This window comes from Salmonella enterica subsp. arizonae (assembly GCF_008692845.1).
GTDB classification, from domain to species: domain Bacteria; phylum Pseudomonadota; class Gammaproteobacteria; order Enterobacterales; family Enterobacteriaceae; genus Salmonella; species Salmonella arizonae.
The window spans coordinates 1-171,827 of the sequence record NZ_VXJW01000008.1; the positions used below are offsets into that span (position 1 = coordinate 1).

General features: G+C 51.2%; 146 protein-coding genes, 5 tRNA genes, 1 other RNA gene, 9 pseudogenes and 1 other annotated feature. Of the genes and pseudogenes, 72 read left to right on the forward strand and 89 right to left on the reverse strand.

Annotation, left to right across the window (positions count from 1 at the left end):
* Window positions 1–379 precede the first annotated feature (379 nt).
* The 3 genes from clpB to rluD form a co-directional block, all read right to left on the reverse strand.
* A complete protein-coding gene (gene clpB, locus F4V61_RS15420; protein ID WP_079833300.1) occupies window positions 380–2,953 on the reverse strand; it encodes an ATP-dependent chaperone ClpB in 2,574 nt (857 codons plus the stop codon).
* A 129-nt stretch (window positions 2,954–3,082) separates the two neighbouring features.
* The gene (gene yfiH, locus F4V61_RS15425; RefSeq protein WP_079782298.1) at window positions 3,083–3,814 is read right to left on the reverse strand and encodes a purine nucleoside phosphorylase YfiH; all 732 of its coding nucleotides are present in this window, start codon (window positions 3,812–3,814) and stop codon (window positions 3,083–3,085) included.
* On the reverse strand, window positions 3,811–4,791 hold the full coding sequence (rluD, locus tag F4V61_RS15430; RefSeq protein ID WP_038394806.1) for a 23S rRNA pseudouridine(1911/1915/1917) synthase RluD: 981 nt from the start codon (window positions 4,789–4,791) through the stop codon (window positions 3,811–3,813). Before rluD ends, yfiH begins: the two co-directional genes overlap by 4 nt.
* 131 nt (window positions 4,792–4,922) lie before the next feature.
* Here rluD and bamD point away from each other — a divergent pair, with 131 nt between their 5' ends.
* Window positions 4,923–5,660: an outer membrane protein assembly factor BamD gene (bamD, locus tag F4V61_RS15435; RefSeq protein WP_000197658.1), complete on the forward strand. Its 738-nt coding sequence runs from the start codon at window positions 4,923–4,925 to the stop codon at window positions 5,658–5,660.
* Window positions 5,661–5,931: 271 nt separating this feature from the next.
* Complete coding sequence (raiA, locus tag F4V61_RS15440; RefSeq protein WP_000178449.1) at window positions 5,932–6,270, forward strand: ribosome-associated translation inhibitor RaiA; 339 nt, start codon at window positions 5,932–5,934, stop codon at window positions 6,268–6,270.
* Between the two features lie 487 nt (window positions 6,271–6,757).
* Here the strand turns inward: raiA and F4V61_RS15445 are convergent, their stop codons facing one another.
* Window positions 6,758–7,411 carry an EspJ family T3SS effector ADP-ribosyltransferase gene (locus F4V61_RS15445; RefSeq protein ID WP_001021386.1) on the reverse strand — a complete coding sequence of 218 codons (654 nt, stop codon included), beginning with the start codon at window positions 7,409–7,411 and terminating at the stop codon, window positions 6,758–6,760.
* A 575-nt stretch (window positions 7,412–7,986) separates the two neighbouring features.
* Window positions 7,987–8,112 (forward strand) — a sequence feature (Phe leader region).
* A gap of 21 nt (window positions 8,113–8,133) precedes the next feature.
* On the opposite strand from F4V61_RS15445, the gene pheA reads away from it, so the two are divergent.
* Window positions 8,134–9,294, forward strand: a complete 1,161-nt coding sequence (gene pheA, locus F4V61_RS15450; protein ID WP_038394804.1) for a bifunctional chorismate mutase/prephenate dehydratase — start codon at window positions 8,134–8,136, stop codon at window positions 9,292–9,294.
* Here the strand turns inward: pheA and F4V61_RS15455 are convergent.
* The 3 genes from F4V61_RS15455 to aroF are packed head-to-tail and all read right to left on the reverse strand — an operon-like array spanning window position 9,255 to window position 12,422.
* Window positions 9,255–10,163, reverse strand: a complete 909-nt coding sequence (locus tag F4V61_RS15455) for an SMP-30/gluconolactonase/LRE family protein (protein ID WP_038394802.1) — start codon at window positions 10,161–10,163, stop codon at window positions 9,255–9,257. The genes pheA and F4V61_RS15455 overlap by 40 nt on opposite strands.
* A gap of 57 nt (window positions 10,164–10,220) precedes the next feature.
* Window positions 10,221–11,342 (reverse strand): bifunctional chorismate mutase/prephenate dehydrogenase, encoded by a 1,122-nt coding sequence (gene tyrA / locus F4V61_RS15460; protein ID WP_038394800.1) that lies wholly within the window; start codon window positions 11,340–11,342, stop codon window positions 10,221–10,223.
* Window positions 11,343–11,351: 9 nt separating this feature from the next.
* A complete protein-coding gene (gene aroF, locus F4V61_RS15465) occupies window positions 11,352–12,422 on the reverse strand; it encodes a 3-deoxy-7-phosphoheptulonate synthase AroF (protein ID WP_001168062.1) in 1,071 nt (356 codons plus the stop codon).
* A gap of 440 nt (window positions 12,423–12,862) precedes the next feature.
* Here aroF and F4V61_RS15470 point away from each other — a divergent pair.
* Both F4V61_RS15470 and dgcN read left to right on the forward strand, forming a co-directional pair.
* Window positions 12,863–13,381 (forward strand): annotated as a pseudogene (locus tag F4V61_RS15470) (YfiR family protein).
* A pseudogene (gene dgcN / locus F4V61_RS15475) lies at window positions 13,374–14,593 on the forward strand (diguanylate cyclase DgcN). Before F4V61_RS15470 ends, dgcN begins: the two co-directional pseudogenes overlap by 8 nt.
* Before the next feature lie 155 nt (window positions 14,594–14,748).
* Here dgcN and rplS read toward each other — a convergent pair.
* The 5 genes from rplS to ffh form a co-directional block, all read right to left on the reverse strand.
* On the reverse strand, window positions 14,749–15,096 hold the full coding sequence (gene rplS, locus F4V61_RS15480) for a 50S ribosomal protein L19 (protein WP_000065257.1): 348 nt from the start codon (window positions 15,094–15,096) through the stop codon (window positions 14,749–14,751).
* 40 nt (window positions 15,097–15,136) lie between these two features.
* Window positions 15,137–15,904: a tRNA (guanosine(37)-N1)-methyltransferase TrmD gene (trmD, locus tag F4V61_RS15485; protein ID WP_038394799.1), complete on the reverse strand. Its 768-nt coding sequence runs from the start codon at window positions 15,902–15,904 to the stop codon at window positions 15,137–15,139.
* Window positions 15,905–15,948: 44 nt separating this feature from the next.
* Window positions 15,949–16,497 (reverse strand): ribosome maturation factor RimM, encoded by a 549-nt coding sequence (gene rimM, locus F4V61_RS15490; protein ID WP_038394797.1) that lies wholly within the window; start codon window positions 16,495–16,497, stop codon window positions 15,949–15,951.
* An 18-nt stretch (window positions 16,498–16,515) separates the two neighbouring features.
* Window positions 16,516–16,764 (reverse strand): 30S ribosomal protein S16, encoded by a 249-nt coding sequence (gene rpsP, locus F4V61_RS15495; RefSeq protein ID WP_000256453.1) that lies wholly within the window; start codon window positions 16,762–16,764, stop codon window positions 16,516–16,518.
* A 251-nt stretch (window positions 16,765–17,015) separates the two neighbouring features.
* Entirely contained in the window at window positions 17,016–18,377 is a 1,362-nt protein-coding gene (ffh, locus tag F4V61_RS15500) for a signal recognition particle protein (RefSeq protein ID WP_038394794.1), read from the reverse strand.
* A gap of 165 nt (window positions 18,378–18,542) precedes the next feature.
* Here ffh and F4V61_RS15505 point away from each other — a divergent pair, with 165 nt between their 5' ends.
* Together F4V61_RS15505 and F4V61_RS15510 are read left to right on the forward strand one after the other, a co-directional pair.
* Window positions 18,543–19,334: a cytochrome C assembly family protein gene (locus F4V61_RS15505; protein ID WP_012209892.1), complete on the forward strand. Its 792-nt coding sequence runs from the start codon at window positions 18,543–18,545 to the stop codon at window positions 19,332–19,334.
* Window positions 19,335–19,352: 18 nt separating this feature from the next.
* Window positions 19,353–20,639 (forward strand): HlyC/CorC family transporter, encoded by a 1,287-nt coding sequence (locus F4V61_RS15510; protein ID WP_128971894.1) that lies wholly within the window; start codon window positions 19,353–19,355, stop codon window positions 20,637–20,639.
* Between the two features lie 60 nt (window positions 20,640–20,699).
* Here the strand turns inward: F4V61_RS15510 and grpE are convergent, their stop codons facing one another.
* Window positions 20,700–21,293 carry a nucleotide exchange factor GrpE gene (gene grpE / locus F4V61_RS15515; RefSeq protein WP_038394792.1) on the reverse strand — a complete coding sequence of 198 codons (594 nt, stop codon included), beginning with the start codon at window positions 21,291–21,293 and terminating at the stop codon, window positions 20,700–20,702.
* Between the two features lie 122 nt (window positions 21,294–21,415).
* On the opposite strand from grpE, the gene nadK reads away from it, so the two are divergent.
* The 3 genes from nadK to bamE all read left to right on the forward strand — a co-directional run bounded on the left by nadK (window position 21,416) and on the right by bamE (window position 24,529).
* On the forward strand, window positions 21,416–22,294 hold the full coding sequence (nadK, locus tag F4V61_RS15520) for an NAD(+) kinase (protein ID WP_038394790.1): 879 nt from the start codon (window positions 21,416–21,418) through the stop codon (window positions 22,292–22,294).
* 85 nt (window positions 22,295–22,379) lie between these two features.
* Entirely contained in the window at window positions 22,380–24,041 is a 1,662-nt protein-coding gene (recN, locus tag F4V61_RS15525; RefSeq protein ID WP_058345927.1) for a DNA repair protein RecN, read from the forward strand.
* A 149-nt stretch (window positions 24,042–24,190) separates the two neighbouring features.
* The gene (gene bamE / locus F4V61_RS15530; protein ID WP_001203444.1) at window positions 24,191–24,529 is read left to right on the forward strand and encodes an outer membrane protein assembly factor BamE; all 339 of its coding nucleotides are present in this window, start codon (window positions 24,191–24,193) and stop codon (window positions 24,527–24,529) included.
* Between the two features lie 159 nt (window positions 24,530–24,688).
* On the opposite strand, the gene F4V61_RS15535 is transcribed toward bamE, so the two are convergent.
* Window positions 24,689–24,979 (reverse strand): RnfH family protein, encoded by a 291-nt coding sequence (locus F4V61_RS15535; RefSeq protein WP_164967338.1) that lies wholly within the window; start codon window positions 24,977–24,979, stop codon window positions 24,689–24,691.
* Window positions 24,969–25,406 (reverse strand): type II toxin-antitoxin system RatA family toxin, encoded by a 438-nt coding sequence (locus F4V61_RS15540; protein ID WP_001543334.1) that lies wholly within the window; start codon window positions 25,404–25,406, stop codon window positions 24,969–24,971. The genes F4V61_RS15535 and F4V61_RS15540 overlap by 11 nt, the downstream gene beginning before the upstream one ends.
* A 187-nt stretch (window positions 25,407–25,593) precedes the next feature.
* Between F4V61_RS15540 and smpB the strand changes: the two genes are divergently transcribed.
* The 6 genes from smpB to ssrA all read left to right on the forward strand — a co-directional run bounded on the left by smpB (window position 25,594) and on the right by ssrA (window position 43,451).
* On the forward strand, window positions 25,594–26,076 hold the full coding sequence (smpB, locus tag F4V61_RS15545) for an SsrA-binding protein SmpB (RefSeq protein WP_024131783.1): 483 nt from the start codon (window positions 25,594–25,596) through the stop codon (window positions 26,074–26,076).
* Between the two features lie 615 nt (window positions 26,077–26,691).
* Window positions 26,692–38,193 (forward strand): biofilm-associated protein BapA, encoded by an 11,502-nt coding sequence (bapA, locus tag F4V61_RS15550; protein ID WP_080161308.1) that lies wholly within the window; start codon window positions 26,692–26,694, stop codon window positions 38,191–38,193.
* 65 nt (window positions 38,194–38,258) lie between these two features.
* A complete protein-coding gene (locus tag F4V61_RS15555; RefSeq protein WP_000533925.1) occupies window positions 38,259–39,668 on the forward strand; it encodes a TolC family outer membrane protein in 1,410 nt (469 codons plus the stop codon).
* Window positions 39,665–41,845 carry a type I secretion system permease/ATPase gene (locus F4V61_RS15560; protein WP_000196132.1) on the forward strand — a complete coding sequence of 727 codons (2,181 nt, stop codon included), beginning with the start codon at window positions 39,665–39,667 and terminating at the stop codon, window positions 41,843–41,845. Before F4V61_RS15555 ends, F4V61_RS15560 begins: the two co-directional genes overlap by 4 nt.
* A 7-nt stretch (window positions 41,846–41,852) precedes the next feature.
* Window positions 41,853–43,016, forward strand: coding sequence for an HlyD family type I secretion periplasmic adaptor subunit (locus F4V61_RS15565; protein WP_079829292.1), 1,164 nt, complete (start codon window positions 41,853–41,855; stop codon window positions 43,014–43,016).
* A gap of 71 nt (window positions 43,017–43,087) precedes the next feature.
* Window positions 43,088–43,451: a transfer-messenger RNA gene (gene ssrA / locus F4V61_RS15570) on the forward strand.
* Window positions 43,452–43,906: 455 nt separating this feature from the next.
* Here ssrA and F4V61_RS22685 read toward each other — a convergent pair.
* The 3 genes and pseudogenes from F4V61_RS22685 to F4V61_RS15585 form a co-directional block, all read right to left on the reverse strand.
* Window positions 43,907–45,460, reverse strand: a complete 1,554-nt coding sequence (locus tag F4V61_RS22685; RefSeq protein ID WP_345941266.1) for an NEL-type E3 ubiquitin ligase domain-containing protein — start codon at window positions 45,458–45,460, stop codon at window positions 43,907–43,909.
* A 144-nt stretch (window positions 45,461–45,604) separates the two neighbouring features.
* A pseudogene (locus F4V61_RS22625) lies at window positions 45,605–46,033 on the reverse strand (E3 ubiquitin--protein ligase); the annotation flags it as partial.
* Between the two features lie 138 nt (window positions 46,034–46,171).
* Window positions 46,172–47,365: pseudogene (locus F4V61_RS15585) on the reverse strand (IS4 family transposase).
* A gap of 151 nt (window positions 47,366–47,516) precedes the next feature.
* Here F4V61_RS15585 and F4V61_RS22865 point away from each other — a divergent pair.
* Window positions 47,517–48,292 (forward strand): annotated as a pseudogene (locus tag F4V61_RS22865) (DUF3289 family protein).
* Window positions 48,293–48,324: 32 nt separating this feature from the next.
* On the opposite strand, the pseudogene F4V61_RS15595 reads toward F4V61_RS22865, so the two are convergent.
* Window positions 48,325–48,627 (reverse strand): annotated as a pseudogene (locus tag F4V61_RS15595) (recombinase family protein); the annotation flags it as partial.
* A 686-nt stretch (window positions 48,628–49,313) separates the two neighbouring features.
* Here F4V61_RS15595 and iroB point away from each other — a divergent pair.
* The 4 genes from iroB (at window position 49,314) to F4V61_RS15615 (ending at window position 56,482) form a co-directional block, all read left to right on the forward strand.
* The gene (gene iroB, locus F4V61_RS15600; RefSeq protein WP_001221116.1) at window positions 49,314–50,420 is read left to right on the forward strand and encodes a salmochelin biosynthesis C-glycosyltransferase IroB; all 1,107 of its coding nucleotides are present in this window, start codon (window positions 49,314–49,316) and stop codon (window positions 50,418–50,420) included.
* Window positions 50,421–50,494: 74 nt separating this feature from the next.
* A complete protein-coding gene (gene iroC, locus F4V61_RS15605; protein ID WP_079835362.1) occupies window positions 50,495–54,148 on the forward strand; it encodes a salmochelin/enterobactin export ABC transporter IroC in 3,654 nt (1,217 codons plus the stop codon).
* Window positions 54,149–54,256: 108 nt separating this feature from the next.
* The gene (locus tag F4V61_RS15610; protein ID WP_079829642.1) at window positions 54,257–55,501 is read left to right on the forward strand and encodes an esterase family protein; all 1,245 of its coding nucleotides are present in this window, start codon (window positions 54,257–54,259) and stop codon (window positions 55,499–55,501) included.
* A gap of 33 nt (window positions 55,502–55,534) precedes the next feature.
* The gene (locus F4V61_RS15615; protein WP_080161162.1) at window positions 55,535–56,482 is read left to right on the forward strand and encodes an alpha/beta hydrolase; all 948 of its coding nucleotides are present in this window, start codon (window positions 55,535–55,537) and stop codon (window positions 56,480–56,482) included.
* 41 nt (window positions 56,483–56,523) lie between these two features.
* Here the strand turns inward: F4V61_RS15615 and F4V61_RS15620 are convergent, their stop codons facing one another.
* Window positions 56,524–58,704, reverse strand: coding sequence for a TonB-dependent siderophore receptor (locus F4V61_RS15620; protein WP_275952350.1), 2,181 nt, complete (start codon window positions 58,702–58,704; stop codon window positions 56,524–56,526).
* Window positions 58,705–59,119: 415 nt separating this feature from the next.
* On the opposite strand from F4V61_RS15620, the pseudogene F4V61_RS22690 reads away from it, so the two are divergent.
* Window positions 59,120–59,372, forward strand: a pseudogene (locus tag F4V61_RS22690) (hypothetical protein).
* Here F4V61_RS22690 and F4V61_RS15635 read toward each other — a convergent pair.
* Both F4V61_RS15635 and pipB2 read right to left on the reverse strand, forming a co-directional pair.
* Entirely contained in the window at window positions 59,314–59,625 is a 312-nt protein-coding gene (locus tag F4V61_RS15635; RefSeq protein ID WP_080161159.1) for a hypothetical protein, read from the reverse strand. The pseudogene F4V61_RS22690 and the gene F4V61_RS15635 sit on opposite strands and share 59 nt — an antisense overlap.
* A 251-nt stretch (window positions 59,626–59,876) precedes the next feature.
* Entirely contained in the window at window positions 59,877–60,929 is a 1,053-nt protein-coding gene (gene pipB2, locus F4V61_RS15640) for a type III secretion system effector PipB2 (protein WP_080161158.1), read from the reverse strand.
* Window positions 60,930–61,365: 436 nt separating this feature from the next.
* Here pipB2 and F4V61_RS15645 point away from each other — a divergent pair, with 436 nt between their 5' ends.
* Together F4V61_RS15645 and F4V61_RS15655 are read left to right on the forward strand one after the other, a co-directional pair.
* Window positions 61,366–62,301 carry a VirK family antimicrobial peptide resistance protein gene (locus F4V61_RS15645; protein ID WP_012209866.1) on the forward strand — a complete coding sequence of 312 codons (936 nt, stop codon included), beginning with the start codon at window positions 61,366–61,368 and terminating at the stop codon, window positions 62,299–62,301.
* Between the two features lie 304 nt (window positions 62,302–62,605).
* Window positions 62,606–63,502 carry an antimicrobial resistance protein Mig-14 gene (locus tag F4V61_RS15655; RefSeq protein WP_080161156.1) on the forward strand — a complete coding sequence of 299 codons (897 nt, stop codon included), beginning with the start codon at window positions 62,606–62,608 and terminating at the stop codon, window positions 63,500–63,502.
* A 719-nt stretch (window positions 63,503–64,221) separates the two neighbouring features.
* Here the strand turns inward: F4V61_RS15655 and F4V61_RS15660 are convergent.
* From F4V61_RS15660 to tctD, 3 genes are all read right to left on the reverse strand, one after another.
* Window positions 64,222–65,235, reverse strand: coding sequence for a HoxN/HupN/NixA family nickel/cobalt transporter (locus F4V61_RS15660; RefSeq protein WP_080161155.1), 1,014 nt, complete (start codon window positions 65,233–65,235; stop codon window positions 64,222–64,224).
* Window positions 65,236–65,367: 132 nt separating this feature from the next.
* On the reverse strand, window positions 65,368–66,783 hold the full coding sequence (locus F4V61_RS15665; RefSeq protein WP_080161154.1) for a sensor histidine kinase: 1,416 nt from the start codon (window positions 66,781–66,783) through the stop codon (window positions 65,368–65,370).
* Window positions 66,770–67,444, reverse strand: coding sequence for a transcriptional regulator TctD (gene tctD, locus F4V61_RS15670; RefSeq protein WP_001237938.1), 675 nt, complete (start codon window positions 67,442–67,444; stop codon window positions 66,770–66,772). Before tctD ends, F4V61_RS15665 begins: the two co-directional genes overlap by 14 nt.
* 154 nt (window positions 67,445–67,598) lie before the next feature.
* Between tctD and F4V61_RS15675 the strand changes: the two genes are divergently transcribed.
* From F4V61_RS15675 to csiR, 9 genes are all read left to right on the forward strand, one after another.
* The gene (locus F4V61_RS15675; RefSeq protein WP_000744407.1) at window positions 67,599–68,576 is read left to right on the forward strand and encodes a Bug family tripartite tricarboxylate transporter substrate binding protein; all 978 of its coding nucleotides are present in this window, start codon (window positions 67,599–67,601) and stop codon (window positions 68,574–68,576) included.
* Window positions 68,577–68,587: 11 nt separating this feature from the next.
* Window positions 68,588–69,022 carry a tripartite tricarboxylate transporter TctB family protein gene (locus F4V61_RS15680; protein ID WP_012209865.1) on the forward strand — a complete coding sequence of 145 codons (435 nt, stop codon included), beginning with the start codon at window positions 68,588–68,590 and terminating at the stop codon, window positions 69,020–69,022.
* 10 nt (window positions 69,023–69,032) lie between these two features.
* On the forward strand, window positions 69,033–70,547 hold the full coding sequence (locus F4V61_RS15685; RefSeq protein WP_080161153.1) for a tripartite tricarboxylate transporter permease: 1,515 nt from the start codon (window positions 69,033–69,035) through the stop codon (window positions 70,545–70,547).
* 336 nt (window positions 70,548–70,883) lie between these two features.
* Window positions 70,884–71,861 carry a glutarate dioxygenase GlaH gene (gene glaH / locus F4V61_RS15690; protein WP_141029337.1) on the forward strand — a complete coding sequence of 326 codons (978 nt, stop codon included), beginning with the start codon at window positions 70,884–70,886 and terminating at the stop codon, window positions 71,859–71,861.
* Window positions 71,862–71,886: 25 nt separating this feature from the next.
* A complete protein-coding gene (gene lhgO, locus F4V61_RS15695) occupies window positions 71,887–73,155 on the forward strand; it encodes an L-2-hydroxyglutarate oxidase (protein ID WP_058345893.1) in 1,269 nt (422 codons plus the stop codon).
* Window positions 73,156–73,176: 21 nt separating this feature from the next.
* Window positions 73,177–74,625, forward strand: coding sequence for an NADP-dependent succinate-semialdehyde dehydrogenase (gene gabD, locus F4V61_RS15700; protein WP_080161151.1), 1,449 nt, complete (start codon window positions 73,177–73,179; stop codon window positions 74,623–74,625).
* A gap of 14 nt (window positions 74,626–74,639) precedes the next feature.
* Window positions 74,640–75,923: a 4-aminobutyrate--2-oxoglutarate transaminase gene (gabT, locus tag F4V61_RS15705; RefSeq protein ID WP_038394744.1), complete on the forward strand. Its 1,284-nt coding sequence runs from the start codon at window positions 74,640–74,642 to the stop codon at window positions 75,921–75,923.
* A gap of 129 nt (window positions 75,924–76,052) precedes the next feature.
* Window positions 76,053–77,453: a GABA permease gene (gene gabP / locus F4V61_RS15710; protein WP_000531292.1), complete on the forward strand. Its 1,401-nt coding sequence runs from the start codon at window positions 76,053–76,055 to the stop codon at window positions 77,451–77,453.
* Between the two features lie 43 nt (window positions 77,454–77,496).
* On the forward strand, window positions 77,497–78,189 hold the full coding sequence (gene csiR / locus F4V61_RS15715) for a DNA-binding transcriptional regulator CsiR (RefSeq protein ID WP_080161150.1): 693 nt from the start codon (window positions 77,497–77,499) through the stop codon (window positions 78,187–78,189).
* Window positions 78,190–78,195: 6 nt separating this feature from the next.
* Here the strand turns inward: csiR and lysM are convergent, their stop codons facing one another.
* Together lysM and F4V61_RS15730 are read right to left on the reverse strand one after the other, a co-directional pair.
* Window positions 78,196–78,645 carry a peptidoglycan-binding protein LysM gene (lysM, locus tag F4V61_RS15720; protein WP_000522408.1) on the reverse strand — a complete coding sequence of 150 codons (450 nt, stop codon included), beginning with the start codon at window positions 78,643–78,645 and terminating at the stop codon, window positions 78,196–78,198.
* Between the two features lie 99 nt (window positions 78,646–78,744).
* The gene (locus F4V61_RS15730) at window positions 78,745–78,903 is read right to left on the reverse strand and encodes a YqaE/Pmp3 family membrane protein (RefSeq protein WP_000508174.1); all 159 of its coding nucleotides are present in this window, start codon (window positions 78,901–78,903) and stop codon (window positions 78,745–78,747) included.
* A 188-nt stretch (window positions 78,904–79,091) separates the two neighbouring features.
* On the opposite strand from F4V61_RS15730, the gene F4V61_RS15735 reads away from it, so the two are divergent.
* The 3 genes from F4V61_RS15735 (at window position 79,092) to F4V61_RS15745 (ending at window position 80,186) form a co-directional block, all read left to right on the forward strand.
* On the forward strand, window positions 79,092–79,391 hold the full coding sequence (locus tag F4V61_RS15735) for an ArsR/SmtB family transcription factor (RefSeq protein ID WP_000125784.1): 300 nt from the start codon (window positions 79,092–79,094) through the stop codon (window positions 79,389–79,391).
* A 9-nt stretch (window positions 79,392–79,400) separates the two neighbouring features.
* The gene (locus F4V61_RS15740) at window positions 79,401–79,928 is read left to right on the forward strand and encodes a rhodanese family protein (RefSeq protein WP_000022005.1); all 528 of its coding nucleotides are present in this window, start codon (window positions 79,401–79,403) and stop codon (window positions 79,926–79,928) included.
* A gap of 78 nt (window positions 79,929–80,006) precedes the next feature.
* Entirely contained in the window at window positions 80,007–80,186 is a 180-nt protein-coding gene (locus tag F4V61_RS15745) for a hypothetical protein (RefSeq protein ID WP_038394740.1), read from the forward strand.
* A 103-nt stretch (window positions 80,187–80,289) separates the two neighbouring features.
* On the opposite strand, the gene stpA is transcribed toward F4V61_RS15745, so the two are convergent.
* Window positions 80,290–80,691: a DNA-binding protein StpA gene (stpA, locus tag F4V61_RS15750; protein ID WP_001051097.1), complete on the reverse strand. Its 402-nt coding sequence runs from the start codon at window positions 80,689–80,691 to the stop codon at window positions 80,290–80,292.
* 687 nt (window positions 80,692–81,378) lie between these two features.
* Between stpA and alaE the strand changes: the two genes are divergently transcribed.
* Complete coding sequence (gene alaE / locus F4V61_RS15760; RefSeq protein ID WP_000492674.1) at window positions 81,379–81,828, forward strand: L-alanine exporter AlaE; 450 nt, start codon at window positions 81,379–81,381, stop codon at window positions 81,826–81,828.
* A gap of 34 nt (window positions 81,829–81,862) precedes the next feature.
* On the opposite strand, the gene F4V61_RS15765 is transcribed toward alaE, so the two are convergent.
* Entirely contained in the window at window positions 81,863–82,213 is a 351-nt protein-coding gene (locus F4V61_RS15765; protein WP_000281306.1) for a DUF2002 family protein, read from the reverse strand.
* 161 nt (window positions 82,214–82,374) lie between these two features.
* On the opposite strand from F4V61_RS15765, the gene F4V61_RS15770 reads away from it, so the two are divergent.
* The 12 genes from F4V61_RS15770 (at window position 82,375) to emrB (ending at window position 95,619) form a co-directional block, all read left to right on the forward strand.
* Window positions 82,375–82,701 carry a DUF883 domain-containing protein gene (locus tag F4V61_RS15770; RefSeq protein ID WP_000932888.1) on the forward strand — a complete coding sequence of 109 codons (327 nt, stop codon included), beginning with the start codon at window positions 82,375–82,377 and terminating at the stop codon, window positions 82,699–82,701.
* Between the two features lie 273 nt (window positions 82,702–82,974).
* Window positions 82,975–83,220, forward strand: a complete 246-nt coding sequence (nrdH, locus tag F4V61_RS15780) for a glutaredoxin-like protein NrdH (protein ID WP_000028868.1) — start codon at window positions 82,975–82,977, stop codon at window positions 83,218–83,220.
* A complete protein-coding gene (gene nrdI, locus F4V61_RS15785; protein ID WP_080161149.1) occupies window positions 83,217–83,627 on the forward strand; it encodes a class Ib ribonucleoside-diphosphate reductase assembly flavoprotein NrdI in 411 nt (136 codons plus the stop codon). Before nrdH ends, nrdI begins: the two co-directional genes overlap by 4 nt.
* Complete coding sequence (gene nrdE, locus F4V61_RS15790) at window positions 83,627–85,744, forward strand: class 1b ribonucleoside-diphosphate reductase subunit alpha (protein WP_416378271.1); 2,118 nt, start codon at window positions 83,627–83,629, stop codon at window positions 85,742–85,744. The genes nrdI and nrdE overlap by 1 nt, the downstream gene beginning before the upstream one ends.
* Before the next feature lie 10 nt (window positions 85,745–85,754).
* Window positions 85,755–86,714, forward strand: a complete 960-nt coding sequence (gene nrdF, locus F4V61_RS15795) for a class 1b ribonucleoside-diphosphate reductase subunit beta (protein WP_079799642.1) — start codon at window positions 85,755–85,757, stop codon at window positions 86,712–86,714.
* A gap of 355 nt (window positions 86,715–87,069) precedes the next feature.
* Entirely contained in the window at window positions 87,070–88,272 is a 1,203-nt protein-coding gene (gene proV / locus F4V61_RS15800; RefSeq protein ID WP_080161147.1) for a glycine betaine/L-proline ABC transporter ATP-binding protein ProV, read from the forward strand.
* On the forward strand, window positions 88,265–89,329 hold the full coding sequence (proW, locus tag F4V61_RS15805) for a glycine betaine/L-proline ABC transporter permease ProW (RefSeq protein ID WP_000775008.1): 1,065 nt from the start codon (window positions 88,265–88,267) through the stop codon (window positions 89,327–89,329). The genes proV and proW overlap by 8 nt, the downstream gene beginning before the upstream one ends.
* A gap of 69 nt (window positions 89,330–89,398) precedes the next feature.
* Window positions 89,399–90,394, forward strand: coding sequence for a glycine betaine/L-proline ABC transporter substrate-binding protein ProX (proX, locus tag F4V61_RS15810; RefSeq protein WP_079829651.1), 996 nt, complete (start codon window positions 89,399–89,401; stop codon window positions 90,392–90,394).
* 159 nt (window positions 90,395–90,553) lie between these two features.
* Window positions 90,554–91,738 carry an MFS transporter gene (locus F4V61_RS15815; protein ID WP_038394729.1) on the forward strand — a complete coding sequence of 395 codons (1,185 nt, stop codon included), beginning with the start codon at window positions 90,554–90,556 and terminating at the stop codon, window positions 91,736–91,738.
* Window positions 91,739–92,234: 496 nt separating this feature from the next.
* Window positions 92,235–92,765: a transcriptional repressor MprA gene (mprA, locus tag F4V61_RS15820; RefSeq protein WP_000378431.1), complete on the forward strand. Its 531-nt coding sequence runs from the start codon at window positions 92,235–92,237 to the stop codon at window positions 92,763–92,765.
* Between the two features lie 126 nt (window positions 92,766–92,891).
* A complete protein-coding gene (emrA, locus tag F4V61_RS15825; protein WP_038394725.1) occupies window positions 92,892–94,064 on the forward strand; it encodes a multidrug efflux MFS transporter periplasmic adaptor subunit EmrA in 1,173 nt (390 codons plus the stop codon).
* Between the two features lie 16 nt (window positions 94,065–94,080).
* Window positions 94,081–95,619 (forward strand): multidrug efflux MFS transporter permease subunit EmrB, encoded by a 1,539-nt coding sequence (gene emrB / locus F4V61_RS15830; RefSeq protein WP_079828582.1) that lies wholly within the window; start codon window positions 94,081–94,083, stop codon window positions 95,617–95,619.
* Between the two features lie 129 nt (window positions 95,620–95,748).
* On the opposite strand, the gene luxS is transcribed toward emrB, so the two are convergent.
* From luxS to mltB, 15 genes are all read right to left on the reverse strand, one after another.
* The gene (gene luxS, locus F4V61_RS15835) at window positions 95,749–96,264 is read right to left on the reverse strand and encodes an S-ribosylhomocysteine lyase (RefSeq protein WP_001130198.1); all 516 of its coding nucleotides are present in this window, start codon (window positions 96,262–96,264) and stop codon (window positions 95,749–95,751) included.
* Between the two features lie 149 nt (window positions 96,265–96,413).
* Window positions 96,414–97,970 carry a glutamate--cysteine ligase gene (gene gshA, locus F4V61_RS15840; protein ID WP_038394720.1) on the reverse strand — a complete coding sequence of 519 codons (1,557 nt, stop codon included), beginning with the start codon at window positions 97,968–97,970 and terminating at the stop codon, window positions 96,414–96,416.
* A 77-nt stretch (window positions 97,971–98,047) separates the two neighbouring features.
* Window positions 98,048–98,473 carry a YqaA family protein gene (locus F4V61_RS15845; protein WP_001279501.1) on the reverse strand — a complete coding sequence of 142 codons (426 nt, stop codon included), beginning with the start codon at window positions 98,471–98,473 and terminating at the stop codon, window positions 98,048–98,050.
* A complete protein-coding gene (gene yqaB / locus F4V61_RS15850; RefSeq protein WP_058345881.1) occupies window positions 98,470–99,036 on the reverse strand; it encodes a fructose-1-phosphate/6-phosphogluconate phosphatase in 567 nt (188 codons plus the stop codon). Before yqaB ends, F4V61_RS15845 begins: the two co-directional genes overlap by 4 nt.
* A gap of 237 nt (window positions 99,037–99,273) precedes the next feature.
* Window positions 99,274–99,350: transfer RNA gene (locus F4V61_RS15855), tRNA-Arg, on the reverse strand.
* Window positions 99,351–99,412: 62 nt separating this feature from the next.
* A tRNA-Arg gene (locus tag F4V61_RS15860) sits at window positions 99,413–99,489 on the reverse strand.
* A gap of 62 nt (window positions 99,490–99,551) precedes the next feature.
* A tRNA-Arg gene (locus F4V61_RS15865) sits at window positions 99,552–99,628 on the reverse strand.
* 59 nt (window positions 99,629–99,687) lie between these two features.
* Window positions 99,688–99,764, reverse strand: a tRNA-Arg gene (locus F4V61_RS15870).
* Between the two features lie 4 nt (window positions 99,765–99,768).
* Window positions 99,769–99,861, reverse strand: a tRNA-Ser gene (locus tag F4V61_RS15875).
* Between the two features lie 313 nt (window positions 99,862–100,174).
* Entirely contained in the window at window positions 100,175–100,360 is a 186-nt protein-coding gene (csrA, locus tag F4V61_RS15880) for a carbon storage regulator CsrA (protein WP_000906486.1), read from the reverse strand.
* A gap of 234 nt (window positions 100,361–100,594) precedes the next feature.
* Window positions 100,595–103,225 carry an alanine--tRNA ligase gene (gene alaS, locus F4V61_RS15885; RefSeq protein WP_058345880.1) on the reverse strand — a complete coding sequence of 877 codons (2,631 nt, stop codon included), beginning with the start codon at window positions 103,223–103,225 and terminating at the stop codon, window positions 100,595–100,597.
* A gap of 245 nt (window positions 103,226–103,470) precedes the next feature.
* Window positions 103,471–103,971, reverse strand: coding sequence for a recombination regulator RecX (recX, locus tag F4V61_RS15895; protein ID WP_001294855.1), 501 nt, complete (start codon window positions 103,969–103,971; stop codon window positions 103,471–103,473).
* A 116-nt stretch (window positions 103,972–104,087) separates the two neighbouring features.
* The gene (recA, locus tag F4V61_RS15900) at window positions 104,088–105,149 is read right to left on the reverse strand and encodes a recombinase RecA (protein WP_000963149.1); all 1,062 of its coding nucleotides are present in this window, start codon (window positions 105,147–105,149) and stop codon (window positions 104,088–104,090) included.
* 84 nt (window positions 105,150–105,233) lie between these two features.
* The gene (gene pncC / locus F4V61_RS15905; protein WP_024131773.1) at window positions 105,234–105,731 is read right to left on the reverse strand and encodes a nicotinamide-nucleotide amidase; all 498 of its coding nucleotides are present in this window, start codon (window positions 105,729–105,731) and stop codon (window positions 105,234–105,236) included.
* A gap of 185 nt (window positions 105,732–105,916) precedes the next feature.
* Window positions 105,917–106,999 (reverse strand): lytic murein transglycosylase B, encoded by a 1,083-nt coding sequence (gene mltB, locus F4V61_RS15910; RefSeq protein WP_000476810.1) that lies wholly within the window; start codon window positions 106,997–106,999, stop codon window positions 105,917–105,919.
* Window positions 107,000–107,251: 252 nt separating this feature from the next.
* Between mltB and srlA the strand changes: the two genes are divergently transcribed.
* The 7 genes from srlA (at window position 107,252) to gutQ (ending at window position 112,188) form a co-directional block, all read left to right on the forward strand.
* Window positions 107,252–107,815, forward strand: coding sequence for a PTS glucitol/sorbitol transporter subunit IIC (srlA, locus tag F4V61_RS15915; protein WP_000573331.1), 564 nt, complete (start codon window positions 107,252–107,254; stop codon window positions 107,813–107,815).
* The gene (gene srlE / locus F4V61_RS15920; RefSeq protein WP_000199048.1) at window positions 107,812–108,783 is read left to right on the forward strand and encodes a PTS glucitol/sorbitol transporter subunit IIB; all 972 of its coding nucleotides are present in this window, start codon (window positions 107,812–107,814) and stop codon (window positions 108,781–108,783) included. The genes srlA and srlE overlap by 4 nt, the downstream gene beginning before the upstream one ends.
* A gap of 11 nt (window positions 108,784–108,794) precedes the next feature.
* A complete protein-coding gene (gene srlB / locus F4V61_RS15925) occupies window positions 108,795–109,157 on the forward strand; it encodes a PTS glucitol/sorbitol transporter subunit IIA (RefSeq protein WP_079828584.1) in 363 nt (120 codons plus the stop codon).
* Between the two features lie 10 nt (window positions 109,158–109,167).
* Window positions 109,168–109,947 (forward strand): sorbitol-6-phosphate dehydrogenase, encoded by a 780-nt coding sequence (gene srlD / locus F4V61_RS15930; RefSeq protein WP_001077375.1) that lies wholly within the window; start codon window positions 109,168–109,170, stop codon window positions 109,945–109,947.
* Between the two features lie 76 nt (window positions 109,948–110,023).
* Window positions 110,024–110,383 (forward strand): transcriptional regulator GutM, encoded by a 360-nt coding sequence (gene gutM, locus F4V61_RS15935; protein WP_000255198.1) that lies wholly within the window; start codon window positions 110,024–110,026, stop codon window positions 110,381–110,383.
* Between the two features lie 73 nt (window positions 110,384–110,456).
* Window positions 110,457–111,230 carry a glucitol operon DNA-binding transcriptional repressor SrlR gene (srlR, locus tag F4V61_RS15940; protein ID WP_000804538.1) on the forward strand — a complete coding sequence of 258 codons (774 nt, stop codon included), beginning with the start codon at window positions 110,457–110,459 and terminating at the stop codon, window positions 111,228–111,230.
* Window positions 111,223–112,188, forward strand: coding sequence for an arabinose-5-phosphate isomerase GutQ (gene gutQ, locus F4V61_RS15945; protein ID WP_038394712.1), 966 nt, complete (start codon window positions 111,223–111,225; stop codon window positions 112,186–112,188). The genes srlR and gutQ overlap by 8 nt, the downstream gene beginning before the upstream one ends.
* Here gutQ and norR read toward each other — a convergent pair.
* On the reverse strand, window positions 112,185–113,705 hold the full coding sequence (norR, locus tag F4V61_RS15950) for a nitric oxide reductase transcriptional regulator NorR (RefSeq protein WP_058819070.1): 1,521 nt from the start codon (window positions 113,703–113,705) through the stop codon (window positions 112,185–112,187). The two genes, gutQ and norR, sit on opposite strands and share 4 nt — an antisense overlap.
* Before the next feature lie 185 nt (window positions 113,706–113,890).
* Here norR and norV point away from each other — a divergent pair, with 185 nt between their 5' ends.
* A complete protein-coding gene (norV, locus tag F4V61_RS15955) occupies window positions 113,891–115,330 on the forward strand; it encodes an anaerobic nitric oxide reductase flavorubredoxin (RefSeq protein ID WP_079828586.1) in 1,440 nt (479 codons plus the stop codon).
* The gene (norW, locus tag F4V61_RS15960; protein ID WP_038394707.1) at window positions 115,327–116,460 is read left to right on the forward strand and encodes an NADH:flavorubredoxin reductase NorW; all 1,134 of its coding nucleotides are present in this window, start codon (window positions 115,327–115,329) and stop codon (window positions 116,458–116,460) included. Before norV ends, norW begins: the two co-directional genes overlap by 4 nt.
* A 97-nt stretch (window positions 116,461–116,557) precedes the next feature.
* Here norW and hypF read toward each other — a convergent pair whose 3' ends face one another.
* The 11 genes from hypF to hycA all read right to left on the reverse strand — a co-directional run bounded on the left by hypF (window position 116,558) and on the right by hycA (window position 127,553).
* Window positions 116,558–118,798, reverse strand: coding sequence for a carbamoyltransferase HypF (gene hypF / locus F4V61_RS15965; RefSeq protein WP_058115561.1), 2,241 nt, complete (start codon window positions 118,796–118,798; stop codon window positions 116,558–116,560).
* 134 nt (window positions 118,799–118,932) lie between these two features.
* Window positions 118,933–119,478: an electron transport protein HydN gene (gene hydN, locus F4V61_RS15970; protein ID WP_001078791.1), complete on the reverse strand. Its 546-nt coding sequence runs from the start codon at window positions 119,476–119,478 to the stop codon at window positions 118,933–118,935.
* Window positions 119,479–119,669: 191 nt separating this feature from the next.
* A complete protein-coding gene (hycI, locus tag F4V61_RS15975; RefSeq protein WP_000132976.1) occupies window positions 119,670–120,140 on the reverse strand; it encodes a hydrogenase maturation peptidase HycI in 471 nt (156 codons plus the stop codon).
* A complete protein-coding gene (locus F4V61_RS15980) occupies window positions 120,133–120,543 on the reverse strand; it encodes a formate hydrogenlyase maturation HycH family protein (protein WP_000003730.1) in 411 nt (136 codons plus the stop codon). The genes hycI and F4V61_RS15980 overlap by 8 nt, the downstream gene beginning before the upstream one ends.
* A complete protein-coding gene (gene hycG / locus F4V61_RS15985; RefSeq protein ID WP_000067419.1) occupies window positions 120,540–121,307 on the reverse strand; it encodes a formate hydrogenlyase subunit HycG in 768 nt (255 codons plus the stop codon). Before hycG ends, F4V61_RS15980 begins: the two co-directional genes overlap by 4 nt.
* Window positions 121,307–121,849: a formate hydrogenlyase subunit HycF gene (hycF, locus tag F4V61_RS15990; protein WP_000493769.1), complete on the reverse strand. Its 543-nt coding sequence runs from the start codon at window positions 121,847–121,849 to the stop codon at window positions 121,307–121,309. The genes hycG and hycF overlap by 1 nt, the downstream gene beginning before the upstream one ends.
* A 9-nt stretch (window positions 121,850–121,858) precedes the next feature.
* Entirely contained in the window at window positions 121,859–123,568 is a 1,710-nt protein-coding gene (gene hycE / locus F4V61_RS15995; protein WP_001288162.1) for a formate hydrogenlyase subunit HycE, read from the reverse strand.
* Window positions 123,569–123,585: 17 nt separating this feature from the next.
* A complete protein-coding gene (locus tag F4V61_RS16000) occupies window positions 123,586–124,509 on the reverse strand; it encodes a respiratory chain complex I subunit 1 family protein (protein WP_079828588.1) in 924 nt (307 codons plus the stop codon).
* Between the two features lie 2 nt (window positions 124,510–124,511).
* Complete coding sequence (hycC, locus tag F4V61_RS16005; RefSeq protein ID WP_000097058.1) at window positions 124,512–126,338, reverse strand: formate hydrogenlyase subunit 3; 1,827 nt, start codon at window positions 126,336–126,338, stop codon at window positions 124,512–124,514.
* Window positions 126,338–126,946 carry a formate hydrogenlyase subunit HycB gene (gene hycB / locus F4V61_RS16010; protein WP_001079196.1) on the reverse strand — a complete coding sequence of 203 codons (609 nt, stop codon included), beginning with the start codon at window positions 126,944–126,946 and terminating at the stop codon, window positions 126,338–126,340. The genes hycC and hycB overlap by 1 nt, the downstream gene beginning before the upstream one ends.
* Window positions 126,947–127,085: 139 nt before the next feature.
* Window positions 127,086–127,553: a formate hydrogenlyase regulator HycA gene (gene hycA / locus F4V61_RS16015; RefSeq protein WP_038394701.1), complete on the reverse strand. Its 468-nt coding sequence runs from the start codon at window positions 127,551–127,553 to the stop codon at window positions 127,086–127,088.
* 209 nt (window positions 127,554–127,762) lie between these two features.
* On the opposite strand from hycA, the gene hypA reads away from it, so the two are divergent.
* The 6 genes from hypA (at window position 127,763) to flhA (ending at window position 133,729) form a co-directional block, all read left to right on the forward strand.
* A complete protein-coding gene (hypA, locus tag F4V61_RS16020; protein WP_000544458.1) occupies window positions 127,763–128,134 on the forward strand; it encodes a hydrogenase maturation nickel metallochaperone HypA in 372 nt (123 codons plus the stop codon).
* A 106-nt stretch (window positions 128,135–128,240) separates the two neighbouring features.
* Complete coding sequence (gene hypB, locus F4V61_RS16025; protein ID WP_000337648.1) at window positions 128,241–129,113, forward strand: hydrogenase nickel incorporation protein HypB; 873 nt, start codon at window positions 128,241–128,243, stop codon at window positions 129,111–129,113.
* Window positions 129,104–129,376, forward strand: coding sequence for a hydrogenase 3 maturation protein HypC (gene hypC, locus F4V61_RS16030; RefSeq protein WP_079828589.1), 273 nt, complete (start codon window positions 129,104–129,106; stop codon window positions 129,374–129,376). Before hypB ends, hypC begins: the two co-directional genes overlap by 10 nt.
* Window positions 129,376–130,497 carry a hydrogenase formation protein HypD gene (gene hypD / locus F4V61_RS16035; RefSeq protein ID WP_058819065.1) on the forward strand — a complete coding sequence of 374 codons (1,122 nt, stop codon included), beginning with the start codon at window positions 129,376–129,378 and terminating at the stop codon, window positions 130,495–130,497. The genes hypC and hypD overlap by 1 nt, the downstream gene beginning before the upstream one ends.
* A complete protein-coding gene (hypE, locus tag F4V61_RS16040) occupies window positions 130,494–131,504 on the forward strand; it encodes a hydrogenase expression/formation protein HypE (RefSeq protein ID WP_001059903.1) in 1,011 nt (336 codons plus the stop codon). The genes hypD and hypE overlap by 4 nt, the downstream gene beginning before the upstream one ends.
* Before the next feature lie 146 nt (window positions 131,505–131,650).
* Window positions 131,651–133,729, forward strand: a complete 2,079-nt coding sequence (flhA, locus tag F4V61_RS16045) for a formate hydrogenlyase transcriptional activator FlhA (RefSeq protein ID WP_024131771.1) — start codon at window positions 131,651–131,653, stop codon at window positions 133,727–133,729.
* Between the two features lie 75 nt (window positions 133,730–133,804).
* Here the strand turns inward: flhA and F4V61_RS16050 are convergent, their stop codons facing one another.
* On the reverse strand, window positions 133,805–134,149 hold the full coding sequence (locus F4V61_RS16050) for a nitrous oxide-stimulated promoter family protein (RefSeq protein WP_038394696.1): 345 nt from the start codon (window positions 134,147–134,149) through the stop codon (window positions 133,805–133,807).
* Window positions 134,150–134,330: 181 nt separating this feature from the next.
* Here F4V61_RS16050 and sitA point away from each other — a divergent pair, with 181 nt between their 5' ends.
* The 4 genes from sitA to sitD are packed head-to-tail and all read left to right on the forward strand — an operon-like array spanning window position 134,331 to window position 137,762.
* A complete protein-coding gene (sitA, locus tag F4V61_RS16055) occupies window positions 134,331–135,248 on the forward strand; it encodes an iron/manganese ABC transporter substrate-binding protein SitA (RefSeq protein ID WP_000183428.1) in 918 nt (305 codons plus the stop codon).
* A complete protein-coding gene (gene sitB / locus F4V61_RS16060) occupies window positions 135,245–136,066 on the forward strand; it encodes an iron/manganese ABC transporter ATP-binding protein SitB (protein WP_058819062.1) in 822 nt (273 codons plus the stop codon). The genes sitA and sitB overlap by 4 nt, the downstream gene beginning before the upstream one ends.
* Complete coding sequence (gene sitC / locus F4V61_RS16065) at window positions 136,063–136,923, forward strand: iron/manganese ABC transporter permease subunit SitC (protein WP_079828591.1); 861 nt, start codon at window positions 136,063–136,065, stop codon at window positions 136,921–136,923. The genes sitB and sitC overlap by 4 nt, the downstream gene beginning before the upstream one ends.
* Window positions 136,914–137,762 carry an iron/manganese ABC transporter permease subunit SitD gene (gene sitD / locus F4V61_RS16070; protein ID WP_079828592.1) on the forward strand — a complete coding sequence of 283 codons (849 nt, stop codon included), beginning with the start codon at window positions 136,914–136,916 and terminating at the stop codon, window positions 137,760–137,762. Before sitC ends, sitD begins: the two co-directional genes overlap by 10 nt.
* A 281-nt stretch (window positions 137,763–138,043) precedes the next feature.
* On the opposite strand, the gene F4V61_RS16075 is transcribed toward sitD, so the two are convergent.
* From F4V61_RS16075 to prgH, 9 genes are all read right to left on the reverse strand, one after another.
* The gene (locus F4V61_RS16075; protein ID WP_038394693.1) at window positions 138,044–138,799 is read right to left on the reverse strand and encodes a transcriptional regulator; all 756 of its coding nucleotides are present in this window, start codon (window positions 138,797–138,799) and stop codon (window positions 138,044–138,046) included.
* A 380-nt stretch (window positions 138,800–139,179) separates the two neighbouring features.
* Window positions 139,180–140,067, reverse strand: coding sequence for an invasion transcriptional regulator HilC (gene hilC / locus F4V61_RS16080; RefSeq protein ID WP_038394691.1), 888 nt, complete (start codon window positions 140,065–140,067; stop codon window positions 139,180–139,182).
* Window positions 140,068–140,414: 347 nt separating this feature from the next.
* Entirely contained in the window at window positions 140,415–140,873 is a 459-nt protein-coding gene (locus F4V61_RS16085) for a type III secretion system effector protein OrgC (protein ID WP_080161146.1), read from the reverse strand.
* 14 nt (window positions 140,874–140,887) lie between these two features.
* The gene (gene orgB / locus F4V61_RS16090) at window positions 140,888–141,559 is read right to left on the reverse strand and encodes a type III secretion system linker protein OrgB (protein ID WP_012209850.1); all 672 of its coding nucleotides are present in this window, start codon (window positions 141,557–141,559) and stop codon (window positions 140,888–140,890) included.
* The gene (gene orgA / locus F4V61_RS16095) at window positions 141,516–142,115 is read right to left on the reverse strand and encodes an oxygen-regulated invasion protein OrgA (RefSeq protein WP_077905471.1); all 600 of its coding nucleotides are present in this window, start codon (window positions 142,113–142,115) and stop codon (window positions 141,516–141,518) included. The genes orgB and orgA overlap by 44 nt, the downstream gene beginning before the upstream one ends.
* The gene (gene prgK / locus F4V61_RS16100; RefSeq protein ID WP_000621236.1) at window positions 142,087–142,845 is read right to left on the reverse strand and encodes a type III secretion system inner membrane ring lipoprotein PrgK; all 759 of its coding nucleotides are present in this window, start codon (window positions 142,843–142,845) and stop codon (window positions 142,087–142,089) included. The genes orgA and prgK overlap by 29 nt, the downstream gene beginning before the upstream one ends.
* The gene (prgJ, locus tag F4V61_RS16105) at window positions 142,842–143,147 is read right to left on the reverse strand and encodes a type III secretion system inner rod protein PrgJ (protein ID WP_001121019.1); all 306 of its coding nucleotides are present in this window, start codon (window positions 143,145–143,147) and stop codon (window positions 142,842–142,844) included. Before prgJ ends, prgK begins: the two co-directional genes overlap by 4 nt.
* 18 nt (window positions 143,148–143,165) lie before the next feature.
* Window positions 143,166–143,405 carry a type III secretion system needle complex protein gene (locus F4V61_RS16110; RefSeq protein ID WP_058345870.1) on the reverse strand — a complete coding sequence of 80 codons (240 nt, stop codon included), beginning with the start codon at window positions 143,403–143,405 and terminating at the stop codon, window positions 143,166–143,168.
* A 23-nt stretch (window positions 143,406–143,428) separates the two neighbouring features.
* Complete coding sequence (prgH, locus tag F4V61_RS16115) at window positions 143,429–144,607, reverse strand: type III secretion system inner membrane ring protein PrgH (RefSeq protein ID WP_012209849.1); 1,179 nt, start codon at window positions 144,605–144,607, stop codon at window positions 143,429–143,431.
* Window positions 144,608–144,922: 315 nt separating this feature from the next.
* On the opposite strand from prgH, the gene hilD reads away from it, so the two are divergent.
* The 3 genes from hilD to iagB all read left to right on the forward strand — a co-directional run bounded on the left by hilD (window position 144,923) and on the right by iagB (window position 149,114).
* Window positions 144,923–145,852 (forward strand): transcriptional regulator HilD, encoded by a 930-nt coding sequence (gene hilD / locus F4V61_RS16120; RefSeq protein ID WP_038394683.1) that lies wholly within the window; start codon window positions 144,923–144,925, stop codon window positions 145,850–145,852.
* A gap of 1,100 nt (window positions 145,853–146,952) precedes the next feature.
* Window positions 146,953–148,614, forward strand: coding sequence for a transcriptional regulator HilA (gene hilA, locus F4V61_RS16125; RefSeq protein WP_000902210.1), 1,662 nt, complete (start codon window positions 146,953–146,955; stop codon window positions 148,612–148,614).
* Between the two features lie 17 nt (window positions 148,615–148,631).
* Entirely contained in the window at window positions 148,632–149,114 is a 483-nt protein-coding gene (iagB, locus tag F4V61_RS16130) for a type III secretion system invasion protein IagB (protein WP_001268416.1), read from the forward strand.
* 64 nt (window positions 149,115–149,178) lie between these two features.
* Here the strand turns inward: iagB and F4V61_RS16135 are convergent.
* From F4V61_RS16135 to invF, 22 genes and pseudogenes are all read right to left on the reverse strand, one after another.
* Window positions 149,179–150,384 (reverse strand): annotated as a pseudogene (locus F4V61_RS16135) (type III secretion system effector BopA family protein); the annotation flags it as partial.
* The gene (gene sicP / locus F4V61_RS16140; protein WP_001258998.1) at window positions 150,335–150,727 is read right to left on the reverse strand and encodes a chaperone SicP; all 393 of its coding nucleotides are present in this window, start codon (window positions 150,725–150,727) and stop codon (window positions 150,335–150,337) included. The gene sicP and the pseudogene F4V61_RS16135, both read right to left, overlap by 50 nt.
* A gap of 34 nt (window positions 150,728–150,761) precedes the next feature.
* Window positions 150,762–151,013, reverse strand: coding sequence for a hypothetical protein (locus tag F4V61_RS16145; protein WP_012209847.1), 252 nt, complete (start codon window positions 151,011–151,013; stop codon window positions 150,762–150,764).
* Between the two features lie 43 nt (window positions 151,014–151,056).
* Window positions 151,057–151,305 carry an acyl carrier protein gene (locus tag F4V61_RS16150; protein ID WP_000366948.1) on the reverse strand — a complete coding sequence of 83 codons (249 nt, stop codon included), beginning with the start codon at window positions 151,303–151,305 and terminating at the stop codon, window positions 151,057–151,059.
* Between the two features lie 18 nt (window positions 151,306–151,323).
* Window positions 151,324–153,339: an SPI-1 type III secretion system effector SipA gene (gene sipA, locus F4V61_RS16155; RefSeq protein ID WP_024131770.1), complete on the reverse strand. Its 2,016-nt coding sequence runs from the start codon at window positions 153,337–153,339 to the stop codon at window positions 151,324–151,326.
* A 19-nt stretch (window positions 153,340–153,358) separates the two neighbouring features.
* Window positions 153,359–154,381, reverse strand: a complete 1,023-nt coding sequence (gene sipD, locus F4V61_RS16160; protein ID WP_079828594.1) for an SPI-1 type III secretion system needle tip complex protein SipD — start codon at window positions 154,379–154,381, stop codon at window positions 153,359–153,361.
* Window positions 154,382–154,451: 70 nt separating this feature from the next.
* A complete protein-coding gene (locus F4V61_RS16165; RefSeq protein WP_038394676.1) occupies window positions 154,452–155,681 on the reverse strand; it encodes an IpaC/SipC family type III secretion system needle tip complex protein in 1,230 nt (409 codons plus the stop codon).
* 26 nt (window positions 155,682–155,707) lie between these two features.
* Entirely contained in the window at window positions 155,708–157,492 is a 1,785-nt protein-coding gene (locus F4V61_RS16170; RefSeq protein WP_000245864.1) for a type III secretion system needle tip complex protein, read from the reverse strand.
* Window positions 157,493–157,494: 2 nt separating this feature from the next.
* Window positions 157,495–157,992 carry a SycD/LcrH family type III secretion system chaperone SicA gene (gene sicA / locus F4V61_RS16175; protein ID WP_000386308.1) on the reverse strand — a complete coding sequence of 166 codons (498 nt, stop codon included), beginning with the start codon at window positions 157,990–157,992 and terminating at the stop codon, window positions 157,495–157,497.
* A 137-nt stretch (window positions 157,993–158,129) separates the two neighbouring features.
* Window positions 158,130–159,200, reverse strand: coding sequence for an SPI-1 type III secretion system export apparatus protein SpaS (spaS, locus tag F4V61_RS16180; RefSeq protein WP_058345864.1), 1,071 nt, complete (start codon window positions 159,198–159,200; stop codon window positions 158,130–158,132).
* The gene (spaR, locus tag F4V61_RS16185) at window positions 159,187–159,978 is read right to left on the reverse strand and encodes an SPI-1 type III secretion system export apparatus protein SpaR (RefSeq protein WP_000498972.1); all 792 of its coding nucleotides are present in this window, start codon (window positions 159,976–159,978) and stop codon (window positions 159,187–159,189) included. The genes spaS and spaR overlap by 14 nt, the downstream gene beginning before the upstream one ends.
* A gap of 3 nt (window positions 159,979–159,981) precedes the next feature.
* Window positions 159,982–160,242, reverse strand: coding sequence for an SPI-1 type III secretion system export apparatus protein SpaQ (gene spaQ / locus F4V61_RS16190; RefSeq protein WP_000342503.1), 261 nt, complete (start codon window positions 160,240–160,242; stop codon window positions 159,982–159,984).
* Window positions 160,243–160,267: 25 nt separating this feature from the next.
* Complete coding sequence (spaP, locus tag F4V61_RS16195; RefSeq protein ID WP_000526013.1) at window positions 160,268–160,942, reverse strand: SPI-1 type III secretion system export apparatus protein SpaP; 675 nt, start codon at window positions 160,940–160,942, stop codon at window positions 160,268–160,270.
* Window positions 160,932–161,843 carry a YscQ/HrcQ family type III secretion apparatus protein gene (locus F4V61_RS16200; RefSeq protein WP_080161145.1) on the reverse strand — a complete coding sequence of 304 codons (912 nt, stop codon included), beginning with the start codon at window positions 161,841–161,843 and terminating at the stop codon, window positions 160,932–160,934. The genes spaP and F4V61_RS16200 overlap by 11 nt, the downstream gene beginning before the upstream one ends.
* The gene (gene spaN / locus F4V61_RS16205; protein ID WP_000503091.1) at window positions 161,843–162,850 is read right to left on the reverse strand and encodes an SPI-1 type III secretion system protein SpaN; all 1,008 of its coding nucleotides are present in this window, start codon (window positions 162,848–162,850) and stop codon (window positions 161,843–161,845) included. The genes F4V61_RS16200 and spaN overlap by 1 nt, the downstream gene beginning before the upstream one ends.
* A complete protein-coding gene (gene spaM / locus F4V61_RS16210) occupies window positions 162,850–163,293 on the reverse strand; it encodes an SPI-1 type III secretion system protein SpaM (RefSeq protein ID WP_024131769.1) in 444 nt (147 codons plus the stop codon). The genes spaN and spaM overlap by 1 nt, the downstream gene beginning before the upstream one ends.
* Window positions 163,271–164,566, reverse strand: coding sequence for a SctN family type III secretion system ATPase InvC (invC, locus tag F4V61_RS16215; RefSeq protein WP_000856770.1), 1,296 nt, complete (start codon window positions 164,564–164,566; stop codon window positions 163,271–163,273). Before invC ends, spaM begins: the two co-directional genes overlap by 23 nt.
* A complete protein-coding gene (spaK, locus tag F4V61_RS16220) occupies window positions 164,563–164,970 on the reverse strand; it encodes an SPI-1 type III secretion system chaperone SpaK (RefSeq protein ID WP_001164069.1) in 408 nt (135 codons plus the stop codon). The genes invC and spaK overlap by 4 nt, the downstream gene beginning before the upstream one ends.
* Window positions 164,971–164,993: 23 nt before the next feature.
* The gene (gene invA, locus F4V61_RS16225; RefSeq protein ID WP_000927223.1) at window positions 164,994–167,051 is read right to left on the reverse strand and encodes a type III secretion system export apparatus protein InvA; all 2,058 of its coding nucleotides are present in this window, start codon (window positions 167,049–167,051) and stop codon (window positions 164,994–164,996) included.
* 24 nt (window positions 167,052–167,075) lie between these two features.
* Complete coding sequence (gene invE / locus F4V61_RS16230; RefSeq protein ID WP_000612173.1) at window positions 167,076–168,194, reverse strand: type III secretion system gatekeeper InvE; 1,119 nt, start codon at window positions 168,192–168,194, stop codon at window positions 167,076–167,078.
* Complete coding sequence (gene invG / locus F4V61_RS16235; RefSeq protein WP_058345861.1) at window positions 168,191–169,882, reverse strand: type III secretion system outer membrane ring protein InvG; 1,692 nt, start codon at window positions 169,880–169,882, stop codon at window positions 168,191–168,193. Before invG ends, invE begins: the two co-directional genes overlap by 4 nt.
* A complete protein-coding gene (invF, locus tag F4V61_RS16240; protein ID WP_072159337.1) occupies window positions 169,879–170,529 on the reverse strand; it encodes an AraC family transcriptional regulator InvF in 651 nt (216 codons plus the stop codon). Before invF ends, invG begins: the two co-directional genes overlap by 4 nt.
* A gap of 457 nt (window positions 170,530–170,986) precedes the next feature.
* On the opposite strand from invF, the gene invH reads away from it, so the two are divergent.
* The gene (gene invH, locus F4V61_RS16245; RefSeq protein ID WP_000715103.1) at window positions 170,987–171,430 is read left to right on the forward strand and encodes an SPI-1 type III secretion system invasion lipoprotein InvH; all 444 of its coding nucleotides are present in this window, start codon (window positions 170,987–170,989) and stop codon (window positions 171,428–171,430) included.
* A gap of 193 nt (window positions 171,431–171,623) precedes the next feature.
* On the opposite strand, the pseudogene F4V61_RS16250 reads toward invH, so the two are convergent.
* A pseudogene (locus tag F4V61_RS16250) lies at window positions 171,624–171,758 on the reverse strand (IS3 family transposase); the annotation flags it as partial.
* Between the last annotated feature and the right edge of the window lie 69 nt (window positions 171,759–171,827).

A 171,827-nucleotide genomic window follows, 5' to 3' on the forward strand; every position in this document is an offset into this window, starting at 1 on the left:
TCTTGCGACGTCAAGAATCCGTATCTTCGAGTGCCCACACAGATTGTCTGATAAATTGTTAAAGAGCAGGTGCGACGCGGCTTTCAGCTCACCGTCGCGAGGTGGCGTATATTACGCTTTCCTCTTTTTGAGTCAAGCCTTTATTTTCGCTTTCCTCACAGACTTCTTAACGAAGCCTTTCTGACCCGGCGGCCTGTATGCCGTTGTTCCGTGTCAGTGGTGGCGCATTATAGGGAGTTATTTGGACCTGACAAGACTTAAATGCAAAAAAAAGCTCAACCGTTCACTTTTCAAACAAGACCTGCACCAAAAGCTTATTTCTGCCTGGTTTTTAAACAAAAACGAGCCCATCAGGGCCCGTTTTATTCAAATTTGTGACTTACTGCACTGCCACAATACGATCATCACTGGCTTCAAGGCGAATCACTTTGCCAGGAACCAGTTCACCAGACAGGATTTGCTGCGCCAGTGGATTCTCGATCTGCTGCTGGATGGCGCGTTTCAACGGACGCGCCCCGTAGACCGGATCGTAACCGTTGGCGCTCAGCAGTTTTAGCGCATTGTCGGAGATATGGATTTCATAACCACGCTCTTCCAGACGTTTGTACAAACGCTGCAACTGTATCTGAGCAATAGCAGCAATGTGTTGTTCACCTAACGGATGGAATACCACCACTTCATCGATACGGTTGATGAATTCCGGACGGAAGTTGTGGCTAACTACACCCAGCACCATCTCTTTCATCCGACCGTAATCCAGTTCGCCAAAACGCTCCTGAATGAGATCGGAACCGAGGTTAGAGGTCATAATAACTACCGTATTTCGGAAGTCGACCGTTCTCCCCTGTCCGTCGGTCAGACGGCCATCGTCCAACACCTGCAACAGAATGTTAAAGACATCCGGATGCGCTTTTTCCACTTCATCCAGCAAGATGACGGAATAAGGACGACGGCGTACCGCTTCCGTCAAATAACCGCCTTCTTCATAGCCGACATATCCCGGAGGCGCCCCGACCAGACGAGACACGGAGTGTTTCTCCATAAACTCAGACATGTCGATACGCACCATCGCGTCGTCGCTGTCGAACATAAAGTTAGCCAGCGCTTTACACAGTTCGGTTTTACCGACCCCGGTTGGCCCGAGGAACAGGAACGAGCCAATCGGACGGTTTGGATCGGACAGCCCCGCGCGGCTGCGACGGATAGCATTCGATACCGCCTCAACGGCTTCATTCTGCCCAATCACACGGCTGTGCAGTTCCTGCTCCATACGCAGCAGTTTCTCACGCTCACCTTCCAGCATTCTGGCAACCGGAATACCGGTCCAGCGCGCCAGCACTTCGGCAATTTCCGCATCCGTCACTTTGTTACGCAACAGACGCATAGTTTTGCCTTCAGACTGGGTAGCAGCTTCCAGTTGTTTTTCCAGCTCCGGAATTTTGCCGTATTGCAGTTCGGACATCCGCGCCAGGTCGCCAACACGACGCGCCTGCTCAATGGCGATCTTCGCCTGCTCCAGCTCTGCTTTAATAGTTTGCGTACCAGAGAGTGACGCTTTTTCCGCTTTCCACTCTTCTTCTAACTCAGAGTACTGACGCTCTTTATCGTCCAGTTCTTCATTCAGCATATCGAGACGTTTTTTGCTCGCCTCGTCAGACTCTTTCATTAGCGCCTGCTGCTCCAGTTTAAGCTGGATAATGCGGCGGTCGAGTCTGTCCAGTTCCTCCGGCTTGGAGTCAATCTGCATACGAATGCTGGATGCCGCTTCATCAATGAGGTCAATAGCCTTATCCGGCAACTGGCGGTCGGCAATGTAACGGTGAGAAAGCGTTGCTGCCGCGACAATCGCCGGGTCGGTGATCTGCACATGGTGGTGCAGTTCGTAACGCTCTTTTAAACCACGCAGAATGGCGATGGTATCTTCAACGCTTGGCTCGGCCACAAACACTTTCTGGAAACGACGCTCAAGAGCGGCATCTTTTTCGATGTACTGACGATACTCATCCAGCGTAGTGGCGCCCACACAGTGCAGCTCCCCGCGCGCAAGCGCCGGTTTCAGCATGTTCCCGGCATCCATCGCGCCATCGGCTTTACCGGCGCCCACCATGGTGTGCAATTCGTCGATAAACAGGATGACATTACCTTCCTGTTTGGCGAGATCGTTCAATACGCCCTTCAGACGTTCTTCAAACTCACCGCGGTATTTCGCCCCGGCTACCAGCGCGCCCATATCAAGCGCTAGTACGCGGCGGCCTTTTAAGCCTTCGGGGACCTCTCCATTAATAATGCGCTGAGCCAGTCCTTCAACAATAGCGGTTTTACCGACGCCCGGTTCACCGATCAATACCGGGTTGTTTTTAGTCCGACGTTGCAGTACCTGAATGGTACGGCGAATTTCTTCATCACGACCAATCACCGGGTCAAGCTTGCCTTGTTCAGCCCGCTCGGTCAGATCGACGGTATATTTTTTCAAGGCCTGACGTTGGTCTTCAGCCCCTTGATCGTTCACACTTTCACCTCCGCGCATCTGTTCAATTGCCTGAGTAATATTGCCGGTGGTCGCACCGGCTGATTTCAGCAGATCGGTTAGCGTTCCGCGAGACTCAAGCGCCGCCAGAACAAACAACTCTGACGAAATAAAATTGTCCCCCCGTTTTTGCGCCAGCTTGTCGCAAAGGTTCAGTACGCGTACTAGTTCCGAAGAAGGCTGTACGTCGCCGCCGGTGCCTTCCACCTGCGGTAAACGGCTCAGCGCCTGATCGATGGCGGTGCGCAACTGGCCAGCATTAATGCCGGCAGACGTTAATAAAGGACGTACCGATCCCCCTTCCTGATTCAGCAAGGCGCTCATTAAATGAAGAGGTTCGATGAATTGGTTGTCGTGCCCCAGCGCAAGCGACTGGGCATCGGCAAGAGCAAGCTGGAATTTGTTAGTAAGACGATCCAGACGCATAACTCCTCCCATAACAGGTCAAAATTGCTACTGGAGATTAAATGAGGTCATCCCTCAATTATTCAAGGTAAATGACCTGAATTATGTGAAAAGAAAGTTACCCGTACCGGATCGTCTTGATTCTTTAGGTTATATCAGCCAAATAAAACTTGCCATACGACCTGTCGTCTTGTCGCGACGATAAGAGAAGAAAGTCTCGCTTTCGCTAAAGGTGCAGCGATCCCCGCCATAGACGTGTGCAACGCCGGTATTCGCCAGACGTTGGCGTGCAAGCTGATAAATATTCGCCAGAAATTTTTCCCCATGCGCCAAGAATGCGCTATCGGCTTGCGCATCTTTTACTAAAAACGCGTCGCGCACTTCCGGCCCTACTTCAAAAGCGGCCGGGCCGATCGCCGGACCTAACCAGGCGATGATATTTTCTGGTTTATCAGCAAAGCAGGCGACAGTTTCCTCCAGTACGCCTTCACATAATCCGCGCCAGCCCGCATGGGCCGCCGCCACTTCTGTTCCCTCACGATTACAGAATAGCACAGGCAGACAATCTGCCGTCATTACAGCGCAGACGGTCCCTGGCGTATTGCTGTAAGACGCATCCGCACGTTTGGATGCGTAAGGTTCGCCGGTAAGCCTCAACACATTTTTACCATGAACCTGTTCAAGCCATACGGGTTTCGAAGGCAGATTGCCCGCCGCAAACAGACGCTTACGGTTCTCTTCAACATGCGCCGGGTTATCGCCACAATGCGCGCCCAGATTCAGTGAATCGTAAGGCGGCAAACTCATCCCGCCAATACGGGTAGAACTACAGGCTGCAACACCTTTCGGCAGCGGCCACTGCGGGACAATCAACACATTCATAACCAGTCCACATCATCTTTATGTTCTTCGAAATCGGCGCGCATCGCATCGATAAGGTCCACCATATCCTGTGGAATCGGCGCGTGCCACTCCATTTCGATACCCGATACAGGATGGTAGAGACGCAGCATCGTTGCATGAAGCGCCTGGCGGTCGAACTTACGCAGCGTGGAAATAAACGCTTCCGATGCGCCTTTCGGTGGACGTGGACGACCGCCATAGACCTGATCGCCTACCAGCGGATGCGTAATATGCGCCATATGCACGCGGATCTGGTGCGTGCGTCCGGTCTCCAGACGCAGCCTAAGACGCGTATGCACACGGAAATGTTCCATAATGCGGTAGTGAGTCACCGCCGGTTTGCCCATCGGATGAACCGACATATGGGTACGTTTGGTCGGGTGACGGCTGATAGGTTCATTCACCGTTCCTCCCGCCGTCATATGTCCGATCGCGACCGCTTCATATTCACGGGTGATTTCGCGTAGCTGCAAAGACTCCACCAGACGTGTTTGCGCCGGAACGGTTTTCGCCACTACCATTAGCCCCGTCGTGTCCTTATCCAGACGATGCACAATGCCCGCGCGGGGAACATCAGCAATCGGCGGATAGTAATGCAGCAGCGCGTTCAGTACCGTACCGTCCGGGTTACCGGCGCCCGGATGCACAACTAAATCACGCGGCTTGTTGATAACAAGGATATCGTCATCTTCATAAACAATATCTAACGGGATATCCTGCGCTTCAAAACGAATCTCTTCGTCGATCTCCGCATCAATAGCCACCTGTTCGCCGCCTAACACTTTTTCTTTTGGTTTATCGCAAAGTTGGCCATTGACCAGCACGCGCTGGTTCAAAATCCATTCTTTTATACGCGAACGTGAATAATCCGGGAACATTTCGGCCAAAGCCTGATCTAAGCGTTGACCGAGTTGGTTTTCGGAGATCGTTGCGGTGAGTTGTACTCGTTGTGCCATATACAGCTTCTTTGTTTAACGTTGGGTTTTACGGCTTTGCCGTTTAATATAGTGTGCTATTGTAGCTGGTCTTAACCGGGAGCAGGAACAGAGAATCTCCCGTAAAACATTTTGAGGAAAGTCAAAACGTCATGACGCGCATGAAATATCTGGTGGCAGCAGCCACGTTGAGCCTGTTTCTGGCGGGTTGCTCGGGTTCAAAGGAAGAGGTGCCCGATAATCCACCTAATGAAATCTACGCGACTGCTCAGCAAAAGCTGCAGGACGGTAACTGGAAACAGGCAATAACGCAATTGGAAGCGTTAGATAACCGCTATCCATTCGGACCGTATTCTCAGCAGGTGCAGTTGGATCTTATCTACGCCTATTATAAAAACGCCGATTTGCCGCTGGCGCAGGCCGCTATCGATCGTTTTATGCGTCTTAATCCAACGCACCCTAACATTGACTACGTCATGTACATGCGAGGCCTTACTAACATGGCGCTGGATGATAGCGCGCTGCAAGGTTTCTTTGGCGTCGATCGCAGCGATCGTGATCCGCAGCATGCGCGGGCGGCGTTCAATGACTTTTCGAAACTGGTACGCAATTATCCTAATAGCCAGTATACGACCGACGCCACTAAGCGTCTCGTATTCCTGAAAGACCGTCTGGCTAAATATGAATATTCCGTCGCAGAGTACTATACCGCACGCGGCGCATGGGTGGCGGTCGTAAACCGGGTAGAAGGTATGCTGCGCAATTATCCTGATACGCAGGCCACGCGCGACGCGCTGCCGCTGATGGAAAACGCCTATCGTCAGATGCAGTTGAATGCGCAGGCTGACAAAGTAGCGAAAATTATTGCCGCTAACAGCAAAAATACCTGAAGTAATACAGACAAGCAAAACGGCAGCCATCCGGCTGCCATTTTTTATTTGGTTATCTCATGCAACAGAAATGATTTCACTGCAACGCATCCTGTCAAATATGGCCTGCTTTCAAGCATTCCTCAAGTAAAAGATCGCTTCTTCCTGCGATGCCTCACAAAAAGCTCTCCTTGACAAAAAGTGACAAAATAATGTGATTTGCATCACGCATTTTGACATTGGGAACGGTATGCTGGAATCACCAAGACGGGAAAGACAAGAGGTAAAACTTATGACAATGAACATTACCAGTAAACAAATGGAAATTACTCCGGCAATCCGCCAACATGTCGCAGACCGTCTCGCCAAGCTGGAAAAATGGCAAACTCACCTGATTAATCCCCATATCATCCTGTCCAAAGAGCCTCAGGGTTTTATTGCCGACGCCACCATCAATACGCCGAACGGGCATCTGGTCGCCAGCGCAAAACACGAAGATATGTACACTGCTATTAATGAATTGATCAACAAGCTGGAACGGCAGCTCAATAAAGTGCAGCACAAAGGCGAAGCCCGTCGTGCCACCGCGTCGGTGAAGGATGCCAGCTTCGTCGAAGCAGAAGAAGAGTAATCCCTTACATTGAGTGTATCGCCAACGCGCCTTCGGGCGCGTTTTATTTCATCGTATCACAATGAAATAAAAGGATTTATTTCAACCAGCGTCCATATATTGATCACATCGGCAATAAAAATCTTGTTTTTAGATTTTTTCATATGGAGCTTAAAATGCAAGAGTCAGAAGGAAACCATTACATGAGCCACCATTTGCCGACGTCAGGCTTACTTGTACTCCTGAACTCACTCCCTTAATAGAAAAACACTTCAAAATTACGTCATCTGACAGATGTTGAAGCATGCGAATGTCTGATAGACAAACTGGTATCAGTGGTAGTGGCACTAAAGCGACACAATCCTTAAATTGCATAAAAAATTTCTTATAAATTTTAAAGCCCCGGTTAACGAGGCTCTAATTTCCTGGTTTAATACTAATTAAACCGCCATAAATTTCAGCACCATCCTATTCATGTTTAATCCCCATCCAGATGATACATACATATCTATTTTTTGTTCACTGGATAAATATCAACATTGACTTTTGTCGTTTCCGGAAGAGTTATGATAAACGGCTGACCTAATCTTAATGAACATGTTTCATCTGGATAAACTTTCGCACCTTTATCAAGAAGTTCTTTTAACGGTGCAACTACCCAGCTTTTATCCCCATTACCTCCGTATTGTTTCTGCAAATTATCGGAGTTTAGAATTTTATTGTTAAAGTCATTTCTTTCCATCAGCATAACATTCATGGCATTTCTACACTCTTTTTTTGCTATATCGGATGATAATTCAACTCTTCCCATAGAAATACCAAGATAATTTTGATAGGGATTATACCAGTCTCTTACTTTTGCCACAGTCTCTTTATGCCCTTGTATTGTCTTGTTTTTTAAATCTGTAAATTTATCCTCCTGAATTCTTACAGCAACAAAATTTTCCCTAATGTCTAAACGTGACAAAATCTCCTGTGTAATAACACGCTCTTTTGATAAATCTGCGCTTCTATATGTAAGTAACTCTGCAGATCCATTTTTCACATTTACTATCTTACTCCCCAATTTACTCGCTATATGTCCTTCTGAGACCGCGTATGACCTACCGCTCATACCCAACATACTGTTGAGGAATGAAAAACAGTTTTTTATAATATTCATTTTAAATAATCCTGCTTAAAATAATTTTTACAAGTTACAACAACCCTATATAACACATAACAACTCACAATGGATGTCAATAAAAGCTTAATATATGTATATAGTACTATAAGTTGTATGCGTTATCTCCTCCATTCCCCAGAAATGTAAAACTGCAGATGTATATTTCCGGCCTGTAAAAGCGACCAGGCACCAGTAATTGTGTAGAAAATGTTGGTATCAAAAATAGACAACATCCTCTATTAAGGTCATGTTGAACTGTTGAGCTTATGTTACGAGAGCCACCACGGCTACTGTTAATAAAGTGAATCACCACGGATAATCTGGACACTTCCGAGCCGTTGATGGAGTACCCTGAGCCCATAGACAAATCTGGCCTATGCGCGGTAGTGCCCCGATAATGTCCACTGGCTTAATGATTTTAGAGAGAAATAGGGGTGATAAATAATTAATAACCAATTGATTTTCATAAATAAACTTTTTCACCCTCTTGCAATTGCGCCTTCGGCGCACGTTTTTTATTGACAGGATTAAAACAGTACGGATACTGTCTTTACGTACACAAAGGAAACAGTTATGCAACTAGCTCAGTTTTTCTTCGCATTCTTTTTTACCTTCCCCTGATCGGGAGGCGTTTCGTCATGTGATAAAGAATGCGAAGACGAACAAGAAGGCCTCCCACACCGGGGGGCTTTTTTATTGATAACAAAAAAGGCAACACTATGACATCGGAAAACCCGTTACTGGCGCTGCGAGATAAAATAAGCGCTTTAGACGAAGAGTTACTGGTCTTATTGGCAAAACGACGCGCGCTGGCGATTGAAGTGGGACAAGCGAAGCTACTGTCACATCGTCCGGTTCGGGATATCGATCGTGAACGCGCGCTGCTGGACAGGCTCATCCATCTCGGTAAAGCCCACCATCTCGACGCACACTACATTACCCGTCTGTTCCAGCTTATCATTGAAGACTCCGTGCTTACTCAACAGGCGCTGCTGCAACAACATCTGAATAATACCCACCCTCATTCGGCACGCATTGCGTTTCTTGGGCCGAAAGGCTCTTATTCTCATCTCGCGGCGCGCCAGTATGCCGCACGTCATTTTGAGCAATTTATTGAGAGCGGCTGCGCAAAATTCGCCGATATTTTTCATCAGGTCGAAACTGGCCAGGCCGATTACGCCGTAGTACCGATAGAGAATACCAGCTCCGGCGCCATCAACGATGTGTACGATTTATTGCAACACACCAGTCTGTCGATTGTCGGTGAGATGACCGTAACTATCGATCACTGCATACTGGTTTCCGGCGCCACGGATCTGAATACCATCGAAACGGTGTACAGCCATCCGCAGCCGTTCCAGCAGTGTAGTAAGTTTTTGAGCCGTTATCCGCACTGGAAAATCGACTATACCGAAAGTACGTCGGCAGCGATGGAAAAAGTCGCGCAGGCGAACTCTCCGCGCGTCGCGGCGCTCGGCAGTGAGGCAGGCGGCACGTTGCACGGTTTACAGGTGCTGGAACGCATCGCCGCAAACCAGACGCAGAATATTACCCGCTTTCTGGTACTGGCGCGCAAAGCCATCAACGTTTCCGATCAGGTTCCGGCAAAAACCACTCTGTTAATCGCCACCGGGCAGCAGGCTGGCGCGCTGGTTGAAGCGTTGCTGGTGCTGCGAAACCACAATCTCATCATGACAAAGCTGGAGTCGCGCCCAATTCACGGCAATCCGTGGGAAGAGATGTTTTATCTCGATATCCAGGCGAACCTGGAGTCGCAGGTAATGCAAAGCTCGCTAAAAGAGCTGGGCGAGATCACACGCTCAATGAAAGTACTTGGCTGCTATCCCAGCGAAAACGTCGTGCCGGTAGAACCTGCCTGACGTTCAATAAAGCGGCTTTTCTTCATCCCTGCGACGGTTACCTGCAGGGTGAAGATGGCGCCTGAGAGCGGATAATCCGCCACTTCCTGAGCAGACATATTTTCTCTGGTAGTCGTAATAAACAACGTTTTCATGTCTGCGCCGCCAAAGCAAACCATCGTCGGACAACGTACCGGCAACCGGTACTCTTCCAGTTGCTCTCCTTGCGGTGAGAAACGCGCTACGCGCCAGCCGTCAAACATCGCGCTCCAGTAGCACCCTTCGCTATCCATCGCCGCGCCGTCGGGAAGCCCTTCTCCCTCGCCAAAATGGCGAAAAGGTTCACGCTTACCCGGTTCGCCATGCTTGTCAAGTGACGTGCGGTAAATCACGCCATTCGGCGTATCGGAGGTATACATCCATTGGTTATCCGGGCTGAACGCCAGGCCGTTGTGTCCCTGGATATCGCACTGAATCACTTTTGCCGTCAGGTCATGATCAATCCGCATCAGCATCGCGCCATTATAGTCACCCGGCGCCCAGAACGTCCCGGCATAAAAACGCCCATCGCCATCAGTGCCGCCATCGTTGAAACGCGCCAGTTTCGGGTTAGAGGGATTGTCGCAGACCTTACACTGTAATAAACCATTTTTGTCGGCCAACCAGATAGCGTTACGCATAGCGACAATAAATCCGCCCTGTTCACGCAGAGCAAAACAGCCGACCTTTTCCGGAAACGCGAGAACGCTATGCGCCCCGCTCGCCGGGTGATAACGATGGATCTCCTTTTCCAGGATATCGGTCCAATACAACGCGCCTTCATCCTCGCTCCAGGTAGGGCATTCTGGTAAATGTCCAACATAATCAAATAAAACGTGCGGCGTGGTCATAACGTTTCCTTAAACGAAAAAAGCCAGCAGTGCTGACTTTCAGTATATACATTATCGCTATTGTCGACTGTCATTCGCCTGACGCAACAATACGCGGCTTTCATTATGGAAACGTCTGGCGTAGTCGCCAAACCAGTGTTCAACTTTGCGAAAACTGTCGATAAAAGCCTGCTTATCGCCCTGCTCCAGTAAAGCGATCGCATCACCAAAACGTTTATAGTAACGCTTGATAAGCGCCAGATTGCGCTTCGACGACATAATAATGTCAGCATACAGTTGTGGGTCCTGGGCGAACAAACGCCCGACCATCGCCAGTTCCAGGCGATAAATCGGCGATGATAGCGCCAGAAGCTGCTCAAGCTGGACATTCTCTTCCGCCAGATGCAGCCCATAAGCGAAGGTAGCAAAGTGGCGCAGCGCCTGGATAAAAGCCATATTCTGATCGTGCTCGACGGCGCTAATCCGGTGCAGCCGCGCGCCCCACACCTGGATTTGCTCAAGGAACCACTGATACGCTTCCGGTTGACGACCATCACACCAGACCACCACCTGTTTCGCCAGGCTCCCGCTGTCCGGGCCAAACATTGGATGCAAGCCCAGCACAGGGCCATCATGGGCCGCCAACATTGCCTGCAACGGGCCGCTTTTCACCGATGCCAGATCGACCAGAATACAGTCGGACGGCAGGCGCGGCAGTTTGGCGATTACCTGTTCAGTAACATGAATCGGCACGCTGACGATCACCATTCCGGCATCGGCGACAATGTCCCCGGCGCGCGGCCAATCCTGCTGTTCCAGAATACGTACCTGATAGCCCGACAACGTAAGCATTTTTTCGAACAGACGCCCCATCTGTCCGCCGCCGCCGACAATGACGACCGGACGCAGCGAAGGACAAAGCGTTTTGAACCCCTTATCATTTTCGCTGGAGTAAGATTCACGCATTACCCGGCGCAAGACATCTTCAATGAGATCGGGCGGAACACCGATCGCTTCTGCTTCCGCCCGTCGCGAAGCCAGCATAGAGGCCTCACGCTCTGGCACGTAAATAGGCAGACCAAAACGGCTTTTCACCTCGCCGACTTCGGCGACCAGTTCCAGGCGCTTAGCCAGTAAATTCAGCAACGCTTTATCGACATCATCTATTTGATCGCGTAACGCGGTCAATTCAGCAACCATAACAACCTCTTATGCGACACGCACCGCCAGTTGGCCGCTCAAATCTTTATGAATCTCACGCAACAGGGCATCGGTCATTTCCCAGCTAATACACGCATCGGTGACGGAAACGCCATACTTCATTTCGCTGCGCGGCTGTTCGGAGGACTGGTTACCCTCATGAATATTACTTTCAATCATTAAGCCAATAATTGAACGATTGCCATCTTTAATCTGCGCAACCACAGATTCGGCAACGGCTGGCTGGCGGCGATAATCTTTATTGGAGTTACCATGACTGCAATCTACCATCAGCGAAGGACGTAGTCCCGCCTGTTCCATCTCTTTTTCACACTGAGCGACATCTGCCGGGCTATAATTTGGCGCTTTGCCACCACGCAGAATCACATGACCATGCGGATTTCCCTGAGTTTGCAATAACGCAACCTGACCGGCCTGGTTAATGCCAACAAAACGATGAGGTTGCGCAGCGGCGCGCATGGCGTTAATCGCTGTCGCCAGGCTGCCGTCCGTGCCGTTTTTAAAGCCGACCGGCATAGAAAGACCAGACGCCATTTCGCGGTGGGTTTGCGATTCGGTTGTACGCGCGCCTATCGCCGACCAGCTAAAGAGATCGCCCAGGTATTGCGGGCTGTTCGGATCCAACGCTTCGGTCGCCAATGGCAACCCCATATTCACCAGTTCCACCAGTAGCTGACGCGCTATTTTCAACCCGGCTTCCACATCAAATGAGCCATCCATGTGAGGATCGTTAATCAGTCCTTTCCAGCCGACGGTAGTCCGCGGCTTTTCAAAATAGACGCGCATTACCAGATAGAGGCTATCGCTGACCTCTGCGGCAAGGGCTTTAAATCGACGGGCATATTCCAGAGCGGTTTCAGGATCGTGGATAGAACAAGGACCGCATACCACCAACAGACGCGGATCGCGCCCGGCAATAATGTCAGAAATGATTCCTCGGGACTGCGCTATCTGCGCTTCCTGCGCCAGGCTCAACGGAAAGGCCGCTTTAAGCTGCTCCGGCGTCATTAATACCTGTTCATCGGTGATACGTACGTTATTCAGCGCGTCTTTTTGCATGATGGCGATCCTGTCTTTTCTTGTTTGCGATAGTTGATCCTCCACGAGGATGTTTAAACCATACCACAAAAAGTAAAGATTTCAATCCATCTTACGTAAAATAAAGTTTACACAACACATGAAACCAGATTAAAAACCTTCATTTCGTATCAAAAACTTTACACCACAAGTAAGTTATTTTATTCCCAGCCTCAGAAAAGCGGTAAAATGAGCAATGCTCGCCGTTTTTTTGATTATTTTTTCTGCGCACGCATAATTTTACTTTCTGATATACGGTGATTAATACTGTTATCACAAAAATTTAATATTAGGGATGTCATTTAAGCCATTCATATTATCAATAAGATATAATGACGATATGGCAAAATAATGTTATTTTGCTACAAACAATCACAGATGTATTTTAATGCTTTACGACTGAAGATGGTGGGGGCTTGTTAATGCGTTTTTCTCACCGATTTATCCTTCTGTTCTCGCTATTATTAGCAAGTTTGCCTCTGTATACTCAACGCGCCACGGAAGAAGAAAAATCCGTACGCGCCATCGTCTCCGGCATCATCAGTTATATACCCTGGCCGACGTTATCCGGCCCGCCAGGACTATGCATATTTTCATCTGCGCGTTTTGCCAGGGTGCTTAGCGAAGAGGCTGGCTGGGCTTTTCCTTATCAACCTCTTATCATCCATACAACACAAGAGACTCTGAGCGCCCGCTGTAATGGTTTTTACTTTGGTAATAAATTGGCATCTTAGCAAATGGGATTAACGTATCATTATCCAGTTAAGGCCTTGTTATTAATTGCCGAACAAAATACCGAATGTATTATTGGCAGCGTATTTTGTCTGATCATTAACAATAATGAAGTCAACTTTTCCGTCAATCCAGATTCTCTTTCGCATAGCGGCGTGAGGGTAAATCCAGAAGTATTAATGCTTGCACGGAATCAAAAGCATGAATAAGGAATTTTCTCTATCCAGACCAACATTTAAACGAACACTACGGCGGATTAGTATAATCAGCGTGCTGATCACGATGACATTGATCTGGCTATTAATTTGCGTTGCGTCTGTTCTTACGCTCAAACAGTATGCGCAAAAAAATCTCGGCTTAACCGCCGCCACGATAGCCCATAGCCTTGAAGCGGCGCTGGTGTTTTCCGATAACGCGGCCGCGGCGGAAACTCTCGCCATACCAGGACGCCAGGGACAATTTTCAGCGGCGGAGGCCCGCGATAAAAATGGCCGCATCATCGCCTCATGGCGCTATGACGCACAAGCCGCAGACGATAAGCTCATCGGTTTAATTAGCCATTGGCTTTTCCCTCTGCCGGTATCGCAACCGATCTGGCACAACGGTAGGACCATCGGCGAAGTGCGGCTCGTCGTCCGCGACAGCCTTATTAGCCATTTTATCTGGCTATCGCTGGCAGTGCTGACAGGATGTATCCTGCTGGCATCCGGCATTGCCCTGCTGCTCACGCGTTATTTACACAATGGCGTTGTGGATGCGCTGCAAAATATTACAGAAGTCGTACATGACGTTCGCACTAACCGAAATTTTTCACGCCGGGTACCTGATCAGCGTATTGAGGAATTTCACCTTTTTGCGCAGGATTTCAATAGCCTTCTGGATGAGATGGAAGAGTGGCAGCTACGGCTCAAGGCTAAAAACGCACAGTTACTGCGACCGCTCTGCACGATCCGCTGACGGGGCTCGCCAATCGTGCGGCATTTCGCAGTTGTATTAACACGCTGATGAAAGATAATTCCGCCTGTAGCAGTTCGGCATTATTATTTCTGGATGGCGATAATTTTAAATATATTAACGATACCTGGGGACATGCGGCAGGCGATCGCGTACTTATTGAGGTCGCCAAAAGATTAGCGGAATTTGCTGGTAACCGTTATCAGACTTACCGACTCGGCGGCGATGAATTTGCGATGGTGCTTTACGGTGTACATTCAGAGTATGAAGTACAGCGTATTTGCGCAGCGCTATCCCAGCTGTTTAATCGACCTTTTGAACTACATAACGGCCAGCGGATAACGATAAGTCTGAGTATTGTCTTCGCTCTGACATGGGAGCACACCTCTGCCGAAAAACTACAAGAACGGGCAGATCGAAATATGTATCAGGCTAAACACCAGAGTAGCGAACACCCGCTAAACTAAAGATCGATCCTGACCGTTTCTGACTCAACGTTGATATCACAGACCCAGCCTAATCATGAAACATTCTACGAATGCGGAGCCCCCATAAAAAAGGGGCCAGCATAATGCCAGCCCCTTGTTTTCTACAAGCTTTCGGATGTAGCGTGAATACGTTATCAGTTAAGACGCTCTTTGATACGAGCTGCTTTACCAGTACGCTCACGCAGGTAGTACAGTTTAGCTTTACGAACAGCACCACGACGTTTAACAGCAATGCTGTCAACTACCGGAGAGTGAGTCTGGAAGACACGCTCAACGCCTTCGCCGTTGGAAATTTTACGAACAGTGAATGCAGAGTGCAGACCGCGGTTACGAATAGCGATAACCACGCCCTCGAATGCCTGCAGACGTTTCTTGGTACCTTCAACAACCCATACTTTCACTTCCACGGTATCGCCCGGACGGAAGGAAGGTACGTTCTGCTTCATCTGCTCTTGTTCAAGTTGCTTAATAATGTTGCTCATAATTTAATCTCTTATCCTGGGTAAACTGATATTCGGGGGCCTATGCCATCCCATCATGTTTATGCTGCTGTTGCGCGTGTTCCATTTTGAACTCCGCCAGCAACCTTGCTTGCTCTTCAGTCAGAGCCAGGTTTTCCAGAAGTTCAGGTCTTCTAAGCCAGGTTCGGCCCAGCGACTGCTTCAAACGCCAGCGACGTATCTCGGCATGGTTTCCCGACAGCAATACCGGCGGTACTTCCATCCCCTCTAACACTTCAGGGCGCGTATAGTGCGGACAATCCAGCAATCCATCAGCAAACGAATCTTCGATTGCTGATGCCTCATGCCCCAGAACCCCCGGAATAAACCGGGCGACGGAGTCAATCAGCGTCATTGCCGGTAGTTCGCCACCGCTGAGAACGTAATCGCCAATTGACCATTCTTCGTGAATTTCGGTCTGAATTACGCGCTCATCTACGCCTTCGTAACGACCGCACACCAGAATCAGCTTCTGGTTTGTAGCCAGTTCGCTAACGCCCGCTTGATCAAGCTTGCGTCCCTGAGGTGACAGATAAATCACCTTTGCGCCTTCACCTGCCGCGGCTTTTGCTGCATGAATGGCGTCCCGCAAAGGTTGCACCATCATTAACATCCCTGGTCCGCCGCCGTAAGGACGATCGTCCACGGTACGGTGCCGGTCATACGCGAAGTCGCGAGGACTCCAGCTTTGGACGTTCAGCAGGCCTTTTTTTACTGCCCGGCCAGTTACCCCGTAATCAGTAATTGCGCGGAACATTTCAGGAAACAGGCTAACTATGCCAATAAACACAAGCCAATCCCCATAACGCCGCCTTTTACCGTTTATCCGGTGGTTTAAAAACCAGGATCCCAGTCTACTTCGATAGTACGAGTAGCGAGATCGACTTTCTTGATAACCTGCCCATCGAGGAACGGTACAAGTCGTTCCTTGATACCAAACGCATCTTTCAGGTTCGCCTTAATGACGAGAACGTCATTCGATCCGGTTTCCATCATGTCAATGACTTTACCGAGATCGTAGCCTTCAGCGGTGACTACCTGGCAACCCATCAGGTCTTTCCAGTAGTAGTCTCCCTCCTCAAGCGCAGGCAGTTGCGAGGAATCCACGACAATTTCGCAATTAGTCAGAAGATTCGCGGCATCTCGATCGTCAACGCCTTTCAGCTTGATGATCAGATCCTGATTGTGGTGCTTCCAGCTTTCAAGCTGTACCTGCTGCCACTGACCCGCCTTCTGGATAAACCAAGGCTGATAGTCAAAAATGCTTTCGGCGTCTTCAGTGGAGGAAAACACTCTGAGCCAACCACGAATACCGTATGAAGAACCCATTTTCCCCAGTACAACCGGTTCAGCGGGTACTTGTGCGGTGAGTTGCTTGCCCATCATGACCACCGTGACAGATTAAGCTGCTTTTTTTACTTCTTTGATCAACGCCGCAACGCGATCGGAAATGGTTGCGCCCTGGCCAACCCAATGAGCGATGCGATCCAGATCCAGGCGGGTGCCTTCTTCTTTTTCGCTGGCGATTGGGTTGAAGAAACCAACGCGCTCAATGAAGCGACCGTTGCGTGCATTACGGCTGTCGGTGACAACAACCTGGTAGAACGGACGCTTTTTAGCGCCGTGACGAGCTAAACGAATAGTTACCATAACATCCTCTTGTGTGAATAAAACACCGGGCCCCATCGAGGAACGGAGCCCGGCGTCATATTAAAAGCCCGAAAATTTTACTGATTTCTGGGGAAATTGCAATCAACAGTTAATAACTCTGCTGTAGAAGGCCGTCGGCGGCGCAGCGAGTTCGGTGCCGGCGTGCGCGCAGCCACCGCAGCGTACACGCAGTACGTGAGGATGGCGAGCACACCCCGGTACCGAAATAGCAAGTGAGCCAGGCCGGGAAATTAGCGGCCAGGGAAGCCTGGCGGCATCATCCCCTTCATACTGCGCATCATCTTCGCCATTCCGCCCTTCTTCATTTTCTTCATCATGCGCTGCATGTCGTCGAACTGTTTCAGAAGGCGGTTAACATCCTGCACCTGCATCCCACAGCCTTGCGCGATACGACGCTTGCGGGAACCTTTGATGATTTCCGGCTTCGCGCGCTCTTTCAGCGTCATTGAGTTAATGATCGCCTCCATACGCACTAACACTTTATCGTCCATCTGCGATTTGACGTTATCCGGAATCTGGCCCATGCCCGGTAATTTGCCCATCAGGCTGGCCATACCGCCCATGTTTTTCATCTGTCTAAGTTGTTCGAGGAAGTCGTTCAGGTCGAAACCGTCGCCTTTCTTCAGTTTGGTCGCCAGCTTTTCAGCCTGCGCGCGGTCAACTTTGCTTTCGATATCTTCGATAAGCGACAGCACGTCGCCCATGCCGAGAATACGTGAGGCGATACGATCCGGATGGAACGGCTCCAGCGCGTCGGTTTTCTCGCCGACGCCGAGGAATTTGATCGGCTTGCCAGTGATATGACGAATCGATAACGCCGCGCCGCCGCGAGCGTCACCGTCAACTTTGGTCAGCACCACGCCGGTCAGCGGCAGCGCTTCATTAAACGCTTTGGCGGTATTCGCCGCATCCTGACCGGTCATCGCATCGACCACAAACAGGGTTTCTACCGGATTGATAGACGCATGAACCTGTTTGATTTCGTCCATCATCGCTTCGTCAACGTGCAGACGACCGGCGGTATCCACCAGCAGCACGTCGTAGAATTTGAGCTTCGCTTCTTTCAGCGCGGCGTTGACGATATCTACTGGTTTCTGGCCGACATCTGACGAGAAGAAATCCACGCCAACCTGCTCAGCCAGCGTTTCGAGCTGTTTGATCGCCGCCGGGCGATAAACGTCGGCAGAGACGACCAGCACTTTCTTTTTGTGCTTCTCGCGCAGGAATTTACCCAGCTTACCGACGCTGGTTGTTTTACCCGCCCCTTGCAAACCCGCCATCAATACTACGGCTGGCGGCTGCGCGGCCAGATTCAGCGTCTGATTCTCTTCGCCCATCGCCGCAACCAGTTCGCTACGGACAATCTTGACGAATTCCTGCCCTGGGGTCAGGCTCTTGTTCACTTCATGACCAACCGCTTTCTCTTTTACGCGATTGATAAACTCACGCACTACCGGCAGCGCAACGTCAGCCTCCAGCAGCGCCATGCGCACTTCGCGCAGCGTCTCTTTAACGTTGTCTTCAGTAAGGCGCCCACGGCCACTGATATTGCGCAACGTGCGCGACAAACGATCGGTTAAATTATCAAACATTGTCTCTCGCCTGGGGTGGAAACGGTTGGTCGCCGCAGCGACACAGTTACAGAATTTCGCCACAGTATACCATGAAGCCGTCTTTGTTGTTATGCAACGGTTGGAGCTGCGGTCACCTAACGCTATACTGCTTCTCTTTCTCACTGGTCAACTGTCGACACAACTATGCCCGTTTTTGCTTTACTTGCTCTTGTCGCCTACTCCTTCAGCCTCGCGCTGATCGTTCCCGGACTGTTGCAAAAAAACAGCGGCTGGCGGCGTATGGCTATTCTTTCTGCGGTCATCGCGCTGGTGTGCCACGCTGTCGCGCTGGAGTCGCGCATTCTGCCCGGCGGCGACAGTGGACAAAACCTAAGCCTGCTGAATGTCGGTTCGCTGGTCAGCCTGATGATCTGCACGGTGATGACCGTTGTCGCGTCGCGCAACCGCGGCTGGCTACTTCTGCCCATCGTCTATGCCTTTGCGCTGATTAACCTGGCCTTCGCCACGTTCATGCCTAATGAATATATTACGCATCTGGAGGCGACGCCGGGCATGATGGTGCACATCGGACTGTCGCTTTTCTCTTACGCGACGCTAATAATCGCCGCTCTGTATGCTCTGCAACTGGCGTGGATCGACTATCAACTGAAGAATAAAAAGCTGGCGTTTAGTAATGAGATGCCGCCATTGATGAGCATTGAGCGCAAAATGTTTCATATTACGCAGATTGGCGTCGTACTGCTGACCCTTACCCTGTGTACCGGCCTGTTTTACATGCATAACTTGTTCAGTATTGAAAATATCGATAAAGCCGTGCTCTCTATCGTGGCATGGTTTGTCTATATTGTTCTGCTGTGGGGGCATTACCATGAAGGCTGGCGCGGTCGTCGGGTCGTGTGGTTTAACGTCGCGGGCGCGGGTCTTCTGACGTTGGCCTATTTTGGTAGCCGCATATTGCAGCAATTTGTAAGCTAAACTTTAAAGGAGTTTCCCCTGGAACACATCTCCACCACCACGCTGATTATCATATTAATCATCATGGTGGTCATCTCGGCCTATTTTTCCGGTTCCGAAACTGGAATGATGACGCTAAACCGTTACCGTTTACGCCATATGGCGAAGCAAGGCAACCGTTCGGCAAAACGGGTAGAAAAATTACTGCGTAAACCCGACCGACTGATAAGTCTGGTACTGATCGGCAATAACCTGGTCAACATTCTTGCCTCGGCGCTCGGCACGATTGTGGGGATGCGGCTTTACGGTGACGCCGGCGTGGCTATCGCCACCGGCGTACTGACATTCGTCGTGCTGGTATTCGCCGAAGTCCTGCCCAAAACTATCGCCGCGCTCTATCCGGAAAAAGTGGCCTACCCCAGTAGTTTCCTGCTTGCGCCGTTACAGATATTGATGATGCCGCTGGTTTGGTTGCTTAATACCATCACCCGCCTGCTGATGCGCCTGATGGGAATTAAGGCGGACATCGTGGTCAGCGGATCGTTAAGCAAAGAGGAATTACGCACTATCGTGCATGAATCCCGTTCGCAAATCTCTCGCCGCAATCAGGATATGCTGCTGTCGGTTCTCGATCTGGAAAAGGTCAGCGTGGATGACATCATGGTGCCGCGTAATGAAATTATCGGGATCGATATCAATGACGACTGGAAGTCTATTGAGCGACAGCTTACCCACTCGCCGCACGGACGCATAGTGCTCTATCGCGATTCGCTGGATGACGCCATCAGTATGCTGCGCGTTCGTGAAGCCTGGCGGTTAATGGCGGAGAAAAAAGAGTTCACCAAAGAGATGATGCTGCGCGCCGCCGATGAAATCTATTACGTCCCGGAAGGAACGCCGCTCAGTACGCAGCTTATTAAGTTTCAGCGCAATAAAAAGAAAGTCGGACTGGTCGTCAACGAATATGGCGATATCCAGGGGCTGGTCACTGTCGAAGATATTCTCGAAGAGATCGTCGGCGACTTCACCACGTCGATGTCGCCGACGCTGGCGGAAGAGGTCACGCCGCAAAACGACGGCTCGGTCATTATTGACGGTACCGCCAACGTCCGGGAAATCAATAAAGCCTTTAACTGGCACCTGCCGGAAGATGACGCGCGCACCGTCAATGGCGTGATTCTGGAGGCGCTGGAGGAGATTCCGGTCGCCGGAACGCGTGTACGCATTGAGCAGTACGATATCGATATTCTCGACGTACAGGAAAATATGATTAAGCAGGTGAAGGTTGTACCGGTAAAACCGTTGCGGGAAAGCGTGGCGGAATAAACAGATAGCGATAGTAGACCGGGTAAGGCGTCAACCGCCACCCGGCGCTACGAGAGGCTGTTAGCCTTTGGCTTTCGCGACTGTCACCATCGCCGCGCGAATGGTACGGCCGTTCAGCGTATAGCCTTTCTGCATAATACCCAGCACATTGCCTGCCGGAATCTCTTCCGACTCCACCATCGCAATCGCCTGATGCACATTCGGGTCCAGCGGCACGTTGGTTTCAGCAATCACTTCCACGCCGAACTTACGCACCACATCCAGCATAGACTTCAGCGTCAGTTCAATACCTTCGACCATTGCCGCCATATCCGGATTGGCTTTGTCTGCGACTTCCAGCGCGCGATCCAGGCTATCGATCACCGGCAGCAATTCATTGACGAACTTCTCCAGGGCGAATTTATGCGCTTTTTCGATATCCTGTTCGGTACGACGGCGCAGGTTTTCCATTTCCGCTTTGATACGCAACACGGCGTCGCGTTCGCGAGTCTGGGCTTCGGCAAGCTGAACTTCCAGATTCGCAATTTTTTCATCGCGCGGATCCACCTGCTCAGCAGAATCGTTTGGTTCAACTGCCTCAACCTCTTCGTGCTGATCCATGATAATTTCTTCCGGGGCTTGCCCCTCAGGCGTTTTCTGTTCTTTACTACTCATGAATTTCTCCGCGTTTTTTTCGCATTCATCTCGCTAACTTCGCTTATTATGGGGATCAGATTCAGGGTTTCAAGGGAAGCACTCACATTGTCATCAATCTTCGCTACAAGGACCTCAGAAAAATGAATAATCATTTCAAGTGTATCGGCATTGTGGGACATCCGCGTCATCCCACCGCACTCACGACACATGAAATGCTCTACCGTTGGCTATGCGCTCAGGGTTATGAGGTCATTGTGGAGCAACAAATCGCCCACGAATTACAGTTGAAAAATGTGCCAACCGGCACGCTAGCGGAAATTGGCCAACAGGCGGATCTGGCGGTAGTCGTGGGCGGCGACGGCAATATGCTTGGCGCCGCGCGCACGCTGGCGCGTTATGACATTAATGTAATTGGCATTAACCGCGGTAATCTTGGTTTTCTGACCGATCTCGATCCGGACAACGCCCTGCAACAATTATCTGATGTGCTGGAAGGACGTTATATCTCAGAGCAACGTTTTCTGCTGGAAGCGCAAGTCTGCCAACAGGATTGCCAGAAGCGTATCAGCACCGCTATTAATGAAGTGGTGCTGCATCCGGGAAAAGTGGCGCATATGATCGAGTTCGAGGTTTATATTGATGAAATCTTCGCTTTTTCGCAGCGATCTGATGGTTTGATTATCTCTACGCCGACCGGCTCCACCGCCTATTCGCTCTCCGCAGGCGGTCCTATTCTGACCCCTTCACTGGATGCTATCACACTGGTGCCGATGTTCCCGCATACCCTGTCGGCGCGCCCGTTAGTCATTAACAGCAGTAGCACGATTCGGCTGCGTTTTTCGCATCGTCGCAGCGATCTGGAAATTAGCTGCGACAGCCAGATAGCGCTGCCTATCCAGGAAGGAGAAGATGTGCTGATTCGCCGCTGCGACTACCATCTCAATCTGATACATCCAAAAGACTACAGTTATTTCAACACATTAAGCACAAAACTCGGCTGGTCAAAAAAATTATTCTAATTTTACGCCCGCCTCTTTACTGTATAAAAAACCAGATTATACTGTATTTAAATACAGTCATGGTTTTTCATACAGGAAAACAGCTATGTTGGCGCAACTGACCATCAGCAATTTTGCAATCGTTCGTGAGCTTGAGATCGATTTTCAGAGCGGAATGACCGTCATCACCGGTGAAACAGGGGCGGGAAAATCTATTGCAATTGATGCCCTGGGCCTGTGTCTGGGCGGTCGCGCTGAGGCCGATATGGTTCGTACCGGAGCTACTCGCGCCGATTTGTGCGCCCGCTTCTCTCTGAAAGACACGCCTGCTGCATTGCGCTGGCTGGAAGAAAACCAGCTTGAAGAAGGGCGCGAATGCTTACTTCGCCGCGTTATCAGCAGCGATGGTCGCTCCCGAGGCTTTATTAACGGCACCGCCGTTCCCCTTTCTCAATTGCGCGAGCTCGGTCAGTTACTGATTCAAATTCACGGTCAACATGCTCACCAGCAGCTTACCAAACCCGAACAGCAAAAATCGCTGTTGGATAGCTATGCCAACGAATCCGCTTTAGCGCAGCTGATGGCCGCCCACTACCAATTATGGCATCAAAGCTGCCGCGATCTCGCCCATCACCAGCAACAAAGCCAGGAACGCGCCGCACGCGCGGAACTACTGCAATATCAGTTAAAAGAGCTGAACGACTTTAACCCGCAGGTCGGTGAATTCGAGCAAATTGACGAAGAGTACAAACGGCTGGCCAACAGCGGGCAATTGCTTACGACCAGCCAGAACGCTCTGGCGCTACTCGCGGACGGCGAAGACGTTAACCTGCAAAGCCAGTTATATAGCGCAAAACAACTGGTTAGCGAGCTGGTGGGTATGGACAGCAAGCTTTCCGGCATCCTGGATATGCTGGAAGAAGCCACTATCCAACTCACCGAAGCCAGCGACGAATTGCGCCACTATTGCGAGCGCCTGGATTTAGATCCCAACCGCCTGTTTGAACTTGAACAGCGCATCGCTAAACAAATTTCGCTGGCGCGAAAACATCACGTCAGCCCAGAAGCGCTGCCACAGCTTCATCAGTCACTGCTCGAAGAACAGCAACAGCTCGACGATCAGGCCGATTCTCTGGAAACTCTGACGCTGGCGGTCAATAAGCATCGCCAACAGGCGCTGGAAACGGCGCAAGCGCTGCATCAACAGCGCCTGTTTTACGCCCAGGAGCTGGGGCAACTGATTACTGAAAGTATGCATCAACTTTCGATGCCGCACGGTCTGTTTACTATTGATGTGAAGTTTGATGAGCATCATCTGAGCAGCGACGGCGCCGATCGCGTGGAGTTTAAAGTGACCACGAACCCAGGGCAGCCGTTACAGCCAATTGTTAAAGTAGCGTCTGGCGGTGAACTGTCGCGCATTGCGCTGGCTATCCAGGTGATTACCGCGCGCAAAATGGAAACACCGGCGCTCATTTTTGACGAAGTTGATGTTGGCATCAGCGGTCCAACCGCCGCCGTAGTCGGTAAACTCCTGCGTCAGCTTGGCGAATCCACCCAAGTCATGTGCGTCACTCACCTGCCACAGGTGGCAGGGTGCGGTCATCAGCACTTCTTCGTGAGTAAAGAAACGGACGGGGCAATGACCGAAACACATATGCAGCCTTTGGATAAACGTGCGCGTTTGCAGGAACTGGCCCGCCTGTTGGGAGGAAGTGAAGTTACGCGGAATACGCTGGCAAACGCAAAAGAACTACTGGCGGCGTAAACTTTTTTATCTCCCGAAGGTCTGAGTTCACAACAAAAACGCCGTAAGACCTGACAGCAAAAGGTTTTAAAGTGATGAAAGGTCTATTATCATCGGCATATTACATATGAGCCACGTACTGCTCAGGCCCGAAAAGGAACCCAATCACTATGCGCTGTAAAACGCTGACTGCTGCCGCAGCAGTACTCCTGATGTTGACTGCAGGCTGTTCCACTCTGGAGCGAGTGGTTTACCGACCTGACATCAATCAGGGGAACTATCTTACACCTACGGATGTCGCCAAAGTGCGTGTTGGTATGACGCAACAACAGGTTGCGTATGCGTTAGGCACGCCGATGATGACTGATCCTTTTGGTACGAATACCTGGTTTTATGTCTTCCGTCAGCAGCCAGGACATGAGAACGTGACGCAACAGACTCTGACGCTCACCTTTAACAGCAGCGGCGTGTTAACGCATATTGATAACAAACCGGCGTTGACGAAGTAATATTTTGATACCGCCTGATGACGCAACGTTCATCAGGCCTGCAAACTTACCTCCGCATTCAGTACCAGTTTGCCCGATGGCGTCACGTTTATCGGACCTGCAAACACGTACTCCGGGCCGGATAAAGCATTCACACTGTTATCCGGCAAAAGAGGCTAATTATCTGCCTGCCGATTTTTCGGCGCGCTGGCGGCGTAATGCCTTTGGATCGGCGATTAAAGGACGGTAAATTTCAACCCGATCGCCATCCTGCACCGTATCGGTGAGTTTTACCGGGCGGCTGTAGACACCCACTTTGTTTTTCGCCAGATCGATATCCGTGCGCAATTCCAGCAAGCCGGAAGCGCGAATCGCCTCTTCGACCGTTGCCCCCTGCTCCAGCGTTACGCGCAGCAAATACTGCTTTTCCGGCAGCGCATAAGCCACTTCAACCATGAGTTTATCCGGCACGATAAACCTCTTTGGCGCGGACCGTAAACGCCTGCACCATGTTGGACGCTAACTCTTTAAATACACGTCCAAACGCCAGTTCAATGAGTTTATTGGTAAATTCAAAATCAAGCTGAAACTCAATACGGCACGCCTCAGGACTAAGCGGAGTAAATTTCCAGCCGCCGATCAGCTTCTTAAAAGGACCATCCACCAGATGCATCAGAATGCTCTGATTACGAGTTAGCTGATTACGCGTCGTAAACGTTTTGCTGATACCCGCCTTCGACACATCAACAGCCGCAGTCATCTGTGCTGGCGACGACTCCAGGACACGACTGCCAACGCATCCTGGCAAAAACTGGGGATACGATTGAACGTCATTCACTAACTGGTACATCTGTTCCGCACTGTAGGGGACTAAAGCAGTCCGACTAATCTGAGGCATAGCAATTCCCATCAACATAAATCATGTAAATAATACCATTTATCAGCGCGTAAAAAAATGCTGTCGCCAACCGTCATGCCTTAATTGTGCGTGCGTAGCCCAACTCATGCTAAGATAGATTTTTGCACCTCGTCAGGACGCTATGGGGTGTTTTCGATATCAGATTACCTATGAATTCACGACACTTATGACGAAGAAAAAAGCACATAAACCGGGCTCAGCCACCATCGCGCTGAATAAGCGCGCCCGGCACGAATACTTTATCGAAGAAGAGTTCGAGGCTGGTCTCGCCCTGCAAGGCTGGGAAGTAAAATCTCTGCGTGCAGGAAAAGCCAATATCGGCGACAGTTACGTTATCCTCAAAGATGGCGAAGCCTGGCTGTTTGGCGCAAACTTTACGCCGATGGCAGTGGCCTCCACACATGTCGTATGCGACCCAACCCGAACCCGCAAGCTGTTGTTAAATCAGCGTGAGCTAGATTCGCTGTATGGCCGTATTAATCGTGAAGGTTATACTGTCGTTGCGCTTTCTCTGTATTGGAAAAATGCGTGGTGCAAAGTAAAAATCGGCGTGGCGAAAGGTAAAAAACAGCATGATAAACGTTCCGATCTTAAAGAACGTGAGTGGCAACTGGATAAAGCACGCATTATGAAACATGCAGGCCGATAATATACATTTTTTGTGACCAGCTTCTCAATATGAAGCTGGTCAATATTTATATCTTATTCATGCCTCAAAAAATATATTCTCTGCGCCGGCCCTCCCATCAATAACAATAAACTCAACATTTCATAAAGAATATATTTTATTTAAAAAAGGTCATAGACTAATAACGCAATACTTCAAATGAATTTTTTAAAATTTAATATTGCTGAATACCTTTACAAAAGGTGGTGTTATTATATTAAAAAAGCAAAAAATAAAAATCAAAAAAACCATATAAAACATAAAGATAAACAGAAAACCGTCTTTAATCGTTTGCCAACCCATCCCGCCTTAACACAAACTCCGTTATATTTCAGATGCACTAACATTTCTTTCAATAGTTCTTAATTTGCACAAAGGTTTCTTTCTGACTATATCATCTAATACGAAAGCACTAATCAGGCACAAAAAACAAAGGGTTATTCGGCGAGAAAACTACACCTTCACCTACGCTCATAAAAAGAATATGGCTATGGAAATTCATCTCTCACGGTGAACGGGAAGGCTTGTTTACGCATTTTGCCCTGAATGTCGTGCCCGTTAATTAAAACACAGAGCAAATCTATCAGGAGCTAATTTATGCGTCTACTCGCCGTGGTTTCAAAATTGACTGGCGTCTCCACTACTGTGGAATCCTCAGCGGTCACGCTTAAGGCCCCTTCAATTGTTAAATTATCAGTAGCGCGGGATGAAATTAGTCAACTTACGCGCATTAATCAGGATCTGATGGTAACGCTTCATTCCGGCGAAACAATCACGATTAAAAACTTTTACGTTACCAACGATCTGGGCGCAAGCCAGTTGGTATTGGCGGAAAGCGATGGCACGTTATGGTGGGTAGAAAATCCGCAAGCCGGGCTACATTTTGAACAAATCGCCGATATTAACGAGCTGCTGGTCACTTCTGGCGCTTCCCATGAAACAGGAGGCGCCGTTTGGCCGTGGGTACTGGCTGGCGCGGTAGCGGCTGGCGGCATTGCCGCTATCGCATCTTCCGGCAGCGGCGACTCTCATCATTCGGATAGTGATAATCCGCTCCCCGATAACACCAATCCTGGCGGTAATCCCCCCGATAATACCAATCCTGACGGAAATCCCCCCGATAACGACAATCCTGGCGGCACTAACCCCGACGGCAATAATCCGGATAGCAGTAATCCTGTAGATACTACACCGCCTCTCGCTCCCAGCGAATTATTAATTTCAGCGGACGGAAAAATGGTGAGCGGCCAAGCCGAAGCGGGCAGTACCATTACGATCAAAGATCCTTCAGGCAACGTCGTTGGCGAGGGCAAAACGGATAGCAACGGTAAATTTAGTATTGATCTGACGACACCGCAGCTTAGCGGCGAACAGCTGACCGTTACCGCGACTGACGATGCCGGCAATACAGGCCCATCCGCAACGATCGATGCGCCCAACATTCCTTTCCCCGATACACCGATTATCACCGCCGCTATCGACAATGCCGATCCACTCACCGGCACACTTAGCAATAATCAGTTTACGAACGACAGCACCCCCACCCTGGAAGGAACGGGCAGCGCAGGCGCCGTCATCCATATTTACGCCAATGGTCAGGAGATAGGTACAACAACGGTTGATGCCAGCGGAAATTGGCGTTTTTCCATTACCAACGCGCTAACGGACGGGGAAAATCGTTTCACCGCCATTGCGACTAATGTTAAAGGCGAAAGTAGCGAATCAGCCAGCTTTACGCTGACTATCGACACACTCAGCCCCGATGCCCCAATCGTTGAACTGATTACCGATAACACCGGTTTGCTCACCGGGCCGCTACAGAATAATGACCGAACTGACGAGGCAAAACCACTATTTTCCGGACAGGGAGAGCCAGGCAATACCATCACCATTAAAGAGGGGTCAACCATTATCGGCAGCGCTACCGTAGACGAAAATGGGCGCTGGACCTTTATGCCGACTACGCCGTTAAGCGATGGCGAACACACATTTACCGTCGAACAGAGCGACCAGGCTGGAAACGTGAGTCGCGTGACGACAACGCCTACTATCATTGTCGACACCACGCCCCCTGACGCCGCTGCTATTGATAATGTCGCCAAAGACGGCTCAACCGTTAGCGGTACCGCTGAGGCTGGGAGTACTGTGTCGATATATGACCCGGCAGGAAATTACCTGGGATCTGCGATTACCGGAGATAATAACCAATTCAACATCACGCTGAATCCGGCCCAGACCCACGGCGAGCGTCTGGAAGCGCGTATTCAGGACGCCGTCGGCAATATCGGTCCCGTCACGGAATTTACCGCTTCTGACTCACAGTATCCCGCCCAGCCGATTATCCTTACCGTGACAGACGACGCTGGCGCCTTTACCGGACTGTTAAAAAATGGCGATGCCACGGATGATAACCGCCCGACCCTCAGCGGTACTGCTGAACCAGGCAGTACGATATCGATTAGCGATAACGGCTTTCCTGTACCCACCTTTCCCCCTGTTGTCGCTGACGCTGACGGCAAATGGAGCTTTACCCCCTCGCTTGCGCTTCCTGATGGCGACCATGTCTTTACCGCTACCGCCACAAACGATCGCGGCACCAGCGGACAGTCCGTCTCCTTTACCATTGATATCGACACGCAGCCACCGGTGCTGGAAAACCTGGCGGTTAGCGATATCGGCGACAAACTCACCGGCGCCACGGAAGCAGGTAGTACTGTGGTTATCAAAGATAGTCAGGGAAATATGCTCGGTAGCGGAACGGCAGGCGATGACGGTACCTTCTCAATAAGCATTAGCCCGGCGAAAATCAACGGCGAAACATTAAGCATTAGCGTTATCGATAAAGCCGCGAATAGCGGTCCGGTAGAAACCCTGAACGCGCCGGATAAAACTGCGCCTGCGGCCCCAAACGGTCTTATCGTGGCGACCGATGGCCTGTCCGTAAGCGGTCAGGCGGAAGCCGGGTCAACGGTCACTATCCGCGATAGTAGCAATACCGTACTCGGCAGCGCCGTCGCTAACGGCAACGGACAATTTATCGTTCCGCTGAATACCGCGCAAACTAACGGTCAGGCGCTTATCGCTACCGCCACCGATGTAGCGAAAAACGAAAGCGCCGCCGCAACGGTCATCGCGCCGGACAGCACGGCGCCGGAAATGCCGAAAGACGTGGTGATTAGCGAGGATGGCGCCAGCATCAGCGGCACCGCCGAACCGGGCAGCGCCATCACGATCACGACATCGGACGGCACGCCGCTTGGTAGCGGCAAGGTAGACGGCGAAGGTCACTTTACACTTCCTCTCGTCCCCGCCCAGACGAACGGCGAACAGGTTACCGTTACCGCCACCGACGGCGCCAATAACGTCAGCCCACCAGCAACAGCACAAGCGCCAGATATCACCGCCCCGGATAAGCCCATTATTTCTCAGGTGCTGGACGACGTTGAAAGCTTTACCGGGCCGCTGGCTAACGGACAAACCACCAACGACAGCCGCCCCACCCTTAGCGGTACGGCGGAAGCCGGAGCACGTGTCGAAGTCTTTGATAACGGCGTTTCGCTGGGACTCGCCACGCTACAGTCCAACGGCAGTTGGACGTTTACGCCGTTGCAAAATTTAAGCGAAGGCGCGCATCGACTGACCGTAATCGCAACCGATGCGAAAGGCAATGCAAGCCCGGCCGCTTCATTCGATCTGGTGGTCGATACGCAATCGCCGCAGCAGCCGGTAATCACCTTCATTACAGATGATGCGCCAGGTATGCTCGGTAGCATCGCGCATCTGGGGCTGACTAACGACAACACCCCAACGATTAACGGTACAGGCGAACCGGGTTCAACGGTACACCTGTATCAGAATGGCGCTCGGATAGCCGATATTATCGTCGGTAGTTCCGGCGTCTGGAGCTACGCCTACACCACCGCCTCACCACTGGTGGACGATACCTATACCTTTACCGTAACGGCCAGCGACAGTAACGGCAACACCACGCCTTTTTCGACCGATTTTACGATTACCATTGATACCCTGGTCCCTGCCGCGCCCGGCATCATCAGCGTGGCTGACGGCGATGGAAATACGATTGATACCAATCAGTTAACCCAGGAATCCCAGCCACGCCTGAGCGGTAGCGGCACCGCAGGCGACACTATCATCCTTTACGATAACGGCAATATCATAGGTCAGGCGCTGGTCGGCGCGGACGGTCGCTGGCAGTTTACGCCGCCTGCCGCGCTGGGCGACGGCACCCACCTTCTGACCGCTCGCGCCAACGATCCGGCGGGGAACGAAAGTCCCGAATCCATCAGCTTTACCCTGCGCGTCGATACCCAGGCGCCGGATGCGCCGCAGATCGTGTCAGCCGCTATCGCAGGCGGAGAAGGCGAGGTGTTGCTGGCAAACGGCAGTATTACCAATCAGCGTATGCCGACCCTCAGCGGCACCGGCGAACCCGGCGCCATCATCACCCTGTACAACAACGGCGCTGTACTGGATACCGTCCAGGTCAATCCACAGGGTAGCTGGACCTATCCGCTAACCAGTAATCTGAGCGAAGGGTTAAACGTACTGACGGCCATCGCCATGGATGCCGCGGGCAATAGCAGCCCGACCTCCGGCGTCTTCTCTGTCACGCTTGATACCTTGCCTCCAGCGCAGCCTGACGCGCCGCTGATCAGCGATAACGTCGCGCCGGTTATCGGCAATATCGGCAATAATGGCGCAACGAACGACACCACGCCGACCTTCAGCGGCACGGGAGAGATCGGCAGCACGATTATTCTCTACAATAATGGCAGTGAAATTGGCCGCACAACGGTAGGCGATAACGGTAGCTGGAACTTTACGCCTGCGGCACTGACGCCGGGAACCTATATCATTACCGTTACGGAAACCGATGTAGCGGGCAATATCAGCCCCCCTTCCGCCTCAGTCACTTTTGCAATAGACATTACTGCGCCAGCGAATCCGGTTATCACTTTTGCCGAAGATAACGTCGGCGATGTACAGGATAACGTTGCTAGCGGCGCAACCACTGACGACAATACGCCAGTCATTCACGGCACCGGCGACATCGGCAGCGTTATCACGCTCTATAATGGCGGCAACGTTTTGGGCGTGGCCACCGTCGATGAGACCGGCACCTGGACGTTGCCTGTGACCAGCGCATTGCCGGATGGCACCTACACCCTGACTGCCATTGCCGCTGACGCCGCCGGAAACAGCAGCGGCGTATCGAACAGCTTTACCCTTACCGTCGATACCGTTCCGTTGCAGCCGCCCGTCGTCAGTGAAATCCTCGACGATGTTGCGCCAGTAACCGGGCCATTAACCGATGGCGCCTTTACTAACGATCGGACGCTGACTATCAACGGCAGCGGCGAAAACGGCAGCACCGTCACGATTTACGACAATGGCATAGAAATCGGTACGGCGCTCGTCAGCGACGGAATTTGGACATTCAATACTCCAGTATTGTCAGAAGCCAGTCATGCGCTAACCTTCAGCGCAACTAACGGCGCAGGAAATACCACGGCGCAAACTCAACCGATCATCATCACCATCGATGTCACCGCCCCGCCCGCCCCGTCGATCCAGACGGTTGCAGACGATGGTACGCGCGTCGCTGGACTTGCCGATCCTTACGCTACCGTTGAAATTCGTAATGCCGATGACATCCTCGTCGGCAGCGCTGTCGCTAATGCCACCGGTGAATTCGCCGTCACGCTCAGTCCAGCGCAAACCGATGGCGGAACGCTGACGGCAATCGCTCTCGATCGCGCGGGGAATAACGGCCCGGCAACGGATTTCCTCGCCTCCGACAGCGGTCTGCCTGCCGTGCCGGTCATCACGGCGATTGAAGATAATGTCGGAAGCGTTCAGGGGAATATCGCAGCGGGCGGCGCTACGGACGACGCCACGCCGACGCTGCGCGGAACCACAGATATCGGTTCTACCGTTGAAGTCTTCATCGATGGCGATTCGGCAGGCTTCGCCACCGTTGATGCTAGCGGGAACTGGATCTTTGAGATCGCCACGCCATTAAGTGAAAGCGCACATAGCGTCACTGTCCAGGCCACCAATGCGAAAGGCCAGGGCGGTCTGTCCGAACCGGTCAGGATCACTATCGATCTTAGCGCGCCGGCGCAACCGATCATTACCAGCGCAACGGATGATGTCCCCGGCGTGACCGGTACGCTGGATAACGGCGCGCTCACCAATGATTCGCGCCCGACGCTCAACGGGACGGGAGAAGCAGGCGCCACGATCCGCATTCTGGATAACGGCGTAGAAATCGGTTCCGCTACGGTAGATCAAAGCGGTAACTGGCGCTTCACCCCGAACGCGCCGCTGGAGAGCAACACGCATCTCTTCACTGCTGTGGCGACCGACCCCGCCGGAAATAGCGGCCAGCCTTCAGACGGCTTTACACTGACCATTGACGCCCTGGCGCCAGATGTACCAGTCATCATTTCTGTGATTGACGATAACAATCAGCCGTCCATTCCGGTCTCACCGGGACAGTCAACCGACGATCGGCAGCCGATACTGAACGGGACTGGCGAACCTGGCGCGACGATCACTATTTTTGACAATGGTACGCCGCTTGGTACGACTCAGGTAAACGAAAGCGGTAGCTGGTCCTTCCCGGTGACCAGCAATTTGTCAGAGGGAAGCCATGATCTGACGGTTAGCGCTACCGATCCGGCGGGCAATACCAGCGCGGTCTCCACGCCGTGGACGATCGTGGTCGATATTACGCCTCCGGCGATCCCGGTTCTCACCTCTGTTGTGGATGACCGGCCCGGTATTACCGGCGACCTGGTCAGCGGGCAGCTAACGAACGATGCGACGCCCACCCTGAACGGACGCGGGGAGGCAGGCGCGACGATTACTGTCTATCTTGACGGTAATCCAACGCCCATCGGTACAACGACAGTGAATAGCGATGGTACATGGAGTTTCACGCCGCAGACGCCGATTGCAAACGGCAACCATACGCTCACCCTTAGCGCCACCGATCCGGCGGGTAATAGCAGCGCGGTTTCCAGCGGATTTGTATTGACGATTGACGCCACGCCGCCCGCCGCGCCAGTTATCGCCAGCGTAGCAGACAATACGGCGCCGGTAACAGGCATCGTCCCTAACGGCGGTTCGACGAACGAAACCCGTCCGACACTCGCCGGTACCGGTGAGGCGGGGTCAACCATCTCAATTTATAATGGCAGCGCGCTGGTCGGCACCGCGCAAGTTCAGGCCAACGGTAGCTGGAGCTTTACGCCGCCTACCTCGCTGAGCGCGGGCGTCTGGAACCTGACGGCGACAGCAACCGATGCGGCAGGCAATACCAGCGTCGCGTCCGAAACGCGCACGTTTACTATTGATACAACGGCTCCCGCCGCGCCTGTTATTAGCACGGTCTACGACGGTACGGGGCCCATTACCGGCAATCTGAGCCCAGGACAGATGACAGACGAGGTTCGCCCTGTCATTAGCGGCACCCGCGAAGCCAACACAACCATTCGTCTCTACGATAACGGCACGCTGTTGGCTGAAATTCCCGCCGACAATAGCAGTAGTTGGCGCTACACGCCCGACGCCTCTCTGGCGACGGGAAACCATGTAATTACCGTCATTGCCGTTGATGCCGCAGGCAACGCCAGCCCCGTTTCGGACAGCGTTAATTTCGTCGTCGATACCACGCCGCCGCTGGCGCCGGTAATCACGTCAGTCAGTGACGATCAGGCGCCAGGCCTCGGCACAATCGCGAACGGCCAAAGTACCAACGATCCTACGCCAACCTTCAGCGGAACTGCGGAAGCCGGCGCCACGATCACGCTCTATGAAAATGGTACGGTCATTGGCACGACAACGGCTCAGCCTGACGGCGCATGGAGCGTCTCCACCTCAACGCTGGCAAGCGGAACGCACGTCATCACCGCCGTCGCCACCGATGCCGCCGGGAACGGCAGCCCGAACAGTACGGCCTTCACCCTGACGGTCGATACCACCGCCCCACAGACGCCAATCCTGACGTCCGTGGTGGATGACGTGGCGGGCGGGGCAACAGGAAATCTCGCTAATGGCCAGATAACCAATGATAACCGCCCCACTCTGAACGGCACTGCCGAAGCAGGCAGCGTGGTCAGTATTTATGATGGCGGCACTCTGCTTGGCGTCACCACGGCTGACGCGGGCGGCGCGTGGAGCTTCGCGCCCACTACCGGGTTAAGCGACGGCACGCGCACGTTAACAGTGACCGCCACCGACCCAGCAGGCAACGTTAGCCCAGTAACCGACAGCTTTACTATCGTCGTCGATACCCTTGCGCCAACGGTTCCGCTCATCACCAGCATCGTTGATGATGTACCGAACAACACCGGCGCCATTGGCAATGGACAATCGACCAACGATACACTGCCTACGCTCAATGGTACTGCGGAAGCCAACAGTACGGTAAGTATCTTCGATAATGGCGCGCTGGTCGCGACCGTAACGGCTAATGCCAACGGCAACTGGAGCTGGACGCCGACCACCGCGCTCGGCCAGGGGAGTCACGCCTATAGCGTTAGCGCCGCCGATGCGGCTGGTAATGTTAGCGCCGCTTCGCAACCGACAACTATTATCGTGGATACCATTGCGCCCGGCGCGCCCGGCAACCTGACCATCAATGCCACCGGTAATCGCGTGACGGGCACTGCGGAAGCAGGCAGTACGGTGACGATTACCACTGATACCGGTGTGGTACTGGGAACCGCCACCGCCGACGGGACAGGCAGCTTCAGCGCCGCACTCACGCCCGCGCAGACTAACGGTCAGCCGCTGCTGGCATTTGCCCAGGATAAAGCAGGCAATACTGGCATTACCGCCGGATTTACCGCGCCCGATACGCGCGTGCCGGAAGCGCCGATTATCACCACCGTGGTGGATGACGTGGGTATTTATACGGGCGCTATCGCCAACGGCCAAGTCACTAATGACGCGCAACCCACATTGAACGGTACCGCTCAGGCGGGCGCTACAGTGAGCATTTATAACAACGGGGCGTTGCTCGGCACTACTACGGCGAACGCCAGCGGAAACTGGAGCTTTACTCCGGCAGGCAATTTAACCGAAGGTAGCCACGCCTTCACCGCCACCGCGACTAACGCCAACGGAACAGGCAGCGTCTCCACCGCCGCCACGGTGATTGTCGATACGCTGGCCCCTGGAACGCCGTCAGGTACGCTTAGCGCCGATGGCGGTTCGCTTTCTGGACTAGCAGAGGCAAACAGCACCGTCACCGTCACGCTGGCGGGCGGCATTACGCTCACGACCACCGCTGGCAGCAACGGCGCATGGTCTCTTACCTTGCCGACAAAACAAATTGAAGGCCAACTCATTAATGTGACGGCAACTGACGCTGCGGGTAACGCCTCCGGCACGTTAGGCATTACCGCGCCGATTCTGCCGCTGGCGGCAAGGGATAACATCACTAGTCTTGATCTAACCTCTACCGCCGACACCAGCACGCAAAACTACTCGGATTACGGCTTGCTGCTGGTTGGCGCGCTTGGCAATGCCGCCTCGGTTCTGGGTAACGATATCGCTCAGGTTGAGTTCACCATTGCCGAAGGTGGTACGGGAGACGTCACCATCGATGCCGCCGCAACGGGAATCGTGCTTTCGCTGCTCAGTACTCAGGAAATTGTGGTACAACGCTACGATACCAGCCTCAGCGCCTGGACGACGATCGTCAACACCGCCGTTGGCGACTTCGCGAATTTGCTTACCCTGACCGGGAGCGGCGTCACCCTGAACCTGAGCGGACTGAACGAAGGCCAGTACCGGGTGCTAACCTACAACACCAGTCTGCTCGCCACCGGGTCGTATACCAGCCTGGATGTCGATGTACACCAGACCAGCGCTGGCATTATTAGCGGGCCAACCGTTAATACCGGCAACGTCATGGCCGATGACACCGCGCCGACGGGCACCACGGTCACCGCCATTACCAACGCCAACGGCGTCAGCACGCCAGTCGGCGTGAGCGGTGTGGATATCCAGGGACAATACGGCACGCTGCACATTAATCAGGATGGCAGTTACACCTACACGCTGACTAATCCTACGGCAGGATACGGGCATAAAGAGAGCTTCACCTACACCATCACCCAGAATGGCGTCGGTAGCAGTTCCGCGCAACTGGTTATCAATCTGGGCCCTACGCCTGTACCGGGCAGCGTGGTGGCGACAGACAATAACGCCTCGCTGGTCTTTGACACGCACGTTAGCTACGTCAACAACGGTCCCTCGACACAGAGCGGCGTCACGGTATTAAGCGTTGGGCTTGGTAATGTACTGAACGCGAATCTGCTTGATGATATGACCAATCCGATCATCTTTAACGTTGAAGAAGGCGCTACGCGTACCATGACGTTACAGGGAACCGTCGGCGGCGTCTCACTGGCTTCCTCGTTCGATTTGTACGTTTATCGCTTCAACGATGCCATTCAACAATATGAGCAGTTCCGGGTACAAAAAGGCTGGATTAACACCCTGCTGTTGGCCGGACAGTCCCAGCCGTTGACCCTGACGTTGCCTGGCGGCGAATACCTGTTCGTGCTGAATACCGCCAGCGGCATTAGCGTCCTCACGGGCTATACGTTGACGATTTCCCAGGACCACACCTATGCCGTTGACAGTATTACCACCAGCACAACCGGCAACGTATTGACCAATGATGTTGCCCCTGCGGACGCCCTCCTTACTGAAGTGAACGGTGTGGCGATTTCTGCGACAGGCACGACGAATGTTAACGGGCTGTATGGCACGCTCACTATCGACGCAAAAGGCAACTATACCTACACCCTGAAGAACGGCGTCGGCGCCGACAGTATTAAAACGCCGGACAGCTTTATCTATACGGTCAAAGCGCCAAACGGCGACACCGATACGGCCTCGCTCAATATCACGCCAACCGCCAGGGCGCTGGATGCGATTAATGATGTCAGCGATACCCTTAGCGTCGCCACGCTTCAGGATACCGCCGCCTGGCTGGACTCCAGCGTCGGCAGCGCCAGTTGGGGACTACTCGGCAAATCGGGCAGCGGGAGCGGCACCTTTGACGTTGCAACAGGCACCGTGCTTAAAGGCGCGTCACTGGTTTTTGATGTCTCCACGCTCATTACGCTGGGCAATCTGAATATTAGCTGGGCCATTCTGGAGAACGGAACCGTCATACGCAACGGAACCGTTCCGGTGGCGAATATCACGCTGGGCGGCGCGACAGTGACTGTAAACCTGAGCGGTCTGGAGCTGGATGCAGGAACCTACACGCTTAACTTTACTGGTACCAATACCCTGGCCGGGGCGGCGACGATCACGCCACGCGTTATCGGCACCACCGTCGATCTGGATAATTTTGAAACGTCCGGAACGCATACTGTTCTCGGCAATATTTTTGACGGCAGCGATGCGGCGGGGGCGATGGATCAGCTTAATACCGTGAATACCCGCCTGAACATTAGCGGGTATAACGGCAGCGCTTCCACGCTGGACGCCTCGACAAATACTACCAGCGCTACGATTCAGGGACATTACGGCACATTGCAAATTAACCTCGATGGCGCCTATACCTACACCCTGAATAATGGCATCGCGATATCGTCCATCACTAGTAAAGAGGTCTTTACCTATCAACTGGATGACAAGATGGGTCATACGGATAGCGCTACATTGACCATTGATATGGTGCCGCAAATCGTCAGTACCAACCAAAACGATGTTCTCATCGGCTCCGCCTATGGCGATACGCTGATTTACCACCTGTTAAACGGCGCGGACGCAACCGGCGGCAACGGCACCGATCGCTGGCAAAACTTCTCCACCGCGCAAGGCGACAAGATCGATATCCACGAACTGCTGACCGGCTGGGATCACCAGGCGGCGACGCTGGGTAACTTTGTTCAGGTTCATACCAGCGGCGCCAATACGGTGATATCCGTCGATCGCGACGGCGCCGGCAGCGCGTTTAAATCAACTGACCTTGTCACTCTGGAGAATGTGCAGCTCACGCTAAATGATCTGTTGCAGAACAACCATCTGGTAATCGGCGGTTGATGAAAAAAGCCCCGGACGCCACGACGTCCGGGGCAACAAGCGGTGATATTTAAAAGGGATAAAAAATGGGAAGAGTTACTCCTGCCGCCATCGTACTGGCATTTGCTTTGTTTCATCACCAGACCCGGGGCGCAGAAGCGCCGCCAATTATTACATCCGAAGGATTAGCAACGGACCAGATGCTCCCTTCGCTGGATGGCTCCGCCGCCGAGTTGCCGCTCAGCGCCGCCGCGCCTGGCAACCTGACGCTCAATGACGCGGTCAATCGCGCCGTTAACTGGCATCCTTCTATTCGCGAAGCCGTCGGCAAACTGCTCGCACAGAATGAACAAATAGAGGTCGCCAGATCGAAATATTATCCGCAAGTCAGCGCAGGCGTGAATAATGGGTACAGCAATACTTACACCGATCACGGATATAGCCCTTCGCTGGTGTTGTCAGTATCGCAAATGCTTTATGACTTCGGCAAAGTGGCAAGCCAGGTGCGCGCCGAAACCGCAGGCGCAGCGCAGCAACAGGCCAATGTGCTGCTCAGTATTGATACCGTCGCGCACGAAACCGCCAACGCCATTGTCCAAACGCAGAGCTGGCAGCAAATGGTCGAAGCGGCGGAAGAACAGCTCGTCGCGCTGGACGGTATCGGTAAACTCACCCGTCAGCGTAGCGATGAGGGCGCCACATCGCTATCTGACGTAGTGCAAACCGAAGCCAGAATCGAATCCGCCCGCTCGCAACTGGCGCAATATCAGGCCAATCTCGACAGTGCGAGAGCATCACTAATGAGCTGGCTGGGCTGGAAATCGCTTAACAGCATCAGTAATGACTTCCCGGCAAAACTCGCTCGTAGCTGTGAGATTGTTACCCCCGACGATCGGCTGGTGCCCGCAGTGCTGGCGGCTTGGGCGCAGGCCAACGTTGCGCGGGCGAATCTGGAGTATGCTAACGCGCAAATGACGCCGACGATTTCGCTCGAACCTTCCGTACAGCATTATCTCAATGATAAATATCCCAGTCATGAAGTGCTCGACAAAACCCAGTATTCCACTTGGGTGAAAGTTGAGATGCCAATTTACCAGGGCGGAGGGCTGACCGCCCGACGTAACGCCGCCAGCCATGCGGTAGACGCGGCTCAGTCGACCATCCAGCGTACCCGGCTTGATGTCCGCCGGAGACTGATGGAGGCACGCAGCCAGGCGATGAGTCTTGCCAGCGCGTTACAAATCCTTCGTCGGCAACAACAGCTTAGCGAACGCACGCGCGAACTGTATCAGCAGCAATACCTTGACCTCGGTTCCCGCCCGCTGCTTGACGTGCTTAATGCGGAGCAGGAGGTTTACCAGGCGCGCTTTGCCGAACTGCAAACGGAAAGTCAGTTACACCAGTTGCAGTTGAACTGCCTGTATAACACCGGCGCGCTTCGTCAGGCGTTCGCGTTAAATCATCGTAGTATTCAGTCCGTGGAGATCCAGCCATGACCCGCGCCGCCCCCGATGTAGAAGAGATACTCAGTGAGCGAGATCTGAGCCAATGGGCGCAGGCTATCAGCCATGTCGCCGGGCACTATCGCGTTGCCTGTTCTCCCGGTTCGATTCAAGCCAATGCCCCGTGGTTTAGGGGTAAAAGCAGAACGACCGCCTTAACGCACCTCTCGCGACAGGCGGGTTTATCCTTTCATGCGCCGGGTATAGACAAAGCGGCATTTAGCCAGTGGCGGCTTCCGCTGGTTGTCGAGCTCAGGGACGGGCAGTTACTGGTCATCGAACATGCTAATGGCGAGGATGCGGTAGACGTTTTTATGATCGAAGAAGAGGGGCAGCGTAACCGCCTGACGTTCAGCGAATTATTGCCGCAGATCATCTATGTCGCCGCGCTACGCCCGTTATCGGCGCTCAAGGATAGTCGCGTCGACCGCTATATCTCCCGCTTTAAACCCGACTGGATGCGCGAGCTGGTGCTACAGGATATCCGCCCTTATTTACCGGTAATGGTCGCCGCCTTTCTGATTAACGTGCTGTCGCTGGCCGGGATTGTGTTCTCTATGCAGGTTTACGATCGAGTGATCCCTGCTCAGTCGTATCCTACGTTGTATGTTCTCTCCTTCGGCGTGCTGGTAGCGGTGCTGTTCGGTTTTCTGCTGCGTGAAGCGCGTACGCACATTATGGACGTGCTCGGTAAACGCGCCGATATGCGCATTTCCGATCGGGTATTCGGTCACGCGCTGAGGCTGCGCAACAGCGCTATCCCCCGCTCCACCGGTAGTTTTATCTCGCAGTTACGCGAGCTGGAACAGATCCGCGAGATGATCACTTCTTCAACACTGGCAACCATTGTCGATCTGCCTTTCTTTTTCCTTTTTATGATAGTCCTGGCGGTTATCGCCCCGCCATTGGCATGGATAGCGCCAGTATCGGCTCTGTTGATGATCCTACCAGGCGTCGCGCTGCAAAAAAAACTGGCTGTCCTCGCCAACCAGGCCGCCCACGAAGCGACGCTACGTAATGCGGTCTTAGTCGAAAGCGTGCAGGGGCTGGAAGATATTAAACTGATGCAGGCGGAGAACCGCTTTCTCCAACAGTGGAATAGCTATATCCGTATTACCGGCGAGTCGGGTCTACGCACCCGCAAGCTCACGCAAGGGCTTATCAGTTGGGGGATGTCGGTACAAAGTCTGGTGTACGCCGCGGTAATTATGTTCGGCGCGCCGATGGTGATTGAAGGCAGTATGACTACCGGCGCCGTGGTCGCCGCGTCGATGCTCGGCTCGCGGATGATAGCGCCAATGGCTAACCTGTGCGGCGTACTGGCGCGCTGGCAGCAGGTGAAAGCGGCGAAGATGGGTCTCGACAACATTATGCAACTGCCAACTGAGACACAGCATGATGATAGTCTGGTGCGCCGTGACATCCTCCATGGGCATTATCTGTTTGAAAACGCCCAGTTTCGTTACCATAACGACGATCAACGCATACCGCTGCGCCTCGTCCGTCTGGAGATCATGCCGGGTGAGCGGATTGCGATTCTGGGGCGTAACGGCGCGGGTAAGTCCACGCTTTTACAGGCGATGGCGGGCGGTCTGGAAATGATTCAGGGGGATGCCCGGCTTGATAATCTTAGCTTGTCGCACATCGATATGGCGGATTTGCGCCGTAACATCGGCTTTCTCAGCCAGAATGCACGGCTTTTTTTCGGCACTCTGCGTGAGAACCTGACGCTTGGTGCGCCGCACGCCAGCGATGAACAGATTTTTGACGCGCTCGAAGTCAGCGGCGGCGCCGTCTTTGTCAGGCGGCTGGCAAAAGGGTTGGATCATCCCATTATGGAAGGCGGTAACGGCCTGTCCGGCGGACAACGTCAGTCCCTGTTGCTGGCGAGAATGCTGCTTCGCTCCCCCAATATTGTGCTACTTGACGAACCCAGCGCCTCGCTGGACGAACATACGGAGCGAGAGTTTATTCAGCGGTTACATCAATGGCTTGGCAACCGCACACTGGTCGTCGCGACGCACCGGGTGCCGGTACTGGAGCTGGTTGAGCGTGTCGTCGTCCTGAAAGAGGGACAACTGGTGATGGACGCGCCAAAAGCGCAGGCGCTTAACGCGGATCGGATACAAAGTCACCGTCGGGAGTGGAAAAATGAAAACCAGTCAGCATGATGCCGCGATGGACGATCCCGATATTCATCGTGAACGGGAGTTTTCCGGCGCAGGTCGTATTGTCCTGATCTGTTCGCTGTTATTTCTCATTCTCGGCGTCTGGGCATGGTTTGGCAGACTGGATGAGGTTTCCACCGGAAACGGAAAAGTCATCCCCAGTTCACGCGAACAGGTTCTGCAGTCACTGGATGGCGGCATCCTGGCGCAATTGACGGTGCGGGAAGGCGACAGGGTTCAGGCTAACCAGATTGTCGCCCGGCTTGATCCTACGCGTCTGGCGTCCAATGTTGGCGAAAGCGCGGCAAAATATCGCGCTTCACTCGCCTCCAGCGCACGGTTAACAGCGGAAGTCAGCGACTTACCCCTCGCCTTTCCCGATGAGCTAAATGACTGGCCGGATCTGATTGACGCAGAGACACGTCTCTATAAAAGCCGCCGCGCACAACTGGCCGATACCGAAGTCGAACTACGGGATGCGCTGGCGTCGGTCAATAAAGAGCTGGCCATTACCCAGCGGCTGGAGAAAAGTGGCGCGGCCAGCCACGTTGAAGTGCTGCGACTGCAACGACAAAAAAGCGATTTAGGCTTAAAAATCACCGACCTGCGCTCACAATATTATGTGCAGGCACGCGAAGCGCTATCGAAAGCGAACGCCGAGGTAGATATGCTCTCCGCCATTTTAAAAGGACGCGAGGATTCCGTCACCCGCCTCACCGTGCGTTCGCCAGTACGCGGCATTGTTAAGAATATCCAGGTCACGACGATTGGCGGCGTAATCCCGCCTAACGGCGAGATGATGGAGATAGTGCCGGTAGACGATCGCCTGCTGATTGAAACCCGCCTTTCGCCGCGTGATATCGCCTTTATTCATCCTGGTCAGCGCGCGCTGGTTAAAATCACTGCTTATGATTATGCCATTTACGGCGGACTTGAGGGTGTGGTAGAGACCATCTCGCCGGACACCATTCAGGATAAAGTGAAGCCGGAAATTTTCTACTATCGAGTGTTTATCCGCACCCATCAGGACTACCTGCAAAATAAATCAGGGCGTCGTTTCTCGATTGTTCCTGGCATGATCGCCACGGTAGATATCAAAACCGGTGAAAAAACCATCGTCGACTATTTAATCAAACCATTTAATCGAGCTAAAGAAGCGCTGCGCGAGCGGTAAATCGTTGAGGATAAGAGAATACGGGGGCTGGTCACGCCTGTCACAAGTCTGTTATACTTATCCTACACATTGGGGCTGATTCTGGATTCGACGGGATTTGCGAAACCCAAGGTGCATGCCGAGGGGCGGTTGGCCTCGTAAAAAGCCGCAAAAAAATAGTCGCAAACGACGAAAACTACGCTTTAGCAGCTTAATAACCTGCTTAGAGCCCTCTCTCCCTAGCTTCCGCTCTTAAGACGGGGATCAAAGAGAGGTCAAACCCAAAAGAGATCGCGTGGATGCCCTGCCTGGGGTTGAAGCGTTAAAACGAATCAGGCTAGTCTGGTAGTGGCGTGTCCGTCCGCAGGTGCCAGGCGAATGTAAAGACAGACTAAGCATGTAGTACCGAGGATGTAGGAATTTCGGACGCGGGTTCAACTCCCGCCAGCTCCACCAAATAATTATCCGGATACGTCCGGTGAAGTACAGAAAGCCCGCACGGCACAAGCCCTGCGGGCTTTTTTGTGTCTGTCATTGTCCGAGAGCATCCAGCTAAATCCGGTGATTATTGGTATACGTTTAGGTATACGGTAGGATGTATACCTAAAAGCGTATACCAATTCATGAAGGAGCGGCCAACGAAGGAGATCGCTATGCGTAAAGCCCGTTTACCGTCTTTCACGTTAAGCTGGTCCAGCACTTCCATAAGTTTTTCACTGTCGGCGCACGGGGCGTCATCTCTCCCAGACTGGTCATCACACTGTTGTGATATATCAGCATTTATGGGGAACAGAAAATCAGGGGCTTTCCCGCTATTTCACCTGTGCATCATCTGTGCTGTCTGATATTGTTTATCCGGAAATCTCTTTGTCGCACCGCACCCCATTCGCCTGGCGCGGTGAATATCGTGCTCAGTTAAGACGCCGCCGGGCTTTCACTTTCAGATAGCTACCCAGCATCTCCTCCACAAGAGGGCGCAGGCCATTCAGAAATTCCTTTTTCGCACTTTCCATCGCCCTTACTCCGATAGTGCGCTCTGCATCGGTATTACCGACCAGCCCGGACGGTTTCAGCTCTGTGTCAGACAGCATCTGGTACGTGTGCTCATAGTCCGATATTTGCTTTTCACGAAGCGCGTTAAAGCGTTCCGGCTCTTTGCGTTCCAGCACGCTGTGCAACGGGCCCCACTGCAGTAACCACTCACTGAACTCGCTGTTTTCGGCGGCTTTCACCTGACGCTCAGCGCTCCGAAGGTCTGAAGCCGTCACGCCGGACGCGCCAAAGAAACGCATTTCTGCCGTCACGCTGGTGAGTTCAAGTGATTCCTTCAGCTTATTCTGATACGCCAGATAAACCTCAATTTCATCGACTAAAGCCAGCGTTCTGACCTTTTCCCGGGCAATCCGTTCCAGCATTTCCATACGGAACATCTCACGCCCCGTGGAAACCAGCCCCGGGAGATTGTTATCGTATACTCCTTTTTCTGCATTATGTACCAGCTGTACGTTCTTCATCTGGTGCAGAGCAAGTGTGACCCGGTCCTCGCAGTTTGATGTTGCCTCGGTTGCCATGGCAAAAGTTTTTGCTCTCAGCACATCATCTTCAGCCAGCAGGGCCAGCCAGGACGATATCTGTGCCTTAAAGCCCGCGTCCTTTTCGAAGTTTTCCGTCTCACGCAGTCTGTCCAGGAAGAGGCTGAAGGCGGCGGCGTTATCTTCCTGTCCGGACGCATGCCATCTGTCTGCAGGGTCCGGTTCCCCCTCCCGTGCAGGCATCAGCCAGTCAGCGACCGCCAGGTGCAGTGCCCGGGCTTCCCGGGGGACGGAAGGCCCCGCCATATCGAATCGTATCCTGGGGCCTGAATAGCCAGGAGCGCTGGTTAGGTTCCGCAGAGTCCGCAGAGTGCGTTCAGACAGCGGATTCCCATCCAGATTTACTCTTGCGTATGAGGGCAGACTAATGATGCTTTCCGGCAGGCGGGTCAGCCGGTTATGAGAGACCGACAGTTCCTGTAGTCCTGACGGCAGCTCCGGCAGGCTGGGCAGCAGGTTATGAGAGACCGACAGCTCCCGTAGTTCTGACGGCAGCGCCGGCAGGCTGGTCAGTCGGTTACTAGAAATAATCAGCTCCCGTAGTCCTGACGGCAGCGCCGACAGGCTGGTCAGTCGGTTACCAGAGGCCCACAGTTTACGTAGTCCTGACGGCAGATCCGGCAGGCTGGGCAGTTGGTTACCAGGGACCGACAGCGACTGTAGTCCTGGCGGCAGCGCCGGCAGGCTGGCCAGCAGATTACCATCTACCGACAGCTCCCGTAGTCCTGGCGGCAACCTCGACAGGCGGGTCAGATAATTATTACGAGGAATAATCAATTTTGTAATATGCGGTGGTAAATGGTCTGGTAAAGTGGTAAGACCTGCCCCCCCCACGTTAAGCACTGGATTGCCGTTCTTCAGGCAGTCGCGCATTTCCTGTACCACTGCTGCGCGGCCGCGTGCCTCTCCTTTTGGCGCCGCCCTTTGCCATGCTGACCAGACAGCATCATACTCTGCTGCCGTCTGTGGCGCCGTTGTGGCAGGGAGGCAGGATGTCCCGGATGCCCCTTCCGCGTGTTCTGTGCGTTCCACTCCCGGTTCTGTTGCCATGGTGAAGTGATGTGTTTCACTGTACCCCTGGCAATTCACGGTATAGTTCCCGGCGTCGTCCAGGGTGACTGATAATATCTCCTGGTTGTCTTCATCCATGATACAGAAGTGGTTTTCCCCGTGCAGGCCGGAATGAATGTTTTCCTCGCATCCGGCATACGCGAGCGTCCTGAGCTGTTCAAATCTGCTGACCACATCCTCCCGCGTCGTTCCGGCCGGCGGGTGACAAATCGTCCGGATGCACTCCAGCGCTTCAGTCTGATGCGTTGAGCAAAAAAATTCCTTACATTTTTCCCAGGAGCTCATTTCAGGCGGGGTATCAGACCAGGCAATACGATAAATGCGGCGGTTACTGATGGTGGCGGGACGACATCCGCTTCCAACATAAAAGGGCATAACAAAAAACCTTTATAAATTTACACATAGTATCTGTCCGGCAGACATCATCTCCCCCTGGTCTTAATTTCACAATAAGGTTATCGGCGGAGCCATGGTCGTCCCGCCATGGCATTGAGGGATCCCCATAAATCTGCGCTAATAAACCAACACCATATTCTGGTAGGTTCTGGCGAGGTGATTCAGAACGGTGCGCAGCACCGTTCGTTTTAAAATTAGCGGGGACTGTCGTAAGACATTCTCCGCTAACGTCAGATACGTGATAACCCGCCGTGTCCTGACGCTGTTGGCCTGATACCTTAAATGTAATCCTTTATTTTCAGCGTGATAACCTACAAGCCACAGGACTATTGTGCTCAGCGTTGCCAGCAGTCTCAGCGCCAGCACTCTTCCTGCCGAACGGCTGTAACTGGCCCGCAGACCGAACCCAAAGCGCTCACTTTTTTCATCCCTGAAGTGCTGCTCAATCTGCATTCGGCGGCTGTATAACTTCATGATCACTCGCGGCTTAAAGTCATCAGTGCTACTGAATATTAACCACGGTTCTTTTGCCGCCGGGATGGCATCTTTTGGCTGTGATGGTCTGGCTATACCGCAACGGGAGCATTTATTTTTCCGGCCTTTCGGCTCTTTTTTATGCAAATAAAAATGACCATCGCACCGCGCATATTCTGAGCGGGCAAGCGTCCCAGGCCCCAGATATTCCGGTTTGCTACTGGCCTGCAATTCCTGACGTCTGAACCAGTATTCGCCTTTGGCCTTAAGCCGCATCTGGATATTTCCCCTTATGCGCCCGATAAAATCCCATCCGAGTGATTCTATGTGCCGGAACCAGGCATTCTGGAACCCTGCATCAGTGACGATGATCACTCTTGCTTCTGGGTTTACCGCTTCGGCAAGAGTATTAAGAAAGGCCTGCTGTACCTTTGCATTTTGCTGTTTCTCCGAAGGAACTATCCACCTCAGCAAGGGTATCGAACGTCCGTCGCAAATCAGGCTGGCGCGGAGCACGTGATGCTCCTGAGATGGATATCCACTCCAGTCAACAGCAATGACACAAAGAGATAACTGGCTCGTCAGCATGGCAATAATATTTCTGAAAATCAGTGGGATATTGCGGTGAAGAGATTCATTACCGCGCAGTCAGTCAACGCGTTTGATTTTATTTTTGACCTGAGCCGTACCGGGTAAATAACGCCCGATACTTGTCAGCGTCAGTGATGCGCCATTGATGAGAGCAATGGTGGCATCCAGCAAAGCATTTTGTCGGTATTTGTGAAGCGGTGCTAACGCATCGCGGAAAAAATTCTGACATACCTGGAGAGCAGGCATAGAGGTGATCTCATTGAATTGGTTGCACAAATCATTAGATCACAAAACTCTATGCCTGTCTTTTTTACCCGCCCATTACTGGGGATTCCTCAGCGCCGAAGCGGGCTTCAGAAGTCGCAGAAGAAAGATGGATGACTACAGCGCCAGTGATATGCGCTGCAGCGACCGTTCTGAAAGCCAGCTAAAAGCACAGTTTCATCTGACAGACGTTTCCACCAGGGCGAACCCTTACACTCTGACAAAAGTCACCTCGTTCAACCAGCCACAACCAATATTTCACGGCTCCCGTGGAGAGGGAGAAATCATCCGGCAGCAGTGCGCCGCTATTCTCTTTGACGAGCTCCGGGCGTTATCCGGCCTCTTTGCGATGTCCGGCCCTTACAAGCCGCTAATAAAGCAGATGATTCCCCATATACAGAAAGCAAACGGCGCACCGTTCAGATATATGTTGCTGGACAGGGCGTTGAAGGATCATATCTTGTCGGATAGCACACCAAACAGCTCTCGTTTACGGTTAGCGGGGTTGTTGAAAAATATATTGACCAGGAATATAAGCATTACCCGACAAAGGATAAAGATGAATTGCGAAAATCGATTCTTTGAAGGGAATTCCCCGCTGACAGATAAGGGGAAAATAAACTGGCGGCTAAAAAATATAGATGTATTGAAAGAAAAATATGATATCCCTAAACCATCATCTTCTGGCTATTTTACTGTTATTTTTTAGTTTTAGCGATGTTTATAAAGAAGAAAAGAAATATGACAGACTTTGCTTTGATGATATGAAAAAAAGTAAATTGTATCAGAAAGGATGCCGTTTTTTCCGCAGAGAAAAGCAGGAATTTTGGTATAACTTTCACGGTGTACGATGGTGATAATTATCGTTTAGGCCAGAATGGTGACATTATAAAAGTCCAATCCGATTAGGATTGCATTCACCGTGTAGGGATAGCAATAGACCCATCCCCCCTACTCGTATCAATAAAATCACTCAGGCTGCGAAAATTAATACCACGCTCACGCAGTTCTTCAACCAGTACGACAAGATGCCGCATGCTGCGCCCCAGTTTTTCCAGCGTCCAGACCACCAGGGTATCACCTGCAGATAATGTCCTGAACAGCTTTTTCAGCCCAAGCCTGTCGGGTTTCGTGCCGCTGATTTTATCTTCAAAAATCAGCTCACATTCCGCGCAGTTCAGCGTATTACGTTGTAGATCGGTGTTCTGGTCATTTGTTGATACGCTCACATAGCCAATAAGCATGATGAATCCCCTGAATAAAAAGCGGGGATGATGCCAGTTACCCGTTATTTCTGCATTTTCATAAAGCTTGGTTTTCAAGAAACAATAAATCTGGTTGCAGATACGCTACAAAAATCGCAAAACAGTGACAATATTCCGGACAAAGCGCTGTTCGTTCGCAATATTAGAATAATGATGTCAAAGCGGGTTTGATGGGTTAACGAAGCCGGATGGGACAAAATTGCTACAGTGGTGGCGCCATAGCGATAATCAGGCTCGCAAGTAGTATGGGATTTAGCGCCGAACGCGATAACGCTGTTTTGTTTTCACCCGCTATCATTGTCGCCGAACACAATTAAATTGCCAACCAGCACGCTATCAATACTCATACTGAATCGCCACCGGTACGTTTACCTCATCGCCTGAAGGGGTATTCGCGAGTTATCATTAATAATCCACGGGCGTCTGATATTCGAATCCAGCTCCCTGGTCCTGGCGCTTTGCATTCGCGCCCATCCACGCGTAAATAGTACGAAAAGCTGACTTCACCGTTTAACGCTCTACTCCCTTCCCGATTCTTTGGAAAGCAAATCATCACGTTATCAAGTGTCATATTTGTTATTGCATTTTTTAAATGGTATTGGTAATTATTATCATTCTCATTAGAGAGCTTATCCGCTTTATGACATGGAGAGAGAGGATTTCTCATGCGTATTCTGTTTGTCGGTCCACCACTGTATGGTCTGCTATACCCTGTGCTGTCCCTGGCGCAAGCGTTTCGTGTTAATGGCCATGAAGTGCTGATTGCAAGCGGTGGAAAATTTGCACAGAAAGCGGCAGAAGCTGGCTTGGTGGTATTTGACGCTGCGCCAGGTTTCGATTCAGAAGCGGGTTATCGCCGTCAGGAGGCATTGCGAAAAGAAAATAACATTGGAACAAAAATGGGGAACTTCTCATTCTTCAGCGAAGAAATGACCGACCCGCTGGTCGCGTTCGCCGGACAGTGGCGGCCAGATCTCATCGTCTACCCTCCCCTTGGGGTCGTTGGGCCATTGATTGCCGCTAAGTATGGCATTCCGGTAGTGATGCAAACCGTCGGCTTCGGCCATACGCCCTGGCACATTAAAGGCGTGACGAAATCACTTTCTAACGCCTACCGCCGCCATGGGGTCAGCGCTCCGCCAAGAGATCTGGCGTGGATAGACGTCACACCGCCCAGCATGAGCATACTGCAAAATGACGGAGAGCCGGTTATCTCCATGCAATATGTCCCGTATAACGGCGGCGCCGTCTGGGAAGAATGGTGGGAACGTACACCTGATCGCAAGCGTCTTCTGGTCAGCCTCGGCACCGTCAAACCGATGGTGGATGGCCTGGATCTGATTTCTTGGGTAATGGATTCCGCCGGCGAAGTAGATGCCGAAATAATCCTGCATCTTCCGGCAAACGCCCGCTCGGATTTACGTTCACTGCCGCCGAATGTCCGTCTGGTTGACTGGCTTCCGATGGGCGTTTTCCTTAACGGCGCCGACGGTTTTATCCACCATGGCGGCGCAGGCAACACCCTGACGGCGCTGCATGCCGGCATTCCGCAGATAGTCTTTGGCCAGGGCGCCGACAGACCCGTCAATGCCCGCGCCGTGGTCGAGCGCGGATGCGGCATTATTCCCGGTAAGAGCGGACTTACGAGCAGCATGATCAATACCTTCCTCGGTAATAGCGCGCTTCGCGAGGCATCGCTGGAGGTCGCGGCGGAAATGGCTGCGCAGCCTTGCCCGACTGAGGTAGCAAAAAAACTGATCGCCATGCTGTAGCAGCGTAATGACAATATGGCGGCTGAGGCCTGCCGGTGTCGCCATATCTCATCTTTCACAGATAAGGAGGCTTAATGCCCGCGACTCATTCCCCCATGCCCGCTCGTGCCTGGATAGTTCGCCTTGCCCGCGTGTGTTGGGAACGTAAAACACTGAGCACCATTGTCATCGTGGCATCGGTATCGACCATTTTACTGGCCGCGCTGACGCCGCTGATAACGCGTCAGGCCGTCAATGACGCGATAGCAGGCGATGCGACCCGCCTGCCGTTGCTCGCCTGCGGCCTGCTATTAATTGCACTTTTTGATTTCATCGGTAATTACGTGCGCCGCGGCTATGCCGGAGAACTCTCGTTGTGGGTTCAGCATACGTTACGTAGCCGCGCGTTCGACAGTATTCAAAAACTGGACGGAGCGGCCCAGGACGCTTTACGTACCGGACAGGTCATTTCGCGTACCAATAGCGATCTTCAACAGGTGCATACCCTACTACAGATGTGTCCGGTGCCTCTGGCGGTGCTCACTTACTATATTGCCGGTATCGCGGTAATGCTGTGGATGTCGCCCTCCATGACGCTTATCGTGGTTGGCGTACTGGCGGCCCTTGCCATTACCGCCCTGCACGCCCGTCGCCGTGTTTTCGCGCAAACGGGGCTTGCCTCAGACCGGCTGGCGCAGATAACGGAACATATGCGCGAAGTACTGGAACAGATCCTGGTGGTGAAGTCCTGCGTGGCGGAGTTGCGCGAAACGCGCTGGCTCGATAGTCAGTCACGACAGATGGTGCGGGTACGCATCGGCGCCGCTATCTCGCAGGCGATGCCGGGCGCAACCATGCTGGCGCTACCGGTGCTGGGGCAAATTATCCTGCTGTGCTATGGCGGATGGTCGGTGATGAACGGGCACATCGATCTGGGAACCTTCGTCGCGTTCGCGAGTTTTCTCGCCATGCTGACCGGCCCAACCCGCGTGCTGGCATCGTTCCTGGTTATCGCACAGCGCACTCAGGCGTCGGTGGAGCGCGTCTTCGCGCTTATCGACACACGTTCTCTAATGGAAGACGGTACCGAGTCGGTTGGGGGTCAGATTATCGGGCTGGACGTGGAGAAGATGAGTTTCCACTACGGCAACGACAACCGTATCCTCAACGAGACCTCGTTTTCCATTCACGCCGGTGAAACCGTGGCGGTAGTTGGCGCCTCCGGCTCAGGAAAATCAACATTGTTGATGTTGCTGGCGCGCTTTTACGATCCCACCTCCGGCGGGGTGTGGCTTAACACCACCAGGGGCCAACAAAATATTCGCGACCTGAAACTTACGGCGCTCCGTCGTCACGTTGGCGTAGTTTTTGAAGACGCTTTTCTGTTTGCCGGTACGGTGGCGGAAAATATCGCCTATGGGTATCCGCAGGCTACTCAGGACGATATTCGACGCGCCGCCGATGCCGCAGGCGCCAGCGGGTTCATTAATGCTCTGCCCCAGGGGTTTAACACCCGCCTGACCGAACGCGGAGCTAACCTCTCCGGCGGACAACGCCAGCGTATTGCGCTGGCCAGGGCATTGATTACCGCGCCGGAACTGTTGATCCTTGATGACACCACCTCGGCGGTCGATGCTGGCACCGAAGCGGAAATTAATACGGCTCTTGGGCGTTATGCCGATAGTGAACATATGTTGCTGGTGATTGCGCGCCGCCGTTCAACACTACAGTTAGCCGATCGGATCGTCGTGCTGGATAAAGGCCGCGTAGTGGATATCGGCACTCAGGCGGAACTGGACGCAAGATGTCCGACGTTCCGCTCGTTGATGCGTGGCGATGGTGATTTTCTCGCCCTCTCCCCAACGGAACAGCATGAGCTATGGCCAACAACGCAGTCGGCAAAATCCGACGACGCACATCAGTGCCAGACGCCCGCCGGAAAAGGTTTTGTCGACCGGATGACGCGCGTTCCGGAACGCGCCGTACAGATGGCGCTGGCAGGTCACGGGCGCCAGGTCTCATCGCTGCTGACGCCAGTGGCCTGGATGTTTGTCATCGCCGCCCTGCTTATCGCGCTTGATTCCGCCGCGGGCGTTGGCGTGCTGGTACTGTTGCAGCGCGGTATTGACTCAGGCGTTGCCGTAGGGAATATGTCGACTATCGGCATATCCGCCCTGCTCGCGCTGTGCCTGGTGGCGATCAGTTGGTGCTGCTATGCGCTGCAAACGATCTTCGCCGCCCGCGCGGCAGAGTCGGTACAGCATACGGTACGCTTACGCAGCTTCGGCCATCTGCTACGCCTGAGTCTCCCCTGGCACGAGAAGAACATCGATTCACGTCTTACCCGTATGACCGTCGATGTCGACTCACTCGCCCGTTTTCTACAAAACGGCCTTGCCAGTGCGGCAACCAGCATCGTGACGATGGTCGCTATCGCCGCTGCAATGTTCTGGCTTGACCCCATTCTTGCGTTAACGGCGTTAAGCGCCGTGCCTGTAGTGATGCTGGCGACGTGGATTTATCGCCGTCTGAGCTCGCCTGCCTACGCGCAGGCACGGCTGGAGATTGGTAAGGTTAACAGTACGCTTCAGGAGAAGGTCTCCGGCCTGCGGGTAGTACAGTCGCACGGCCAGCAGGAGCAGGAAGCCGCCAGGCTACGGGCGTTATCAAACAACTTCCGCACCACCCGCGTGCGGGCGCAAAAATACCTTGCCGTCTATTTTCCGTTCCTGACCTTCTGCACCGAGGCCGCCTATGCCGCCGTGCTTTTAATCGGGGCGTCCCAGGTCGCCGGAGGCGAAATGACGCCCGGTGTACTGGCAGCGTTCTTCCTGCTACAGGGGCAATTTTACGGCCCGGTTCAGCAGTTGTCAGGCATTGTCGATTCCTGGCAGCAGGCGACCGCCAGCGGCAAACATATCAATGCGCTATTGGCGACTGAGGAAACGGAGAATATCGCACCGTCATCCATAACGCCCTCGACTGGCGCGCTGCGTCTGGAGGCATTAACGTTCCGCTATCCCGAAGAAACGCAACCTGCGCTCGATAATATCTCGCTCACCATTCCGCAAGGAACGATAGTCGCGGTGGTCGGACGTAGCGGCGCCGGCAAATCGACGCTGATTAAGCTGTTGGCCGGGCTCTACTCTCCCACCAGCGGGCGAATCCGCATCGGTGAGCGCGTAATTGATACGGCGTCGCTTACCGATTATCGTCGCCAGACGGGGCTGGTTTCTCAGGATGTCGCATTATTTAGCGGCGATATTGCCGAAAATATCCGCTATTCGCGGCCAGCCAGCAGCAACACGGAGGTAGAAATTGCGGCACGACGCGCGGGGCTGTTGGAAACCGTGCAACATCTGCCGCAGGGGTTTCGTACTCCGGTCAATAACGGCGGTTCGGATCTGTCTGCAGGTCAGCGTCAGTTGATTGCTCTCGCCCGCGCCCAACTGGCGCAGGCGCATATCCTGCTGCTCGACGAGGCGACAGCGCGTATCGACCGCAGCGCCGAGGAGCGCTTAATGACCTCGCTTACCAGGGTGACGCATACCGAGAAACGCATCGCGCTTATCGTCGCGCACCGGCTGACCACCGCTCGCCGTTGCGATGTTATTGTCGTAATCGATAAAGGATGTATCGCTGAATATGGCAGCCATGAGCAGTTGATAGCGACTCATGGCCTGTATGCTCGTCTGTGGCGGGACAGCGTCTGCCAGACACGCGATACGCAAGAAGAGGTTATGGGATAGTTTTTATCGACACGATTTACGCAAAAGAAAGCCCGCAAGCGGCTGTTCCTGTAACAGCCGTTTAGCTATTGAGACTGACCAAAATATCAATGAGATGGAATATCGATAATGAGACTGAGCCCACCCGGAGATCCCGTCGCGATGCAGACTGCCGCGCGCCTTCGCCGCCAGCTCGCCGCCGGAAGCCAGGTTGACGTTTTCCACTTCTGGCAAGAGGCAAACTCGCTCGCGCTACCGCTGGTGACTGCGATTGACGGCACAGACGACGAACGGGAAGTCACCTTCCTGTGGCGTGCCGCCTATCCCTTACAGGGAGTTTATGTCCGTCTGAACCGTGTCACCGACAAAGACAACGTGACGAAAGGTATGATGACTCAACTCCCCACAACGGATATCTGGCATCTGACCCTTCGCTTACCGGCATCCTACTGCGGTTCCTATACGATGACAGAAATACCACAGGAAACCCCGGACGAGACGGTATTGCAGCTTGGAAGCCGTTTCGCAACCCTTGTCGGGCAGGCAGACCCGCTGAACAGAACGCCGGGGATAAATGTTCGGGGCAATGCGCAGGAATCCATTCTGGCGCTGGATAATGCCCCGGCCCAGGAGGAGTGGTCTGGCCGCCGCGCTTACGCCGGGCAGCTTTTCACCGCAGAACATCGGCTCGCCGGGCAACCTCGCTGTGTGCGGCTGTATCTTCCTGAGGTTCCTGTTATACAGCCGCTGGGTTTACTGGTCCTTACAGATGGCGAAACCTGGTTCGACCATCTTGGGGTGAGCGCCGCCATTGACGCCGCCATCAACAGTGGGCGCATCGCACCAGTGGCCGTGCTCGGCATTGATAACGTTGATGAGCATGAACGCGTCGCGATACTCGGCGGTCGCCGCGAACTGGTGCTGGATATCGCCGAACGCCTGCTGCCAACCATTCGCGCCGAACACCCTGAGCGGCGGTGGGCGGACCGTAGACAAACGGTGCTGGCCGGGCAAAGCCTCGGCGGCGTGACCGCGCTGATGGCTGCCCGCCACGTGCCAGAAAGCTTTGGCCTGGTATTAAGCCACTCGCCCTCGATGTGGTGGACGCCGGACAACCGCAGCCGCCCGGACCATTTCAGCGGAGAAGATCGCTCCTGGATCAGCGAACATGTGCTATCTGCGCCATCGCCAGCCGTACGCACGCATCTGTGCGTGGGATCGTTAGAAGGTTCGACGGTCCCGCAGGTAAAACAATTGCATGAAAAATTACGTGCCTCCGGCGTCGAAAGCCACTGCGACGTGTACACTGGCGGCCACGATTACGCATGGTGGCGCGGCGCGCTGATTGACGGTTTAAGCCTACTGCCCCGCTAATACCTCACCTGCCAAAAAAGGAATAATCATCAGATGTATGGTCGCGAGTACCGCCACAAGCGCTATCGTATAACGCTATTTTTAGCGAGCTTTTGTTTTCCCCTCGTCTATAGCAAGCTGAGTTATACGAAACCGGATATGCAGCCATTAGGGCCGAATATCGCCGATAAAGGTTCCGAATACTACAATTTCAGGGTCAATGACTTCCAATCTGCCGATGGCGCAAGACATTATCGGGTGTGGACAGCTATCCCCTATAAACCCGCCCCGCCGTTGGGCTATCCGGTCCTATATATGCTGGATGGTAACGCGGTGATGGACAGGCTGTCGGAGGCGTTACTCAAACAGTTGGCAGATCATTCGCCGCCGGTGATTGTGGCGATTGGTTATCAGACAAACCTGCCGTTTGATCTTAATGGCAGAGCTTATGACTATACGCCGGTGCTGGGAACTGGCAGCGAAGACAATGAAAATAATCCGCGCTTTCATCGTAAGACCGGCGGCGGGCCAGCGTTCCGCCAGCGACTAGAGACGCATATCGCGCCGCAGGTGGAGCAAGGAATAGCCATCAACCCCGAACGGCGCGGAGTGTGGGGGCACTCTTATGGTGGCCTGTTCGTTTTGGACTCCTGGCTGTCGTCATCGTTCTTCTATATGTACTACAGTGCCAGCCCGTCGCTCAACAGAGATAATTTTGCCCTTTTGAAGCGCATCATGGCAGTGACCCCGCCGCCGTTCTGTCATAAAAAACTCATTATCATGGAAGGTTCTGCGTCGAGTGGAGATAGCAGGCAAAGCCAGATGGCCAGGCTCCTGCAAAAAGTTCAGAAGACCGTAATAACGCTTGAGAACAACGGCGTTAACGCTGCCTTACAGGACTATCCGGGCCAGGGCCATGGGCCCATGTTTAACGTCTCTTTTCGCAATGCGTTGCTGGATATCAGTCGCGAGCAGGCAGGCCAAAAGTCACGCTGCAATTAACCCGTCGCCAGAAAATGCCCGCCAGCGGCGGGCATAACCCATCAAAACGACGCCGTCACACCGGCATAATAAGCCCGCCCCGGTTCGTTATAGGTATTTGCCCCTTCAGCGGAGCGATAAATCTGTTTATCAAAGATATTGCTGATACCGACATTAAGACGCAGGTTCTTGTTGATATCGTAGTTAACGTTGGTGCCTACCAGTGAGTAAGCCCCCAGCGCTTTCCCGGACAATCCTTTGGTCTCTTCACTGCGCGACTCCGCATGCGTTCGCGGTTTTTGCTTGCCGTATAACGTCCAGTTGACGCCAGCGGAGAGCGCACTGGTGATAGTCCAGTCGAGGGAGGTATTCACCGTATATTTCGGGATTATCGATAACGGATTACCGGTATCTTTTTGCTCGGAGGTGATCATATAAGTCGCATTAGTATTCCAGTTCAGACGATCCGGCATCAGAGGAACAGCCATGCTGGCTTCAATACCTTCAACCAGAGCTTTCCCCCCGTTCTGCCATTGCAGTACATAAGCGCCCGATGAACTTTTCCCAATAATTTTATCGCCTGCGACAATCTTATTCTGATAATCGTTACGGAAATACGTTACGCTTGCATGGTAATCCTCTACGGTAAATTCCAGCCCAATCTCTTTATTGATGCTAATTTCAGGATCGAGATTCTTATTACCGACCAGGTAGCATCCCGCTCTTCCTGAAGGAAGATCTTTGGGGCACCCATTACCTTTCGAATAAAGTAAATACCCTTCACTGGTCTGATACAAGTTCGGCGCCTTAAAGGCCCTGGCGATACCTGCTTTCATCTTGACGTATTCCCCTAACTCCTGGGAAAGGTTAAGACTGGGACTAAAATTACTACCGGATTCGCTCAGGTAGTCAAAACGCAGGCCTGGAATAATGTTGGTACCGGCCATGGGTTCTATATTATCTTCAACGTACAGCGCGCTGATTTGCGATTTATTTTTGCTGCTACGATGAGCCGCCGAACCGGAAATCCCTGCGATATTGTTATCGTTCACCGTCAAGCCAGTCGAAGATGGGTCCTCGAGGGCATCGCGGTTCCACTCCGCGCCGACGGTGAGCGTTTGCTCAAATAGCCATATCACAGGGACATTCACCTCACCGCTGGTGCGATATGAGGTCAGGCGGTTAGTGGTGAACGTCTGGTCGTTGGTAATACGCCCCTCGCCGCCGCCGGAAAGCCCCTCATTCATGCGGGTATTATTGGTCTTTTCATAGTAAAACCCGAGACGGCTTTGCCCCCAGTCCCAGATACCGTGATGAGTAATACCGTAATTCTGTCGGTACAGGCGGTTGGTCTCCCGCCCGGACTGCGCCAGACTTTTAGTGACCGCGTTTGAGGTGCTGTTTTGCGTATCGCCGGCATAGATATTTCCCTGTCGGCTGTATCCTGCTTCAAAATCGAGGATTTGCTGCGAGGTCATTTTCCATGAGAAGACGCTATTAATATCTTTATTGGTGACGCCTTCCCGCCCTGCGGCATTTTTCGTACCGGCTGAGGAGTTAATATCCCAGCTATCGGCGTCGGTTCTGTTAAGATTACCGTACAGCCGCATTGTCAACGCATCGCCAGCCAACGGGCCGCTAAGACTAAAGTTACCACGCCGGGTGTCGCCCTCTTTGCTATTTTCCGGCTGGTTGGTATAGAGCGACAGCGATCCGTGCCAGTCGTTAGTCGGGCGTTTGGTGATGATGTTCACCACCCCGCCTGCGGCGCCAGATCCATAGCGCGCGGCGGCGGGCCCACGGATAACTTCAATACGTTCTACCAGCTCCGGCGGCACCCAGTTCGTATCGCCACGGGTATCGCGTTCTCCACGCCAGCTATAGCGTACCGAATTTCGCGACGTCACCGGTACGCCGTCAATCAGCACTAAGGTATTTTCCGGCCCCATTCCGCGAATATCAATTTGTCGGTTATTCCCACGCGTCCCCGAGGCGCTATTGCCGGTAAGATTAACCCCCGGCATCTTACGAATAATATCGGAGAGATCGTTAACAGGAGGATTCTTCTGAATATCGTCACGGGTAATAATCGAAACACCTGGCTGTTGTTTTAATACTTGCTCGGCGGTGGATTCAACCACCATAGTTTCGCCGTTGCCCTCAGAATATTCTGCTGCTGATAATGGACTATTAACCCCTGAAAAAACCACGGTTATTAACCAGAGGATCTTATTAACTCTCATACCCATTCCCTAAACAAAGTCTCAAGTAAAGCGGTTGTCCTCAAGCTCACATCCTTGCCAGGCTACGGCTATATAGTAATTATCACCATATACAAATGATAATAATTATCATTCAATCAAGAAAAAGGCAATCTTTCGACCGCAAAAATCTGGTAATAAGACAACGGAAACGGGATCTTGCAATATGACACTCTGTCTGGGCTCAGCTTTGCCAGTAAATCTAGGAAGGGTGCAGAATGCGTCCTACTGAACGGAAGTTTTATAAACAGGAATAGAGAAAATAAAACTATTTTCAAAGCGTTAATTACAAGAAACAACCAGGCAAGATGGTATAGCGCGGTTCAGAGTCCACCGGCGCTTCCCTGCCGACGGCGAACCGTTCTTACAGTTTGCCAGAGACTTTCCGTCTGGTGTAATGGTGGGATCGGATACGATTGTAGTCATTCGATATATGACGATGAAAGTTATGTCGGCTCCAAAATACAAAGCGCCTGGTAATATTTATCAGGCGCTTTGCAGACAGAAAACCGTCTGTCTGTATACGGACTGACCGCTATGATAATAGCGCGACACTCCGAAAAACTCTTTTATATTACACACAGTTAACCATCAAACATCGGTTTCTCGTTCTCCAGGATCTACCGGGAAAAATGGCAACCCACAGTTAGTGGATTTTACTGCCGTGTCTTGCCAGGGATTTTGTGTTATCCCCAGCTCTTTAAAAAGACCTCGTAACAGCACTAAATCCCTGGGTGTCATTCTTTTATTTGGTTCACCCTCTTTAGGGGGGCGAATATCCTCCTGACTAGTACATGTAACACAATAACCTTTTAACTCTATCCACTTAGGCTTAGGGGGTTCCTTAGGCTCGGCAGGAGTCGGGCTGGAAATGCACGAACAGGCACTTATACATCCAGGCATAACGTTTTCCTTTTTAAAGAATTCGCTTTAGTTGAAAGTTTTACTTAAAAAAATAGAAAGCTATTCGGATATCTGGATCGTCGTGTACTCCTGTAATAATAAAAGATACTGTAAATTATTTACTCTCAGCCACTATTTCAGCAAAGAAAGTGGATTATTACTCATACCGTTAGCTCATGTTTGCTCTGACAACACCTTATTCAGATACTTATTCTTACGTTTCCTTTATGTCAGTTTGACTTTAAATAGAACTAAAAATCATCACTATAAAATTCGTTAAAGAGCATTTGTGTACTTGCAGACATTCTGGTTTCTTCGGTACGTGAATGGGTTAGCGTACAATCTTTAATATTGGTATTTTTTAAATCAGCCTGAGACAAGTCAGCTCCTTCAAGGTTCGCCGAGGTTAAATTAGCCTTTTGCAGGTTTGCCCGGGTTAAGATGGCACCCTCCATATTAGTGGCCATCATATTAGTACCTTTTAATATCGTATCACACATATTGGCACCAGTAAGAATCGCGCCTGAAACATTGGCACGTTCCATATTCGCTCCGCAGAGATTACTGTCTATCATGCTACAGCCTAACAGACTCGCGTGTTGTAAATTGGCGCCAGTAAGATTAGCGTGATCGAGGGTAGCGCCACACATAATGCTATCTTCCAGACAGGCGTTCTTGAAATTACTGTCGCCTAATGATGCTCCCGATAGATTAGCGCCCTTAAAATTTGCACCGTCACAATCCGCCATAAACAGTATTGCCCCCTCTAAATCTGCGCCGCTTAAGTCTGCGTCACATAAATTTTCTCCCGTCAGATTTGCTCCGGTAAGGACAGCGCCTTTAAGATTCATGCCTCCCTGGGCAGTTAATATTACAGAATCCTGAGGGAGAGAAAATTCGCATCTGAATAGTAAAGCTCGACATATTTTTTCAAAAGAGGCAAGCAGAATTTCTCTCGTCTCAGAATTGCCGCCTTTACTGACCCGTACAATAACTTGTCCAGCTTCGTTATTCTCACCAGGAAGATTAAATTCGACACGACACCCATCCATATCATCCAGTATAATGTTTTCTGGCAACGGAGCACCTCTGTCAGGCATTGTACTTTTCAATGTTTCAGCCATAGTCTCTATCAATTCATGATATTGTGTTTCATTTCTCCGACGTATCCCTCCACAGGTAAAAAAGTTAATGAGAAACTCCAGAAAACTTTGGAGAGAGGTTGCTTGCCGCATAGCGGCATAAGTCCCCGTACCAAAAGCAGATGCAGCCATACCAGCCAGACTATCGGGTGAACGTTCCATAATATTTTCTCCCAGAGATAGCAACGCATATGATAAAATTCATCATAAAGATTTTCATTTAGATATAAGGTGAATACCCCTTTTTCGTCTTGTTACATACTAACATATCGTGACACTCTACAGTCTGGCTAACATCACGTACTTCCTGGATAAACTATCCCTATCGATTTTATCGAAATTACATAATGCCAACAAAATAAATATATCGACTTATAACATTACTTAAAATAATGAACGTAATATTCGTTTTAATGCTAAGTTCATGACTCCCTCCCTTACCCGAAAAGCTATAAAAAGGATGTTTAATGCGTTTTATTGCCGCCATTGACAAACCGTTTAACAACATCGTCTCTGCGGGCACTCCTTGTTGCCTTTACGTTTAACTCAGGCAGGCTACCGTTTCTGTTATGAGTCTATTGAGTAATAGGGCTGTAGTATGACGATGCATCAAAGTGATATGGATATGGAAAGGTACAATCCATTATTAATGTTAAAAGAAGTCATGGCACAAACGCCTTATCGGCATAAACGCTGGGGAGAGCGTAAGTTTCGCTATAAGTTCGTATTACGTTGCCTTATTAACCCTGTAACGACAATCAAATACTTCAATGAGTTATGTAATCTTAATCAGCCCAGAACGCTTATAACTCATCGTCCGCTACTGCCGGCAAAAATCCAGCGGCCTTATTTGTATACCGGACTTAGCATTCGTTGCCGGGCAAGAGCTATTCTGGAACACTACCAGTTCGTTCAGTCCTTTGCGGAAAATAAAATTAAAAAAATCCTGCTGTCCGAAGAGCCAACGTTGCTCGCTCACCTGGAAGGAAAAAACGGAGCTCTGGTGGACATCTACTGTGGTCCCTGTGGCTATGACAGGGAAGGTGAACTGACATTAACGTTGTGCTTCAATGATACGCCGCTGGCACGTTTATCTTTTTCCTTTATTCACCATGAAGGGAAGCAAATAGCGCTGGTTGCCGGGTTACAAGGCCCCAGTAAACATGTTGGCCCACAAGTCATACGTAACGCTACCAAAGATTGCTACGGGCTCTTTCCTAAACGGATGCTGTATGAAGCGTTTGCGACATTTATTCAAGCCTGTAATGTAGCGGAAATTTTTGCGGTAAGTGAAAACAATCATGTTTATCGCCAACTCAGATACTTATTCCAGAAGAAAAAAACCTTTGTAGCCAGCTATAGTGAATTCTGGGAGTCTCTAAATGGCGTTAAAGAAGGTGCCTTATACCATCTGCCATCACAGGTGATGCGTAAATCGCCTGAAAGTATCCCCAGTAAAAAACGTGCAGAGTACCGGAACCGCTATCATATTCTGGATAAAATAGTACAACAGGTTAAAAGCCTCTCTCATTAGGACTATTTCAGGTGTTGATTTGCAGATCCTGCCACCGTTCAACGGTTTTCTCTGACATCTGTGACTAACCTTCATTGCTACTGAATGGTTAAATATAGAGTGGCTTATGAGTGAAAAGCGCGGTATTAGACTGTCGCTTTTACTCGTATTACTACCAACATATTAATCTTACTCCCTTCACCATAATGTCATCAATTAGCGTGTTAACCAGTAAATATAAGTTAAACATCTGTCACATTTTTATTTGCCTGGGCAACAAAATAATTCAAAATAGAACTTCCAGTAATATAAGTCAGGGGTTTTGGTGAAAATACAAGAAGTCAAACGTATATTAACCCGCTGGGAGCTGTCTTCCTTTTCCCTATACCGGGAGGCGTTTACGCAATATGGTGGTAGTATCAATATGCACCCAGATATTGTCGATTATTTTATGAGACGCCATAATTGGCATTTTAAATTCTTCCACTATAAAGAGGATAATGCGATTAAAGGCGCATACTTTATCTGTAATGATCAGAATATTGGCATCCTGACGCGCAGAACCTTCCCACTATCTTCAGATGAGATACTTATTCCGATGGCACCTGAATTACGCTGCTTCTTACCCGATCGTACTAACCGGCTTTCGGTGTTACATCAGCCACAAATTCTCAATGCAATATGGAAAATTACCAGAAAGAAACAAAACTGTCTGGTCAAAGAAACGTTCTCTTCAAAATTCGAGAAAAGGCGCCGTAATGAATACCAAAAATTCCTGAGAAACGGAGGAAGCGTCAGAACGGTAGATGAGCTTTCTACAGAAGAGTTGGCGCACACCTTTATCACATTGTTCCAGTCACGCTTCGGCGACACGCTAAGCGGTTATCCCATTGAAAATTTAATAGATTTTTTTAGCCAGTTGCGTCACCTTCTGTTCGGTAACATTCTTTATATTGAGGGTACCCCCTGTGCGTTTGATATTGTTCTGAAGTCTGAAAGCCGTCTGAACATTTACTTTGATGTCCCGAATAGCGGTGTAAAAAGTGAATACATGAAGCTTAGCCCTGGCAGCATACTAATGTGGCTGAATATTAACCGCGCCAGACATTACTGTCAGGAAAGACAAAAAAGATTAATTTTTTCTCTCGGTATCCTGAAACCTGAATGGGAATATAAACGCCTGTGGTCGACTCCCTATTTTACCGGAAAATCAATTTGTTAAAAATAAAATTAGGACGTAAATATATTTTTTACGTCCTAATTTTTCATAAATTCTGATGGAATGATGAAAAACAAAAACCTTCATCCTAATTTAAAAAATAAGTTAACAATCATATAATCATAATGACAATTACTCGAAATTCACTTACACTACACTCGGTTTTATGGAATTGATTAACGCAGTATGTTACAGATAACGTGCTAAAAAGAATGCAGCAGTTATGCGCTTTCATGGCTGTACCATTAACTCGGTACCAAGCGCAGATGGTGGTTACAGCCACTATTTTATCTCTTCTGGCCAGGCATACCGCCAGTAGATTAAAGGTATAGCCTTGCTTTATGGCATGACGAAAAATGCGGGTGAGGTCTATACTCGATGTATAGGTTATTTGTCACAACTCTCTTGTGCATAACAATACTTTACCGTCAACAGCGTTGTACTGTTACTGTGGTTCTTGCTGACAGCAGACTTAAGACCGCCTTAACGCGGAATATCTGATAACTGGATTATATTATGACACATGCAGACTGGCTGATTCTTGGATACACGACAGTTATTATTATTTTTGGCATCGGATGTTATATCGGATTGCTTAAACTGATAATGAAATGCAAGCATGAAAAATAACGTACTTACCGCGAGAAATACACTCTCAGGAAATACGATTCTTCGGCAATGATGTTACACCACTGCCGGAATAGTATTTTTACAGAAATCAATCAGGTTTTGAGCGTGATTTTATCATAGCCGCGCCAGCGATAATTCAACAACGAGAGCAGCCAGAATAGTACGAAAGCGCCCACCACCCAGAAGCCCACATTCCCCATATGATCGTTAAGCGTGCTGACGGTCTGCCAAAATGTTCCGCTTAGCTGTAACGCATCATCAATCAGTCCCAGCGCCTCAAGCCCGCCAATCGCCAGCGCGACAAAGACGGACGCGGCGGTAATCGTCATATTGTAATAAAGTTTACGTAATGGGTGCGAGAAAGCCCAACCATAAGCACCTACCATGACAAAGTTATCCAGGGAGTCCACCAGCGCCATCCCTGCGGTAAACAGCACAGGAAAAATCATCATTGACCATAGCGATAGTCCTTGATTAGCTGCCGAGGCGGAAATACCCAGCAGCCCAACCTCAGTTGCGGTGTCAAAACCAAGACCAAACAAAAAACCAACAAAATACATATGCCAGCTGGAAGTGACCAAACGAAAGGTACGCTGAAATATACGCGTCATCAGCCCGCCGGGTAGCGCCTCATCATGCGCCCTTGCAGGTTCGCCGCGCGTAACCGAACGAAATTGCCGCCACACGCTGAACAAAATAAACAGATTAAGCAACGCCATCGCCAGCAGAAAAAAAGCTGAAACAGCCGTACCGATCAATGAACCATATTGATGAAGAATGTCAATACGATCGCGAAATGCCATCGACGTCACAACAATCGCCAGACATGCCAGAACGACAATGGTTGAATGCCCTAATGAAAAAAACGCCCCCACGCCTAAAGGCGTTTTGCCCTGCTGCATCAGTTTGCGGGTGACGGTATCGATAGCTGCAATATGATCGGCATCAACCGCATGACGCAAACCAAAACTATACGCCAGTAAGGCAGCGCTCAGCATGACCGCATGGTGATGAAAAACAAAGAACGCCCAAATCCAGGCCAGGATATTAACACTCACAAGAAAGGCGGTTAATGCGATTCCCCGTCGTTTAGTATGATTATTCATGCTCCTGCACCCACTACATTTTTCATTAACATTACGGTTTATAGGGGGACTGTATGATCATTTAATGAAAACGTCACACCTCAAGATGCGTCTTTTTGTAAACACGCTTTACCGTTGACACATTTGTGGTCATCACTGCGGAACAATGCTTAAAAAGCGTATCCTTACATATAACCCTCCCAGCGTTTCGCTACGGGAAAAATGGGGATGAGTACGGTGCAGGCGCGCAATATCATTGACCAATGCCAGACCGATGCCCGCTCCGGCCACATTTCCTACGTTATCGAGCCGGTGGAAAGGCTGCAGCGCCAGATGGATATGCTCATCATCAATGCCGGGGCCGCTATCTTCGACAACCAGCGTTATGACATCGCCATTCCGTTCAAGACGCACGGTGACGATTCCTTGCTCGGGCGTGTATTTCAGCGCATTATCCAGCAAGTTTCCGCACAGCTCGCCAAGCAGTACCTCATCCCCGTCGATCCACACCGCCTCCTGTTCGCCTTCGTAGCCCAGGTCAGTATGTTTACTGCGCGCCTGCGCCAGACGGGTAAAGCATCCATTTTGGACGACATCATACAAATTCACTGGCGAGAATCGCCGCTCACCCTGCTCTTTATGCTTTACCGCGGAAAGTTGCAGCAACCTTTCCGTGAGCTGAATGGTGCTATCCAGCGTTACGCTCATCGCCTCCAGACTTTCATACCAGTGGCGAGGTTGCTGGCTGGCTAACGCCACCGCCGCCTGCGTTTTTAACACCGCCAAAGGCGTTTTTAACTGGTGAGAAGCGTCGGCGCTAAAGCGTTCCTGGCGGGAGAGGATGCCACGGAGCCTGTCAATATAGCGATTGAACGCCACGATTAACAAGCGAGTTTCCGACCACGGCAGCAGTTCCGGCAGCGGCGTTAGCAGACCCGGTTCACGGCGTACCATTAATGACGAAAGTTGACGCATAGGCCGCAGTATCCGGCGTAATAACCAGCCAACCAGCACCAGGGTCAGCAACACCAGCAGGCCCTGTGAGATCCAGGAAGAGAATAGCAACTGTCCCGCCAGATAACGACGGGACTGTAGCGTCTCTGCGACATAAATCTCCGCCATGCCGATAATGCCGCCTTCATTCACCGGCTGTAACAAACGCGCCACACGGATCGCCTCGCCGCGATACTCGGTATGATAGAACCACGCTAGTGCCGGATAAAGCCGGGTACGGGGCGTAGCGGGCGGCATGGCGGGCAGGTCGGCATAACCGGATATCACCTTTCCGGAAGGGGCCACGACTTTGTAATAGAGCCGATCATTCATATTGAGTTCGAAGCTATCCAGCACCACCCACGGCACGTTAACTTCCAGATGGCTATTACGCACCACCAGCCGTTCCGATACCGTTCGCGCCGAAGAGAGCAGTGTACGATCATAAGCCTGTGTGGCGGCCTGTAGCGCATTGACATAGCTGTTAAATGTCGACAGCCCCCACAGCAGAATCAGCGGTAGCCCCAGGAACAGCAAGAGTTGCAGGTACAACGATTGTGGCTTAACCCACTTCATCGCCGCGCTCCAGCACATAACCCAAGCCACGCAGCGTCGTAATTCGCACATCGCTTCCCTGTAGTTTTTTACGCAGCCGATGAATATAAAGCTCAATGCTTTCAGGACTAACCTCGTCGTTCAGACTGAACACCTGTTCAAAAAGCTGCTGACGCGAGACTGGTCGCGTCCGTCGGTACATCAATACGGTTAAGAGCGCTTGCTCACGCGGCGTCAGCGCTAACGGCTGTTCCTGTAACAGAAAATACCCTTCATCATGAAAGATCAGTTCGCCCAAGCGCTGAACTTCATGAACCTGCCCGGCGCTGCGCCGGAGCAAGGCCCGTAAACGCGCATCCAGCTCTTCCAGTTCAAAGGGTTTCGGCAGATAGTCATCCGCGCCGACATTGAGACCTTTTACGCGATCCGCCACCGCGCTTCGCGCCGTGAGCAGCAAAACGGGCAAGGTCAGACCGCGTTTACGCAGCCGTTGCACCACCTCCAGCCCGTCTATTCCCGGCATATTGATATCCAGTACCGCCAGCGCGTAAGTCTCACTGTGCAAAAGATGATCGGCTGCCAGCCCGTCAAATACGCAGTCCACGGCAAAGCCGTTTTGCACCAGCGCTTTTTCCAGCCAGTGAGCCAGCTCACGGTTATCTTCCGCTAATAAGAGACGCATATCACATCCTGTAAAGTTTCTGCCGCATTGAAAGGGAATTGAAAGGTTATTGTTTTAACAATCACGCAACTGAACCGCTACATGTCGGTTCACATAATCACAAAAATCTTCTTCCGAACCTGAAAAATCCGGACGTCCGGCGTGAGGATAAAAAATGAAAAAACAATTACTTCGTACCCTTACTGCAAGCATCTTATTACTGAGTACCTCTGTTCTGGCGCAACAGGCACCATCACGAACGGAATGTATCGCGCCAGCCAAACCCGGCGGCGGTTTCGACCTCACCTGCAAACTGATTCAGGTGAGTTTGCTGGAGACTGGCGCTATCGAAAAACCCATGCGGGTAACGTATATGCCCGGCGGCGTCGGCGCAGTGGCCTATAACGCGATAGTCGCCCAACGCCCTGGCGAACCCGGCACGGTCGTCGCTTTTTCCGGCGGTTCGTTGCTCAATCTGTCGCAAGGAAAATTTGGTCGGTATGGCGTGGATGATGTGCGCTGGCTGGCGAGTGTAGGAACTGATTACGGCATGATCGCCGTGCGTGCGGATTCCCCGTGGAAAACGCTGAAAGATCTGATGACAGCGATGGAAAACGATCCTAACAGCGTGGTCATTGGCGCTGGCGCCTCGATTGGTAGCCAGGACTGGATGAAGTCGGCGTTGCTGGCGCAAAAAGCGAACGTCGACCCACGCAAGATGCGCTATGTCGCATTTGAGGGCGGCGGCGAGCCGGTGACGGCGTTAATGGGCAACCATGTTCAGGTTGTCTCCGGCGATCTCAGTGAAATGGTGCCTTATCTGGACGGCGACAAAATTCGCGTGCTTGCCGTCTTTTCAGAAAATCGTCTACCGGGCCAGCTTGCTGACGTCCCTACTGCTAAAGAGCAGGGCTACGACCTGGTGTGGCCGATTATTCGCGGCTTCTACGTCGGACCGAAAGTCAGCGATGCCGATTACCAGTGGTGGGTGGACACCTTCAAGAAACTCCAGCAAACCGACGAGTTTAAAAAGCAGCGCGATTTGCGCGGCCTGTTTGCATTCGATATGACCGGCCAGCAGCTCGATGACTACGTGAAAAAACAGGTCACCGATTACCGTGAGCAGGCGAAAGCCTTCGGACTCGCGAAATAATCGCGGAGGCAATGATGAGCGATCGTATCTTTGCGGGTATCTGGCTGTTGCTGTGTATCGCCGGCCTATTCATCGCCTGGCAGATCCAAAGCGAATACAGCTATGAACCCGTCGGCCCTCGCCCTTTTCCGCTGGGGATCCTCGGCCTGATGGCGCTATGTGCGCTGGCGCTGTTATTGCGCCATCCCGACACAGTAAGCTGGCCGCGCCGCCTTGTTCTGCAAAAGCTAGTTACCATGGTCATCATTCTGTTGATGTATGCCTGGGGATTCGAATGGCTGGGTTTTCCCATCGCCACCGCGCTCCTCACCATGGTCATCGGGATGCTGTTCGGCGCCACGACTCCGGCGGCAGGCATCTCCGGCGCGGTACTGGGCATTCTGCTGTGGTATGCCTTTGACCGGCTGCTTGATGTCACCTTACCTCTCGGCGCCTGGCTGAGTTAACGGAGCAACAATGGATACCTGGATATATCTTTCTCAGGGCTTTGCGGTGGCGATGACGCCGGAAAACCTGGTTATCGCGTTGATTGGCTGCTTCGTGGGCACTATCGTCGGTCTGCTGCCAGGACTTGGGCCGATCAACGGCGTGGCAATCTTACTGCCGCTGGCCTTTGCGTTGCATCTGCCTGCGGAGTCCGCGCTAATCCTGCTGGCGACGGTGTACATTGGGTGTGAATATGGCGGTAGGATCTCTTCCATATTACTCAACGTCCCCGGTGATGCGGCGGCGATTATGACCGCTCTGGACGGTTACCCGATGGCGCAGCAAGGGAAAGGCGGCGTAGCGCTGTCGATTTCCGCCGTCAGCTCATTTTTCGGTTCATTAATCGCTATCGGCGGCATCATTCTGTTCGCCCCCGCGCTGGCGCAATGGTCGCTGGCCTTTGGTCCGGCGGAATATTTCGCCTTAATGGTTTTTGCCATCGCCTGTCTTGGCAGCATGATGGCGCAAAACCCGCTTAAATCATTTCTGGCAGCGCTAATTGGCCTGGGCCTGGCGACCGTCGGCGTAGACGCCAACACCGGGGTTTATCGCTTTACCTTTGACAGCGTTCATCTTTCCGACGGCGTACAGTTTATCGTCGTGGTGATCGGCCTGTTCTCGGTATCAGAAATATTACTAATGCTGGAGCATACCAGCAGCGGGCAAACACTGGTTCGCAAAACAGGTCGTATGTTGTTCAACCTGAAAGAAGGCGCGCAGTGTATCGGCACGACCCTGCGTTCCTCGGTAATCGGCTTTTTTGTCGGCGTATTGCCCGGCGCCGGGGCGACTATCGCCAGCGCTATCACCTATATGACCGAGAAAAAACTCAGCGGCAACAGCGATAGCTTCGGCAAAGGGGATATTCGCGGCGTCGCGGCGCCGGAGGCGGCGAACAACGCCTCCGCCTGCGGCTCCTTCATCCCGATGCTGACGCTGGGCGTTCCCGGTTCCGGCACCACGGCGGTGATGATGGGGGCGCTGACGCTATACAACATCACGCCAGGCCCGGCGATGTTCACCGAACAACCGGATATCGTCTGGGGACTCATCGCTGCGCTGCTGATCGCAAACGTGATGCTGCTGATCATGAATATCCCATTGATCGGTCTGTTTACCCGTATGCTCACCATTCCACTGTGGTTCCTGGTACCCGCCATCGCCGCAGTATCGGCGGTAGGGGTATATGCGGTACACAGCACCACCTTCGATCTGGTGCTCATGGTCGCACTCGGCGTATTGGGGTACATTTTGCGCAAAATGCACTTCCCGATGTCGCCGCTGATCCTGGGTTTCGTACTGGGTGAAATGCTGGAGCAGAACCTGCGTCGCGCGCTCTCCATCAGTAACGGCAATATGGCGATCCTGTGGCAAAGCGGCGTCGCCAAAGCCCTGCTGATCATGGCGATCATGGTCATTGTCGTGCCGCCCGTGTTACGCCTGATCCGTAAACACAGCCGTAAACCGCAGGTTGACGCCGGTTAATTTACGGCTGAAAAATGTGGCGCTTGTCCGGCCTACACGCTCATACGCCAGGCCGGACAAACCGCGTCAGCATCATCTTCCGCTCCTGTCCTTATCACACCAGCCTTACTATCATCATAACCAACTGATTTTAAAATTCTTTATAAAAATGACAGGCTATTTTTTTGCTTAACCATACTTTTCATAATGTTAAAAATTTGTTGTTTTTGATCACAACAATTAAACAAAACAGGTTATTTCATACGCGTTCCTGGAAAATGTCGATATTTTTAATTTATGGCTACGAAATGAGCATCGCCATGTCTCCCTGACTATCTACCGAGAGGAATGATTCTGATGAATGCACTGACTGCCGTAAAAGCGAACACCGATGATTTAGCCCAACGCCATGCTGGTTTCACCCTTGCCCCTTCGGCGCAGTCGCCGCGCCTGCTGGCGTTGACGTTTACGGCGGATACCACGACGCAATTTCTCCACCAGGTTGCGCAATGGCCAGTGCAGGCGCTGGAATACAAATCCTTCTTACGTTTTAAAATCGGCAAGATCCTCGACGATCTGTGTGGCAATCAACTACAACCGCTGCTGATCAAAACGCTACTTAACCGTGCGGAAGGCGCTCTGTTGATCAACGCCGAAGGGATCGATGATGTCGCGCAGGCAGAAGAGATGGTCAAACTGGCGACAGCGGTGGCGCATCTTATTGGCCGCTCCAACTACGATGCGATGAGCGGCCAGTACTACGCGCGTTTCGTGGTAAAAAACGTAGACAACTCCGACAGTTATCTACGCCAGCCCCACCGCGTTATGGAACTGCACAACGACGGTACCTATGTTGAGGAGGCGACCGACTACGTGCTGATGATGAAAATCGACGAACAACATATGGAAGGCGGTAACTCGCTGCTGCTGCACCTTGATGACTGGGAACATCTTGAATCGTTTTTTACCCATCCGTTGGCGCGCCGCGTCATGCGCTGGGCGGCACCGCCAAGTAAAAACGTTAGCCATGACGCCTGGCATCCAGTGTTTGATGTCGACCAACAAGGCCGCCCGGTCATGCGTTATATCGACCAGTTCGTCCAGCCAAAAGACTTTGAAGAAGGCGTCTGGCTCAGCGAGCTTTCAGACGCGCTGGAAACTAGTCAAAACATCCTCTCCGTTCCGGTACCGGTAGGCAAATTCCTGTTGATTAACAATCTGTTCTGGCTGCATGGACGCGATCGTTTTACGCCGCATCCTGACTTGCGTCGCGAGCTGATGCGCCAGCGCGGTTACTTCGCCTACGCCGCCAGCCATTATCAAACTCACCAATAAGCGCCACGGCGAAGGAATTACGCGGATGTATGATTTTGTGATTATCGGCGGCGGCATTATCGGCATGTCGACCGCCATGCAACTTATTGATGTCTACCCGGACGCGCGCATCGCGTTGCTGGAAAAAGAGTCCGCGCCAGCCTGCCACCAGACCGGGCATAACAGTGGCGTGATCCATGCCGGGGTGTACTACACGCCCGGCAGCCTCAAAGCGCGGTTTTGTCTGGCAGGCAATCAGGCGACCAAAACCTTTTGCGATCAAAACAACATCCGCTACGACACCTGCGGCAAAATGTTGGTCGCCACCTCGGAGCTGGAAATGGCGCGGATGCGCGCGCTATGGGAGCGGACGGCGGCCAACGGCTTAGAGCGCGAGTGGTTAAGCGCGGCGGAGCTGCGTGAACGCGAACCCAATATCATTGGCCTGGGCGGGATTTTTGTCCCTTCCAGCGGGATTGTCAGCTATCGCGATGTCGCGACGGCCATGGCGAACCGCTTTCAGGCCAACGGCGGCGAGATCATCTACCATGCCGAGGTCAGCGCGCTAACAGAACATGCCGCTGGCGTTGTCATTCACACCTCGCAAGGCCGGGAAATCGAAACCGCTACGCTTATCGGCTGTGCAGGACTGATGGCGGATCGGCTGGTCAAAATGCTGGGCGTGGAGCCCGGTTTTATTATCTGCCCTTTCCGCGGCGAGTACTTTCGTCTGGCCCCGCGACACAACCGGATCGTTAACCATTTGATCTACCCGATCCCCGATCCGGCAATGCCGTTTCTCGGCGTCCATCTTACCCGCATGATCGATGGCAGCATCACGGTCGGGCCGAATGCGGTGCTGGCGCTTAAACGCGAAGGCTACCGTAAGCGCGACGTTTCCTTCACCGACACCTTTGAGATTTTCCGCTCCGCCGGCATTCGCCGCGTACTGCAAAATCATCTGCTTTCCGGACTGGGCGAGATGAAAAACTCGCTGTGTAAAAGCGGCTATTTGCGGCGAGTACAAAAGTATTGTCCCAGCCTGACCGTCAACGATCTCCAGCCCTGGCCGGCAGGCGTGCGGGCGCAGGCGGTTTCGCCGGACGGCAAACTGATTGATGATTTTCTGTTTGTCACGACGCCGCGTTCCATTCACACCTGTAACGCCCCCTCCCCGGCGGCGACATCAGCGATACCTATCGGCGCGCATATCGTCAGCAAAGTTCAGGCGCTACGCGCAAGCCAGAGCAACCCCGGACGTACGCTGCGTGCGGCACGCAGCGTGGACGCATTACACGCCGCATTTACCCGTTAACCCTTCAGACAGGAAGCAATTATGCAACTTAACGACTCTACCCTGTTCCGCCAGCAGGCCTTTATCGATGGCGACTGGCGCGACGCGCGCAGCGGCGATGTCATCCCCGTTAGCAACCCCGCCAACGGGAAACCGCTTGGCAATGTGCCCAAAATGGGGGCGGAAGAGGCTCGCGACGCTATCGACGCCGCCAATCGCGCCCTGCCCGCCTGGCGCGCGCTCACCGCCAAAGAGCGAGCCAATATCCTGCGTCGCTGGTTCAATCTGATGATGGAACATCAAGACGATTTGGCGCGTCTGATGACGCTGGAACAGGGTAAACCGCTGGCGGAAGCGAAAGGCGAAATTAGCTATGCCGCCTCGTTTATTGAATGGTTCGCCGAAGAGGGGAAGCGTATCTATGGCGACACGATTCCAGGTCATCAGGCCGATAAACGGCTGCTGGTGATTAAACAGCCTATCGGCGTTACCGCCGCGATTACCCCGTGGAACTTTCCCTCGGCAATGATCACCCGTAAAGCCGGCCCCGCGCTGGCCGCAGGCTGCACAATGGTACTCAAACCCGCCAGCCAGACGCCGTTTTCCGCGCTGGCGCTGGCGGAACTGGCCCAGCGCGCCGGAATTCCCGCAGGCGTATTTAACGTCATTACCGGTTCGGCAGGCGATATCGGCGGCGAGCTGACCAGCAACCCGCTGGTACGCAAACTGTCGTTTACCGGCTCGACGGAGATTGGCCGCCAGCTAATGGAACAATGCGCCAAAGACATTAAAAAAGTATCGCTGGAGTTGGGCGGCAATGCGCCGTTTATCGTCTTTGACGATGCCGATCTGGATAAAGCCGTCGAGGGCGCGCTGGCTTCGAAGTTTCGTAACGCCGGGCAGACCTGTGTCTGCGCCAATAGATTGTATGTTCAGGACGGCGTTTACGATCGTTTTGCGGAAAAACTCAACCAGGCGGTAAGTAAGCTCGCGGTCGGCGACGGCCTGCAAGCCGACGTCGCTATCGGGCCGCTGATTGATGAAAAAGCCGTTGCGAAAGTCCAGGAGCATATCGCCGACGCGCTGGAAAAAGGCGCCCGCATCATTACAGGCGGTGAAGCGCACAAGTTAGGCGGCAACTTCTTTCAACCGACCATTCTGGCGGACGTCCCTGATAACGCGAAAGTCGCCAAAGAGGAGACATTCGGGCCGCTCGCGCCCCTGTTCCGCTTCAGCGACGAGGCGGAGGTCATCAGGCAGGCTAACGACACCGAATTCGGCCTGGCGGCCTATTTTTACGCCCGCGATTTAAGCCGGGTTTTCCGCATCGGCGAAGCGCTGGAATACGGCATCGTCGGCATTAATACCGGCATTATCTCTAACGAAGTCGCCCCTTTCGGCGGAATCAAAGCCTCCGGCTTAGGTCGTGAAGGTTCCAAATACGGCATCGAAGACTATCTGGAAATCAAGTACATGTGTATCGGCCTTTAACAGGAGTGTCGCGAATGAATACCAATAAAGCATTAATGCAGCGCCGTCATAACGCCGTTCCCCGCGGCGTGGGTCAGATTCACCCTATTTTCGCCGAGCGGGCGGAAAATTGTCGAGTCTGGGATGTTGAAGGCCGCGAGTATCTCGATTTCGCGGGCGGCATCGCCGTTCTGAACACCGGCCATTTACATCCAGGCATTGTTTCAGCGGTTGAAGCGCAATTGAAGAAACTGTCGCATACCTGTTTTCAGGTGCTGGCCTATGAACCGTACCTGGCGCTGTGCGAACGCATGAATCAGAAAGTGCCAGGCGATTTTGCCAAAAAAACGCTGCTGGTCACGACCGGTTCCGAAGCGGTTGAAAACGCGGTGAAAATCGCCCGCGCGGCAACCAAACGCAGCGGCGCTATCGCTTTTAGCGGCGCTTATCACGGTCGTACCCACTACACGCTCTCTCTGACCGGGAAAGTAAATCCTTACTCCGCTGGCATGGGGTTGATGCCGGGCCATGTCTACCGTGCGCTTTATCCTTGCCCGTTGCATGGCATCAGCGACGACGACGCGATCGCCAGTATTGAGCGTATCTTTAAAAATGATGCCGCGCCGGAAGATATCGCCGCCATTATTATTGAGCCGGTGCAGGGCGAAGGCGGATTTTACGCCGCCTCTCCCGCGTTTATGCAGCGTCTGCGCGCGCTATGCGACCAACACGGCATTATGCTGATCGCCGACGAGGTGCAAAGCGGTGCGGGGCGTACCGGTACGCTATTCGCCATGGAACAGATGGGCGTAGCGGCAGATATCACCACTTTTGCAAAATCAATCGCCGGCGGCTTTCCGCTGGCAGGCGTCACCGGTCGGGCGGAAGTGATGGATGCCATCGCGCCGGGCGGTCTCGGCGGCACCTATGCAGGAAACCCAATTGCCTGCGCCGCCGCGCTGGCGGTACTGGACATTTTCGAGCACGAAAATCTGCTGCAAAAGGCGAATACGCTTGGCAAAACGCTACGTGATGGTCTGATGGAAATAGCGGAAACGCACCGTGAGATCGGCGACGTTCGCGGACTGGGCGCCATGATCGCCATTGAGCTGTTCGAAAATGGCGACCCCGGCAAACCGAACGCGACACTGACCGCCGATATTGTGGCCCGCGCTCGCGATAAAGGGTTAATTCTGCTGTCCTGCGGTCCTTACTACAACATCCTGCGCATCCTCGTTCCACTCACCATTGACGCCTCGCAGATTCGGCAAGGTCTGGAGATTATCGCCCAGTGTTTTGATGAGGCGAAACAAGCGTAATGTCCAATAAGCAGCGTCGGATGGCGACGTAAATGTCTTACTCGGCCTACAAAAACCGTTCCGATTGTAGGCCGAATAAGCGAGGCGCCATCCGGTAAACGAGCGCAATAACAATAAAGAGGTTTTAGGATGGGGCAATTGTCAGAATCACATGCATTAGGGGGCGGGCTGAAATCACGCCACGTCACCATGTTATCGATCGCCGGCGTGATCGGCGCCAGTCTGTTTGTCGGTTCCAGCGTGGCGATTGCGGAGGCCGGTCCTGCGGTACTGCTGGCCTATCTGTTCGCGGGGCTTTTGGTCGTCATGATTATGCGGATGCTGGCTGAAATGGCCGTCGCCACGCCGGATACCGGCTCTTTTTCCACCTATGCGGATAAAGCTATCGGCCCTTGGGCCGGATATACCATCGGCTGGTTATACTGGTGGTTTTGGGTGCTGGTTATTCCACTGGAGGCCAATATTGCCGCCATTATCCTCAATTCATGGATATCAGGTATTCCGGTCTGGCTATTTTCATTAGTGATTACGCTTGCCCTAACCGGAAGCAATTTATTGAGCGTCAAAAATTACGGCGAATTCGAATTCTGGCTGGCGCTGTGTAAAGTGATTGCTATTCTGGCGTTTATCGCGCTGGGCGCGGCGGCGATTAGCGGTTTTTATCCTTATGCCGAAGTAAGCGGCATCTCCCGGCTATGGGCTCACGGCGGTTTTATGCCTAACGGCTTTGGCGCGGTGTTAAGCGCCATGCTGATCACCATGTTCTCTTTTATGGGCGCGGAGATCGTCACCATTGCCGCCGCAGAATCCGATACGCCGGATAAACATATCGTACGCGCCACCAATTCTGTGATCTGGCGAATTTCCATCTTTTACCTGTGTTCCATTTTTGTGGTGGTAGCGTTGATCCCGTGGAATATGCCGGGCCTGAAAAGCGCAGGCTCATACCGTTCGGTACTGGAGCTGCTTCACATTCCGCACGCGAAATTTATTATGGACTGCGTGATTTTGTTGTCGGTAACCAGTTGCCTGAACTCCGCATTGTATACCGCGTCCCGGATGCTCTATTCCCTTAGCCGCCGTGGCGATGCGCCTGCGGTGATGGGAAAAACTAACCGTAGCAAAACGCCCTGGGTGGCGGTTCTACTCTCTACCGGCGCGGCGTTTTTAACTGTTATCGTCAATTATTACGCTCCGGCGAAAGTGTTTAAGTTTCTTATCGACAGTTCCGGCGCCATCGCTCTGCTGGTCTATCTGGTGATTGCGGTTTCACAATTGCGGATGCGTAAAATTTTGCTGGCGCAGGGCGGAGAAATTAAGCTGAAAATGTGGCTCTATCCGTGGCTCACCTGGCTGGTTATCGGCTTTATCTGCTTTGTCCTGGTGGTAATGCTATTTCGACCGGCACAGCAATTAGAAGTCATTTCGACGGGGCTGTTAGGGCTGGGAATCATCTGTACCGTGCCCATTATGTCTCGCTGGAAGAAACGAATAAGGTGGCCAAAAGCCCCCTTGCAAAACCTACGTTAGCGTTATGCCCGGCGCCAGCCGGGATGCTTCTCAGGAGAAAAAGATGACCGCGCTTTCCCAACCGACGGCCATAGATGGATATCGCTGGCTTAAAAATGACATTATTCGCGGGACTTATCAGCCGGATGAAAAACTGCGGATGAGTTTATTAACCTCCCGCTATGCGCTCGGCGTAGGACCGCTACGCGAGGCGCTGTCACAACTGGTGGCGGAACGGCTGGTCACCGTGGTGAATCAAAAAGGCTATCGTGTGGCGTCCATGTCAGAGATGGAACTTCTCGATATTTTTGACGCGCGCGCCAATATGGAAGCAATGCTGGTGCATCTGGCGATTGAACGCGGCGATGATGCGTGGGAGGCGGAGATCCTGGCGCGAGCGCATATGCTCAGTAAACTGGAAGCCAGCGATGCCAGTGAACATATGCTCGATGAATGGGATCAGCGCCACCAGGCGTTTCATTCCGCAATTGTCGCCGGTTGCGGCTCCCACTACCTGCTACAGATGCGCGAACGGTTATTCGATCTGGCGGCGCGCTACCGCTTTATTTGGTTACGTGAAACCGTCCTGTCTGTCGAGATGCTGGAAGATAAACATATCCAGCATCACACGCTGACAGAAGCGATTCTGGCGCGCGAGGCGGCACGCGCCAGCGAGTTAATGCGTCAGCATTTGCTGACGCCGATTCCCATTATTCGTCAGGCGATGACGGGAAAAATGAAGCCAGGAGCGGCCTGATAGTGATTATTCTTCAGGAATACGCAGCACTTGTCCCGGATATATTTTTTCCGGGCTTTTCAGCATCGGTTTATTTGCCTCGAAAATTTTATTATACAAATTGGCGTTACCATACACTTGCTTTGAAATAGCGCTCAGGGTGTCGCCTGATTTTACGGTATAAAACTGACTTTCAGCCGCGGGCGTCGTAGTTTTAACCTGATCGTCAACGCTGCTAATCCCGGCGATATTCCCCACGGCAACCAGAATTTTTTCTTTTGCCTCCTGACTAAGCCCATCCCCCGTGACTGTCGCTTTTCCATCGGCAATCTGCACATTTACTTTGTCAGCGTCTGGTATCCCCGTTTTATTTAAATGCTCCTGGACTTTTTTAGCCTGTTCGTCCTTATCATGATTAGCAGTTACCGCGTCCCAGAGTTTTTCACCTGCATCTTTTACAAAATTGAAGAGCCCCATATTCACCTCGCTTGTTAAAAATACACTCAAAGAAAAGTGTAGCAGAGAGAATGAGGTTATCCTGATAAGCGGCGCTTATGCACCGCCAGTGACAGATAATTAATGACGCATCTGAACCCAAAACGCGTGGATAAGCCCCGGAATATATCCGAGTAATGTCAGCAGGATATTAAGGATAAATGCCCAACCGAACCCTTTTCCTAAAAAGACGCCGAGGGGAGGCAAAATAATCGTAAACACAATTCTCCAGAATCCCATATACACTCCATATAAATATAAGCAAAATTAGTCATTGTTTAAAAAGACATTTTATCTGTAAGCATAGCCAGTTTATCTGAGCCTGCCAGTCACGCCTCGCGCTTTTACCCTCCTTTACGCTCTTTACGCTGGCATTGGGTTGACGTTTATTTTAGAATTATCTAAATTTAGAAAACACTTAAATAACTATGACAGCGCTTAAACAACTTCAGGCCAGCGCAGAACAGGCGGCAGCCCTGCTCAAAGCGATGAGCCACCCAAAAAGATTACTGATTTTATGTATGCTTTGCGGTTCGCCCAAAACCAGCGCAGGCGAACTCGCGCGCATTACCGGGCTAAGTCCCTCCGCAACATCGCAACATCTGGCGCGGATGCGGGAAGAAGGGCTGATTGACAGCCAGCGCGATGCCCAGCGCATTCACTATTTCATTAAAAACGAGGCGGTTAACATGCTTATCGCTACGTTGAAGAATCTCTATTGTCCATAAGGAGGCACGATGTCCATTGGTATAGTTTCCCCCCGCGAGGCGCAAGCGCTGATAGCGCAAGGCGCGAAACTGATTGATGTGCGCGACGCCGACGAATACCTGCGCGAGCATATTCCCCATGCGCAACTGGCGCCGCTCTCCCAGCTTGAACAGGGCGCTTTGCCCGCCAACCTGCGAGCAGAACAGATCATTTTTCACTGTCAGTCAGGTAAGCGAACCAGCAGCAATGCGGCAAAACTACAGGCCGTTGCCGCGCCAGCTCAGGTCAGTTTACTGGAAGGCGGCATTGATGGCTGGAAAGCGGCAGGATTACCCGTCACAGAAGACAAATCGCAACCGCTGCCGCTGATGCGCCAGGTGCAAATCGCCGCCGGCGGGTTGACGTTGCTTGGGGTGATTCTGGGCTATACGATCCACGGAGGTTTTTTCCTCATTAGCGGGTTTGTCGGCGCTGGGTTAATGCTGGCAGGTTTAACTGGCTTCTGCGGAATGGCGCGACTACTGGAAAAAATGCCCTGGAATACACGTACCCATTAAGCAGTACACTCACCGTACGTCGGTAAGTTTGTAGTAGACTGAAGACGGGTTTATAGAATTGTTCAACAGGAGGGCGTTATGTTCACACCTGGCGATTTCGTACAGCCTCGAATAGGCGGTCCGAAACTGAAAGTGATTGAAGTCAACGAGGATCAAATTGTCGCTGTACGGGTCGACGATGAACAGGGCGAAAAATTGACCCTCAAAGCGGCTGATGTCACCCCTTATTCCGAAGGGGGCGATTTTGGCCTGTGCTGATTTAGCAAAATGATAATGGCGCAACGTTTACCTGATTTATATCCCGAAGTCTCGGTTAATAGAGATCAGAAACGACGCGCCATCTGTTAAATGTTATCCGTGATTAGATTAAGAAATCATCAAGGGATTTACCAGCGGCCAGCGCCTGTGCAATCGGTTTAGGCGTACGGCCCTGTCCGGTCCAGGTTTTTTCTTCGCCATTGAAATCGGTAAAACGATATTTTGCCGGACGCGGCTGGCGCTTTTTAGCAGAACGCGGCATTGCTGAATTTATTGCAAATAACTCTTCCGGGTTAATACCGTCTGCTTTCATCAGTTCCAGAAAGGTATTAATTTTTTCTTGCTTCTCGGCAAGCTGGCGTTGCTGCAATTCTTCTTCTTCGCGTCTTTCTTTAGTGACAACCCTGAATTTTTCGAGCATTTCTTCAAGGATGTCAATGGAGAATTCGCGAGCCATTGCGCGTAGCGTGCGAATATTATTTAATTTCTGTAACATCAAATTCATATCAATAAAAACCTTTTAACGCTGAAAACCAAAATCTATTACAGACAGTATTGTATGCGATTGTTGATTATATTTCCAGATCCTGAAGTTCATACAGATATACACTGTGGTGATCGATTTATTATATTAACTCGTTAACTGGATGACTATATTCATTAACCCCTGCATATTTCAGGCTATCCTGTCTACTGTCTATCTCCTGGTTTCCCGTTCGGCTGTTTATGGTGTATCCAAGCGTCACCGTAACCTCTGCAGCTAACCGCATGACAAAATGAATGATTCACCATAATAATAGATTAAACATTCAAAAATCGCTTACAGATTTTTATGCTAAAAAACACGCAAAATTTGCATTAATTATGCTAAAAAAGAGACAAGAACGTTTCTCTACCCGATTGTACGCGGCAACTGACGATATTCAGAATATTGCTGAAAATCTCCAGAAAACAATATATTATAACACACTGATTTAAAAAGAATTAATTACCTCAAACAACGAAAATCCCGCCACAAGCAAAAAATAAATAACAACAGAGTATTTTATCGACAAAAAGCTTACAAATAAAAATATTCCACTAGTTGATAGTTTTTATATAGATATATACTCTATACAAAAGCAAAAGCGCTTCATGAATTCACTACAAACCATCACCTCATTCTGATTTATACGTTACAAGGAGCATTAACATGTTCTCTCCACAGTCACGCTTGCGTCATGCCGTAGCAGACACGTTTGCGATGGTTGTTTACTGTTCTGTCGTGAACATGTTGATCGAGATATTCCTCTCCGGAATGAGCGTTGAGCAGTCACTTTCTTCCAGGCTGGTGGCGATACCCGTCAACATTTTGATTGCATGGCCATACGGTGTTTATCGCGATCTTATTATGCGCGTCGCGCGTAAGGCGAGTCCGGCGGGATGGGCAAAAAACCTGGCGGATGTATTGGCTTATGTGACGTTTCAGTCACCGGTTTATATTATCATTTTGCTGACCGTCGGTGCCGACTGGCATCAGATAATGGCCGCCGTAAGTTCCAACATTGTCGTTTCAATGTTAATGGGCGCGGTTTATGGCTACTTCCTGGATTATTGTCGTCGCCTGTTTAAAGTAAGCAACTATCATCAGGCTAAAGCGTGAGCCAGCGTCGCGACTGGCATTGCCAGTCGCGCTTTTAATCAGGCGTTACGTCGCCGAATAGCCCATTCAGATAACGTTCTAACGCTATTCGTGAGCTAAAGCCATGAGGAATACCGTAGTGTTCGTGAGTCCCGCCGCCTAAATAGAGCGGAAAATTTTGGTAGTGAGCGCAGGTTTTAATATCCGAAGCCGGTTCTGCCAGTGATGAGCTACGGTCTTTTAACCTCGGATGTATAATCAGCGCAGTGCGCCCCATACGCGCCTCGCGATTAACATAAACATAATTCTCTCCGCGTCGATAACCATACGTTTTATTCGTCACCACATCGACGACAAACCCTGCCTTTTCCAGTACGCGCGCCACCTCATCAGGTCGTAAATACATCTTTTATCCTCATGCTCTTTTACTGCGGGCTTACCTTACCCGATAGAACGTCATCAACGCTTTCAGAAAAGTCCAGAAACGCATGATATCGCCGTAACGGATCTCAGAAGGTAAAAATATGAACTACACTGAAAGCTACATCGAAATCAATGGAGGATCATATGCTTAATAAACCGAACCGAAACGACGTCGATGATGGTGTTCAGGATATTCAGAATGATGTCAATCGATTAGCCGACAGTCTGGAAGATGTTCTTAAATCCTGGGGAAGCGATGCGAAAGACGAAGCAGAGACGGCGAGACGTAAAGCCCAAGCGCTCCTGAAAGAGACCCGAGCGAGGATGCATGGCCGTACTCGTGTAAAACAGGCCGCTTGTGATGCGATGGGTTGCGCGGATACGTTTGTGCGTGAAAAACCCTGGTGTAGCGTGGGAACTGCCGCAGCGGTAGGTATTTTTATCGGTGCGCTACTTAGTCTGCGTCGCTAACGACGTCTGCTGCCGGATGGCGCTAACGCTTATCCGACTCTGCCAGGCGCGAACATGTAGGCCGGATAAGCGTTCACGCCGCTATCCGGCAAAAATTAGCAATATCGCCCCTACCCCGCTGCATCCATCTGCGACGTTAAAATCAATCGGAAATTCCCATATCTTGTATGGTTGAATCTTAATTCAACTACATCTAGTATCCCATATATCAGTACTCAACAATCTGACGCGTATTATCGCGCCGTTTTCTCATTTTAAATGGAAATACGAATCATGAGCATTACTATTTACACTCGCAATAACTGTGTTCAGTGCCACGCCACGAAGCGGGCGATGGAAAGCCGTGGATTTGAATTTGAGATGGTGAACGTCGACCTGGTGCCGGATGCAGCAGATACGCTCCGGGCGCAAGGGTTTCGTCAATTACCGGTGGTTATGGCGGGCGATTTGAGCTGGTCGGGTTTCCGCCCGGACATGATTAATCGTCTTCATCCAGCGCCTCACGCGGCAAGCGCATGAGCGCGCTCGTCTACTTCTCCAGCAGCTCTGAAAATACGCACCGTTTTATGCAGCGTCTGGGGATGCCCGCCACGCGTATTCCACTCAATGAACGGGAGCGAATTCGGGTAGACGAACCGTACATTCTGGTCGTGCCTTCATACGGCGGCGGCAGGATGGCCGGTGCGGTGCCGCGACAGGTGATCCGCTTTTTAAATGATGAACACAACCGGGCGCGCATTCGCGGCGTCATTGCCTCCGGTAATCGCAATTTCGGCGATGCCTGGGGCTGCGCTGGCGATGTGATTGCACAAAAATGCGGCGTACCCTGGCTGTACCGTTTTGAGCTCATGGGCACACAACGCGACATTGATCATGTCCGAAAAGGAGTAAATGAATTTTGGCGACAACAAACCCGGAGCGCGTAATGCAGGAAACGATGGATTACCACGCCCTGAACGCAATGCTAAATCTTTATGATAAAGCAGGCCATATTCAGTTCGATAAGGACCAGCAGGCGGTCGACGCCTTCTTTGCCGCCCACGTCCGCCCCCATTCCGTAACGTTTGCCAGCCAGGATGAACGTCTGGACACGCTGGTCCGTGAAGGCTATTACGATGACGCTATCCTCGCGCGTTACGACCGCGCCTTCGTCCTCAGCCTGTTCGGGCACGCTCACGCCAGCGGCTTTCGCTTCCAGACGTTTCTTGGCGCCTGGAAGTTCTATACCAGTTACACGTTAAAAACCTTCGACGGCAAACGTTATCTGGAACACTTTGAAGATCGGGTGACGATGGTGGCGCTGACTCTGGCGCAGGGTGACGAAACGCTGGCCACCCAACTGACTGATGAAATGCTTTCTGGTCGCTTCCAGCCCGCCACCCCGACTTTTTTAAATTGCGGTAAACAACAGCGTGGGGAACTGGTCTCCTGCTTCCTGCTCCGTATCGAAGACAATATGGAGTCGATCGGGCGGGCGGTGAATTCGGCGCTGCAACTCTCCAAACGCGGCGGCGGCGTCGCATTTTTACTCTCTAATCTGCGCGAGGCCGGCGCGCCGATCAAACGTATTGAGAATCAATCGTCCGGCGTGATCCCGGTGATGAAAATGCTGGAAGACGCGTTTTCGTATGCCAACCAGCTTGGCGCGCGCCAGGGGGCCGGCGCGGTTTATCTCCATGCGCACCATCCGGATATCCTGCGTTTTCTCGATACCAAACGGGAAAACGCCGACGAGAAAATCCGTATCAAAACGCTCTCTCTCGGCGTGGTGATCCCGGATATCACCTTCCGGCTGGCGAAAGAAAACGCGCAGATGGCGCTCTTTTCGCCTTATGACGTACAACGACGCTACGGCAAACCGTTCGGCGATATCGCCATTAGCGAACGGTACGACGAATTACTTGCCGACTCGCACGTGCGTAAAACCTATATTAACGCCCGCGACTTTTTTCAAACACTGGCGGAGATTCAGTTCGAATCCGGTTATCCCTACATCATGTTTGAAGATACGGTAAACCGCGCGAATCCGATTGCCGGCCGCATTAATATGAGTAACCTGTGCTCGGAAATTTTACAGGTCAATAGCGCCTCCCGTTACGACGATAATCTTGACTATATCCATATCGGGCATGACATCTCTTGTAATCTCGGCTCGTTGAATATCGCTCACGTCATGGATTCCCCGGATATTGGCCGTACCGTAGAAACCGCTATTCGCGGCCTGACAGCGGTGTCGGACATGAGTCATATACGCAGCGTACCCTCAATAGCTGCCGGTAATGCCGCTTCTCATGCCATTGGGCTGGGCCAGATGAACCTGCATGGCTATCTGGCGAGGGAAGGGATTGCCTACGGTTCGCCGGAGGCGCTGGATTTCACCAATTTCTATTTCTACACCATGACCTGGCACGCCTTACATACTTCAATGCGACTGGCCCGCGAGCGCGGCAAAACCTTCGCCGGATTTGCGCAGTCGCGCTATGCCAGCGGCGACTATTTTACGCAGTATTTACAGGACGACTGGCAACCGAAAACGGCGAAAGTCAGGGCGCTATTTGCCCGCAGCGGCATTACGCTGCCCACACGAGAAATGTGGCTAAAGCTGCGCGACGATGTGATGCGCTATGGCATCTATAACCAAAATTTGCAGGCGGTGCCGCCGACCGGTTCGATTTCTTACATTAATCATGCGACCTCCAGCATTCATCCGATTGTGGCCAAAATTGAGATTCGCAAAGAGGGCAAAACCGGGCGTGTGTATTACCCCGCGCCGTTTATGACTAATGAAAACCTGGACATGTATCAGGACGCTTACGAGATCGGTCCGGAAAAAATTATTGATACCTATGCAGAGGCTACGCGCCACGTCGATCAGGGACTGTCGCTCACCCTGTTTTTCCCCGATACCGCCACAACCCGCGATATAAACAAAGCGCAGATTTATGCATGGCGAAAAGGCATTAAGTCACTGTATTACATTCGGCTTCGACAGCTAGCGCTCGAAGGCACTGAAATTGAAGGCTGCGTATCCTGCGCGCTATAAGGAAAGCAATATGAAATTATCCCGTATTAGCGCCATCAACTGGAACAAGATCCAGGACGACAAAGATCTGGAGGTGTGGAACCGTCTGACCAGTAACTTCTGGCTGCCGGAAAAAGTGCCGTTATCGAATGATATTCCGGCCTGGCAGACACTGAACGCCGCCGAACAGCAGCTCACCATTCGCGTGTTTACTGGTCTCACGCTGCTCGATACCATCCAGAACATCGCAGGCGCACCGTCGTTGATGGCGGATGCCATCACGCCGCATGAAGAGGCCGTATTGTCGAATATTAGCTTTATGGAGGCGGTACACGCCCGTTCCTACAGTTCTATTTTCTCCACGCTTTGTCAGTCGAAAGATGTTGATGCCGCTTATGCCTGGAGCGAAGAAAACCCGCAACTCCAGCGTAAGGCGCAGATTATGATGACGCATTACGTCAGCGATGAACCGCTAAAGAAAAAGATTGCCAGCGTCTTTTTAGAGTCTTTTCTGTTCTATTCCGGCTTCTGGCTGCCGATGTATTTCTCCAGCCGCGGCAAGCTAACGAATACTGCCGATTTGATTCGTTTGATCATCCGTGATGAAGCGGTTCACGGTTATTATATTGGCTATAAATATCAGATAGCGCTACAAAAACTGTCGGCAATCGAGCGTGAGGAGTTAAAGCTTTTCGCGCTGGATTTGCTGATGGAACTGTACGATAACGAAACCCGCTACACGGAAGCCTTATATGCAGAGACCGACTGGGTTGACGACGTTAAAGCCTTCCTGTACTACAACGCTAATAAGGCCTTAATGAACCTGGGTTATGAGGCGTTATTTCCACCTGAGATGGCTGACGTGAATCCCGCGATCCTTGCCGCGCTCTCGCCAAATGCTGACGAAAATCATGATTTCTTTTCCGGATCGGGTTCATCTTATGTGATGGGAAAAGCAGTCGAAACCGAAGACGAAGACTGGAATTTTTAACCTTAGTGGCAGGGGAAATAACATTACATTTCCCCTGCCATTATTTTAACCAGCATCAACTTAAATCGCGCAAATATTACAGCATGTCCTACACTCAATACGAGTGAGATTATTCACCTGGATTCCCCCAATTCAGGTGGATTTTTGGTGGTTGTCCCAAAAAAAATATCTCCCCTCTCCATTCGCGTTCAGCCCTTATATCATGGGAAATCACAGCCGATAGCACCTCGCAATATTCATGCCAGAAGCAAATTCAGGGTTGTCTCAGATTCTGAATATGTTAGGGTAGAAAAAGGTAACTATTTCTATCAGGTAACATATCGACATAAGTAAATAACAGGAATCATTCTATTGCATGGCAATTAAATTAGAAGTGAAGAATCTGTATAAAATATTTGGAGAGCATCCGCAGCGCGCCTTCAAATATATTGAAAAGGGACTATCGAAAGAGCAAATACTGGAAAAAACGGGGCTATCGCTTGGCGTTAAAGACGCCAGTCTGGCCATTGAAGAAGGCGAGATATTTGTCATCATGGGATTATCCGGCTCGGGTAAATCCACAATGGTACGCCTTCTCAATCGCCTGATTGAACCCACCCGCGGACAGGTACTGATTGACGGCGTTGATATTGCAAAAATATCAGACGCTGAGCTTCGCGAGGTGCGCAGGAAAAAGATTGCGATGGTCTTCCAGTCATTTGCGCTCATGCCGCATATGACCGTGCTGGATAATACGGCATTCGGTATGGAATTAGCGGGTATCGCGGCGCAAGAGCGTCGCGAAAAAGCGCTGGACGCCTTGCGTCAGGTGGGGCTTGAGAATTACGCTCACGCCTATCCGGATGAACTTTCCGGTGGGATGCGTCAGCGTGTTGGGCTTGCCCGCGCTCTGGCAATTAACCCTGATATCTTATTAATGGATGAAGCGTTTTCCGCCCTCGATCCATTAATTCGTACCGAAATGCAGGATGAGCTGGTGAAATTACAGGCGAAACATCAGCGCACCATTGTCTTTATTTCCCACGATCTTGATGAGGCTATGCGTATTGGCGACAGGATTGCCATTATGCAAAATGGCGAGGTCGTACAGGTTGGTACGCCGGATGAGATCCTGAATAATCCGGCAAATGATTATGTCCGCACGTTCTTCCGTGGCGTGGATATTAGTCAGGTCTTTAGCGCCAAAGATATTGCCCGTCGCAGTCCGGTCGGATTAATTCGTAAAACGCCAGGTTTTGGTCCCCGTTCGGCACTGAAATTATTACAGGATGAAGACCGTGAATATGGTTACGTCATTGAGCGTGGCAATAAATTCGTGGGCGTCGTGTCCATTGACTCATTAAAAGTGGCATTAAGCCAAGCGCAAGGGATTGAAGCGGCGCTTATCGACGACCCTTTAATCGTTGATGCGCAAACCCCACTCAGCGAGTTGCTCTCTCACGTCGGCCAGGCGCCCTGCGCGGTGCCGGTTGTCGATGAAGAACACCAGTATGTTGGCATTATTTCAAAACGTATGTTGCTACAGGCTTTAGATCGCGAGGGGGGTAACAATGGCTGATCAAACGAATCCGTGGGATACCGCACAGGTGGCGGATACTACGGCGCAAACGGCTGATGCCTGGGGAACACCGGCAGGCGTAGCCACGGACGGCGGCAGTACCGACTGGTTGAACAACGGGCCAGCGCCAGCCCCTGAACACTTTTCTCTTCTGGACCCGTTCCATAAGACGCTAATCCCGCTGGATAGCTGGGTCACAGAGGGAATCGACTGGGTCGTCACTCATTTCCGTCCCCTTTTTCAGGGGATTCGTGTGCCGGTGGATTACATCCTTAACGGTTTTCAGCAACTGCTGCTGGGAATGCCCGCCCCTGTGGCGATTATTCTCTTTGCGCTGATTGCCTGGCAGGTTTCCGGCGTGGGCATGGGGATCGCGGCGCTGATATCGCTGATCGCGATCGGCGCGATCGGCGCCTGGTCGCAGGCGATGATTACCCTGGCGCTGGTGCTGACCGCCCTGTTGTTCTGCGTCGTGATCGGATTACCGATGGGAATCTGGCTGGCGCGCAGCCCCCGTGCGGCCAAAATAGTGCGTCCGCTGCTGGATGCGATGCAGACCACGCCCGCGTTTGTTTATCTGGTGCCGATTGTCATGTTATTCGGCATCGGTAACGTGCCGGGCGTCGTGGTGACGATTATTTTTGCTCTACCGCCAATTATACGCCTGACGATCCTGGGCATTAACCAGGTGCCTGCTGACTTAATTGAAGCGTCGCGCTCGTTCGGCGCCAGCCCGCGCCAAATGTTGTTCAAAGTGCAGCTACCGCTGGCGATGCCCACCATTATGGCAGGCGTTAATCAGACGCTGATGCTGGCTCTCTCGATGGTCGTCATCGCCTCGATGATTGCGGTCGGTGGGCTTGGCCAGATGGTACTACGCGGCATTGGTCGTCTTGATATGGGGCTGGCAACTGTCGGCGGCGTCGGCATTGTGATTCTCGCCATCATTCTGGACCGTCTGACGCAGGCCGTCGGACGCGACTCGCGTAGCCGCGGTAACCGTCGCTGGTATACCACCGGTCCTGTTGGGCTAATCACCCGCCCTTTCGTTAAGTAACTCTCCTGTCGCCCGGTAACGCTACGCTTACCGGGCTTACAACTCCCTACCATAATTAAAGGAACAACGATGCGACATACCGTGATATTTGCCTCAGCGTTTGCCACCCTTGTCACCGCCAGCGCCTGGGCTTCCGACCTGCCTGGCAAAGGCATTACCGTCCAACCTATCCAAAGCACTATTTCTGAAGAGTCCTTCCAGACGTTACTGGTCAGCCGGGCGCTGGAAAAGTTGGGTTATACCGTAAATAAGCCGAGTGAGGTCGATTACAACGTAGGCTATACCTCCATCGCCTCTGGCGATGCGACGTTTACCGCCGTGAACTGGCAGCCGCTACATGATGATATGTATGCCGCAGCAGGCGGAGACAAAAAGTTTTACCGCGAGGGCGTCTTTGTCTCCGGCGCTGCGCAGGGGTATCTGATCGATAAAAAAACTGCAGATCAGTATAACATCACCAATATCGCTCAGCTAAAAGACCCGAAAATCGCCAAAATATTCGATACCAATGGCGACGGAAAAGCGGACATGATGGGCTGCTCGCCGGGCTGGGGCTGCGAAGCCGTGATCAATCACCAGAATAAAGCATTTGATCTGGAAAAAACCGTTGAGGTCAGCCACGGTAACTATGCAGCGATGATGGCCGACACCATTACCCGTTTTAAAGAAGGCAAGCCGGTGCTTTATTACACCTGGACGCCGTACTGGGTGAGCGACGTAATGAAGCCGGGTAAAGATGTCGTCTGGCTACAGGTGCCGTTCTCCTCCCTGCCGGGCGAACAGAAAAATATCGATACTAAATTGCCGAACGGCGCGAATTATGGTTTCCCGGTCAATACCATGCATATTGTCGCCAATAAGGCCTGGGCGGAGAAAAACCCGGCGGCGGCGAAACTGTTCGCCATCATGAAGCTGCCGCTGGCGGATATCAACGCGCAGAACGCCATGATGCATGCGGGTAAATCGTCTGAAGCCGATGTTCAGGGACACGTGGATGGCTGGATCAACGCCCACCAGCAGCAGTTTGACGGCTGGGTGAAAGAAGCGCTGGCCGCGCAGAAATAATATCGTTTTTATGCCGGATAAGACGCGTTGCGCCGCTATCCGGCCTACTCAATCTCTCCTCAAACCGCACGATTCATCACGTCACCGTTCCCCTTTATTCATCAACATCCGCTATGATTGTTTTCCCAGGAAATAATTATCTGAATCACGATTACCATCATGACGAAACCCACTCATGGGCTTAGCCCGGCGCTGATCGTTTTAATGTCTGTGGCCACGGGGCTGGCGGTCGCCAGCAACTATTACGCCCAGCCGCTGCTTGATACCATTGCGCATCACTTTTCGCTTTCCGCCAGCTCCGCAGGGTTTATCGTTACCGCCGCGCAGTTGGGCTATGCCGCTGGCCTGTTGTTTCTGGTGCCGCTCGGCGACATGTTTGAACGCCGAACGCTGATTGTCTCCATGACGTTGCTGGCGGCTGGCGGAATGCTGATCACCGCCAGCAGTCAGTCGCTTAGCATGATGATACTCGGAACGGCCTTAACCGGACTGTTCTCCGTGGTGGCGCAGATTCTGGTTCCGCTGGCCGCCACGCTTGCGACGCCCGACACACGCGGCAAAGTGGTTGGCACCATTATGAGCGGTCTGCTGCTGGGGATCTTGCTGGCGCGAACGGTCGCCGGACTGCTGGCAAACCTCGGGGGTTGGCGCACTGTATTTTGGCTAGCGTCGGCGCTGATGGCGCTGATGGCCGTCGCGTTGTGGCGCGGGCTGCCAAAGCTCAAATCCGACACTCATCTTAACTACCCGCAACTGTTGGGTTCTGTATTCAGCCTGTTTATTCACGATAAATTGCTGCGTACCCGCGCACTACTGGGCTGTCTGACCTTTGCTAATTTCAGTATTCTCTGGACGTCGATGGCCTTCTTGCTCGCCGCGCCGCCGTTTAACTACTCCGAGGGGATGATTGGCCTGTTTGGCCTGGCCGGTGCCGCCGGCGCTTTGGGCGCGCGTCCTGCTGGCGGATTTGTCGATAAAGGCAAATCTCATCTCACTACCACGGTCGGATTACTGTTGCTGTTACTCTCCTGGCTGGCCATCTGGCTTGGGCACACCTCGGTGCTGGCGCTGATTATTGGCATTCTGGTACTGGATCTCACGGTTCAGGGTGTACATATCACCAATCAAACCGTCATTTATCGCTTGCACCCGGATGCGCGTAACCGGCTTACCGCCGGCTATATGACCAGTTACTTTATCGGCGGCGCAGCGGGTTCGCTAATTTCCGCCTCCGCCTGGCAACATGCCGGTTGGATCGGCGTTTGTCTGGCGGGTGTCACGGTCGCCCTATTTAATTTACTGATCTGGTGGCGAGGTTTTCACCGACAGGAAGCCGTAAATTAAGCGGATAGTGAGCGTTTACCATTGTTTAAGCTCCTTAGGGTGTTAAGGAGCTCCCCAGTCTGTTAAGGTTATGCTATTCATTTATCATGGTTATTTTTATAGCGGTGAAGAATAATATAATTCTATGGAAAGCCCTGCCCCCCCATCTGCTCCCAAGTCAATAGCGCCCGTTCAAGGATTACAAGGACGTTCATCGTTAGCTATCTGTAATATTCCGGTGGCTGTTGCATTGGGTTTTAAGGCTGTGAGCCTGGTTTTCGCTCCTCCCGTTTATCGTTCTCTTCTGTCTTTTTCATGCAGACGCCCACGCTTTTCTCATCACTCCTGGATTCGCTACAGGCGGCGCTTTACCGGGCTCAATGTTCCCGCGGGCGTCTCAGTCTGCGTATCATTGTCTGTTTTATAGCCTGAAAGAATAATTTTGGATTAATAATACATTTACTTTATTTGTCACTGTCGTTACTATATCGGCTGAAATTAATGAGGTCATGCCCAAATGGATAGTTCGTTTACGCCCATTGAACAAATGCTAAAATTTCGCGCCAGCCGTCACGAAGACTTTCCTTACCAGGAAATTCTTTTGACCCGCCTTTGTATGCACATGCAGGGCAAACTCCTGGAAAACCGCAATAAGATGCTGAAGGCTCAAGGGATTAACGAGACGTTGTTTATGGCGTTGATTACGCTGGAGTCTCAGGAAAACCACAGTATTCAGCCGTCTGAATTAAGCTGCGCGCTAGGTTCATCTCGCACCAATGCGACACGCATTGCAGATGAACTAGAAAAACGAGGCTGGATTGAGCGTCGTGAGAGCGATAACGACCGCCGTTGCTTGCATCTGCAATTAACGGAGAAAGGTCAGGCATTTTTGCAAGAAGTGCTTCCTCCTCAGCATCATTGTCTGCATCAACTCTGGTCATCACTTAGCACCGCCGAAAAAGATCAACTTGAGCACATTACTCGTAAGCTCCTGACGCGTCTTGATCAAATGGAGCAGGAAGGCACCGTTCTTGAGGCGCTACGCTAACGCGCCGACCCGCTCAAACATCCAGATTAATAACAGGAAAGCGGACTGGCCAGCATGCGTTACTGCTGGCCTTTCTGACAACAGGTCGGCTCAGCCGATGTGAATAATAAGATCGTGGAGAACAATATGAGCGCAAATGCGGATATCCAACCCCCGCAGCAATCGGCTAAGAAGAAAGGCAAACGCAAAACAGCGCTGCTACTTCTTACCTTGCTCTTTATTATTATTGCCGTGGCCTATGGAATTTATTGGTTTTTAGTATTGCGTCATATTGAAGAGACAGATGATGCTTACGTGGCAGGGAACCAGGTTCAAATCATGGCGCAGGTGTCAGGCAGCGTGACGAAAGTCTGGGCTGATAATACCGACTTTGTAAAAGAGGGCGATGTTCTGGTCACGCTCGATCAGACCGACGCCAGACAGGCGTTTGAAAGAGCCAAAACGGCGCTGGCCTCCAGCGTGCGCCAGACGCACCAGTTGATGATTAACAGCAAGCAGTTGCAGGCGAATATCGACGTGCAAAAAACCGCCCTGGCGCAAGCGCAAAGCGACTTTAACCGCCGTGTGCCGCTGGGTAACGCCAATCTTATTGGCCGCGAAGAACTGCAACACGCGCGCGATGCCGTCGCCAGCGCGCAGGCAAAGCTGGATGCCGCCATTCAACAGTACAATGCCAATCAGGCGATGATACTCAACAGTAAACTGGAAGATCAGCCTGCGGTCCAGCAAGCGGCGACCGAAGTGCGTAACGCCTGGCTGGCGCTGGAGCGTACCCGCATCGTCAGTCCAATGACCGGTTATGTCTCCCGCCGCGCCGTCCAGCCTGGCGCGCAGATTAGCCCTACCACGCCACTGATGGCCGTCGTGCCTGCAACCGATCTGTGGGTGGACGCCAACTTTAAAGAGACGCAATTAGCGAATATGCGCATTGGGCAGCCAGTCACGATTATCACCGATATTTATGGCGACGACGTAAAATACACCGGTAAAGTCGTCGGTCTGGATATGGGAACAGGGAGCGCCTTCTCCCTGCTGCCTGCGCAAAATGCGACGGGTAACTGGATTAAAGTGGTTCAACGCCTGCCGGTACGCGTCGAACTGGACGCCCGGCAGTTAGAGCAACATCCGCTGCGTATTGGTTTATCGACGCTGGTGACGGTGGATACCGCTAACCGCGACGGTCAGGTACTGGCCAGCCAGGTACGAACGAAGCCGGTTGCCGAAAGTAACGCACGCGAAATTAATCTCGCGCCGGTCAATAAACTGATCGACGACATCGTGCAGGCTAACGCGGGTTAATCCTGAGGTGCGTGTGATGCAACAGCAAAAACCGCTCGAAGGCGCGCAGCTCGTCATCATGACGATCGCGCTGTCGCTGGCGACATTCATGCAGGTGCTGGACTCCACCATTGCCAACGTAGCGATTCCTACCATCGCCGGGAACCTGGGATCTTCCCTAAGCCAGGGGACATGGGTTATTACCTCCTTCGGGGTGGCGAACGCCATCTCAATTCCCTTAACCGGCTGGCTGGCAAAACGCTTTGGCGAAGTCAAACTATTCATGTGGTCGACGATAGCCTTTGCCGCCGCCTCCTGGGCCTGTGGCGTATCCAGCAGTCTGAATATGCTGATATTCTTCCGCGTGGTGCAGGGCGTGGTCGCCGGGCCGCTGATTCCGCTCTCGCAAAGCCTGCTGCTGAATAACTATCCGCCTGCGAAGCGTTCCATTGCGCTGGCGCTCTGGTCAATGACCGTCATTGTCGCGCCGATTTGCGGCCCGATTCTGGGGGGCTACATCAGCGATAACTACCATTGGGGATGGATTTTCTTCATCAACGTGCCAATTGGCGTTGCCGTCGTTCTGATGACGTTACAAACGCTGCGCGGACGTGAAACGCGTACCGAACGGCGGCGTATTGACGCCATCGGTCTGGCGCTACTGGTGATTGGCATCGGCAGCCTGCAAATCATGCTCGATCGCGGTAAAGAGCTGGACTGGTTCTCTTCGCAGGAAATTATCATCCTGACCGTGGTAGCCGTAATAGCCATCAGTTTCCTGATTGTCTGGGAGCTAACCGACGATCACCCTATCGTCGATCTTTCTCTTTTTAAATCGCGTAACTTCACCATCGGCTGCCTGTGCATCAGCCTTGCCTATATGCTCTATTTCGGCGCCATTGTTCTGCTGCCGCAGCTTTTGCAAGAGGTGTACGGCTATACCGCAACATGGGCAGGTCTGGCGTCCGCGCCAGTCGGAATTATTCCGGTGATTTTGTCGCCGATTATCGGACGCTTCGCGCATAAACTGGATATGCGCAGACTGGTCACGTTCAGCTTCATTATGTACGCCGTTTGCTTCTACTGGCGCGCCTGGACGTTCGAACCGGGTATGGATTTCGGCGCGTCCGCATGGCCGCAATTTATTCAGGGATTTGCCGTCGCCTGCTTCTTTATGCCGCTGACCACCATTACGCTCTCCGGGCTACCGCCCGAACGGCTGGCGGCGGCATCAAGTCTGTCGAATTTCACGCGAACGCTGGCGGGGTCAATCGGTACCTCGATTACCACCACCATGTGGACAGATCGTGAATCGCTACACCATGCTCAACTAACGGAGTCAGTCACGGCGTATAATCCAAACGCTCAGGCCATGTACGATAAACTGGAAGGCTTAGGGATGACGCACCAGCAGGCGTCAGGCTGGATAGCCCAGCAGATCACGAATCAGGGGCTAATTATTTCCGCCAATGAGATTTTCTGGATGTCAGCCGGGATATTCCTGGTGCTGCTCGGCCTGGTCTGGTTCGCGAAACCGCCATTCGGCGCGGGCGGCGGAGGCGGAGGCGCGCACTAATAAAAAGCCAGTTCATGTGAACTGGCTTTTTTGCATCAGGGAGTTATACCGGATGGCGGCATTGCCTTATCCGGCCAACGCAGCTCCTGCCCAACATGTCAGCAGCGCCACCGGGCAGCAAGGGCACAACTAAATGTGCAATTCCTGCAACTTCTCTTTCGGGAGCGCCAACTCTGTATTGTTATTCACGCGAATATCACAGTCCAGAATATGGCGGGCGATTTCCTGCGCTTCGTTCAGGGAGTGCATCTGCCATGTACCGCACTGATAAACGTTTAATTCCGGGATCTGGTTTTGATCCTGCACTTTCAGTACGTCGGCCATTGCCGCTTTCCACGCGTCAGCAACGCGCTGCTCGTCGGGCGTACCGATCAGGCTCATGTAGAAACCGGTGCGACACCCCATCGGCGAGATATCAATAATCTCTACCCCGTTGCCGTTGAGGTGATCGCGCATAAAGCCAGCAAACAGGTGCTCAAGAGTATGAATCCCTTTTTCCGGCATCACTTCTTTATTCGGGACGCAGAAACGCAGATCGAAAACGGTGATGGTATCACCATGCGGGGTATTCATCGTTTTTGCCACGCGTACCGCCGGCGCTTGCATCCGGGTATGATCGACTGCGAAGCTATCTAACAATGGCATTTAGTCACCTCCGATAATTTTTTAAAAATAAACTGAACTCTTTGTTCCGGGGCGAGTCTGAGTATATGAAAGACGCGCATTTGTTATCATCATCCCTGTTTTCAGTGATGAAATTTTGGCCACTCCACGAGTGGCCTTTTTCTTTTGGGTCAGGCGTGCTTTGCAAGCCACGCGGCAAACGGCTCGGTATCCGCCGCCTCAATCTCCTGCTGACGACGTACTGAAGCGTCACGTTCAGCAATAAACTCTGCTTCCTGCAAAATCTCCAGCGGCTCTTCGCGTAACAGATTACGGTAAGCTTCGCCGAACGCTTTCCCGGTACCGCCAATACCGGTATCAATCATTGAGCGCAAAATGCGTGCGGAGAACGTCAGCTCCGGATTATCAAAACAGGCAACCAGTTCGTCGCAGACTTTCTGATAATCCTCTCCCCCGTGGATACTATCCAGCGTTTGCGCCACGCGTCTCAGATCGCGGAAGAGATCTTTCCCTACTTTAGGCAGCGGGAACTGCGCGGTTTCACAGCCAATCCCCAGGGTAAGGCCGGGTTTGCGACCTTCCAGAATAACGCGATTCCAGTTGGCGCGCGTACACAGCAACTCGCTGCTGCTCATCTCTGGCGCATCGGCCAATACACACCAGACCATAAAGAGATCGAGGAAGCGCACCTGCTGTTCATCCACGCCGATCGGTGAAAATGGATTGATATCCAGAGAGCGTACTTCAATATACTCAATACCGCCGCGTAACAGCGCATCTGAAGGCGATTCGCCGCTGCGCGTCACACGTTTGGGACGAATGGGCGCATACAATTCATTTTCAATTTGCAGAACGTTGCTGTTAATCTGTAGCCGTTTACCGTCTTTTTCCAGACCAATCTGCACATACTCTTCTGACGGCGTTTTAATCGCCCGCTTCAGGCCTGCAACATATTCATGTAGATCGTTAAACGTAATACCCAGATTGCTTTGCGACTTATTGGTATAGCCCAAATCGCTCAAACGCAGTGACGTCGCATATGGCAGGTAGTACATACCGCAGTCCGTTTTTTCAAACGGTAATGTGGTCGGCTTTCCTTGCAGGAAAGATGAACAAATGGCCGGAGAAGCGCCAAACAGATAGGGGATAACCCAGCCAAAACGGTAATAGTTGCGAATCAGGCGGAAATAGCCGGCAGAAATTTTTTCTTTTGCCGCGTCGCCTTCCGTAACGCCGCATTTCGCCTGCCAGAATGCCATCGGTAATGAAAAATTGTAATGTACGCCGGAGATGGTTTGCATCAAAGCGCCATAACGATTTTTCAGCCCTTCGCGATAGAGTGTTTTAAAGCGCCCCGTATTGGATGTGCCATACTGCGCCAGCTCAATGTCCTGCCCTTCCGCAATATAGCAGGGCATACTTAATGGCCACATCCGCTCATCGCCCAGTTTCCTGGCCGTATAACGGTGGAGGTCGCGCATAAAGGTGAGCATATGCTGGATATCTCCATCGACTGGCGTAATAAATTCCAGCAGGGCTTCCGCAAAATCCGTAGTAATCCATTTATGGGTCAGCGCCGAACCTAACGCTTCAGGATGACCTGTTGTCGCCAGCGTGCCATCAGCATTTACACGCAGCGTTTCGCGCTCTAACCCGCGCTGTATCCCCTTTAACGCCTGAGGATGTTTTTCCAGCCAGGCCAGAGCCTGTGATACGTCCGGGATCAAATTGACCTCCCGCCTGTCAAAATCGTTTTAATAAGCATAACTGTAATGGCGACTATGCATTGCCAAACCTACAATTATTACCACCACATCATGCCCTGAATCGTCGCCGCTGCGAGCGCAACATAGCGCAGCGCCTTACCAAGACACAAAAAAAAGATCGTCCGCCCCCACGGGATGCGCATCCATCCCGCTAACAGGCACAACAAATCACCGATTATCGGCATCCAGCTTAATAATAGTGTGGCTGCGCCATAACGCTTTAGCCAGCCAGCCGCTTTTTCTTGCCAGCGCGATGTTTTGCGCAGTGGAAAGAAACGCCCAAGAATAACGTTAGTTACCCCTCCAAGGCTATTACCCATTGTTGCTGTTAAGACTAAGATCCAGGGATGACTTACTCCTGAGACCATCATGGCAACCAAAACAACTTCAGAATTACCGGGTAACAGCGTTGCGCTGAGAAAACTACTGGCAAACAGAGACAGGAGCGACAGTCCGTCACTCACAATAGTCGAACATCTACGGCATCCATCCCTGCCGCCCGCGCCGCCTGTAAACCAAAATCGGCATCTTCAAATACCACGCACTGCGCTGGCATGACGCCCATCCGCTGCGCGCACAGTAAGAAGGTATCAGGCGCTGGTTTGTGGTGCTGGACGTGGTCTGCCGCCACAACCGCATCAAAATAGCGGCGCAGCCCCAGATGCACTAGTAAGGCTTCCGCAATGGCGCTTTCGCTGCCAGTACCGACCGACAGGGGACGACGTCCATACCACGCCTTGACTACCTCAACCAACGGCAGCGGTTCTACGCAATCAAGCAGGATACTTTTTACCGTATCAGTTTTTTCACGCGCCAGCGATCGGGGATCGAGGTCGGCATGGTTAAGCTCAATGATTGACTGGGCGATACGCCAGGTTGGCGAACCGTTAAGCGCGACCATCGCCTGTTTGTCAAAACGAAGACCATAGCGTCCCAATACCTCACGCCACGCTTTACGATGCGTTGGTTCGGTATCCAAGAGAGTACCGTCCATATCAAAAATCAAACCAGCATAACGTGCGTACATCGTGTTCTCACAAACCGAATAACCAGACAGTACTTTATCGCAATTGCTTGATTTTGTCGCGGATAGAGATGAAGGGGAACGTTCAGGATTAAGAGAAAACGAATCGCAGGGAAATGGTGCATCCGGGAGGATTACTCGCCTTACGGCTCGCCCTTCGGGTCGTTGCTGAAGCAACGTTATCCTTCCTGGTGCCTGCGGTTATTACCGCTATCCGCATCGCTCAAAGTACGGAGAATATGGTGCATCCGGGAGGATTCGAACCTCCGACCGCTCGGTTCGTAGCCGAGTACTCTATCCAGCTGAGCTACGGATGCTTCGGAAAACTTGCTTTACTGCCGATATTGATACCGCGGTGAAAGCCGTATCAAGTAAGAGATGGTGCATCCGGGAGGATTCGAACCTCCGACCGCTCGGTTCGTAGCCGAGTACTCTATCCAGCTGAGCTACGGATGCATCGGAAAACTTGCTTTACTGCTGATATTGATACCGCGATGAAAGCCGTATCAAGTAAGAGATGGTGCATCCGGGAGGATTCGAACCTCCGACCGCTCGGTTCGTAGCCGAGTACTCTATCCAGCTGAGCTACGGATGCATCGGGAAACTTACTTTACTGCAGATTTTGATACTGCTGCGAAAGCTGTACCAGTAAGATGGTGCATCCGGGAGGATTCGAACCTCCGACCGCTCGGTTCGTAGCCGAGTACTCTATCCAGCTGAGCTACGGATGCAAAATGGCGGTGAGGCGGGGATTCGAACCCCGGATGCAGCTTTTGACCGCATACTCCCTTAGCAGGGGAGCGCCTTCAGCCTCTCGGCCACCTCACCACACGCCTCTTACGAGTGCTTCGAAGAACTTGTTTCTGCTCATCGTCGCTGCGTGGCGCACATATTACTTTCTGGGACTTATAAGTCAAACAATTTTTCCAGAGCCTTTATCGTTTGCACACTTCACGCTCAATTAGTCTGTAAAAAAACCAAAAAGAGTGTTTTATCAACAGATAATTTGACAAAATGCTGGCAACATCAATGTAGTCAAAAGCACAACATAGTAGAAATGAGGTTGAAAAAGGTCATGAAGGACAACGTTGACGAACAAAAAGAGAGGCTGCGTCTCACCCGAACGTGAGACGCAAAAACCTTAGTAACTGGACTGCTGGGATTTTTCAGCCTGGATACGCTGGTAGATCTCTTCACGATGGACAGAAACTTCTTTCGGGGCGTTCACGCCAATACGTACCTGGTTGCCCTTCACCCCTAAAACTGTCACGGTGACCTCATCGCCAATCATGAGGGTCTCACCAACTCGACGAGTCAGAATCAGCATTCTTTGCTCCTTGAAAGATTAAAAGAGTCGGGTCTCTCTGTATCCCGGCATTATCCATCATATAACGCCAAAAAGTAAGCGATGACAAACACCTTAGGTATAAGCGGTCATGGCATTACATTCTGTTAAACCTAAGTTTAGCCGATATACAAAACTTCAACCTGACTTTATCGTTGTCGATAGCGTCGACGTAAACGCCGCAGCATGGGCTGCGGCGTTTACGAACGCTTATAATTATTGCAATTTTGCGCTGACCCAGCCTTGTACACTGGCTAACGCTGCAGGCAGAGCTGCCGCATCCGTACCACCGGCTTGCGCCATATCCGGACGACCGCCCCCCTTACCGCCCACCTGCTGAGCGACCATACCAATCAGCTCCCCTGCTTTTACCCGGTCGGTCACATCCTTCGACACGCCCGCAATCAGAGAAACCTTACCTTCAACAACCGTTGCCAGTACGATAACGGTAGACCCCAGTTGATTTTTCAGATCATCAACCATGGTTCGCAGCATTTTAGGCTCAACGCCAGCAAGCTCGCTGACCAGGAGCTTCACGCCGTTGAGATCGACCGCTTTACTGGAAAGATTCGCGCTCTCCTGCGCTGCGGCCTGGTCCTTCAACTGCTGCAACTCTTTCTCCAACTGACGCGAACGTTCCAGCACGGCACGCACTTTGTCGCCCAGATTCTGGCTGTCGCCCTTCAGCAGATGCGCAATATCGTTTAAGCGATCGCTTTGCGCATGAACGGTGGCCATAGCGCCTTCACCGGTTACCGCCTCAATACGACGAACGCCCGCTGCGGTGCCAGACTCAGAGATAATACGGAACAGACCGATATCACCGGTACGGCGGGCGTGGGTACCGCCGCACAACTCGGTGGAGAAATCGCCCATGCTCAATACGCGTACGCGTTCGTCATATTTCTCGCCAAACAGCGCCATGGCGCCTTTCGCTTTTGCCGCCTCAAGCTCCATAATATGCGTTTCGATTGGCAAGTTACGACGGATTTGCGCATTCACCAAATCTTCAACCTCGCGGATCTCTGACGGTTTCATCGCTTCATTGTGCGAGAAGTCGAAGCGCAATACTTTATCGCTAACCAGCGAACCTTTCTGCGCAACGTGTGCCCCAAGCACCTGGCGCAACGCCGCGTGCATCAGGTGCGTGGCGGAGTGGTTCAGACGGATACGTGCGCGGCGCGCCTCATCCACGTCAGCCTGTACCACATCGCCCACTTTCAAAGCGCCTGCGGACAATTTTCCGAGGTGACCAATCGCCTGGCCATATTTTTGCGTGTCGTTCACCGCGAAGGTAAACCCAACGCCTTTCAGCTCGCCTTTATCGCCGACCTGACCGCCTGATTCCGCATAAAATGGGGTTTGATCCAGCACGACAACGGCTTCCTGTCCCGCATTAATCGCCTCAACCGCTTTACCATCGACAAACAGCGCAGTGACTTTGCCATTCAGTTCCAGATGGTCATAACCTTTAAATTCAGAAGCGCTGTCAACACGGATCATTGCGTTGTAGTCTGCGCCAAAACCGCTGGCTTCGCGCGCGCGACGACGTTGCTCTTCCATAGCGGTTTCAAAACCGGCTTCGTCGACTTTGATATCGCGCTCACGGCATACGTCCGCCGTTAGATCAACCGGGAAACCATAAGTATCATACAGACGGAAAGCGGTTTCGCCGTCCAGGGTGTCGCCCTGCAATTTCGCCAGTTCTTCATCCAGCAGCGCCAGACCGCGCTCCAGCGTACGGGCGAACTGCTCTTCTTCCGTTTTCAGAACCTGCTCGACCTGCGCCTGCTGACGTTTCAACTCTTCGCCTGCGGAGCCCATTACCTCAATCAGCGGCCCAACCAGCTTGTAGAAGAAGGTCTCTTTCGCCCCCAGCATGTTGCCGTGACGAACCGCGCGACGAATAATGCGACGTAGCACATAGCCACGGTTTTCATTCGACGGCAACACGCCATCGGCAACCAGGAATGCGCAGGAACGGATGTGGTCGGCGATAACACGCAGCGATTTATTGCTGAGATCGGTGGCGCCGGTCACTTTCGCTACTGCTTCAATCAACGTGCGGAACAGGTCGATTTCATAGTTAGAGTTAACGTGCTGCAATACCGCGGCAATACGCTCCAGCCCCATACCGGTATCTACAGACGGTTTCGGCAACGGTTCCATGGTACCGTCGGCCTGACGGTTGAACTGCATAAAGACGATGTTCCAGATCTCAATATAGCGATCGCCGTCTTCTTCCGGGCTTCCCGGAGGGCCGCCCCAGATGTGGTCGCCATGATCGTAGAAGATTTCGGTGCATGGACCGCACGGGCCGGTGTCGCCCATCTGCCAGAAGTTATCCGATGCGTATGGCGCGCCTTTATTGTCACCGATGCGGATGATACGCTCGCGTGGAATGCCGACTTCTTTTTCCCAGATACCATAGGCTTCGTCGTCGGTTTCATAGACGGTGACCCACAAACGCTCTTTTGGCAAAGCAAACCAGTTTTCACCGGTCAACAATTCCCATGCGAACTGAATGGCGTCGTGTTTGAAGTAATCGCCGAAGCTGAAGTTGCCCAGCATTTCGAAGAATGTATGGTGACGTGCAGTGTATCCGACGTTTTCCAGATCGTTGTGTTTCCCCCCCGCGCGTACACAGCGTTGGGAAGTGGTTGCACGGGAATAATTACGCTTATCAAGCCCAAGGAAAACATCCTTGAACTGGTTCATCCCGGCATTGGTAAACAACAGCGTGGGGTCATTGTTAGGCACCAGGGAACTGCTGGCAACTACCTGATGTCCTTTACTATGGAAAAAGTCGAGAAACGCCTGACGGATCTCAGCGGTGCTCTTGCTCATAATTATCCTGAAATTAAGCTACACGTTCTCCTTCAAGCCTTCTCTGCGCTGGCTGCGAATTCCCCGGTCGCTAACTTCGATATGTTCCCGAGGCTCACTTACCGCCTTGATGCGGCTTGAATGATTTTGTGTATTTAAGGAATAGTCGTCGCAGACGCTGCTCGCCGTTAAGCAACTCGCGTCCAGACGGAAAAAGTGGGAATAAGATAAGTTTTCTTTACCGGGAAGTAAAATCCCGTATGCGCTCAATCTGCAAAATTTCGCCATATCTCCTGAATATCGTCCATCAGATACCCGCGATAGAGTAAAAAGCGCTGTACCTTAACCTTTTCTGAAAATGTTGAAGGGAGCGGCTCGCCATATTTGCGAACAGCCTGTTCACGCGCCATTTCACTCCAGTCAATGTCACATTCGCGCATCGCTTTTTCAGTCGATTCGCGGGCGATGCCTTTCTGATTCAGCTCCTGGCGAATACGCGCCGGGCCGTATCCTTTGCGGCTACGACTGGCGATAAAGCGTATGACAAAACGGTTGTCGTCAAGATAGTGATGTTCGTGGCACCAGGAGATCACACGCTCGTAATCATCTGGCGTCGCATCGATCTCTTCCGGCCCATTTTTTCCCATCACCGGCGCGGAGAGTTTACGCCGCAGCTCCTGCTCGCTGTGATCGCGGACGGCAAGGATGCGTACCGCACGGTCAAGAAGACGAGCATAAGCGGGACGGCGCGGTGTTGGTTCGCTCATAAAAAACCTTAACAAGGGTAAATGCCAAAAGGGCCGCATAAATGCAGCCCTTGATAGTAATTTAACATTTTGTCCGATGGCAGCTTCGCGTTATCCTGCCAACCATCACCTGACGATTAAAAATCTTCGTTGGTCTCTGCTACGCCTTCGCTATCGTCAACGGCGAAATCGGGCGAAGAATTCTGATTGCTTAACAGTAATTCACGCACTTTTTTCTCGATCTCTTTCGCTGTCGCCGGGTTCTCTTTCAGCCACGTGGTCGCGTTCGCTTTACCCTGACCAATCTTCTCGCCGTTGTAGCTGTACCATGCGCCCGCTTTCTCGATCAGCTTCTCTTTCACGCCCAGGTCAACCAGTTCGCCATAGAAGTTGATACCTTCGCCATAGAGGATCTGGAACTCGGCCTGCTTAAACGGCGCGGCGATTTTGTTTTTCACTACTTTCACGCGCGTTTCGCTACCCACGACGTTATCTCCCTCTTTCACCGCGCCGATACGACGGATATCAAGACGAACAGAGGCGTAGAATTTCAGCGCGTTACCGCCGGTGGTGGTTTCCGGGTTGCCGAACATCACGCCAATCTTCATACGGATCTGGTTGATGAAAATCAACAGCGTGTTGGACTGTTTCAGGTTCCCCGCCAGCTTACGCATCGCCTGGCTCATCATACGCGCCGCGAGGCCCATGTGAGAGTCGCCGATTTCGCCTTCAATTTCCGCTTTCGGCGTTAGCGCCGCTACGGAGTCGACCACAATGACGTCCACCGCGCCTGAACGCGCCAGCGCGTCACAGATTTCCAGCGCCTGCTCGCCGGTGTCCGGCTGAGAACAGAGCAGGTTATCGATATCGACTCCCAGCTTGCGGGCGTAAACGGGGTCAAGCGCGTGTTCCGCATCGATAAACGCACAGGTTTTACCTTCACGCTGCGCTGCGGCAATGACTTGCAGCGTCAGGGTCGTTTTACCGGAAGATTCCGGCCCGTAAATTTCGACGATACGGCCCATCGGCAGACCGCCCGCACCGAGTGCGATATCCAGTGAAAGCGAACCGGTGGAGATAGTTTCCACATCCATAGAGCGGTCTTCACCCAGACGCATGATGGAGCCTTTACCAAATTGCTTTTCAATTTGGCCCAGTGCTGCCGCCAACGCTTTCTGTTTGTTTTCGTCGATAGCCATTATTACTCCTGTCATGCAACTTGGTATTGAACCGGATAGTGATTTCGTACTCTTGAAGCAATTATACTGTATGCTCATACAGTATCAAGTGTTTTGTAGAAATTGTTGCCACAGGTTTTGTAACGCGTAGGTCGTCGCCTGTCGACGCACCGATTCACGGTTGCCGCTGAAGCATTCCCGACGCGTAATCCCTTCTCCGCTGACGCTGGCGAAAGCAAACCACACCGTGCCAACCGGCTTCTCTTCACTGCCGCCATCCGGCCCGGCAATCCCGCTAATAGCGATAGCAAAATCGGCGCGAGCGGCCTTCAGCGCCCCAATCGCCATTTCTACCACCACGGGTTCGCTGACCGCGCCATGCTGCGCCAGTGTCTCTTCACGCACGCCAATCATCTGCGCTTTAGCTTCATTACTATAGGTGACAAAGCCGCGCTCAAACCAGGCGGAACTTCCGGCGACATCGGTAATGGCTTTCGCCAGCCAGCCGCCGGTACAGGACTCCGCTGTCGTTACGATCGCCCCGCGCGTTTTTAACGCCAGCCCGACCTGTTCGCTAAGGCGCATCAGTTCACTGTCAGTCATCATGACCTCTGTCAGTTAGAAATCCTGCCGGACAAGATAGCACTTTCCAGCCAGAGATGGGGACGAGCTATCGATTTTACGAGTAGGCTTCCGAAAAATTCGTTGGTCAGCGGAAAACATTGCCGGATGGCGATACTTAGATAGCTTATCCGGCAGTGAAGAAAGCTGGATAAGCTAAAAACAAATTAGCGCACCCGTGCCAGCGCTACCGCCTGTCCCAGTTGCCACACCGCCATCGCATAATGCGTGCTGTGGTTATAGCGGGTAATGGCGTAGAAATTCGGCAGGCCGTACCAGTACTGGTAGTCAGTACCGACATCCAGACGAAGCAGGCTGGCTTCCTGATGATTGCCCAACGATTGCTGCGGCGTTAAGCCTGCGGCGGCAAGCTGAGAGACGCTGTATTTTGTTTTGAAACCATTTGCCAGTCCCGGCGCCTGGCCATTAGCGGGTATTGCGACCACATCGCCTTTCACCCAACCATGCGCCTTGAAATAGTTCGCCACGCTACCAATAGCATCCACCGGGTCCCATAGGTTGATGTGATTGTCGCCATTAAAATCAACCGCGTATTCTTTATAAGAGGACGGCATAAACTGACCATAGCCCATCGCGCCCGCAAAGGAACCTTTCAGATTGAGCGGATCATCTTGTTCATTGCGCGCCATTAGCAGGAAGGTTTCCAGCTCGCCGGAGAAGTATTCCGCCCGACGCGGATAGTTAAATGACAGCGTCGCCAGCGCGTCCAGAATCCGCGTTTTCCCCATGATGCGTCCCCAACGGGTTTCCACGCCGATAATGCCCACGATAATCTCCGGCGGTACGCCGTATACCTGCCAGGCGCGGTTCAGCGCGTCTTCATACTGATTCCAGAACGCGACGCCGTTTTGCACGTTATCCGGCGTAATAAATTGTTTGCGGTAGCGCAGCCAGGCGCCATTTGGCCCGGCGGGCGGCTGAGTGGTTGGCGCTTGTCTGTCCATCAGACGCAGAACGTAATCCAGTTTTTTAGACTGGGAGAGGATCTCTTGCAGTTGCTGACGGTCGAAACCGTGTTTACTGACCATTTTATCAATGAACTGCTGCGCATTAGGGTTGTTGGCGAAGTCGCCGCCCATTCGCATGACGTTATGCTGCGGCTCAAGCAGGAAGCCGCCGGAAGGCGTTCCCGGCGCCGTTTGAGTCCTGGAGGATTTTGGTGTGCCGCTACAGGCGGCAAGCAATACGCAACAAAGAGGAAGTAACGCTACATAACGACGCTTGAACATGAGACATCCATTAAACAAATTCAGCCAGGAAGAAGTATGGTAAAGCATCCCCCGCCGCACAAGGAAGCGGCGTAAGAGAATAAATCACCTTTCACCTCTTTTCTGTTTATATCTGCTCTCCTTACCCCATTACTTTCAAATTAAAATATTTATCTTTCACTTTGCGATCAAAATAACACTTTTAAATCTTTCGATATGATTAAAATGAATAGGAAGTTAGTAAGAAAACTAAAAACCCTACAGGAGAGAACAATGATCGAAACCATTACACATGGTGCAGAGTGGTTCATCGGGTTATTTCAGAAAGGCGGAGAGGTGTTTACCGGTATGGTGACAGGCATTCTTCCGCTACTGATAAGCCTGCTGGTTATCATGAATGCGCTAATCAATTTTATCGGCCAGCAGCGTATTGAGCGTTTTGCCCAACGCTGCGCCGGAAATCCGCTATCCCGCTACCTGCTTTTACCGTGCATTGGGACGTTTGTTTTTTGTAATCCGATGACCCTGAGTCTGGGACGCTTTATGCCGGAGAAGTACAAGCCGAGCTATTACGCGGCGGCCTCTTATAGCTGTCACTCCATGAATGGTCTGTTTCCGCATATCAATCCCGGCGAACTGTTTGTCTATCTGGGGATCGCCAGCGGGCTGACCACGTTAGGGCTTCCTCTCGGCCCACTCGCGGTGAGCTATCTGCTGGTAGGTCTGGTGACGAATTTCTTTCGCGGTTGGGTCACCGATCTCACCACCGCCATTTTTGAGAAAAAAATGGGGATTCAACTTGATCAGAAAGTTCATCTGACAGGAGCGGCATCATGACACGGGTTCGTATTGAGAAAGGCGCCGGCGGCTGGGGCGGCCCGCTTGAACTGAACGTTACGTCAGGTAAAAAAATCGTCTATATCACAGCCGGTACGCGTCCGGCGATTGTTGACAAACTGGCGCAACTGACGGGCTGGCAAGCGGTGGACGGTTTTAAAGAAGGCGAACCGCCGGAAGCAGAGATCGGCGCGGCCATTATCGACTGCGGCGGTACGCTGCGCTGCGGTATCTACCCGAAACGCCGGATTCCAACTATCAATATTCATTCGACGGGTAAGTCCGGCCCGCTGGCACAGTACATTGTTGAGGATATTTACGTCTCCGGCGTTAAAGAAGAAAACCTCACTCTTGTCGGCGAAACGTCTGCCAGCCCGCAGCCTGCCGCCGCGACAGCAGGGCGTGACTACGACACCAGCAAAAAAATCACCGAGCAGAGCGACGGGCTGCTGGCAAAAGTCGGCATGGGAATGGGCTCCGCCGTGGCGGTACTGTTCCAGTCCGGTCGCGACACCATTGATACGGTCCTGAAAACAATCCTGCCGTTTATGGCGTTCGTTTCGGCGCTGATCGGCATCATTATGGCCTCAGGTCTTGGCGACTGGATCGCCCACGGCCTGGCGCCATTAGCCAGCCATCCACTGGGGCTGGTGACGTTGGCATTGATCTGCTCTTTCCCGCTGCTGTCGCCCTTTCTCGGCCCTGGCGCGGTTATCGCTCAGGTCATTGGCGTCCTGATCGGCGTTCAGATAGGTCTGGGCAATATTCCCCCGCATCTGGCGCTTCCCGCCCTGTTCGCGATTAACGCGCAGGCGGCCTGCGACTTTATCCCGGTCGGCCTGTCGCTGGCGGAAGCGAAACAAGACACCGTTCGCGTCGGCGTACCTTCTGTGCTGGTCGGACGCTTCCTGACTGGCGCGCCGACTGTACTTATCGCCTGGTTTGTTTCCGGCTTTATCTATCAATAAGAGGTTCAGACATGAGCGTGATTTATCAAACCACCATCACCCGTATCGGCCAGAGCGCGATGGAGGCGCTCGGCGAACAGATGCTGATTACGTTTCGGGAAGGCGCGCCGGCGGATATCGAAGAATTTTGCTTCATCCATTGTCATGGCGAACTGACCGGCGAGCTGCAGCCTGGCGCGCGGTTTGAGCTAGGCCAGCATTGCTATCCAGTCACGGCAGTCGGCAGCGTGGCCGGGCAAAACCTGCGTGAACTGGGGCATATCACTTTGCGCTTCGATGGTCTGCGCGAAGCGGAATTTCCCGGCACCGTGCACGTAGCGGGGCCAGTACCGGACGATATCGCGCCGGGCTGTATTTTAAAGTTTATCGCTTAAGGAGAAAAACATGAATCAAGTTGCCGTTGTCATTGGCGGAGGCCAGACCCTGGGGGCGTTCCTTTGCCGTGGGCTTGCAGAAGAAGGATACCGCGTGGCGGTCGTGGATATTCAAAGCGATAAAGCCGCGAATGTCGCTCGGGAGATTAACGCCGATTTTGGCGAAGGCATGGCGTATGGTTTTGGCGCCGACGCCACCAGCGAGCAGAGCGTGCTGGCGCTTTCCCGCGGCGTAGACGAGATTTTCGGGCGCGTCGATCTGCTGGTTTACAGCGCGGGTATCGCCAAAGCGGCGTTTATCAGCGATTTCCAGTTGGGCGATTTTGACCGCTCGCTACAGGTGAATCTGGTGGGTTATTTCCTCTGCGCCCGTGAGTTTTCCCGCCTGATGATCCGCGACGGCATTCAGGGGCGCATTATTCAGATTAACTCTAAATCCGGCAAAGTGGGCAGTAAACACAACTCCGGCTACAGCGCGGCGAAATTCGGCGGCGTGGGGTTAACCCAGTCTCTGGCGCTGGACCTGGCGGAGTATGGCATTACCGTACATTCGCTGATGCTCGGCAACTTGTTGAAATCGCCGATGTTCCAGTCATTGCTGCCGCAATACGCTACGAAACTGGGCATTAAACCCGACGAGGTGGAACAGTATTACATTGATAAGGTACCGCTCAAACGCGGGTGTGATTATCAGGATGTGCTGAACATGCTGCTGTTTTATGCCAGCCCGAAAGCGTCTTATTGCACCGGGCAGTCGATCAACGTAACCGGCGGTCAAGTGATGTTCTGACCGTAAATTGCCGGATGGCGACGTAACCGTCTTATCCAGCCTACGGCGCCATCAGGCAAAACAACAGGAGCACATAATGGTTTCCACTCTGATTACCGTCGCCGTTATCGCCTGGTGCGCGCAACTGGCGCTGGGCGGCTGGCAGATCTCCCGCTTTAATCGGGCATTCGATAAACTTAGCCAGCAGGGGCGGGTCGGCGTCGGGCGCTCCGGCGGGCGTTTTAAGCCCCGGGTGGTGGTTGCCGTGGCGCTGGATGAACAGCAGCGGGTGACGGACACTTTATTGATGAAAGGCCTTACGGTATTCGCCAGACCGGTTAAAATTGCCGCAATGCAAGGAAAACATTTGCATGAATTACAGCCTGATGTGATCTTTCCCCATGATTCGCTCGCGCAGAATGCACTATCATTGGCGCTTAAACTGAAACATGGGTAATTTCGTTGTGAATGCGAATAGCTTGCGAAATTATCATTTCGCAATGCATACATAAGTCAGGGTAATCACGCCTATGAAACCTCGTCAGCGTCAGGCCGCGATTCTGGAGCACCTGCAAAAACAGGGAAAATGCTCGGTTGAAGAACTGGCCCAGTACTTTGACACTACAGGCACCACTATCCGCAAAGATCTGGTCATTCTGGAAAATGCCGGAACCGTCATCCGTACCTATGGCGGCGTGGTCTTGAATAAAGAAGAGTCCGATCCGCCTATCGACCACAAAACGCTTATCAATACCCACAAAAAAGCGCTGATAGCCGCAACCGCCGTGAAATATATCCATGACGGCGACTCTATTATTCTGGACGCCGGAAGTACCGTGTTACAGATGGTGCCGTTGCTTTCACGCTTTAGCAACATCACGGTGATGACAAACAGTTTACATATTGTCAACTCGCTATCGGAACTGGACAACGAACAAACCATTCTGATGCCCGGCGGCACCTTCCGTAAAAAATCGGCGTCGTTTCACGGTCAACTAGCGGAAAACGCCTTTGAGCAATTCAGCTTTGATAAACTTTTCATGGGAACTGACGGTATTGACCTGAACGCCGGTGTGACCACGTTTAATGAGGTTTACACCGTCAGTAAGGCAATGTGCAATGCCGCACGCGAGGTGATTCTGATGGCGGACTCCTCAAAATTTGGTCGTAAAAGCCCCAATGTGGTGTGCAGTCTGGAAAGCGTCGACAAACTGATCACGGACGCGGGTATCGATCCGGCATTTCGTCAGGCGCTGGAAGAGAAAGGAATTACCGTTATCATAACCGGAGAAAGCAATGAGTGACGCACTACTACACGCGGGCCGTCAGACCTTAATGCTGGAGCTACAGGAAGCCAGCCGTCTGCCGGAGCGCCTGGGCGATGATTTTGTCCGCGCCGCCAATATCATTATTCACTGTGAAGGCAAAGTGATCGTTTCCGGTATTGGCAAGTCAGGCCACATTGGTAAAAAAATCGCCGCGACGCTTGCCAGTACCGGTACTCCCGCTTTTTTTGTTCATCCGGCGGAAGCGCTGCATGGCGATCTGGGGATGATTGAAAGCCGCGACGTGATGTTATTTATCTCCTATTCCGGCGGCGCAAAAGAACTCGACCTCATCATCCCGCGTCTGGAAGATAAATCCGTCGCGCTGCTGGCGATGACCGGTAAACCTCACTCTCCGCTGGGGCGCGCGGCAAAAGCCGTTCTGGATATTTCCGTCGAGCGTGAAGCCTGCCCGATGCATCTGGCGCCGACGTCCAGTACCGTCACTACGTTGATGATGGGCGATGCGCTGGCGATGGCGGTCATGCAGGCGCGCGGTTTTAACGAAGAAGATTTCGCCCGTTCGCATCCGGCTGGCGCACTGGGCGCGCGTTTGCTCAATAATGTGCATCACCTGATGCGCCAGGGCGATGCAATACCGCAGGTGATGCTCGCCACCAGCGTGATGGATGCCATGCTGGAACTTAGCCGTACCGGACTGGGACTGGTGGCGGTTTGCGATGAGCAACATGTTGTGAAAGGCGTCTTTACCGACGGCGACCTGCGTCGCTGGCTGGTGAGCGGCGGCGCGCTCACCACGCCGGTCAGCGAAGCCATGACGCCCAACGGGATTACGCTCCAGGCGCAAAGCCGCGCCATTGACGCCAAAGAGCTCCTGATGAAACGCAAAATTACCGCCGCGCCGGTGGTCGATGAAAACGGCAAACTCACCGGCGCCATTAACCTGCAGGATTTCTACCAGGCGGGGATTATTTAATCCTTCAGTCCCAGACGTTTCGCCAGCCGGTGCAGGTTGGCGACGTCGGTTTCCAGCGCCCGCGCGCTGGCCGCCCAGTTATGATTATTTTGCGCCAGCGCCTGGCGAATCATCTCTCGCTGGAAGTTCTCCGTCGATTCGCGTAAATTGCGGCAATTCGGCAGCGCCAGAAAGCTTTCCGCAGGCGGCGCGGGTAAAACGTCCTCTGACAAAGCAAAATGCTGCGCCTCCAGTATCACCTCATCCCCTGCCCGGGTCGCTCTCGCCAGCACAACCGCACGGTGAATGGCATGTTCCAGCTCCCGGACATTGCCCGGCCAGCCATAGTTGAGCAAATGGCGGCGCGCGCCGGGACTCAGCACCACGCGGGACAGCCCCAGCCGCAGTCGGCACTGCTCGCAAAAATAGCCCGCCAGCAACACCACATCATCGCCGCGCTCGCGCAGCGGCGGCACAAAGAGCGGGAAAACGCTCAGGCGATGGAACAGATCGGCGCGAAAACGCCCCGCCAGCACCTCTTCACGCAGGTCACGGTTGGTCGCCGCCAACACCCGCACATCCACGCGCAGGCTACGATCATCGCCGACGCGCTGAATATCGCCATACTGCAACACGCGAAGTAGCTTGGCCTGTAGCGCCAGCGACAGTTCGCCAATCTCATCCAGAAACAGCGTACCGTTGTCGGCCATTTCGAACTTTCCGCTACGGTGGCTGATGGCGCCGGTAAATGCGCCTTTTACATGACCAAACAACTCGCTCTCCGCCACGCTTTCCGGCAGCGCGGCGCAGTTGAGATAGACCAGCGGATTGACCGCTCTGGGGGAGCCCTGGTGAATAGCTTTCGCCACCAGCTCTTTACCGGTCCCCGTTTCACCGCCGATCAGCACGTTAAGATCGGAGCTCGCCACAATCTCGATCTCTTTTTTCAACTGCGTCATCGCAGGCGACAGGCCGATCATGTGCGTCTCTTTTATCGGTTCGAACGCGGCGGACGACCCCGGCAGCATGTTCTGGCTTTCCAGTTGTTCAATCAACAGCGCATTACTCAATGCCCCAGCGGCCAGCGCGGCGATAAGCCGCAGCTCTTCATCGCTGAATACTTCGAATTGCGCCGGCGTCATGGCATCAAGGGTCAGCGCACCGATCAGGTTCTGCCCGGCAAACAGCGGCAGCCCAACACAGGCGTGGACTTTCAGACTTTCCTGTCCGGGAATTAACCCGTCATACGGATCGGGCAAATCGCTATCGGCGGGGAAACGCACTACGTCCCCCGCACGGGCGATAGCCTCCAGACGCGGATGCCCTTCCAGAGTAAAACGCCTGCCGAGAACGTCCTGCGCCAGGCCGTCAATCGCCAGTGGAATAAATTGTCCTGATTCATAACGCAACAGCGCCGAGGCGTCGCACGCCAGCACCTGACGCAGCGTAGTAATCAACCGTTGAAAACGATCCTGATGCCCGATGCCGCGTTGTAACTCAATGGCGATGCCCGCCAATACCTCCACGGAAAAACTCATAGCTACCTCATTGTCATTTTGACAATGCATAGTGTCATATTGACAGCACCATTTATAGTCTTTTTGACTACATCAAAAATACAAAATCATTATAATTTCATATAAATCAATAACATGGAAAATTGGCATACTACCTGCAATAAGCAAAGCAACTTTTTGCAAACGTTGAATGAATTGAGGTGGTTATGTCTATCCTAGTTAAAAATAATATTCATTGGGTTGGCCAGCGCGACTGGGAAGTACGTGATTTTCACGGAACCGAATACAAAACGCTGCGCGGCAGCAGCTATAACAGCTATCTCATTCGTGAAGAAAAGAATGTGCTGATCGATACCGTCGATCATAAGTTTAGCCGTGAGTTTGTGCAAAATCTGCGCAGTGAAATCGACCTCGCGGACATCGACTACATCATCATTAACCATGCCGAAGAAGACCATGCAGGCGCGCTGACCGAACTGATGGCGCAGATCCCGGACGCGCCTATCTACTGTACTGCCAACGCCATTGATTCTATCAACGGCCATCACCATCACCCGGAATGGAATTTTAAGGTGGTGAAAACCGGCGATACGCTGGATATCGGCAACGGCAAGCAGTTGATCTTCGTGGAAACGCCGATGCTGCACTGGCCGGATAGCATGATGACCTATATGACCGGCGACGCGGTATTATTCAGCAACGATGCCTTTGGTCAGCACTATTGCGACGAACGTCTGTTCAATGATGAAGTGGATCAGACCGAACTATTTGAACAGTGCCAGCGCTACTACGCCAACATCCTGACGCCGTTCAGCCGTCTGGTAACGCCAAAAATTACCGAAATCCTCGGCTTCAACCTGCCGGTGGATATGATTGCGACCTCACACGGCGTGGTATGGCGCGACAACCCAACGCAAATCGTGGAACTGTATCTGAAATGGGCGGCAGATTATCAGGAAGATCGTATCACTATTTTCTACGACACCATGTCGAACAATACTCGCATGATGGCGGATGCCATCGCACAGGGTATCAACGAAGTGGACCCGAACGTGGCGGTCAAAATCTTTAATGTCGCCCGCAGCGATAAAAATGAAATACTGACCAACGTCTTCCGTTCGAAAGGCGTGCTGGCCGGCACTTCTACCATGAACAACGTGATGATGCCGAAAATCGCCGGTCTGGTGGAAGAGATGACCGGCCTGCGCTTTCGCAACAAGCGCGCCAGCGCCTTCGGTTCGCATGGCTGGAGCGGCGGCGCGGTGGATCGACTGTCCACGCGCTTACAGGATGCCGGTTTTGAAATGTCCCTGAGTCTGAAAGCGAAATGGCGTCCGGATGTGGATGCGCTGGAGCTGTGCCGTCAGCACGGTCGCGACATCGCGCGTCAGTGGGCGCTTGCTCCGCTGCCGGAAACCACACAGAAAACCACGCCAGCCGAAGAAATCACAACCTGCGCCGCCGCAGACCTCGGCCCTAAAATGCAATGCAGCGTATGCCAGTGGATTTACGACCCTGCGCTGGGCGAGCCGTTGCAGGATGTCGCGCCGGGTACGCCGTGGAGCGACGTGCCGGATAACTTCCTGTGCCCGGAATGTTCATTAGGTAAAGACGTGTTCGACGTACTGGCGACGGAGGCAAAATGAGTCGAGGGATCATCATTATTGGGTCGGGCTTCGCCGCCCGCCAGCTCGTCAAAAATATCCGTAAACAAGATGCGCATGTGCCGTTAACCCTGATTGCGGCGGACAGCATGGATGAGTACAACAAGCCCGATCTCAGCCACGTTATCAGCCAGTCGCAGCGCGCCGATGATCTCACCCGCCAGTTAGCGGGGGAATTTGCTGAACAGTTTAATCTGCGACTGTTCCCGCATACCTGGGTTGCTGACATTGATGCCGATGCCCATGTGGTGAAAAGCCAGGATAAGCAGTGGCAGTACGACAAACTGGTACTGGCAACCGGGGCGGCGGCCTTTGTGCCGCCGGTTGCAGGACGTGAGTTAATGCTTACTCTGAATAGCCAGCAGGAGTACCGCGCCTGTGAAACACAACTGCGCGCAGCGCAGCGGGTACTGATTGTCGGCGGCGGTCTCATTGGCAGTGAATTAGCGATGGATTTCTGCCGCGCCGGGAAAACGGTAACGCTGATGGACAACGCCGCCAGTCTTCTCGCCTCGTTGATGCCGCCGGAAGTGAGCAGTCGCTTACAGCATCGTCTGACTGATATGGGGGTGCATCTGCAGCTGAAATCACAGCTACAAGAGCTGGAGAAAAGCGAGGCAGGTATCCGCGCGACGTTGGCAAGTCAGCGTCGCATCGAGGTAGATGCGGCGATTGCCGCCACCGGCTTACGCCCGGAAACTGCGCTGGCGCGCCGTGCCGGGTTAGTCATCAACCACGGCGTCTGCGTGGATAGCTATCTACAGACCAGTCACCCAGACATTTACGCGATAGGCGACTGCGCGGAAATCAACGGTCAGGTACTGCCTTTCCTGCAACCGATTCAGTTAAGCGCGATGTACCTGGCGAAAAATCTGCTCGGCGGCAAGGCGCCGCTAAAGCTACCGACGATGCTGGTCAAAGTCAAAACACCGGAACTGCCGCTGCATCTGGCGGGAGAAACCCAGCGCCGCGATTTGAGCTGGCATATTACCGCAGAATCTGACGGTATGATTGCCAAAGGCATGAGCGGAGAAGGACAACTGCGCGCCTTTGTGGCGAGTGAAGACCGCATGAAAGAGGCCTTTGCGCTCCTGAAAATGCTGCCCGTGTAAGTCTGTGATGCCGGATGGCGCCGCTTCGCGTCTTATCCGGCCTACGAGTGAGCCTCTATTGGTAGGCCGGATAAGGCGCAGCCGCGATCCGCCCCCCCTACGCTTCACTCAACCAGCGCGCCGCGGCAACCACGCCCTGTCCCAACGATAATCCGCCATCGCCCGCCGGGAACTGCTGCGGAAATAACAAGTTAAAATCAGAAAGATAAAAAGAAAGGCGTGCGCGCAATAAGCGGTTGTGTATCACCCCACCGCTGAAAACCAGCGTGGTTATCCCCCGCGCCGTAGCCTGTTGGCGCATCAGCGTGGCAAACCCACACGCCAGCGCATCATGAAAAGCCCAGGCGCGTTGCGCGGGCGTGGCCTGCCAGCTCAACCATTGCCGCCAGAAAACGGCTAAGTCCAGTTGAGCGCCGTTAAGCGGCATCGTCACCGGATGCTCAACGTGAATGCATTGAGAGGCCAGCGCCTCCAGCGCGCAGGCTGCCTCGCCTTCATAGCTAAGCAATGCTGGCGCGCAGCGAAGCGCGGCGGCCACCGCGTCAAACAACCGCCCGCAGGAAGACGCCAGCGGGGCATTGACGCCGCGCTCAATGGCGCGCGCCAGGACATTCCAGCTTTGCTGTTGTACTCCCGCTGTCTCCGGATAATTCTGCCAGTCCGGCACAAAGCGCAGACACTGCGCCAGCAGATTGCGCCACGGCTGTCTGGCAGCCAGATCGCCTCCTGGCAGCGCCACGGCGGGCAGCCCCCCCAGCCGTTCACATTGACGATAATTTACCCGCAGGCATTCGCCTCCCCAGAGAGCGCCATTCTCGCCCATCCCGATACCGTCTACCGTCAGGGCAATAACCTCTCCGCCGTCCAGCGGCCACCCATGCTCGGCCAGACAGGCCGCCGCATGGGCATGATGGTGTAACACAGCCCCGGTCGGCAGGCGCATCTCGCTGGCCCACCGACTGGAGACATAGCCCGGATGCGCATCGCAGACGATACGCTCTGGCGTAAAATCGTAGATTGACTGGATCAGGCGCAATGCCTCGCGCCACTGCGCCTGGATACCGTCATCGCTGAGATCGCCCAAATGCTGGCTGACAACCGCCTGCTCACCGCGTACCAGACAGAACGTATTTTTCAGATCGGCGCCCAGACAAAGTAGCGGCGGCACATTGCGGAACCCCGGCGGCAACGCAATCGCGTCCGGCACGTACCCCCGTGAACGACGCAGCATTTCACCGCTGTCGCGCACTACGGAGTCGTCCATGCGTTGCACGATATCGCGATTGTGCAACAAGAAACCATCGGCAATATCGTGTAAATCGTCCAGCGCCTGTTCGTTGGTGATAGCGGGCGGCCTGCCGCTCAGGTTGCCGGACGTCATCACCAGCGGGTAATTGAGTTCCTGCAACAAGAGATGTTGCAATGGGTTGGCTGGCAGCATAACGCCCACCTCTGTAAGCCCTGGCGCGATGCCCTCACACAGCGAAGGCACAGACTGCTTATCCACCAGCACAATCGGGGCCGCTGGCGTGGTCAGCAGCGAACGCGCCGCGGTCGGCAGCGTTTGCGCCGTGGGCAACATCACCGCCAGTGGTTTCGCCGGACGATGTTTACGCGCCCGCAGCATTGCCACCGCGCTATTGTTGCGCGCGTCGCAGACCAGATGAAAACCGCCAAGCCCTTTAACGGCAATAATGCCCCCGGCGTTCAATTGGGCGACCGCCGCCTGTAAGGCCGCCTCTTTTTCCGCTCGTTCACATTGGCTGCGCCACTCAAGGTGCGGCCCGCATGCCGGACAGGCAACGGGCTGGGCATGAAAACGACGATCATACGGATCGCGGTATTCCGTGTCGCATTCCGGGCACAGGGGAAATGCCGCCATCACCGTAAATGGCCGGTCATAGGGCATAGCGCGAATAATAGTGAAGCGTGGGCCGCAGTGAGTGCAATTGATGAAGGGATAACGGTAGCGTCGCTCGCCAGGGGTATTCATCTCGGCAAGACATGCCGGGCAGGTCGCCGCGTCCGGCACAATTTGCGTATTCATCGCGCCGCCTGCGCTCTGACGAATGGCGAAATCTGTCGGTGTGCGCTCCCATATCAACGACTCGTGTTCAACGCTGTCAATGCGCGCCAGCGGCGGACAGTGTTGATAGAGCGCGGCAATAAATTGCGACGGCTCTTCCAGCAGCCGAACTACGACGCCGTCGCCGTCATTACATACGTCGCCGTGTAATCGCAACTGCTGCGCCAGTTGCCAGACAAAGGGACGAAAACCAACGCCCTGTACTTTGCCCCGAATACGTAGCTGTACGCCCGAAGGTGTGTCTATCGCCATCTTATTTTCCCGCCATCATCAAACCCGGATGCCTGATGGCGCTGCGCTTATCAGGCCTACAACCGAACAAGCCGTAGGCCGGGTAAAGCCATCCGGCAATGCTTTGTGGCGTATTCTACGCGCAATTGCAGAAATCAGAAAAGCAACGACGCTGTTGAATCCAACGCCGCGCGACGGCGTTTTTCCGCGCTCAACTGTTCAAGTTTATTACGGTCGACGCAGATCAGAGCGTGCGTCGGGCAGGCGGCCATACAGGCCGGACCGGCTTCACGGTGGTGGCATAGATCGCACTTGTTGGCTTCGGCTTTTTCGGCACGCACGTTCAGCCCCGCGCCGCTATTGCGCACCACCGGGCGCACCACCACTTCCATTGCGCCGTAAGGACAGGCCACTACGCAGGTTTTACAGCCAATGCAGCGTTCCTGCATCACATGAACAAAGCCTTTATCACGGCTGATGGCGCCATTCGGGCAGACGTTGGCGCACGGCGCGTCTTCACACTGGCGACACAGCGTTGCCGTGGAGACGTTCACGCCTTTGATGACATGGATACGAGGTAAAAAGGTTTCAGGAGTCAGCGATGCGCAATCCTGATTTTCCTGATGGGATACGACGCAGGCGACTTCACAGGTACGGCAACCAATGCACTTACTCGCGTCTGCAATGATGAAACGGTTCATCAAATTCTCCAGCAATAACAGATGATGTGCCGATGTATACACGAATCATGCCAACATTTAAGGTATTGTTATATATAATTATTTTATTTACTCAGGAGAACAAAAGCGTGTCATCGACACAAGTGACGATGACGGATGACAACTGCTTTAGGGAGAGGGGAAATGCCGCCTATCTCATTCGGCATTAAAAATTATGCCTCCGGCGCTTCAAGCGCGGCAAATCCGCCGTGACCTAGCCACCCCTCCAGGCGCTGATAGACGGTGTCTACCGCGTCCTTAATCGGCTGGGTCATCGGATAATAAAATCCGACGATATCCGGCTGGATACCGAGAAAGATGACCTCGCCGACATCCTCTTTAAGCTGATCGACCAGATAGTTCAGCGGCATATTGTGAGTAGTCATCATAAACATTTCGGCGATATCATCCGGATCGATAATGCGGATCTCGCCCGGATTAAGTCCCATGTCGGTAGCGTCGACAATCAGCAGGCGGTCGGGGCGCAGTTCGCGAATCGCCACAATGTCGTTTTCCGGCGCGCTGCCGCCATCAATCACCACCCAATTACCCTTCGGCTGCGCGACGCATTTTTCCGCCAACAACGGTCCCGCGCCGTCGTCACCCATCATGCTATTGCCAACACACAATAAAACGTCAGTCACGAAGCCTCCTCACCATCAGGTAGATGGCGCTTTCCTGATGGATGTCATGCAGCATACTGAGCATCAGTTTACTCCATTCTTGCTGCTGCGGAGTCTGCGCGGCGCGCGCGTTATCAAACGCGCGCGCCAGCATCGACACATGGTTAAAATCAATGACGATTTCGCCATACTTCGGCACGCCTTCCATTTTACGCCGGGCATCGCTACCGGCTTCCAGGGTGGCGATCCACGCCAGATACTCATCCCATGGGCAGGTGAGCGCGGCCTCCAGACAATCGATGACCCCCAGGTGGTGGCCAATCGCCAGGCTGTAATAGACAACCTGCTGCGCCTCGGCGGGCGTCGCATCGTTCTCATCAATAAACTTACGGCTCAGTTGACTGAACACCACCTGTTCGCTCATCGGATACGCGCCTCTTCAACAACATGATTGAGATGGGTGACAATTTCGGTTAAACGCGGATCGTTTTCCGCTTCCAGCCAACGCGCCACTTGCTGCTCGCCCTGCCCCAACTGTGTCAGGTAATCATCGGCGATCTGACGACCATAACGATAACCCGCCAGCCGGCGCGCCGCGCGATCCACCTTCACGCGCAGCGGCTGCACCATATCCGGATGCAGGATCTCTGCGGGCTGATCGTCCAGCTCACCCGGCGCGCGGGCGTGGATTTTCTGCTCCAGCAGGCCAAGCGCCATCGCAAAGCCATACAGCGTCGCCGCAGGCGTTGGCGGGCAGCCTGGAATATACACATCCACCGGGACGATTTTGTCGGTACCGCCCCAGACGCAATACAGGTCATGGAAGATACCGCCGCTGTTGCCACAGGCGCCGTAAGAGATACAAATTTTCGGGTCCGGCGCCGACTGCCAGGCGCGCAGCGCCGGAGAGCGCATGGCGCGGGTCACCGCGCCGGTAAACAGCAGAATATCGGCATGACGCGGCGACGGCACCACTTTGATGCCGAAACGCTCGGCATCAAACAGCGGCGAAAGCGTCGCAAAGATTTCAATTTCACAGCCGTTACAGCCGCCGCAGTCCACGCGGTAAACGTATGCCGAACGCTTAATATTTTTCAGTAGAGACGCTTTCATGCTGGCAATGGATTCATCCACCGTCATCGGTACCGGAATACCGTTGGCGTCACGCGGGCCTAATAAATTGCTCATTAGCTGGCCTCTTTCATATGGCGAGTCAGTTCAATACGGTCGGACGGCACCAGGCATTTCTGACGCTTACAATCCGGGCAGGTCTCAAAGCTTTCACGGTGATGTTCCGCGCGGCTGTCACCATTGTGCTTGAGCAGCGCAATGGCGTAATCAATCTCTTTCTGCACGGCGAAAGGACGATTACACACACGGCAGTTGCACAGCGCAAAGCGGGACTGTTGCAGAAAATCCTCTTTCTTCCACACCGCCAGTTCGTACTCTTGCGACAGCTTAATCGCCGCCGTCGGGCACACTTCTTCACAGCGTCCACAGAAGATGCAGCGCCCAAGATTGAATTGCCAGGCCAGCTCATTGGTCGCAAGATCGGTTTCCACCGTCAGCGCGTTCGACGGGCAGGCATTCACGCAGGCGGCGCAGCCGATGCACTGCTGCGGGTTATGTTCCGGCTTGCCGCGGAAGTTTTTATCAACCGCAATCGGTTCCAGCGGATAAGACGAGGTCGCCGTGCCGGTTTTGATAACTTTTTTGATAAAGGTAAACATGGCGATTCCTTATTTCAGCGGCGAGTTTTTACGCTCAATGCTGTAGCGCTCAAGTTCTTTGTACGGCACGACTTTGCTCTTCTTCTTACGTACATCGACCACGGTCATCCGGTCGGTACAGGAGTAGCACGGGTCGAGGCTGCCGATAATCAGCGGCGCGTCAGAGACGGTATTGCCGCGCAGCATATAGCGCAGCGTCGGCCAGTTGGCGTAGGTCGCCGCACGGCAGCGCCAGCGGTACAGCTTCTGGTTGTCGCCGGTCATGCTCCAGTGGATATCATCGCCGCGCGGCGCTTCAGCGAAGCCGAGCGCAAAACGGTGCGGAATATAGGTGAAGCCTTCCACCATTAGCGGGCCGCCCGGCAGATTATCCAGACCGAAGTCGATCATATTCAGCGAGGTGTAGACTTCGTTGATACGGACTTTCAGACGAGAAATTACATCGCAACCCTGCTCGCTATGGACTTCCATCGGCAGCAGACCGTAGCCGACAAACGGGTGGTCGGCGCGGGTGTCGCGGGCGTGACCGCTGGCACGCACCATCGGGCCGACATTACTGAAGTCGCGAGCAATTTCCGGGTCCAGACGACCGATACCCACGGTACGCTGTTCCATATTCGGCGTGCTCAGCAGCATGTCCACCAGCTCCTGCACGTCGCGACGCATCTGCTGCGCCAGTTGACGGGTCTGGATCATATCCTCTTTCAGCAGATCGCGGCGAATCCCGCCGATCAGGTTCAGGCCGTAAGTTTTGCGCGCCCCGGTAAGGATTTCCGCCATCTTCATGGAGGTTTCGCGCACGCGGAAGAACTGCATAAAGCCGGAGTCAAAACCGGTAAAGTGGCAGGCCAGGCCGAGGTTCAGCAGATGCGAGTGCAAACGCTCCACTTCCAGCAGAATAGCGCGGATCATTTGCGCGCGTTCCGGCACCTGAATGCCCATCGCGTTTTCCACGGAGGTGGTGTAAGCGGTGCTGTGTGCGAAGCCGCAGATACCACACACGCGATCCGACAGGAAGGTGACTTCGTTATAACCCATGCGGGTTTCCGCCAGTTTTTCCATGCCGCGGTGGACGTAGAACAGGCGGTAGTCGGCGTCGATAATGTTTTCGCCATCGACGAACAGGCGGAAGTGGCCCGGTTCATCGGAGGTGACATGCAGCGGGCCGATTGGCACCACATTATTTTTCTTATCCCCCAGCTCGTTGATAAACTCGTAGGTTTCCGCATCGGTGGTGGGCGCTGGACGCTGACGATAATCCATGCTGTCTTTACGCAGCGGATAGAGTTCGTCCGGCCAGTCGTCCGGCAGCACCAGACGACGTTCATCCGGCAGGCCGACCGGTATTAAACCGTACATATCGCGCACTTCGCGCTCGCCCCAGACGGCAGCCGATACGCGCGGCGTGACGGAGGGATATTCCGGCTTATTCGGATCAACTTCCACGCGCACCGTTACCCAGCACCTGGTGCCCTGCTCCATCGACATCACGTAATAAACGGCATAATGGCCACACAACTGACGTTCGTCGTTACCGAACAGCACCGACAGCCATCCGCCCTGCTGGTAGTAGAGGAATTCGACCACTTCCGGCAGATAGTTCACCTTCACGGTAATAGTCAACTGATCTTTGGTCTGCCAGGCTTCGTCCAGCACCACGCCCGGAAACGCCTGGTGCAGCGCCGCAAGGTATTGTTGACCTAATTTTTCTTCAGACATGCTCAAACTCTCTTAAATCACGCCGCCAGCAAGGAGACGAAGGCTAAAAACGCAAACCCAAAACCGGACCAGGTCACGCGTGAAGTGGCGCAAAAACGCAGTCGCGCCATGCTGTTTTCAAACAGGGCGATCACCAGCACGCCGACAACCAGTTTGACGACCGCAATCACCAACGCCAGCAGCAACCCGCCTGCGGTGAAGGTTTCCATCTGCCCCCACGGCAGGAATACGCCGACGAACATTTGCAGCACCACCAGTTGCTTGAGGCTGATGCCCCATTTCAGCACCGCAAAACCGCTGCCGCTGTATTCGGTCAGCGGCCCTTCCTGCAACTCCTGCTCCGCTTCCGCCAGATCAAACGGCAGCTTGCCCATTTCGATAAAGGTGGCGAAAGCACAGGCGCACAGCGCCAGAATTAACGGGATGCTACGGGCGACAGGCCAGTGATAAATGGTATCGGTGATATTGCTAATATGGGTAGAGCCCGCCACCTGCGCGGCGACCCACAAGCCCAGCAGCAAAATCGGCTCCACCAGCACGCCGAGCATCGCTTCACGGCTCGCGCCGATCGCGGTGAACGGACTGCCTGTGTCCAGACCGGCGATGGAAAAGAAGAAGCGCGCAATCGCGAACAGATAAATCAGGGTGATCAGATCACCCAGTTGCGGCAACGGAGATCCAACGGTGACTACCGGCAGCGCTGTGGCTATAGTCAGCATCACGCCGACCATCACAAACGGCGTCAGGCGAAAGACCCAGCCAGAATCGGCAGGCGCAATACTCTGACGACCGAGCAGTTTGATAATGTCGCGGTACTCCTGCAACACGCCCGGCCCACGACGATTGTGCAGACGGGCGCGCGCCACGCGAGTAATACCGGATAGCAACGGCGCAACGGCAAATAGCACCAGCGCCTGAATTAACGGATAAAACACACTCATTTTCAGGCTCCTCGTGAAACCACAATCACCACCAGCACCGCCAGCTCAATCAGCGCCAGACGACGGAACAGCACTGCCGCCGCCGCGCTCTGCCAGCCCGGCACCAGAGAGACAGGATTAAGCCATTGACGCAATTTAAGTACCGGGGCAAAGGCCTCTTTCACCGGCATGGCGAAACCGTGCGCGGTGATCACCATCGACCGCTCGTGGTCGTAGCCGCACACCCAGGCCGCGCCGCGGGAGCGCGATGGCAGACGGTTGCCTTTGAACATCGCCATAATGATGAATGGCAATAGCGGACAGGCAATCAGCAGCAGCGTAATCATCGGCTGAGATACGGTGGTGTGCGCGGTTTCCAGCGGCAACGGCACAGCAGTAGAAATCATCGGCAGCAGCCACGGCGCGGCAACCCCGCCCAGTACGCAGCAAATCGCCAGCGCCACCACGCTGACGCCCATCAAAATCGGCGCGCAACTGGCGTTTTCCGCCTCTTTCGTGCGCGGCGCGCCGAGGAAAGTCACGCCGTAAACTTTCGCCATACACATCACCGCCAGCGCGCCGGTAACCGCCAAGCCAACCGCCAGCAGCGGTCCTAACAGACGACCAACAAATGCGCCGCTGTTGCCCAACCTAAAGAAAGACTGATAAATCACCCACTCGCCGGCAAAGCCGTTCAGCGGCGGCAGCGCGGCCATCGCCATCAGACCGACCAGCATGGCGATAGAAATAACCGGCATCCGTTTACCGATACCGCCCAGTTTTTCGATATCGCGATGACCGGTACAAAACCAGATGCTGCCTGCGCCCAAAAACAGCACGCTTTTAAACAGGCTATGGTTCACCAGATGATAGAGCCCGCCGGTCAGACCCAGCGCGATCAGCGCCGGCTGATTAAGAGCAATTCCGGTGACGCCCGCGCCCAGACCGAGCAGGATGATGCCGATGTTTTCCAGAGTGTGATAGGCCAGCAAACGCTGAATGTTATGTTCCATCAGCGCATACAGACCGCCGACAAACGCGGTAATGATACCAAGCACCAGCAGCGCCACGCCCCACCACAGCGGCGCGTTGCCGCCAATCAGCGACAGCGACAGAATACCCAGCAGCCCGATTTTCATCACTACGGTCGAGAACAGCGCGGCGGCGGGAGCGCTGGCGTTGGCGTGCGCCTGCGGCACCCAGCCGTGTAGCGGGATAATCCCGGCCAGCAGGCCAAAACCGATAACGCCGAGCAGCCAGATATCGGAGCCCAGCGGCAGTTGCTGAGCGCGTTGATCCAGCAGCCCCATATCCAACGTGCCATAGCGTTGCCACGCCAGTCCGCAGGCGATTGCCAGCAACAGCGTACCGAGACGACCCAGCGCAAACCACAGTTTGCCCTCTTTGCTACCGCCGGTAAGGAACACTGCGCAAAGCGCCATAATTTCCGCCATCACCACCATTGTCCCCAGATTACTGGCGACTACGGCGCAGACGGCTGCCGCTATCAGCAGGTTGACCAACAGTCCATTGGCTTTTACCTGTGGATGGCGATGCCAGTCGATATTGAACAGGCTGACGAACAGACCGCACAGCCCCAGCGTAATCAGCCAGATAGCATTCAACGGCGTAATTTGCAGCATTTGGCCGGTAAACGGCATCACGCCGCTTACCGTAACGGCGCTGGTCAGTGCGGTGAAACCCGCGCCTGCCGTACACAAGCTGCCGACCGCGCCGCCGATACCGGCAACCCAGCCGCTCAGCGCTTTATGAAACGAAAACAGAAACGCCAGAACGGCGGCGGCGACAAACCAGACTACGCCGCTAGTAATCAGTGAAAGTGAACTCATTATGCATCCCCACTCTGAGCCTGCTGAAACAAGGTGAGATCGCCGAAATCAGTATTAAAGGTCAGCTCACGTTTACGTTTACTGGCGCGGGCGATATCCGTGTTATCCACCAGGTGTAGCGCTTTGGTCGGACACATCCGCACACAGGCCGGGCCTTGCTCGTCAAAGCTACAGAGATCGCATTTCACCGCGATAGCGCGTATGCCCGGCACCCAGTCCAGCAGCGTACTGACACGCGCAGGCGCAGGCGGCGCGGACGGCGCTTTCGGCGTATTGGCGTTCGCCGGAATATGCAGCGGACGGCTGCCGGAAAACTCAATAGCGCCAAACGGACAGGCAATACCGCACAATTTGCAGCTCACGCACAGGCTTTCATTAAGCTGGACAGCGCCGTCAACGCGGTTAATCGCGTTAACCGGGCATACCGTGGCGCATGGCGCATCTTCACAGTGGTGACAGAGCTGCGGCGCAGATTCTTTTTCATTCAGCATCACTTTCAGGCGCGGCATTGATTGCAGGCCATGCTGGCGATGCGTCTCTGAACAGGCGGCCTCACAGGTGCGGCAGCCGATACAGAGAGTGGAGTCAGCAATTACAAAACGATTCACCAGGCATTCCTCAGGTGATTGTCATTTTTGACGAAAACATGCCGTTGAAATGTCATTTTCGACACTTATCGACACGCCCATCCCCAAAACATTCATGACGTGGCGCAACGCCACATCGCGAATCAAAGCAGGCAACGCCTCAGGCTTGTACAGCCGGGCTGTGTCCCTTTACCAGTTGGCGCAAATTGATCGGCGAGTTGTTTTCCACCGCGGCATAGAGGCTGTCGTAAACGCTGGCGATTTTTTCCAGATAGTGCTCCAGCACCTGCTCGCGATCGCGGTTGTTAACCCGCTCGTCAACCTTGCCGTCGATATCGAGCTGCGCCTGTGCAATCAATTGCTTATCTTCGCCATCTTTGGTTTCAACGTAGTACTCAATGGTGTGGCTGTTAAAACCATCCGCCAACGCGACGTAAATACGAAAGTGCTCAAACAGGACAAAACAAAGATCTTTTTCCGGCGCGCAGCTCATTGCGTGATGCAGGCGCGCTTTCGAGAGGGTAATCCCCTGAACCAGCGAGTTGCAGTAAATATGCCACTGGTCCTGTAGGCGACGATGCCGTTGCGCGATGTAATCGGCCTTTTCGCTTATTTCCCAAATAGTCATGTCAGGTTATCCGTTCAACAGAGATGCCTGCGTTAAGCATTTTCCATGCCAATTTTTAAGTTATTGTTTTTTATATATTATTTGTATGATTACTGCTGTTTCGACGCGGTGACGACATGTCATTTCGTCATTATCGACGTTACATGGTCAGGGGATAAAAATATTGGCATAAATATTGCTATACAGGGGCAACTACTACGGGAGGCGATATGCACGAAATCACCCTCTGCCAACGGGCACTGGAATTGATTGAACAACAGGCTTCAGCATACGGCGCAAAACATGTGACAGCCATCTGGCTCAAGATTGGCGCATTTTCTTGCGTAGAAACCAGCGCTCTTTCCTTTTGTTTTGATCTGGTATGCCGCGGCACGATAGCAGAAGGTTGTAAACTGCACCTCGAAGAACAGGAAGCCGAATGCTGGTGTGAGCATTGTCAACAATATGTCACGTTGTTGACACATCGTGTACGTCGTTGTCCGCAATGTCATAGCGATACGCTGCGAATTGTGGCCGATGACGGCTTACAAATTCGGCGCATAGAGATTGATGAGACTCCAGCGCCGGATGGCAACGCTTAAGCGTCTTATCCGGCCCACAGGAACAGCACATATATTATAGGCCGGATAAGGCAACGCCGCCGTCCGGCGACAGGTTTACAGCAAGTAACAAGATCAGGAGTAAGCGATGTGTACGACTTGCGGTTGCGCTGAAGGCAACCTTTATATAGAAGGCGATGAGCATAATCCGCACTCAGCGTTTCGTAGCGCGCCCTTTGCCCCAGCGGCTCGTCCGACTCTGAAAATTACTGGCATTAAAACGCCTGACTTTGCCCCAAGTCAGACCACAGAAGGCGATCTGCATTATGGTCACGGCGAAGCCGGAACCCATGCGCCAGGCATGAGCCAACGGCGAATGTTGGAAGTGGAAATCGACGTGCTGGACAAAAATAATCGTCTGGCTGAGCGCAACCGCGCCCGTTTCGCCGCCCACCAGCAACTGGTGCTCAACCTGGTGTCTAGTCCCGGATCCGGTAAAACCACTCTGCTGACCGAGACGCTGATGAAATTGAAAGACCGCGTTCCTTGCGCGGTCATTGAAGGCGACCAGCAGACGGTGAACGACGCCGCCCGTATCCGCGCCACCGGCACGCCAGCCATTCAGGTCAACACCGGTAAAGGCTGCCATCTTGATGCGCAGATGATCGCCGACGCCGCGCCGCGTCTGCCGCTGGATGACCGCGGCATTCTGTTTATCGAAAACGTCGGTAATCTCGTCTGCCCGGCCAGCTTCGATCTGGGCGAAAAGCATAAAGTCGCGGTGCTTTCCGTAACCGAAGGCGAAGATAAGCCGCTGAAGTATCCCCATATGTTTGCCGCCGCGTCGCTAATGCTGCTTAATAAAGTCGATCTGCTGCCCTACCTCAATTTTGACGTTGAGAAGTGCATCGCCAGCGCGCGCGAAGTGAACCCGGAGATTGAAATTATTCTGATTTCCGCTACCAGCGGCGAAGGCATGGATCAGTGGCTGGCCTGGCTGGAGGCACAGCGATGTGCATAGGCGTTCCGGGTCAAATCCGCACCATTGACGGCAACCAGGCGAAAGTTGACGTTTGCGGCATTCAGCGCGATGTCGATCTCACATTAGTCGGCAGTTGTGATGAAAACGGTCAGCCGCGTCTGGGTCAGTGGGTGCTGGTTCATGTCGGATTCGCCATGAGCGTCATTAACGAAGCAGAAGCGCGCGATACGCTCGACGCGCTACAGAACATGTTTGATGTTGAGCCGGACGTCGGCGCACTGTTGTATGGTGAGGAGAGATAATGCGTTTTGTTGACGAATACCGCGCGCCGGAACAGGTAATGCAGTTAATTGAGCGCCTGCGTGAACGCGCCGCGCACCTTCCTTACACTGCCGAGCGTCCGTTGCGCATTATGGAAGTCTGCGGCGGCCATACCCATGCGATATTTAAATTTGGTCTCGATCAATTACTGCCGGAAAACGTGGAGTTTATTCACGGCCCCGGTTGTCCGGTGTGCGTGCTGCCGATGGGACGTATCGACAGTTGCGTGGAAATCGCCAGCCATCCGGAGGTCATTTTCTGCACCTTTGGCGATGCCATGCGCGTGCCGGGCAAACAGGGGTCGCTGTTGCAGGCCAAAGCGCGCGGCGCGGATGTCCGTATTGTTTATTCACCGATGGACGCGCTGAAGCTGGCGCAGGATAATCCGACCCGCAAAGTAGTATTCTTCGGTTTGGGCTTTGAAACCACCATGCCGACCACCGCCATCACGCTTCAGCAGGCAAAACAACGCGACGTGCGGAACTTCTACTTTTTCTGCCAGCACATCACGCTGATCCCGACGCTGCGTAGTCTACTGGAGCAGCCGGATAACGGCATTGACGCATTTCTTGCGCCAGGCCACGTCAGCATGGTCATCGGCACCGAGGCTTACCAGTTTATCGCCGCCGATTTTAATCGTCCGCTGGTGGTGGCTGGATTCGAACCGCTTGATCTACTGCAAGGCGTGATGATGCTGGTTGAGCAGAAAATAGCGGCCCTAAGCCAGGTCGAAAATCAGTACCGTCGCGTAGTGCCGGATGCCGGAAACATGCTGGCGCAGCAGGCCATCGCCGATGTGTTCTGCGTTAATGGCGACAGCGAATGGCGCGGCTTGGGCGTGATTGAATCTTCCGGCGTCCACCTGACGCCAGAGTATCAGCGTTTTGACGCCGAAGCGCATTTCCGTCCAGCGCCGCAGCAGGTCTATGACGATCCGCGCGCCCGCTGCGGCGAAGTGCTGACCGGCAGATGCAAGCCGCATCAGTGTCCGCTATTTGGTAAAACGTGTAACCCTGAGACTGCATTCGGCGCTCTGATGGTCTCTTCAGAAGGCGCATGCGCCGCCTGGTATCAGTATCGTCAGCAGGAGTGTGAAGTTTGAACAATATACAACTCGCCCACGGTAGCGGCGGTCAGGCTATGCAACAGTTGATTAATAGTCTGTTTATGGAGGCCTTTGCCAACCCGTGGCTGGCGGAACAAGAAGATCAGGCGCGTCTGGATCTGGCGCCACTGACGGCGGAGGGCGACCGTCTGGCGTTTTCTACCGATAGCTATGTGATCGATCCGCTCTTTTTCCCCGGCGGCAATATCGGCAAACTGGCGATTTGCGGTACGGCGAACGACGTTGCGGTGAGCGGCGCGATCCCCCGCTATCTCTCCTGCGGCTTTATCCTTGAAGAAGGGCTGCCGATGGAGACGTTAAAAAACGTGGTAAATAGCATGGCGGCGACCGCGCGGGAAGCGGGTATCGCCATTGTAACCGGCGACACCAAAGTTGTGCAGCGCGGCGCGGCGGATAAATTGTTTATCAACACCGCCGGCATGGGGGCGATTCCCGCCGATATTCGCTGGGGCGCGCAGACGTTAAGCGCTGGCGATGTGCTGTTAGTCAGCGGTACGCTTGGCGATCACGGCGCCACTATCCTCAATCTGCGCGAGCAACTGGGGCTGGATGGCGAGCTGGCGAGTGACTGCGCAGTATTAACGCCGCTTATTCAGACGCTGCGTCATATAAACGGAGTGAAGGCATTGCGTGACGCCACGCGCGGCGGCGTAAATGCGGTCGCCCATGAGTTTGCGGCGGCCTGCGGTTTCGGTATTGAATTGTCCGAATCCGCACTTCCGCTCAAGCCTGCCGTGCGGGGCGTCTGCGAGCTGTTGGGGCTAGATGCTCTGAACTTCGCCAATGAAGGTAAACTGGTGATTGCCGTTGAGCGGCAGGCCGCAGAGCAGGCGCTGGCGGCGTTACGCGCGCATCCGCTGGGAAGTGATGCGGCGCTGATTGGCGAAGTCGTGGAGCGCAAAGGCGTTCGCTTAGCCGGACTCTATGGCGTGAAGCGAACCCTTGATTTGCCACACGCCGAACCGCTGCCTCGTATATGCTGATACACAGCCCGGTGGCGCTACGCTTATCGGGCCTGACTCGTAGCTACCGGATAAGCGTCAGCGCCATCCGGCAAAAATGTAAAACGAATACCTATAATTCATAGACCTTTTCGCACCGCGCTGCGGTATTTTCCTGGAAAAGCAACATGTCGTATACACCCATGAGCGATCTTGGACAGCAAGGCTTGTTCGATATCACTCGTACCTTATTGCAGCAGCCCGATTTGGCGTCGCTCAGTGAAGCGCTTTCGCAACTGGTAAAGCGCTCTGCGCTCGCCGACAGCGCTGGCATTGTGCTATGGCAGGCGCAATCGCAACGCGCACAATATTATGCGACGCGAGAAAATGGCCGTCCTGTTGAATATGAAGATGAAACCGTACTGGCGCACGGCCCGGTACGTCGCATCCTCTCTCGCCCCGATGCGTTGCACTGTAATTTCCATGAGTTTACCGAAACCTGGCCGCAACTTGCCACAAGCGGCCTCTACCCTGAATTTGGTCACTACTGCCTGCTCCCTTTAGCTGCAGAAGGCCGTATTTTCGGCGGCTGTGAGTTTATCCGTCAGGAAGATCGCCCCTGGAGTGAAAAGGAGTATGACCGTCTGCATACGTTTACCCAAATTGTCGGCGTGGTTGCCGAGCAAATACAAAACCGGGTAAACAATAATGTCGATTATGATCTGTTGTGCCGCGAGCGCGATAACTTCCGTATTCTGGTTGCGATCACCAACGCCGTCCTGTCGCGTCTGGATATTGACGAACTGGTAAGCGAAGTTGCTAAAGAGATTCACCACTATTTCAACATCGACGCGATCAGCATTGTGTTGCGCAGCCATCGCAAAAATAAACTGAATATTTACTCCACCCACTACCTTGATGAGCGTCACCCGGCGCACGAACAGAGTGAAGTCGACGAAGCCGGCACGCTCACGGAGCGCGTCTTTAAGAGTAAAGAGATGCTGCTTATCAACCTCAACGAACGCGATCCGCTTGCCCCTTATGAACGAATGTTGTTCGACACCTGGGGCAATCAGATCCAGACGCTCTGTCTGCTGCCGTTGATGTCCGGCAATACGATGCTTGGCGTGCTCAAACTGGCGCAGTGCGAAGAAAAAGTGTTTACCACCGCCAACCTGAAGCTGCTGCGCCAGATTGCCGAACGGGTAGCGATTGCGGTGGATAATGCGCTGGCCTATCAGGAAATCCACCGTCTGAAAGAACGCCTGGTCGATGAAAATCTGGCGCTCACGGAGCAGCTTAATAACGTCGACAGCGAATTTGGCGAGATCATCGGGCGCAGCGAAGCGATGTACAACGTACTAAAGCAGGTTGAGATGGTGGCGCAGAGCGACAGTACCGTGCTGATTCTGGGCGAAACGGGAACCGGTAAGGAGTTGATTGCCCGCGCCATTCACAACCTGAGCGGACGTAGCGGGCGCAGAATGGTAAAGATGAACTGCGCCGCGATGCCGGCGGGTCTGCTGGAAAGTGATCTGTTTGGTCATGAGCGCGGCGCGTTTACCGGCGCCAGCGCGCAGCGGATTGGCCGTTTCGAGCTGGCGGATAAAAGCTCGCTGTTTCTGGATGAAGTGGGCGACATGCCGCTGGAGCTACAGCCTAAGCTGTTGCGCGTCCTTCAGGAACAAGAGTTTGAACGTCTCGGCAGTAATAAACTGATCCAGACCGACGTGCGGCTGATCGCCGCCACTAACCGCGATCTGAAAAAAATGGTCGCCGACCGCGAATTCCGCAACGATCTCTACTATCGGCTGAATGTTTTTCCGATCCAGCTTCCTCCATTACGCGAACGCCCGGAAGATATTCCGCTACTGGTCAAAGCGTTTACCTTTAAAATCGCCCGCCGAATGGGCCGTAATATCGACAGTATTCCCGCCGAAACGCTGCGCACGCTCAGCGGCATGGAATGGCCGGGAAACGTACGCGAACTGGAGAATGTCGTCGAGCGCGCCGTCCTGCTGACGCGCGGCAACGTGCTACAACTGTCGCTGCCGGATATCGCCGCCGTCACGCCCGATACCCCGCCTGTTGCTACTGAAATCGCCAAAGAGGGCGAAGATGAATATCAGCTTATTGTACGCGTATTGAAAGAGACTAACGGCGTAGTGGCTGGACCAAAAGGCGCGGCGCAGCGTCTGGGGCTTAAACGAACTACCCTGCTTTCGCGTATGAAGCGATTAGGCATTGATAAAGACGCGTTAGCGTAACGGGGTGTAGGGCGGCGGCGCAGGCACCTTACCCGGACAGGAGGTTATGCGCGCCCCAGGACTGGCGCTTCCTGTTCATTTTTTGCGCTGATATTTTTCCGGTAATTCCGGAACGGGGCGCTTATCGTCAATAAAGTGCCGCACGGTCAGAACAGGGTGCCGCCAGAGCATTCTCGGCCCTGCCCAACGCATAATCTGCTTCATCTCCTCGCGTCTGGCCGGTTGATAGCAGTGCACCGGGCACTGCTTACAGGCTGGTTTGTCCTCGCCAAATACGCACTTATCAAGGCGTTTTTGCGCGTAGGAAAACAATGCATCATAATGCGCCTCATCATTGGAAGCTTGCGGACACCGACTCGCGTAGAGCGCGATCATTTTTTTGATGGTCAGCTTTTCGCGAGCGATACGGTTACCAGACATCGTGTCCTCTCCGAATATTAATGTGTATTTATTTTACACCTTATCCCTCTTTAACACTATGACTGCGTATCGTCGCGCTCACGCAAATAAGAATTATTTTCATTTATTCATACCTTGTGCTATATAACATAGCAAAGGCTATATTCGATGATTAATTAACCATATTGTTGTGAGGGATACTATGACGAATCTGCGTCGTCTGAAAACACTCCTGATTGTCGGCATTGTAGCGATGCTCGCGCTATCGTCGGCCTATGCAAAAGAGAAATTTAAAGTAATCACCACGTTTACCGTTATTGCCGACATGGCGAAAAACGTGGCGGGCGACGCAGCGGAAGTCAGCTCGATTACCAAGCCCGGCGCTGAAATCCATGAATATCAGCCAACGCCCGGCGATATTAAACGAGCGCAGGGGGCCCAGCTTATCCTCGCGAATGGTCTGAACCTGGAGCGGTGGTTCGCCCGCTTTTATCAGCACCTTTCCGGCGTACCGGAAGTGGTCGTCTCCACCGGCGTCAAGCCGATGGGGATTACCGAAGGCCCGTACAACGGTAAACCTAACCCGCACGCCTGGATGTCGGCAGAAAACGCGCTGATTTATGTCGATAACATTCGCGACGCGCTGGTGAAGTACGATCCGGATAATGCGGAGATCTATAAGCAAAACGCCGAACGCTATAAAGCGAAAATTCGCCAGTTGGCCGATCCGCTACGCGCCGAACTGGAAAAAATCCCCGCCGATCAGCGCTGGCTGGTCACCAGCGAAGGCGCTTTCTCTTACCTGGCGCGCGATAACAACATGAAAGAGCTCTATCTCTGGCCAATTAACGCCGATCAACAGGGTACGCCAAAACAGGTGCGTAAAGTGATTGATACCATTAAAAAGCACCATATTCCCGCCATCTTTAGCGAGAGTACGGTTTCCGATAAACCTGCCCGCCAGGTCGCGCGTGAAGCCGGCGCGCATTATGGCGGCGTGCTGTATGTCGATTCTCTGAGCGCCGCCGATGGTCCTGTACCAACCTATCTGGATCTGCTCCGTGTCACTACCGAAACCATCGTCAAGGGCATTAACGACGGACTGAGGAGTCAACAATGAGTCAATCTGCGATTACCGTTGATCAAGTCACGGTGACGTATCGCAACGGCCATACCGCCCTACGGGATGCCACTTTTCAGGTGCCTGGCGGTACAATCTCCGCTCTGGTAGGCGTAAATGGTTCCGGTAAATCTACGTTATTTAAAGCGTTAATGGGCTTTGTGCATCTTGCGCAGGGCGATATCACTATCCTGCAACAGTCGGTCAATACAGCGCTGAAAAAAAACCTCATTGCTTATGTTCCGCAATCGGAAGAAGTGGACTGGTCATTTCCGGTACTGGTGGAAGATGTGGTGATGATGGGACGCTACGGCCATATGGGCTGGCTGCGCCGTCCCACAGCGCATGACCACGCCTGTGTTGATGCCGCGCTGGCGCGGGTGGATATGCAGGAGTATCGCCACCGGCAGATTGGCGAGCTGTCCGGCGGACAGAAAAAACGCGTGTTTCTCGCCAGGGCCATCGCTCAGGATGGCCAGGTGATCCTGCTGGATGAACCTTTTACCGGCGTAGATGTAAAAACCGAAGCACGAATCATCGATCTGCTACGGGAACTGCGCGATGAAGGTCGTACCATGCTGGTATCAACGCATAATCTCGGCTCCGTCACTGAGTTTTGCGACTATACGGTCATGATTAAAGGGACCGTGCTGGCCAGCGGTCCGACAGAAACTACTTTTACCGCTGCTAATCTGGAACAGGCGTTTAGCGGCGTTCTACGCCATATCGCGCTAAGCGGCGGCGAAGAGCACATCATCACCGATGACGAGCGCCCCTTTATTTCCCGGCGTGTAGCCAGTGGAGGAAAATCGTCATGAACTGGCTTGTCGAGCCGTTTGGCTATCAGTATATGCTCAACGCGATGTGGGTCTCCGCGATGGTGGGCGGCCTGTGCGCGTTTCTCTCCTGCTATTTGATGCTCAAAGGCTGGTCGCTAATTGGGGATGCGCTATCTCACTCTATTGTGCCTGGCGTCGCGGGCGCCTGGATGTTGGGGCTGCCCTTCTCGCTCGGCGCATTTCTTTCCGGCGGGCTGGCGGCAGGGAGTATGCTTTTTCTTAACCAACGCTCACGCCTGAAAGAAGACGCGATTATCGGGCTTATCTTCTCCTCTTTTTTTGGCGTCGGCCTTTTTATGGTTTCGCTCAATCCAATGTCGGTGAATATCCAGACGATTATTCTCGGCAACGTGCTGGCGATCGCGCCAGCGGATATTGTGCAACTGGCGATTATCGGCGTGGTCTCGCTGACAATTCTGCTGTTAAAGTGGAAAGATTTGATGGTCGTCTTTTTCGATGAAACCCATGCGCGTTCCATCGGCCTTAATCCAGGTCTTCTAAAGCTGTTGTTTTTCACCCTATTGTCCGTCTCCACCGTGGCCGCCTTACAAACCGTCGGGGCGTTCCTGGTAATCTGTCTTGTCGTCACGCCGGGCGCAACGGCCTGGTTACTCACCGAGCGTTTTCCACGTCTGCTCGTGATTGCCGTAATGATTGGCAGCCTGACCAGTTTTTTAGGCGCCTGGCTAAGCTACTGGCTGGATGGCGCCACTGGCGGGATTATTGTCGTCATGCAAACCTTACTGTTCATCACGGCCTTTATTTTCGCCCCGAAGCACGGTCTGTTAGCCAACCGTCGGCGCGCCCGCCTGCATAAGGAGCCGTCATGTTCTTAACAACGTTACTGGAGCCGTTTCAGTTCGATTTTATGGTAAACGCCCTTATGGTTTCGGTCATTGTGTCGATTCCCTGCGCCTTGCTGTCAGTATTTTTAGTATTAAAAGGTTGGGCGTTAATGGGAGATGCAATGAGTCATGCCGTATTCCCCGGGGTCGTGCTGGCATATATTGTGGGGATTCCCCTGGCAATTGGCGCTTTCATTGCCGGATTATTTTGCGCTATCGCGACCGGTTATCTGGACGAGAACAGCCGCATCAAACGTGATACGGTGATGGGCATCGTCTTTTCCGGGATGTTTGGCGCAGGTCTGGTGCTCTATGTCTCTATTCAATCGGAAGTGCATCTGGATCACATCCTGTTCGGCGATATGCTGGGCGTATCGCTGGGAGATATCATGCAAACGGCGATTATTGCGCTGGGTATTGCATTAATTATTGGGCTGAAATGGAAAGATCTCCTGCTATATGCTTTTGACCCGCACCAGGCGAAAGCATGCGGACTGAATACCACGCTACTGCATTACGGCTTATTGTGTATGATTGCGCTAACTATCGTCGCCACGCTGAAATCGGTGGGGATTATTCTGTCGATCTCACTGCTTATCGCCCCCGGCGCGATTGCCATTTTGCTGACGCGACGCTTTGCGCGCGCACTGGGTTTAGCGGTTAGTCTGTCAGTGATTACCGCTTTTGCCGGCGTCTATCTGTCATTTTATTTTGATAGCGCGCCAGCGCCGACCATTGTGGTATTGTTTGCCATCGTATTTATTGCGGCATTTATTTACTCAACATGGCGCGACAGGCGTAACGAAGTCGTACCAAAGGCGCACGGTTAAAAGCAGCTTTCAGAAGATGCAATATGGTTGTTGAAATAGAAAACCGCCATATATCTGTTGTGAGCTAGTATGGTAAGCAGCTATCTTTAAATTTACTGGAAATAAGCGTAAAGATGAGCTGCTTGCTCCTTCACATTTTTCCTGTGTCGAAAATAGTTGTTCAGAGTTTGGCTAACCCAACATAATATAATTATTTCTCATTAAGGTCTGTAAAATCCAGGCATATACGCAGTTTATAACTATGAGTGATAGCAGATAATTCTTGCTCAATAGATTGCGTTTTAATTCATTCCTACCGCAACCGGCAAAGGACAATTATCGTCCTGTACGCTACGGTTATGTGCAACAGTAGTGCGCTGTAAATGCGCGTCTAACTTTAGCCCGCGGAACAGCGACAGCGGTGAAGAGTCCATCCCCAAACGATGCATCATCTTCTTGCGATAAATACTGACAGTTTTCGTTCCCAGACCAAATTTTTTCGCCAGTTCAATTGCCGGATACCCGGAAGATAATAATATTAGCAACGCATATTTGGCCTGGGTGACACCGGGCGGTAGATTCCACCAGGCATATTGATTAATATTAAATAGTACCTCTTCCGGCGTCTCATTAACATTAAAAGCATACGTAGTAGCCACGGTTTTCCGCTGTGGCCTGTGGCAAAAACGCAACCAGGCTTCCGGAAGACGGGGTTTCTCTCGATCCGGGCGGATAATGCAGGATAACTCGTCTTTTAAAACATAATCCATAACGCCAAAATATTGCAGCACACAGCGATCGATATAATACAAGCGATCTGCCACTACCAGAACTTTACGGCTCTGCAACCGCGACTGCAACGCATGAAAAAGATAAACATGCTCATGAGGGTTCAAAGATAAAATCAGCCCGGCATCCGGCATAGCGGATATAGAATGCAGGAGGGCGGTTAACGAGTTACACGTTTTGACGCGCTTTTCCGGGTATTTTTGCTTAAAGATGGACTCAAGGGCATAACAATTAGTCCAGTTAATACCGTATATGATTACATTTTTCATTTGTTTATCCTTTTCTGAAACCTGACCACAGCTTCGGTAATGATTTTTCTTCCTGGGCGGCAACTGCGCAAGCGGATTCCCCTTACAAAAAACGTAATAAGGCTTGATACGTTATCATATGCGCAATGCCGTTACCGAAATGAATTCCTTTTACAAATCTGATAATGATTAAATTTTATTTTTTAGTTTACTGCAATCTTTTGCATTGCAATGATTACTGCATTTCTTACGATCTGGTATGTAAGGTAATGAACGCTTTCGCTACTCTTTTATTACCTGCGTATCACTGGCATAGTGATACCATAATATATACTCTTATTAAGAGATATATTTTCGCATCTGTAAAACAAACAGATAGTAACGCCTAAAATAATATCTATTTAATGATTAATTGTACGCATAAAGCTAAGTGGTGTAATTTTAAAATGGCGTTTAAAAATAGCGATAAAATAGGAAGGCGTATCATAGCCACACATCGTCGCAACTTGTGAAATATTTCCAGCGCCCATACGTAACAACTTGATAGCCTGATTCATACGCGCATCCAGGTAAATTTTGCTAAAACTCACATCTTCAGCAGCCAGTTTACGCTTCAGGCTTGATACGCTCATAAACAGCTTTCCCGCCACCTCAGCCTGTGACCATTTTCGGGTGATATCACTAATAATAATGTTATAAACTTTCTCTTTTGTCGTAATTTTTATCGCTCGCTCAAGGAAATCAAACCCACCGGGTTTACGTACAAATGCCGATATAAGATACATCAATGAGTAATATGAATAATCATGGTCATCAATACTCACATTACTACAAACTCGTGGACACGTCACACCATTCAAAATAGAGTCAAAAGTATCACTCATCCCGGGTAACAACTCGGCATGGAAAAAGTGCTTTGGCTTTGTTTTTAATGATAACTCTCTATCATTATAATTTATTGTGCTGTAAAAGACTTTGTAGAATTTTTGCATTAAGTCATAGGAAACTTCCAGTGAAGCAAAATCAATATGACCTTCAATTTCGCTCATGCTAAATGTTATCGTTTGATCTTTTTCCAATAAAAATAAACACGGTGCAGATTGCTCGATGAACTCTCCAAACTCATTTTCAATTCGCAAACTGCCTTTATTAAGTTTGATTAATACGCAGTTTGCGACATAATAGCCTCTTACATCAGCTAATCCATTTATTAATGAAGCTTTGCTCGACTGTTGAAGGTAATTATTGCTAATAGCCCCAACTGATTTATTCATTGAAGGCAATACCATATTTTTATCCTGTGTGCTATAAGGAACTTAAAATCGTTATATTCTTATAAAGAAATAATTAAAACTCAAAAAGATGATTTAAATCCGATTGTTTTATTATTGTAGCCAATAATTACATTCCAAATGCGCGTTTATTTCTTCACAAAAAGATACTGTTTATAACATTTTGCAAAATTCGGTAATATAATGTTACAGTATTAACATGAGTTTTTCAGGATAAAATGACTTGCAAATACCTCAATAATATTTATTTATCAGCAACATAGATGAGTTAGCATAGCGTGCTATCCGCACTACTTGCTGATACCTACAGTATACCTTATCACAAATCGCCAGCAATGGGGGAGTTACCAGTCAATTGACTCGTTGTTTTCCCCGCCCGATAAAATAACCTCCTGCATCCAGGAGGTCATTTGTGACTGCGCATTCATCGTGCCAACCAATACCCCATTTAAAGCCTCATATAAATGGGTATCCGGCTCAACTTTTCCAATAATATTTTGTAGCATAGCCGTTTGCTGCTCAAAGGAGACAAATGCAGGCTCGCCATTTTTGGGGTCTTTGAACGCATTCATCTCTTGATAAATGGTATCTTTAAGCGCTTCAGAAGAAACTAACTCAGGAAGCGACAAAAGCGTCTGATAGAACGCGTCATAGAGATCAACGTCACTGCCGTTGCTTAAATGTGCGTTATTCGCATTATTCAACGTAACCGCCCTGGCGTTCAACGAAACAACGCTGTTACTCGTCGCTTCAGTATTCATTGTCGGGTCTAAATAAGAAGTCGAAATCGTACCTGGTATCATGTTATAGCTTCCATTTATGATGTTTGCGTTTTTGTCTGCCACTCATCAATAAGTGAATTGATGGCGTTATCAGAAATCGTCCGGCAGTCTTGCGGCAGTTCATCAAGATGATGCTTAATGACGCCTACCGCCGTTTCAACAAATTGTTCAGGAGAAAACTCTGCGATCTGATCGCCGCAGCTCATGATAAAACGCTGTTCCTGATGATATTTAAGATTAAAAGTGCCAGGCCAGTTCTCCATAAGCAACACCATCAGTTTTTGATGATCTTTTTTCGCATTAACTGGCAGCGTTAAAAAAAGTTGTCCCTCCGGTTTATCGAAATCTCTCAACCACTCATCCAGTACGGTTAAAAGCGTTTCGGGATGGTCGACTGCTGCTGAAAATAACTCTCGGGCATAAATCTGTATTTTTTCCATCCATTTCCAGGCCATTGTCTGACTATCGGTAAGATAAGCAGCGACCTGCTGTAACGCATCTACCATTCCCTGTTCGTAACCTTCCTGATAGGCATACATCCGCAAGGTCCTTGCCTCTTCTTCCGCCTCCCGTAAAATACGCTTAGCCCGTTGATGCGCCTGCTGTTCTAATCTCTCAATAGAAAAATAGCGTTCCAGCGTTTTACGCTTTATCAGTATCCCCTCAACAGGCGAAAGCGGGGACGGAATTGGGATATTTTTGAGCATATTGTAAGGCCAGTAGCAAAATTGACATTTCTACAGCATCCTGCTTCGACGCCTCCTCAATAAATGGAGGAAAAAGCAAAGGAAAACGCTGTGCTAAAGATTCAGGTAAAAATTCACTCAGGGCATTTAACTGTGCATACCCGACGCTGAGTAAAAACCGGTGATTCGGCGCCTTATCGCAGACAGATAAACTTGTTCCCTGATTCATTGCCAAAAATGCTTGCGCCCAATCCGGCAAGCCAAGCAAGGCTCCCTGTCTTGCCAAATCGGCTCTCAATTTATAGCAACCGAGTAAGTACGCTATTTGCGGTAATCGATGCCACTGACGCAGCCATAGCTGCGTCAGTGAATTTTGAATATTCTCCTTTTCTCCGGTCTTAAGCTGGCAGGCCGCCAGTATTAACTCATTTGCCGCCGCTCTGGCGGCAGGTCTGTCAATCATTTCAGAGGTTATCTGCAACCGCTGAGGATGAATATACGACAACGGATCAAAAATGACTTTTTGCCAGATAACTGATAATGGCTGCCTATTCATTTGACGATTTTGCCTTATCATCAGCCGTTATACCTTTCTTATTCCGGGCATAATGGTTTTTGTAATACCAGATGCCAAATCCTGCTAACATCGCGGATAACAAAATAATCAGCACAATCCAACTGGTTGCAAAAGAATCACGTTTTACTGGCGTGCCGGGTGCCTGTAATTGGGCATCTGAACGTTCTGACAACACAACAGAAATATTGTCATAATCCACATCGGCAAAACTATTCTTTAAGAATCGCTTGATATCGCTGATCTGATGCGCAAGCGGCGAACCTCGTTCATATACGGCTAACGCCGACAGATGAACAGGTTTTGGCGGACGTCCATTTTCACCAGCATCAATATCATAGCTAATATGGACCCTGGCGGAAAGCACGCCCTCCATCGTCTGTAATGATTGCTCCAGTCGCTGTTCAATAGCCGAATATAACCGGGCCTTTTCAGCTCGCGGAGATGATACCAGCGAATCCGCTGGGAACATCTGTGCGATTTCCACCCGTGGCCGGGGAGGAAGCTGATAGGTTTTAATCCAGTACACCGCAGCGGTAAAATCAGGCTCAGCAACGGTAATACTATAGCCCAATTTTCCGCTATCAATTTTATTCGCCTCTATATTGTGCATTTGCAGGACGGCAATGACTTCATTAGCCTGTTCCTGGTCCAGTCCTTTTAAAAGATCCTTATCCTTACAGCCGGCAAGGGTCATTACCAGCAGAAAGGTATATAGATATCGACGAATCATGAGCGTAATAGCGTTTCAACTGCCCCGACTCCTTTACGAGTAAGGGTACTGACCATAGAAACATACAGGTTATAATCTGAAATCATCTCTTGCGAAATGGCCAGCTCTTTAGGGTCCGTCACCAGATTAGGATCCTCAATCCTGTTGGTAATCGTCTGTTTATCCACAGCCGTGGCAATCGCCGAACCAGAAAAAGCCTGCAGTAGCCGGTCATCCAGCGAGACAATGTCTGTTTCCATCGGTCTGATATTGACCGCCTGCCCTATAACAGCATTCGTAGGGACAATAGTTGCAATAGGCATAATCCACCTTATAACTGATTAACGGAAGTTCTGAATAATGGCAGCATCAATATCCTTAAAGACTTTTACCGTGTTCGACTGCGCGTTACGGTACAAGTTATATTCCGAGAGCTTACTCTGATACGCCGCCAGTAGCGCCGGATCGGAGGGCTTTTTTGCTAAATCCGCAAGTGCTTTCGTCACCTGAGTTTGCAAATCGTCAACACCTTTATCAAAAGTCGCGGAGACTTCATCCAGATAACCTGACCAGTTAGCCATACTTATTCCTTATTTACGTTAAGTTAAAGTGGGCTTGGGAAATACCAATGACCTGGGCTCATTTTGATATAACCTTCCGCACCGTACTGAAATGAGCGCCCCTTGAGCCAATCATCTTTTAATTCGATAGCAAATTGTACATAGCGTCCTCCCCATGTTCGGTAATAGCTATCGACAAATTGACGAGCTCTGAGTATTTCTACATCATCGAGCGCTCCCTGAATAACAAACGTTACGCCGCCTTTATGGTTCCTGCGGGAATAAGGTAACGCCTGCTGTTTTAGCCCCGCTTCCGCCTGGCCTGCTGCGGTAACATCGTCCATCAGTGTGATGTTAACCGAATCCGCGTATGGCATTAGCGTTCTCAGCTTTTGACTTAAAACCTCGATCTCTTTTTTGCTCATATTGTTTCGCTGACGGCTTAACCAGAAAACGGGTTTACGCGGCTCATCAAAATGAAGGCGATAATAAGCTAGCTGCGGATAATAGGTATCCAGCCAGGTAGAGATACGCTTATTCTCTTCGTTTTCGTTAATCACTCGCGCATTTTTATCATAATCGCCTCTGGCTAAAACCTGACGAGCCCAAAGCGTATCCCTTTCATTTTGCGCAGCGACATAGAGCATTTTGTCGCGTCCTGGCAACACCTGAAAGCGTTCTTTCTCCTGGCCCAACAATGAATCAAGCTCTGCGGCCTGCCGCTGCGGCGAGTTAAGTATCCATAACGTACCTACCGTCCCAAGCCCCAATATAAACAAACCGGCCAGTGCCGCCACAATTCCGTTTTTAAAACGCGGCTCGATCTTCTTTGCAGACGCTTCCAACGACTTAGGTTGCTCGGGTGCCCATGGCTCGCTTTCCGGGCGAATCAGGATAAGCAATTCACCGACCTGTATTGGCGTATTTAATTGCACCGGACGAGATTCAGCTTTTCCTTCTTTCAGCTCATGGAGTATAATTTCGGCCGCATCCGTATCCACCTGGATTTCAAAATTTACTCCGCCATGGTCCAGCGGGATAAAAAAGCTATCGGCAGGTATATCAGGGAGCTGGCCTGAAGCAGTGAGCGCATCACTATGACCTACCACAAACAGTGTTCGGCCAGTCAGCAATGGAAACTCACAGCCGTTCAGTGAGCTGTTAAGTAATCGAACTATGTATGGCCCAGGGCTTGTTATCGTCTTCTCTTTTGATGTTTCCATATATACTGTTAGTGGTGTCTGTCGTTCTCGATAGCAGCAGACTACAGCGCAGGACGCAGGGATTCCTGATGGAAATAGAATGAAAAGTGAGAAATAAAATCAATTTATTCTGTGTAATGCGTCTCAACACATATTAAAAGAACTATCGTCCCCGTTGCGGCTTAAACGACTGTAGATAAATTACCCAAATTTGAGTTCTTTTGGTGTAACAATCAGACCATTGCCAACACCCCCTAATAAAGAGCATTTACAACTCAGATTTTTTCAGTAGGATACAAGTAAGGAACATTAAAATAACATCAACAAAGGGATAATATGGAAAATGTAACCTTTGTAAGTAATAGTCATCAGCGTCCTGCCGCGGATAACTTACAGAAATTAAAATCACTTTTGACGAATACCCAGCAACAAATTAAAAGTCAGACTCAGCAGATCACCATAAAAAATCTTTATGTAAGCAGTTTCACTTTAGTTTGCTTTCGTAGTGGTAAACTGACGATTAGCAATAATCACGATACGATTTACTGTGAAGAGCCTGGGATGTTGGTACTCAAAAAGGAGCAGGTCGTTAACGTGACGCTTGAAGAGGTCAATGGCCACATGGATTTCGATATACTCGAGATACCGACGCAACGACTTGGCGATCTCTATGCGCTTATCCCAAATGAGCAGCAAACCAAAATGGTGAAACCTGTCGAGAAAGTGCAGAAGATCTTCTATACGCCTGACTTTCCTGCCAGAAGAGAGGTATTTGAACACCTGAAAACAGCGTTCTCCTGTACTATGGATACAAGCAAAAGTTGTAATAGCTGTAACAACCAAAGTTGTATTGAAAATGAGGAATTAATCCCTTATTTTCTGCTGTTCCTGCTTACCGCTTTCCTCCGACTCCCGGAGAGTTATGAGATCATCCTAAGCTCGGCTCAGATAACGTTAAAGGAGCGCGTTTACAACATTATATCCTCCTCACCAGGTAGGCAGTGGAAACTTCCGGATATTGCCGATAATATATTTATGAGTACATCAACGCTCAAACGAAAACTTGCAGAAGAAGGTACCAGCTTTAGTGACATCTACTTATCTGCGAGAATGAATCAAGCAGCAAAACTTTTACGTATAGGCAACCATAATGTCAATTCTGTAGCATTAAAATGTGGTTATGACAGCACGTCCTACTTTATTCAATGTTTCAAAAAATATTTTAAAACTACGCCATCAACGTTTATTAAAATGGCGAATCACTAACATTTTTGGGTTTATCACTCAAGAAAAGATTTTCATTAAAATTTTAGCAATTTAAAATTCTGAACACTTTATAACACACCATAATAGGATTGGAGGTTATTCAACATCATTGTTCTGTCCAGAAGACAGTCCGTACTGATATCTCTGACAATTTAAAGCAAGGCTGTTCTTACAACGCGACTTTTGTGAACTCGTCATCGCTATGATGACTGGTAAACCTATATTACCTTATTCACAGCGTGAAAATCTGTCCAGATGAAAGTATCTCCTTCCGGCTTTAACCCTGTGGACTAAAGCCGGCATTTTATTCATGTTTGTATACCATTCGTTCCCTATAGCAACTATCTGCCTGGATGCTATAAACCAAACAATCACGCTTGTCAGCATCGTTGACGCCCTCTTACCTATCATAAATCGTAATATTCATATCCTGTCAGAGGCTAGTTTGAGGACAATACGGTTCACAAATTCGCTGCCCTTTTGACGCAATACCTGTGGGAAGTAAAGAAAAGGAGATATCATTATTCTTCAAAAAAGCATAAAAATAAGCGCAATACCAAAAGCAATTTGTCATTTATATTCTTACGTCTAAACCAAAATTTATCTTTAAACTTTCAATGAATGGTCATTTGTAATAAACACTCAGTATAATTGGTTCTGATGGTATCATTATCAGACCATTAGACATGAAGATATAATAAGCAGCATTTACACCCCAAAAAAATGCAGTAAGATAGCTACAAAACTAATCCCTATTGCAACGAGGTCGAGTTAAATATGTAAATATTTAGATGCCAGGATCTAATTTTCTCTGCAATAAGACATACGGTAGCTTCCACTCAATAATCACAGTAAGTGATAAAAATTGTTATTACCAATATGTCAGTTTTTTGAAATCACAGACATAACCTAAATTATCACATGTTAAAACAGCGAAAAACATATAAATCCAAGCCCATAGAATATGACATCAAGCTCATAATAAAAGTTCAGCCTGACAGTTACTCATAAAAGCAGAATGACTTACACAGTAGATCCCATTCTAACGGCTTGTATTAACCATTATAACTTTTCATCCTGTAAGAGAATATATAACTATCATGCTACATTTTAATTCTGTTCCTGTATCTAATAAAAAATTCGTCTTTGATGATTTCATACTCAACATGGACGGTTCCCTGCTACGAGCAGATAAGAAAGTAAATATTCCGCCAAAAGAATATGCTGTTCTGGTCATCCTGCTCGAAGCTGCTGGCGAGATTGTTAGTAAAAACACCTTACTGGACCAGGTATGGGGTGACGCGGAAGTTAACGAAGAATCTCTTACCCGCTGTATTTATGCCTTACGACGTATCCTGTCGGAAGATAAAGAACATCGTTACATTGAAACATTGTATGGACAGGGCTATCGGTTTAATCGCCCGGTCGTGGTGGTCTCTCCGCCAGCGCCACAGCCTACTACTCATACATTGGCGATTCTTCCTTTTCAAATGCAAGATCAGATCCAATCTGAGAGTCTGCATTACTCTATCGTGAAGGGATTATCTCAGTACGCGCCCTTTGGCCTGAGCGTCCTGCCGGTAACCATTACTAAGAACTGCCGCAGTGTTAAGGACATTCTGGAGCTCATGGATCAACTGCGTCCCGATTATTATATCTCCGGGCAGATGATCCCCGATGGCAACGATAATGTTGTGCAAATCGAGATCGTTCGGGTTAAAGGTTATAACCTGCTGCATCAGGAAAGCATTAAGTTGGTGGAAAACCAACCCGCTTCTCTCTTGCAAAACAAAATTGCGAATCTTTTGCTCAGATGTATCCCCGGACTTCGCTGGGACACAAAACAGGTTAGCGAACTAAATTCGATTGACAGTACCATGGTCTATTTACGAGGTAAGCATGAGTTAAATCAATATACTCCTTACAGCTTACAGCAAGCGCTTAAATTGCTGACTCAATGCGTTAATATGTCTCCAAACAGCATTGCGCCTTATTGTGCGCTGGCGGAATGCTATCTTAGCATGGCGCAAATGGGAATTTTTGACAAACAAAACGCCATGATCAAAGCTAAAGAATATGCGATTAAGGCAACAGAACTGGATCATAGTAATCCGCAAGCTTTAGGTTTTTTGGGATTAATTAATACTATTCATTCAGAATACATCGTCGGAAGTTTACTATTCAAACAAGCTAATTTACTTTCTCCCGTTTCTGCAGATATTAAATACTATTATGGCTGGAATCTCTTCATGGCTGGCCAACTGGAGGAGGCCTTGCAAACAATTAACGAGTGTTTAAAATTGGAACCAACTCGTGCAGCAGCAGGCATCACTAAACTGTGGATTACCTATTATCATGCCGGTATTGATGATGCTATACGTTTAGGAGATGAATTACGTTCACAACATCTGCAGGATAATCCAATACTATTAAGTATGCAGGTTATGTTTCTTTCGCTTAAAGGTAAACATGAACTGGCACGAAAATTAGCTAAAGAAATATCCAAGCATGAAATAACAGGGCTTATTGCTGTTAATCTTCTTTATGCTGAATACTGTCAGAATAGCGAGCGTGCATTACCGGCGATAAGAGAGTTTCTGGAAAGTGAACAGAATACTGATAATAATCCCGGGCTATTACCATTAGTACTGGTTGCTCACGGCGAAGTTATTGCCGAGAAAATGTGGAATAAATTTAAAAAAGAAGACAATATTTGGTTTAAAAGATGGAAACAGGATCCCCGCTTGGTTAAATTACGGTAAAATCTGAGAGAGGAGATATGCGTTATTTTTTTAGCATCGTAATTTGGTTGATTAGTATAAATACGGCATGGGCTGATTGCTGGCTTCAGGCTGAAAAAATGTTCAATATTGAATCAGAATTACTTTATGCTATCGCCCAACAGGAATCGGCGATGAAACCTGGTGCCATTGGTCATAACCGAGATGGCTCTACCGATATCGGACTGATGCAAATTAATAGCTCCCATATGAAAAGACTGAAAAAAATGGGAATCAGTGAAAAACAGTTATTACAAGATCCCTGCATTTCGGTAATTGTTGGCGCATCCATTTTATCAGATATGATGAAAATCTACGGTTATAGCTGGGAGGCCGTTGGTGCTTATAATGCCGGAACGTCACCGCAAAGAGCTGATATAAGAAAACGTTATGCTAAAAAAATTTGGGAGAATTACAAAAAATTAAAAGAGATGCCAGCAGAAGAGAAGAACAAAAAACTTTCTATCGCGTTAAACAAATAATCATATAGCAATAGCTTACTTTCAGATGATATCCAAAAGTAAGCTATTTTTAAATCAACTTGTTGTAATAGGCTGTTAATTTACTTGCCTGCATCTGCTCTTCTGGCGTTAACACCACCAGACACGACTCTCTTTTTCAAGAAGCGTTTTCATGAGCGCTTCCTGAGCAACTGGCGTATCTTTTAGATACGAACCAGCGCCACCAACTTACCGTCAAAAGTTAATGTATTCACTGGCACAGGCGTTCCGCCGTTTAATTTCAACTGGGTTTGCTGATTAAACGGGACGCTGCTCATTGAGAGCCGTACCAGATTCAGTGTAGGTCAGCTCAACGCTGTGACATAGGCGCACCGGCTTTTATGTTTTCAAGTTCAGTTGCAACGTATTTTAGTTTTTCAACAATAACCTGAATCTTTTTTGCAGCCAGGGTTAATTCTTGATCGGAGGCTTTATCAATCCATCTCGCAACTTCTCCCCCGCAGGTGCCCCATTGTGAGAACGGGGCTGTTCCTACCTGAATATTTTTTAAATTTATAGCATAATCATTAAGTTGTTTGGCCTCTGGAACTAAACTTAAATTCTGCAAATTCGTCATTAATGTACGCAGCGGGCCATTACCCGAAGCCATCTCCTGGAAGTTTTTTCGTAAACTATTTCCGTCCACTTGTTCCAGTTGCGGTATTGCTCTCTTAACTCCGTTTAAAGCGATATCGAGTAAAAGTTGCGTCATTCCTGTACCAAAATCGCCATTTTGTTCTGTCACTTTTGTCTCTACGCCTTTTGCAACTAAAGAAAAGACTTTCGGGAGACTAGCATTTTGCTTAGACCGGATATCTTTTGAGAAACTTTCTTCAGCATCCTTCACCATTTGCGTGATCTGTTGTAACCTGACTGGAGTAAAAGGCTTGATCGAATCATTTAATCCAGCCATGAGGGTTATTGCATTGACTGATTTCTCATCATATTTCTCAGTTAATGCTTTGAGAAATACCTGTAAGGTTTTTTGATTCTGTACTCTGGTATTTTCCATGTGCTTTTGCACCGCATCAATATTTTTAAATAGCGGAACCCTACCAAGCCAGGTTAATACTTTTGACGCAAATTTCTCAGGTGCGACGTGTGCCTCATTAGTATTTTCTTTAGCGATGTACAGTCGGGTATTACTCGTCACACTGGGTTTTGAAAATGAAGACAATGTTAAATTATTCAACTTCCTCTCCTTACACTTTAGCGTATTCTTGCAGCCTCTTTTTAAGCGCTTCCTGTTGATTCACAAATGACTCAAGCTGCGATATAATATGGTACATATTTGCCAGTTCGGTAATTGCTTTTATAAACAATAATGTCTCTGCTGTGTCAATATACGCTAACGTACCTTCATTCTTCGTTGCCAGTTCGCCATTAATCATCATAATCTGTCGCCAGACAGAATCACCACAAACAGGTGATAGAGGTATAATCATACCGTTCAATAACCAGATATCATCTTTAGCTTCAATAGCCATAAAAATATCGGTATCAAGAAGTAATAAGCACTGATTATTGTCATCAAAAGTGAGTGGTAAACCTAACTCCTCACCAATATCAGCGATAATATCATGGTGTGTCCGCAATTTATCATCCTCTTTAATGATCTATTTTATAATTTTAATTTTTCGGTTTGATTTTGGAAACGTAATGTTTGATGTTCTTATACGCCCGTCGCCGGGCGCAATGTTTATCTCCTTTAATCCAGTAAAATAGCCACTCACTACGCGTCGGGACACATATCAGCAACTCTTTCGGATCATTTTCAACATGGCGTAACTTGCTTTTAATAATAAGGCGTGAATTGTCAGCGATATCATCATATATTTCAGCCATATCTGAACCTGGTACTACATGTGTGATGATTTTCATAACAATTAATCATATTTAATTATGATCGAGCTATAGAAAAATACTACCCCCTGGACTGCAAACTCTTTTCGACAACACGGCATATATCCGTAATGGTCGTCATATCCGGAAGATCGTTTTCATTACAACTAATGTCAAACTCCTCACTGAGACCAAATACAATATCAATTAAATCCAGCGAATCAGCATAAAGATCCTCAACCAGATTGGTCTGACCATTGATGCTATTAATCTCAACGGCAATACAGGAGGTAATCACTTTTTTGACTCTTGATTCAATATCCATATCCATAGCGTCTTTCCTAACTAATTAACTCTGCATATGCAGACCATCAACAGTAGTAATAACCCGATCTACGCCTGGTTTATTCAGGTATGACTCGAAAGACGGGCCATTACGCCAGCTAACGTCTCCGATGATGCCGTCCAGCATTGTACTTAACAAATAGTCGGTTTCTCCTTTTAACTTTGTCAACCCCGCCTCTCTGGCAAACTGCAGCGCAACCTCAGCCAGTTTTTCTCGTTGTGGATGAAGAGTAATAGCCTCTTTAAGCGTATCAATTTTTACTTTTAATTCTGGATGCTTGTTGATATCGCTACATTGCGCTTTCAACGCTGCACTCTTTATAGAGTCATTGGACAATATTTCCGCACGCAACCCGTCAAACGCTCTGCGTACTGGAAACGGTGTGGAGGTATCAGGCTCCAGGGCTTTACGTATAACCCCCAAAAATGTCTCACGGGCGTCAAAATGCATTGAACGCATATTCGTAACGCTCGGAATTGCTGAAAGGAAGCCATTTTGCTTAAACTTCAGACCGGAAAATTGGCCAGCCTTATCTGCCTGACTATTATCATTATCAGTCGTACCCGCTTTATTACCTGTATTTACCGTCGTTTCTGGCTGCAAAGTATGGATTTTTACATCTTCGACATCAGGCAATTGGCTAGCAAGCGTCTTCACATTCACAGTGTCTGCCGTCTGGATTTGCTCTTTATTGCCAGCAACGCCATGCACCGTGGCCTGCATTGGCTTGCCAATAATGACCTTATTGTCTCCTCCATCGACTTCATCAAAAGAGGCTGTTTCACCCGTGGTTCCTTTTTCAGACGTGACCACCTTTCCGCCGGAACTTTCCGCTGAAGCGTTGGTCACAGCCTCTGCAGTGGCATGAGCCGTGACGTCAATTTTACCCATGATGCCCTGGTCCAGTATCCCCTTGCTGGCGCTGTGTGCCGTCTCCGTTTGATGCGTATTTGCGTCCACACGAGAATGACTATGGTTTACGCTACTGCTGGTATTCGAATAGTGTGACTCGTAATGCCGTTGGCTATTATCATGGTTGCTATTATCATTATGGTGCTGGCTATTATCGACATGGCTTCGACTATTATTAATATGCTTACTGTTATCCACACTATGCTTACTACTATCAATATTAATATTGATATTAATACCCGCAGACTCTGGCTTTTTCCCACCATCAGGTACCGGTCCAGCCGCAGGTTCCGGGATTTTAGGATCGGGCAGTTTGTCCGCCGGAATTTGCGCAAAAACATTACGTAGCAACATAGGTATCAATGCTTTCATTTCAAGGTGCCGAGCCTCCCGTCCTACGCTGGTACCCTGCTCTTGCGTTAATTTTTGGTGACACATATCAAGTGCGTCAACCGCCTTCTTCGCCGCTTTATCAACAAGCTGTGCAATATTACTACGGGTTAGCGGATCTAACGTACAACCAAATTGATGTTCAATGCAATTGGTAATATAGGGCATCACTTCATGCATAACAAACTGCGTAGATAAATTTCCTAAATCTCCGCCGATGTTATTTTTAATGATATCCAACAGCTTATTATGAAGTATTTCAAGCTTCGCTTCCGCTTTGTCCGTTTTTGGTGTCCATGGTCCAAACGCCGATTTTTCTTTCAGACCATCGTTCATGATCTGCTCGGTATACTCTTTCCCCACCTTCATCAGTAGCTCCTTCGCCGCAGGCGAGTCGCTGGTGGCTTTTAGCGCCGAATGAAAGAGTTCCGCAAATTCCGTTACCGCCCTCTTGGCGCCGACATTGCTTGAGCTGGTAAAAATTTCTTTTAACGCATCGGCATCTTTCCCACATTTGAACAACGCCTCCAGACTCGACTGTTTGACTAGCGCTGGAAAATCCTCCAGTTGTGGGCCTTTAATTTCCCCTGACAGTGTCTTTGCGGCATTTCCGTTGACTGCGGAGATATTCGCCGCAAGATTTGTGGCCTGCGCTTTTATCTCGTTTTGCAAACCAGTCATCATAACGGAATTCTGAGTACTTACACTTGGTAGCATTATTAATATCCTCTTTCTGTTATCCCTGCAGGAAGCTTTTAGCGGTTTCCAGGCTACTACTTATCGTACTACTCAACACTTTTACCAGGTTGTCGTACAATGAGTTGGCATTACTATATTTTTGCGTCAGAGTCTGTAATGTCGTTTTTAAATTCTCTTCCTGAGCTTTAAAACCCGCCTGCCAAGCCTGGTATTTCGCGTTATCCAATTCAAGAGCGGAACCCGATCCTATTCCATTAAGATCGCTCACCATTTTGTTCAGTGGCCCGGTATCCACCAGTACGACATAACCGGAACCAGATGCCTTTAGACAACTGCCTGGTAAATTCAGCTCCTTAATCCACTGCTCAGCTTCCGCCTTTGTCGCGGTTGTCACTCCACTGCCTATCTGCGAGGGAAACAGAATTGTATTTTTAGTTACTTGGTTATATTTATTAACCAAGCTACGTATTTCACTTTTAAGAGCATCAACATTTAGCTTAACAGTATTCCCATCTTTGCCAGGTGCTAACCAGGTCCCCATTTTGGAAAGAATGTCACTGAATGCCTGATAAAAATCGGTATAAACTGCTACAACGTTCTCATAAACGCCCAGATAGTTGTCGCCAATCGCCGATATATTTTGGGAAACCATATCCCAAATCTCGGCATCTGAAATAGTTACTCGCGGTTGTGCCATAGGCGCTGTGCTAAATAATGCCACCGCAGGTGCAGAAAACGCGCTCCGCAGCCCCTCATTTTGTTCTGCAGATAATGAAACACCAGATTTTGTCAGCGCATGCAGACTGCTGGTCAACTGTTGACGCGCCAGAGTGCGTTCGTCATTATTCTCTTCGGAGACCGGCAATGTTGATCGTAACGTCTGCTGTGCCTGTTGGGCTTTAGTGGCCGCCTGAGATAATGTAATAATATCCGCGCCGCGATGTTCTGTTGTGGCCGGCGCGGCGGTAATCTCTACGTGCTCGCTCGCCGATGTCGTCTGTGGACGTTCGGCAACAAGTCCCGGACGAGGAGAAGCGGAATAATTTTGAATATTAAGCATAATATCCCCGGTTCGCCATCAGGAGCGTTATTCAATGCATCCCCTGATGGCGTATAGATGACCTATCAGATTAAGCGCGAATATTTCCCGCGATAGCGGCGAATGCGGATGCTTTCGACTGGTTAATGCTTTCCATTGCTTTCAGCATTTCCTGAATCAGGCTGGTCGACTTACGTGAACTCTCACGCGTTTCTTCCGATGCCGTGCTGGCAACCCGGTTATTCACCTGGCTAATTTGCTGTTCGGAACGCTCCTGGATGGCGGCGTACTGTCCGGACGCTCCCGCGATCCCACCGACAGTGACCGCGTTCTTCATAATCAAATCGCCCGTCATCTGCATCTTACGCGCATCGATTCGGGTCATATCCATAGTATTCTGCTCAAGACGAATATCGGATTCGACAGACTCAAGACGTTTCGACAAAATGGCCTGATGTTCAGGGGAAATTTGTTTATTACTATCTTTAATGCCCAGGCTTTCTGTGGCACTTGTTCCGGCATTAGATTTAAGCGTCACGTCATTAAGATTTTTCGTCGCATCGGCGCCAGTTTTCTTCATATTTAACGATTTCAGAGAATCGACGCCTTCTGAACCGAGCTTGACACTATTCTGCCCGTTCAGCACATTTTTAATACTGTGGCTTTCAGTAGTCAGTTTATCGATCTTCGCAGCATTATGTTTAAGCGCGCCTCTCTCATTCTGCAGCCCTTTATATTCCAGTTTCGCGCCCACGCTAGTGATCCCCATCTGAAGCGCGCTCTGAGAAATACTACCGGACAACGCATTCATCCCTTCACGAATCATGGAGCTTGCCGTCGTTTTTGCGGCCTCAAAACTGACGAGTGACAATTTACTGGACAGTTGGGTGTCTGCCTGGTTCAACGTCAGCATTAAAACATTCGCGGCAGCCAATAGCGCAACAGCATTGGAAGACATACCGCTGATATCAAAAAATTTTCCGACTTCAGCCTGTTGCTCCCGCAGATGGGTTTGCACCAATTCGTTCGCTTTGTTACTAAAATTATTAGCCAGGGCATTCAGATCCTGATTCATATCGGCATTCTGAATGCTGGTTTTCAAAAAGGAAGTTACTGTACCTGGAGTTTGCGTTAATACTCCAGGCGCAGGCGCAGTCAATGTCGGACTCAGTCCCAGGTCACTGACTTTACTAACAGTAATACCAATGCTGCTCAGAATATCTTTCACGCTAACGGATTGCGAACCAGGCTGCGGAGTATTCTCAACAGAATGATTATTTAAATAAGTAGCAGGATTGATCCCCGCATTATTAATCAACATATTTCTCTCCCTTTATTTTGGCGAGTTTATGCGCGGCTCTGGCGCAGAATAAAACGTGAAGCGTCCGCATTTTGCTGTACCGCAGAGGACATGACTTTTTGTAATTCCGCAGTCACCTTCTGGTTTTCACCAAATATCTCTACAGATTGTTTAAGCCATTGCTGAATTTGATCCATGGCGAAACGTGCGAGAGTAAAATCGGCAATCGCCTCGCTGGCATTTTTGATAAATACGCCTTCAGCTACGCCGCCAGCCGATTGGGCTGCGGTATTAGTGACTTCCATGCCCAAGGCAACTTTATTTAGGGTATTACCTACCAGCTCTTTACTTAAGGCATTCGTTTGCAGGCCCATCTTGCTACCCACATTACCCAGGCCGCTAGTAATACGTTGCATCCCTTGGGTAAAGAGTTTGCTGCCGTTTTGCGCCAACTGTTTCAGCACGTTAGGCACCAGCTTCTTAATCGTTTCGCCCATCATTTTACTCAGCGCGTTACCCAGTTTCGCCGCAGCGCCTTTCCCGACAACCGCCACCACGACAATTACCGCTACCATTGCAATGGCTGCGACAATCGCGCCGACAATGCTACCGGCCATCTCTGCGGTTTTCTTATCGACGCCCAATCCTTCCAGCGCTTTGGTAATCGCCTTGCCAATCAGCTCCATTAACGGCTTCAGAACGTGCTCCATAATCGGGTTCAACGCCTGTTGAATAAACGACACCCCCGTCGCCGCCTTAACAATTTCATCGGCAACCATTACCGCAAGCCCTACCGCAGCCAGCGCCAGACTCGCCCCACCGGTAAAAACAGCGGCCACAACGCTGACAATGGTTAGCAGCGCACCGAGAACTTTCCCGATACACCCCATAATGCGGTTTGTCTCTTCGGCTTTACGCGTTTCTTCCTGGAATTCAGCCGATTTCTTTTCCATCTCCGCCTGACGGCCTTCCTGCAAAGCGTTGAATAGCGCAAGGTCGTTTTGCAGGCCTTCTTCGTTATTTTTGCCTACAATCTCAATAAACATGGCCATCAGCATGGTGAGGCGAGCCACATTTGACAGGTTATCCTTTTCCCCCTTGGCAACCTCGGTTTGAGAGGCTACAACATTAGTCGTGCCCTGGAATTTGGTCAGAATGTTATCCGCTTGCTCGGTTTTAGTTTTTGCGTCAGTGCCCGCTAAGTCCGCCGCCTTCTTAGCCTTATCGAACGCCGTTTTCGCGTCCTTTGCTTCCTTTCTGGCTTGCCCTTCCGCGGCTTCGGCCTTCGCATAACCCGGATCGGACGGGTCCATCGATTGCAGTTTGTTTTGCGCCTGCGTCAGTTTTTTGGCCGCCGTGTCATAGACGCTCTTGGCGGTATCCATTTTTTTAATGCTTTCTTCATAGATATCCGTCGCCTTCTCAGCCTCTCCCAACGCCGCCTGAAACTCCTTCGATACCTGGAGTCCCATCGCTTTTTGGGACTCAATCATTGCCTGCCATACTGCCAGACGAGATTCCAGTTGAGACAGCGAAACATCCCCCAACAGAGTCATTAACTTCCCAAGCAGTAATGTCAGTTGCCCTTCGCTGGAAAGTTTTTCCCGGGCGGCGTCCGTAGGCGGCGTCAGGCCCACCGTATTGAAGGTGGTCTCGCCGGACTTCGTACCAGCTTTAAGGTCGCCCGCTTTAGTTGCCACCACATCTTTAAAAGCTTTATCCGCTGCTTTTAAAAAGTCCGTGTTCTTACGAACGCCTTCAAAAGCAGCCTCAGCGAGGCGTGGATTTTGGGTATATCCGCTACGGCTAACGCTACTTGTGTCATTTACCATAATTATTCCTTTTCTTGTTCATTGTGCTGCTCTGTCTCCGCCGTTTTTAGCGCCTCCAGATAGACCAACGCTTTTGCCCGCAGAGACTCATCTTCAGTACGTTCATTAACAAGTTCAAAACACTGTCTGGCTTTTGCCGCCTTACGCATTAATAATTGACACTGCCCGGTAAAAAAAACGGGGCGATAATCATTTTTAAGTAGCGTAAAGGCCACTGCATAAAGGTCACATGCTTTCTGAAATTGTTTTTTCAGTTGGCATACCGCCGCGAGTCCCATGGTGTAATCGGGATTGTAAAAATCATAAATGCATAAAAAACGAAAGAATGTCTCAGCTTCATCCAGTCGTCCTTGGTTATAAAACTCATAAGCATGAGCATATAAACCATCCATCATATCTTGAGGTATCCCGTGAACGTCTTTTAGCGTGGCGCCTTCGCTAACGGCATCCCAAATCATTTCCGCAACACGTTCTTCGCTGACATTATTTTGATAATCCATTACTTACTCCTGTTATCTGTCACCGACTTTGTAGAGCTTAACGACTGCGATAATCTGATGCAGTTATTAAACCCCGACGGTGGTTAGTGAACATTCAAAAAACGCCCAATGAATAAATCGCTACTGCTTCACGCGGATCAATGCCGCTCCTCGTTTTCTTGTGGCTGAATAACATCTTTGCCCGCGTTTTCTACCTCTTCCAGCCAAACCAGAAGACGTAAAACTTCATCAATTTCTTCCAGACTCACCAAATCATAACGGCGATGGGTTTTGAAAAGACTGCGCGCCAGTTTGATATCGACGATAACAGGTACGCCAACCTTCTCCGCATAGGAGCGAACGGCCAGTGCGCGCTGATTAGTTTCATACACTGAGATCATCGGAAACGGCATCAGTTCAGGTTTAAAATAAATACCGATCGTAATATGCGTTGGGTTGGCAACAATCAAACGTGAGTTTTCAATATCAGATTTCACCTGTTCAGACAGAATTTCCATATGAACTTCACGTCTTTTAGATTTAACCTCCGGGTTCCCTTCCTGCTCCTTCATCTCACGCTTCACTTCTTCTTTATCCATTTTCATATCTTTCATGGTCAGGAAGTATTCAGCGATAGCATCCAATAATAAGACAATTAATGCACAGGCAAGGCAAGTTAATACCAACGCGAGAAGAAGCTCACGCCAAATGACGGCAATTCCCATAACATTGCCATTTAACTGAGAAAAGATTTCAACCTTATATTTTTTCCAGCAAATTATTGCGGCCACCACAAAGGATGAGAGATACAGTAAAGTTTTGACCGTATCTTTTACTGTTCGCATACTGAAAAGTTTTTTCGCCCCTTCGACCGGGTTTAATGCCGACAAATTAAGTTTTAATGCCTCTGTCGCCAGCACAAAACCCGTCTGTAATAACGTCGGTAATGCGGAACACACTAAGCAGAGTAGCATAAATGGAATCAGGTATTTTAACCCTACCCCTAAAACGGCCAGACTGTAGTCAGCCATGCTCTGCTCAAAATTTTCTGCAATGATGATCTTAATAATTCCCATAAACTCATTAAATGAGCCATACGACACCAGATAAGCAATTCCTCCCAGAGTCAAACAGGCGATAATAAGATCTTTACTTTTAAATGACTGACCCTTTTTAGCGGAATCTTCCAGCCGTTTTTTAGTAGGTTTTTCTGTTTTATTCGAGGACATGCGTCGCACCTCGCTCGTAAAACCAGCTACTCAATCCAGTTGCCTGGAAAGAAAGTCTCAGCACATTGTCCGGTAGCACCGGAGAGAAATAAAGCAGCATAATTAAAATGGCAATACCGCTTTTCACCGTCAACGAAATCGCAAAAGCGTTCATTTGCGGAGCAAAACGCGACAATAAACCCAGGAACACTTCTGACAGCAACAGCACCAACACTACCGGGCTGGCCATAACCAGCGCGTGTTGAGCCACCTGATTAATAAATGTTAATAGCGGCGGTAATGAAGGCGTGCACTCGTTCATCGGATCACATAACTGATAGCTTTTATTTAATACGTCAACCATCGTGACCAGACCGCCGTTTTGTAAATAAACAACAGCGGCAAACATATTAAGGAAGTTAGCCATTTCCGAAGTATCAATACCATTTGCCGGATCGATACTGCTACTTAGCGTTGCCCCTCTCTGGTTATCGATAATACAACCCAGCGCATGCATAACCCAAAAAGGCCATGACAGCAGACAGCCCAGCATGACGCCTACCGCCGCTTCTTGCAGGACTAACGGTATCATCGCCACCGATAAAAATGGCGGCGCTTCACTCAGTTCATGCGGCCATACTCCCATTGCCACCAGTACGATAATGGCATTTCTCGGCGCGCCGCTTAATACCCCGCTATTCAAAAACGGCAGGAAGAAAAAAATCGGCGCCACGCGAGCAAACCCCATTGCCGCAGACGCAACCAGGTTATGAATTTCAAAGTACAACGCATAAAACATTTTTTACCCCTTAGCCAACGCCAGGAATATCACCTGACGCCCGTAAGAGAGTAAAACTTCGCCATACCAGCCAGACAATAAAAATAGACACAAACACACGCCAAGTAATTTAATGCCAAAAGGCAGCGTCTGTTCCTGTAATTGCGTTACCGTCTGGAATAATCCTACCAGGAGGCCGATAATCGTTGCGACAATCGTCGGCCATCCTGAAAGGATCAGAACAAGATAGAGCGCCTTATTACCTGCAAACACTAAATCATCCATTTAACTATCCCGTCTCGTAATGATGTCATGTTGCAATGTCCATATACTGTAATATCAAACCCTTAGACAGTAAGGTCCAACCATCAAGCGCGACAAAAAGAACCAACTTAATGGGGGTAGATATTGTTACCGGACTCATCATCATCATCCCAAGCGCCAGCAGTACGCTGGATACCACCAGGTCGACGACAACAAATGGCAAATAGAGATAAAAACCAATTTTAAATGCGCTTTTTATTTCGCTCAGCGCATAAGCAGGTAATAACGCAAATATTGAAGGTTTTTCAATTTCATCTTTATCACGCTTTACCGCCTCGGTCTCCTCTCCATACTGACGCTTTAGTTGCGCATTTTCAAAAAACTGAACTAACTCGCGATCTGAATATTTGATCAAATAATCGCGATAGCCATCCAGGCCTTCATCAACATGTTTACTTAATGACGAAATATCATTAAATGTGACATCCTCGTCCTCAAAATAGACGTAGGCATCGTGCATTATTGGCCACATAACAAACATAGAAAGCAGCAATGCGATGCCGTTAAGCGTCATGTTTGAAGGTATCTGCTGCAACCCCAGGGCGTTACGCACCATGACAAATACGATAGAAAATTTAACGAAACAGGTTCCTGATGCAATAATAAATGGCAATAGGGTGGAAAATGCCAGTAAGGCAATTAATGAGATATCATTCCCCATTACCAGACTCGCTCAGCCATTTATGAATCTCAACGCCTAAGGTGTCATTCATCTGTACCAGTTCGCCATTACCCAGCAAAACACCATTCGCCATAATCTCAACATTACATTCAGCATTTATCGGTAACGATAATAGTTGTTGCTGCCCTATTGTTTCGAGATCGGCCAGGGTAACCTGCTTACGATACAAAACAAACTCCAGTTTGACGGGTAATTGACTAAGGCCAGGCAGAATTTCTGCAGTTTCTGTTTCATTTTTTTCTTCTTCGATATGCTGAATATCTAACGTTTCCACAATAATTCCCCCTTCAACACGTTTGAAATGACCTAACTTTTTCGTGTAACAGTAAACTTCCGCACTGGAAGTACGGATCACGAGTACATCTCCGATCCCGATACGGCCCAGCAATGCTCGCGGCGAGTCACTGCTACCGATAACAAAACGCAACGGCCAACACAGCGTTTTCGGCCTGCCGCCACCGACTGCGGGCAGTTCAGGAAGATGCTCAAACCACAGGCCGCCCCGATCGCTCATAATGTGCAACAATTTCCCTTCCGGTAGCGCGCTTCCCGGCACGGGGTTCTCTACACATAAACGCCGATAGGACAAATGCGGCACGGGCAATTCAAATGGCCGCTCTGTCGCAGCGAGCCAGGGAACGATCAGGTGCTCAGCACCGGCAGAAACCGCCGCCCCCGCGAGAGCGGGAGAAACATGCTCAAGCCAGTCCCCTGGTTTAATCCAGGCCGACCAACGTTTTTCTGAATCGCTCAACCGAACCCACATTCCCTGTCGCGACGGATATTCCAGCGTCACTTCCTGGCCATTGCGCTGGCATTCTGCCGCGGTTTGAGTCAGGAGCCATTCGCGGCGATCAATCTGTCTCACACGCAATGACATCAGGCGTCATCCTCCTCGCCAGATTGCTGTCCGTGCTGTTGCTGCTGCGGATTTTGCTGATCATCTCGCGTCAGGTGCCAGCGCTGGGGGTTACCGTTTTGCCATTGATCGTGCAAGCGATGCTCAACCTGCGTATTTGACGGTATTAACGAAAACTCCCCTACCTGCCGCGCCTGAATATTGACGGAGTAGTCATTTCCCCAGCGCTGGAAGCGGTAAGTCAACGAGCTATCCTCTCCTTTCACGCCATCGGCGGTCGGAAAAATAGTCATCATCGGCTTTGATTGCGCCGCTAAAGGCATTTTTTCATCGCCGCCGGATAATTGGCTAAGATCGGCGATAGTTGTTGGTTGCAGGGGAACCTGAGAAGCCTCTTTGATCTTTTTATGCTCTTTATCATCAAACTTACTGGTATTCGCCGCGGCCATTCGGGAAGGTGCGACGTCTCGCGCCAGCAGCGCGCCCTCTTTACGAACGCCTTCGCCCGCGATGACTTTATTATCCCCAGGTAATACCTTAATATTATCGTCAGTGCGTTCCGCGGCTTTATCCGCTAATTCACTGAGGGATTCGACAGCTTTTAAATCAGCAGATAATTTTTTACCGCTTACGCCCTCTAACTGCCTATTTTTAGACGATTGCAGTGCTGCGAATTTATCCACTGCTTCCGTAGAGACCAAACCAACGGATTTTTCAGCAGTAACTTTCAATAGTTTCTCAGCAATCCTGAGTTCGCCTTTCACATTATGATGTAGGCCAGAAACGCTGCCATTGTGCTGTTCTGATTTCGCTGGCGCGCCATGCCGTAATGCCGCCAGTAAAAGCGGTAATGCCGTTTCCTTATGCATCATGAAAGTATCGCCGTACTCGCGATCTTTTTTATCATCGGAATATTCTGTTTTATGTTTTTCTACCGCTTTTTTTAATGCTTCTGATAAACCGCCGACCTCGTCCTGCTGCGGCAGTAAAATGTTTCCGGATGAACTGACAGCTGACACATCGCCCATTAAATTATCTCCTCTGACTCGGCCTCTTCCTGCTGTATCTCTCGCTGAATATAGAATCTTTTCTGACGAACTATCCAACGTTGATAATTACCTTCTTTGCGCAACCAATATTTACTTTTTTCCTGAAACTCTTGAGTTTTCTTTTCCAGTTCGCATCGTTTTTCCTGAATTTGTGTAATCTGAAGTTGTAAATCTCTTATCTGCCGACGGACAATAGATTGCCTACGTAATAACGAATAAATTTCCTCACGACTGAGCTGTCTATTTTCTGCACGCAGCGTATCTAATAGCAATTTCAGACCCGCTATTTGTTCAACGATCGCCTCCTCCTCAGCGTGCAGCATACGGTCCTCATCCTGATAGCGAAGTAATACCGACTCACACTGTGAATGAAATACCGTACAGCGCCGCTGTAGCACTTTAATCCTGGTCAGCGAATGCATTCATACCGCTCAATGTGTCATCAAAAGATGAATATTGCGTTACTGGCTGGCATAACCAGGCTTTCAGGCTATCGCGCATTTGCATCGCCCGATCGTTATCAATATTTTCGCCAGGACGATATTCGCCTAAATCAATGAAAAGCTGGAGCTCTTCCAGACGCGTCATTAATTTACGCACAGAAGACGCCTGCTTAGCATGTGTCGCCGTTGTGACTTGTCCAAAAACGCGGCTTACGCTTTTCAGTACATCAATAGCCGGGTAATGCCCCTGCCCTGCCAGCTTTCTGCTCAGATACAGGTGTCCGTCAAGAATAGAGCGAATTTCATCCGCCATTGGGTCCGCCTCTTCCTCGCTTTCCAGCAGCACCGTATAAAAGGCGGTAATGCTTCCATCGCCGGTCGCGCCGGGGCGTTCCAGCAGGCGTGGCAAATTATCGAATACGGAGGCCGGATAACCGCGTCGAGCCGGACGCTCCCCTGACGCCAAAGCTACGTCTCGCAAAGCGCGCGCATAACGGGTCATAGAATCGATAAAGAGCACGACCCTTTTTCCCTGGTCACGAAAATATTCCGCTACGGTTGTCGCCAGTTGTGCCGCATTACAGCGATCTACCGAGGGGAAATCGGAGGTGGCAAAAACCAGCACGCATTTTTCTTTCTTATGCGAGGCGCGCAACATATCCACAAATTCAGTGACTTCACGGCCTCGTTCACCGATAAGACCGATAACAAAGACATCCGCCTCTGTTTGCTCGATCAGCATATGCATCAGCATGGTCTTACCACATCCTGCGGAGGCAAAAATGCCCATTCGCTGACCTACGCCACAGGTCAATAACCCGTCGATCGCACGCACGCCGGTAATCAGCGGTTCATGGACGCCAACACGCGAGGCGTAAGGAGGCGGTGCGACATCAATAACGCGTTCTTCGCTAATCGGCGCTACTTCAGTGGTAAAACGCTCAACGATTTTCCCCGTCGGGTCCAATACCGCGCCTAATACCGAATATCCCACCCACGCCGATAACGCGCGCCCAGTAGGATAAAGCACGACATCGCGGGTCAGCCCCTGGGCATTGCCGATAAGGCTCAGCACGGTGCGTTCCCGTTGTAAGCCAACCACCTGCGCACGCGCAACGACCTGTTTTTGGTGCCAGCCACGGCGTATTTCACACAGCTCGCCAATAGCTACATCGCGCAACTCCGCCTCAATGATTGGGCCCGTTATTTTTTGTGGGTAGGCCAGATACTGAAGTAAACGAGGTGTTTTCATCTCATTAGCGACCGACTAAAAACTTCCAGATAGTTGTAAAATCCATTCAAGGCATTAGAGAACTTTTCACCGTCAGATAAAAAATCCGGATGCACTAAGGCCTTAAGCGTTAGTTCCCCATTCTGCTCCCCTAATAGCAATTGCCCGCCGCGGACAAACTGGCATCCTTCCATTATGGTCATTAAGATTTCATAGGCCCGTTGTTGTAATACCACCATGCTATCAGCACCCAATTGCGCCCAGATCCATACATCATCGTCCTTGACGCTGATACAAATACTGGGCAATGCAAATAAATCCAGAACAATTGTCGAATGGCTATCTATTCCTCCAATTAGCGAAGGATCGCAACCACTTACTTCCAGTGCGGAACGAACTAACTCAGCAATATCCAAATGTTGCATAGATCTTTTCCTTAATTAAACCCTTATATTGTTTTTATGACATTCACTGACTTGCTATCTGCTATCTCACCGAAAGATAAAACCTCCAGATCAGGAAAACGACCTTCAATCATTTTCTTAATAAATCGACGGACATCGACAGACGTAAGGAGGACAAGGTCTTTATGTGCAATCAATAAATCATCCAGCTTAAGTGTAATGAGATCCATCAAATTAGCGGAGGCTTCCGGTTCAAGGCTGAGGAAGGTACTGCCAGAGGTCTGACGGATCCCTTTGCGAATAACATCCTCAACTTCAGCAGATACCATTACTGCTCGTAATTCACCACCATTGGCGAATTTATGGCAGATATAACGCGCCATAGCTCCACGAATATGTTCCACCAGGTTAATGACGTCTTTTTCTCTTGGCGCCCATAATGCGAGCGCTTCCATAATTAATTTCATATTACGCACGGAAACACGTTCACTTAACAGGCGCTGCAAAACTTCCGATATACGTTGCACGGTAGCATGTCTGAGCACTTCTTTAAGTAAATCAGGAAATTTTGCCTCCAACTGATCCAGCATATGTTTTGTTTCCTGAATACCGAAATATTCATTGACGTTGCGCGCCAGTGTCACCGCCAGACAGTGGTAGAGCTCGTCAAGCGCGTTCCGCAGCACATAACCAAGCTCACGAAGCTTTTCCCCTTCTTCATGCGTCACCCAGAAATACTGACTGCTACCTTGCTGATGGGTAGTTGGATTAATGCCAAAGGAAACGACTTCATCCGAATAATTTACCACTCGCATCAAATCAAAATAGACCGTAAATTGTTCAACACGGATCTCATTAATCAACAATACAATGCTGTTATCGTCCAGCCCCTCACCATCGCGTAACAATACTTCCGGCAGGCGCACACCATAGTCAATAAAGAACTGACTGCGTAGACGATCCGCAAGCTGTGCTTTTTCCAGATCTTCACGTCGACTCTTCGGCACAAGTAATATCAGTGGTACGGTCTCTGTAGAAACTTTATCGAGATCGCCAATCAGTCCTAACGACGTCCCTTCCTTTTCCTCAATACTGAGCGGCTGCTCGCCTTTGCTGGTTTTAGGCGTGCCTGCGCTACGTTTTGCTTCACGGAATTTAAAATAGAAGAGTACGCTTAAAACCACCGACAGAATGACAAAAACCGGCAGCGGAAATCCTGGCAGGGTTCCCATTGAAATGGTCAGAATAGCCGTAACAACCAAAACAAATGGGTTGTTCAACAGTTGCGTCATAATATTCCGGCCCATATTATCGCTATCGCCATTTACGCGAGTCACGATAAAACCGGCACTAATCGCAATTAACAGTGCAGGGATCTGGGCGACAAGACCATCGCCGATGGTCAGCATAGTATAAGTAGACAGAGCGGAGGATAAATCCATCCCATGGCGGGTCATCCCCACCGAAATACCGCCAATAAAGTTCACAAAGATGATAATGATACCGGCAATGGCGTCACCTTTGATAAACTTCATCGCACCGTCAAAGGAACCGTAAAGCTGACTTTCCCTTTCCAGTACGCTTCGCCGTTCGCGTGCGGCATCCGCATCAATAATACCGGCCTTCAAATCGGCATCTATACTCATTTGTTTACCGGGCATACCATCCAGAGAAAAACGTGCCGCGACTTCCGCGACGCGTTCTGAACCTTTGGTAATAACGATAAACTGAACCACAGTGACAATAGAGAAGACAACAAAACCCACCGCCAGGCTATCGCCAATAACAAATTGCCCGAACGTGGCGATAATTTCCCCGGCATCGGCCTCGATCAAGATAAGACGGCTGGTACTGATCGATAATGCCAGACGAAAGAGTGTTGTTATTAACAATACCGCAGGAAACGTTGAAAAACTGAGGATTCTGTCAATATAGAACGACCCCATAAACACCAATATCGCCAGTACGATATTCAGCGCGATCAGGAAATCAACCAGATAGGTAGGTAATGGAATGACGAACATAGAAATGATCATCACCATTAGTACCAGGATCAGTAATTCGGGTCGTAAACGAGCACTGTTAAGTAGAGAAAGCAGCACTATAGGTATCCTGTTAATATTAAATTAAGACGGCTTTTCAATAGTACGACGCTGCTCTGCCATTTCATGCTTGTAGGCAATATCGGTCATACTACGTAACGCCATTAACAATTCTTCCTGCCAATATTCTTCATAAAAGAGTGAAGAGGGTATGGCTTTACATACTTGATAAAATATCTGCAAAAAAGACGCATGTTCTTTATGGCTAAGCAGTAACGCATTCAACCCTATAATATCGGCTAACAGCGAATCCACTTCATGTGGCTGTTGCAATAGCGAAAGCATCAGTAGTAACCACGACGACTCCTCCGCATTAAACGCTTTGGTAAACGAATACGACAACAACGTACTCACAAACAGTAGGTCAGCAGAGCGCAACATTTTAAGTTGCGTCAGGCGACGTAAAAGCTGGCCAAACTCCAGGCGCGAACAGCTAGCGTCATTAGCGTCAATATCGGTTAATAGCGAACCTTCAATAAAATCCAGCACCACCAGTCGACGTTGGTAGCCATAACTGGCTATCCAGTCAGCGTAAATCTCCACTTCATGCGATTCACTCTGGATAAATTGCCGATAGCTGGCGCGCAATAAACCCGGTTTTAGCGATAATGTTTTCCCAAAAAGCCGGGCTTTCAACGCACAATTAATCCCTGCCTTGAGGGTCCTGGGATCGGTTTGCTCTTCAACGTGCTTGAGTAGCGACTCCAGTTTTTTACGAACTATCTCTTCCAGGTCTTTACGACGAAGCAATTCACGTAAAACAAGAACTAAATCACTGGGGTCAGGAAACAAGCTACGCGCCTGACGTAAAAAATCTTCTAATGCGCCGCCATGTACGCTAATCAGCTTTAATATTTGCTTCGCCTTCGGTAAAGCCTCATCCTCCAGCACGCGTTCAAAACTGTTCGATAAATTACTGGATTTTTTTTCATAATCGCGACGGTTACGAAATTGCGCCAGCGCCGCTGACATTTCATCCGTCGACTGAACAAATTTCTGTACTTCCGCCCCTGGAGACGAATCCTCCGCAGCCTGTTGTATTTCCGCCTGTTGCGCATCAGTATGCTGCGTCGCATCCTGATGAGAGGTCTGCCTGGACAATATTCTGGAAAATGAAATACCGGAGGTTGAACCAGGAATCATTTAATCGCCTCCTGACCTCTATCCAGATAAACACGAACCCATTTTTGTAATTTATCGTCCCCACTCCAGGTACCGCTTTGTTTCAGAATATTGTTTACCGATTCGCTGGCATCCGGCGTTAACGGGTCGACAATTTCTTTTGGTTCAATCAGGAATACACGAACAACATTACTTTTATTCTTGCTGGAATAACGGAACAGGCCACCAATAAACGGTATTTTCCCTAAGAACGGGATACTCTGGACGGTATCGGTATTAGCATCCCGTGTATAACCACCGACCAGCAGACTTTTTCCATGCGGAACTCTCGCAATAGTGCTAATTAATGTTCGTCCAACTTCGGGTAACGCATCTACGGAGGCAGTGATCTCGGTTTGCGGCGTCGTGTCGTTACCATCTTCAATATCCAGCGACATTTCTATCTGGCCATCTGCGGAAAAACGGGGCAGCACTCTGATCATTGTTCCGTAAGTAACATGTTCAAGCGCAACATTACGCTCCCCAATCAGCTTGGTATAAAACGTTCTGTTATTATCAAAAATAGCGGGAACATTTTCTTGAGTCAGTAATACCGGGCGTGAAACCACCGTCGCCTGCTTCTTCTCTTCTAACGCATTTACCGCGGCGATGAACCGGCTGCCATCCAGGGTACTAATTGAAGATTGGTTTAATGACACGCCAAGTTTATCTCCGATAGTAATGCTGCCGCTCCATGATGCGCCCAGGCGTTCCAGATCGCTTTTATTAAGATCGACAATCCACAGGGATAATTCTACGTGACGTTTAGCGACATCCAGGGCCTTAACCAGCATTTCGATAAAATGTACCTGCTCAGCCGTTCCTTTTACCAACAAACTATTCGTATCCGGATAGGCCACGATTTTAATATCGCCCGCCGCTGCATTTTGCTTCAAAGCTTCCTGGAGACTCATACCACCGGCATAATTTGCTGTTTTACTTTTTTCTCCACTCGCTGAAAACGCTGGCATCGCCGGGACAGGTTCGCTACTGGTAATATTTCCTAAGGGTTGCTCTTCTCCCTGCAATAATCTTTCAATGGCCGTGGCAATACCGGGGATAACCATTTTCTGATCGCGTAGATTGTAGGTACGATCGCCCACGAAGGTATTGTTCAGGCGCATCACTCCTATTTTTTGACGTCCCAGTTCAATGCCATCATTTTGCTTGTCCATCATGGTGGCGGCGTTGACCACCAGATCAACATATACGGGCGGCCCTGAAACATAGAATGTTCCTTTACGGTTATCGCCACGTAGCGGGTAATTCTTATTATATAAGCCTGAGCGTTTTAAAAAGTTGTTGAACTCATTGAGTGAGACGTTCCGTAGAGAGACGACGGCATTGCGCATTTCACTGGCGTCATAAATATAGATAGCCTGTCCATCGAAATACCAAATCAGCCCCAGTTGTAAGGAAAGCTTCTCCAGTAATGCGTTAGGATCGTTAAACTCAAAGTTGCCAGTAATTTTTTTACGTGCCGCCATTTTGCTAACAATGACAGGCTCCTTTAACTGTAGCGCCATAGCATCGAAAAATGTCCGCAGGCTATCGTCTTTCGCAACAAACCCACTTCCCGTTACAGGTATTTTTTCACTTGAATAACCAGGTGCTACCAGAACAAGCGCGGCACATGCCAGCACTCTGGCCAAAAGAATATGCGTCTTCATTTGTCTGCCAATTGAATGATATTTGATAATTTCCGCGGCGAAACGCCGATCAGCTCTTTGATTTCATTAGAAAAATGTGAAGGCGATGAGTAACCATTATTGACGGCCAATTGGGTGATATTCGCGTGTCCTTCTACGCTATTCAGCAGCGATTGCGCCATACGCCAGTTTCGTAATTCACTCTTTGCTTTTCCGCCTAACGCCCTGCTGCACAAACGACGGAAATGGGTATAAGAAACACCATAGTCTTCTCCTAACATTCTCATCGTACTGCCGCTGGTTGACTGGGCGAGTAAATAGCCGACCAACCAGTAACTCTCGCTTTTTCGTAAAAGCGTTAATACCTTGTTGAAATCCGGAGAGGGCGTAATAATTTGCTGCAAGAACCAATACTCGCAACGTTTACGATCTTGCCAAATAGCGCGAAACTCAGGGCTCAGCAAAACCCATTTATTGGGTTCAGCATATGTCGTATTCATTAGTCCTGCGCCATCAATAAACGCCAGTAATTTACTGAGTACTTCGATTTTTAACGGTCGGAAAACCAGATCTCCTGATACTGGTGCGACAACAGCCTGCTCGATAAAAAGTAGCGCGCCTTCCTGAATCAAGCAGCTTTCATTGTGTCGGCCTTCAGAAAATGACATATGCAGTTTTTGCGCGGAACACGCCTGCATAAACCATGCTTCCGGGCTGCGGACTCTCCGCTTCTCTCCTTCTTTGAGTACTTCCTGTGTATTTAGCATAGTTGTCAGCACCAGTTAAAAATCATTTTAGTATGCAAACAATACCGGGAACGAGTGGCAAAATCCTGATGCAATCATTATGAATCTGATGCTACTCGCTAATTAAATTGACCAACTCGCACAGTGCCTGATTATTTAAAATAGAAAATCAGCTCAGAGTATATAAATACTGGCTTATTGTTCCGCAGCAGCAAAAAAATCAGATAAAGTCATTGAAATGGAAAATTAACTATTTATATCAGGAACTTTTTTTGCTAGCATTCCTGAGACGCATGTTCCCCTTATAACTATTGTCAGATAGCGTTCTGACAGTTGTATTAAAACATTAAGCCTCATTATTCTGTAGCAGGAGTATAATATGAAAAAATTTTATAGCTGTCTTCCTGTCTTTTTACTGATCGGCTGTGCCCAGGTACCGCCCCCTTCCTCCGGAAGTAAGCCTGTACAACAGCCTGAAGTTCAAAAAGAGCAACAAGCCAATGCAAATAGTATTGATAAGTGTATGTCTCTTCCGTACGTACCATCAGACCTTACGGAGAATAAAACATTATCAAACCAAAAATCTGAAAATTCCACATCAAAAAATAATACCATCAGCTCAAGCGTTTTTTGCGAAAAATATAGACAAACCAAAGAGCAGGCATTCACCTTCTTTCAGGAGTATCCGCAATACATGCGTTCGAAAGAAGATGAAGAGCAGCTAATGACTGAATTTAAAAAAGTCCTGCTCGAATCCGGAAGTAATAATTTAAGCATATATCAGACTTTACTCACTGCACATAAAAGACTGCAAACCCTATAATATCATAATACCGTTAACTGAACTTATCATGATATAATTAAGGCCACATGTTGCATTGTCACATAATAACAATAAAATTATTATAGTGTGGTCACTTTTACGGTTAGCCATTTGTCTCTTACATTGCATTTATCAAACTGCTTTTTGATACAGCAGCGCCTCGCTGCTGCTTTTTTATTTGCAATAAAGAAGCGTTTTTCCAGCATTTGTAACTGCTGTGATGAACCCCGCACACGTGGCAGAGTGTGACCACCGGATAATGCGCTCTGCGTTTCCCGATTATCGGGAACCGTTCAGGGAGTCTGACATCAGGAGCGCGGTAGCCTTCCTGAGAAACTCCCGGTTCACACGCATAACTCAGGATCTTGCTGGAGAGAGTAACCCAGTGATTTTGCCC

Coding starts and splice junctions, on each gene's coding strand:
- clpB (WP_079833300.1), bottom strand. CDS start 2,953: ATGCGTCTGGATCGTCTTACTAACAAATTCCAGCTTGCTCTTGCCGAT.
- yfiH (WP_079782298.1), bottom strand. CDS start 3,814: ATGAATGTGTTGATTGTCCCGCAGTGGCCGCTGCCGAAAGGTGTTGCA.
- rluD (WP_038394806.1), bottom strand. CDS start 4,791: ATGGCACAACGAGTACAACTCACCGCAACGATCTCCGAAAACCAACTC.
- bamD (WP_000197658.1), top strand. CDS start 4,923: ATGACGCGCATGAAATATCTGGTGGCAGCAGCCACGTTGAGCCTGTTT.
- raiA (WP_000178449.1), top strand. CDS start 5,932: ATGACAATGAACATTACCAGTAAACAAATGGAAATTACTCCGGCAATC.
- F4V61_RS15445 (WP_001021386.1), bottom strand. CDS start 7,411: ATGAATATTATAAAAAACTGTTTTTCATTCCTCAACAGTATGTTGGGT.
- pheA (WP_038394804.1), top strand. CDS start 8,134: ATGACATCGGAAAACCCGTTACTGGCGCTGCGAGATAAAATAAGCGCT.
- F4V61_RS15455 (WP_038394802.1), bottom strand. CDS start 10,163: ATGACCACGCCGCACGTTTTATTTGATTATGTTGGACATTTACCAGAA.
- tyrA (WP_038394800.1), bottom strand. CDS start 11,342: ATGGTTGCTGAATTGACCGCGTTACGCGATCAAATAGATGATGTCGAT.
- aroF (WP_001168062.1), bottom strand. CDS start 12,422: ATGCAAAAAGACGCGCTGAATAACGTACGTATCACCGATGAACAGGTA.
- rplS (WP_000065257.1), bottom strand. CDS start 15,096: ATGAGCAACATTATTAAGCAACTTGAACAAGAGCAGATGAAGCAGAAC.
- rimM (WP_038394797.1), bottom strand. CDS start 16,497: ATGGGCAAGCAACTCACCGCACAAGTACCCGCTGAACCGGTTGTACTG.
- rpsP (WP_000256453.1), bottom strand. CDS start 16,764: ATGGTAACTATTCGTTTAGCTCGTCACGGCGCTAAAAAGCGTCCGTTC.
- ffh (WP_038394794.1), bottom strand. CDS start 18,377: ATGTTTGATAATTTAACCGATCGTTTGTCGCGCACGTTGCGCAATATC.
- F4V61_RS15505 (WP_012209892.1), top strand. CDS start 18,543: ATGCCCGTTTTTGCTTTACTTGCTCTTGTCGCCTACTCCTTCAGCCTC.
- grpE (WP_038394792.1), bottom strand. CDS start 21,293: ATGAGTAGTAAAGAACAGAAAACGCCTGAGGGGCAAGCCCCGGAAGAA.
- nadK (WP_038394790.1), top strand. CDS start 21,416: ATGAATAATCATTTCAAGTGTATCGGCATTGTGGGACATCCGCGTCAT.
- recN (WP_058345927.1), top strand. CDS start 22,380: ATGTTGGCGCAACTGACCATCAGCAATTTTGCAATCGTTCGTGAGCTT.
- bamE (WP_001203444.1), top strand. CDS start 24,191: ATGCGCTGTAAAACGCTGACTGCTGCCGCAGCAGTACTCCTGATGTTG.
- F4V61_RS15540 (WP_001543334.1), bottom strand. CDS start 25,406: ATGCCTCAGATTAGTCGGACTGCTTTAGTCCCCTACAGTGCGGAACAG.
- smpB (WP_024131783.1), top strand. CDS start 25,594: ATGACGAAGAAAAAAGCACATAAACCGGGCTCAGCCACCATCGCGCTG.
- bapA (WP_080161308.1), top strand. CDS start 26,692: ATGCGTCTACTCGCCGTGGTTTCAAAATTGACTGGCGTCTCCACTACT.
- F4V61_RS15555 (WP_000533925.1), top strand. CDS start 38,259: ATGGGAAGAGTTACTCCTGCCGCCATCGTACTGGCATTTGCTTTGTTT.
- F4V61_RS15560 (WP_000196132.1), top strand. CDS start 39,665: ATGACCCGCGCCGCCCCCGATGTAGAAGAGATACTCAGTGAGCGAGAT.
- F4V61_RS15565 (WP_079829292.1), top strand. CDS start 41,853: ATGGACGATCCCGATATTCATCGTGAACGGGAGTTTTCCGGCGCAGGT.
- F4V61_RS22685 (WP_345941266.1), bottom strand. CDS start 45,460: ATGCGCGACTGCCTGAAGAACGGCAATCCAGTGCTTAACGTGGGGGGG.
- iroB (WP_001221116.1), top strand. CDS start 49,314: ATGCGTATTCTGTTTGTCGGTCCACCACTGTATGGTCTGCTATACCCT.
- iroC (WP_079835362.1), top strand. CDS start 50,495: ATGCCCGCGACTCATTCCCCCATGCCCGCTCGTGCCTGGATAGTTCGC.
- F4V61_RS15610 (WP_079829642.1), top strand. CDS start 54,257: ATGAGACTGAGCCCACCCGGAGATCCCGTCGCGATGCAGACTGCCGCG.
- F4V61_RS15615 (WP_080161162.1), top strand. CDS start 55,535: ATGTATGGTCGCGAGTACCGCCACAAGCGCTATCGTATAACGCTATTT.
- F4V61_RS15620 (WP_275952350.1), bottom strand. CDS start 58,704: ATGAGAGTTAATAAGATCCTCTGGTTAATAACCGTGGTTTTTTCAGGG.
- F4V61_RS15635 (WP_080161159.1), bottom strand. CDS start 59,625: ATGCCTGGATGTATAAGTGCCTGTTCGTGCATTTCCAGCCCGACTCCT.
- pipB2 (WP_080161158.1), bottom strand. CDS start 60,929: ATGGAACGTTCACCCGATAGTCTGGCTGGTATGGCTGCATCTGCTTTT.
- F4V61_RS15645 (WP_012209866.1), top strand. CDS start 61,366: ATGACGATGCATCAAAGTGATATGGATATGGAAAGGTACAATCCATTA.
- F4V61_RS15660 (WP_080161155.1), bottom strand. CDS start 65,235: ATGAATAATCATACTAAACGACGGGGAATCGCATTAACCGCCTTTCTT.
- F4V61_RS15665 (WP_080161154.1), bottom strand. CDS start 66,783: ATGAAGTGGGTTAAGCCACAATCGTTGTACCTGCAACTCTTGCTGTTC.
- tctD (WP_001237938.1), bottom strand. CDS start 67,444: ATGCGTCTCTTATTAGCGGAAGATAACCGTGAGCTGGCTCACTGGCTG.
- F4V61_RS15675 (WP_000744407.1), top strand. CDS start 67,599: ATGAAAAAACAATTACTTCGTACCCTTACTGCAAGCATCTTATTACTG.
- F4V61_RS15680 (WP_012209865.1), top strand. CDS start 68,588: ATGATGAGCGATCGTATCTTTGCGGGTATCTGGCTGTTGCTGTGTATC.
- F4V61_RS15685 (WP_080161153.1), top strand. CDS start 69,033: ATGGATACCTGGATATATCTTTCTCAGGGCTTTGCGGTGGCGATGACG.
- glaH (WP_141029337.1), top strand. CDS start 70,884: ATGAATGCACTGACTGCCGTAAAAGCGAACACCGATGATTTAGCCCAA.
- lhgO (WP_058345893.1), top strand. CDS start 71,887: ATGTATGATTTTGTGATTATCGGCGGCGGCATTATCGGCATGTCGACC.
- gabD (WP_080161151.1), top strand. CDS start 73,177: ATGCAACTTAACGACTCTACCCTGTTCCGCCAGCAGGCCTTTATCGAT.
- gabT (WP_038394744.1), top strand. CDS start 74,640: ATGAATACCAATAAAGCATTAATGCAGCGCCGTCATAACGCCGTTCCC.
- gabP (WP_000531292.1), top strand. CDS start 76,053: ATGGGGCAATTGTCAGAATCACATGCATTAGGGGGCGGGCTGAAATCA.
- csiR (WP_080161150.1), top strand. CDS start 77,497: ATGACCGCGCTTTCCCAACCGACGGCCATAGATGGATATCGCTGGCTT.
- lysM (WP_000522408.1), bottom strand. CDS start 78,645: ATGGGGCTCTTCAATTTTGTAAAAGATGCAGGTGAAAAACTCTGGGAC.
- F4V61_RS15730 (WP_000508174.1), bottom strand. CDS start 78,903: ATGGGATTCTGGAGAATTGTGTTTACGATTATTTTGCCTCCCCTCGGC.
- F4V61_RS15735 (WP_000125784.1), top strand. CDS start 79,092: ATGACAGCGCTTAAACAACTTCAGGCCAGCGCAGAACAGGCGGCAGCC.
- F4V61_RS15740 (WP_000022005.1), top strand. CDS start 79,401: ATGTCCATTGGTATAGTTTCCCCCCGCGAGGCGCAAGCGCTGATAGCG.
- F4V61_RS15745 (WP_038394740.1), top strand. CDS start 80,007: ATGTTCACACCTGGCGATTTCGTACAGCCTCGAATAGGCGGTCCGAAA.
- stpA (WP_001051097.1), bottom strand. CDS start 80,691: ATGAATTTGATGTTACAGAAATTAAATAATATTCGCACGCTACGCGCA.
- alaE (WP_000492674.1), top strand. CDS start 81,379: ATGTTCTCTCCACAGTCACGCTTGCGTCATGCCGTAGCAGACACGTTT.
- F4V61_RS15765 (WP_000281306.1), bottom strand. CDS start 82,213: ATGTATTTACGACCTGATGAGGTGGCGCGCGTACTGGAAAAGGCAGGG.
- F4V61_RS15770 (WP_000932888.1), top strand. CDS start 82,375: ATGCTTAATAAACCGAACCGAAACGACGTCGATGATGGTGTTCAGGAT.
- nrdH (WP_000028868.1), top strand. CDS start 82,975: ATGAGCATTACTATTTACACTCGCAATAACTGTGTTCAGTGCCACGCC.
- nrdI (WP_080161149.1), top strand. CDS start 83,217: ATGAGCGCGCTCGTCTACTTCTCCAGCAGCTCTGAAAATACGCACCGT.
- nrdE (WP_416378271.1), top strand. CDS start 83,627: ATGCAGGAAACGATGGATTACCACGCCCTGAACGCAATGCTAAATCTT.
- nrdF (WP_079799642.1), top strand. CDS start 85,755: ATGAAATTATCCCGTATTAGCGCCATCAACTGGAACAAGATCCAGGAC.
- proV (WP_080161147.1), top strand. CDS start 87,070: ATGGCAATTAAATTAGAAGTGAAGAATCTGTATAAAATATTTGGAGAG.
- proW (WP_000775008.1), top strand. CDS start 88,265: ATGGCTGATCAAACGAATCCGTGGGATACCGCACAGGTGGCGGATACT.
- proX (WP_079829651.1), top strand. CDS start 89,399: ATGCGACATACCGTGATATTTGCCTCAGCGTTTGCCACCCTTGTCACC.
- F4V61_RS15815 (WP_038394729.1), top strand. CDS start 90,554: ATGACGAAACCCACTCATGGGCTTAGCCCGGCGCTGATCGTTTTAATG.
- mprA (WP_000378431.1), top strand. CDS start 92,235: ATGGATAGTTCGTTTACGCCCATTGAACAAATGCTAAAATTTCGCGCC.
- emrA (WP_038394725.1), top strand. CDS start 92,892: ATGAGCGCAAATGCGGATATCCAACCCCCGCAGCAATCGGCTAAGAAG.
- emrB (WP_079828582.1), top strand. CDS start 94,081: ATGCAACAGCAAAAACCGCTCGAAGGCGCGCAGCTCGTCATCATGACG.
- luxS (WP_001130198.1), bottom strand. CDS start 96,264: ATGCCATTGTTAGATAGCTTCGCAGTCGATCATACCCGGATGCAAGCG.
- yqaB (WP_058345881.1), bottom strand. CDS start 99,036: ATGTACGCACGTTATGCTGGTTTGATTTTTGATATGGACGGTACTCTC.
- csrA (WP_000906486.1), bottom strand. CDS start 100,360: ATGCTGATTCTGACTCGTCGAGTTGGTGAGACCCTCATGATTGGCGAT.
- alaS (WP_058345880.1), bottom strand. CDS start 103,225: ATGAGCAAGAGCACCGCTGAGATCCGTCAGGCGTTTCTCGACTTTTTC.
- recX (WP_001294855.1), bottom strand. CDS start 103,971: ATGAGCGAACCAACACCGCGCCGTCCCGCTTATGCTCGTCTTCTTGAC.
- recA (WP_000963149.1), bottom strand. CDS start 105,149: ATGGCTATCGACGAAAACAAACAGAAAGCGTTGGCGGCAGCACTGGGC.
- pncC (WP_024131773.1), bottom strand. CDS start 105,731: ATGACTGACAGTGAACTGATGCGCCTTAGCGAACAGGTCGGGCTGGCG.
- mltB (WP_000476810.1), bottom strand. CDS start 106,999: ATGTTCAAGCGTCGTTATGTAGCGTTACTTCCTCTTTGTTGCGTATTG.
- srlA (WP_000573331.1), top strand. CDS start 107,252: ATGATCGAAACCATTACACATGGTGCAGAGTGGTTCATCGGGTTATTT.
- srlE (WP_000199048.1), top strand. CDS start 107,812: ATGACACGGGTTCGTATTGAGAAAGGCGCCGGCGGCTGGGGCGGCCCG.
- srlB (WP_079828584.1), top strand. CDS start 108,795: ATGAGCGTGATTTATCAAACCACCATCACCCGTATCGGCCAGAGCGCG.
- srlD (WP_001077375.1), top strand. CDS start 109,168: ATGAATCAAGTTGCCGTTGTCATTGGCGGAGGCCAGACCCTGGGGGCG.
- gutM (WP_000255198.1), top strand. CDS start 110,024: ATGGTTTCCACTCTGATTACCGTCGCCGTTATCGCCTGGTGCGCGCAA.
- srlR (WP_000804538.1), top strand. CDS start 110,457: ATGAAACCTCGTCAGCGTCAGGCCGCGATTCTGGAGCACCTGCAAAAA.
- gutQ (WP_038394712.1), top strand. CDS start 111,223: ATGAGTGACGCACTACTACACGCGGGCCGTCAGACCTTAATGCTGGAG.
- norR (WP_058819070.1), bottom strand. CDS start 113,705: ATGAGTTTTTCCGTGGAGGTATTGGCGGGCATCGCCATTGAGTTACAA.
- norV (WP_079828586.1), top strand. CDS start 113,891: ATGTCTATCCTAGTTAAAAATAATATTCATTGGGTTGGCCAGCGCGAC.
- norW (WP_038394707.1), top strand. CDS start 115,327: ATGAGTCGAGGGATCATCATTATTGGGTCGGGCTTCGCCGCCCGCCAG.
- hypF (WP_058115561.1), bottom strand. CDS start 118,798: ATGGCGATAGACACACCTTCGGGCGTACAGCTACGTATTCGGGGCAAA.
- hydN (WP_001078791.1), bottom strand. CDS start 119,478: ATGAACCGTTTCATCATTGCAGACGCGAGTAAGTGCATTGGTTGCCGT.
- F4V61_RS15980 (WP_000003730.1), bottom strand. CDS start 120,543: ATGAGCGAACAGGTGGTGTTCAGTCAACTGAGCCGTAAGTTTATTGAT.
- hycG (WP_000067419.1), bottom strand. CDS start 121,307: ATGAGCAATTTATTAGGCCCGCGTGACGCCAACGGTATTCCGGTACCG.
- hycF (WP_000493769.1), bottom strand. CDS start 121,849: ATGTTTACCTTTATCAAAAAAGTTATCAAAACCGGCACGGCGACCTCG.
- hycE (WP_001288162.1), bottom strand. CDS start 123,568: ATGTCTGAAGAAAAATTAGGTCAACAATACCTTGCGGCGCTGCACCAG.
- F4V61_RS16000 (WP_079828588.1), bottom strand. CDS start 124,509: ATGAGTGTGTTTTATCCGTTAATTCAGGCGCTGGTGCTATTTGCCGTT.
- hycC (WP_000097058.1), bottom strand. CDS start 126,338: ATGAGTTCACTTTCACTGATTACTAGCGGCGTAGTCTGGTTTGTCGCC.
- hycA (WP_038394701.1), bottom strand. CDS start 127,553: ATGACTATTTGGGAAATAAGCGAAAAGGCCGATTACATCGCGCAACGG.
- hypA (WP_000544458.1), top strand. CDS start 127,763: ATGCACGAAATCACCCTCTGCCAACGGGCACTGGAATTGATTGAACAA.
- hypB (WP_000337648.1), top strand. CDS start 128,241: ATGTGTACGACTTGCGGTTGCGCTGAAGGCAACCTTTATATAGAAGGC.
- hypC (WP_079828589.1), top strand. CDS start 129,104: ATGTGCATAGGCGTTCCGGGTCAAATCCGCACCATTGACGGCAACCAG.
- hypD (WP_058819065.1), top strand. CDS start 129,376: ATGCGTTTTGTTGACGAATACCGCGCGCCGGAACAGGTAATGCAGTTA.
- flhA (WP_024131771.1), top strand. CDS start 131,651: ATGTCGTATACACCCATGAGCGATCTTGGACAGCAAGGCTTGTTCGAT.
- F4V61_RS16050 (WP_038394696.1), bottom strand. CDS start 134,149: ATGTCTGGTAACCGTATCGCTCGCGAAAAGCTGACCATCAAAAAAATG.
- sitA (WP_000183428.1), top strand. CDS start 134,331: ATGACGAATCTGCGTCGTCTGAAAACACTCCTGATTGTCGGCATTGTA.
- sitB (WP_058819062.1), top strand. CDS start 135,245: ATGAGTCAATCTGCGATTACCGTTGATCAAGTCACGGTGACGTATCGC.
- sitC (WP_079828591.1), top strand. CDS start 136,063: ATGAACTGGCTTGTCGAGCCGTTTGGCTATCAGTATATGCTCAACGCG.
- sitD (WP_079828592.1), top strand. CDS start 136,914: ATGTTCTTAACAACGTTACTGGAGCCGTTTCAGTTCGATTTTATGGTA.
- F4V61_RS16075 (WP_038394693.1), bottom strand. CDS start 138,799: ATGAAAAATGTAATCATATACGGTATTAACTGGACTAATTGTTATGCC.
- hilC (WP_038394691.1), bottom strand. CDS start 140,067: ATGGTATTGCCTTCAATGAATAAATCAGTTGGGGCTATTAGCAATAAT.
- F4V61_RS16085 (WP_080161146.1), bottom strand. CDS start 140,873: ATGATACCAGGTACGATTTCGACTTCTTATTTAGACCCGACAATGAAT.
- orgB (WP_012209850.1), bottom strand. CDS start 141,559: ATGCTCAAAAATATCCCAATTCCGTCCCCGCTTTCGCCTGTTGAGGGG.
- orgA (WP_077905471.1), bottom strand. CDS start 142,115: ATGATAAGGCAAAATCGTCAAATGAATAGGCAGCCATTATCAGTTATC.
- prgK (WP_000621236.1), bottom strand. CDS start 142,845: ATGATTCGTCGATATCTATATACCTTTCTGCTGGTAATGACCCTTGCC.
- prgJ (WP_001121019.1), bottom strand. CDS start 143,147: ATGCCTATTGCAACTATTGTCCCTACGAATGCTGTTATAGGGCAGGCG.
- F4V61_RS16110 (WP_058345870.1), bottom strand. CDS start 143,405: ATGGCTAACTGGTCAGGTTATCTGGATGAAGTCTCCGCGACTTTTGAT.
- prgH (WP_012209849.1), bottom strand. CDS start 144,607: ATGGAAACATCAAAAGAGAAGACGATAACAAGCCCTGGGCCATACATA.
- hilD (WP_038394683.1), top strand. CDS start 144,923: ATGGAAAATGTAACCTTTGTAAGTAATAGTCATCAGCGTCCTGCCGCG.
- hilA (WP_000902210.1), top strand. CDS start 146,953: ATGCTACATTTTAATTCTGTTCCTGTATCTAATAAAAAATTCGTCTTT.
- iagB (WP_001268416.1), top strand. CDS start 148,632: ATGCGTTATTTTTTTAGCATCGTAATTTGGTTGATTAGTATAAATACG.
- F4V61_RS16145 (WP_012209847.1), bottom strand. CDS start 151,013: ATGAAAATCATCACACATGTAGTACCAGGTTCAGATATGGCTGAAATA.
- F4V61_RS16150 (WP_000366948.1), bottom strand. CDS start 151,305: ATGGATATGGATATTGAATCAAGAGTCAAAAAAGTGATTACCTCCTGT.
- sipA (WP_024131770.1), bottom strand. CDS start 153,339: ATGCTACCAAGTGTAAGTACTCAGAATTCCGTTATGATGACTGGTTTG.
- sipD (WP_079828594.1), bottom strand. CDS start 154,381: ATGCTTAATATTCAAAATTATTCCGCTTCTCCTCGTCCGGGACTTGTT.
- F4V61_RS16165 (WP_038394676.1), bottom strand. CDS start 155,681: ATGTTGATTAATAATGCGGGGATCAATCCTGCTACTTATTTAAATAAT.
- F4V61_RS16170 (WP_000245864.1), bottom strand. CDS start 157,492: ATGGTAAATGACACAAGTAGCGTTAGCCGTAGCGGATATACCCAAAAT.
- sicA (WP_000386308.1), bottom strand. CDS start 157,992: ATGGATTATCAAAATAATGTCAGCGAAGAACGTGTTGCGGAAATGATT.
- spaS (WP_058345864.1), bottom strand. CDS start 159,200: ATGTCCTCGAATAAAACAGAAAAACCTACTAAAAAACGGCTGGAAGAT.
- spaR (WP_000498972.1), bottom strand. CDS start 159,978: ATGTTTTATGCGTTGTACTTTGAAATTCATAACCTGGTTGCGTCTGCG.
- spaQ (WP_000342503.1), bottom strand. CDS start 160,242: ATGGATGATTTAGTGTTTGCAGGTAATAAGGCGCTCTATCTTGTTCTG.
- spaP (WP_000526013.1), bottom strand. CDS start 160,942: ATGGGGAATGATATCTCATTAATTGCCTTACTGGCATTTTCCACCCTA.
- F4V61_RS16200 (WP_080161145.1), bottom strand. CDS start 161,843: ATGTCATTGCGTGTGAGACAGATTGATCGCCGCGAATGGCTCCTGACT.
- spaN (WP_000503091.1), bottom strand. CDS start 162,850: ATGGGCGATGTGTCAGCTGTCAGTTCATCCGGAAACATTTTACTGCCG.
- spaM (WP_024131769.1), bottom strand. CDS start 163,293: ATGCATTCGCTGACCAGGATTAAAGTGCTACAGCGGCGCTGTACGGTA.
- invC (WP_000856770.1), bottom strand. CDS start 164,566: ATGAAAACACCTCGTTTACTTCAGTATCTGGCCTACCCACAAAAAATA.
- spaK (WP_001164069.1), bottom strand. CDS start 164,970: ATGCAACATTTGGATATTGCTGAGTTAGTTCGTTCCGCACTGGAAGTA.
- invE (WP_000612173.1), bottom strand. CDS start 168,194: ATGATTCCTGGTTCAACCTCCGGTATTTCATTTTCCAGAATATTGTCC.
- invG (WP_058345861.1), bottom strand. CDS start 169,882: ATGAAGACGCATATTCTTTTGGCCAGAGTGCTGGCATGTGCCGCGCTT.
- invF (WP_072159337.1), bottom strand. CDS start 170,529: ATGTCATTTTCTGAAGGCCGACACAATGAAAGCTGCTTGATTCAGGAA.
- invH (WP_000715103.1), top strand. CDS start 170,987: ATGAAAAAATTTTATAGCTGTCTTCCTGTCTTTTTACTGATCGGCTGT.